Source organism: Glycomyces xiaoerkulensis (assembly GCF_002798405.1).
Taxonomy (GTDB): Bacteria; Actinomycetota; Actinomycetes; order Mycobacteriales; family Micromonosporaceae; genus Glycomyces; species Glycomyces xiaoerkulensis.
The window spans coordinates 1-187,709 of sequence record NZ_PGGV01000015.1; the positions used below are offsets into that span (position 1 = coordinate 1).

The 187,709-nt window shown below is 70.2% G+C and carries 172 protein-coding genes, 1 tRNA gene, 3 pseudogenes and 1 riboswitch; of the genes and pseudogenes, 49 read left to right on the forward strand and 127 right to left on the reverse strand.

Annotation, left to right across the window (positions count from 1 at the left end):
• Nucleotides 1-523: hypothetical protein (locus CUT39_RS04805; protein WP_157930483.1), on the forward strand; the 523-nt coding region annotated here is incomplete at its 5' end.
• A gap of 145 nt (nucleotides 524-668) precedes the next feature.
• Here the strand turns inward: CUT39_RS04805 and CUT39_RS04810 are convergent.
• Nucleotides 669-1,352, reverse strand: a complete 684-nt coding sequence (locus CUT39_RS04810; protein ID WP_100444843.1) for a DUF998 domain-containing protein — start codon at nucleotides 1,350-1,352, stop codon at nucleotides 669-671.
• A 52-nt stretch (nucleotides 1,353-1,404) separates the two neighbouring features.
• On the opposite strand from CUT39_RS04810, the gene CUT39_RS04815 reads away from it, so the two are divergent.
• The 4 genes from CUT39_RS04815 (at nucleotide 1,405) to CUT39_RS04830 (ending at nucleotide 6,241) form a co-directional block, all read left to right on the forward strand.
• Nucleotides 1,405-2,079 carry a TetR/AcrR family transcriptional regulator C-terminal domain-containing protein gene (locus CUT39_RS04815; RefSeq protein ID WP_198586886.1) on the forward strand — a complete coding sequence of 225 codons (675 nt, stop codon included), beginning with the start codon at nucleotides 1,405-1,407 and terminating at the stop codon, nucleotides 2,077-2,079.
• A complete protein-coding gene (locus tag CUT39_RS04820) occupies nucleotides 2,076-2,597 on the forward strand; it encodes a GNAT family N-acetyltransferase (RefSeq protein WP_198586887.1) in 522 nt (173 codons plus the stop codon). Before CUT39_RS04815 ends, CUT39_RS04820 begins: the two co-directional genes overlap by 4 nt.
• A gap of 531 nt (nucleotides 2,598-3,128) precedes the next feature.
• Nucleotides 3,129-3,929: a Nif3-like dinuclear metal center hexameric protein gene (locus CUT39_RS04825; RefSeq protein ID WP_198586888.1), complete on the forward strand. Its 801-nt coding sequence runs from the start codon at nucleotides 3,129-3,131 to the stop codon at nucleotides 3,927-3,929.
• A 335-nt stretch (nucleotides 3,930-4,264) separates the two neighbouring features.
• Nucleotides 4,265-6,241 carry an RNA-directed DNA polymerase gene (locus tag CUT39_RS04830; RefSeq protein ID WP_100444998.1) on the forward strand — a complete coding sequence of 659 codons (1,977 nt, stop codon included), beginning with the start codon at nucleotides 4,265-4,267 and terminating at the stop codon, nucleotides 6,239-6,241.
• Here CUT39_RS04830 and CUT39_RS04835 read toward each other — a convergent pair.
• Both CUT39_RS04835 and CUT39_RS04840 read right to left on the reverse strand, forming a co-directional pair.
• On the reverse strand, nucleotides 6,173-6,742 hold the full coding sequence (locus CUT39_RS04835) for a class IV adenylate cyclase (RefSeq protein WP_100444845.1): 570 nt from the start codon (nucleotides 6,740-6,742) through the stop codon (nucleotides 6,173-6,175). The two genes, CUT39_RS04830 and CUT39_RS04835, sit on opposite strands and share 69 nt — an antisense overlap.
• 13 nt (nucleotides 6,743-6,755) lie before the next feature.
• The gene (locus CUT39_RS04840) at nucleotides 6,756-7,607 is read right to left on the reverse strand and encodes a helix-turn-helix domain-containing protein (protein WP_100444846.1); all 852 of its coding nucleotides are present in this window, start codon (nucleotides 7,605-7,607) and stop codon (nucleotides 6,756-6,758) included.
• A gap of 155 nt (nucleotides 7,608-7,762) precedes the next feature.
• Between CUT39_RS04840 and CUT39_RS04845 the strand changes: the two genes are divergently transcribed.
• The 4 genes and pseudogenes from CUT39_RS04845 to CUT39_RS21665 form a co-directional block, all read left to right on the forward strand.
• Nucleotides 7,763-8,353: a hypothetical protein gene (locus CUT39_RS04845; protein WP_100444847.1), complete on the forward strand. Its 591-nt coding sequence runs from the start codon at nucleotides 7,763-7,765 to the stop codon at nucleotides 8,351-8,353.
• A 195-nt stretch (nucleotides 8,354-8,548) separates the two neighbouring features.
• Nucleotides 8,549-9,007 carry a glycine-rich domain-containing protein gene (locus CUT39_RS04850; RefSeq protein WP_100444848.1) on the forward strand — a complete coding sequence of 153 codons (459 nt, stop codon included), beginning with the start codon at nucleotides 8,549-8,551 and terminating at the stop codon, nucleotides 9,005-9,007.
• A gap of 14 nt (nucleotides 9,008-9,021) precedes the next feature.
• On the forward strand, nucleotides 9,022-9,912 hold the full coding sequence (locus tag CUT39_RS04855) for a phosphotransferase family protein (RefSeq protein ID WP_100444849.1): 891 nt from the start codon (nucleotides 9,022-9,024) through the stop codon (nucleotides 9,910-9,912).
• A 1,276-nt stretch (nucleotides 9,913-11,188) separates the two neighbouring features.
• A pseudogene (locus CUT39_RS21665) lies at nucleotides 11,189-12,208 on the forward strand (recombinase family protein); the annotation flags it as partial.
• Nucleotides 12,209-12,346: 138 nt separating this feature from the next.
• Here CUT39_RS21665 and CUT39_RS21010 read toward each other — a convergent pair.
• A complete protein-coding gene (locus CUT39_RS21010; RefSeq protein WP_232805589.1) occupies nucleotides 12,347-12,526 on the reverse strand; it encodes a hypothetical protein in 180 nt (59 codons plus the stop codon).
• Between the two features lie 307 nt (nucleotides 12,527-12,833).
• Nucleotides 12,834-12,919 (reverse strand) — tRNA-Leu (locus CUT39_RS04870).
• Between the two features lie 156 nt (nucleotides 12,920-13,075).
• Between CUT39_RS04870 and CUT39_RS04875 the strand changes: the two genes are divergently transcribed.
• On the forward strand, nucleotides 13,076-14,089 hold the full coding sequence (locus CUT39_RS04875) for a phosphotransferase (protein WP_157930484.1): 1,014 nt from the start codon (nucleotides 13,076-13,078) through the stop codon (nucleotides 14,087-14,089).
• Nucleotides 14,090-14,139: 50 nt separating this feature from the next.
• Nucleotides 14,140-15,240, forward strand: coding sequence for a C45 family autoproteolytic acyltransferase/hydolase (locus tag CUT39_RS04880; RefSeq protein WP_157930485.1), 1,101 nt, complete (start codon nucleotides 14,140-14,142; stop codon nucleotides 15,238-15,240).
• Here CUT39_RS04880 and CUT39_RS04885 read toward each other — a convergent pair.
• The 9 genes from CUT39_RS04885 to CUT39_RS04925 form a co-directional block, all read right to left on the reverse strand.
• On the reverse strand, nucleotides 15,221-16,045 hold the full coding sequence (locus CUT39_RS04885; RefSeq protein WP_198586889.1) for a TrmH family RNA methyltransferase: 825 nt from the start codon (nucleotides 16,043-16,045) through the stop codon (nucleotides 15,221-15,223). The two genes, CUT39_RS04880 and CUT39_RS04885, sit on opposite strands and share 20 nt — an antisense overlap.
• Before the next feature lie 63 nt (nucleotides 16,046-16,108).
• Nucleotides 16,109-17,143 (reverse strand): SPFH domain-containing protein, encoded by a 1,035-nt coding sequence (locus tag CUT39_RS04890; RefSeq protein ID WP_100444853.1) that lies wholly within the window; start codon nucleotides 17,141-17,143, stop codon nucleotides 16,109-16,111.
• 4 nt (nucleotides 17,144-17,147) lie between these two features.
• Nucleotides 17,148-17,582, reverse strand: a complete 435-nt coding sequence (locus CUT39_RS04895; protein WP_157930486.1) for an NfeD family protein — start codon at nucleotides 17,580-17,582, stop codon at nucleotides 17,148-17,150.
• Between the two features lie 60 nt (nucleotides 17,583-17,642).
• Nucleotides 17,643-18,683, reverse strand: coding sequence for a ferrochelatase (locus tag CUT39_RS04900; RefSeq protein WP_100444855.1), 1,041 nt, complete (start codon nucleotides 18,681-18,683; stop codon nucleotides 17,643-17,645).
• 13 nt (nucleotides 18,684-18,696) lie between these two features.
• A complete protein-coding gene (gene fabI / locus CUT39_RS04905; RefSeq protein WP_100444856.1) occupies nucleotides 18,697-19,479 on the reverse strand; it encodes an enoyl-ACP reductase FabI in 783 nt (260 codons plus the stop codon).
• Nucleotides 19,480-19,507: 28 nt separating this feature from the next.
• Complete coding sequence (locus CUT39_RS04910; protein ID WP_100444857.1) at nucleotides 19,508-20,212, reverse strand: beta-ketoacyl-ACP reductase; 705 nt, start codon at nucleotides 20,210-20,212, stop codon at nucleotides 19,508-19,510.
• A 172-nt stretch (nucleotides 20,213-20,384) separates the two neighbouring features.
• Nucleotides 20,385-21,335: a VWA domain-containing protein gene (locus tag CUT39_RS04915; RefSeq protein ID WP_100444858.1), complete on the reverse strand. Its 951-nt coding sequence runs from the start codon at nucleotides 21,333-21,335 to the stop codon at nucleotides 20,385-20,387.
• 17 nt (nucleotides 21,336-21,352) lie between these two features.
• Complete coding sequence (locus CUT39_RS04920) at nucleotides 21,353-22,252, reverse strand: DUF58 domain-containing protein (RefSeq protein ID WP_408611108.1); 900 nt, start codon at nucleotides 22,250-22,252, stop codon at nucleotides 21,353-21,355.
• Nucleotides 22,249-23,301 (reverse strand): AAA family ATPase, encoded by a 1,053-nt coding sequence (locus tag CUT39_RS04925; protein ID WP_100444859.1) that lies wholly within the window; start codon nucleotides 23,299-23,301, stop codon nucleotides 22,249-22,251. The genes CUT39_RS04920 and CUT39_RS04925 overlap by 4 nt, the downstream gene beginning before the upstream one ends.
• 358 nt (nucleotides 23,302-23,659) lie before the next feature.
• Here CUT39_RS04925 and CUT39_RS04930 point away from each other — a divergent pair, with 358 nt between their 5' ends.
• Genes CUT39_RS04930 through CUT39_RS04945 form a run of 4 tightly spaced genes read left to right on the forward strand, consistent with a single transcriptional unit; the run spans nucleotide 23,660 to nucleotide 26,450 of the window.
• The gene (locus CUT39_RS04930) at nucleotides 23,660-24,223 is read left to right on the forward strand and encodes an alpha/beta hydrolase (RefSeq protein ID WP_100444860.1); all 564 of its coding nucleotides are present in this window, start codon (nucleotides 23,660-23,662) and stop codon (nucleotides 24,221-24,223) included.
• 26 nt (nucleotides 24,224-24,249) lie between these two features.
• A complete protein-coding gene (locus CUT39_RS04935) occupies nucleotides 24,250-24,453 on the forward strand; it encodes a hypothetical protein (RefSeq protein ID WP_198586891.1) in 204 nt (67 codons plus the stop codon).
• A 3-nt stretch (nucleotides 24,454-24,456) separates the two neighbouring features.
• Entirely contained in the window at nucleotides 24,457-25,008 is a 552-nt protein-coding gene (locus tag CUT39_RS04940) for a PH domain-containing protein (protein ID WP_198586892.1), read from the forward strand.
• Nucleotides 25,005-26,450, forward strand: coding sequence for a PH domain-containing protein (locus tag CUT39_RS04945; RefSeq protein ID WP_100444862.1), 1,446 nt, complete (start codon nucleotides 25,005-25,007; stop codon nucleotides 26,448-26,450). Before CUT39_RS04940 ends, CUT39_RS04945 begins: the two co-directional genes overlap by 4 nt.
• Nucleotide 26,451: 1 nt before the next feature.
• On the opposite strand, the gene hisG is transcribed toward CUT39_RS04945, so the two are convergent.
• The 33 genes and pseudogenes from hisG to pyrR all read right to left on the reverse strand — a co-directional run bounded on the left by hisG (nucleotide 26,452) and on the right by pyrR (nucleotide 58,371).
• Complete coding sequence (gene hisG, locus CUT39_RS04950) at nucleotides 26,452-27,297, reverse strand: ATP phosphoribosyltransferase (RefSeq protein WP_100444863.1); 846 nt, start codon at nucleotides 27,295-27,297, stop codon at nucleotides 26,452-26,454.
• A 31-nt stretch (nucleotides 27,298-27,328) separates the two neighbouring features.
• Nucleotides 27,329-27,592, reverse strand: coding sequence for a phosphoribosyl-ATP diphosphatase (locus CUT39_RS04955; RefSeq protein ID WP_100444864.1), 264 nt, complete (start codon nucleotides 27,590-27,592; stop codon nucleotides 27,329-27,331).
• An 11-nt stretch (nucleotides 27,593-27,603) separates the two neighbouring features.
• Nucleotides 27,604-28,113 carry a 6,7-dimethyl-8-ribityllumazine synthase gene (gene ribH, locus CUT39_RS04960; protein WP_100444865.1) on the reverse strand — a complete coding sequence of 170 codons (510 nt, stop codon included), beginning with the start codon at nucleotides 28,111-28,113 and terminating at the stop codon, nucleotides 27,604-27,606.
• A 1-nt stretch (nucleotide 28,114) separates the two neighbouring features.
• Nucleotides 28,115-29,362 (reverse strand): bifunctional 3,4-dihydroxy-2-butanone-4-phosphate synthase/GTP cyclohydrolase II, encoded by a 1,248-nt coding sequence (locus CUT39_RS04965; RefSeq protein ID WP_100444866.1) that lies wholly within the window; start codon nucleotides 29,360-29,362, stop codon nucleotides 28,115-28,117.
• Nucleotides 29,359-29,949, reverse strand: coding sequence for a riboflavin synthase (locus CUT39_RS04970; protein WP_100444867.1), 591 nt, complete (start codon nucleotides 29,947-29,949; stop codon nucleotides 29,359-29,361). The genes CUT39_RS04965 and CUT39_RS04970 overlap by 4 nt, the downstream gene beginning before the upstream one ends.
• Nucleotides 29,950-30,034: 85 nt before the next feature.
• Nucleotides 30,035-30,176, reverse strand: a riboswitch (FMN riboswitch).
• A gap of 61 nt (nucleotides 30,177-30,237) precedes the next feature.
• Nucleotides 30,238-31,230: a response regulator gene (locus CUT39_RS04975; protein ID WP_100444868.1), complete on the reverse strand. Its 993-nt coding sequence runs from the start codon at nucleotides 31,228-31,230 to the stop codon at nucleotides 30,238-30,240.
• Nucleotides 31,231-31,237: 7 nt separating this feature from the next.
• A complete protein-coding gene (gene rpe, locus CUT39_RS04980) occupies nucleotides 31,238-31,915 on the reverse strand; it encodes a ribulose-phosphate 3-epimerase (protein ID WP_100445002.1) in 678 nt (225 codons plus the stop codon).
• Between the two features lie 73 nt (nucleotides 31,916-31,988).
• The gene (locus tag CUT39_RS04985) at nucleotides 31,989-33,353 is read right to left on the reverse strand and encodes a glycoside hydrolase family 6 protein (RefSeq protein WP_100444869.1); all 1,365 of its coding nucleotides are present in this window, start codon (nucleotides 33,351-33,353) and stop codon (nucleotides 31,989-31,991) included.
• Between the two features lie 126 nt (nucleotides 33,354-33,479).
• Nucleotides 33,480-34,784 carry an RsmB/NOP family class I SAM-dependent RNA methyltransferase gene (locus CUT39_RS04990; protein ID WP_100444870.1) on the reverse strand — a complete coding sequence of 435 codons (1,305 nt, stop codon included), beginning with the start codon at nucleotides 34,782-34,784 and terminating at the stop codon, nucleotides 33,480-33,482.
• Nucleotides 34,781-35,704: a methionyl-tRNA formyltransferase gene (fmt, locus tag CUT39_RS04995; protein WP_100444871.1), complete on the reverse strand. Its 924-nt coding sequence runs from the start codon at nucleotides 35,702-35,704 to the stop codon at nucleotides 34,781-34,783. Before fmt ends, CUT39_RS04990 begins: the two co-directional genes overlap by 4 nt.
• A complete protein-coding gene (gene def, locus CUT39_RS05000) occupies nucleotides 35,701-36,261 on the reverse strand; it encodes a peptide deformylase (protein WP_100444872.1) in 561 nt (186 codons plus the stop codon). Before def (CUT39_RS05000) ends, fmt begins: the two co-directional genes overlap by 4 nt.
• An 18-nt stretch (nucleotides 36,262-36,279) precedes the next feature.
• The gene (def, locus tag CUT39_RS05005) at nucleotides 36,280-36,831 is read right to left on the reverse strand and encodes a peptide deformylase (protein WP_100444873.1); all 552 of its coding nucleotides are present in this window, start codon (nucleotides 36,829-36,831) and stop codon (nucleotides 36,280-36,282) included.
• A 214-nt stretch (nucleotides 36,832-37,045) separates the two neighbouring features.
• Nucleotides 37,046-37,726, reverse strand: a complete 681-nt coding sequence (locus CUT39_RS05010) for a hypothetical protein (RefSeq protein WP_157930487.1) — start codon at nucleotides 37,724-37,726, stop codon at nucleotides 37,046-37,048.
• On the reverse strand, nucleotides 37,726-38,478 hold the full coding sequence (locus CUT39_RS05015) for a hypothetical protein (protein WP_100444875.1): 753 nt from the start codon (nucleotides 38,476-38,478) through the stop codon (nucleotides 37,726-37,728). Before CUT39_RS05015 ends, CUT39_RS05010 begins: the two co-directional genes overlap by 1 nt.
• A gap of 3 nt (nucleotides 38,479-38,481) precedes the next feature.
• The gene (locus tag CUT39_RS05020; RefSeq protein WP_100444876.1) at nucleotides 38,482-39,360 is read right to left on the reverse strand and encodes an ATP-binding cassette domain-containing protein; all 879 of its coding nucleotides are present in this window, start codon (nucleotides 39,358-39,360) and stop codon (nucleotides 38,482-38,484) included.
• Nucleotides 39,357-39,722 (reverse strand): GntR family transcriptional regulator, encoded by a 366-nt coding sequence (locus tag CUT39_RS05025; protein WP_100444877.1) that lies wholly within the window; start codon nucleotides 39,720-39,722, stop codon nucleotides 39,357-39,359. The genes CUT39_RS05020 and CUT39_RS05025 overlap by 4 nt, the downstream gene beginning before the upstream one ends.
• 90 nt (nucleotides 39,723-39,812) lie before the next feature.
• Nucleotides 39,813-40,451, reverse strand: a complete 639-nt coding sequence (locus CUT39_RS05030; protein ID WP_100444878.1) for a response regulator — start codon at nucleotides 40,449-40,451, stop codon at nucleotides 39,813-39,815.
• Nucleotides 40,417-41,676, reverse strand: coding sequence for a sensor histidine kinase (locus CUT39_RS05035; RefSeq protein ID WP_100444879.1), 1,260 nt, complete (start codon nucleotides 41,674-41,676; stop codon nucleotides 40,417-40,419). Before CUT39_RS05035 ends, CUT39_RS05030 begins: the two co-directional genes overlap by 35 nt.
• Nucleotides 41,677-41,749: 73 nt before the next feature.
• Nucleotides 41,750-42,223 (reverse strand): VOC family protein, encoded by a 474-nt coding sequence (locus CUT39_RS05040; protein ID WP_100444880.1) that lies wholly within the window; start codon nucleotides 42,221-42,223, stop codon nucleotides 41,750-41,752.
• Between the two features lie 68 nt (nucleotides 42,224-42,291).
• Nucleotides 42,292-43,050, reverse strand: coding sequence for a DUF72 domain-containing protein (locus tag CUT39_RS05045; RefSeq protein WP_100444881.1), 759 nt, complete (start codon nucleotides 43,048-43,050; stop codon nucleotides 42,292-42,294).
• A 65-nt stretch (nucleotides 43,051-43,115) separates the two neighbouring features.
• Nucleotides 43,116-45,005 carry a primosomal protein N' gene (locus tag CUT39_RS05050; RefSeq protein ID WP_100445003.1) on the reverse strand — a complete coding sequence of 630 codons (1,890 nt, stop codon included), beginning with the start codon at nucleotides 45,003-45,005 and terminating at the stop codon, nucleotides 43,116-43,118.
• Between the two features lie 65 nt (nucleotides 45,006-45,070).
• Entirely contained in the window at nucleotides 45,071-46,264 is a 1,194-nt protein-coding gene (gene metK, locus CUT39_RS05055; protein WP_100444882.1) for a methionine adenosyltransferase, read from the reverse strand.
• A gap of 118 nt (nucleotides 46,265-46,382) precedes the next feature.
• Nucleotides 46,383-47,573: a bifunctional phosphopantothenoylcysteine decarboxylase/phosphopantothenate--cysteine ligase CoaBC gene (gene coaBC, locus CUT39_RS05060; RefSeq protein WP_100444883.1), complete on the reverse strand. Its 1,191-nt coding sequence runs from the start codon at nucleotides 47,571-47,573 to the stop codon at nucleotides 46,383-46,385.
• Nucleotides 47,574-47,583: 10 nt separating this feature from the next.
• A complete protein-coding gene (gene rpoZ / locus CUT39_RS05065) occupies nucleotides 47,584-47,856 on the reverse strand; it encodes a DNA-directed RNA polymerase subunit omega (protein WP_100444884.1) in 273 nt (90 codons plus the stop codon).
• 30 nt (nucleotides 47,857-47,886) lie between these two features.
• Complete coding sequence (gene gmk / locus CUT39_RS05070) at nucleotides 47,887-48,489, reverse strand: guanylate kinase (protein ID WP_100444885.1); 603 nt, start codon at nucleotides 48,487-48,489, stop codon at nucleotides 47,887-47,889.
• Between the two features lie 20 nt (nucleotides 48,490-48,509).
• Nucleotides 48,510-48,833, reverse strand: a complete 324-nt coding sequence (gene mihF / locus CUT39_RS05075; protein WP_100444886.1) for an integration host factor, actinobacterial type — start codon at nucleotides 48,831-48,833, stop codon at nucleotides 48,510-48,512.
• A 147-nt stretch (nucleotides 48,834-48,980) separates the two neighbouring features.
• Entirely contained in the window at nucleotides 48,981-49,898 is a 918-nt protein-coding gene (gene pyrF / locus CUT39_RS05080) for an orotidine-5'-phosphate decarboxylase (protein ID WP_100444887.1), read from the reverse strand.
• A gap of 104 nt (nucleotides 49,899-50,002) precedes the next feature.
• Nucleotides 50,003-51,028 (reverse strand): annotated as a pseudogene (locus tag CUT39_RS05085) (quinone-dependent dihydroorotate dehydrogenase); the annotation flags it as partial.
• Nucleotides 51,029-51,068: 40 nt separating this feature from the next.
• Nucleotides 51,069-54,392 carry a carbamoyl-phosphate synthase large subunit gene (gene carB / locus CUT39_RS05090; protein ID WP_100444888.1) on the reverse strand — a complete coding sequence of 1,108 codons (3,324 nt, stop codon included), beginning with the start codon at nucleotides 54,390-54,392 and terminating at the stop codon, nucleotides 51,069-51,071.
• On the reverse strand, nucleotides 54,385-55,527 hold the full coding sequence (gene carA / locus CUT39_RS05095; protein WP_100444889.1) for a glutamine-hydrolyzing carbamoyl-phosphate synthase small subunit: 1,143 nt from the start codon (nucleotides 55,525-55,527) through the stop codon (nucleotides 54,385-54,387). Before carA ends, carB begins: the two co-directional genes overlap by 8 nt.
• Complete coding sequence (locus tag CUT39_RS05100; RefSeq protein ID WP_100444890.1) at nucleotides 55,524-56,870, reverse strand: dihydroorotase; 1,347 nt, start codon at nucleotides 56,868-56,870, stop codon at nucleotides 55,524-55,526. The genes carA and CUT39_RS05100 overlap by 4 nt, the downstream gene beginning before the upstream one ends.
• On the reverse strand, nucleotides 56,867-57,784 hold the full coding sequence (locus CUT39_RS05105) for an aspartate carbamoyltransferase catalytic subunit (protein WP_100444891.1): 918 nt from the start codon (nucleotides 57,782-57,784) through the stop codon (nucleotides 56,867-56,869). The genes CUT39_RS05100 and CUT39_RS05105 overlap by 4 nt, the downstream gene beginning before the upstream one ends.
• Nucleotides 57,781-58,371, reverse strand: coding sequence for a bifunctional pyr operon transcriptional regulator/uracil phosphoribosyltransferase PyrR (gene pyrR / locus CUT39_RS05110; protein WP_100444892.1), 591 nt, complete (start codon nucleotides 58,369-58,371; stop codon nucleotides 57,781-57,783). Before pyrR ends, CUT39_RS05105 begins: the two co-directional genes overlap by 4 nt.
• Nucleotides 58,372-58,645: 274 nt before the next feature.
• Between pyrR and CUT39_RS05115 the strand changes: the two genes are divergently transcribed.
• The gene (locus tag CUT39_RS05115) at nucleotides 58,646-59,146 is read left to right on the forward strand and encodes a transcriptional regulator (RefSeq protein WP_100444893.1); all 501 of its coding nucleotides are present in this window, start codon (nucleotides 58,646-58,648) and stop codon (nucleotides 59,144-59,146) included.
• Nucleotides 59,147-59,280: 134 nt separating this feature from the next.
• On the opposite strand, the gene nusB is transcribed toward CUT39_RS05115, so the two are convergent.
• The 5 genes from nusB to aroC form a co-directional block, all read right to left on the reverse strand.
• Complete coding sequence (gene nusB, locus CUT39_RS05120; protein ID WP_157930489.1) at nucleotides 59,281-59,721, reverse strand: transcription antitermination factor NusB; 441 nt, start codon at nucleotides 59,719-59,721, stop codon at nucleotides 59,281-59,283.
• 4 nt (nucleotides 59,722-59,725) lie between these two features.
• Nucleotides 59,726-60,283, reverse strand: a complete 558-nt coding sequence (efp, locus tag CUT39_RS05125; RefSeq protein WP_100444895.1) for an elongation factor P — start codon at nucleotides 60,281-60,283, stop codon at nucleotides 59,726-59,728.
• A gap of 230 nt (nucleotides 60,284-60,513) precedes the next feature.
• Nucleotides 60,514-60,939: a type II 3-dehydroquinate dehydratase gene (aroQ, locus tag CUT39_RS05130; RefSeq protein ID WP_100444896.1), complete on the reverse strand. Its 426-nt coding sequence runs from the start codon at nucleotides 60,937-60,939 to the stop codon at nucleotides 60,514-60,516.
• Nucleotides 60,936-62,492, reverse strand: a complete 1,557-nt coding sequence (gene aroB / locus CUT39_RS05135; RefSeq protein ID WP_100444897.1) for a 3-dehydroquinate synthase — start codon at nucleotides 62,490-62,492, stop codon at nucleotides 60,936-60,938. The genes aroQ and aroB overlap by 4 nt, the downstream gene beginning before the upstream one ends.
• 52 nt (nucleotides 62,493-62,544) lie before the next feature.
• The gene (gene aroC / locus CUT39_RS05140; protein WP_100444898.1) at nucleotides 62,545-63,723 is read right to left on the reverse strand and encodes a chorismate synthase; all 1,179 of its coding nucleotides are present in this window, start codon (nucleotides 63,721-63,723) and stop codon (nucleotides 62,545-62,547) included.
• A gap of 197 nt (nucleotides 63,724-63,920) precedes the next feature.
• Between aroC and CUT39_RS05145 the strand changes: the two genes are divergently transcribed.
• The 3 genes from CUT39_RS05145 to CUT39_RS05155 all read left to right on the forward strand — a co-directional run bounded on the left by CUT39_RS05145 (nucleotide 63,921) and on the right by CUT39_RS05155 (nucleotide 71,004).
• Nucleotides 63,921-64,976, forward strand: a complete 1,056-nt coding sequence (locus tag CUT39_RS05145; protein WP_232805595.1) for a LacI family DNA-binding transcriptional regulator — start codon at nucleotides 63,921-63,923, stop codon at nucleotides 64,974-64,976.
• Nucleotides 64,977-65,120: 144 nt separating this feature from the next.
• Nucleotides 65,121-68,132, forward strand: a complete 3,012-nt coding sequence (locus CUT39_RS05150; protein WP_198586893.1) for a glycoside hydrolase family 9 protein — start codon at nucleotides 65,121-65,123, stop codon at nucleotides 68,130-68,132.
• Nucleotides 68,133-68,406: 274 nt separating this feature from the next.
• Entirely contained in the window at nucleotides 68,407-71,004 is a 2,598-nt protein-coding gene (locus CUT39_RS05155; RefSeq protein WP_100444900.1) for a glycoside hydrolase family 9 protein, read from the forward strand.
• A 110-nt stretch (nucleotides 71,005-71,114) separates the two neighbouring features.
• On the opposite strand, the gene CUT39_RS05160 is transcribed toward CUT39_RS05155, so the two are convergent.
• The 4 genes from CUT39_RS05160 to gsmA all read right to left on the reverse strand — a co-directional run bounded on the left by CUT39_RS05160 (nucleotide 71,115) and on the right by gsmA (nucleotide 76,412).
• Nucleotides 71,115-71,498, reverse strand: a complete 384-nt coding sequence (locus tag CUT39_RS05160; RefSeq protein ID WP_157930490.1) for a hypothetical protein — start codon at nucleotides 71,496-71,498, stop codon at nucleotides 71,115-71,117.
• A 58-nt stretch (nucleotides 71,499-71,556) separates the two neighbouring features.
• Nucleotides 71,557-72,222 (reverse strand): prepilin peptidase, encoded by a 666-nt coding sequence (locus CUT39_RS05165; RefSeq protein ID WP_100444902.1) that lies wholly within the window; start codon nucleotides 72,220-72,222, stop codon nucleotides 71,557-71,559.
• A 6-nt stretch (nucleotides 72,223-72,228) separates the two neighbouring features.
• The gene (gene uvrA / locus CUT39_RS05170; protein ID WP_100445005.1) at nucleotides 72,229-75,129 is read right to left on the reverse strand and encodes an excinuclease ABC subunit UvrA; all 2,901 of its coding nucleotides are present in this window, start codon (nucleotides 75,127-75,129) and stop codon (nucleotides 72,229-72,231) included.
• 179 nt (nucleotides 75,130-75,308) lie between these two features.
• A complete protein-coding gene (gene gsmA / locus CUT39_RS05175; RefSeq protein ID WP_100444903.1) occupies nucleotides 75,309-76,412 on the reverse strand; it encodes a sporangiospore maturation cell wall hydrolase GsmA in 1,104 nt (367 codons plus the stop codon).
• A gap of 128 nt (nucleotides 76,413-76,540) precedes the next feature.
• On the opposite strand from gsmA, the gene typA reads away from it, so the two are divergent.
• Nucleotides 76,541-78,412, forward strand: a complete 1,872-nt coding sequence (gene typA / locus CUT39_RS05180) for a translational GTPase TypA (RefSeq protein ID WP_100445006.1) — start codon at nucleotides 76,541-76,543, stop codon at nucleotides 78,410-78,412.
• A 14-nt stretch (nucleotides 78,413-78,426) separates the two neighbouring features.
• On the opposite strand, the gene CUT39_RS05185 is transcribed toward typA, so the two are convergent.
• The 5 genes from CUT39_RS05185 to mraZ form a co-directional block, all read right to left on the reverse strand.
• Entirely contained in the window at nucleotides 78,427-79,272 is an 846-nt protein-coding gene (locus tag CUT39_RS05185; RefSeq protein WP_232805600.1) for a proteasome assembly chaperone family protein, read from the reverse strand.
• Between the two features lie 153 nt (nucleotides 79,273-79,425).
• The gene (locus tag CUT39_RS05190) at nucleotides 79,426-81,585 is read right to left on the reverse strand and encodes a peptidoglycan D,D-transpeptidase FtsI family protein (RefSeq protein ID WP_100444905.1); all 2,160 of its coding nucleotides are present in this window, start codon (nucleotides 81,583-81,585) and stop codon (nucleotides 79,426-79,428) included.
• Between the two features lie 6 nt (nucleotides 81,586-81,591).
• Complete coding sequence (locus CUT39_RS05195) at nucleotides 81,592-82,185, reverse strand: hypothetical protein (protein ID WP_100444906.1); 594 nt, start codon at nucleotides 82,183-82,185, stop codon at nucleotides 81,592-81,594.
• Nucleotides 82,182-83,165, reverse strand: a complete 984-nt coding sequence (gene rsmH / locus CUT39_RS05200; protein ID WP_100444907.1) for a 16S rRNA (cytosine(1402)-N(4))-methyltransferase RsmH — start codon at nucleotides 83,163-83,165, stop codon at nucleotides 82,182-82,184. The genes CUT39_RS05195 and rsmH overlap by 4 nt, the downstream gene beginning before the upstream one ends.
• Before the next feature lie 5 nt (nucleotides 83,166-83,170).
• Entirely contained in the window at nucleotides 83,171-83,602 is a 432-nt protein-coding gene (mraZ, locus tag CUT39_RS05205; protein WP_100445007.1) for a division/cell wall cluster transcriptional repressor MraZ, read from the reverse strand.
• Between the two features lie 362 nt (nucleotides 83,603-83,964).
• Between mraZ and CUT39_RS05210 the strand changes: the two genes are divergently transcribed.
• From CUT39_RS05210 to CUT39_RS05230, 5 genes are all read left to right on the forward strand, one after another.
• The gene (locus tag CUT39_RS05210; protein ID WP_100444908.1) at nucleotides 83,965-85,209 is read left to right on the forward strand and encodes a MurT ligase domain-containing protein; all 1,245 of its coding nucleotides are present in this window, start codon (nucleotides 83,965-83,967) and stop codon (nucleotides 85,207-85,209) included.
• A gap of 22 nt (nucleotides 85,210-85,231) precedes the next feature.
• Nucleotides 85,232-85,951: a type 1 glutamine amidotransferase gene (locus CUT39_RS05215; protein ID WP_100445008.1), complete on the forward strand. Its 720-nt coding sequence runs from the start codon at nucleotides 85,232-85,234 to the stop codon at nucleotides 85,949-85,951.
• A 100-nt stretch (nucleotides 85,952-86,051) separates the two neighbouring features.
• On the forward strand, nucleotides 86,052-87,965 hold the full coding sequence (locus CUT39_RS05220; RefSeq protein ID WP_198586895.1) for a beta-galactosidase: 1,914 nt from the start codon (nucleotides 86,052-86,054) through the stop codon (nucleotides 87,963-87,965).
• Between the two features lie 75 nt (nucleotides 87,966-88,040).
• A complete protein-coding gene (locus CUT39_RS05225) occupies nucleotides 88,041-88,655 on the forward strand; it encodes an NADPH-dependent F420 reductase (RefSeq protein WP_100444909.1) in 615 nt (204 codons plus the stop codon).
• A gap of 56 nt (nucleotides 88,656-88,711) precedes the next feature.
• A complete protein-coding gene (locus CUT39_RS05230; RefSeq protein ID WP_100444910.1) occupies nucleotides 88,712-89,410 on the forward strand; it encodes an aspartate/glutamate racemase family protein in 699 nt (232 codons plus the stop codon).
• Nucleotides 89,411-89,416: 6 nt separating this feature from the next.
• Here the strand turns inward: CUT39_RS05230 and CUT39_RS05235 are convergent, their stop codons facing one another.
• From CUT39_RS05235 to CUT39_RS05275, 9 genes are read right to left on the reverse strand one after another with little or no spacing between them, the layout of a single operon-like run.
• Entirely contained in the window at nucleotides 89,417-90,073 is a 657-nt protein-coding gene (locus tag CUT39_RS05235) for an acVLRF1 family peptidyl-tRNA hydrolase (protein WP_100444911.1), read from the reverse strand.
• A 2-nt stretch (nucleotides 90,074-90,075) separates the two neighbouring features.
• Entirely contained in the window at nucleotides 90,076-90,414 is a 339-nt protein-coding gene (locus CUT39_RS05240; protein ID WP_100444912.1) for a metal-sulfur cluster assembly factor, read from the reverse strand.
• A gap of 1 nt (nucleotide 90,415) precedes the next feature.
• The gene (gene sufU, locus CUT39_RS05245; RefSeq protein ID WP_100444913.1) at nucleotides 90,416-90,880 is read right to left on the reverse strand and encodes a Fe-S cluster assembly sulfur transfer protein SufU; all 465 of its coding nucleotides are present in this window, start codon (nucleotides 90,878-90,880) and stop codon (nucleotides 90,416-90,418) included.
• Nucleotides 90,880-92,148, reverse strand: a complete 1,269-nt coding sequence (locus tag CUT39_RS05250) for a cysteine desulfurase (RefSeq protein WP_100444914.1) — start codon at nucleotides 92,146-92,148, stop codon at nucleotides 90,880-90,882. Before CUT39_RS05250 ends, sufU begins: the two co-directional genes overlap by 1 nt.
• Before the next feature lie 15 nt (nucleotides 92,149-92,163).
• Complete coding sequence (gene sufC, locus CUT39_RS05255) at nucleotides 92,164-92,925, reverse strand: Fe-S cluster assembly ATPase SufC (RefSeq protein WP_100444915.1); 762 nt, start codon at nucleotides 92,923-92,925, stop codon at nucleotides 92,164-92,166.
• A 17-nt stretch (nucleotides 92,926-92,942) separates the two neighbouring features.
• Nucleotides 92,943-93,278 carry a non-heme iron oxygenase ferredoxin subunit gene (locus CUT39_RS05260; protein ID WP_100444916.1) on the reverse strand — a complete coding sequence of 112 codons (336 nt, stop codon included), beginning with the start codon at nucleotides 93,276-93,278 and terminating at the stop codon, nucleotides 92,943-92,945.
• Nucleotides 93,275-94,462: a Fe-S cluster assembly protein SufD gene (gene sufD, locus CUT39_RS05265; protein ID WP_100444917.1), complete on the reverse strand. Its 1,188-nt coding sequence runs from the start codon at nucleotides 94,460-94,462 to the stop codon at nucleotides 93,275-93,277. The genes CUT39_RS05260 and sufD overlap by 4 nt, the downstream gene beginning before the upstream one ends.
• Before the next feature lie 34 nt (nucleotides 94,463-94,496).
• Nucleotides 94,497-95,930, reverse strand: coding sequence for a Fe-S cluster assembly protein SufB (gene sufB / locus CUT39_RS05270; protein WP_100444918.1), 1,434 nt, complete (start codon nucleotides 95,928-95,930; stop codon nucleotides 94,497-94,499).
• A gap of 30 nt (nucleotides 95,931-95,960) precedes the next feature.
• Nucleotides 95,961-96,662 (reverse strand): helix-turn-helix transcriptional regulator, encoded by a 702-nt coding sequence (locus tag CUT39_RS05275; protein WP_100444919.1) that lies wholly within the window; start codon nucleotides 96,660-96,662, stop codon nucleotides 95,961-95,963.
• 174 nt (nucleotides 96,663-96,836) lie between these two features.
• On the opposite strand from CUT39_RS05275, the gene CUT39_RS05280 reads away from it, so the two are divergent.
• The gene (locus CUT39_RS05280; protein ID WP_100444920.1) at nucleotides 96,837-97,973 is read left to right on the forward strand and encodes a COX15/CtaA family protein; all 1,137 of its coding nucleotides are present in this window, start codon (nucleotides 96,837-96,839) and stop codon (nucleotides 97,971-97,973) included.
• Nucleotides 97,974-98,161: 188 nt separating this feature from the next.
• Here the strand turns inward: CUT39_RS05280 and CUT39_RS05285 are convergent, their stop codons facing one another.
• Nucleotides 98,162-100,651 (reverse strand): alpha-L-arabinofuranosidase C-terminal domain-containing protein, encoded by a 2,490-nt coding sequence (locus tag CUT39_RS05285; protein WP_100444921.1) that lies wholly within the window; start codon nucleotides 100,649-100,651, stop codon nucleotides 98,162-98,164.
• Between the two features lie 135 nt (nucleotides 100,652-100,786).
• On the opposite strand from CUT39_RS05285, the gene CUT39_RS05290 reads away from it, so the two are divergent.
• The gene (locus CUT39_RS05290; RefSeq protein ID WP_198586897.1) at nucleotides 100,787-101,746 is read left to right on the forward strand and encodes an ADP-ribosylglycohydrolase family protein; all 960 of its coding nucleotides are present in this window, start codon (nucleotides 100,787-100,789) and stop codon (nucleotides 101,744-101,746) included.
• On the opposite strand, the gene CUT39_RS05295 is transcribed toward CUT39_RS05290, so the two are convergent.
• Nucleotides 101,739-102,698, reverse strand: a complete 960-nt coding sequence (locus tag CUT39_RS05295; RefSeq protein ID WP_100444923.1) for a heme o synthase — start codon at nucleotides 102,696-102,698, stop codon at nucleotides 101,739-101,741. The genes CUT39_RS05290 and CUT39_RS05295 overlap by 8 nt on opposite strands.
• A 212-nt stretch (nucleotides 102,699-102,910) precedes the next feature.
• Between CUT39_RS05295 and tkt the strand changes: the two genes are divergently transcribed.
• The 6 genes from tkt to pgl are packed head-to-tail and all read left to right on the forward strand — an operon-like array spanning nucleotide 102,911 to nucleotide 110,990.
• A complete protein-coding gene (tkt, locus tag CUT39_RS05300) occupies nucleotides 102,911-104,986 on the forward strand; it encodes a transketolase (RefSeq protein WP_198586898.1) in 2,076 nt (691 codons plus the stop codon).
• A gap of 46 nt (nucleotides 104,987-105,032) precedes the next feature.
• Nucleotides 105,033-106,148, forward strand: a complete 1,116-nt coding sequence (gene tal / locus CUT39_RS05305) for a transaldolase (protein WP_100444925.1) — start codon at nucleotides 105,033-105,035, stop codon at nucleotides 106,146-106,148.
• 7 nt (nucleotides 106,149-106,155) lie between these two features.
• Complete coding sequence (locus tag CUT39_RS05310) at nucleotides 106,156-107,763, forward strand: glucose-6-phosphate isomerase (RefSeq protein WP_114149485.1); 1,608 nt, start codon at nucleotides 106,156-106,158, stop codon at nucleotides 107,761-107,763.
• Entirely contained in the window at nucleotides 107,760-109,289 is a 1,530-nt protein-coding gene (gene zwf, locus CUT39_RS05315; protein WP_100444927.1) for a glucose-6-phosphate dehydrogenase, read from the forward strand. Before CUT39_RS05310 ends, zwf begins: the two co-directional genes overlap by 4 nt.
• A 16-nt stretch (nucleotides 109,290-109,305) precedes the next feature.
• A complete protein-coding gene (locus CUT39_RS05320; protein ID WP_100444928.1) occupies nucleotides 109,306-110,247 on the forward strand; it encodes a glucose-6-phosphate dehydrogenase assembly protein OpcA in 942 nt (313 codons plus the stop codon).
• Nucleotides 110,244-110,990, forward strand: coding sequence for a 6-phosphogluconolactonase (pgl, locus tag CUT39_RS05325; protein WP_100444929.1), 747 nt, complete (start codon nucleotides 110,244-110,246; stop codon nucleotides 110,988-110,990). The genes CUT39_RS05320 and pgl overlap by 4 nt, the downstream gene beginning before the upstream one ends.
• 145 nt (nucleotides 110,991-111,135) lie before the next feature.
• Here the strand turns inward: pgl and CUT39_RS05330 are convergent, their stop codons facing one another.
• The 14 genes from CUT39_RS05330 to CUT39_RS05395 form a co-directional block, all read right to left on the reverse strand.
• The gene (locus CUT39_RS05330; RefSeq protein ID WP_100444930.1) at nucleotides 111,136-111,483 is read right to left on the reverse strand and encodes an RNA polymerase-binding protein RbpA; all 348 of its coding nucleotides are present in this window, start codon (nucleotides 111,481-111,483) and stop codon (nucleotides 111,136-111,138) included.
• Nucleotides 111,484-111,732: 249 nt separating this feature from the next.
• Complete coding sequence (locus CUT39_RS05335) at nucleotides 111,733-112,653, reverse strand: NADP-dependent oxidoreductase (protein ID WP_100444931.1); 921 nt, start codon at nucleotides 112,651-112,653, stop codon at nucleotides 111,733-111,735.
• A gap of 53 nt (nucleotides 112,654-112,706) precedes the next feature.
• Nucleotides 112,707-113,876, reverse strand: a complete 1,170-nt coding sequence (locus CUT39_RS05340; protein ID WP_100444932.1) for an ROK family transcriptional regulator — start codon at nucleotides 113,874-113,876, stop codon at nucleotides 112,707-112,709.
• 27 nt (nucleotides 113,877-113,903) lie between these two features.
• The gene (locus CUT39_RS05345; protein ID WP_100444933.1) at nucleotides 113,904-114,848 is read right to left on the reverse strand and encodes a M56 family metallopeptidase; all 945 of its coding nucleotides are present in this window, start codon (nucleotides 114,846-114,848) and stop codon (nucleotides 113,904-113,906) included.
• Complete coding sequence (locus CUT39_RS05350; protein ID WP_100444934.1) at nucleotides 114,845-115,207, reverse strand: BlaI/MecI/CopY family transcriptional regulator; 363 nt, start codon at nucleotides 115,205-115,207, stop codon at nucleotides 114,845-114,847. Before CUT39_RS05350 ends, CUT39_RS05345 begins: the two co-directional genes overlap by 4 nt.
• Nucleotides 115,208-115,568: 361 nt before the next feature.
• Complete coding sequence (gene secG, locus CUT39_RS05355) at nucleotides 115,569-115,814, reverse strand: preprotein translocase subunit SecG (protein WP_232805606.1); 246 nt, start codon at nucleotides 115,812-115,814, stop codon at nucleotides 115,569-115,571.
• Nucleotides 115,815-115,961: 147 nt separating this feature from the next.
• Nucleotides 115,962-116,750 (reverse strand): triose-phosphate isomerase, encoded by a 789-nt coding sequence (gene tpiA, locus CUT39_RS05360; protein WP_100444936.1) that lies wholly within the window; start codon nucleotides 116,748-116,750, stop codon nucleotides 115,962-115,964.
• Complete coding sequence (locus tag CUT39_RS05365; protein ID WP_100444937.1) at nucleotides 116,747-117,946, reverse strand: phosphoglycerate kinase; 1,200 nt, start codon at nucleotides 117,944-117,946, stop codon at nucleotides 116,747-116,749. The genes tpiA and CUT39_RS05365 overlap by 4 nt, the downstream gene beginning before the upstream one ends.
• A 5-nt stretch (nucleotides 117,947-117,951) precedes the next feature.
• Complete coding sequence (gene gap / locus CUT39_RS05370; protein WP_100444938.1) at nucleotides 117,952-118,953, reverse strand: type I glyceraldehyde-3-phosphate dehydrogenase; 1,002 nt, start codon at nucleotides 118,951-118,953, stop codon at nucleotides 117,952-117,954.
• A gap of 236 nt (nucleotides 118,954-119,189) precedes the next feature.
• Nucleotides 119,190-120,176 carry a DNA-binding protein WhiA gene (gene whiA / locus CUT39_RS05375; protein WP_100444939.1) on the reverse strand — a complete coding sequence of 329 codons (987 nt, stop codon included), beginning with the start codon at nucleotides 120,174-120,176 and terminating at the stop codon, nucleotides 119,190-119,192.
• Nucleotides 120,177-120,180: 4 nt separating this feature from the next.
• On the reverse strand, nucleotides 120,181-121,098 hold the full coding sequence (locus tag CUT39_RS05380; RefSeq protein ID WP_100444940.1) for a gluconeogenesis factor YvcK family protein: 918 nt from the start codon (nucleotides 121,096-121,098) through the stop codon (nucleotides 120,181-120,183).
• A gap of 98 nt (nucleotides 121,099-121,196) precedes the next feature.
• Entirely contained in the window at nucleotides 121,197-122,075 is an 879-nt protein-coding gene (gene rapZ, locus CUT39_RS05385) for an RNase adapter RapZ (protein WP_100444941.1), read from the reverse strand.
• 82 nt (nucleotides 122,076-122,157) lie between these two features.
• Entirely contained in the window at nucleotides 122,158-124,041 is a 1,884-nt protein-coding gene (gene uvrC / locus CUT39_RS05390; RefSeq protein ID WP_100444942.1) for an excinuclease ABC subunit UvrC, read from the reverse strand.
• Nucleotides 124,042-124,079: 38 nt separating this feature from the next.
• Complete coding sequence (locus CUT39_RS05395; RefSeq protein WP_232805608.1) at nucleotides 124,080-125,015, reverse strand: serine protein kinase RIO; 936 nt, start codon at nucleotides 125,013-125,015, stop codon at nucleotides 124,080-124,082.
• 262 nt (nucleotides 125,016-125,277) lie between these two features.
• Between CUT39_RS05395 and CUT39_RS05400 the strand changes: the two genes are divergently transcribed.
• The gene (locus CUT39_RS05400) at nucleotides 125,278-125,577 is read left to right on the forward strand and encodes a type II toxin-antitoxin system Phd/YefM family antitoxin (protein ID WP_100444943.1); all 300 of its coding nucleotides are present in this window, start codon (nucleotides 125,278-125,280) and stop codon (nucleotides 125,575-125,577) included.
• Nucleotides 125,578-125,623: 46 nt separating this feature from the next.
• Here the strand turns inward: CUT39_RS05400 and CUT39_RS05405 are convergent, their stop codons facing one another.
• The 14 genes from CUT39_RS05405 to CUT39_RS05470 form a co-directional block, all read right to left on the reverse strand.
• Nucleotides 125,624-125,872, reverse strand: a complete 249-nt coding sequence (locus tag CUT39_RS05405; RefSeq protein ID WP_100444944.1) for a hypothetical protein — start codon at nucleotides 125,870-125,872, stop codon at nucleotides 125,624-125,626.
• A gap of 84 nt (nucleotides 125,873-125,956) precedes the next feature.
• Entirely contained in the window at nucleotides 125,957-126,226 is a 270-nt protein-coding gene (locus CUT39_RS21420; protein ID WP_269799142.1) for an ATP-binding cassette domain-containing protein, read from the reverse strand.
• Nucleotides 126,227-126,419: 193 nt separating this feature from the next.
• Nucleotides 126,420-127,574 carry an RNA-guided endonuclease InsQ/TnpB family protein gene (locus tag CUT39_RS05415; RefSeq protein ID WP_100444946.1) on the reverse strand — a complete coding sequence of 385 codons (1,155 nt, stop codon included), beginning with the start codon at nucleotides 127,572-127,574 and terminating at the stop codon, nucleotides 126,420-126,422.
• Nucleotides 127,575-127,786: 212 nt separating this feature from the next.
• Entirely contained in the window at nucleotides 127,787-128,710 is a 924-nt protein-coding gene (locus CUT39_RS05420) for an MFS transporter permease (protein ID WP_100444947.1), read from the reverse strand.
• The gene (locus tag CUT39_RS05425) at nucleotides 128,707-129,237 is read right to left on the reverse strand and encodes a hypothetical protein (RefSeq protein ID WP_100444948.1); all 531 of its coding nucleotides are present in this window, start codon (nucleotides 129,235-129,237) and stop codon (nucleotides 128,707-128,709) included. Before CUT39_RS05425 ends, CUT39_RS05420 begins: the two co-directional genes overlap by 4 nt.
• A gap of 45 nt (nucleotides 129,238-129,282) precedes the next feature.
• Nucleotides 129,283-129,660, reverse strand: coding sequence for a thiol-disulfide oxidoreductase DCC family protein (locus CUT39_RS05430; RefSeq protein ID WP_100444949.1), 378 nt, complete (start codon nucleotides 129,658-129,660; stop codon nucleotides 129,283-129,285).
• On the reverse strand, nucleotides 129,657-130,466 hold the full coding sequence (locus CUT39_RS05435; RefSeq protein WP_100444950.1) for a shikimate dehydrogenase: 810 nt from the start codon (nucleotides 130,464-130,466) through the stop codon (nucleotides 129,657-129,659). The genes CUT39_RS05430 and CUT39_RS05435 overlap by 4 nt, the downstream gene beginning before the upstream one ends.
• Complete coding sequence (locus tag CUT39_RS05440; protein ID WP_100444951.1) at nucleotides 130,466-131,743, reverse strand: endolytic transglycosylase MltG; 1,278 nt, start codon at nucleotides 131,741-131,743, stop codon at nucleotides 130,466-130,468. The genes CUT39_RS05435 and CUT39_RS05440 overlap by 1 nt, the downstream gene beginning before the upstream one ends.
• A 6-nt stretch (nucleotides 131,744-131,749) precedes the next feature.
• Entirely contained in the window at nucleotides 131,750-132,232 is a 483-nt protein-coding gene (gene ruvX / locus CUT39_RS05445) for a Holliday junction resolvase RuvX (RefSeq protein WP_232805610.1), read from the reverse strand.
• Between the two features lie 8 nt (nucleotides 132,233-132,240).
• Nucleotides 132,241-134,919: an alanine--tRNA ligase gene (alaS, locus tag CUT39_RS05450; RefSeq protein ID WP_100444953.1), complete on the reverse strand. Its 2,679-nt coding sequence runs from the start codon at nucleotides 134,917-134,919 to the stop codon at nucleotides 132,241-132,243.
• Nucleotides 134,920-134,936: 17 nt separating this feature from the next.
• A complete protein-coding gene (locus CUT39_RS05455) occupies nucleotides 134,937-135,233 on the reverse strand; it encodes a hypothetical protein (protein ID WP_100444954.1) in 297 nt (98 codons plus the stop codon).
• Nucleotides 135,234-135,247: 14 nt separating this feature from the next.
• A complete protein-coding gene (locus CUT39_RS05460) occupies nucleotides 135,248-135,736 on the reverse strand; it encodes a DUF948 domain-containing protein (RefSeq protein WP_157930491.1) in 489 nt (162 codons plus the stop codon).
• Between the two features lie 203 nt (nucleotides 135,737-135,939).
• Complete coding sequence (locus tag CUT39_RS05465; RefSeq protein ID WP_100444956.1) at nucleotides 135,940-136,512, reverse strand: hypothetical protein; 573 nt, start codon at nucleotides 136,510-136,512, stop codon at nucleotides 135,940-135,942.
• Nucleotides 136,502-137,875 carry a replication-associated recombination protein A gene (locus CUT39_RS05470; RefSeq protein WP_100444957.1) on the reverse strand — a complete coding sequence of 458 codons (1,374 nt, stop codon included), beginning with the start codon at nucleotides 137,873-137,875 and terminating at the stop codon, nucleotides 136,502-136,504. The genes CUT39_RS05465 and CUT39_RS05470 overlap by 11 nt, the downstream gene beginning before the upstream one ends.
• A gap of 173 nt (nucleotides 137,876-138,048) precedes the next feature.
• On the opposite strand from CUT39_RS05470, the gene CUT39_RS05475 reads away from it, so the two are divergent.
• Nucleotides 138,049-139,785 (forward strand): carbon starvation CstA family protein, encoded by a 1,737-nt coding sequence (locus tag CUT39_RS05475; protein WP_100444958.1) that lies wholly within the window; start codon nucleotides 138,049-138,051, stop codon nucleotides 139,783-139,785.
• Between the two features lie 54 nt (nucleotides 139,786-139,839).
• Here the strand turns inward: CUT39_RS05475 and CUT39_RS05480 are convergent, their stop codons facing one another.
• The 7 genes from CUT39_RS05480 to metF all read right to left on the reverse strand — a co-directional run bounded on the left by CUT39_RS05480 (nucleotide 139,840) and on the right by metF (nucleotide 147,021).
• Entirely contained in the window at nucleotides 139,840-140,733 is an 894-nt protein-coding gene (locus CUT39_RS05480; RefSeq protein ID WP_114149484.1) for a hypothetical protein, read from the reverse strand.
• A 123-nt stretch (nucleotides 140,734-140,856) separates the two neighbouring features.
• Nucleotides 140,857-142,203: a serine/threonine-protein kinase gene (locus CUT39_RS05490; protein WP_100444961.1), complete on the reverse strand. Its 1,347-nt coding sequence runs from the start codon at nucleotides 142,201-142,203 to the stop codon at nucleotides 140,857-140,859.
• Between the two features lie 197 nt (nucleotides 142,204-142,400).
• Nucleotides 142,401-144,182 (reverse strand): aspartate--tRNA ligase, encoded by a 1,782-nt coding sequence (gene aspS / locus CUT39_RS05495; RefSeq protein WP_100444962.1) that lies wholly within the window; start codon nucleotides 144,180-144,182, stop codon nucleotides 142,401-142,403.
• Nucleotides 144,183-144,337: 155 nt separating this feature from the next.
• Nucleotides 144,338-144,826, reverse strand: a complete 489-nt coding sequence (locus CUT39_RS05500) for an SAV_6107 family HEPN domain-containing protein (protein WP_157930492.1) — start codon at nucleotides 144,824-144,826, stop codon at nucleotides 144,338-144,340.
• A gap of 164 nt (nucleotides 144,827-144,990) precedes the next feature.
• A complete protein-coding gene (locus CUT39_RS05505) occupies nucleotides 144,991-145,371 on the reverse strand; it encodes a tetratricopeptide repeat protein (protein WP_100444963.1) in 381 nt (126 codons plus the stop codon).
• 36 nt (nucleotides 145,372-145,407) lie between these two features.
• Entirely contained in the window at nucleotides 145,408-146,016 is a 609-nt protein-coding gene (locus CUT39_RS05510; protein WP_100444964.1) for a CDP-alcohol phosphatidyltransferase, read from the reverse strand.
• A gap of 78 nt (nucleotides 146,017-146,094) precedes the next feature.
• Nucleotides 146,095-147,021, reverse strand: coding sequence for a methylenetetrahydrofolate reductase [NAD(P)H] (metF, locus tag CUT39_RS05515; protein ID WP_100444965.1), 927 nt, complete (start codon nucleotides 147,019-147,021; stop codon nucleotides 146,095-146,097).
• Nucleotides 147,022-147,115: 94 nt separating this feature from the next.
• Here metF and CUT39_RS05520 point away from each other — a divergent pair, with 94 nt between their 5' ends.
• Both CUT39_RS05520 and CUT39_RS05525 read left to right on the forward strand, forming a co-directional pair.
• Nucleotides 147,116-148,168: a polyprenyl synthetase family protein gene (locus CUT39_RS05520; RefSeq protein WP_198586899.1), complete on the forward strand. Its 1,053-nt coding sequence runs from the start codon at nucleotides 147,116-147,118 to the stop codon at nucleotides 148,166-148,168.
• Between the two features lie 131 nt (nucleotides 148,169-148,299).
• Nucleotides 148,300-148,902: a hypothetical protein gene (locus CUT39_RS05525; protein WP_100444966.1), complete on the forward strand. Its 603-nt coding sequence runs from the start codon at nucleotides 148,300-148,302 to the stop codon at nucleotides 148,900-148,902.
• Between the two features lies 1 nt (nucleotide 148,903).
• Here CUT39_RS05525 and CUT39_RS05530 read toward each other — a convergent pair whose 3' ends face one another.
• The 8 genes from CUT39_RS05530 to CUT39_RS05565 all read right to left on the reverse strand — a co-directional run bounded on the left by CUT39_RS05530 (nucleotide 148,904) and on the right by CUT39_RS05565 (nucleotide 156,838).
• On the reverse strand, nucleotides 148,904-150,082 hold the full coding sequence (locus CUT39_RS05530) for a PrsW family intramembrane metalloprotease (RefSeq protein WP_100444967.1): 1,179 nt from the start codon (nucleotides 150,080-150,082) through the stop codon (nucleotides 148,904-148,906).
• Nucleotides 150,079-150,672: a hypothetical protein gene (locus CUT39_RS05535; protein WP_157930493.1), complete on the reverse strand. Its 594-nt coding sequence runs from the start codon at nucleotides 150,670-150,672 to the stop codon at nucleotides 150,079-150,081. The genes CUT39_RS05530 and CUT39_RS05535 overlap by 4 nt, the downstream gene beginning before the upstream one ends.
• A 118-nt stretch (nucleotides 150,673-150,790) precedes the next feature.
• A complete protein-coding gene (locus CUT39_RS05540; protein ID WP_100444969.1) occupies nucleotides 150,791-151,888 on the reverse strand; it encodes a branched-chain amino acid aminotransferase in 1,098 nt (365 codons plus the stop codon).
• 150 nt (nucleotides 151,889-152,038) lie between these two features.
• Entirely contained in the window at nucleotides 152,039-153,076 is a 1,038-nt protein-coding gene (locus CUT39_RS05545) for a 3-isopropylmalate dehydrogenase (protein WP_100444970.1), read from the reverse strand.
• Between the two features lie 144 nt (nucleotides 153,077-153,220).
• Nucleotides 153,221-154,819 (reverse strand): phosphoglycerate dehydrogenase, encoded by a 1,599-nt coding sequence (gene serA, locus CUT39_RS05550; RefSeq protein WP_100444971.1) that lies wholly within the window; start codon nucleotides 154,817-154,819, stop codon nucleotides 153,221-153,223.
• A 146-nt stretch (nucleotides 154,820-154,965) separates the two neighbouring features.
• Nucleotides 154,966-155,502, reverse strand: a complete 537-nt coding sequence (locus CUT39_RS05555) for a regulatory protein RecX (protein ID WP_100444972.1) — start codon at nucleotides 155,500-155,502, stop codon at nucleotides 154,966-154,968.
• Nucleotides 155,477-156,526, reverse strand: a complete 1,050-nt coding sequence (gene recA / locus CUT39_RS05560) for a recombinase RecA (protein ID WP_100444973.1) — start codon at nucleotides 156,524-156,526, stop codon at nucleotides 155,477-155,479. The genes CUT39_RS05555 and recA overlap by 26 nt, the downstream gene beginning before the upstream one ends.
• A 108-nt stretch (nucleotides 156,527-156,634) precedes the next feature.
• The gene (locus tag CUT39_RS05565) at nucleotides 156,635-156,838 is read right to left on the reverse strand and encodes a DUF3046 domain-containing protein (RefSeq protein WP_100444974.1); all 204 of its coding nucleotides are present in this window, start codon (nucleotides 156,836-156,838) and stop codon (nucleotides 156,635-156,637) included.
• A gap of 59 nt (nucleotides 156,839-156,897) precedes the next feature.
• On the opposite strand from CUT39_RS05565, the gene CUT39_RS05570 reads away from it, so the two are divergent.
• Entirely contained in the window at nucleotides 156,898-157,470 is a 573-nt protein-coding gene (locus CUT39_RS05570) for a TetR/AcrR family transcriptional regulator (protein WP_100444975.1), read from the forward strand.
• Between the two features lie 4 nt (nucleotides 157,471-157,474).
• On the opposite strand, the gene CUT39_RS05575 is transcribed toward CUT39_RS05570, so the two are convergent.
• The 6 genes from CUT39_RS05575 to CUT39_RS05600 all read right to left on the reverse strand — a co-directional run bounded on the left by CUT39_RS05575 (nucleotide 157,475) and on the right by CUT39_RS05600 (nucleotide 165,255).
• Complete coding sequence (locus CUT39_RS05575; RefSeq protein WP_157930494.1) at nucleotides 157,475-159,265, reverse strand: serine/threonine-protein kinase; 1,791 nt, start codon at nucleotides 159,263-159,265, stop codon at nucleotides 157,475-157,477.
• Nucleotides 159,266-159,400: 135 nt separating this feature from the next.
• Complete coding sequence (locus CUT39_RS05580; RefSeq protein ID WP_100444977.1) at nucleotides 159,401-161,146, reverse strand: DEAD/DEAH box helicase; 1,746 nt, start codon at nucleotides 161,144-161,146, stop codon at nucleotides 159,401-159,403.
• Nucleotides 161,147-161,328: 182 nt separating this feature from the next.
• Entirely contained in the window at nucleotides 161,329-162,354 is a 1,026-nt protein-coding gene (locus tag CUT39_RS05585; RefSeq protein ID WP_100444978.1) for a GNAT family N-acetyltransferase, read from the reverse strand.
• Nucleotides 162,355-162,491: 137 nt separating this feature from the next.
• Nucleotides 162,492-162,695: a cold-shock protein gene (locus CUT39_RS05590; protein ID WP_100444979.1), complete on the reverse strand. Its 204-nt coding sequence runs from the start codon at nucleotides 162,693-162,695 to the stop codon at nucleotides 162,492-162,494.
• 257 nt (nucleotides 162,696-162,952) lie between these two features.
• A complete protein-coding gene (locus CUT39_RS05595) occupies nucleotides 162,953-164,836 on the reverse strand; it encodes an ABC transporter ATP-binding protein (protein WP_100444980.1) in 1,884 nt (627 codons plus the stop codon).
• A 164-nt stretch (nucleotides 164,837-165,000) separates the two neighbouring features.
• Nucleotides 165,001-165,255: a helix-turn-helix domain-containing protein gene (locus CUT39_RS05600; protein WP_100444981.1), complete on the reverse strand. Its 255-nt coding sequence runs from the start codon at nucleotides 165,253-165,255 to the stop codon at nucleotides 165,001-165,003.
• Nucleotides 165,256-165,359: 104 nt separating this feature from the next.
• On the opposite strand from CUT39_RS05600, the gene CUT39_RS05605 reads away from it, so the two are divergent.
• Nucleotides 165,360-166,625: a hypothetical protein gene (locus tag CUT39_RS05605; protein ID WP_100444982.1), complete on the forward strand. Its 1,266-nt coding sequence runs from the start codon at nucleotides 165,360-165,362 to the stop codon at nucleotides 166,623-166,625.
• Nucleotides 166,626-166,645: 20 nt separating this feature from the next.
• Here the strand turns inward: CUT39_RS05605 and CUT39_RS05610 are convergent, their stop codons facing one another.
• Nucleotides 166,646-168,268 (reverse strand): ABC-F family ATP-binding cassette domain-containing protein, encoded by a 1,623-nt coding sequence (locus CUT39_RS05610; protein ID WP_100444983.1) that lies wholly within the window; start codon nucleotides 168,266-168,268, stop codon nucleotides 166,646-166,648.
• Nucleotides 168,269-168,797: 529 nt separating this feature from the next.
• Here CUT39_RS05610 and CUT39_RS21670 point away from each other — a divergent pair.
• Entirely contained in the window at nucleotides 168,798-169,340 is a 543-nt protein-coding gene (locus CUT39_RS21670) for a M23 family metallopeptidase (protein ID WP_100444984.1), read from the forward strand.
• Nucleotides 169,341-169,358: 18 nt separating this feature from the next.
• Here the strand turns inward: CUT39_RS21670 and CUT39_RS21675 are convergent.
• The 3 genes and pseudogenes from CUT39_RS21675 to CUT39_RS05630 form a co-directional block, all read right to left on the reverse strand.
• Nucleotides 169,359-170,342 (reverse strand): annotated as a pseudogene (locus CUT39_RS21675) (LacI family DNA-binding transcriptional regulator); the annotation flags it as partial.
• Nucleotides 170,339-173,167: a glycoside hydrolase family 3 protein gene (locus tag CUT39_RS05625; RefSeq protein WP_100444985.1), complete on the reverse strand. Its 2,829-nt coding sequence runs from the start codon at nucleotides 173,165-173,167 to the stop codon at nucleotides 170,339-170,341. The pseudogene CUT39_RS21675 and the gene CUT39_RS05625, both read right to left, overlap by 4 nt.
• A gap of 228 nt (nucleotides 173,168-173,395) precedes the next feature.
• Nucleotides 173,396-174,646, reverse strand: a complete 1,251-nt coding sequence (locus CUT39_RS05630) for an ROK family transcriptional regulator (protein ID WP_198586901.1) — start codon at nucleotides 174,644-174,646, stop codon at nucleotides 173,396-173,398.
• A 240-nt stretch (nucleotides 174,647-174,886) separates the two neighbouring features.
• Between CUT39_RS05630 and CUT39_RS05635 the strand changes: the two genes are divergently transcribed.
• The 5 genes from CUT39_RS05635 (at nucleotide 174,887) to CUT39_RS05655 (ending at nucleotide 180,511) form a co-directional block, all read left to right on the forward strand.
• A complete protein-coding gene (locus CUT39_RS05635; protein WP_100444986.1) occupies nucleotides 174,887-176,584 on the forward strand; it encodes a type 2 periplasmic-binding domain-containing protein in 1,698 nt (565 codons plus the stop codon).
• A 77-nt stretch (nucleotides 176,585-176,661) separates the two neighbouring features.
• Complete coding sequence (locus CUT39_RS05640) at nucleotides 176,662-177,651, forward strand: ABC transporter permease (protein ID WP_100444987.1); 990 nt, start codon at nucleotides 176,662-176,664, stop codon at nucleotides 177,649-177,651.
• A complete protein-coding gene (locus tag CUT39_RS05645) occupies nucleotides 177,648-178,592 on the forward strand; it encodes a carbohydrate ABC transporter permease (RefSeq protein WP_100444988.1) in 945 nt (314 codons plus the stop codon). Before CUT39_RS05640 ends, CUT39_RS05645 begins: the two co-directional genes overlap by 4 nt.
• 165 nt (nucleotides 178,593-178,757) lie before the next feature.
• The gene (locus CUT39_RS05650) at nucleotides 178,758-179,726 is read left to right on the forward strand and encodes an ATP-binding cassette domain-containing protein (protein ID WP_100444989.1); all 969 of its coding nucleotides are present in this window, start codon (nucleotides 178,758-178,760) and stop codon (nucleotides 179,724-179,726) included.
• Complete coding sequence (locus CUT39_RS05655; protein ID WP_100444990.1) at nucleotides 179,723-180,511, forward strand: ABC transporter permease; 789 nt, start codon at nucleotides 179,723-179,725, stop codon at nucleotides 180,509-180,511. The genes CUT39_RS05650 and CUT39_RS05655 overlap by 4 nt, the downstream gene beginning before the upstream one ends.
• On the opposite strand, the gene CUT39_RS05660 is transcribed toward CUT39_RS05655, so the two are convergent.
• Entirely contained in the window at nucleotides 180,501-183,371 is a 2,871-nt protein-coding gene (locus CUT39_RS05660; protein ID WP_100444991.1) for a BTAD domain-containing putative transcriptional regulator, read from the reverse strand. The two genes, CUT39_RS05655 and CUT39_RS05660, sit on opposite strands and share 11 nt — an antisense overlap.
• A 511-nt stretch (nucleotides 183,372-183,882) precedes the next feature.
• Between CUT39_RS05660 and CUT39_RS05665 the strand changes: the two genes are divergently transcribed.
• From CUT39_RS05665 to CUT39_RS05680, 4 genes are all read left to right on the forward strand, one after another.
• Nucleotides 183,883-184,713 carry a Scr1 family TA system antitoxin-like transcriptional regulator gene (locus tag CUT39_RS05665; protein ID WP_157930496.1) on the forward strand — a complete coding sequence of 277 codons (831 nt, stop codon included), beginning with the start codon at nucleotides 183,883-183,885 and terminating at the stop codon, nucleotides 184,711-184,713.
• Nucleotides 184,698-184,955 carry a DUF397 domain-containing protein gene (locus CUT39_RS21425; RefSeq protein WP_100444993.1) on the forward strand — a complete coding sequence of 86 codons (258 nt, stop codon included), beginning with the start codon at nucleotides 184,698-184,700 and terminating at the stop codon, nucleotides 184,953-184,955. The genes CUT39_RS05665 and CUT39_RS21425 overlap by 16 nt, the downstream gene beginning before the upstream one ends.
• A gap of 519 nt (nucleotides 184,956-185,474) precedes the next feature.
• Nucleotides 185,475-185,960, forward strand: a complete 486-nt coding sequence (locus tag CUT39_RS05675; RefSeq protein ID WP_157930497.1) for an Imm1 family immunity protein — start codon at nucleotides 185,475-185,477, stop codon at nucleotides 185,958-185,960.
• Between the two features lie 52 nt (nucleotides 185,961-186,012).
• Nucleotides 186,013-186,576, forward strand: a complete 564-nt coding sequence (locus CUT39_RS05680; RefSeq protein WP_100444995.1) for a GNAT family N-acetyltransferase — start codon at nucleotides 186,013-186,015, stop codon at nucleotides 186,574-186,576.
• Nucleotides 186,577-186,764: 188 nt separating this feature from the next.
• Here the strand turns inward: CUT39_RS05680 and xylA are convergent.
• Nucleotides 186,765-187,709, reverse strand: a 945-nt coding sequence (gene xylA, locus CUT39_RS05685) for a xylose isomerase (protein ID WP_100444653.1), incomplete at its 5' end; no start/stop codon positions are given.

Consider the following 187,709-nt stretch of genomic DNA (forward strand, 5'->3'; position numbering starts at 1 on the left):
AACCGCGCTCGCCGTGACCGCGGGAACCCTGCTCGCCCTCGGCCTCACCGCGCCCGCCGCCGGCCACCACCCCGAAGGACCACCGCAACCGTTCTTCGCCGAACACGACGACACCTGCACCTTCACCGAGACCAAGGGCCAACTGTCCTGGGCCGCCACGCACCCTCCCCAGCCCCCGGCGGTCAACCTCCGGGGACAGGCGCAGTCGGCCAACCTCGGCGACTGCAACTACCTCGTACCGGTCGTCCCCTACATCGAACTCCAGGCCTACGACCTCGACGACACCGCCGACGAGGCGGACTGGGAGACCGCCGCCACCGCAGTGGACCGCGAGGTCGTCCCCATCCCCGACGACAACCCGATCGACTTCCGCGCCCAGCTCACCCCCACCGCCTGGATCGGAATCGAGCCACCCGACATCGATGTCGTAACCGTCCGCGCCTGCCTCACCACCCGGGTCCACCCGCCCGAGGACCAGACCTACGACGGCGACTGCGGCAAACCCGACGTCCACCACCCGTAGCGGGCGCCGACCCCGGGACCGGCCTTCATCCGAACCAATGAGGAGCCGGATCCCTTGGAAATCGGCCGGTCCCGTGATCACGCCCGCCGCTCCGGGCGTGATCCTGCGCGTCCTACCTGCATCTGGATCGCACCTTGTGCGCAGCCTATGCGGTCGCCGAGTAGTGGACCCGATTCCGAGTCGATCGCAGGCGTTGGACCGCCACGGCACCGAACCACGTGAAGCCGACGGCGATGGCGATGCGCTGCCACAGGCCGTGCCACGAGCCGGTCTGCGTGGTCGAATCGAACAGCGCCAGGGCCGCCATGAGCGTTCCCAGGGACACCGCGGCGGCCGCGACCGTGTACCACATCCAGGGCCTCATGTCCGGATCGTCGGCGAACCGCCAGGCCATGACCGCCATCGCAGCGGTCATGGCCAACCAGGTCGGCAACAGGTTGTTGTCGTGGATCGAACCGACGAGCGTCCCGGTTGCGGTCCCGGTGCCCCCTGGCGGGTAGCCGGGTTTGGGGTCGACCACGAAGGCTCCGGCGATGACGAGCCCGATGCCGAACAGGCCGACCAGCAACGGTCCGGCGACGGCGGCCCGGCCGTGGACCAGCGATCGGCGCAGCCCGACTGCGAAGGCCACCGTGAGCACACCGGCCGCAATGAAGGCGGCGATCACCGTCCAGCCGCGCTCACCGTTGGCCAGCTCGCTGCCGAAGCGCGACCACGGGTCGTAGCCGGGCCGGGTGAAACTCTCGACGAGCAGGACGATCACGAACAGGCTGGGCCCGAATCCGGCCGCGAGCAGGGCCCGGTCGATCCAGAAGATTGAAACGCTCATAGAACTCCTTATCACTGATAAGGATGATTGCACGGTGCTAAGATGCTCTCTCGTGACCGATGGACACGGTGGCGGAGACCACCGCCCGGGGCTGACCCGCCAAGCCGTGGTGGAGGCGGCACTGCGCCTGCTCGACCGGGTCGGCCTCGACGCGCTCAGCACCCGCCGCCTGGCCGCCGAGTTCGGGGTGAAGTCGTCGGCGTTGTACTGGCATTTCCGTGACAAGGAGGAGCTACTGGGGGCGATGTCGGCGACGATCCAACTCGCTCAAGACTTCTCCGGCCCGTCCGAGGGCGAAGCGTGGGCCGAGTGGCTGGTCCGCCGGGGCCGCGAGCATCGCCGTCTCCTGCTGGCCCACCGCGACGGCGCCCGCCTGGTCACGGCCACCAGCCCGGGCCCGGAGGTGGCCGCCCAGGTCGAAGGCGAGCTGGCCGTTCTGGTCAAAGCGGGCTTCAGTCCCGCGGCCGCTCTCAGGTCGGTGATGGCCATCGGCCACTACGTGACCGGATTTGTGCTGGCCGAGCAGGGCGACCCCCACGACTCCGCCGACGGCCCGCCCGCAGGGGCGGCCGAACTACTGGAGGCCAACCCCGTCTTCGCCGACGCGATTGCCGAAGGCGGCGATCCCCAAAGCGAAGCGGCCTTCGAACACGGCCTGCACATGCTCGTCAACGGCATGCGCCCTTATCCGAAGCCGCCCGCTAAGGCATTGAGGGAGCGCCCGTGACCCGCCGCCACCGACCCCTGCCTGGCCCGACCGACCGACTCGTCTTCCGGGAGATGACCGAGGACGACCTTGAGGACATGGCCGGGCTCCTCGGCGATCACGACGTGATGCGCCACTACCCCCGCCCCAAGACGAGGGAGGAAGCCTTCGCCTGGATCGAGTGGAACCGGCGCCTCTACGAGCAGGAAGGATTCGGACTCTGGCTCGTCGCTCTGCGGACGACCGGCGAGTTCGTGGGCGACTGCGGCCTGACCTTGCAGGAGATCGAAGACGTCACCTACCTGGAGGTCGGCTACCACGTCCGGGCCGAGCTGCAGGGCAACGGCTATGCGACCGAAGCGGCGGCGGCCTGCTGCGACCACGCCCGCCACCGCCTGGGTGCGAAGCGACTGGTCGCGATCATCGCCCCGGACAACCAGCCGTCGCAGCGCGTCGCCGAGAAGATAGGCCTGGCATTCGAGCGAAACGCCATATCGCGGTCAGGCGAGAGCGTCCGTATCCACGCCACGACCTGGTGACCGCTGGAGAGGCGGCCAGTTGGTTCACGCCCGAACGACGCCGTTTCACTCCGCTTGCGAGCCACAACCGGTCACTCAACGGCGCGGAACCGCTCGATGAGTCCTCCGGCAAGAGCTTCCGTGACGATGATCGAACTTGGCCTCTGACTCTGAATTCGACTCTTATTGCTCCTCGGCGCCAGGTCCGCCGGGACCGCTTCAATCGAGCTGTGAACGCGAGAAGACCCTGCTACCGGTGTCTTGATATCTACATCCAGCGACGTCGTACCCGAGCAGTCACCCCAGGTCACGGCGTTGATTTCGCGCCTTGCTGACGAGCTGCCCCCGCGGCGACCCCCTCGATGCCCACCATGGGCGCGGCGGAGGGCGCGACCTTGCCGGTGAGGCCTTCTACGACATGCACTGATGTCGGTCTGCCGTCGTGGACTGCGATCGGAGCCGGTCTGCTGGAACGGGATCGAGCGGTGGATGCCTCGACGGCTGCTCGGGCCACCGATGGGCGCTTGGAACGGGTAGGTTGCTTACGTGGCTATGAAAGCTCAGGACGTCGTAGATCTTGTCGATGCGCATCTCGGAGTTCCCCGACGCAAAGCGACGGTTGACGAGTATCTTGCGGGTGGCCCGGATCAGGAGATCCATGGCGTCGCTTTCACCATGATGGCGACGCTCGACGTGCTCCAGCACGCGGTCGAGCAGGGGCTCGACCTGGTTATCTCCCACGAACCGCTGTACTTCCACCATCGCGGGGAATGGAACGCGATGCTCTCAGCCGAGGCCGACCCGGTCCACCACGTGAAGTCGGCGTTCATCGCACGGCACCGGCTGGTCGTACGACGCCTCCACGACGCGATGCACGACACCCGCCCCGATCGGACCGTCGACGGAGCCGCGCATGCTCTGGGTTGGGAGGACTTCGAGCGCGCCGACCTGTCGGCGACCTTCGACATCCCGGCCACGACGCTCGGCTCGCTCGCCGAGTATGCGGCGCGGACCCTCGGCGCCGGCGCCCTCCGCTATATCGGCAACCCCGATCTGCCGGTCACGGTCGCCGGGATTCAGCCCGGCTTCTGGGGTTTCGAGAAGAATCGCGCGATGCTTGCCCACCCCGAAGTCGACGTGCTTCTCATCGGAGAGTCGAACGAGTGGGAGACCGCCGCCTATGCCACCGACGCCGTCGGTGCCGGTCTGCCCAAGGGGCTCATCGTTATCGGCCATGTGCCCTCGGAGCAGGAGGGGATGTCCGAGATGGCGGACCGCCTCGCGGACCTCCTGCCCGGATTCCCCGTTGACTTCATTCCCACCGTAGACTCCTTCCGCACCGTGTCCGCCTAGCGGCGCACGCGCGACAGAAGGCTGTTAGCGCCGCGGCCCTGTCGAGCCGGCGGCACCCCTTCCCGACGGGGGCCGAACATGCCACCGCAGGAAACAAAAAAGGCCCTGTAACCAGGGCCTTCGTACTGTGCACCTAGCGACCGCCTATCTGAACCCATCGCCCCAGGTCACGGCGCTGATTATTGACATTCGTAGCATACTTCACAAAAGTATCTAATAGCTATATACAACACATATTACGACTATTGACTCGGACGTTCCCGATACGCCACAGGCATGTGGAGACAGGCAGCCAGGTAACATCGAGCTCCCGGTTGGAGGAGCCTTATACCAAGATGGAACCACCTAAGAACGAATACTTGCAAATTCAACCCAAAGTCTCGCTGAACGATATCACCAGACCGAACTTTATACGGGAACAATGGAAGAAGCTCCGAAGAAAGGTTCTACTATCATCTAACCTTAGTGATCTCTACCTAGATATCGATCCTATCGATTACGCAGGAATCGAATGGGCAATAGAAGACATTATTACTAACCTATGTGAAGAGATCGAGTCAAATCGCTATCAGCCTGAACAGGCCCGTATCGTTAGAACTGCAAAAGGTAACGGACTTTCACGGCCTCAAGCATATCTGGATCTTAGAGACCTACTCCTCTATAGATCAATTATGCATAAGACCGAGAAGGCTATTCTCGATGGCAACACAGAGTGGGTTGGATTCCGCAAGAGCGAAAAGAACTCGTCTCCAGACGAATCCGGTGTGGAACCCGGATATTCCGGAAGCTGGTATAAGCTCTGGCTAAAGGAGTACGGAGTCGTATCCAAAATGCTCGACATCGATGATGTCAAGTTCATCGTCGAGACCGATATTTCAAACTACTTTGGCTCCATTCAACCGGAAACTATACGAGAACATCTATATTCTCAAACCATCCTTGACAAAGTTACTTCGAGACTCTGCATAAAGATCATTGAAGGAGTGATGCCTAAACCAGACTATGCAAGGGAGTCCCCATTTGGCCTACCACAGGAGATATCTGGATCTTCCCGCACTATTGCACATAGCCTGCTATTCCATCTCGATAGCGAGTTCTTCCCAGAAGGTCAGCAAAACCGATACTCACGCTTCATGGATGACATAACAATCGGCGTCAAGTCGAAACGACAGGGCCTACTTTATGTCTCCCGACTCCAAGCACGACTGGAGGAACTCGGACTATACATCAATGGAGCCAAGACAAAGATCGAGAGCGTTGAAGATTACAAGGATCAGATTCTCGCGCTTACCAACGGCGAGATTCAGAAGATTGAATATTCCATAGATTCTTCATCCCGCAAGCTTCACGATATCCGAGTATACCACCCCCAAGAATCTACTATGACCGAATTGAAGGCCCTCGCCACACAACACCGCGAGCTGTTTCAGCGACCCCGGCGATGGGACCGCGTCCTTAAACGTCTGTACACACTTCAACGCAAGATCGGCATTGAGGATTGGATGCCACACTGGCAAGATGACCTGATTACCAATCCGAAACTAGCTGGCGCAATCCTGGAGTATGTTCGATCATTTCCCCTTACAGAATGCACTCTCGATAGTCTTATTCGCACCAGCCAAGAGCTCAGCGGGCTCTACACCGATATCGGCATTCTAATTCCCGAGACACTGGCTACAACCCCTGTTGAGGCAGATCCAGAACTTTGGAAGATTATCGCAGACCAATGCATCAAAGAATTCCAAAGGAATGCACGGCGCGGCGCCAAGTCTGCGCAGCATGACCAAATTGCATCTGCATGGATGACTCCAGCTTGGAAATTTGCGAACCCGGCGCAACGAAGCTCACTTATTTCACAAGCTAAAGATGCAACGCTCAGGAGCCGAACAATTGGGTTTCAGCTTACTCCACTCATAGCTTCAAGTTCTAGGAATATTGATTCACCTAGCAAAGACCTCTCCACACGAGTTCAGACAAACATCGACTTCCTTCGAAGCCTCATAGACGGCAACAAGAAAGCACTAGAAATAGGTTATCGAAGAATTCAGCCTAGGTCAGTCCTGCTTCCAAATCGGTACATGACCAGACCTAGGTCTATTCCACTTATCGAAATTATTGGCGATTCTGATCCAGATCGACAGAGGCGCAATACAAGATTCGAGTCGTACCTCAATCACCTCCAACTAAACCCAGATCGACTCCGGGACCGCCAGATGGAAGCGATTTTTGAGAAGTGGACTGAGTTATTCTTTAGGCGCCTGTTCGCTGACACGCATTTGCATTACGGAATCAGTGTATTTGGCGTAATCTAGACTGTCAATGACCCCGAGTTTGGTAGCTACAGTGCGAACAGTCCCTAGCGCGGACTCCAGGTCAACCTCCGAAGCCAAGGTCTCGATCTCAAGAAAGGTACCGTCTAGTTCAGGTACATTCACAATAGTTGCAAGGATCAAGCGATCGCAGTAGGTGAAGCGATAGTTCTGACAACGTTTCGTTAGGCTTACCAGCTCGACCATTCCCAAGTCGCGGAGCAGAACTTCGACAGAGTTCGGGTCGGCGACGACTGTTTCGTGCTCAGGTTTAGAGCCACTGGCATCAGCGGGGGGTTGTTTGTAGGTTAGCAGGTGGGTGGTGTCGGTTCGGGTTTCGATGGTGCGGAGGCGGATTTCTCGGCCTTCGGTGTCGAGGCGGTGGTCGGGCCAGTCGTAGTAGGTGTCGTGGTAGGTAGCGGGTTCTTCGGTGGCGCGTTCGCGGAGCCAGCGCCGGACGGCTTCGACGTCGCGGACTCGGGCTTTCAGCTCGGCTTCGATCACGGGTACCAGCTTCTCAGATCAGGCGGTCGGCGTTCGTCCAGAGGTCTTCAAATTGGCGGGTGAAGCCGACGTGGAGCATGTTGTACTGCGCGGCGGTGAGGCGGTAGATGCTCGATTGGTGGCCTTCGGTGGTGCTGTTGAACATCGACAGGTAGATGAGGTCGTCAAGTCGGATGATCCGCCAGGTCGGGAGGGTCGAGTAGACCGCGACATTCAGGTCGAGGTGCGGGTGGTCGGTGAGCTCGCGGAGTCGAGCGATCGACAGGCAGATGCCGGCGGTGAAGGACTCTGCTGACTCGCCGATCTCCTTGGCTCGGTGGGCTGCGGCGGGGCTGTCGGGGTCGAGTAGCAGGACTCGGGCTTTGACCGGTTCGGGTCGTTCGGCGGTCAGCGGTTCGCGCAGGAGGGAATCGTTGAGGCCGATCAGGCCGAGGGCTCGGACGGCCAGCAGATCGACGGTGCGCGCTTGCCAGGCGGCGTCGCGGATTTCTTTGGCGGCGGAGGCTTGGGAGGCGAAGACGCGTGTGATGCCGATGCGTGCGGCTTGAGCTTCGGAGGCTTCAGGCTCACCGATTGCAGGGGCGAGTCCGAGCAGGTGGCGGGCTCGGTCAGGCATGCCGAGGCCGTCTGCGATGCGTTCGAGGACTTCGATGCTGGCGATCTTGCGTCTGCCGTTGAAGATCTCGTTCGTGCGGCCCTGGCCGAGTCCGGTGGCGATGCCGATGCGGGACTGGGTCAAGCCACCATACTGCTGAACCAAGCGGAAGACGGCGGTCATGTCTCTGGCCGCGAGCGCCTGCCGCATGGAGTCGCGAGTCCAGAGGTCGTCGGGGAGATCCACGGGAACGAACAACGGTGTGTCCATAGGCATTAACATTACATCTCATCATGAGATACCCGCCTGGGGCTAGCGGGGCCGGTAGGCGGTTCGTGACGATGGGTATTGCACAACGGGCCGCCGTCCCGATTCCACACGCGCGGCGGCCCGCTTCACCAGAACTCGTTGAAAGGAGCGTCCTGGTGACGACCGCAAGCCTACGAGCCGCCGAGCCCGGCGGCAAGACCTCACCGGAAGTGCTCGGGGAGTGGACGACCGGCACCGGCAACCGGCTCACACTCATGGCCCGCAAGGGCACCGGATACGCCTCGACCTGGCTGAACTATCGCGGGCAGCCGGTCAAGATCGGCTACGCCCTGCACTCCGGCGGCGTCGTCCGCTCGGTCTGCTGGGAGGAACCCTGGCGCGACCAGACCGAGGCATGGAAGGCCGAGCAGCGCCGCCAGATCGCCGCTCTCATCGCCGCCTGGCATGCCGAACAACCGCTCCCGACCAAATCCGATCCGCTACCGGCCTCCGTGATCGGTACGTTCGACCTCGATGGCTTCCGGTTCGCCGTCGAACCGCAGGTCGCCTCCGAGCAGGCCCTGCTCAGCGTCCTGAACGTTGCGGGCGGCCTGACGCCGGTCGCCGATCTGCTGCACGATGCCGGGCGCATCTGCGGGATGGTCACCCGACCAGGCTGGAAGTCGACACCCGATGACCGCAAGCGGCATTGGCGACGCGAGGCCGAGGCGATCCTGACCCGCGCGGCCGAGCACGGGCGACTCTGAATCGACCCCTCTCGCGGGGCCGCCGGGTGGGCGGCGCGCCCCGCACCCTCATGGCTCGGGCGCGGCGGGCAGCTGACCCGAATTCCTCCCGACCCGCCGCGCCCAGCTCTACACAACAACGGGCCTCATCCAGGTGCCGTCCGGCCGGGGAACGGCACCGCAACGATCGTCCCGGCAGAACAGGAACCGATACACATGCACTCCACTCGGACCAGACACGGGCGCGACCTGATCGCCCCCGCGACCTTCGACCGGCTGACGGGTCGACTGATAGCCCATCACGACCTCGATTCCGATACCGCCGAGCGCGTGGTCGATCAAGCAGCGGCGTTCATTGCCGCCTGCGCGGCCACCAGCGCGCCATTGTCGCCCTCGGCTGCCGTGGACTTGGGCTGGCACGCCTTCATCCTGCATACCCGCGACTACGCCGCCTTCTGCGAAACGGTCGCGGGCGGCTTCATTCACCACGTCCCGCACGTGGAGTCCGCCAACACCGAGGAAGCGGCAGTCCAGACGGCACTCGAACAGACCATGGCGGCGATCCGCGCTGCCGGGATGTGGGTGGACGAGGAGTTGTGGCGCGTCGACGGCGGCGTCAAGTGCTCGCAGTGCCACAATGGCTGCGCCGACGACCCCCCACCCGACCGAGCCTGAACTGGTAGGCGACTTTGAGCGCAACTGCCGACGACTGCCTCGATCCCGCCCTCCGCGCGGTCCTTACCGACCGGCTCGGTGGTGGGATCGAGGCTCGTCCGATCGAGGCGGGCGTGCATGCGGCCTTCACTGGCACTGTCGGAGTGGATGGGCAAGTGTGGTTCTGCAAGGCCACGCCGACCGCCAATGCGCGGCTTTCGCGCATGCTCGCCGATGAAGCACGAGTAGCTCCGATGCTCAGGGGGCTCGCGCCGGAGTTGGTCGCCTACATCGAGGCGGGCGGGTGGCAGGTGCTGTTGCTCGAGCATGTTCCCGGTCGTCACGCTGAACTCAGCCCGGGAAGCCCCGACCTGGAGCTACTGGCCGCGGTGGTCGACCAGCTCCATGAGACTGCCAACAGGCAGCGAGTCGACTCGCTACCGCGACTCGTTGACCAGTGGCGGCGGGCGAGTCCGTGGCGGCGCCTTCAAGCCCTGCCGCAGGCCGACCTGTCACCAGCGATAGCCTCTCGGCTCGAGTGGGCCGCAGCGGGCGAGCAGGGCCGCTTGTCGGTGCTGGAGGCCGAGACGCTCGCCCACACCGATCTGCACGCACTCAACGTCCTCATCGCCGGCGATCGGGTTCGGATCGTGGACTGGGCGTGGGCCAGAACCGCTCCACCTTGGTTCGACGCGCTCCTGCTCACCGTCCGCCTGGTCGATGCCGGGCACTCCCCCGCCGACGCGCTCTCTTGGCTCGGAAGCACCAGGCCGGGCCGATCACTCGACGCTACGACCGCAACGGCGGGTCTGATCGAGGCCGCCGGGATGTGGACCTGGCTCAGTCGGCGCGACCAAGCCCGGCCCCATCTGAAGACGATCACCGAGGCCGCCATCCGGCTTCTCGATCGCCTGGCCCTCGCATGACAGGCCGGAATACGAGTCCGGACCTGCCCTAAGGTGCCCGCGGGAGAATATATTGTCGGGGTTCGGAGCCACCCCTAGTAACCGGCTTTGACCAGCCAGAACGCCGGGTAGTCAGCCGCTGCGAGGTGCGGGGGTCCATGTGCCGGACACTGTGCGGGACCCAGCCTGCGGGGGCCAGTTGTCCGGACACTTGTCCGCCGCTCCCACCGGCCCAGCCACATGCAGCGCCGCCCAGCGCGCCCGCAACATTATTCTGGCGGCGCAAACGTGGATCCGGCTCAGTCGGTTGGACCTGACCGGTTCACACATGACTTGGATCGCGCCAACCGGCCCTGGTCGAGATCGTGGCCCGGCCGTCACCCGTGCTCTGCCGTCCCCGCGGGAGATATATTGTCGGGCTTGGCGACTCGGGGGTTCCTCGCGCTGCTACCTGGACGGATGGTGGGTAACCGGGACGCGCTTCGTTCAGGCCCAGTCTGGGAACGCATCCGTGGGTACCAGCCACCGGGGGCCAGCTTCAGGGATGCGTGTTGGTCACATTCATCGATCCAGCGGTCAACGGCGGCCAACTCAACGTGGAACGCCTTCATTCGGAGCGTCGAACTGCCGGCTTTCCTCCGTGACTACCCTGGCTGAGCTGCAATTGAGCTCCCGACTACCCTGGCTACCCTCCCGGTAGTCGGCCATGAGCACGCTGCCGCGGACCGGAAGCATCCCGGGAGGGTAACCATCCCTGACCTGCGCAGTAACCACCTACACGGTGCCCCCAATTCCGCATCAAGACTCGCTCCCGCCGAATCCCGTACGATGGAGGGGAGTCTGGATTGTTCGATGCCCGGTGGGACGCACCCCGTGCCGCATCTACCACCGTCTGCTGCGCCAACGGCTACCGGCGAATGGTCGGTCTTCTTCGAAGTCGACCCGGCACCGCCGATCTCCAGCTTCTGCTCCGTCATCACCGTTTCGGAATGCGGATCTTCGGACCGGGAATTCGCCGCTCCTACGACGCCCGGGCTTCGCGGGCGCTCGACGCAGTCACGGAGTTCCTCTAGCGTTGCTATTGATGCCCTGGCCTGGGGTTTTACAGGGTGGTGGCCCTGGTGAGCCGCCGTGATGACTCGATCCGAGTCACCGGGAAACGATGCGAAACACTCGATACCCGCCAGCTCGCTCACCTGCTCGTCCGCATGGCCCAACGCCAGCCCGACGGTGCCGAGCCAGCCCCGTGCCAGGGCGTCAGACGAATCGACGGCAATCTTGAAGGCGAGTTCGAGGAATGACATCCAGCAAGGGCGACAAGCCGCTCCGTGGCGGACGTGCGGTGCTGTATCTGCGGGTCTCGGACCCCAAGCAGGTCAACACCGACTACGACCCCGAGGGCAACTCCATCCCCGCGCAACGGAAGGCGTGCATCGAGCTGGCCGGCCAGCTCGGTTTGACGGTCGTCGAGGAGTACGTCGAACCGGGACGCTCGGCGAAGACGATCGACCGCAGGCCGCGCTTCAACGCGATGATGGAGCGCGTGCGCCGGGACCGGGATGTCGACGCGATCATCATCTACATGCGCTCGCGGATCTTCCGCAACGCCGCCGACTCCGCCATGACCCGCCGCGAACTCAAACAACTCGGCGTCTCTCTGCTGTCGGTCAAGGACCCCACCACCGACTCGATATCGGGCGACATGCTCGCCGGAATCCTCGACGTGGTCAACGAGTACCAATCCCGCGCGGCTGGCGACGACATCGCCTACAAGATGGAGGCCAAGGCCCAGCGTGGCGGCACCCCGAACCGGGCGCGGCTGGGATACCTGAACGCCACCGATTCCGTCGAGGGCCGCCCGGTGCGCACCGTCATCCCCGACCCCGAACGCGCGCCGCTGGTGCAGATGCTCTTCGAGCATTACGCCACCGGCCAGTACACCTTCAAACAACTCCGCGAAACGGTCACCGCCGCCGGACTGCGAACCCGACCGACCAAGCGCTACCCGGCCGGATGCGAACTGTCGATCCACGCCATCGGCAAGATCCTAAAGGACCGCTACTACCTCGGCAAAGTCCCCTACAAAGGACGCGAATACGACGGCCGCCACCAACCGCTCGTGACGGCCGAGCTGTTCGACCAGGTCCAGCAAGTGCTCTACGTTCAGCGCAACGCCGGGACCAGGGACCGCAAGTGGGACCACTACCTCAAAGGACTGGTGCACTGCGCCCGCTGCAAGCGGCGACTCACCCTGGAGCGCGCCAAGTCCAAGACCAGCCGCTACTACTTCTACTTCCTGTGCCTCGGAAGAGCCAGCGGCGAATGCGACCTCCCCCGGATGGCCGTCGAAGCCGTCGAAGACCATGTCGTCACACACTGGGCCACCGTCACTATCAGCCATGACGAGGCCGACGAGATTCGCTCCGGACTCGCCGATGCACTGGAAGCCGAAGGCTCAGTGACCGAGGCGATGCGGCGGGAACTGGAGCGCGAACTGCGGCGCCTCGAGACCGCCGAGAATCAGTGCGTCGACCTCATCGGCCATCCCGACTGGCCCGCCGACAAGCTCACCGACAAGATCCGCCGCCTCCGCGACCAGCGCGAGGCCATCAATGCTCGGCTCAAAGATGTCCACGCGCAGCGGCTCGACCAGGCCGGCGAGACCGTTGAGCTGCTACTGCAGCTGATGAGTGATCCGAAGCGGTTCTATCGTGACGCCGCCGACGATATCCGGCGCATGCTCAACCGGATCTGCTTCAACAAGCTGTTCCTCGATCGAGGCGACCACGGACCTACCGTGAAACGGACCGAACACGCCGAGACGGCCGGGCCGCTGGTCCGATGGGTGTGCGATCGTAGAGACACCAATGGCGCTACCCCTACGGGTAACGCCACTGAAAACTATGTTCAAAAACACCCGGGTTCTGATAAGGAACCCTTTGTGCGCGAGGGGGGACTTGAACCCCCACGTCCGTTAATAGGACACTAGCACCTCAAGCTAGCGCGTCTGCCATTCCGCCACTCGCGCGGGCACACAGAGAGTCTATCTGGATTTGGTTTTGCCTGCCAGTGGGGCCTGTCGGCTTCCCCGGCGCGCGAGATGAAACTTTACACGACCCTTGGGGGGTTCCGCCAAGGGGGTTCACGGTCCCGACGGCGGGCGCGCGACGGCTACGCTTGTGGCATGACCGTGACCGCGCCTGGACTCCCCGACTCGGCGCTGGCACATTGGGACCTCGGCCAGATCTACCGGATGCAGCGGGTCCAGACCGGCTTGATGAACCGAAGCTGGCGGGTGGACACCTCCTCCGGGTCCTACCTGCTGAAGCTGTTCAGGGACGTCACCGGTGCTGAACTCCAGTTCCAGTTCCATGTGCTGCAGACGCTCGGCGCCTCGGGCGTGCCCGTGGTGCTGCCGACTCCCAGTCGTCAGGGCCTGTCGACCATCCTGCTCGAAGGCGAGGAGTTCGGGGTCTTCCCCTGGGTCGCCGGGCGGCACCGCTCCGGCCTGTCGATGACCAAGGAGGCGTGCCGGGAACTCGGGTCGGTCATCGGGCGGCTCCACCGGACGCTGCACACCGCGATCCCGGCCGACCGCCCGCCCAAGGTCGAGACGCCGCCCACGACCGAGGCGGCCCTGCAGAAGGTCGACCGACTGCTCGACCTGGTCGCGGCAGGCCGCGGCGACAAGACCGGATTCGAGGCCACCGCCGAGCAGACGCTCCGGCTCAAGCGCGGACTGCTGGTCAGGCTCGGGGACCGCCGGCCCCCCGACATGCCGCCGCAGTACGTCGGCTATATCCACGGCGACCTGCACCCGCACAACGTGCTGCACGGCCACGGCGACGCGGTCTCGGCGATCCTGGACTGGGACCGGCTGACCGTGTCCGCCTACGCCCGCGAGATGGTCCGCTCCGCCGTGTTCTATTTCACCTACGGCGACGAGCGCGGCCTGGACTCGGACCGGATCAGGGCCTTCGCCGGCGGCTACCGCTCGGTGTTCGACGTCGGAGAGCCCGAGATCGGGCTCGCGACGCATCAACTCTGGTGGGACCGCCTCACCGACAACTGGGTCATCGAGTGGCATTACGTTCGTCACAACTCAGCCTGTGATCACCTGCTGCCCGGCCAGACCGGACTGGTCAAGTGGTGGACGATCCACTATTCCCAGGTGGAGCAGTCCCTCATGGGCCGCTGAGGCCGATTCGCGAGTGACACCCCCGTGTCGCCTCTGCCACAATGGCCACCATGAGTGAACTTCCCCTCCTGCACCTCCAGGGCAGCCCCTTTCGCCAAGGCGTGCAACAGGGGCGGCAACTGCGCGACCAGATCGCCGCCAACATCGAGGTGTACCGGTCCCGGATGCTGACGTCGGGGCTGAAGGAGGCCGAGCTCGTGGACCGTTCGCAGCGGTTCCTGGGGCTGTTCACCCGGGAGGACGCCGCCTACCGGGCGATCATGGACGGGATCGCCGAGGGCTCGGGGCAGACGATCCTCGACATCGCCCTGCTGAACGCGCGATACGAGCTGCTCTACAGCGCCTGGAGCGAGTTCGGCAAACCCACCGCCGAATCCATCCGCGGGGAGTGCACCGCCTTCGGCGGGCCCGCGGGCGTCTTCGCAGGCGGCGGCACGCAGATCGGGCAGAACTGGGATTGGTTCACCGGGGTCGAGGGCGCACTCCTGCAGTGGAAGAGCGGCGAGACGACCGTGCTCGGATTCACCGAGGCTGGCGTCGCCGGGGCCAAGATCGGCATCAACAGCGCCGGGCTGGGGCTCTGCGTCAACGGGCTCGGCGCCGCCGCCGACGATTGGAGAATCGACTCGGTGCCGTTCCACCTGCGCACATGGCGCATCCTCCAGTCGACGACCTTCCAGGGGGCGATCGGGCACGCCGCCGCCCCGCGGCCGGCCTGCTCGGCGAACTTCGTCATCGGCAGCGCCGACGGCGGCGTCGCCACCGTCGAGACCTCCCCGCCGGGCTCACGCGTGATCTACCAGACCGGCGAGGAACCGCTGGTGCATGCCAACCACTTCCGCTCCCCCGAGGCTCTCGGCGTCCATCAGAGCTGGCTCGAGTCGGGGCGCGTTTCGACCTTCCACCGCTGCGAGCGCATGGAGACGCTGCTGGGAAAGGAGACCGCCCCCATCGCCGCCGAGCGGCTGCACGCGGCCATGCGGGACCACGACGGCGGCCCGCTGGCGATCTGCCGCCACCCGGTCGAGACCGACCCGGAGGAACTGCGCACGCATACCGCCCTGGCGGTGCATCTGGACCTGGAGGCCCGGCGGTTCAGCTACACCTGGGGGCCGCCCTGCGAATCCGAGTTCACCGCCGTCGGACTCTAGGTTCGGGCTGCGAGAGCTCCCAGCAGGCCACCGAGGTCGCCGCGGCGACGTTCAGAGAGTCGACCCCGGCGTGCATCGGGATCACCGCGGCCGTATCGCAGGCGGCCAGCGCGGGACCGGTCAGACCCGGTCCTTCGGCGCCGAACATGAGCGCCGGGCGCTCCCGGTCGGCAGCGCCGACTTCGGAGATGTCGATCGCTTCGGCCGAGGGGCTGAGGCCGATGAGGGCGAATCCGGCGTCGCGGATCTGCTTCAGGCCGTCGGGCCAGGGGCTCAGGTAGGTGTAGGGGACGGCGAACACCTCCCCCATGCTCACGCGGACGCTGCGGCGGTACAGGGGGTCGGCGCAGTCGGGGGCCAGGAGCACGCCGTCGAAGCCGAGCCCGGCGGCGACGCGGAAGATCGCGCCGATGTTGGTGTGGTTGTTGATCCCTTCCAGGACCACCAGGCGCCGGGTCCGTTCGAGGATCTCGGCCGGTTCGGGCAGGGTCCGGCGGTGGAAGGAGGCCAGGGTGCCGCGGTGGACGTGGAAACCGGTGACCGCTTCCAGGAGTTCGGGTCCGGCGGTGTAGCAGGGCGCGTCCTCGGCCAGGCCCGCGAGCTGGTCGGTGCGCTTGGCGTCGATGAGCATCGAGCGCATCCGGTACCCGGCGCGCAGGGCGCGCTCGACGACCTGGCGGCCTTCGGCGATGAACAGGCCGTTCGGCGGCTCGAAGCGGGTGCGCAGCGCCAGGTCGGTCAGGGCGCGGTAGTCGGCGAGGCGCTCGTCGTCGGGGTCGTCGATGGCGATGACTGGGTAGGACACCCTTCGATTGTGCCGCAGAGGCCGGGCGCCGCGGGACGAACGTCCCGCGGCGCCCGGTGCGGTCTATTCGTTCGCCGGGGGCAGCTCGGAGCTGCGCTTGCGGCTCTCGCTGAGGTTCCTGACCTCTTGGGCGGCCTGCTCGGCCGCCTCGAGCGCCTTGGCGGCCTCGTCGTCGAGCCGGAGGGCGCTGGTGTCGACCTCGACCTCGTCGTCCTCCTCGGAGGGGGCCTGGATGCCGCCGAAGGCGTTGCCGAGGCTGCCGAGGGCGCGGGTGAGCTCGGCGGGGATGACCCACATCTTGTTGGATTCGCCCTGGGCGATCTCGGGGAGCTTCTGCAGGTACTGGTAGGCCAGCACCCGGTCGGTGGGCTTGGCGGTGTGGATGGAGGCGAAGACGGTCTGGATGGCCTTGGCCTGGCCGTCGGCGTGCAGCACTTCGGCGTCGCGTTCACCTTTGGCGCGCAGGACCTTCGACTGCTGCTCGCCCTCTGCCTTGAGGATCTCGGAGCGCTTGACGCCTTCGGCGGTGAGGATGGTGGCGCGGCGGTCGCGCTCGGCGCGCATCTGCTTCTCCATCGCGTCGCGGATGCTCGGCGGCGGTTCGATGGCCCGCAGTTCGACGCGGGTGACCTTCAGGCCCCACTTGTCGGTGGCCTTGTCGAGCTCGGCGGCGAGACGCGAGTTGATCTCCTCGCGGCTGGTGAGGGTCTGCTCCAGGTCCATGGCACCGACGACGTTGCGCAGCGTGGTGGTGGTCAACTGCTCGACGCCGGAGAGGTAGTCGTCGATGTTGTACACCGCGTGGGTGGGCTGGGTGATGATGTAGTAGAGGACGGTGTCGATGTGCACCATCAGGTTGTCCTCGGTGATCACCGGCTGCGGCGGGAAGTTGACCACGCGCTCGCGGAGGTCGACCTTGGCCCGGACGGTGTCGACGAAGGGGACCAGCAGGCGCGGTCCCGGTTCGAGGGTGCGGCGGTAGCGCCCGAGGCGCTCGATGACGTAGTTCCACTGTTGAGGGACGATTCGGATCGAACGTGCGAGCACGATGATCGCGAAGGCCGCGATGATGAGTAGGAGTATTCCGATCGGGTCCATGGTGTTAGCTCTGCTTCCAGACGATGACGGTCGCTCCCTTGATTTCTACCACTGTCACCCGGTCTCCGGGTTCCAGGATCTGGTCGGGCTCGAGGGAGTAGGCGGTCCAGTTGTCCCCGGAGATCTCGACCAGGCCGCCGTTGGAGTCGACCTGTTCGAGGACGACGGCATCGGTGCCTTGGATGGCCTTCGTGCCGAGGGAGTCGCCGCCGCGGCCGTCTTCGCTCAAGGCCTGCCTGAGGAAGGGGCGCAGACCCCAGATCGAGGCGATCGATCCGGCGCCGAGCAGGACGACCTGGAGCCAGAACGGGGCTCCCAGGCCCGCGGCGATGGCGGCCAGGGCGGCGCCGCCGGCGACCATGGCCAGGACGAGTGTGCCGGTGAACAGTTCGGCCACGCCGAGGATCACGGCGATGATGATCCAGAAGAAGGTATCCACGCTTCCAAGCATGTCACGCGTCACAAAAAGACCCGAGCCGTGTCGGCCCGGGTCGATTCGTCAGCGGGTGCGGTGTTTGTCCGGCGCCGGAGGGCGGCGGGCCGGGCAGCAGCCTTCGAGCAGCGGATCCCATACCGGGAGTTTGCCCAGGCGCTGTAGCGGGGTGCCGAAGACCCGCTCCGATACCAGGTCGCGGAACATCCCGACCAGGTCGGCGTCGATCCTCGGGGTGCCGGCCCGCAGGTAGCGCAGGCCGAGCCCGGCGGCGGTCTCGGCGGCCTCGTTGTCGAGGTCCCACAGCACCTCGATGTGGTCGGACAGGAATCCGACGGGGCTGACGACCACCGTGTCGACCTCTTCGGAGGCGAGGACCTTGAGGTGGTCGTTGATGTCGGGTTCGAGCCACGGCATCGCCGGCGGGCCGGAGCGAGACTGCCACACCACGTCGTACGGCCCGGTCCATCCGGCCCGCTCGGCCACGAGCTCGGCGGCCTCGGCGACCTGGTCGGAGTAGCGGGCGCCGGCCGGGCCCGAGCACTCCTCCATCGAGCCGGGGATGGAGTGGGCGGTGAAGACCACGCGGGTGGCCGAGGCGTCCTCGACCTTGCCGAGTTCGGCCTCCAGTTGCTTCGCGAAGCCGTCGATGAATCCGGGATGGTCGAAGAAGTGCCGGATCTTGTCGATGACCGGGGCGGTCTCGCCGACCGCGGCGCGTGCGGCGGCGATGTCCTCCACGTACTGGCGGCAGGAGGAGTAGGAGCCGTAGGCGCTGGTGCAGATGGCCAGCGCGCGCCGGACGCCGTCGCCGGTCATCCGGGTGACCGCGTCGACCAGCATCGGCGGCCAGTTGCGGTTGCCCCAGTAGATCGGCAGGTCGATGCCGGCGTCGCGGAACTCGGCGCGGAGGGCTTCGATGACCTCGCGGCACCACTGGTTGATCGGAGAGATGCCGCCGAAGTGGTGGTAGTGCTCGGCGACCTCCTCCAGGCGTTCCTCGGGGATGCCGCGGCCGCGGGTGACGTTGCGCAGGAACGGGAGTACGTCGGCCGGTCCTTCGGGTCCGCCGAAGGAGACCAGCAGGACTGCGTCGTATTGTGGCATCGCCGACCCCCTGTCAGCTCTCGGTGCGCTCGACTCCGACGGCGTGGAATCCGCCGTCGACGTGGATGATCTCGCCGGAGGTGGCGACGAACAGGTCGGACATGAGCGCGGCGCAGGCCTTGGCGACCGGTTCGGAGTCGGTCAGCGACCAGCCGAGGGGGGCGCGCTTGGTCCAGGCCTCTTCGAAGGCCTCGAAGCCGGGGATGGACTTGGCGGCCATGGTGCGTTGGGGTCCGGCGGAGACCAGGTTGACCCGGACGCCCTTGGGGCCGAGGTCGCGGGCGAGGTAGCGGTTGACCGCCTCGAGGCCGGCCTTGGCCACGCCCATCCAGTCGTAGACGGGCCAGGCCTGCTGGGCGTCGAAGTCGAGGCCGACGACCGAGCCTCCGTCCTCCATCAGCGGCAGGCAGGCGACGGCGAGGGACTTGTAGGAGAAGGCGGAGACCTCGACGGCCTTGGCGACGTCGTCCCAGGTGGTGTTGAGGAAGTTCCCGCCGAGCGCGTCCGGCGGGGCGTAGGCGATGGCGTGGAGGACGCCGTCGATGCCGGAGACGTGCTCGCGCACCTTCCCCGCCAGGGAGTCGAGCTGCTCGGGGTCGGTGACGTCGAGTTCGATGACGGGCGCGGGTTTGGGCAGCTTGGCGGCCATGCGCTCGACCAGCGACATGCGGCCGAAGCCGGTGAGCACCACCTCGGCGCCCTGTTCTTGGGCGTACTTGGCTACCCCGAAGCCGAGCGACTGCTCGGTGAGCACACCGGTGACGAGCAGCCGTTTGCCGTCCAGGATTCCTGACATCAGTTCCTCCGTGTTCGAGCTTTGCAAATTAGTGGCCCATGCCGAGGCCGCCGTCGACGGGGATCACCGCGCCGTTGACGTAGGCGGCGTCGTCGCCGGCGAGCCAGGTGACGGCGCCGGCGACCTCCGCCGGTGAGGCGAAGCGGCGGGCGGGGATGGCGTCGATGTAGCTCTGGCGCTGATCGTCGGGCAGTTCGGCGGTCATGTCGGTCTCGACGAATCCGGGAGCGACGACGTTGGCGGTGATGTTGCGCCTGCCGAGTTCGCGGGTGATGGACCGGGCGAGGCCGACCAGGCCGGCCTTGGAGGCGGCGTAGTTGGTCTGGCCGGGGTTGCCGAGCAGGCCGGTGACCGAGGAGATGAATATCATGCGTCCGGATTTGGCGCGCAGCATTTTGGCGGAGGCGCGCTTGGCGACGCGCCAGGCGCCGGTGAGGTTGGTGTCGAGGACGCGGGAGAACTGGTCTTCGCTCATGCGCATCAGGAGCGTGTCGTCGGTGATGCCGGCGTTGGCGACGAGGACTTCGACCGGGCCGAAGTGCTCCTCGATCTCCTTGAAGGCGGTGTCGACGGAGGCGGCGTCGGTGATGTCGCAGTGGACGCCGAACAGTCCCTCGGGCGCGCCGCTGCCGCGGTGGGTGACGGCGACGTTGTCGCCCTGGTTCACGAAGGCCCGGGCGATCGCGAGGCCGATCCCGCGATTGCCGCCGGTGACGAGGACCGTGCGCGCCATTGTTCGAACTCCCTCACGTTGACTTGACTCCGGAATTCCACGGTTTGGAGGAACTCCCTCACGTTCTTTGTATGAAGCCACGGACGATCGTAGCGACGACGCGTCGGCGCGCCTCACTGGCCTTCACGGACCGTGTGGCCGCGGGCACCGCGGCCGGGCCCGTCGGGCCCGGTCAGGGCACGCGGGAGGTCCAGGCCAGGCTGAGCCCCGCGGCGGTGAACAGGAGGATGAGCGCGGTGCCGATGAACCACTGGGAGATGTCGCGGGCGATGATCCGCTCCCCCAGGGACGAGCCCATGTCCTGGTAGACGTCGCGGAGCTGGTCGGCGGTGACCGCCTCGTAGTATTCGCCCTCGGTCTCGTCGGCGAGCCCGGCGAGGGCCTCGCGGTCGATCGGGACGCTGACGAGCTGGCCGTCGAGCTCGATGACCCCTTCGTCGGTGCCGAAGGCGACCGTGGAGACGGGAACCTCGGCCGCGGCGGCGGCCTCGGCGGCCTCGCCGACGCTCCGCCCGGCGGTGCGGTAGCCGTCGGACAGCAGCAGGACGCGGGCGGGCGGGAGCTCGCCGGAGCCGTCGGCGGGGACCTGCTGGACGGCCTGGAGGGAGGCGAAGACGGCGTCGCCGGTGGCGGTGGCCTCGGCGAGGTTGAGGCCCTGGATTGCCGTGGCGACCTGGCCGCGGTCCTTGGTCGGCGGGACCGTGACCGAGGCGTAGCCGGCGAAGGAGACCAGGCCGACGTTGTACTGCTCGGGCAGCTCGGAGACGAAGTCGGCCGCGGCCGACTTGGCGGCGTCGATCCGGGTCGGGTCCACATCGGTGGCCATCATCGACAGTGAGACGTCGATGGCGAGGATGACCGTGGCCCGTTCCTGGGGCTGCTGGACGTCGACGGCCGGCCGGGCCATGCCGCCGACCAGTACGGCCAGGGACATCACGACCAGTCCGGCCGGGATGTGGCGCCGCCAGCCGGGCAGACGCGGGACGAGCTTGGCCAGCAGCGCGGTGTTGGCGAAGCGCACGGCGGTCCGCCGGCGCGCGTACTGCGCCCAGACGTAGACGCCGGCGAGCGCGGCCACCGGGATCAGCCCCAACAGCCATGCCGGTTCGAGCAGGCGGATCAACAGGTCTCCTTCGTCGTCTAGCGGTAGGCGGCCAGGTGGCGGCGGGCGGCGACGAACGCGGCGATGTCGCGCAGCCAGTCGTTGCCGGTGGACAGGCGCAGATGGGCGGCTCCGGCGCTGCGGATGCCGGCGGCGATGCGTTCGCGCTGGGCGGCCGCGGCGGCCTCGTAGCGGGCGCGGAGGCGGGCGTTGCCGGTCTGGATCTCGACCAGCTCGCCGGTCTCGGGGTCGATCAGGTCGAGGACGCCGACGTCGGGCAGCTTGAGCTCGGCCGGGTCGACGACCTCCACGCACAGCACCTGCTGGCGGACCGAGAGGCGGCGCAGCTCGCGGGCCCAGTCGCGGCCGCCTTCGGCGCCGATGAAGTCCGAGATGACCACGGCAAGGCCGCGGCGGCGGGTGTGGCGGCGGGTCTTGTCGAGCAGTTCGGCCAGGTCGCCGGGGCCCTCGCCCTTGGGGAGCCTCGCGACCGCGCGCAGCAGCGAGCGGGCGCCGCCGCGGCCCGGACGCGGCGGGATGGCCTTGGCGGGCCCGCCCTCGGTGACGACCGCGCCGATGCGGTTGCCGCCGCGTCCGGCCATGTAGGAGAAGGCGGCCACGGCGTTGATCGCCAGGTCGCGCTTGAGCATGCCGACGGTGCCGAAGTCCAGGCTCGGCGACAGGTCGACCGCGAGCCAGGCCTCGAGTTCGCGGTCGGCGACGGTGGTGCGCACGTGCGGGGTGGTGGTGCGGGCGGTGACCGGCCAGTCCATGTGCCGCACGTCGTCGCCGGGCCGGTACTCGCGGGCCTCCCCCGGTTCGGAGCCGGGTCCGGGCAGCAGGCCGAGGTAGTCGCCGTGGAGCAGCCCGTCGAGCCGGCGCGCGATGTGCAGTTGCAGCCGGTCGAGGGGGCGCAGGTCCGCGGCGTTCACCCTCACCACCCGCCGCCGGGCTGCGGACCGGCGGCGCTCTCGCGCGGGGCCGCGTCCTGGCGGGGGGTGACGGTGGGGGCCGGGACGGCGGCCAGCAGCCGGCCGACGATGTGGTCGGCCTCGACCCCGTCGGCCATCGCGTCGTAGGACAGCACCAGGCGGTGCCGCAGGATCTCGGGGGCGATGTCGTCGAGGTCCTGGGGCAGGGCGTAGTCGCGGCCGCGCAGCAGCGCGATCGCGCGGGTGGCGCGGATCAGGCCCAGGGACGCGCGCGGGCTGGCGCCGTACTGGATGTGCTGGGTCAGGTCGCCGAGCCCGGCCGCGGCGGGGTGGCGGCTGGCCATGACGATGCGGACGGCGTAGTCGACCAGGGCATTGTGGATGAACACGGAGTCGGCGGCCTTCTGCAGCCGCATGATGTCCTCGGCGTCGAGCACCCGTTCGGGCACGGGGACGTCCACGCCCATGCGGAAGACGATCTCGCGTTCCTCGGCGTCGGTGGGGTAGCCGACGTTGATCTTGAACAGGAACCGGTCGCGCTGGGCCTCCGGCAGCGGGTAGACCCCTTCCTGCTCGATCGGGTTCTGGGTGGCCATGACCAGGAACGGCTGGGGCAGATGGTGCGTCTCGGCGCCGATGGAGATGTGCTGCTCGGCCATGACCTCCAGCAGCGCCGACTGGACCTTGGCCGGGGCCCGGTTGATCTCGTCGGCGAGCACGAAGTTGGTGTAGACCGGTCCCAGTTCGACGTCGAACGACTCCGAGGACTGCCGGTAGATGCGGGTGCCGACGATGTCGGACGGCACCAGGTCGGGGGTGAACTGGATACGCTGGAAGTCGGCGCCGACGACCGTCGCCATCGTCTCGACCGCGAGGGTCTTGGCCACCCCGGGCACGCCCTCGATCAGGCAGTGGCCGCGCGCGAGCAGGGCCGAGAACATGCGTTCGACCAGTGCGTCCTGGCCGACGATGACCTTCTTGATCTCGAACAGCGCCCGCTCCAGCAAGGCGGCGTTCTCGGCCGGGGTCGAACGTTCGGCCTCGGGTGATCCCATGTCGGCTCCTGCTCCCACGTGGTTCGGACTGGTGCTGTCGATACTAATTCGCCCGTACGAGCAACGCGCGCCTCCCGCCGGATCACGCTGCGTCGACATCCCGATCACCTTGGGCGGCCTGCGAATTCGGCTCCGCGAAGGCCCGTGCCCCGCGCTTGGAAAATCGTTTTGCCCGAAACAGTGACACGCCGCGCCGATTCAATCCGTTGCTGCATTTTGGGCGAGCGCTATGCTTTGTGCAAGCCGCGCGGCTTCCCCCGTGGTCGCGCGGCTCCTACCCCTTTTGTGCCTTCTTCCCTTTTTCGAACAGAGGTGCGCCGATCCCGGCGGCCCGGCCGTCGGCATTAGAATCGTCCACATGCCTCATCGCCGCCAGGCCCTCCTGCTGCCCGGACGCAACTACGGCGTCCAAGGACCGCTGCTGATGTTCGCCCACGTGGCCCTCCAGTCCCGCGGCGCCCACACCTTCCCGATCGAATGGCAGCGGCCCGACCGCCTCGCCTCCGACCCCCAGATGATGGTCGAGGGCGTCACCGAGCAGGTCGAGGCGGTGCTGGACCGGGTCCACAACGACGACCCGCCGCTGCTGGTCGGCAAGTCGCTCGGCACGGCCGCCGCGGTCCCGGCCGCGCACCACGGCCTGCCGGCGATCTGGTTCACTCCCCTGCTGCAGGACTACCCGGTCGTGCAGGCGCTGCGCCGGGCCACCGCGCCGTTTCTCCTCATCGGCGGCACCGACGACCGGGCCTGGAACTCCTCGCTGGCCCACGAGCTGCCCGGCGAGGTCTGCGAGATCGACGGCGCCGACCACGGCATGTTCCTGCGCGGCCGGCCCCTGGTCGAGTCGGCACGCGTGCTGGCCGACCTCGTCGAGGCGGTCGAGGCCTTCATCGACACCGCGGTGTGGCCCCGTCACGGATGAGACCCCGGCTGAAGCAGAATCGAGAGGTGACCGACCGAGACGAGGCGCCCGTGTGCTCCGCCCGCGCCTGCCGCGAGCGGGCCCGGTGGATGCTCCGATGGCGCAACCCGAAGCTGCACACCCCCGAGCGGGTCAAGGAGTGGGCCGCGTGCGACGACCACCTGGACCACCTGCGGGAGTTCCTGACCCGGCGCCGGTTTCCGTGCGAGACGGTGAAGCTGGATGATTGAACCATGACACCGCGTTCCCGCCCGCCCGATCCCCGCCGCCCGAAGCGCCGTGAACGCTCCACCGGCCAGGTCTGGGACCAGTGGCCGACCGACCTCGACTGGCAGCCGATGGCACCCGACCTGCGCACGGTCAGGCTGCTGGGCATGACCATCCGCCTGGTGATCCTGGCGGTGGTAGCGCTGCTGCCGCTGGTCCTGTGGCTGGGCCCGCCCGGCGTCGCGGTCGCCTTCGGGACCGCCGCGGCGCTGGCCGCGATCCGCTCCTGGGTCATCGTCCGCGCCGTCCGCGCCTGGGGCTTCGCCGAGCGCGACAAGGACCTGCTGGTCAAGCACGGGCTGCTGTTCCGCGAGCTCAGCATCGTCCCTTACGGGCGGATCCAGCTCGTGGACTTGAAGGCCGGGCCGATCGAGCGGGCCTTCGGGCTCACCACCGTGCAGGTCCGCACCGCCGCGCTCGGAGCCGGCACCGAGATCCCCGGACTCGAGCCGACCGTCGCCAAGGGGCTGCGCGACCGGCTGTCGGCGCGCGCGGCCGAGGTGCGGGAGGGCCTGTGAGCGACGCGCAGCCGCCCGACCGTCCGTCCCCGCAGGCGGCACCGGACCAGTGGCCCGCGCCCGCCATGGCGCCGGCGCCCATCGGGCCGGCACCGGCCGCCCCGGTGGAGATCCCCAAGCGCCGCCTCCACCCGCTCACGCCGCTGCTGGAGAGCTTCCGGCTGCTGATCGCGGTCGTCCTGGCCTCCTCGTGGCAGATGTACATCCGGGAGAACGCGGCTTTCGGCGTGGCCATCGCCGTCTTCGCCGGCGTGTTCGGCGCGTTCAGCGGCCTGTTGTCCTGGCTGTACACCGGCTACCGCGTGGTCGGCGGGGAGCTGCAGATCACCGAGGGCGTCCTCATCCGAAAGAGCCGGACCCTGCCGCTCGAGCGGCTCCAGGGCATCGAGGTGGCCCAGCCGATCCGGGCCCGGATCTTCGGCCTGGCCGAACTGCGCATCGAGGTGGCCGGGGCGAACGAGACCGAGGCGCCCCTGTCCTACCTCAAGCTCGGCGAGGCCCACGCGTTCCGCAAAGAGCTGCTGGCCGTCGCCGGGCGCGGCCGGGCGGCCGAGGAGCCGGACGAGCCCGAACCCGAGGCCGGGACCCCGATCGCCCGGGTCGGCGGCCGGCGCCTGATCGCCGGCGCGGTCCTGGAGTACCTGCCGCCGACCCTGCTGGTCTTCGCGGTCATGATCGGCGCGCTGGCCCTGCTGACCTGGATGCTCGACTCGGCCGACGCCGAGGTGAACCTGTGGCGGTTCGGAGCCGTCCCGATCCTGTTCGGCCTGGCCGGGTCGATCATCCAGATGGTCACCTCGATCCTGCGCAACTGGAACTTCACGCTGTCCCGGGCCGACCGGCGCCTGCGCGTCGAGCGCGGCGTCACCGAGAAGCACAGCAACATCGTGCCGCTGAGCCGGGTCACGGCCGTCAGCGTGGAACTGCCGGTGATGTGGCGGCTCAAGCGGTGGCGCCGGGTCCGGGTCTCGACCGCCTCCATCGCCCAGCAGGGCACGCAGGGCGCCGACGGCGGCGACCTGCTCCCGGTCGGCAGCGTCGCCGAGTCGGAGCACGTCGCCGGCACCGCCATGCCGCAGCTCGAGTGGCGCGAACTCGCCGCGGTGCTGCGCCGCCCCCCGCGGCGGGCCCGCTGGCGCACCCCCTTCACCTGGAAGATCAGGGGGGCCGGGCTCGGCGAGGACGTCTTCTCGGTCCGGTACGGCCTGATGAAGACCACCACCGTCGCGGTGCCGTACGCCCGCATCCAGCAGGTCGAGGTCACGCAGGGGCCGCTGCAGCGGCTGCAGGGGCTGGCGACGGTCCGGGCCCGGATCGCCGGGAGCGCCGCGCACGACGCGGCCGCTGTCCACCGGGACGCCGCCGAGGCGGTCGCGATCGCCGCCGAGCTGCGGGTGCGGGCCGATGCGGCCGCGGCCCGGGAGGCGCCGCGGCTGAGCTGAGCTACAGCCGGCAGGCGTCGATGTTCGAGGCCAGGATGCCGCGGGCACCGAGGTCGTAGAGCGCGTCCATGACCCGGTGCAGGCCCGCGCGCTCGGTCATCGACTGGACCGCGACCCAGCCTTCCCGATGCAGCGGGGAGACCGTCGGCGACTCGATGCCGGGGGTGAGCTCCACGGCCTGCTCCAGGATCTCGGCGCGCACATCGTAGGCGAGCATGACGTAGGAGCGGGCCACCAGCACGCCCCGGAGGCGCCGCAGGAGCTGGTCGAGGACGGTCGTGTCGCCGTTGCCGCTCTTGCGGACCAGGACGGCCTCCGAACGCATCAGCGGCTCGCCGAAGACGGCCAGGCCGGCCTGCTTGAGCGTGGTGCCGGTCTCGACCACGTCGGCGATCGCGTCGGCCACGCCGAGGGCGATGGCGTTCTCGACCGCGCCGGCGAGCTTGATGATCTCGGCGTCGATCCCCCGGGAGTCCAGGTCGCGCCGGACCACGCCCGGGTAGGAGGTGGCGATGCGGCGCCCCTCGAGCCCGGCGACGGCGTCGACGGTGCCCGGGCGGGCGGCGTAGCGGAAGGTCGAGCGCCCGAAACCGAGGGCGAGGAACTCCTCGACCTCGGCACCGGAGTCGATCGCCAGGTCGCGGCCGGTGATGCCGAGGTCGAGGTCACCGGAGGCGACGTAGGTGGCGATGTCGCCGGGGCGCAGGTAGAAGAACTCGACGTCGTTGTCGGCGTCGGCGATCTGGAGGTCGCGGCTCGTCCGGCGCTGACGGTATCCGGCCTCGGCGAGCATGTCGATCGAGCCTTGGGACAGCGAGCCCTTGTTGGGCACGGCGATGCGGAGCATTGGCGTTCGGGCCTTTCGGAGTGCGGACGGGCTAGAGGTGCTTGTAGACGTCGTCGAGGCCGATGCCGCGGGCGATCATCATGACCTGCAGGTGGTACAGCAACTGCGAGATCTCCTCTGCGGCGGCGTCGTCCGACTCGTGCTCGGCCGCCATCCAGACCTCGGCGGCTTCCTCCACGATCTTCTTGCCGATGGCATGGACGCCCGCATCGAGGGCGGCGACGGTTCCCGAGCCCTCGGGGCGGGTGACCGCTTTCTCGGCGAGTTCGGCGTAGAGCTGCTCGAAGGTCTTCACGGCAGGCGATTCTACGTGGGCCCGGCGCCGGATCCCCCCTGGCGGGTCCCGGAGGTGAGCGAGCGGACCGCCAGCGCCGCCCCGAGGGCGGCCACGACCGCCTCGTAGCCCTTATCCTCGGTCGAGTCGGGGAACCCGGCGCGCGCGATCGCCTGGTCGAGGTCGTCGACGGTCAGCACGCCCTGCGCGACCGGGGTCGACTCGTCGAGGGCGACGCGCGTGAGCCCTTCGGTCACCGACTTGCACACGTAGTCGAAGTGCGCGGTGCCGCCGCGGATGACGGTGCCGAGCGCGGCCACGGCGTCGTGCCGCCGGGCCAGCGCCTGGGCGGCGACCGGCAGTTCGACGGCCCCGGCCACGCGTATGACGGTCGGCTCGGCGCACCCGGCGTCGGCGGCGGCGTCGCGGGCCCGCTCCAGCATCCGGCCGACGATCTCGGCGTTCCATTCGGTGGCGACGATGCCGACCGTCAGGCCCGAGGCGTCGGGGGCGCGGGTGGCGGGTGCTCCGTGTCCGGCCATGTCAGGCGGCCTCCCCTGCCGGGAGCAGCGGGGCGGGCAATCCCTCGAGCAGGTGGCCCATGCGGTCGCGCTTGGTGGTCAGGTACGCGAGGTTGTCGGGCGTGACCTGGGCCGGCAGGGCGACGCGGTCGATCACCTCGAGGCCGTGGCCCTCGATGCCGACGCGCTTGTCGGGGTTGTTGGTGAGCAGGCGCATCGACTTGACGCCGAGGTCGGTGAGGATCTGCGCCCCGATGGCCCAGTCGCGGGCGTCGGCGGGCAGGCCGAGTTCGAGGTTGGCGTCGACGGTGTCGCGGCCGCGGTCCTGGAGCTGGTAGGCCTGGAGCTTGTGGACCAGGCCGATGCCGCGCCCCTCGTGGCCGCGCATGTACAGGACCACGCCGCGGCCCTCGGCCTCGACCTCGCGCAGGGCGGCCTGGAGCTGCGGCCCGCAGTCGCAGCGCAGTGACCCGAAGGCGTCGCCGGTGAGGCATTCGGAGTGGATGCGGACCAGCACGTCGCGGCCGTCGCCGAGGTCGCCCTTGACGAGGGCGACGTGCTCGTTGCCGTCGAACACGGCCCGGTAGCCGACGGCGGTGAATTCGCCGGCCTCCATCGGCAGGCGGGCCTCGGCCTCGCGTTCGATGTGGATCTCGTGGCGCCGCCGCCAGGCGGCGAGGTCGGCGACGGTAATGAGCCGGAGGTCGTGCTCGTCGGCGAAGGCCCTGAGTTCGGGCAGCCGCATCATGGTGCCGTCGTCGTTCATCAGCTCGCTGAGGGCGCCGACCGGTTCCCTGCCGGCGAGGTAGGCGAGGTCGACGGTGGCCTCGGTGTGGCCGCGGCGGACGAGGACGCCGCCGTCGCGGGCGCGCAAGGGGACCACGTGGCCGGGCCGGTTGAGGTCGTGCGCGGCGGTGGTGCGGTCGCCGAGGGCGCGGATGGTGCGGGCGCGGTCGGCGGCGGAGATGCCGGTGGTGACGCCCGCGCGGGCGTCGACCGAGACGGTGAAGGCGGTGCCCTTGTGGTCCTGGTTGGTGTGGTGGGCCGGGGGCAGGTCGAGCCGGTCGGCGGTCGAGGCGGGCATGGCCGCGCAGACGTAGCCGCCGGTGTGGCGGATGGTGAAGGCGAGCAGCTCGGGGGTGGCGTCCTCGGCGGCGAAGACGAGGTCGCCCTCGTTCTCGCGGTCGACGTCGTCGGCCACGACCACGGGTCGGCCCTCGGCGATGTCGGCGATCGCCGACTCGATGCTGTCCAGTCGGATTTCGCTCATCGCGCGGTCCCCTCACTTGCCAGAAGCTTCTCGATGTGTTTGGCGGTCACGTCGACTTCGATGTGGACCGGTTCGCCCGCCCGTTTGCGGCCCAGGGTGGTCGCCTCGAGCGTGGCGGGGATGAGGCCGACGGAGAACTCGTCGCCGTCGACGGCGGCGACGGTCAGGGCGGTGCCGTCGAGGGTGATCGAGCCCTTCTCCACCACGTACTTGGCCAGGCCGTCCGGCAGCCGGAAGGTGGCCTCCTCCCATTCGGCCGCCGGCTCGCGCTTGAGCAGGAGGCCGACGCCGTCGACGTGGCCCTGCACGAGGTGTCCGCCGAGGCGGGTGGCGAGGGTGGCGGCGCGCTCGAGGTTGACCGGGTCGCCGGCTTCGAGTCCGCCGAGGGCGGTGCGGCGGCGGGTCTCGGCCATGACGTCGGCGGTGAAGACGTCGCCGTGGACCGCTACGACGGTGAGGCAGACGCCGTTGACGGCGATCGAGTCGCCGAGGGCGGCGTCGGAGGTGACGAGCGGACCGCGGACCGACAGGCTCGAACGGTCGGCCTCGACGACTTCGCCGAGTTCTTCGACGATTCCGGTGAACACGGGTGGGACCCCCTACCTGGTGCGGTTTCCAGTGCACGCAGGCGGGGAGAGGGAAAGTGCGCAGAGGCCTGGTGCGGCCTCCCGCTCGCGTCTGCTCCCATCCGGACTCTCACCGTCGGTCCCGGATTTGCACCGGGTCCACCGCCCGCTGGCTGCGGACGGGTCGCGGACTTGCGGCTGATGCCGCTCACCGCCGGTTCGGAATTGCACCGACCCCGCTGACGCGCGTTTCGTACTAAGAATTGTGCCACGGCCTCAACGACCGGTCTCTATTCCGTGACAACCATCTCATTCACCGGTCCTCGGCCAGAACACCGGGCGCCGCTTGGCGCCGGGTGCCCGGCCGTCGGGGAAGGCGACGTAGGAGCCGGAGTGGGACTTGGCGATGCTCTTGAGGGCGGTGGCCTCGGCGACGGCCTCGTAGGCGTCGCCGAAGCGCTTGTAGGTCGACAGCGCCACCCCGACCGAGAGGGTGGGCAGGCGCGAGCGGGTCATGCGCCCCGAGGCGCGGTCGGCGTGGGCGATGTAGCCGCGTTCGACGTCGGCCGGGTCGCACAGTCGGCGCACGCGGAGGCCGAAGTGGCCGTTGAGGTGCTCGGTGACCGGGCGCGCGTGCTCGGGGACGCACAGGACGGTGAAGTCGTCGCCGCCGACGTGGCCGAGGAACACCGGCGCGGCCCCCGCGTCGCCGACGGCCAGGTAGACGCATTCGGCCAGCCCCTTGATGAATTCGTCGCCCCGGACGAAGCCGTAGACGTCGTTGACGGCCTTGAACTTGTCGATGTCGATGTAGCACAAGGCGAACGGGTCGCCGCGTTTGATCCAGGAGGTGAGCTCGCGCAGGATGCGGTCGTTGCCGGGCATCCCGGTCAGGGGCGAGGCCTCGCGGATCTCGCGGTGGCGCCGGATGGCGGCGCCGACCCGGGCCGAGACCTCGGCGGGGTCGAAGGGCTTGGCGACGTAGTCGTCGGCGCCGGCCTTGAGCCCGGCGATCGTGTCAGCCGAGGTCGGCCGGGCGCACAGCAGGATGATCGGCAGGCTCGCGGTGGCCGGGTCGGCCCGGAGCTGCCGGGTCAGGGCCAGCCCGTCGATGAACGGCAGACCGGCCTCCAGCATCACGATGACGGGGCGGCGCAGCGCGATCCCGGCCAGCGCCTGGTAGCCGTCGCGGGCCAGCGCGGTGTCGAAGCCGTCGGCGCGGAGCTTGGCGGCCAGGAACTCGGACAGCTCGGGGTCGGAATCGGCTATGAGGACCAGGTCCGGGGGGCTGGAGGGGGGCATGGCGGGCTCATCGGGATGCGGCGGCGCGTTCGCGCAGGCGGCGGCAGGCGGCGGCGGGGTCGGAGGCGCCGAAGACGGCGGTTCCGGCGACGAAGGCGTCGGCGCCGGCCTCGGCGGCGGCGCCGATGGTGTCCTCGGCTATACCGCCGTCGACCTCGATGCGCAGGTGCAGGTGGCCGGTTTCGGCGCGGCGCCGGGCGGTGCGGACCTTGTCGAGGAGCTCGGGCAGGAACTCCTGGCCGCCGAAGCCGGCCTTGATGGTCATGATGAGCAGCGTGTCGAATTCGGGCAGGATGTCGAGGTAGTCCTCGACGGGGGTGTCGCGGTCGATCGCGAGTCCGGCGCCCGAGCCGGCGGCGCGGAGGCGCTTGGCGAGGGTGACCGGGTCGGCGCTGGCTTCGGCGTGGAAGGTGACGTTGTGCGCGCCCAGTTCGGCGTAGCCGACCGCCCACCGCTCGGGGTCTTCGATCATCAGGTGGCAGTCGAGGGGGACGTCGGTGGCGGCCTTGAGGGACTTGACGACCGGGGGCCCGATGGTGAGGTTGGGGACGAAGTGGTTGTCCATCACGTCGACGTGGAGCCAGTCGACGGCGCCGGCGACCGACGAGGCCGCCTCGGCGAGGCGCGCGAAGTCGGCCGCCAGCAGGCTCGGAGCGATTACGGTGTCGGCCTGTGCCGCTTCGATCGGTACCACACGGACAGTGTAGGACCCGCCACTGCGGCACAGGCCGGACACCTGCTGGGTAGTGAGCTCCGGGTCAGGCGGAGCACTCCACCGCCGGGGTGGCGCTGGAGCCGCTGCCGATGAACCCGAAGGCGTTCGTGGTCTGGCCGGCGGCGATCGAGCCGTTCCAGCCGATGTCGGAGGCGGTCACGCTCGACCCGCTCTCGTTGATGTCGGCGTTCCAGGAGCTGCTGATGGACTGGCCGCCCGGCCAGGTCCAGGTCAGCGTCCAGCCGTCGATCGCGGCGTCGCCGGCGGTGACGCGCACGTCGCCCTGCCAGCCCGAGCCCCAGTCGTTGACGACCTCGATCTCGGCCGAGCAGTCACCGTCGCCGGTGTTCGGCGGGTCGGTGGTCGGGTCGTCGCTGGTGGGGTCGTCACTGGTCGGGTCGTCGCTCGTGGGGTCATCGCTGGTCGGGTCGTCACTGGTCGGCGGGTCGTCGACGTCGCCGGGCCAGTCGGGACCGGCCGCGTCGGCCAGCTCGTAGGCCAGGTCGGCGATGAACTGCCCGGCGCTGCCGGCGCAGCCGTCGGCCTCGCCGGGGAGCTTGGTCCACAGGTAGGCGTCGATGCCGTTCACGCCGGTGTTGGTGGTCGGGTGCTCGCCGATGGCCCGGCCGGACGGGTCGCACCACTCGTCGTCGGGAGCGGGTCCGTTGCCGTTGCGGCTGGTGTCGATCACCGCGGCCTTGTCCGAGCCGACGATGTTCTGGATGTCGTGCGCGTAGCCGACCGCCTCGTCGGTGGACCGGTAGTTCGAGGTGTTCAGCGCGAACCCGTCCGCGGACTGGAGGCCGGCCGACTGCAGGCGGCTGGCGGCCTCTCCGGGGCTCAGCCAGGCGGAGTGGCCGACGTCCAGGTAGACGTGGGCCTGGGAGGAGGCGGCCTTGAGCGTCTGGACCGCGTAGGTCAGCGACTGGTTGCGCTGGCTCGGGTCGGCGCACTCGTGCGGGAGGGTGTCCGGTTCGACCACGATGTAGGCCGCGCCGGACAGGCCCGCGGCGAACTGGTCGATCCAGTCGCGGTAGGCGCTGTGGCTGGGTGCGCCGCCGCTGGAGGCGCCGCCGCAGTCGCGGTCGGGGATGTTGTAGACGACCATGATCGGCGCCTCACCGCCCGACTGCGAGACGATGTCGGCGACCTGTCCCTGGACCTCCCCCGGGTTGTGCTCGGCGAACCAGGTGCCCGCGGGGGTCTGGGCGATCCGCTCGTCGATCAGGTCGGCGCGCCAGTCGCCCGGGTTCTGGGCCACCCAGTCGGCCGCCTGCGTGGAGGGGTTGGTCCACAGGGCCTCGCCCTGGGCCGAGGCGCCCGGCGCCAACGCGATCGCGGTGGCCCCGGCGACGGCCGCCGCGCCCGCCGCCGCGGCGATCGCGGTGAGTCTCCGTTTGCGTTTCATGGATTGCTCCTTCGTGGTCGACTCCACCGGCGAGGTCGGTGAATTCACGTTCATCGATGTATTGATGGTAGCGATCCCACTCGGAATTGTCGACAGGGGGGCGGACGCATTGTCGCTTTCCGCCCTTCAGGAGGTACGGCGCAGCAGCGCCAGGAACATCGCGTCGGTGCCGTGGCGGTGGGGCCACAACTGGGCGTACTCGCCACGCCGGGAATCGGGGATCAATTGCGGCGCAACGACTTCCACCCCTTCGGCGCCACCGACGACGTCGACGGTCTCGGCGGTGACCGGGGAGCAGGTCACGTAGGCGACCAGCCCGCCGGGCCGGACGAGCCGGACCGCCCGGTCGAGCAGGCGGCGCTGCAGGACCGCCAGGTCCTCCACGTCGGACCGGCTCCGGCGCCAGCGCGCCTCGGGGCGGCGGCGCAGCGCGCCCAGCCCGGAGCAGGGGGCGTCCACCAGGACGCGGTCGGCGCTGCCGGGCTCGCCGAAGCCCAGCCCGTCGGCGACGTGCACGGTCACCGGCAATCCCTTGGCGGCCTTGGTGACCAGTTCGGCGCGGTGGGGGGCGACCTCGACCGCGTCGACGGCGGCTCCGCGCTGGGCCGCGAGCGCGCCCAGCAGTGCGGCCTTGCCGCCGGGGCCGGCGCACAGGTCGATCCAGGCGGTGTCTCGCCCCTCGATGGGAGCGTTCGCCAAGGCGGTGGCGACGAGCTGGCTGCCCTCGTCCTGGACGCTCGCCCGGCCGGTGGCGACCGGTTTGACCCGTCCCGGGTCACCGCCGCCGAGGTAGACCGCGTACGGCGACCAGCGCCCGGGCTCGGCGCCGGTCAGCCGCGCCAGTTCACGGCGGTCGATCCGGCCGGGCTTGGCGCACAGGTGCACCGGCGGGGCGACGTTGTCGGCCGCGAGCGCCTCCGGCAGTTCGCCGGGGCCGAGGATCGAGTCGAGCTCCTCGACGATCCACCTCGGGTGGGCGTGGCGCAGGGCGAGGTCGCCGATGCGGTCGCCGGTGGAGAGCCGGTCGAGCCAGCCCTCGAGGTCCCGGGCGGCGACCTTGCGGAGCACGGCGTTGGTGATCCCCGACACACGAGGACTGACGGCCGCCTTGACGAGGCTGACCGTGGTCGCCACCGCCGCGTGGGTGGGGACGCGGGTGTACAGGAGCTGGTAGGCGCCCAGGCAGAGCGCGTCGACCAGGTCGACCTGGAGGGCGTCGAGATCGCGCCCCGAAGCGGCCGCCAGGATCGACTCCAGCGTGCCGAGGCTGCGCAGGGTCCCGTAGGTCAGCTCGGTCGCCAGGCGCGCGTCGCGGGCGTCGAGCCCGGTCGCCTTCAGCAGTTGCGGCAGGACCAGATTGGCGTACGCGTCGTCGGCGCTGACGGCGCGGATGGCCTCGAAGGCGACGTGGCGCGGATTCGGCCTGGTCATGAGAGCCGAGTCTCGGCGGTCTGGAGGCCGCGGCCCCAGGCGGCGGCGTCCATGCGCTGCTTTCCCGCCGGCTGTACCCGCCCCAGCAGCACCGGATCGGTGGCCGTGCCGACATGGACGGCCCGTTTGCCGACCGCGACCCGCCCCGGCTCCAGATCGGGCCCGGCCGGATCGACGGTGACCGGTCCGAGCCGCAGCCGGGCGCCGTCGTGCTCGGTCCAGGCCCCCGGGACCGGGGTGACCGCCCGGATCCGCCGGTCGACCGCGAAGGCCGGGTCGCCCCACCGCACCCGGGCGTCGGCGGCGGTGATCTTGGGCGCGTACGAGACCCCGTCGGCCGGTTGCGGCTCGGCCGCCAGCGCACCGGCGGCGATTCCGTCGACCACGTCGACCATCAGCCGCGACCCGGCCCCGGCGAGACGGCCGAGCAGGTCGCCGGCGGTGTCGGCCGGCCCGATCGGCTCGGTCAGGCGCCCGTAGACCGGCCCGGTGTCCAGGCCCGGTTCGAGCCGGAAGACGCAGGCGCCGGTCATCTCGTCGCCGGCGAGGACGGCGTGCTGGACCGGTGCGGCGCCGCGCCAGGCTGGCAGCAGCGAGAAGTGGAGGTTGATCCACCCCAGGGGCGGGACCGCCAGCGCCTCGGGCGGGACGAGGGCGCCGTAGGCGACGACCGGGACCAGTTCGACCTCCAGCTCGCGAAGGCGCTCCAGGAACGCCTCCTCGCGCGGCTTGGACGGGGTGAGCGCTTCGATGCCGTGCTCGTCGGCCCAGGCGGCCACCGGCGAGCGGGACATCCTGCGGCCGCGGCCGACGCGGGCGTCGGGGCGGGTGAGCACGGCGACCACCTCGTGGTCGGAGGCGTGCAGCGCCTCCAGGGTCGGCAGCGCCACCTCGGGCGTGCCGGCGAACAGAACCCTCATTGTTTGAAGAACACACCTTTGCTCTGGTCGTTCGCGGTGTGGACGCTGGTGCGTCCGGCCCCGTACCAGTCCTGCAGCTCGAGATCGGCGAGCATCCGGCGGCGGTCGGCGGCGTCGAGCCGGTCGATGAACAGGCGCCCGTCGAGGTGGTCGGTCTCGTGCTGGAGGCAGCGGGCCATGAAGCCCTCGCCGCGGACCTCGACCGGCTCGCCGCGCAGGTCGCGTCCCCGGCAGACGGCCCGCAGGCGGCGGGGGGTGGTGTAGTACATGCCGCCGGGCAGCGAGAGGCAGCCTTCGAGCTCGTCGTCCTGGGTCGCCTCGTCGGGCAGCTCCAGGACGGGGTTGACCATGTGGCCGCGGCGGCCGTCGACGTCGTAGACGAACACGCGCAGGCCGACCCCGATCTGCGGGGCCGCCAGACCGGCGCCGCGCTGGTCGTCGAGGGTGTCGTGGAGGTCGTCGATGAGGCGGCGCAGGTCGTCGCCGAACTCGGTGACCGCGGCGGCGCCGGTGCGCAGCACCGGATCGCCGTACAGACGCACTGGCTGGATGGGCAACTCTGGCCTACTTCCCGGTCAGGATTTGAAGAACACGCCCCGGTTGTCGTGGGGTGAGACTTTCACCTTGACGTCGTCGTTATACCAGTCCTGGGCCCGGATCTCGGCCATGGCGGCCTTGCGCCGCTCGGCGTCGAGCCGGTCGATGAACACGATGCCGTCGAGGTGGTCGGTCTCGTGCTGGAGGCAGCGGGCCATCAGGCCGGTGCCGACGATCTGGAGCGGGTCGCCGTATTCGTTGAAGCCCTTGGCGATCACGTTCTGGCGGCGGACGGTGTCGAAGTACAGGCCCGGCAGGGACAGGCAGCCTTCGGGGCCGTCCTGCTCCTCCTCGTCGGGGAATTCGAGCACCGGGTTGACGATGTGGCCGACCACGTCGTCCACGTCGAAGGCGAACACGCGCTTGCCGATGCCCAACTGGGGGGCGGCGAGTCCGGCGCCGCCCTGGTCGCGCATGGTGTCCAGCAGGTCCTTGACGAGCGTCCGCAGTTCCTTGTCGAAGGTGTCGACCTCATCGGCCGCGGTGCGCAGGACCGGGTCGCCGTAGATGCGGATCGGCTGGATCGTCAATGTGCTGCCCTTTCGATGCTTGCGACGGCCGTTCTCCAGTGTCGCACTCGCCTCGATTGGGGCGTGGGGGGTCGGGGCGGGTTGTGGCGCGCGACCGCCCGGACCCGTCGCCGGTCTCGGAGACCAGGAGCAGAGCCGCGACCGCGCAGGCCGCGGCGCAGGAGGCCAGCACGGTCACCGCCAGCGGCACGTCGGCTCCCAGCACGCCCACGGTTCAGGCCTCCTTCGGCTCGAGCGGGGCGCGGGCCAGCAGCGCCCAGGCGAGGGCGGCGGACGAGCCGGCCAGCGCCAGATCGACCAGCGTGAGCGAGGCGTGCGTCGCCGGGAAGGTGAAGATCGCTACCCCTTCGGACCCCGCCTCGGCCCCGAGGATCGAGAGCGGAATCTGCCGGGCGAGCACGAAGAACACCACCAGGCCCACGAACACGCCCCCGTACGGGCGCCTGCCGGTCCGCAGCATGATGGCGGCCAGCAGCGCGCCGACGGCGAAGTAGAGCAGCGGTCGCGTCAGCGAATCGAGCCCGCCCTTGCCGTAGAAGTACGGCATGGTCTCGGCGAGGACGAGCTCCTGCGCGAGCACCCCGGCATGCGACAGCAGCGCCGCGGCGACCGCGACCGCGAGGCCGAACAGTCCGTGGGCCGCCAGGGTCTCCCGCCGGGTGACGCCGCGGGACACCGCCACGGGGAAGGACTTGAGCAGGTAGACCCAGCCGACGGCGAGGACGATCCAGGGCAGCAGGAACAGCACCAGGCTCGCCGTCGGGGCCCCGGTCGCCGCCGACACCAGCAGCAGCGCGGCCAGCGCCAGGACGGTCAGCAGGCCGATGCCGGCGGCCAGGTCGACCGAGAGCCGGGCGGCGAGACGGTACTTGCGGAGTCGGAGCTGCGAGCTCATCATGCCTGCTTCGCTCGGATCGGGGTGTCGAGGAGGATGCGGCGGGCGGCCCAGGCGCCCACGACGATGGCGGCCACGGTCGCGATCAGCGCCGGGGCGACGCCCCATTCGTAGGCCGGTTCGGTGGCCCGTTTGAACCAGTCCGGACCCCACACTTCGGTGCGGTCGATCGCCGATTGCAGGAACAGGACGGTCGGGACCACCGGGACGATGATGAGCCAGCCGAGGTCCCAGCGGTAGGAGGCGACCCCGATGAGGGCGCCGCCGACGAAGTAGAGCAGGTACGTCAGCGGGAGCCACGCGCTGTGCTCGAGGACGGCGCCGAACGACTCGAAGGGGCGGTCGACCGGGCCCTGCTCGATGGCGTGGGTCCAGCCGAAGGCGCGGTACATCGCGTGCTCGGCGAGGAAGAGGGCGACCGCCAGCGCCCCGAGCGCGCCCGACCACAGCAGCCCGAGCACCTTCATCGCGGTCGCCAGTTCGCGGCGGGTGAGGCCGGCGGCGATGCAGACCGGAAGCATCGGGAACAGGAAGACGCCGGCGATGACGGCGGTGAAGAACTTGCCGGCGTGGGCGGGGAAGTACCAGGCCGAGATCTCGATCGACCGGAACTGCGCGACGACGATCGGCGCGAGGGCGGCCAGGACGATCGCGGCCACGATCCAGAAGGCGAAGTACCTCATGCCTTCGGTGAACAGGCTCACGCCGAAGCCGTAGCGGCGGTTGCCGAGGGTCACATTGCGGTCGGGCATGGGTCAGGCTCCCGTCCGTTCGGGGTCGGTCAGGTGGATGAACAGGTCTTGGAGGCCGACCGGTCCGATCTCTACGCCGGCCGCGGCCGCGCGCTCGCGGCGCCCGGCGTCGAGGGCGCCGGCGACGGTGACGCTCTTGGTGCCGCCGAGCCGCTGCTCGGCGAGGGTCTCGAGCCCGGCGACGGCGTCGTCGACCGCCTCGGCCGGGCCGGTGAGCGCGGCGCCCATGCCCTGTAGGGCTTCGAGGGGGTCGTGGCGCAGGAGGCGCCCGCGGTCGACGATGACGACCTCTTCGAGGTAGTTGGCGACCTCGTCGATCAGGTGCGTGGAGAGGATCACCGTCCGGGGCCGCTCCATGTAGTCGGCCAGCAGCTCGCTGTAGAAGCGGTCGCGGGTGGGCGCGTCCATGCCGAGGTGGACCTCGTCGAACATGGTCAGCTCGGCGCGGGCGGCCAGGCCGGAGACGGCGGCCAGGACCGAGCGCTTGCCGCGGGAGAGTTCGCGGACCTTGGTCTTCAGCGGCAGTTCGAACTCGTCGGCGAGCCTCAGGGCGTAGTCGAGGTCGAAGCTCGGGCGCAGCTCGCCGGTCTCGAGGGCGGATCTGACGTTCTCGGAATCGTCGAAGTCGCCGCCCTCGCGGACCAGGGCCACGCGGGAGACGACCTCGGCGTTCTCCCAGACCGGCCGCCCGTCCACGCGGACCTCGCCGGCGGTGGGCCGGCGGAAGGCCGCCAGGAGGCTGAGGAGGGTGGTCTTGCCGGCGCCGTTGCGGCCGAGCAGGCCGTAGATCTTGCCGGCCTCGAGGTCGAGGTCGATGTCGGAGAGGGCTTCGGTGGCGCGGTATTTGAGGGTCACGCCCCGGAGGCTGACGGAGAAGCTCATCGCAGGGTGCCTTCCTGGGCTTCGAGGTAGCGGATGATGTCGGGGACCGAGATGCCGACCTGGCGGGCCTCGTGGATCAGGGGCCGGAGCACCTCGTCGAAGAACCGCTCGCGGAAGTCGGCGGCGAGCCGTTCCCGGGCGTCGTCGGCGACGTACATGCCGAGGCCGCGCTGCTTGTAGAGGACGCCTTCGTCGACCAGGTCCCGGAACGCCTTCTGCGCGGTGGCCGGGTTGATCCGGTAGAACGCCGCGTACTGGTTCGTCGACATGACCTTTCCTCCCGGTTCGAGCGATCCGTTGAGGATCTCGGCCTTGATCTGGTCGGCGATCTGCCGATAGATGGGCGTGCCCTCATCGAACATCTCGCCTCCTTTGGTTCATCGGTCTAGGGGTTCATTAGTTGAGTAATGAACCATAGCACGATGGGAGCCGGTGGCGTCCACCCCGCGGGCTCACACCAGGCCGGCGTCGTAGGCGGCGATGACCGCCTGGGTGCGGTCGCGCACCGCCAGCTTGGAGTAGACGCCGCTCAAATGGGTCTTGACCGTCTCGCGGCCGAGGAAGAGCCGCGCGGCGATCTCGCCGTTGGACAGGCCCCGCGCGGCCAGCACCAGCACTTCGCGCTCCCGCTCGCTCAGATCGCCGATGCCCGCCGGCGGGTCCGGCGCGCGGGAGGCGGCCAGGCGCCGGACGGCCTCGGGGAACAGCAGCGCATCGGTGCGGGACACCAGCCGGACCGCCGACAGCAGGTCCTCGACCTTGGTGCGCTTGAGCAGGAAGCCGTCGGCCCCGGCGCGCAGGGCCCGCCAGACGTAGTCGTCGTTGTCGAAGGTGGTGACCACCAGGATCTTCGGCGGCTCCTCCATGCCGGAGACGATCCGCTCGGTGGCCTCGATGCCGTCCACGGTGGGCATGCGCACGTCCATCAGCAGCACGTCGGCCTTGCCCGAGCGGGCGATGTTGACCGCGTCGACCCCGTCGGCGCCCTCTGCGGTCACCGCCAGGTCGTCCTCGGCGCCGATGACGGCGCCGAATCCGGAGCGGATCAGCTCCTCGTCATCGATCAGCGCTATGCGCAGCGGTGCCGCCATCGGCCGCCCTCCCCGTCGAGCCGTCGGTGGTTTCCAGCGGGACGGCGGCTCGGACGACCCAGCGGCCGTCCTCGCGGCCGTGTTCGACCGTGCCGCCGAGTACGGCCGCGCGCTCGCGCATTCCGATCAGACCGCGGCCGCCGCGTCCGGCCCGGCCGGGCCGGGCCGACGGGCTTTCGACGGCGATGCGGGCCAGGCGGTCGCCGACCTCGACGGCGATGACCGCGCGCGGCTCGTCGGCGTGGCGCAGCACGTTGGTCAGCGCCTCCTGGACGATCCGGTAGGCCTCGCGGGAGGCCAGGCCGCTCACCTCGCGCAGATCGCCGGTGATCCGCACCTCGGCCTCGACGCCGCTCTCGGCCGCGAGCGACTCCAGGTCGGCCAGATCGGGCCGGGGACCGCGCCGCCGGTCACCGTCCTCGCGCAGGGCCCCGATGACGGTGTCGAGCTCGGCCAGCGCGCCCCGGGCGGTCTCCCCCACCGCGCCCATGGCCCGGGCCGCGAACGCCGGATCGGTCTCGATCAGGCGGGCCGCCGCCCCGGACTGGACCACCACCACCGACAGGGCGTGGCCGACCGAGTCGTGCAGCTCGCGGGCGATCCGGTTGCGCGCGGTCAGGCGGGCGGACTCGGCGCGGAGGCGGGCGAGGCGGTCGGTGGCGCCGGTGCCCAGCAGGCGCGGGGCGAGCCGCCGCAGTCCCGCGGTCGAGGCCGCCACGACCGCGATCAGGGCGACCAGCGCCAGCGGGCCGAGCAGCAGGCCCCAGCGGGGCGACCAGTCGTCCGGGAGAGGCGCCATCGGTCCCTCGCCGGCGACCCCGACGAAGACCAGGTAGCCGGCGTACGGCACCAGGGCGAGGGTCACGCCCGACAGGAGGCCGCCGACGGCGGCGTGGAGGGTGAACCAGCAGCCGGTGCGCCAGCGGGTGTTCCAGGACGCGTCGTCGGCGGGCGGCTCGAAGTCGGCTCCGAGCAGGCGCCGGGCGGCGGTCCGCTCGACCTCGCGGTCGGGCAGCAGCAACGAGACGGCCGCGACCAGTGGCAGCACCCCCAGGTACACCAGCGGGTCCACCACACCGCCCATGCCGGGGCCCGGATCGGTGCGAGCCCAGTCGCTGAACAGGGACCCGACCAGCATGAAGGGCATCATCAGGGCCCCGCCCATGATCAGCCAGATCCACCCGCGGTAGGTGGCCCGGGACCAGAGCGGGGCGAGCAGACGCATGCGGTCATTGTGCCAACCGGAGGCCGCCGGTGCGCTCCCCCTGGAGCGGCACCGGCCTCCCCCGGCCGGGGGATCACCGGCCGTCGTAGGCCTTGCGCATGGCCCGGACGTCGATCTTCTTCATCTCGAACATGGCCCTGGTAGCGCGGGAGACGGCCTCGGAGTCGCCCTTGAGCAGCTCCTGGACCTCGACCGGAACGACCTGCCAGTTGACGCCCCACTTGTCGGCGATCCAGCCGCACTGGATCTCCCGGCCGCCGCCGTCGAGGATCGCCTGCCAGACGCGGTCGACCTCGGCCTGGTCCTCGCAGTTGACCTGGAGCGACATCGCGTGGGTGTGCTGGAACTCGCCGCCGCCGTTGATGCCGATGAACTGCTGCCCGGACAGCTCGAACTCCACCAGGAGCGTGCTGCCGGGCTCGCCCGGGCCGGCCTCGGTGTACTTCTGGACGTCGGTGATCCGGGCGTCCTTGAACAGCGAGCAGTAGAACTCGGCGGCCTCCTCGGCGTCCGTGTCGTACCAGATGTTCGTGACGATCTTCTGCATGGTTTCGCCTCTCTGCCGTGGAATGGTGTTCCGATCGCATCAGTTGAGACGAATCGGCGCGCGGAAAATCATCGGTTCTGCGCCGAAACGACTTCGGCCCCCGTGCGGCGCATGAGTTCGGCGAACCGGAAGGCGTTGCGGACGGCGGCGCCGCCGGAGTCGTTGTTGAAGTAGACGTGGACGTCCTCGCGCTCGCCCCACGTGCGGTTCAGCCGCTCGCACCAGGACCGGAGGGCCCGGTCGCCGTATTCGGGAGCCGGGTCGGCGGTGCCCTCGTGCAGCCGCAGGTAGCCCCAGGAGGCGGTGCGCCACAGCGGCGTCTCCGTGCGGCTGCGGGTGTCGGCCCAGCACAGGGCGGCATCGTGGTCGGAAAGGACGGAGGCGACCTCGTCGGTCCACCAGGACCGGTCCCGCGGCTCGACGGCGACCCGGACCTCCGAGGGGAAGAGGTCGAGGCAGTCGGCGAGGAGTCCGGGGTCGGCCTTCAGGTTCGGAGGCAACTGCATCAGGACCGGGCCCAGCCGGTCGCCGAGCCGGCGCGCGACGTCCATCAGCCGCTCGACCGGCTCGGCGGGATCGCGGAGCCGCTTGATGTGGGTGAGGAAGCGGCTGGCCTTGATCGCCATGGAGAAGCCCTCGGGCAGTTGCGACCGCCAGGAATCGAAGGTCTCGGCCTTGGGCAGCCGGTAGAACGTGCCGTTGTTCTCCACGGTGGCGAACCGCCGCCCGTAGTGCTCGAGCCAGCGGCGCTGGGCGAGGCGCTCGGGATAGAGCACGCCGCGCCAGTCCCGATACTGCCACCCGGAGGTCCCCACGAGTACCGCCATGGAACGGGGGTTGCCGCAAACGGCGCGTTCAATCCCGGCCGACCGGCGGCGGCCTGCCGCCGCGCCTACGCGATCTCCCTCGGGTCGACCTGGACGCGGACCGGATCGGCCTTGGCGCCGGCGCGTTCGGCGTTCGCCCGCGCCAAGGCGCCAGCGAGTGCCGGGCCGTCCCGGCGCCGCACCCGGAGCAGGAGCCGCTCGCTGCACTCGTCGACCGGGATCGGCCCCAGCGCCTCGACGCCCAGGTCCGCCGGAAGGTCGGCCGCCAGCTTCTCCGGCGCGCCGTTCGGGCCGCTCAGCGCCGCCATCCGCACCGCCGGCGGGAAACCCAGCTCCGACCGCTCGGCCAGTTCCCGAGCGGCGAACCACGCCGGGTCCCAGCGCATCAGCGCCTGCACCACCGCCAGTCCCCCGTCGGCGACCACGACCGCCGTGCCGTCGGGCCGGGCGAGCGCCACCGCGTTCATCCAGCGCCGCAGCGCCTCCTCGGAGGCGGTCAGATCGGCCCGGGTCAGCAGGGCCCAGGCGTCGAGCAGCAGCACCGCGCCGTAGCCCTCGGGCGCCCGCGGCTCGACCCCCGGAGTCGCCACCACCACCGCGCGGCCCGGCGGCGAGCGGTCCAGGCGCTCGGGACCGGTGGACTCGGCCACCTCGACACCGCCGAAGGCCCGCGCGAGCTCCTCGGCGGTGCGCTCGGCGCCGATGACCCGGGCGCGCACCCGTCCCGAGCCGCACTCGCGGCACCGGTAGTCGCCGGCGGCCGCGCCGCACCAGCCGCAGACCGGCGCCCGCATCGCGCCGGTGAGCCGCAGCGGCCCCGAGCATTCGGGGCATACGGCCCTGGTGCGGCAGCGCTGGCAGGAGACGGCCGGGACGTAGCCGCGCCGGGGCACCTGGACCAGCACCGGCCGGTCCCGGTCGAGCGCGGCCTTCGCCGCCTCCCAGGCGACGGTGGGCAGGCGCGCGGTGCCGCCGGACGGGTCGCGGGCCACGTCGGAGTCGTCCCCCACCGGTACGATCCGCGGAACCGCCGCTCGGATCTCCTTGCGGGAGGCCGTGATCGGGATCGCCCACTCGGCGTCGACCAGCAACTGCGCCTGCGGGGTCCTGGCATGCCCGGCGACCAGGCAGGCCGAATCGGCGAGCCCGGCCCGGGTCAGCAGTACTTCGCGGGCGTGCGGATAGGGAGCGTGGCGGTCCACATGGGAGGCGTCCCCGTCGTCCCAGATCGCCACCAGGCCGAGGCGCTCGACCGGCGCGAACGCGGCGGCCCGGGTGCCGGCCACGACCCGGACGGTCCCGCGGGCGGCCTTCAGGAAGGCCCGGTACCGCTTGGTGGGGCCCAACTGGGCCGAGAGGGTCACGTGGCGGTCGGGTCCGAGCCGGGCCGCCAGGGCGGCGTCCAGGCGGTCGAGGTCGGCCTGGTCGGGCACCACCAGCACCGCGCCGCGGCCTTCGGCGGCGCAAGCCGCGGCCGCCTCGGCGAGCCGCGCGGGCCAGTCTTCGCCCGGCAGCGCGTTCCAGACCGCCTTCGGGGCCTTGCGGGCGCGGAGCGCCCGGAGGAATGCCTCGCCCGCGATATATCTATTCCAATGAGCCTCTGCGGGCGCCTCGACCGGGCGCGGCTCGCCTCGCGGCTCGCCCTCGACGCGACCCCGGCGCTCGGGGACGGCCAGTCGCAGCACGTCGGCGAGCGTGCCGGCGTAGCGGTCGGCCACCGCCCGGGCCAGGCGGGCGACCTCGCCGGTGAGGACCGGTTCGGGCGAGACCAGGTCCGAGATCCACAGGAGTTTGCCCTCGAAGTCGCTGGTGCGCTTGAGGTCGATGACGTGGCCGGAGAGTTTGCGCCGACCGAACCGGACCCGGACCCGGCAGCCGGGCCGCACCCGGCCGACCAGGTCCTCGGGGATCCGGTAGTCGAAGAGGCGGTCCAACTGCGGCAGCGGCTGGTCGATGCAGACCGCCGCGATCGCCGGGGACGCTGACATAGGGCAGTTCTACCAGGTGGCGCCGACGCCGCCTAGTTGGCCGCCTCCTTGAGCGCGGCGGCGCGGCCGGTGGACTCCCAGGTGAACTCCGGCAGCTCGCGCCCGAAGTGCCCGTAGGCGGCGGTCCGGGAGTAGATCGGGCGGACCAGGTCCAGGTCCCGGATGATGGCCGCCGGCCGCAGGTCGAAGACCTCGCGCACCGCCCGCTCGATCCGGGCCGGGTCGATCGACGCGGTGCCCTGCGGGTCGACCGCGACGCTCACCGGCTTGGCCTTCCCGATCGCGTAGGCCACCTGCACCTCGCAGCGCTCGGCCAGGCCGGCGGCGACCACGTTCTTGGCCACCCAGCGGGCGGCGTAGGTCGCCGAGCGGTCGACCTTCGAGGGGTCCTTGCCGCTGAAGGCGCCGCCGCCGTGGCGGGCGTAGCCGCCGTAGGTGTCGACGATGATCTTGCGGCCGGTGAGCCCGGCGTCGCCCATCGGGCCGCCGATCTCGAAGCGGCCGGTGGGGTTGACCAGCAGCTCGTAGTCCTCGACGTCAAGGTCGAGGCCGGCCACGACCGGCTGGATGACGTGCTCGGCCACGTCGGGCGCGAGCAGCGAGTCCAGCGAGATGTCGGGGGCGTGCTGGCTGGAGACGACCACGTTGCCCAGGCGCACGGGCTCCTGCCCGTCGTATTCGACCGTCACCTGGGTCTTGCCGTCGGGCCGCAGGTACGGCACGGTCCCGTCCTTGCGGACCTCGGTGAGCCGCTGGGAGAGCCGGTGCGCCAAGGCGATCGGCAGCGGCATCAGCTCGGGGGTCTCCCGGCACGCGTATCCGAACATCAGGCCCTGGTCGCCGGCGCCTTGGCCGTCGAGCTCGTCGAGCTCGGTGCTGTCCACACGCGATTCCCATGCCTTGTCGACGCCCTGGGCGATGTCGGGGCTCTGGCCGCCGATGGAGACGTTCACCCCGCACGAGGCCCCGTCGAAGCCCTTCTTGGAGGAGTCGTAGCCGATCTCGAGGATCGTGTCGCGCACGATGCGGGGGATGTCGGCGTAGGCGGCGGTGGTGACCTCGCCGGCCACGTGCACCTGCCCGGTGGTGATGAGCGTCTCGACCGCCACACGGCTGCGGGGGTCCTCCGCCAGCAGGGCGTCCAGGATCCCGTCCGAGATCTGATCGGCGATCTTGTCGGGGTGGCCCTCGGTGACCGACTCCGAGGTGAACAGGCGACGTGCCACGGCACTCCTCAACACTCATCACGCCGCAGAACGGCGCAGTACTCGACTGACTTCGCAGCTCGCAAGTCTATTCGCTGACGATCATCCCACCAAGTCGGCACGCGGCGCCGCACCGGTGTCACGCGCGTCCACGGTGCGGGAGACGTGCGGCGACGGCGTCCCAGATGGCATCGGCCACCGCCGCCTTGCCGGCGCGGTCGAGCGCGTCGACCCGGCCGTGCTCGTCGAGCACGGTGACCGAGTTCTCCTCGGAACCGAACACGGCGCCGCCGGAGACGTCGTTGAGCACCACCAGGTCGGCGCCCTTGGCCTTCCGTTTGGCCTGGGCGCGTTCGGGTCCGCCGCCGGTCTCGGCCGCGAAGACCACCAACACCTGATCGTCCCCTTTGGCTTGGCCGACCGCGGCGGCGATGTCGTCGGTCGAGGTCAGCGGCAGCTCGAAGTCGCTTTCGCGCTTGAGCTTCCGCGCGGCCGCCTCCCGGGGGCGGAAGTCGGCGGGGGCGGCGGCGAGGACGGCGGCGTCGGCCTCGCGCGCGGCCGCGACGGTGGCCTCGAAGAGTTCACCGGTCGTTCCGGCGCGCTTCACCTCGACCCCGGCCGGCAGGGCGGTGTCGACGTGGGCGGCCACGAGCGTGACCCGGGCACCGCGGGCGGCCGCGGCGGCGGCGAGCGCGATGCCCTGGCGGCCCGAGGAGTGGTTGCCGATGAAGCGCACCGGATCGATCGGCTCGCGGGTGCCGCCGGCGGTCACCAGGACCCGGCGGCCGACCAGGTCGCGGGCCGGGGATGTCAGGAAGCCGCTGAGGAGCGCCAGCAGCGATTCGGGTTCGGGCAGGCGGCCGGGCCCGGTGTCGGTGCCGGTCAGCCGCCCCGAGTCGGGCTCGACCACGTGGGCGCCCCGCTCGCGGAGGGTGGCGACGTTCGCGCGCGTGGCCGGGTGCCGCCACATCTCGGTGTGCATCGCCGGAGCGAAGACGACCGGGCAGGCGGCGGTGAGGAGCGTGCTGGTCAGCAGGTCGTCGGCGCGGCCGGTCGCGGCCCGCGAAAGCAGGTCGGCCGTGGCCGGGACGACGGCCACCAGATCGGCCTCGCGGCCGAGCCTGACGTGCCGGACGTCGGGGACGTCGGTGAACACGCCGGAGGCCACCGGGTGGCCCGACAGGGCCTCCCAGGTGGCTTCGGCGACGAATTCGAGCGCCGCCTCGGTCGGCACGACCGTCACGTCGTGGCCGACCTCTTGGAGGAGGCGCAGCAGCGTGCAGGCCTTGTAGGCGGCGATGCCGCCCGCGACGCCCAGGACGATGTTCAATCCCGGAGCCTCAGGCCTCGGTGTCGTCGAAGGCCTTCGTCTCGAGCAGGCCCTTGTCGAGCTCGCGCAGGGCGATCGACAGCGGCTTCTCCTCGGGAGTGGTCTCCACCAGCGGGCCGACGTACTCCAGCAGGCCCTCGCCCAACTGCGAGTAGTAGGCGTTGATCTGGCGGGCGCGCTTGGCCGCGTAGATCACGAGCTGGTATTTCGACTGGCTCTTCTCGAGCAGGTCGTCGATCGGCGGATTGGTGATGCCGACGGGATCGGCGGCGGTCCCAGACAAATTGATTCCTTCGTGTGCGACTTGTGGTCCTCAGCGGGCTCCGGACTTGACGACGGCCGGAGAGCCGAGCAATTCTACCAGTTCGGAGGCGGCCTGTTCGATCGATACGTTCGTGACGGTGTGGTCGAACTCCGGTTCGGCTCCGAGCTCCTCGCGCGCGGTGTCGAGCCGCCGCCGGACCGTGGTCTCGTCCTCGGTGCCGCGGCCGGTGAGGCGGCGGACCAGTTCGTCCCACGACGGCGGGGCCAGGAAGACCAGTTGCGACTCCGGCATGCTGCGGCGCACCTGGCGGGCTCCCTGGAGTTCGATCTCCAGCAGTGCCGGGAGGCCGGCGCGCAGCCGCTCTTCGACGGCGCCGCGAGGGGTTCCGTACAGGTTCCCTGCGTAGGAGGCCCATTCGAGGAACTCCCCCGCGGCGATCATCGATTCGAATCGCTCGGTCGACACGAAGTGGTAGTCGGCGCCGTCGACCTCACCCGGGCGCGGCTGGCGGGTCGTACAGCTCACGGAGAGCCAGACCCACGGGTAGTACTCCTGGATGAGGGCCTTCACGCTGCCCTTGCCGACGCCGGAGGGGCCGGAGAGGACCGTAAGGCGCTGAGCGGGAGCGGCGTGCAACGGATCGATGCTCACTCGACTACTACTACCCGTTATCAGGCCTGGTCGCCCTTGAATTCATCCAGAAGCGCGGCGCGCTGGTGCTCGCCGAGGCCGCGCAGCCGCCGGGAGTCGGCGATCTTGAGCTTCTCCATGATCTGCAGCGCGCGCTTGTCGCCGATGCCCGGGAGGGCCTTCAGGACGGCCGAGACCTTCATCTTCCCGGAGATGTCGTCGGTCGCCGCCGACTTGAGGACGTCCTCGAGGGTGGTCTCGCCCGACTTGAGCTTCTCTTTGAGCTCGGCGCGGGCCTTGCGGGCGGCGGCGGCCTTCTCGAGGGCCGCGGCGCGCTGTTCCGGTGTGAGTTTAGGGAGCGGCACGGGGTCTCCTTGCAGTCGATGGTTTCGTCCCTCTGGACCTTCTCGTGCGGGTATCGCCAAAGCATACCCAGCTCGGGAAAGGTAACCCCACCTCCCGACACGCCTGCGACCGGGGGTAGGGCGTTCCGGGCCCGGAAGCGGCCCGGACTACTCGCCGGTAGCCGCTCGGCACTCCTCCTGGAGGGCGTCCACGGCGCTGCGAATGCCCGCCGTGGCGGGCCCCGGCTGTGCGATTTGTCGTGAATAACTGGGGATTGCGAAGTTCACGGCGGGCCCCAGGACCCGGGGCAGGTCACTGGGCCGGCCCCCCTGCGCCCCCATGCCCGGGACCAGGATGGGCCCATTGAACTCGGACAGATCGTGAGCGGTGTCACGTTGTTGACCGGCGGAGTGGGTGATTCCGTAAGTCGACTCACGCAACCGGGCCTCACCCTCGGTGGCGCAGGCGCCGACGGTGGCCCCCATCACCAGGCCGAGGGACCCGAGCGGTTCGGCGTCGCCGTTGAGGGCGCCAACCTCGTCGATGATGCTCTGCACGACCGTGCGGCCGTCGCGGCGGCGGGCCAACTGGATCTGCTTGCCCTCGGGGTTGGAGGTGCGGGCGAGCACGAACACGCCCTTGCCGTGGGCGGCGGCCAGATCGAACGCGGGCTGGAGGGCGCCGGTCCCCAGGAACGGGCTGGCGGTGACGGCGTCGACCGACAGGGGCGAGGCCGGATCGAGGTAGGCCTGGGCGTAGGCGGCCATCGTCGAACCGATGTCACCGCGCTTGACGTCGAGGATCACCAGCGCGCCGGCCTTGCGGGCGTCGGCGATGACGCGCTCGAGCAGGGCGATGCCGCCCGAGCCGAACCGCTCGAAGAAGGCCGACTGGGGCTTGACGAACCCGACGCGGTCGGCGCAGGCCTCGACCATCGTCATGGCGAAGCGCTCGGCCCCGGCCAGGTCGTCGTCGAGGCCCCAATACTGCAGGACGGCGCCGTGCGGGTCGACGCCGACGCACAGGGGGCCGCGCGTCTCGAACGAGTGGTAGGCGCGTGAGCCGAAGTCCTTGGTGGGGGACACGGTAATTTCCTCTCAGGTGCGGGACCGGGCGACGGTTTGCGGGCTGCGTCGTGGGCGGCGGAGTGCCGCGCGCGGCGCCGTCCGGTGGCCTTCCGCCGGTAGCGGCGGACGCTCCGCCGTACCACGGAGGGGCCGTTGTAGACCAGGCCGGTGTAGATCTGGACCAGGTCGGCGCCGGCGTCGAACATGGCCTCGGCGTCGTCGGGGGTCATCACCCCGCCCGAGCCGATCACGGGCAGCTTCCCGCCGGTCTCGCGGCGGACGAAGCGGACGATCTCCCGGGCGATCGGGCCGAGCGGCCCGCCCGACATGCCGCCGGGTTGGGCGGCCACGGCGTCCTCGCTGGGCGCGACGCCGTCGCGGCCCAGGGTGGTGTTGGTGGCGATGACGCCCGCGACCCCGGTGTCGAGGCAGACCTCGAGCAGTTGGGCCATCGCCGGTTCGGTGAGGTCGGGGGCGATCTTGACCAGCACCGGGTGCGGCCGGCGACCGGCGGCGATGCGCTCGCCCTCGTCCCGGAGGGCGGTCAGCAGGGCCCGGAGCGACTCGGTGTCCTGGAGCCGGCGCAGGCCGGGGGTGTTGGGCGAGGAGACGTTGACCGCGAAGTAGTCGGCGAAGGGGTAGAGGGTCCGCAGCGAGTGCAGGTAGTCCTCGACGGCCCCTTCCAGCGGCACGGACTTCGACTTGCCGATGCTGATGCCCAGGGGGCAGTCGACCGGCGGCGCCGACGCCAGCCGGGCCGCCAGGGCCTCGGCGCCGTCGTTGTTGAAGCCCATGCGGTTGACCAGGCCCTGCGAGGCGGGCATCCTGTAGAGCCGCGGCTTGGGGTTGCCCGGCTGGGGCACACCGGTGACGGTGCCGATCTCGGCGAACCCGAACCCCAGGGCGGGCCAGGCGCCGACGGCCAGGCCGTCCTTGTCCATGCCGGCGGCCAGGCCCACGGGGTTGGGGAACCGGAGGCCGCAGACGGTGACCGGCGCCGCCGGCCGCCCGTACCGGATGAGCCCGTCGCGCAGCCACGACCGCCCCGACAGGCGCGCGAGCCAGCGCACGGTGGTCTCGTGCGCCGTCTCGGCGTCGCCCTTACCGATCCGGAACAGGACCGGCCGGGCCAATCTCTGGTAGAGCATCACTCTCCTGTATACGTCAATTCGCCCTGTAATCGACCTGTCAGACTTCCGACTCCTCGCGCAGTCGCCGGTGCAGTTCCTGCAGCGGGGTGACGGTCAGCTCGCCGCGGGCGGCCGCCTCGATGCCCATCGAGGCGGCCCCGGCGCCCTGGATCGTGGTGACGCAGGAGACGTCGGCGACCACGGCCGCCGAGCGGATCTCCCAGCCGTCGGTGCGCGGCCCCGAGGAGGCCGACGGGGTGGTGATGACCAGGTCGATCTCGCCGCCGGCGATGAGGGAGACCGCGTCCTCCCCCTCGCCGTCGCGGGCTCCCGAGTGGCGCGCCACGGGCGTGAAGTCGATGCCGTGGCGCTTGAGCACCAGCCCGGTGCCCTTGGTGGCGTAGACGGTGAAGCCGAGGTCGACCAGGCGCCTGACGGGGAAGACGATGGCGCGCTTGTCGCGGTCGGCGACCGAGACGAAGACGTTCCCGGCGACCGGCAGCCTGCCGTACACCGCGAGGGTGGCCTTGGCGAAGGCCAGCCCGAACGCGCCGTTGATCCCCATGACCTCGCCGGTGGACTTCATCTCCGGGCCGAGCAGGGCGTCGATGCCGGCGCCTTCGGTGGTGCGGAACCGCTTGAACGGCAGCACCACCTCCTTGACGCTGATGGGCGCGTCGGGCCCGGCGTCGGAGCCGTCGCCGGCCGGCAGGAGCATGCCCTCCCGCCGCAGGTCGGCGATGCGCGCGCCCATCGCGATGCGGGCGGCGGCCTTGGCCAGCGGCACGGCGGTGGCCTTGGAGACGAACGGGACCGTCCGGGAGGCCCGCGGGTTCGCTTCGAGCACGTACAGTTGCTCGTCCTTGAGGGCGTACTGGACGTTCATGAGGCCGCGCACGCCGAGTCCGAACGCCAGCTTCGCGGTGTAGTCGCGGATCTGCTCGATCACGGCCCGGCCGAGGGTGATCGGCGGCAGCGCGCAGGAGGAGTCGCCGGAGTGGACGCCGGCCTCCTCGATGTGCTCCATGATGCCGCCCAGGTAGAAGTCCTCGCCGTCGCACAGGCAGTCGACGTCGATCTCGATGGCGTCGTCGAGGAACCGGTCGACCAGGACCGGGTGCTCGGGGCTGGCGTCGGTGGCGCGGGAGATGTAGCCGGCCAGGGCCTCCTGGTCGTAGACGATCTCCATGCCGCGGCCGCCCAGGACGTAGGAGGGCCGCACCAGCACCGGGTAGCCGATGTCGGCGGCCACGGCGCGGGCCTCGTCGAAGGAGGTGGCGGTGCCGTGGGCGGGTGAGACCAGGCCGATCTCGTCGAGGAGGCGGCCGAACTGGCCGCGGTGCTCGGCGGCGTCGATGTCCGACGGGGAGGTGCCGACGATCGGCAGGCCCTCCTCTGCGAGTTTGTCGGCCAGCCCCAGCGGGGTCTGGCCGCCGAGCTGGACGATGACGCCGACCACGCCCGGGCCCCCGGAGTCCCGGCCGGTGTCGTGCTCGGCGCGGAAGACCTCGGCGACGTCCTCGAAGGTGAGCGGCTCGAAGTAGAGCCGGTCGGCGGTGTCGTAGTCGGTCGAGACGGTCTCGGGGTTGCAGTTGACCATGATCGTCTCGTATCCGGCCTCGCGGAGCGCCTGGACGGCGTGGACGCACGAGTAGTCGAACTCGATGCCCTGGCCGATGCGGTTGGGGCCCGAGCCGAGGATCATCACCTTCGGCCGCGCCGAGGGCTCCACCTCCGATTCGTCCTCATAGGTCGAGTAGTGGTAGGGGGTGTGGGCGGCGAACTCGGCGGCGCAGGTGTCGACGGTCTTGTAGACCGGGCGCAGGCCGAGCCGGTGGCGCAGGCGCCGCACCCCGTCCTCGCCGGCCAGTTCGGGCCGCAGCGCCGCGATCTGGGCGTCCGAGCAGCCGGCGCGCTTGGCCTTCCACAGCAGCGGCCGGTCGATGACGACGGCCCCGGCGATCTCGGCGCGCAGGTCCACCAGTTGGGCGATCTGGTCGAGGAACCACGGGTCGATCCTGCAGGCGGCGTGGACCTGGTCGACCGTGGCGCCCAGGCGCAGCGCGCGCTCGGCGGTGTAGAGGATCCCGTCGTGCGGGGTGCGCAGGGCCTCGAGGGTCCGCTCGAGGGTGGCGCCGTCCGGGTCGGGGCGGGTCCAGAACCCGGCGGCCTTGGTCTCGGTCGACCGCAGCGCCTTCTGGAGCGCCTGCTGGAACGTCCGGCCCAGGCTCATCGCCTCGCCGACCGACTTCATGGTCGTGGTCAGGGTCGGGTCGGCGCCGGGGAACTTCTCGAAGGTGAACCGCGGGACCTTGACCACCACGTAGTCGAGCGCCGGCTCGAACGCGGCCGGGGTGGCCCTGGTGATGTCGTTGGGGATCTCGTCGAGGGTGTAGCCGATGGCGAGCTTGGCGGCGATCTTCGCGATCGGGAAACCGGTGGCCTTCGACGCCAGCGCCGAGGACCGGGAGACGCGCGGATTCATCTCGATCACGATGATGCGCCCGTCGGCCGGGTCGATCGCGAACTGGATGTTGCACCCGCCGGTGTCGACGCCGACCTCGCGGAGCACGGCGATGCCGACGTCGCGCATGCGCTGGTATTCGCGGTCGGTGAGGGTCATGGCGGGGGCGACGGTGACCGAGTCGCCGGTGTGGACGCCCATGGGGTCGACGTTCTCGATCGAGCAGACCACGACGACGTTGTCGTCGTGGTCGCGCATGAGCTCGAGCTCGTACTCCTTCCAGCCGAGGACGCTCTCCTCGATGAGGACCTCGGTGGTGGGCGACTCGGTGAGGCCGCCTCCGGCGATGCGCTCGACGTCGTCCCAGGTGTGGGCCATGCCGGAGCCGAGGCCGCCCATGGTGAACGAGGGCCGGATGACCACCGGCAGCCCGAGTTCGTCGATGGTGTCGTTGACTTCCTCCATGGAGCGGCAGACCGCCGAGCGGGGCACCTCGCCGCCGGCCTTGACGACCACGTCCTTGAACCGCTGGCGGTCCTCGCCGCGCTGGATGGCGTCCATGTCGGCGCCGATGAGTTCGACGCCGTGCTTCTCGAGGACGCCGGCGTCGTGGAGGGCCACCGCGGCGTTCAGGGCGGTCTGGCCGCCGAGGGTCGCCAGCAGCGCGTCGGGCCGCTCCTTGGCGATGACCTGCTCGACGACCTCGGGCGTGATCGGTTCGACGTAGGTGGCGTCGGCGAACTCGGGGTCGGTCATGATGGTGGCCGGGTTGGAGTTGACGAGGGTGACGCGCAGGCCCTCCTCGCGCAGGACCCGGCAGGCCTGGGTGCCGGAGTAGTCGAACTCGCAGGCCTGGCCGATCTGGATGGGGCCGGACCCGATGACCAGGACATGGCGGAGGTCGTCTCGTTTAGGCATCGAGCCGGTTCCCTTCGTGATCGTCGATCAGTGCGGTGAGGCGGTCGAACAGGTAGTCGGCGTCGTGCGGGCCCCCCGCGGCCTCGGGGTGGTACTGGACGGAGTAGGCCGGAACGTCCAGGCAGGTGAGGCCCTCGACGACGTCGTCGTTGAGGCACACGTGGCTGACCTGGACGCGGCCGAACTCGGTCTCGAAGTACTCCCCCGGTTCGGTCGGGGCCAGCGCGAACCCGTGGTTGTGGGAGGTGACCTCGACCTTGCCGGTGCGCCGGTCGAGCACCGGCTGGTTGATGCCGCGGTGGCCGTATTTGAGCTTGTAGGTGTCCAGGCCGAGGGCGCGGCCGAGGATCTGGTTGCCGAAGCAGATGCCGAAGACCGGCACGCCGCGGCGCAGCAGTTCGCGGGTGACCTCGACCTGGGCGTCGGCGGTGGCCGGGTCGCCGGGGCCGTTGGAGAGGAACACCGCGTCGGGTTCGCCCGAGAGCAGGTCGTCGACGCCTGCGCCGGCCGGGTGGACGGTGGTGGTGATGCCGCGGGCGGCCAGGCGGCGCGGGGTGTTGCGCTTGATGCCCAGGTCGAGCGCGGCGACGGTGTACTTCGCGGGGCCGGCGCCCTCGGCGACGTAGGTGTACGGCTCGGGCGTGGTGACCGCCTCGACGAGGTTGGCGCCGGCCATCGGCGGGGCGGCCAGCACCCGCTGGAGCAGGGCGTCGGCGTCGGTGGTGCGGCTGGAGACGCCGGCGCGCATCGCGCCGGACTCGCGCAGGTGGCGGGTGAGGGCGCGGGTGTCGACCCCGCAGATGCCGACGATCCCCTGGGCGGCGAGTTCGTCTTCCAGGCCGCGCTTCGACCGCCAGTTGGAGGCGATGCGGGAGGGGTCGCGGACGACGTAGCCGGCGACCCAGATGCGGCGGGACTCGTCGTCCTCGTCGTTCCAGCCGGTGTTGCCGATCTGGGGGGCGGTCTGGCAGACCACCTGGCCGAAGTAGGACGGGTCGGTGAGGGTCTCCTGGTAGGCGGTCATGCCGGTGTTGAAGACCGCTTCGCCGACCGTCTCCCCGACCGATCCGTAGGCTTCGCCGCGGAAGACGCGGCCGTCCTCGAGTACGAGGATCGCTGGTGCGCGGCTGCTCATTCGATCTCCTCTGCGACAAGGCCGGCGTCGGCTCGGGTTCGGGGTGCGGGCGGGGCGACGGGTGCGAGTTCCCCGTCGAGTACGGTGGCACGCCCCCGCAGGAACGTCGCCTGGACGGTCACCGGCAGTTCCAGCCCGGCGTAGGGGGTGTTGCGGGACCGCGAGGCCAGTTCGGAGGGGGCGACCGTCCAGGTCCGGGCGGGGTCGACGAGCGTGAAGTTGGCCTCGGCGCCCGGTTCGGGGTCGCGGCCGTGCGCGTCCAGGCCCGCGATGCGGGCGGGGGCGCGGGAGGTGCGCTCGGCGACCATGTCCCAGTCGCAGGCGTCGGGCCCGCCGAGGGCGGCGACGGTGATCGACAGGGCGGTCTCCAGGCCCAGCATGCCCGGCCGGGCCGCGGGCCATTCGCAGTCCTTGTCCTGCGGCGGGTGCGGGGCGTGGTCGGTGGCGACCGCGTCGACGACGCCCTCGGCGAGCGCGCCGCGCAGCGCCGCGACGTCGTCGGCGGTGCGCAGCGGCGGGTTGACCTTGAACACGGGGTCGTAGGTGCGGGCGCGCTCGTCGGTGAGCAGCAGGTGGTGCGGGCAGACCTCGGCGGTGACCCGCACGCCGCGCGCCTTGGCCTCGCCGATGATCTCCACCGAGCGGGCGGTGGAGACGTGGCAGAAGTGGATGCGGGCGCCCACGTACTCGGCCAGGAGCACGTCGCGGGCGACGATGGCCTCCTCGGCGACGCTCGGCCAGCCGGGCAGGCCGAGTTCGGCGGAGACGGCGCCCTCGTTCATCTGCGCGCCCTCGGTGAGGCGGGGCTCCTCGGCGTGCTGGGCGATCAGGCCGCCGAAGGTCTTGACGTACTCCAGGGCCCGCCGCATCAGGCGCGGGTCGGACACGCAGTGCCCGTCGTCGGAGAACATCCGCACTCGCGCCGCCGAGTCGGCCATGGCGCCGATTTCGGCCAGGCGCTCGCCGGCCAGGCCGACCGAGACCGCGCCGAGCGGCTGGACGTCGGCGTGGGCGGCGGCCCGGCCGAGCGCGGCGACCTGTTCGACGACGCCGGCGGTGTCGGCCACCGGGTAGGAGTTCGCCATCGCGCAGACGGCGGTGTAGCCGCCCTTGGCGGCGGCCCGGGTGCCGGTCAGGACGGTCTCGGCGTCTTCGCGGCCGGGCTCGCGCAGGTGGGCGTGGAGGTCGACCAGGCCGGGCAGCAGCACCAGGCCGTCGGCGTCGACGACCGAGGCCCCGGCGGGTGCGCTGACCGTGCCGGTCTCGACCACGCGCCCGTCGCGGACGAGGACGTCGCCGCGGCCGCGGCCGACGAGGTCGGCGCCCTTGATGAGAGTGCTCATAGTTCTCCGTTGGTCAGAAGCAGGTACAGGACGGCCATGCGGACCCACACCCCGTTGGCGACCTGCTCGGTGATGGTGGCCCGGGGCGAGTCGGCGACGGCGGCGGCGATCTCCATGCCGCGGTTCATCGGCCCGGGGTGCATGACGATGGCGTGGTCGGGCATGAGGCCCAGGCGCCGCTCGTCGAGGCCGTAGAGGCGGGCGTACTCGTTGGCGGTGGGGAAGAACGCGTCGTGCATGCGTTCGTGCTGGACGCGCAGGAGCATGATCGCGTCGGTGTCGCGCAGGGAGGCGTCCAGGTCGTAGGAGATCTCGACCGGCCAGTCCTCGATCGCGCGCGGCAGCAGCGTCGGCGGGCCCACCAGGCGCACCCTCGCGCCGAGTTTGGACAGCAGCCAGATGTTGGAGCGGGCGACGCGGCTGTGGAGGATGTCGCCGACGACCGCGACGGTGCGGCCGTCGATGCCGCCGAGCCGCTCGCGCATGGTGTAGGCGTCCAGCAGCGCCTGGGTGGGGTGGGCGTGGGTGCCGTCGCCGGCGTTGAGGACCGCGCCGTCGACCCACTCGGTCAGCCGCTGCGGCGCGCCGGAGGCCGGGTGGCGGATCACGACTCCGTCGGCGCCCATCGACTGGAGGGTCAGGGCGGTGTCCTTGAGGCTCTCGCCCTTGCTGACGCTGGAGGCCTTGGCGGCGAAGTTGACCACGTCGGCGCTCAGGCGCTTGGCGGCGGTCTCGAAGGAGGTGCGGGTGCGGGTGGAGTCCTCGTAGAAGAGGTTGACCACGGTGCGGCCGCGCAGGGTGGGGAGTTTGCGGATCTCGCGGCCGGAGACGGCGCTGGCCATCCGGCCGGTGAGGTCGAGGATGAGCTCGGCCTCGGAGCGGGAGAGCTGCTCGGTCGTCAGCAGGTGCTTCACTGCGCCTCGCCTCCGGTGAGGACCACTCCGTCGGTGCCGTCGTACTCGGTCAGGCGGACCTGGACGTTCTCGTAGCGGGCGGTGGGGATGTTCTTGCCGACGTAGTCGGCGCGGATGGGCAGTTCGCGGTGCCCGCGGTCAACCAGGATCGCCAGTTGGACGCTGGCGGGGCGGCCGAGGTCGTAGAGCGCGTTGAGCGCGGCGCGGACCGTGCGGCCGGAGAACAGGACGTCGTCGACGAGGATGACGCGGTGGTCGTCGATCCCGCCGGGCGGCAGGTCGGTGGGGCCGAGCGGCCGCAGGGCCTGGCGCCGCAGGTCGTCCCGGTAGAGGGTGATGTCGAGGGTGCCGGCGGGCACGTCGTGCCCGGCGAAGCGGCGGATGCGGTCGGCCAGGCGCCCGGCGAGCGCCACCCCGCGGGTGGGGATGCCCAGCAGCACGGTGTCGGGTGCGCCCTTGGTCTTCTCGAGGATCTGGTGGGCGATCCGGTCGAGGACGCGGCCGATGTCGTCGGCCGAGAGGATCTGCTTGCCGGGCGGGGGCCGGTCCGGACCTCCGGAAGGCGCACCTCGGGCAGGGGTGGTCATTCGAACCTCCTTCTCCGCCTCACTGGACGGCCTTTTAAAGAACGGTTTCGTCGCGGGCCATCCTACGTCGCCGGTAACGGAGCGTGAAGGCGGTCCGGGCTCCGGCGGCGGCGGAACATGCCATGATGACTGTTTTGATGCGGTTCGGAGCGCGCTCGAATCGGCCGTACGCGACGAAGAACACTGGTTTCGGGGACCCCACCGGCCGATCGTCACCGACCGTAGTCAACAATAGGATTCCTCTCGTACCGAAGAACTTGGAGTTGATCGCAACATGGCGACTTCTGAATACGCCAAGGCGCTCGGCAACCGACTGCGTGACATCCGCATGCAGCAGGGGCTGTCGCTGCAAGGCGTGGAGGACAAGTCAGGCGGCAAATGGAAGGCCGTCGTCATCGGTTCCTACGAGCGCGGCGACCGGTCCATCACCGTCAGCCGACTCGCGGAACTGGCCGATTTCTACCGCATCCCCGTCTCGGAGCTCCTGCCCGAGGGCGTCCCGCTCCCGGTCGAGCAGCCCGAGAAGATCGTCCTCAACCTCGAGGCGCTCTACGACCACCCCGACCCCGACCTGGAGCACGTCGCCAAACTGGCGCGCTCGATCCAGCAGCGTCGCGGCGACTACAACGGGCGGATCCTGTCGATCCGCGCCGACGACCTCTACACCCTCGCGGTCATCTACTCGACCACCCCTTCGGGACTGATCGAGAAGCTCGAGGACTTCGGGGTCCTGGTCCACGACCTGGCGGCGTTCTTCGCCGCCGAGGAGTCCTAGGCGAAGGCGACACGACCGGCCGCAATCTCCGATCCCCTGCGGCCGGGACCACCGCCGGCGCCCCAGCGGCGCCCGGCGAGTGCGACACGGCCGGGTCGCCCCTGGGCGACCCGGCCGTCGTGCTCCGGTGCCCGCTACAGGCTGCCGGCGGCCTTGTCCAGGACGGCGTTGATGAACCCCGGGTCGTCCGAGGAGCCGATCTGCTCGGCCACCCGGAGGGCCTCCTTGATCGCCACCGCCGTGTCCACGTCCTCGACGTGGCGGATCTCGTAGAGCGCCGTGCGCAGCACGTTCCGATCCACCACGGGCATCCGGTCGATCGACCAGCCCGAGGCGGCCTCCTGCAGGACCGCGTCGAGCTCGCGGCGGTGCTCGACCACGCCCCGCACGAGCTGCTCGGCGTAGGCCGGCAGGCGCGGCGCCTCCTGGTCGGCCGCGGCGCGCTCGCGGCGCTCGGACAGCACCCGCTCGCCGCCGATGCCGCGGCTGTCGGCCTCGTACAGGATCTCGACGGCGCGCATCCGCCACCGCGTGCGGGCGGCGAGGCGCGCCCCTCCTCCTCGTTGCCTTCCCACCGGCCTAGGCCCGCGAGAGGTACTTGCCGGCGCGCGTGTCGACCTTGATCCTCTCGCCGGCCTCGATGAACAGCGGGACGTTGACCTGCGCACCGGTCTGGACGGTGGCGGGCTTGCTGCCGCCCGAGGAGCGGTCCCCCTGGACCCCGGGCTCGGTGTAGGTGATCTCGAGCTCGACGGCGGCCGGCAGCTCGACGTAGAGGGCCTTGCCTTCGTGCATGGCGACGGTGGCCTCGGAGTTCTCCAGCATGTACTTGCCGGCGTCGCCGACGATGCCGGGCGTCAGCGGGATCTGGTCGTAGGTCTCCATGTCCATGAACACGAAGTCCTCGCCGTCGTGGTAGAGGTACTGCATCGTGCGGCGGTCGACGGTGGCAGTCTCCACCTTGGTCCCGGAGTTGAAGGTCTTGTCGACGATCTTGCCCGACGGGATCTGCTTCAGGGTCGTGCGCACGAACGCCGGGCCTTTCCCGGGCTTGACGTGCAGGAACTCCTGGACCTGCCAGAGCTGGCCCTCCAGGTTGAGCACCATGCCGTTCTTGAGGTCGTTCGTGGTTGCCACGGGCGTTCGTCACTTTCGATAGAGGTTTGCAGACTGACCGGCAATCAATGGTAACGGTAGCCGCGCGGCCGCCCGCGCCAGGAGCACCGCCTGTGTCCGGCCCCGCAGCGCGGAGTCGCCGAGGAGACTTCGGCGGGTGCGCCCCGGGGCTCGTGGGTCACTTCCGGGGATCGGGCCCGGACCCCGCCGCGGCTCCTGCCGGGCGGTTCGAGCCGACCGAGCAGTGGCCTCTAAGCGGCGGCGATGTAGTGCAGGGCCGCGATGTAGCCGTGGAGGCCCAGGCCGGCGATCACGCCGTCGGCGTGGGCGCTCACGTAGGAGTGGTGCCGGAACGGCTCGCGCTTGTGGACGTTGGAGAGGTGGACCTCGATCAGCGGCGCCTCCAGTTGGGCGCAGGCGTCGCCGACCGCGACCGAGGTGTGGGTCCAGGCCGCGGCGTTGAGCACCACCGGGATCCGCTCGTCGGCGGCCTGGTGGAGCCATTCGAGGAGCTCGTGCTCGGCGTTGGTCTGGCGGAAGTCGACCTCGAGTCCGATGTGCTCGCCGGTCGCCACGCAGGACTCCTCGAGGTCGCCCAGGGTCTGCGAGCCGTAGATCCCGGGCTCGCGCTTGCCCAGGCGGTTCAGGTTCGGCCCGTTGAGCACATAGGTCTTCATGAGGTGAGCCTCTCGTAGGCTTCGCGCTGCTGGGCCTCGGTGACGTCGTCGACGACGACGGCCTTTCCGAGGGCGTCCAGGAGCACGAACCGCTGGGTGGTGCCGACGTTCTTCTTGTCCACCAGCATCGTCGCGTGGATCTCGTCCCAGCGGCCCGCCTCGTAGGAGGTGGGGAGCCCGAGCGATTCGAGGACGGACACGGTTCGGTCGACCAGGTCGGCGCGCCCGGTGACGGCGCCCAGGTGGGCGGCGTAGACCATGCCGACGGCGACCGCGTCGCCGTGGCGTCGGCGGTAGTGCTCGAGCTTCTCGATCGCGTGGCCGAAGGTGTGGCCGTAGTTGAGGATCGCCCGCAGGCTCCCCTCCTTGAGGTCGGCGGCGACCACCTCGGCCTTCATGGCGACGGCGCGCTCGACCAGTTCGGCCAGGACCGGACTCGCGGCGTCCAGCGCGGCCGCGGGGTCGGCCTCGATGAGGTCGAGGATGACCGGGTCGGCGATGAAGCCGGCCTTGACCACTTCGGCGAGTCCGGCCGCCAGGTCCCGGCGCGGGAGTGAGGCGAACGTGTCGAGGTCGACCAGGACCGAGCGCGGCGGGTGGAAGGCGCCGACCAGGTTCTTCCCGGCCGCGGTGTTCACGCCGGTCTTGCCGCCCACAGCCGCGTCGACCGCGCCCAGGAGGGAGGTCGGGACGTGCACGACGCCGACGCCGCGCAGCCAGCAGGCGGCCACGAACCCGGCCAGGTCGGTCACCGCTCCCCCGCCGACGCCGACCACCAGGTCGGTGCGGGTGAAGCCTTCGGCGCCGAGCGCCTCCCAGCACTGCTCGGCGACCGCAACGGACTTGCCGTCCTCGGCGTCGGGGATTTCCATCAGGGTCGCCTCGACGCCGTCGGGCGCCAGCGAACCGACCCGCTCGGCCAGCTCGGCGGTGTTGGCGGTGTGGAGGACGGCCACGCGCGCGGCCCCGCCGAGGTGCTCTGGCAGCCGCTCGACCACGCCGCGGCCGATGAGGACCGGGTAGGGCCGTTCGGCGTCGGCGACCTCGACGGTCCGGGTGCCGAGCCGCGCGGCGATCCGGTCGGCCAGGTCGTGCGGATCCGTTCCGCTGGTGTCGATCTCGATGTCGGCGACCTCGCGGTACAGCGGGAGGCGCTCGTCCATGAGCCTGCGGAGCGTCGCGCGCGGGTTGACCGCCAGCATCGGGCGCCCGCGGTCGATCTCGGTGCGCTTGACCGCCTCGCCGAGGTCGACGCGGAGGTGGACGACCGGGACCTCGGCGAGCAGCTCGCGGGTCTCGGCGGCCGTGACCGCTCCCCCGCCGAGTGCCAGGACGCCGTCGTGGTCGGCGACGGCGCGGCGCACCGCGTCGCGTTCGAGTGCGCGGAAGTGGTCCTCGCCCTCGTCGACGAAGATGTCGGGGATCGGCTTCCGGGCCCGCTCGACGATGTCGGCGTCGGTGTCGCGGAAGGTCACGCCGAGGCGTTCGGCGAGCGCGGTGCCGACGGTGGTCTTGCCCGATCCGGGCGGGCCGACGATGACGACGAGGCTCATCAGGGTTTACTCCGGTCTGGGGAGGCGGTGGCGCGGCGGCGGGTGCGGGCCATTATCTGACCTGCAGGTTCTCGAGGTAGGTCTCGAGGTTGCGCCGGGATTGGGCGATCGAGTCGCCGCCGAACTTCTCGAGGGCGGCTTCGGCGAGCACGTAGGCGACCATCGTCTCGGCGACGACGCCGCCGGCGGGCACGGCGCAGACGTCGGAGCGCTGGTTGATCGCTTCGGCCGCTTCGCCGCTGTCGGTGTCGACGGTGCGCAGCGGGCGGGTGAGCGAGGAGATCGGCTTGAGTTTGGCCGAGACGCGCAGCGGTTGCCCGGTGGTGATGCCGCCTTCGAGGCCGCCGGCGCGGTCGGTGACGCGTTCGACGCCGTCGGTGCCGGGGACGATCTCGTCGTGGGCGGCCGAGCCGCGCACCGCCGCCTGGGTCAGCCCGTCGCCGATTTCGACGGCCTTGACCGACTGGATGGACATGAGGGCGGCGGCCAGGCGCCCGTCGAGTTTGCGGTCCCACTGGACGTGGGAGCCCAGGCCGGGCGGGACGCCGTGGGCGAGGACCTCGACGGTGCCGCCGAGGGTGTCGGCGTCCTTCTTGGCGGCGTCGACCTCGGCGACCATCCGCGCGGAGGCGTCGGGGTCGAGGCAGCGCATCGGGTCGGCGTCGACGGCCTCGGCGTCGGACGCGGTCGGGACGGTGCCGTCTTTGACGCGGACCGGGCCGAGCGAGGTGACGTGCGAGACGATCCGGATGCCGAAGGCCTGCTCCAGGAGGGCCTTGGCGACGGTGCCGCCGGCTACTCGTGCGGCGGTCTCGCGGGCCGAGGCGCGCTCGAGGATGGGGCGGGCGTCGTCGTGGTCGTACTTCTGCATGCCGGCCAGGTCGGCGTGGCCGGGCCGGGGCCGGGTGAGGGGGGCGTTGCGGGCCAGGCCCTCGAGTTCGGCGCTGTCGACCGGGTCGGCGGCCATGACCTTCTCCCACTTGGGCCATTCGGAGTTGCCGACGCGGATGGCCACCGGGGAGCCGAGGGTGCGGCCGTGGCGGACGCCGCCGACGAAGGAGACCTGGTCGGCCTCGAACTTCATGCGCGCGCCGCGGCCGTAACCGAGCCGGCGGCGGGCCAGTTCGGCGGCCACCGCGCCGGTGGTGATCTCGATCCCGGCGGGCAATCCGTCGACGGTCACCACCAGTTCGGGACCGTGTGATTCTCCTGCAGTCATCCATCGCAACACGCTTCAAGTCTGCCATTGCCCGGGTTGTGATGCGGCGCCTGGTGGAACGCGTGTCCCAGCGATCGGACCGCGCCTCGCCGCTCGAGCGCGCGGGCCGGATCCGCGGGCAGCCCTAGAATGTCGTTCGCGTCACGAACCGGTCGCGGACGGTCCGCAGCGGAGCGCAATATGTATGCGTTGGAAAAGGAACGGTGGTAATGCCCCAGAAGAGTTCTCGAAATCGCCTCGGCGACCGGGCCCCGGCACCCCGGTCGCGCAAACCCACGATGGCGGACGTGGCCGCCGAGGTCGGCGTCTCCCGGGCGCTGGTGTCACTGGTGTTCCGCGGCCGGCCCGGCGCCAGTCCCGAGACGCGGGAGAAGGTCTTCGGTGCCGCGGCCCGGTTGGGCTACCGGCCCGACATCGCCGCGCGCCTGCTGGCCCGCGGCCGCAGCAAGGTCCTCGGCATCCTGTTCACCGCCCGCAATCCCTGCCACGTGGACCTGGTCGAGGCCGTCTATCCGGCGGCCGAGGAGCTCGGTTACGACATCGTGCTCTCGGCGCACGTGCCGGCCCGCGACGAGCACAAGGCCGTGGAGGCGCTCATCGGGCACCGCAGCGAGGCGCTGCTGCTGTGCGGTCCGCTCATCCCCGACCAGGCCGTCGCCGGGTTCGGTCGGCGGGTGCCGACGGTGGTGGTCGGCCGCCGCGTCCCCGGCGCCCCGGTCGACACCGTGGCCACCTCCGACCGGCCGGGCGTCCGGGAGGTGGTCGACTACCTGGTGGGGCTCGGCCATCGCGACGTACTCCACGTCGACGGCGGGCGGCGGCCCGGGGCTGCCGAGCGGCGCCGCGCCTACCGCGATGCGATGCGCTCCCACGGACTGGCCGACCGCATCCGCGTCATCCCCGGCGACCACACCGAGGCGGCCGGCGGCGACGCCGCGCGTGCCATGCTCTCCGGGGACCGCCCGCTGCCGACGGCAGTGTTCGCCTCCAACGACCAGTGTGCGATCGGCCTGCTCGACGTGTTCACGCGCGCCGGGGTCGAGGTCCCCGAGCGGCTCTCGATCGTCGGATACGACGACAGCCACATCGCCGGCCTGAGCCACATCGACCTGACCACCGTCCGCCAGGACGCCGGAGGGCTCGCGCACTTGGCGGTGACGGCCGCGGACGAGCAGCTCCGGGGCCAACGCGCGCCCGGCGCCCACCTGCGACTGGAATCGAAACTGGTGGTCCGCGGGACCAGTGGGGCGCCGGTCGCCCGCTGAAAAGCGAACGTTATCCAACATTCAAGCTATTGACATCTGTCAATCCGAATGACAGGATATTCGTGGTATCGCTCCCAACAAACGTACGAAGGGAACATCATGCCACCCCGGCTACCCCTACCCTCCCGACGAACCAAACGAACCGTGCTCGCCACGGCGACCGCCGGCGCCCTCGCGCTCTCGACGGTCGCCGTCGCCAACGCCTGGGCCCAAGAGGAGGAGCCGACCGACGTTCTCGTCAACGGCGACTTCGCCACGGGGTCGGCCGACCCCTGGTGGCACACCGACAACCTCTCCGGCGAAGTGGCCGACGGCCAGTGGTGCATCGACGTACCCGGCGACACCACCAACGCCTGGGACGCCATCGTCGGCCAGAACGACCTGGAACTGGTCTCCGGCGAAACGTACGAGCTGCGCTTCACCGCCAGCGCCACCGTCGAGACCAGCGTCCGCACCCTCGTCCAGCGCGACGTCGACCCCTGGCCCACGCAGTTGGAGGAGTCCCCGGTCCTCACCCCCGAGGGCGAGACCTTCAGCTACACGTTCACCTCCGACGCCGACTGGACCGACGCCCAACTGGCGTTCCAGATCGGCGGCACCGACGAACCCTGGCAGCTCTGCATCTCGGACGCCGCGCTGCTGACCGGCGCCGAACCTCCGCCGGACGGCGGGGAGCAGACCAACGTAGTGGTCAACGGCGACTTCGCCACGGGGTCGGCCGACCCCTGGTGGCACACCGACAACCTCTCCGGCGAGGTCGCCGACGGCCAGTGGTGCATCGACGTACCCGGCGGCACCACCAACGCCTGGGACGCCATCGTCGGCCAGAACGACCTGCCGCTGACCGAAGGCGAATCCTACGAGCTGCGGTTCACCGCCAGCGCCTCTGAGCCGCTGAGCGTCCGCACCCTCGTCCAGCGCGACGTCGACCCCTGGCCCACGCAGTTGGAGGAGTTCCCTGCACTGGACGTGGAACCGCAGACGTACAGCTACACCTTCACTTCCGGCGACGACTGGACCGACGCCCAACTGGCGTTCCAGATCGGACGGAACGAGGATCCGTGGCAGTTCTGCATCTCGGAGGTCGCGTTGCTCACCGGCGCCGAGGCGCCGTCGTACGATCCGGACACCGGCCCGCGCGTGCGGGTCAACCAGGTCGGCTACCTGCCCGACGGCCCCAAGCGGGCCACTGTGGTCACCGACGCGGCCGAACCGGTCGCCTGGGAGCTGGCCGACGCCGGCGGCTCGGTGGTAGCCGAAGGCGACACCGAGGTCCACGGCGCCGACGCGAACTCGGGCGAGTCGGTGCACACCATCGACTTCTCCGCGGTGACGGCGGCCGGTGAGGGCTTCACCCTGACCGCCGACGGGGAGACGTCCTACCCGTTCGACATCGGCGGGGACGTGTACACCGATATGGCCACCGACGCGATGTCGTTCTACTACACGCAGCGGTCCGGTATCGCCATCGACGACGAGATCGCCCCCGGCTACGGCCGGGAGGCCGGGCACGTGGACGTCGAGCCGAACCAGGGCGACGGGGACGTCCCGTGCTATCCGGGCACCTGCGACTACAGCCTGGACGTGACCGGCGGCTGGTACGACGCCGGGGACCACGGCAAGTACGTCGTCAACGGCGGCATCTCGGTCGCCCAGATCATGGGCGTCTACGAGCGGGCGCTGCACGCCCCCACCGGCGATCCCGACCGGCTCGCCGACGGGAGCCTGCGGATCCCCGAGCACGGCGACGGCGTCCCCGACGTCCTCGACGAGGCCCGCTGGGAGATGGAGTTCCTGATGAAGATGCAGGTTCCGGAGGGCGAGGAGCTGGCGGGCATGGCCCACCACAAGATGAGCGACGAGAACTGGACCGGCCTGCCGCTGATGCCGGCCGACGACTCGCAGCCGCGCTACCTGGGGCCGCCGTCGACTGCGGCGACGCTGAACCTCTCGGGAACCGCGGCGCAGTGCGCGCGGCTCTACGCGCCGTACGACGCCGACTTCGCCGACCAGTGCCTGACGGTGGCGGAGACCGCCTGGGAAGCGGCCGAGGCGAATCCGGACATGCTCGCTCAGGGCGGCATCCCGGCCGGTAGCGGCGGGTACGGCGACAGCCGGCTCGAGGACGAGTTCTACTGGGCGGCCGCCGAGTTGTTCATCACCACCGGCGACCAGGCCTATGAGGACTACATTCTCGGTTCCGAGCTCCACACCGCCGATCTGTTCGGCGCGGGCAGCTTCGCCTGGGCGGACATGGGGCCGCTGGGCCGCCTCCAGTTGGCGTCGGTGCCGAACTCCCTGTCCGACCGCGACCGGGTCGTCGACTCCGTGGTGTCCGGGGCCGAGGAGGTCCTGGCGCTGCAGGAGGCGAACCCCTGGGATCTGACCTACGGCAACGACGGGTACTTCGCCTGGGGTTCGAACAACCTGGTGCTGAACAACGCGGTGGTGCTGGGCGTGGCCTTCGACCTCACCGGCGAAGTGCGGTTCCGCGACGGCGTGCTGGCCGGGCTCGACTACATCCTCGGCCGCAACGCACTCAACAACTCCTACGTGACCGGCTACGGGTCGCACTATTCGGAGAACCAGCACAGCCGCTGGTACGCCAACCAGCTCGACCCCAGCCTGCCGAACCCGCCGGACGGGACCCTGGCCGGCGGTCCGAACACGGAGACCGGAACCTGGGATCCGGTCGCTCAGCGGTGGCTCGAAGATTGCGATCCGCAGTGGTGCTACATCGACGACATCGGATCGTGGGCCACCAATGAGCTGACCATCAACTGGAACTCGCCGCTGTCGTGGGTGGCGAACTTCGCCGCCGACCAGACCGCGACGGTCGGGGACTCCTCCTGCGAGGTGGACTACGCGCTCCACGGTTCGTGGGAAGGCGGGTACAACGCCGAGGTGGTCGTGCGCAACTCCGGCGACGAGCCGCTCGAGGACCTGACGGTGCGCTGGGCGATGCCGGCCGGCCAGACGGCCGACTACTCCTGGAGCGCCGAGCTGGTCCAGGAGGGCCACATCATGACCGCGACGGAACTCGGCGGCGGCTACCCGCTGGACCCGGGGCGTGAGTACACCTTCGGGTACAACGGCTCCACCGCCGACGGGAAGGCGGCGCTCAAGCCGGCTTCGGTCTCCTGCACGACCGGATAGCTGACCTCGGTCCGCAGCAGACCGGGCGGAGGCGGTTCGGTGTCGCAACGTCTCGGCCTCGCCGAACCGCCGTGAAGGAGGGGGCGGCCCCAATGATTGTGGCCGCCCCCGCTCGCGTGTCCGGGGCATGCGCTCCCACCGAGCGGGCCGTCGACCGCCCGCCGCCAGGGGCAGTTCAATCGATTCACATCGGTGGCCCCCTATTGACATGCAGCACTGTCGATGACAGGATGTGCGATGGTATCGCTCCCAAATTGATATTGAAGGAAACTCCATGCCCCGACCCCTCGCACGACCCTCACGACGATCGCGGCGGACCGCTATGGGGCTCACCGCGATCGGAGCGCTGGCGATGTCCACGGCCACGGTCGCCGGCGCCTGGGCCCAGGACGACGAGCCGACCGACATCCTCGCCAACGGCGACTTCGCCACGGGGTCGGCCGACCCCTGGTGGCACACCGACAACCTCTCCGGCGAGGTCGCCGACGGCCAGTGGTGCATCGACGTGCCCGGCGGCACCACCAACGCCTGGGACGCCATCGTCGGCCAGAACGACCTGCCGCTGACCGAAGGCGAATCCTACGAGCTGCGCTTCACCGCCAGCGCCACCGTCGAGACCAGCGTCCGCACCCTCGTCCAGCGCGACGTCGACCCCTGGCCCACGCAGTTGGAGGAGCACCCGACGCTCGATTCCGAGCCGCAGACCTTCAGCTACGCTTTCACCTCCGACGCCGACTGGACCGACGCCCAACTGGCGTTCCAGATCGGCGGTGCGGACGAACCCTGGCAGCTCTGCATCTCGGAGGTCGCCATGCTCACCGGCGCCGAACCGCCCACGTACGAACCCGACACCGGCCCGCGCGTGCGGGTCAACCAGGTCGGCTACCTGCCCGACGGCCCCAAGCGGGCCACTGTGGTCACCGACGCGGCCGAACCGGTCGCCTGGGAGCTGGCCGACGCCGACGGTGAGTCCGTGGCCACCGGCCGGTCGACGGTGCACGGCGAGGAGGCCACCTCCGGCGTTCCGGTCCACACCATCGACTTCTCCGCGGTGACCGCCACCGGCGAGGGATTCACACTCACCGCCGACGGCGAGACCTCCTACCCGTTCGACATCGGCGGCGTCTACGCCGATATGGCCACCGACGCGATGTCGTTCTACTACACCCAGCGCTCGGGCATCGCCATCGACGACGAGATCGCCCCCGGCTACGGCCGCGAGGCCGGGCACGTCGACGTCGCACCCAACCAGGGCGACGGGGACGTCCCGTGCTTCGAGGACTCCTGCGACTACACGCTCGACGTGCGCGGCGGCTGGTACGACGCCGGGGACCACGGCAAGTACGTCGTCAACGGCGGCATCTCGGTCGCCCAGATCATGGGCGTCTACGAGCGGGCGCTGCACGCCCCCACCGGCGATCCCACTCGCCTGGGCGACGGGAGCCTGCGGATCCCCGAGCACGGCGACGGCGTCCCCGACGTCCTCGACGAGGCCCGCTGGGAGATGGAGTTCCTGCTGAGCATGCAGGTTCCGGACGGCGAGGAACTCGCCGGGATGGCCCACCACAAGATGCACGACGAGAACTGGACCGGCCTGCCGCTGATGCCGGCCGACGACCCGCAGCCGCGCTACCTGTACCCGCCGTCGACTGCGGCGACGCTGAACCTCGCGGCCACCGCGGCGCAGTGCACACGCCTCTACGCGCCGTACGACGCCGACTTCGCCGACCAGTGCCTGACCGCCGCCGAGACGGCCTGGCAGGCCGCGCTCGACCACCCGGACCTGTACGCGGGCCCGAGCCCGGCCGGCGGCGGCCCCTACGACGACGACGAGGTCTCGGACGAGTTCTACTGGGCCGCGGCCGAACTGTTCATCACCACCGGGGACCGGGGCTACGAGGACCACCTGCTGGGCTCGGCGGTCCACACCGCCGATCTGTTCGGCGCCGGCAGCTTCGACTGGGGCAACATGGCGCCGCTGGGCCGCCTTCAATTGGCGTCGGTGCCCAACGAGCTGTCCGACCGCGACCGGGTCGTCGAGTCGGTCGTCGCCGGGGCCCAGAAGGTCCTGGAAATCCAGGAGTCGAACCCGTGGGGCCTGGTCTACGGCACCGACGGTCGCTTCGACTGGGGCTCGAACAACCTGATCCTCAACAACGCGGTGGTCCTGGGCGTGGCCTTCGACCTCACCGGCGAAGTGCGGTTCCGCGACGGTGTCCTGGCCGGTCTCGACTACATCCTCGGCCGCAACGCACTCAACAACTCCTACGTGACCGGCTACGGCACGCACTACTCACAGAACCAGCACAGCCGCTGGTACGCCGACCAGCTCGACCCCAGCCTGCCGAACCCGCCGGACGGGACCCTGGCCGGAGGACCGAACAACGACACCGGAACCTGGGATCCGGTCGCTCAGCGGTGGCTCGAGGGATGCGCGCCCCAGTGGTGCTACATCGACGACATCGGTTCCTGGGCCACCAATGAGCTGACCATCAACTGGAACTCGCCGCTGTCGTGGGTGGCGAACTTCGCCGCCGACCAGGCCCGGGCGGTCCAGTCGCCGTCGTGCCAGGTGGAGTACCGCCAGCACGGTTCCTGGCCGAAGGGCTACAACGCTCAGATCATCGTCACCAACACCGGCGAGGAGGCCGTCGAGGACCTGACCGTGCGGTGGGCGATGCCCGCCGGGCAGACGATCGAGCGGTACTGGAGCGCCGAGCTGGTCCAGGACGGCCACGTCGTGACCGCGACCGACCTCGGCAACGGCCACGCGCTGCGGCCCGGCAAGAAGTACACCTTCGGCTACATCGGATCCACCGCGGACGGCAGGGGCGCGCTCGAGCCCGCCTCGGTCACCTGCACGGCCCGATAGCCGAGCCGAGACCACAACTCAACAACAAGAAGGGGGCGGCCACCGGTACCGGTGGCCGCCCCCGCTCACGTGTCCGCCGCCGTTCTGGCCACCGGCGGCGTGGAGCTACGCTACTCGGCGTGTCCGGCGAGCTTGTCTTCCAGCTCCTCGGCCGACCAGTCGCAGAGCGTGTAGTCGTCGTAGTTGGCCAGCCGGCCCGCCGAGACGATGCCGCCCTGCCAGTCCCAGTTCAGGGCGCAGATGTTCGAGGCGAGGTTGACGCCGTCCGGGTTCTGGTCCCAGCCGTTGCAGATGTCGTGGATGTCGGTGTTACCCGCGTTCAGCACGTCGACCAGGCTGCCGTTCCAGTTGCCCAGGCAGATGTTCGACAGGACGTTGACGCCGCCGAAGTCGGCCGGGTCGTAGTCTTGCGCCGCCGCGGGCGTAGCCGAGCTCGCCGCGATCATCGCCGCGGCGCCAGTCAGCGCGGCGCCGCCCAGAGCTTTACGAAGCATGAAGGCTCCCTTGGATTGTTGTGAATTGACGGTCCGGGATTGAACGGACCAACCAGGACTATATGCGCCCTTCATCGGAATTCACGGTATTTTCGCGCGTCTTCGCGCGATTTTTCCAATAAATGTAGTACGTGAATAATGCCCATATTTGCGGAGTGACGGCGAGGGCGGCCGCGGCCCCGAGGAACATGGCCGGGCCGAACGGGAACTCCCTGCGCCGCAGCGCCAGCACCACCGCGGCCTGGACGGCGCCGACGACGGCCGCGGCGACGAGGGCGACCACGGCGGTCGGCCACGACGACCAGCCCAGGACCAGGCCGAGCAGTCCGGCGAGTTTGACGTCGCCGAAGCCGACCTGGCCCAGCGCATGACCGGTCAGGTACAGCGCGAAACCCGCCGCGGCGCACGCGGCGGCCCGCAGCATCGCGGCCGGATCTCCGGTGGCCAGCAGCAGCGCGGCCGCCGCGGGGTAGACCGGCAGCACCATCGCGTCGGGCAGCCGCCGCCGGTAGGCGTCGACCCAGGCGGCGACGATCCCGCACCCGGCCGCCAGCCCCAGGGCGGCCAGATGCAGCGGCCCGGCGGCACGCCACACGATCAGCAGCGCCGAGGCCAGACTGGCGGCGGCCAGCAGGCGCGGGTCGGCGCCCCGCGCGGCGGCCAGTCCGATGCACCAGCGCAGCCCCGGCACCGCCAGCAGCGCGGCGGCGGCCGCGACCACCACCGGCGGCTACCGCTTCCTGCGTCCGTTCCCGGCCCCCGCCCGGCGGGAGGCCCGGCCCGAGCCGTTCCCCGGCCCGTCCAGGCCGAGCATCGGCCGCAGGTAGCGACCGGTGTGGCTGGCGTCGATCTCGGCGACCTCCTCGGGCGTGCCCGCCGCGACCAGGAGGCCGCCCTTGTCCCCGCCTTCGGGGCCGAGGTCGATGATCCAGTCGGTGTTCTTGATGACCTCGAGGTTGTGCTCGATGATGATGACGGTGTTGCCCTTGTCGACCAGGCCGTCGAGCACGCCCAGGAGCCGCCGGACGTCCTCGAAGTGGAGGCCGGTGGTCGGCTCGTCGAGGATGTAGACCGTCTTCCCGGTCGAGCGCTTCTGCAGTTCGGAGGCGAGCTTGACGCGCTGGGCCTCGCCGCCGGACAGCGTCGGGGCCGGCTGGCCGAGCCGCACGTAGCCGAGGCCGACGTCGACCAGGGTCTTCAGGTGCCGGTGGATCGACCGGATCGGCTCGAAGAACTCGGCGGCCTCCTCGATGGGCATGCCGAGCACCTCCGAGATGGTCTTGCCCCGGTAGTGGACTTTGAGCGTGTCGCGGTTGTACCGGGCACCGTCGCACTCTTCGCAGGGCACGTAGACGTCCGGCAGGAAGTTCATCTCGATCTTGAGGGTGCCGTCGCCGCTGCACGCCTCGCACCGGCCGCCCTTGACGTTGAAGGAGAACCGCCCCGGGCCCCAGCCGCGGACCTTGGCCTCGGGGGTGCCGGCGAACAGCTTGCGGATCTTGTCGAACACGCCGGTGTAGGTGGCCGGGTTGGACCGCGGGGTGCGGCCGATCGGCGACTGGTCGACCCCGACGATCTTGTCGACCCCTTCGACGCCGGTGATGGTGCGGTGCTTGCCCGCAACGATCTTGGCGCCGTTGACCTCGGCGGCGAGGGTGTTGTAGAGGATCTCGTTGACCAGGGTCGACTTGCCGGAACCGGACACGCCGGTCACCGACACCATGCAGCCCATCGGGAAGGTCACGTCGATGCGCTGCAGGTTGTTCTCGCGGGCGCCCTTGACGACCAGTTCGCGGTCGGCCGCCGGGGGCCTGCGCACGCTCGGGACCGGGATGCGGCGGCGGCCGGCGAGGTAGTCGGCGGTGATCGACCCCGGCGCGTCGGGCAGGCCGGCCACGGGCCCGGAGTAGATGACCGCCCCGCCGTGCTCGCCGGCGCCCGGGCCGATGTCGACCACGTGGTCGGCGACCCGGATGGTGTCCTCGTCGTGCTCGACGACGATCAGGGTGTTGCCCAGGTCCCGGAGCCGCTCCAGGGTGCCGATGAGCCGCTTGTTGTCCCGCTGGTGGAGCCCGATGGAGGGCTCGTCGAGGACGTAGAGGACGCCGACCAGGCCGGCGCCGATCTGGGTGGCCAGGCGGATCCGCTGGGCCTCGCCGCCGGAGAGGCTCCCGGCCGAGCGGGCCAGGGTCAGGTAGTCCAGGCCGACGTCGAGCAGGAACCGCAGCCGGGCGCCGACCTCCTTGAGGATCGGGGCGGCGATCATCGAGTCGCGCTCGGACAGCTCGAACTTCTCGAAGAACGCCGCGCAGTCGACGATCGAGAGGTTGCACACGTCGAAGATCGACCGGCCCTCCACGGTGACGGCCAGGACCTCGGGTTTGAGGCGGGCGCCGTCGCAGGCCGAACACGGGATCTCCCGCATGAACTGCTCGTACTTGTCGCGGGTCCAGTCGGAGTCGGTCTCGGTGTGGCGGCGCTCGACCCACGGGACCACGCCCTCGAAGCGGGTCTCGTAGGCGCGCCGCTGGCCGCGCTTGTTGCGGTAGGAGACCTGGAGGGTCTCGCTGTAGCCGTACAGGACCGCCTTGTGGGCCCGGTCGGGCAGGTCGGCCCACGGGGTGTCCACGTCGAATCCGACCGCCTCGCCGAGCGCGATGATCTGGTAGAGGAAGTAGTCGCCCATGCCGACCGACGACCACGGCGCGAGCGCGCCCTCGCGGATGGTGGCCTCCTGGTCCCGGATGGCCAGCTCGGGGTCGACCTCCTTGCGCACGCCCAGGCCGTGGCAGACCGGGCAGGCCCCGAAGGGGGCGTTGAAGGAGAAGGTGCGCGGCTCCAACTCGTCGAGGGTGAGCGGATGGTCGTTGGGGCAGGCCATCTTCTCGGAGAAGCGGCGGCGCCGCCCCGGGTCGTCCTCGGCGACGTCGACGAAGTCGAGCTCGATCACGCCGTCGGCCAGCGCCAGGGCCGACTCGACCGAGTCGGTGACGCGCTGCGCCGAGGACGGCTTGACCACCAGGCGGTCGACCACGACCTCGATGTCGTGCTTCTCCTGCTTCTTGAGCGCCGGGACGTCGCCGAGCGCGTAGACGGTGCCGTCGACGCGGGCCCGGGCGTAGCCGGTCTGCCGGAGCTCGTTGAACAGGTCGGCGAACTCGCCCTTGCGCCTGCGGACGACCGGGGCCAGGACCTGGAAGCGGGTGCCCTCGGGCAGGGCCATGATCTGGTCGGTGATCTGCTGTGGCGACTGGCGGCCGATGGGCTCGCCGCACTGCGGGCAGTGGGGGACGCCGATGCGGGCGTACAGCAGCCGCAGGTAGTCGTAGATCTCGGTGATGGTCCCGACCGTGGAGCGCGGGTTGCGGGAGGTGGACTTCTGGTCGATCGAGACGGCCGGGGACAGGCCCTCGATGAAGTCGACGTCGGGCTTGTCCATCTGGCCGAGGAACTGTCGGGCGTAGGCCGACAGCGATTCGACGTAGCGGCGCTGGCCCTCGGCGAAGACCGTGTCGAAGGCGAGCGAGGACTTGCCGGAGCCGGACAGGCCGGTGAAGACGATCAGGGAGTCGCGCGGGAGGTCGAGGTCGACGTCCTTGAGGTTGTGCTCCCGGGCGCCGCGTACGACGATGTTCCCCGACGACTGGGGCGTGCCGCTGGTGTTGGTCTCGGTTCGAAGCTGGTCGTAGGCCACCGTGGAAATCTAACGCTCGGGTCCGACAGGTCCGGGGAGCCGCGGTTCGATTCCGGGCCCTTGATTGAGGCTACCCGGCCTCCGGCGGTGGCCGGAGGCGCGATGTGAGGCTCGACTCAGTGCGCGGCGCGGTCGTGCTCGTAGAGGTCGTGCTGCCGCATGAGCCCGATGAGCTTGTCGGCGTAGTCGGGGTCGGTGGCGTAGCCGGCCCGGTGGATCTCCCGGGCGAAGCGGTCGGGGTCGTCGCGGTGCTCCATCGCCTCGGCGTAGCGCGACCAGGTGGAGAGCAGCTCGCCGTGGTCGCGGTAGGAGTCGCCGACGGTGGCGTAGGCCCGGAAGGTGGCGTCCATGCCGTAGCAGCCGCCGGTGGGGCCGCATTCGAAGGTGCCGTAGTCGCGGCAGCCGACGGCGTGCTCGCCGGGCGAGCCGAAGCACTTCATGCCGAACAGGTTGTGGTCCTCGCGGGCCAGCGGGCTCTCGCCCCAGCCGGTCTCCAGGATGGCCTGGGCGAGGGTGACCGAGGCGGGTACGCCGGTGGCCTCCTGGCCGGCGCGGGCTGCGGGCGCGTGGGTGTCGATGAAGGCCCGCTCGCCGCCGCGCGGGACGGTCGGCGGGTCCTGGCCGCACCAGGCCAGCCACGGCCGTCCGGCGGTCCACTCGACGTAGGCGCCCGAGACGTACCGCTCGTCGTCGATCCGGTACCAGAGGTGGGTGCGCTCGACGCGCCCGTCGATCTCCTGGCCCCACTGCTGGCATCGGACGTCGAGGCGGGAGGCGTTCGCGGCGGTGCCGTGGACGGCGGCGGCGGTGGTGGCCCCGGCGCGGATGTTGAGGTCGAGGCCGTCGGTGGCGACCCGGGCCGCAGTGGCGGCCTCGCCGGCGGTCGAGCACCAGCGCAGGTCGGTGGGCTCGTCGTCCCAACCGACGTAGGCGTGGCTGATCCAGCGGTCGCTGCCGATGCGCAGCCAGGTGGAGGTGTCGCGGACGTGGCCGGCGATGTGCTCGCCGCGGGCCTTGCACGCGGCGGTGAGGGAGTCGCCGTCGGCGAGGGTGCCGAGGATGCGTTCGTCGGTGGCCGGACCGGAGCGGACGTTGACCGCGCCGCCGTCGGTGGACACGGCCGCGTCGGCGCTGACGGCCGCGGGTGCGGCGCCGGGCAGCAGACCGGCCGCGAGAGCGGTGACCGCGATGACCCTGAATCGTCGAATGTATGCGCCCATACTCCCGCATCGTACGAATGATGCCTGTTCATGTCCGGCGATCAATCAATGTGAGTATTCTTCTCGCGTGTCGACGCTCACCCCGCCTGGTCGCGATTCCGAGCCCGATGTGAGCGACAATGGTCCCCGTGCCTACACGCTCTGATCTGCGAAACATCGCCATCGTCGCCCATGTCGACCACGGGAAGACCACCCTGGTCGACGCCATGCTCAAGCAGGCGGGAGCGTTCCGCGAGGGCGCCGCCGTCGACGACCGGGTCATGGACTCGATGGACCTCGAGCGAGAGAAGGGCATCACCATCCTCGCGAAGAACACCGCGGTCCACTACACCAACCCCGCCGACGGCTCCCCGATGGTCGTCAACATCATCGACACGCCGGGCCACGCCGACTTCGGCGGCGAGGTCGAGCGCGGCCTGTCGATGGTCGACGCGGTCGTGCTGCTGGTCGACGCCTCCGAAGGCCCCCTCCCCCAGACCCGCTTCGTCCTGCGCAAGGCGCTCGAGGCGCGCCTGCCGGTGATCTTGTGCATCAACAAGACCGACCGCCCCGACGCCCGGATCGCCGCGGTCGTCGACGAGGTCTACGAGCTGTTCCTCGACCTCGACGCCGAGGACGACCAGATCGAATTCCCGATCGTCTACTCCTGCGCGCGCGACGGGGTCGCCTCGCTGAAGCAGCCCGACGACGGCACGGTCCCGTCCGACTCCGAGAACCTCAAACCGTTCTTCGACACCATCATCGACCACGTGCCGGCCCCCGAGTACGAGGCGGACGCGCCGCTGCAGGCGCACGTGACCAACCTCGACGCCGACAACTTCCTGGGCCGGATCGCGCTCTGCCGGGTCGAGCAAGGCGAGCTCCGCAAGGGCCGGACGGTGGCCTGGATGCGGCGGGACGGCTCGGTCAAGAACGTCCGCATCACCGAGCTGCTCATGACCGAGGCGCTCGCCCGCAAGCCGGCCGAGCGGGCCGGCCCCGGCGACATCTGCGCCATCGCCGGCATCCCCGACATCATGATCGGCGAGACCCTCGCCGACCCCGAGGACCCGGTGGCGCTGCCGCTCATCACCGTCGACGAGCCGGCGATCTCGATGACCATCGGCACCAACACCTCTCCATTGGTCGGCAAGGGCGGCAAGGGCCACAAGGTCACCGCGCGGCTGGTCAAGGACCGGCTCGACAAGGAACTGGTCGGCAATGTCTCGATGCGGGTCCTCCCCACTGAGCGCCCCGACACCTGGGAGGTCCAGGGCCGCGGCGAGCTGGCCCTGGCGATCCTGGTCGAGCAGATGCGCCGCGAAGGCTTCGAGCTGACCGTCGGCAAGCCCGAGGTGGTGACCAAGACCGTCGACGGCAAGATCCACGAGCCGGTCGAGCGCATGACCATCGACGCCCCCGAAGAGCACCTGGGCGGGATCACGCAGCTCATGGCCTCGCGCAGGGCCCGGATGGAGACGATGACCAACCACGGCTCGGGCTGGATGCGCATGGAGTGGCTGGTGCCCTCCCGGGGCCTGATCGGCTTCCGCACCGAATTCCTCAGCCAGACCCGCGGCACCGGCATCGCCCACGCGATCTTCGAGAAGCACGAGCCGTGGTTCGGCGAACTGCGCACCCGCCAGAGCGGCTCGCTCGTGGCCGACCGGCCCGGGCAGGTCACGGCGTTCGCCATGCTCAACCTCCAGGAGCGCGGGACGCTGTTCTCCGGCCCGGGCACCGAGGTCTACGAGGGCATGATCGTCGGCGAGAACTCCCGCGCCGACGACATGGACGTGAACATCACCAAGGAGAAGAAGCTCACGAACATGCGCTCGGCGACCGCCGAGGCCACCGAAAGCGTGGTGCCGCCGCAGGTGCTGTCGCTGGAGCAGTCGCTCGAGTTCTGCCGCGAGGACGAGTGCGTCGAGGTCACCCCGGAGGCGATCCGCATCCGCAAGGTGGTGCTCGATCAGAAGCAGCGCGGCCGGGCCGCCTCCCGCGCCAAGCACGCCGGGTAGGCCGGCCCCGCCGCTCAGTCGTCGTCGCGCTTCTGGCGGTCGGCGAGGAAATCCTCGAAGGCGTCGCCGAGCTCGTCGGCGGTGGGCATGCGGCCGTCCTGGAGCATCTCGTCGGACTCGGCGGCCTCGGTGAACGAGTCGTACTGGTCCTCGAGGGACTTCACCACCTCGGCCACCTCCTCGGATTCAGCGACCTGCTCGGCGATGTCGGCGTCGACCCGGACCCGGTCGCTCTCCATCGCCGGATCGGCCGGCAGGTCGAGGCCGGTCGCCTCCCGGAGGCCCTCCAGCAGCCGGATGGTGCCGGCCGGATAGTTCATCTGCATCACATAGTGCGGAACGTGGACCGACAGCCCGAGCGCGTCCCGGCCGGACTCGCCGAGCCGGTACTCGAGCAGCCCGGCGGCGTTGCCCGGAACCGAGACCTCGTTGAAGACCGGCCGGTTGTCGAACACCAGTTCGGGTCGGGTGGCGTGGACGGTCATGCCCAGCGAGCGCGTGTGGGGCACGCCCATGGGAATGCCCTGGAAGCCCACCGTCAGCGGGATGCTCCAGTGGTCGACCAGGTCCTCGACGGCGTCGATGAACCGTTCCCAGGCGAAGTCGGGTTCGGGCCCTGTCAGGAGCAGGAACGGGCGCTCGGCGTGGTCGCGCATGAGGTAGACCACCAACTGCGGCGCCTCGAAGTCCGACCAGCGGTCGAGGGAGAACGTCAGGTTCGGCCGGCGGGAGCGGTAATCGATGAGCTGGTCGACGTCGAACGACGCCACCGGCGTGTGCTCGAACTCATCGAAGAGGTAGTCGACGACCCCGCGCCCGGCCGAGCCCGCGTCCATGAACCCGTCGAGGAAGTGCAGCATCACCGCACCTCGCGCCTCTGGAGGGTCCGCGAGTACGTCGCACAGTGCCCAAGGGTCAACGTTCAAAGCAATCGGCTCCTTCTTCTAGACGCCTCAAATGCTAACGCCAGGCGCCCGCCCTCCATTCCCCCAAGCATAGGTGTCGGACTCGCCTCACCCCCACTCGTCGAACTCCGGGTTCGGCTCGCCGGTGGGCCGAACCCCGAAGTAGCTCAAGGCGAACTCGTTGATCTCCTTGAACGCCTCGCCGGTGGTCCCGCCGCCGCCTCCGCCGTCGGGGACGTAGGCGCTCACGGCCACCACGTACTGCGGGTCCTCGGCCGGGGCGAAGCCCACGAAGGACGCCACCGAGCCGTCGGCGTACACGCCGTCGCGCACCAACTGGCCGGTGCCGGTCTTGCCGGCCAGGTGGTAGCTCTCCAGCGCGGCATTCCTGCCGGTGCCGGTGCCGGCGTAGATCGGGGCCTGCAGCAGGTGCTGCAGGTCCGCGGCGGTCTGTTCGGACACGACCCGCCGGGCTTCGGATTCGGTCTCCTCCTCGGCCGGCCGGCCCTGCGCGTCGATGAGCTCCCGCACCAGGGTCGGCCTCGCATACGTCCCGTCGTTGGCGATCGCCCCGTAGACGGCGGCCATCTGGACCACGGTGGCGGTGATCTCGTGTCCGATCGGGATGGAGCCGTGCGAGGTCCCCGACCACCGCTCGGGTTCGAGCAGCATGCCCGGCGCCTCCCCGTCGATGCCGACGCCGGTGGGCTCGCCGAGCCCGAACGCCTGCTGGTACGAGTAGAGCTTCTCGGGACCGAGGCAGTCGGCCAGCCGGATGGTGGCCACGTTGGACGACTGGGCGATGATGCCGGCCAGGCTCAGTTGCGCGCCGCCGTGGGGGTAGGTGTCGGTGTAGTCCTCGCCGCCCTTGTTGATGGACTGCGCCACGGACATGGTGCCGTCGGCCTCGATGCAGCCCTCCTCGAGCGCGGCGGCGAAGACGATCGCCTTGTGGATCGAACCGGGGTCCACTGTGGCTTGCGAGCCGTAGTCGCGGTAGGCCTCCACGTCGTCGACTTCGAACGGGTTGGCCGCGTCGTAGGTCGGGGTCGAGGCCATCGCCAGCATCTCGCCGGTGCCGACCTCCATGACCATGGCCGAGCCGAACTCGGCGTCGTGGTCGGCGACGGTGTCCTCCAGGATCTTCTGCACCTGGAACTGCAGGTCGGCGTCGATGGTGAGCCGGACGTCCTTGCCCGGCACGGCTTCCTGCTCGCGGAAGAAGGCGCCCGGGATCGGCTGCCCGGAGCGGCCGCGCTCGTAGGAGACCTCGCCGTCGACGCCGCGCAGCCACTCGTCGTAGCTCGACTCGATGCCGCTGAGGCCCTCGCCGTCGTCCCCGCCGGTGAAGCCGATGACGTTGGCGGCCAAGTCGTGGCCGGGCACCACGCGCCGCTCGTCGTCGCCGACGATGAGGCCGGGGTCGCCGATCCGCTCGATCCGGTCGCCGACGGCCAGGTCGACGCCTCGCTGGAGGTAGGCGAACTGGATCGGATCGCCCTCCGGGGTGGCCTCGGTGGCGATCGCCGGTTCGAGCTCCGAGGCCGGTACCCCGAGCAGGGGCCCCAGTTCGGCGGCGAGGTCGGCCGCGTCGGCCTCGACGCGGGTGGGGTCGACGGCGATGAAGTTGGCCTCGACCGAGTAGGCGAGGCGGTGTCCGTTGCGGTCGAGGATCCCGCCGCGCTCGGCCGGGAGCGGCTCGGTGACCAGGCGCTGGTCGAACGCGTCGGAGGCGTAGGCGGCCGCGTCGGTGGCCTGGAGCTGCACCAGCCTGCCGGCGGCGGCGACCAGCATGATGAGCACCAGTGCCGACACGAACCGCAGGCGGCGGCCGGTGTTGCCGATGCGGGGCAGGTCGCGTACGGGCCGGATCGGGGCGCCCGGCCCGGAAGCACGGCGGCGCCGCGGCGGCGCCGCAGGGGCGCGCCGGGGCCGGGGCGCGGCTTTGCGGGGCGGCGCCTCCCTGCGCTGCCGACGCTGCGGCTCGCCGCGTTCGGGGTCGGGCTCGGCCTCGATTCGGCGGCGCTGCCGCGAGCGCGCGGCGGCCTCGCGGCGGCGCCGCGCCGCGAGGTCGTCGCTCTCCCGCTGGGCGGCCCGCTGACGGGCGCGGCGGGCGGCCTCGCGGTCGCGCGCGCCGTGCTCGCGGGCGCGGTTGTCCTCGGCCGGCTCGGACGACGCCGCCTCGCGGACGGTGCGTCCGCGAGGCGTGTAGCTCCGGGCCCGGCTGATCGACGAGCGTCCGCGCCGCCGGGGATCGGATTCGGTCATCGGCGGCTACTCCTCGGCCCCGCTCCAGGGCACCTCGACGGTCTCGCCTTCCGGCAGGTACAGGTAGGTGACCTTGTCGGGCCGCTCCATGCCGTACCGGGAGGCCTCGGCCTCGAGGTTGTTCGGCGAGTTGAGCTGCGACAGCTCGTCGGCCAGCTCCTGCTCGGCCTGGCTGAGCTGCGCCTGCTCGCTGCGCAGTTCCTGCAGGTGGTAGGCGTCCTCGTTGATGACGGTGTTGAGCAGCAGCAGGCCCACGATGCCGGCGACGACCAGCGCCAGCACCCCGGCGACGAACGCCGGGCGCGGCACCTCGACCGGGTCGGGCGCCGGCCGCGCGGCCGGGCGTTCGGAGGTGCGGGTGCGGCGTTGCGGCTGCGGCTCCGGCTCGGTGCGGCGCTCGGGGGCGGCCGGCGCCTCGGCCGGGGACTCGACCGGGTCGGCCGCCGGCTGGACCGCGAGCGCGCCGTCGGCCACCGGAGCCTCGCCCGCTTCGCCGATCAGGGCGCGCCGTCGCGAGGAGGCGGCTCGCGCCCGGCGGCGGGCGGCCTTGATGATCTCGTCGGCGTCTGCCTGGGGCCGACGGTAGGGCGCGTTGCTCATGAGTCGCCTCCTTCTCGCGTGGGCGGGGCCAGCCGCTCGGCGGCGCGCAGCCGGGCCGGCGCGCTTCGCGGATTCCGGTCGAGTTCGGTCTGGGTGGGCTGTTGGGCTTTCCTCGTCAGGAGTCGGTACTGGGGCTCGGTGCCGGGCAGGTCGACCGGAAGGCCGGCCGGGGTGGTCGATTTGGTGCGGCGCACCAGTTCGCGTTTGGTGATGCGGTCCTCCAGGGAGTGGTAGGACAGCACCACCACTCGCCCGCCGGGGGCGAGCGCGTCGAGCGCGGCCGGGAGTGCCGCGGCCCAGGTGTCGAGTTCGGCGTTGACCTCGATGCGCAGGGCCTGGAAGGTCCGTTTGGCGGGGTGCCCGCCGGTCCGGCGGGCCGGGGCCGGGATCGCCTCGCGCACCAGCTCGGCCAGCATCCTGCTCGAGGTGATCCTGGCCTCGCCCCGGGACCTGACGATGGCGCGGGCGATCCGGGGGGCGAATTTCTCCTCGCCGTATTCGCGGAGCAGTCGCACGAGGTCGGCGGTGTCGTAGGTGTTGACGACGGTCTCGGCGGTGAGCTCGTCCTCGGGGTCCATGCGCATGTCCAGCGACGAGTCCTGGGCGTAGGCGAAGCCGCGTTCGGGACGGTCGAGCTGCATCGAGGAGACGCCGAGGTCGAACAGGACTCCGTCGGCGGCGCGGTGGCCGTGCTCGGTGAGGATTTCGCCGATCCGGTCGTAGACGGCCCGGACCGGGACGAAGCGGTTTCCGAAGCGGCGGAGCCGTTCGGTGGCGTGGTCGAGCGCGGCGGGGTCGCGGTCGAGGCCGAGGACGGTGAGGCCGGGGTGGGCGGTCAGGAGCGCCTCGGTGTGGCCTCCGGCGCCGAGGGTGGCGTCGACGGCGACCGCGCCGGGCTTCGACACGGCCGGCGCGAGGCGCGCGAGCACTTGGTCGAGCATGACCGGCACGTGCGGTGCGCTCATGACGTTCACCTCCATTCGTCTCACAGTCCTTCGGGCAGGTCGCCCTGTTCGATGTCGGCGAAGGCCTCTTCGGAGGCCTCCAGGTATTGCTCCCAGGTGGCGGCGTTCCATATCTCGACGCGGTTGGAAGCGCCGATGACGATCAGGTCGCGTTCGAACCCGGCGTATTCGCGGAGCCGGGCGGGGATGGTCACGCGTCCCTGCTTGTCGGGCACTTCGTCGTGCGCGGAGGCGAAGAAGACGCGGTTGTAGGCGCGGGCGGCCTTGCTGGACATGGGCGCGGCCTGGAGCGCTTCGGCCAGGCGGGCGAACTCGTCCTCGGGGAAGACGTAGAGGCACCGCTCCTGGCCCTTCGTGATCACCACTCCCTCCGCGAGTGCGTCCCTGAATTTCGCGGGGAGGATCACGCGGCCCTTGTCGTCGAGGCGCGGGGTGTGGGTGCCGAGGAACATCGGCGCCACCCCCTGTGCCTTGCGAGCCGTGCGGCCCTCCGGCCGCGACGGCGGGACCCCCGTCCCACCAGTGCGCCCCACATTACTCCACTTCCCCCCACCTTTGGGGGTTGTTTCCGGCCGAATTCCATGATTCAGGTGATGGATCAGCAGCTCAGCGTTGGTAGTGGGGTGTGGAGTGACGGCTACGCCACCCGCCGGTATTGCCCGAACGGTCCTCACATTTCACGCGTTCGGGTGGGGGCGGCTCCGGGGCACCCGGCACCTCACGCAGCCGGCGCCACTCGGAGCGGCCCGCGGTGCGCGTGTGACAAACTCTTGTGCAGAGCCGTCGAGTCCGATCAAGTGGAAAGCGAGCCCGCATGAGCGCGAATCTCCCTGCACGCGCGAAATTCGCCACCGCACTGCTGCGGACCGCCGCGGTGATGTCGAGGGCGACCGGGCGCGGCGACGGATCGGTCATCGGGGGGCGCGTCGGCCTCATCGTCGAGCCCCGGCTGCTGGAGCTGCTGGCCGACGGCCGCCATGTGGTGCTCGTGTCGGGCACGAACGGCAAGACGACCACCACGCGGTTCGCGACCGCCGCGCTGGAGGCGAACGGCAAGGTCGCCACCAATTCCTACGGCGCCAACATGCCCACCGGGCACGCCACCGCCCTCGCCAAGAGCCTCCGGGCCACGTACGCGGCGCTCGAGTGCGACGAGCACTACCTCGGCCAGCTCCTGGATGCGGCGCATCCGAAGGTCGTGGCGCTGCTGAACCTCTCCCGCGACCAGCTCGACCGGGCGATGGAGGTGACGGCGCTGGCCGCCAAGTGGCGCCAGACGCTGCAGGCCCAGGCCGGGCACACCACCGTCGTGGCCAATGCCGACGATCCGCTCGTCGTCTGGGCCGCCTCGGTGTGCGAGCGGGTGGTGTGGGTCGCGGCCGGGCAGAGCTGGACGGCCGATTCGGCGATCTGCCCCAACTGCGGCAACCATCTCGACCGGTTCGGGGAGTTCTGGCGGTGCACCAACTGCGGGCTCAATCGCCCCAGTCCCCAGTGGTCGGTGGCGCAGACCGGCGAGGCGGTCGTCGGTCCCGACGGGCGCCGCTACGACCTCGACCTGCAGTTGCCGGGGCGGGTCAACCGGGCCAACGCCGCGACGGCCCTGGCGATCGCGAGCCTGTTCGGCGTCGAACCCGCCCAGGCGGCACCGCGGCTGTCGCAGGTCACCTCGGTGGCGGGCCGGTACGCGAAGGTGGAGCGTGACGGACGCCGGCTGCGGCTGCTGCTGGCCAAGAACCCGGCCGGGTGGCTGGAGTCGTTCGACATGATCGAGCAGGGCCCGCCGGTGGTCCTGTCGCTCAACGCCCGCCAGGTCGACGGTTTCGACACCTCCTGGATCTACGACGTCGACTTCACCTCGCTGGCCGGGCGCAAGGTCGTCGTGACCGGCGACCGGCGAACCGACCTGGCCGTCCGCTTGGAGGTCGACGGGGTCGACTTCGTCGTCGCCGAGGACATCGGCGGCGCCATCGCGGCCGTCGCCCCAGGGCCGGTGGAGGTCGTGGCCAACTACACGGCGTTCCAAGACATCCGCGCGGAATTCAACCGCGTCAACTGACCGACCGGAAAGCGGTTTGATCGTGGCACCTAGCACCCTGCGCATCATCTGGCTCTACCCCGACCTGCTGTCGACCTACGGCGACCGGGGAAACCTCCTGGTCCTGGCCCACCGCGCCCGGGCCCGGGGCGTCGAGGTCGAGCCGATGCAGATCCGCAGCGACCAGCACATCCCGCAGAGCGCCGACATGTACCTCATCGGCGGCGGCGAGGACGGACCCCAGGCGGTGGCGGCCGAACGGCTGCTCGACGACGGCACCCTGGCCCGGGCCGCCGACGACGGCAGGCCGATCCTGGCCGTCTGCGCCGGCTACCAGATCCTCGGCGAGTCCTTCTACGCCAACGACCGCTGCCACCCCGGCCTGGGCATCCTCGACCTGCGCTCCGACCGCGGCGAGAGCCGCGCGGTAGGCGAACTGTCCGGCGAGGGCCACCCCGGGCTCGGGGTCGGCTCCATCACCGGCTTCGAGAACCACGGCGGCCGCACCCGTCTGGGCGAGGCGGTCCAGCCGCTGGCGCACGTGAGCGCCGGGACCGGCAACGACGGCGTCGCCGAGGGCGCCTGGGCCGGCCACGTCATCGGCACCTACATGCACGGCCCCGCCCTGGCGCGCAATCCCCGCCTGGCCGACGTGCTGCTGGCCTGGGCGGTCGGGGTCGACCCGGCCGGACTGCCGCCGCTCGACGACACCTGGCCGGAGCGGCTGCGTTCCGAGCGGTTCGCCGCCCTCGCTCCCGAATGACGACCCCGAGCCGCCGGGGGCCAGAATCATGTAGGCGATTCGAAACATCGCGAGTTAGTTTAGTCAGGCAACTAACACGCACACCCTGGAGGACCCTCGCATGGACTGGCCCAACGGCGTCGACGGACTGTGCTACGGCGGCGACTACAACCCCGAGCAGTGGCCCGAATCGGTCTGGGACAACGACGTCGCGCTCATGAGGGAGGCCGGGGTCAACCTGGTCACCATCGGCGTCTTCTCCTGGGCCGCCCTCGAACCGCGCGAAGGCGAATACGACTTCGGCTGGCTCGACCGGATCATGGACCGCCTCCACGACGGCGGCATCGCGGTCGACCTGGCCACGCCCACCGCCTCCCCGCCGCCCTGGTTCACCCTCGCCCACCCCGACGCGCTGGGCGAGCGCCCCGACGGCACCCGCCAGATCCACGGCTCCCGCGACACCTACGACGTCCACGCCCCCGCCTACCGGGAAGCGTCGCTGCGGATCGCGGGCGCTCTGGCCGAACGCTACGCCGCCCACCCGGCGCTGGCGATGTGGCACGTCCACAACGAATACGGAACCACCAGCCACTCCGTCCACGCCGAACGGGCCTTCCGCGCCTGGCTGCAGGGCAAATACGAGACCCTCGACGCGCTCAACCGCGCCTGGTGGGGCGCCTTCTGGTCCCAGCGCTACTCCGATTGGGACCAGATCATGGCCCCCCGCGCCACCCAGTACCTGACCAACCCCGCCCAAGAGCTCGACTTCAAGCGCTTCACCTCCGACGCCCTGCTCGACCACTACCGCGCCCAGCGGAACCTGCTCCACCGGGCCGGCCCCGACATCCCCATCACCACCAACTTCGTGTTCGGCCCCTGGGTGCCGGTCGACCAGTGGCGGTGGGCCGGCGAAGTCGACCTGGTCGCCTTCGACTCCTACCCGGGCGCGGCCGACCGGACCGCCGAGCAGCACAGCGCCCTCCACGCCGACCTGGCGCGCTCCTGGGCCGGCGGCGATCCGTGGCTCCTGATGGAACAGTCCGCCGGCACCGTCCACACCCCGGACGGCTCGATCCCCAAGGGCCCCGGCCGGATGGCCCGGCACTCGATGATCCACATCAGCCGCGGCTCCAAGGGCGCCATGTTCTTCCAGTGGCGCTCCGGGCGCGGCGGCGCCGAGCAGTGGCATTCGGCGCTGGTGCCACACGCCGGCGAGCACACCCGCACCTTCCGCGAGGTCGTCGACCTCGGACAGGCGCTACCGGCTCTGGCCGAGACCGCCGACGAACCGGTCGAGGCGGATACGGCGATCCTGTGGAGCCCCGAGTCCTGGTGGGCCACCGGCGGACACGCCTCCCTGCCGGCGCCGTTCGACTACTTCGAGAACGTCGCCCAGATCCACCGAGTGCTGCGCGACCGGGGGGTCGTGGCCGACTTCGCCTCCCCCGAAGGCGACCTGAGCAAGTACGCCACCGTGATCGCGCCGAGCACCTACGTCCTCAGCTCCGCCGCCTCCGAGAACCTGCGCTGGTTCACCGCAGGCGGCGGTCGACTGGTCGCCTCCTACCTCACCGGCGCGGTCGACGAGCACTGCCAGGTCTGGCTCGGCGGCTTCCTCGGCGGCCTGACCGACCTGTTCGGCGTCCGCGTCCTCGAGCACCTCCCCCAGCCGGACGGGGAGGTGCGGGCACTGTGGAACTTCGGCAACGCCGAGCGGTTCTGCGAACTGCTGGAGATGCGCGGCGCCCAGTGCGTCACCCAGTACGCCGGCGGCGAACTGACCGAGGACCGGCCCGCGGTCACCGTCAACCCCTTCGGGAAGGGCGAGGCCTGGTACGTCTCCTGCAAACTCGTTGACGAGGCCTGGGACCGCCTGTTCGAGGCCCTCGAGCTGAACGGCCCCGGCTCGGCCGGCGTCGACGTGGTCGACCGCGGCCGGTGGCGGTACATCATCAACCACACCGACACCGAGACCCGGATCGGACGCACCATCGTCCCGGCCGGCGGCTGGGCGGTCGACAGGCGACCCGAATAACCGGTTCCGCCCTCCCTGCCGGACGGCCGCACTTAGGCTCGGCCCTATGAGCACCGACGATCCCGAGGGGGAGACATGGAGATACTGATCGTGGGCTCGGGCAACATGGCCCGCGGCATCGGCACCCGGCTCATCGCCGGCAGGCACGGCGTCCGCTTCGCCGACCGGCAGCCCGAAAAGGCCGTCGCACTCGCCGGGGAGCTCGGCGGCGACACCGCCGGCGAGGCGCTCGACGACCCCGGCGGCGCCGAAATCGTCATCCTCGCCACGCCTTATCAGGGGAGCCTGCAAGTGGCCGAACGCTGGGCCGACCGCCTCGCCGGGACGACCGTCGTCGACATCTGCAACCCGGTCGACTTCGCCGGCTTCGACTCGCTGGTGACCCCGCCCGACCGGTCCGCCGCCGAGCAGATCGCCGCGACCGCGCCCGACGCGGCGGTGGTCAAGGCCTTCAACACCACCTTCGCCAGCCGCCTCGCCGCCTACGGCGCCCTCGACGTCTTCATCGCCGGCGACGACGAGAACGCGTGCGCCAAGGTCGCCCTGGTGTGCGAGGACGGCGGCCTGCGGCCGATCCTGGTCGGCGGCCTCAAGCACGCCGGGTCCCTGGAGGGCATGCAGCTACTCCACATGAAGGTCCAGGATCAGATCCAGGGCAATTGGTCCACCCACCTGGCCATCGAGCGCTGAGGCGGCGCCCGGACGCAGTCCCTCCGGCTCGCCCGGATCGATTACGCTCTGAAGGCATGCGAACCATCGGCCTCATCGGAGGCATGTCCTGGGAGTCCTCCGCCGAGTACTACCGGCTCATCAACACCGGGGTCCAAACCCGGCTCGGCGGCCGGCACAACGCCGAGAGCCTGATGGCGACGGTCGACTTCGACCGGATCGAGGCCATGCAGCGCGCCGGAGGCTGGGAGGCAGCCGCAGGACTGCTGGCCGATGCCGCCGCATCCCTGGAACGCGGCGGCGCCGAACTGATCGCCCTGTGCACCAACACGATGCACCTGGTGGCCGATCAGGTCGCCGGTGCGGTGACCGTCCCGTTCGTCCACCTGGTCGACGCCACCGCCGCGAGCGTCAACGCCGCCGGCATCGACAGGGTCGGCCTGCTGGGGACCCGGTTCACCATGGAAATGGGCTTTTACGCCGAACGCATGGCCGAGCACGGCGTCACGGTGGTGGTCCCCGAGGAGGCCGAACGCGCCATGGTGCACGAGGTCATCTACGACGAGCTGACCATGGGCACGGTGAATCCCGGCTCCCGGGAGGCCTTCCGGCGCGTCATGGCGGCCCTGGCCGAGCGCGGCTGCGACGGGATCGTCTTCGGCTGCACCGAGATCACGCTCCTGGTCGGCCGGGCCGACAGCCCGGTCCCGGTGTTCGATTCCACCCGAATCCACGCCGAGCGCCTGGTGGAGCTGGCGCTGGAGACCGGCGGCTAGGAGCGGTCAATCGGGGAGGCGGATCTCGAAGCCGATGGCGCGGTAGGCGGTCTCGGTGAGCAGGGCCCGCTTCGGTTCGGCGATGTCGCCGAAACGGGCGTCGGGGGTGAGATGGCGTAGGCGGGGATCGTCGAGGACCGCCTCGGCCGGTCCGCCGGTGATCAGGGCGTCGAGGTCGGTGCCGCCGAGCACGGCCGCGGCGGCGTCGGCGGCGCGCCGGCCGGCGGCTTTGGCCTGGCCTTCGCGGCGGCGGGCGAATCGCTGCTGGGACTGGCCGCCGGCCTTGGTCTTGCCTTGGACGTAGGCCGAGGCGGTCTTGGAGGCGGTGATGCGGCCGTCGGCGACCACGCCGACCGAGAAAGCGCCCTTGCGGGCGAGCAGGACACCGAGGCGGCGGGGTTCGAGGGCGTAATCGCGCAGGCGTCCGGCGACTTCGAGCGGTTCGCCCTCGAGCAGCCACTCCGGCGGGATGCCGCCGGTCAGCGCCCAGGTGACGGCGGCCGTGGTCCCGTCGTGCGACTCGAGGGTCCAGGCGTCGCCTTCGGCGTGGTGGGCGGCGATGCCGCCGTTGCGTTCGCCGAATCGCTCCACCCAGCGCGGGAGGCGTTCGGGCTCGACCTCGACGATCCGGCCGCCGCCCGCGGCGGGGCGGACTCTGGTCATGATCAGACGTTGAAGCCGAGCGCGCGGAGCTGGTCGCGGCCCTCGTCGGTGATCTTGTCGGGGCCCCACGGCGGGATCCACACCCAGTTGATGCGCAGGTCGGAGACGAGGCCGCCTTCGGCGCCGCCGGTGAGGGCGGAGCGGGACTGGTCCTCGATGACGTCGGTCAGCGGGCAGGCCGCGGAGGTGAGCGTCATGTCGAGGGTGGCGACGTTCTCGTCGTCGACGTGGACGCCGTAGATAAGCCCGAGGTCGACGACGTTGATGCCGAGCTCGGGGTCGACGACGTCCTTCATGGCTTCGAGGATGTCCTCGTCGGTGGGCTTGGTGGTTTCGGTCATTTTACTCGGCTCCCCCTCGCGGAGTCGGGACTGAGGCTTCGGCCCGGATGAGCGCGTCCTTGAGCGCCATCCAGCCCAGCAGCGCGCACTTGACGCGCATGGGGTACTTCGAGACCCCGGTGAAGGCCACGGCGTCCTCGAGGGTGTCCTCGTCGGGCTCGCCGAGGCCCTTGGAGTTCATCAGCTCGGTGAACTCGTCCATCTTCGTGCGCGCTTCGTCGACGGGGACGTCGTTGACCAGCTCGTAGAGCACCGAGGCCGATGCCTTCGAGATAGAGCAGCCGACGTTCTGGTAGGAGACGTCGGCGAGCCGGCCGTCCTCGACGTGCACGCGCAGGGTGATCTCGTCGCCGCAGGTCGGGTTGACCTGGTGCGACTCGCCCTCGTACGGCTCCCGCAGGCCGGTGCCCCGCGGGTGCTTGTAGTGGTCGAGGATGACTTCCTGGTACAGCTCGTCCAAATCCATCAGGCAAACACCTTTCGCACCTTCTCCAACGCTGACACGAGGCGATCTATTTCGTCGGTGGTGGTGTAGACGTGGGCCGAGGCGCGGGTGGTGGCGGTCACGCCGAAGCGGGCGCAGGTCGGCTTGGCGCAGTGGTGGCCGACGCGCACGGCGATGCCCTCGGAGTCGAGGACCTGGCCGACGTCGTGCGGGTGGATGTCGGCGAAGGTGAACGACACGGTGGCGATGCGGTCGGTCGGCACGTCGGGGCCGATGACGGTGAGGCCGTCGACGGCGCCGAGGCCCTCGAGCATGTAGCCGGCCATGTCCTGCTCGTGGGCGCGGACGTGGTCCATGCCGAGCGCCTCGAGGTATTCGATCGCGGCGGCCAGGCCGACCGCCTCGGCTACCGGCGGGGTGCCGGCCTCGAACTTCGCCGGGGGCCCGGCGAAGGTGGTCCGCTCCATCGTGACCGTCTCGATCATCGATCCGCCGGACAGGAACGGCGGCATGGCGCCGAGCAGTTCGGCGCGGGCCCACAGCATCCCGATGCCGGTCGGGCCGAGCATCTTATGGCCGGTGAAGGCGATGAAGTCGACGCCGAGTCCGGCGACGTCGACCGGGAGATGCGGGGCGGCCTGGGAGGAGTCGAGTCCGACCAGAGCGCCGACCTCCTTGGCGCGGGCGACGACCGCTGCGGTCGGGTTGACCGTGCCGAGGAGGTTGGACACGTGGGTGAAGGAGACGACCTTGGTGCGTTCGTTGACGACCTCGTGGAGGTCGTCGAGGTCCAGCCGGCCGGAGTCGGTGACGCCGAGCCAGCGGAGCGTGGCGCCGGTGCGAAGGCAGAGCTGCTGCCAGGGCACGAGGTTGGCGTGGTGCTCCATCTCGGTGACCACGACCTCGTCGCCGGGCCGGAGCGTGAAGCGCGGGTCGGCGCCGCGTTCGACCGACGCGTTCTGGAACGCGTAGGTCATCAGGTTGATCGCCTCGGTGGAGTTCTTGGTGAAGATCACTTCGTCCGGGCTGGGCGCGCCGATGAAGGACGCGACCTTGGCCCGGGCGCCCTCGTAGGCGTCGGTGGCCTCCGCCGCCATGGTGTGGACCGAGCGGGAGATGTTGGCGTTCGAGTAGTCGCTGAACCGCCGCATCGCGTCGGTGACCTGGGCGGGTTTCTGCGAGGTGGCGGCCGAGTCGAGGTAGGCGAGCGGCTTGTCGCCGATCTTGCGCTGCAGGATCGGGAAGTCGGCGCGGACGGCCTCGACGTCGAGTGAGTTCACAGCCTCCACTTGACCCTCTGCTTTCTAGGCCGCCTTCGACCCGACGTAGGACTCGTAGCCTTCGGCCTCGAGCTTCTCGGCGAGCTCGGAGCCGCCCTCTTCGGCGATCCGGCCCTCGACGAAGACGTGGACGAAGTCCGGCTTGACGTAGCGCAGGATGCGCGTGTAGTGGGTGATGAGCAGGACTCCGGCGCCGGTCTCGGACTTGGCGTGCTCGATGCCGTCGGAGACCACGCGGAGGGCGTCGATGTCGAGCCCGGAGTCGGTCTCGTCGAGGACCGCGAATCGCGGCTTGAGCAGCTCCATCTGGACGATCTCGTGGCGCTTCTTCTCGCCGCCGGAGAAGCCCTCGTTGACGTTGCGGTTGATGAACGCCTCGTCCATCTTGAGCTCGGTCATGGCGCCCTTGAGGTCCTTCATCCAGGTGCGCAGCTTCGGGGCCTCGCCGTCGATGGCGGTCCTGGCGGTGCGCAGGAAGTTGGACACGCTGACGCCGGGCACCTCGACCGGGTACTGCATGGCCAGGAACAGGCCGGCGCGGGCCCGCTCGTCGACGCTCATGGCGAGGACGTCCTCGCCGTCGAGGTGGACCGAGCCGCCGGTGACCTCGTACTTCGGGTGGCCGGCCAGCGAGTAGGCCAGGGTCGACTTGCCTGAGCCGTTGGGGCCCATGATGGCGTGGGTCTGGCCGGATTCGATGGTGAGGTCGACGCCGTGCAGGATCGGCTTGGCGCCCTCGTCGGTGTCGACCGAGACTTCCAGGTTGCGGATCTCGAGCTTGCTCATACTGGTCTGGTTTCCTTTTAAGATTCGGTGGTCTTCGGTTTCAGGCTGAGGTAGACGTCGCCGTCTCGCACTTCGACCGGGTAGGTCGGCACGGGCGCGGTGGCCGGCGGCCCGGTCGGTTTGCCGGTGCGCAGGTCGAACATCGACCCGTGCAGCCAGCATTCGAGTGTGCAGTCCTCGACGTCGCCCTCGGAGAGCGCCACGGCCGCGTGGGAGCACTCGTCGTAGAGGGCGAACACCTCTTCGCCTCTGCGCACCAGCACGATCGAGGTGCCGTGGACGTCGGCGGCGGCGGCCTCGCCTTCGGGCAGGTCGCCGAGGGCGCAGACTCGCAGGAAATCGTTGTCGCTCATGCGCCGGCGACCACCTCTCCGGCGTCCAGCCGGGCGACGATGGTGTCGGTGAGCTCTTCGCGGAGGTCCTCGGACGGGATCTTCTGGACGATCTCGTTGAAGAAGCCCTTGACGACCAGGCGGCGGGCCTCGTCCTCGGGGATGCCGCGCGACTGGAGGTAGAACAACTGGTCGGCGTCGAACCGGCCGGTCGCCGAGGCGTGCCCGGCACCGACGATCTCGCCGGTCTCGATCTCGAGGTTCGGCACCGAGTCGGCGCGGGCGCCGTCGGACAGGACCAGGTTCCGGTTGACCTCGTAGGTGTCGGTGCCGGTGGCCTCGTCCTGGATGAGGACGTCGCCGACCCACACGGTGTGGGCGGTGTCGCCCTGGAGGGCGCCGCGGTAGTTCACGTAGGAGCGGCAGTCGGGCACGGAGTGGTCGACCAACTGGCGGTGCTCCAGATGCTGCCCGGATTCGGCGAAGTACAGGCCGAAGGCGTCGACGCTGCCGCCGCGACCGCCGTACGCGACCGACAGGAACTGGCGGACCAGGTCGCCGCCGAGGGTGACCGCGATGTGGTCGAGCTTCGCATCGGTGCCCAGGCGCGCGGCCTGGTGTTCGACCTGGACCGATTCGCGGTCCCACTCGGCCACCGAGACCAGGCGCAGGTGCGCGCCGTCGCCGACGACGATCTCGACGTTGTCGCCGAGGCGGGCCGGGCCGGTGTGCCGCAGGATCACCGTGACGTCGGCGTGGTGGCCGACCTCGATGAACGTGTGGGCCCAGGAGGCGCCGTCCAGGCCGCCGCCGGTGACGTCGACCCAGATCGGCTGGTCGGGCCGGGCCTCGGGTTCGACGGCGACGACGAAGGCGCCCTCGCTCTTGGCCCAGGCGACGGCGCTGGGCCGGTCGAACGGTTTGATGACCGAGCCGAGGCGCGGGTCGTCGCCCGCGACCGTCTCGGTCTTGACCCCGGCCGGCACATCGCGCACGACGTAGTCGACACCGGTGGCGGCGAGCGCCGTGTCCGGGTCGTCGAGCCCGGTGAGGCGCTTGACCGGCGTGAAGCGCCACTCCTCTTCGCGGCCGGTCAGGGCCGGGAAGTCCGCCGGGTCGTAGGACCGCAACTGCTGGAGCTTCGTCTTGGGCGGCGTCTCGCCGGCGCCGTGGGTGTGCGGGCGTGCCGCGACTTCAATGCTCATCGAATCCTGGTATTCCTTGTCCTTGCCGGGTCGACTAGCCGACCGCGCCTTCCATTTGCAGCTCGATCAGCCGGTTCAGTTCGAGGGCGTACTCCATCGGCAGCTCCTTGGCGATGGGCTCGATGAATCCGCGGACGATCATGGCCATGGCCTCGTCCTCGGTGAGGCCGCGGCTCATGAGGTAGAACAACTGGTCCTCCCCCACCTTGGAGACCGTCGCCTCGTGGCCCATGTCGACATCGTCCTCGCGGATGTCGACGTACGGGTAGGTGTCGGAGCGGGAGACGGTGTCGACCAGCAGCGCGTCGCACTTGACGGTCGACTTGGCGTGGTGCGAGCCCTCGTCGACCTTGACCAGGCCCCGGTAGGAGGTGCGCCCCCCGCCGCGGGAGATCGACTTGGAGATGATCTGCGAGGACGTGTTCGGCGCCGCGTGGGTCATCTTCGCGCCGGTGTCCTGGTGCTGGCCCGCTCCGGCCATCGCGACCGAGAGCACCTCGCCCTTGGCGTGCTCGCCGGTCATGACCACGGCCGGGTACTTCATGGTGACCTTGGAGCCGAGGTTGCCGTCGACCCATTCCATGGTCGCGCCCTGCTCGGCGACCGCGCGCTTGGTGACCAGGTTGTAGACGTTGTTCGACCAGTTCTGGATGGTCGTGTACCGCACCCGGGCGTCCTTCTTGGCGACGATCTCGACCACGGCCGAGTGCAGCGAGTCCGAGGAGTACACCGGGGCGGTGCAGCCCTCGATGTAGTGCACGAACGAGCCCTCGTCGGCGATGATGAGCGTGCGCTCGAACTGGCCCATGTTCTCGGTGTTGATCCGGAAGTAGGCCTGGAGCGGGATGTCGACGTGGACGCCCTTGGGCACGTAGATGAACGAGCCGCCCGACCACACGGCCGTGTTCAGCGCGGCGAACTTGTTGTCGCCGGTGGGGATCACCGTGCCGAAGTACTCTTCGAACAGCTCCGGGTGCTCGCGCAGGCCGGTGTCGGTGTCCATGAAGATGACGCCCTGCTCCTCCAGGTCCTCGCGGATGGAGTGGTAGAGCACGGTCGACTCGTACTGGGCGGCGACGCCGGAGACGAGCTGCTGGCGCTCGGCTTCGGGAATGCCGAGCTTGTCATAGGTCTTCTTGATGTCCTCGGGCAGCTCTTCCCACGACTCGGCCTGGTTCTCGGAGGCCTCGACGTAGTACTTGATGCGGTCGAAGTCGATGCCGGTCAGGTCCGCGCCCCAGTTCGGCATGGGTTTGCGGCCGAAGAGCCGGTGGCCCTTCAGGCGGCGCTTCAGCATCCACTCCGGTTCGCCCTTGCGCTCGGAGATGGCGCGGACGCCGTCCTCGGTCAGACCGCGCTGCGCGTCGGCGCCGGCGATGTCGGGGTCGGCCCAGCCGTACTCGTACCGGTCCAGGGAGGCGAGCGCCTCGTCCTGGCTCAGCGGCTCGGTCTTCTGCGTGTCGGTCATCTCAAGTCTCACCTTTGACCTGTCGGTTTTTCAGTCCTGTCGCTCCGCTTGCTGCCGCTCCGGAGCGGGCAACCGGACCGGGCCGGGGACGTGGGTCGTGCAGACCCCGTCGCCGTTGGCGATCGTCGCCAACCGCTGGACGTGGACGCCCAGCAGCCTGCTGATCACGCGGGTCTCCGCCTCGCACAACTGCGGGAACTCCGCGGCCACCCCTGCTACCGGGCAGTGGTGCTGGCACAACTGCCCGCCGGTGGCGATGACCGACGCCGTCGCGGCGTAGCCTTCGCCCGACAGGGCGTCTGCCAGCGCCTGCGCCCGCGCCATCGGATCGTCGGAGTCGACCCGGTCCAGAGCGGCCCGGCAGCGGGCCTCCAGGCGGGCGACCTGATCGGCGGCGAAGGCGCTGATGGCGTCCTCGCCCTCGAACCGGCGGATCCAGCGCAGTGCCTCGGTGGCGAGGTCGTCGTAGGTGTGGCCGAAGGACGAGCGGGCGCTGGGCGTGAGCTGGTAGTGCTTCGCCGGGCGGCCCCGCTTGGAGGTCTTGATGACCCTCGTTTCGACCTGGCCTTCGGACTCCATCGCGTCCAGGTGGCGCCGGGTGGCGGTGGCGGTGATGCCGAGGGCGCATGCGAGCTCCGCGGCCGTGGCGTGGCCGCGCTGGAGCAGCAGCCTCGACACCCGACGGCGGGTCTCCCCGTCGGTCGAGTGGCTGCCCGTCGCTCTCGTCACCATTTCCACAAGGAAAATGTTACGTAATTCCCTCGTCGATGTCGACAGCGCCGCTCGTGAAACACGGCACGCAGGGTTGCCTAACCTCACCGGATGGGGCGACGACGCGGCCCACACCGCGGCACCGGGCGCGAAGGCGGCGCGGGCCCCAAGGCTAGATTCTGGAGTGTGAACCTGATGCAGAGGGTCGCCGCCTCGTTCGCCCGGCCCCGAGCGGTCCGCCGCTGGGCCCTGGCCAGCCTGATCGCCAACATCGGCATCATCGTGACCGGCGGCGCGGTGCGCTTGACCGAGTCGGGACTGGGCTGCCCCGAGTGGCCCAACTGCACCCCCGAATCACTGGTGGCGACCCCGGAGATGGGCGTCTACGGCCTGATCGAGTTCGGCAACCGGCTCCTGACCTGGGGCCTGGGCGCGCTCGCCGCCGGGGCCCTGGCGGCGGCCTGGCTGCGCTCGCCGAGGCGCATGTCCCTGGTCAAGCTGGCGGTCGGGGTCCTCAGCATCATCCCGGTGCAGGCCGTGATCGGCGGCGTCACCGTCTGGACGAACCTGAACCCGTGGGTGGTGGGCCTGCACTTCCTGGGCTCGATCGGCATCCTGGTGTTCTCCACGGCCCTGTACATCCGCTCCGGCGAGCCCGACGGGCCGGCGGTCGCGCTGGTTCCGAGGCCGGTCAGGGTCCTCAGCCGGATTCTGGTGGCGTCGGCGCTGGTGACGATCACGCTCGGCGTGGTGGTGACCGGCTCCGGCCCGCACGCCGGGGACGCCGAGACGCCCCGCAACGGCCTCGACCCCGAGCTGCTGTCGGTGCTCCACGCCGACTCGGTGTGGCTCCTGATCGGCCTGAGCGTCGCGATGATCGCCGTGCTCCACGCGGTCGGGGCACCGGACACGGCCAAGCGGGCCTCCTACCTGCTGCTGGCCGTCGAGCTGCTGCAGGGCGTCATCGGGTACACGCAGTACTATCTGGGCCTGCCGGAGCTGATCGTCGGGATGCACATGCTGGGCGCGGCGCTGCTGTGGGTCGCGGTGCTGGCGATGGGCTACACGCTGCGAAAGCGCGAACCGGCCCCGGCCGGGTCGGTCTTGCATCGGATCGTGGTCGGCGACGAGGCCGAACCGGCGACGGCCTTATTCGAGGACGCCCGCGGTTCGGGTCGCCGCCACGATATCGGCCCATCGAGACTCCCGCGGAACGGCCTGCGCCGCGGGCCAGCACTTCGGCGACGGTCGGGCTCTCCGCGGCTTCGATCACCATGCGCCGCAAATGCCCCTGGAGGCTCATGCCCTCGGCGGCCGCGCGGGCCCGGATGACGTCGAGCCACTCATCGGGTATATCGCGGATCTGCACTGCGCTGCTCATGGATTGATGATAGGAAATTGCACCCATCGCCACCGCATTGATCGCATACGGGTGGTCGACCTCGCCCGGCACGCCGATACAGGACGTGGGCGGCCCGGCTCGGCCTTCGGCCGAGCCGGGCCGCTGTGTCGGCAATCGCTCAGTTCTTTCCTGTTGGTTGGAGGGTAATGAAGGTGACCGAGTAGGGCTCGAATTCATAGGTGAACTCGTTGCCCAGTCCGGTGGCCTTCTCGGTCTCGGGGTAGAGGACCGGTTCGGCGCCGAGGATGTTGTCGCAGCCCGGGTCGCAGGCCAGGGTGGTGACCGTCCCGTTCTTGCGGAGTTTCGAGCCCTCGAGCTCGACCTCGGTGCCGACCGCCTCCTCGCGGGCGTTGACGACCTTGAGCGTCACCGCTCCGGTCTCCTCGTCGCGGGTGGCGACCTGGTAGAGCGGCTCGATGCGCTGCTCGTCGACCACGCTGAATGCCTCCTCGCCGTCGACGTAGCCGGTGATGGTGCGGCCGCGCACCTCCAGGCGCAGCTCGTAGGTGCGGCCGGTCTCGATGATCGTGTCGTGGTTGACCAGGGTCGACTTGCCGCCGCCGCTGGCCTTCTCCACCGCCGAGGTGGTGTTGCCCCAGCCGCCGAGGTTCCACCAGTAGTAGTCGTCGGTGCCCTCGACGCCGAACATCACCAGGAAGCCCTCGTCGCCGTCGGTCTTGGTGGCCTTGACTTCAAGGTCGTAGTTCGACCAGTCGGTCTCGCCTGCCACCGAGCGGGCGTCTTCGATCAGCTCGGTCTGGTGGTAGGCGCCGTCGACGACCTCCCAGGTTCCGGTCGGGTTCCCGCCGGGGCCGGTCGGGGTCCAGGAGTCGGCGCCGGAGGCGAAGTCGTCCTCGAACAGGACCGTCCCGTCCTCGGCGGTGACGCGCACGTCGTCGTAGGCGGCGGCGGTGTTCCAGGTGGCCAGGCCGATCCCGCCGGCGATGTCCGGCTGCTCGAGCGGAGCGGCCTCCAGCGTAGAGGCGAACACCTGGTCGCCGGCGTTGGTGCTGAACAGCTTCTGCACCTCGTAGCTGGTCGAGGCGACCGACCGGTGGTTGTCGAACCAGATCATGTCCGGCGCCCAGTCGACGTAGTCGATGTTGGACAGCAGCGGCGCGTAGGAGGCCAGATCGACCACGTCGCCGTTGCGTTCGATGCCGGTGAGGTACGAAGCCTCGGACAGCGCGTTCCACCACGTGTTGCCCTGGGAGGCGTATTCGCCGAGGAACACGTGCGGGCCTTCGCGGTCGTAGGAGTCGTAGCGGTCGTTGTTGGAGAGGAACCACTCCGGCGAGTTGTAGTAGTGCTCGTCGACCAGGTCCGCGTCGTACTCGCGGGCGAGGTCCCAGCCCCGGTCGAAGACCGGGCCCTGGTCGTCCGGTCCGGAGTTGGCGATGACCTTGATGTCGGGGTACGCCTCGCGGATCGCCGCGTCGAACTCCGGGTAGTGCGCCTCGTATCCGTCGGAGTTGGGCTCCTCGTTGCCCACACCGATGTACTCCAGGCCGAACGGCTCGGGGTGGCCCATCTCGGCGCGCACCGCGCCCCACTCGGTGTCGACGCCGCCGTTGGCGAACTCGATGAGGTCCAGCGCGTCCTGCACCAATCGGTCGAGCTGCTCGGGCGTGGCGACCTCGTTCCAGCCGCATCCGGTCACGCCCGCCTGGACCACCGGGATCGGCTCGGCGCCGAGGTCCTCGGAGAACTGGAAGTACTCGTAGTACCCGATGCCGTAGGACTGGTTGTAGCCCCACATGTTGAAGTTGGTCTTGCGCTCCTCGACCGGGCCGACGGTGTCCTTCCAGTTGTAGAAGCGCTGCCGGCTGTCGGGGTCGAAGGTGCCGGAGTTGACCAGGCACCCGCCGGGGAAGCGCAGGAACGACGGTTCGAGGTCGGCCAGGAGCTCGGCGAGGTCGGCCCGCATGCCGTTCTCGCGGCCCAGGAACGTGTCCTGCGGGAACAGCGAGACCATGTCGAGATCGACCGCGGCGTCGGTGGACAGCGAGAGGCGGCCGTCGATCGTGGACTCGGAGGCGTTCAGGACGGTCTCGAGCTTCATCCACTCGCCGCCGTAGGCGTTCACGGTGGCCGTGCCGCTGACGGGGGTGCCGTCGGCGTCCAGCAGCCGGGCGGTGAGGTTGGCGTTCGCGTCCGCTCGGGCCCACACCGAGAAGTCGTAGGGCTCGCCGGCCTCGACGGCCATGCCGCTGTTGTAGCCGGCGTTGACGATCGTCGTGCCGGCTTCGGCGGCGAGGTAGTTGACGTTGTTCTCGTGCAGTCCTGAGTTATCGCTAACATCGGCAGCGCCGTCCACGGTCCAGGCCGTCAGCGAGTGGTAGGAGGCGTTGTCGGCCGGGCCGAACTCGAAGGACCGGTTCTGCACCAGTTCGGCGTAGAGGCCGCCGTCGGCGGCGTGGTTGATGTCCTCATAGAACAGGCCGTAGAGCCTGTCGGAGATGTCGGTGGCGTCCTCCAGGTCCACCTTGATCTTGGCATCGGTGTCATCGGCCGATGCCCCGGTCGCGGTGAGGGAGGTGATCACGATGGCCGCGGCGGCGGCCGTGGCCGTGACCGCCGCGGTTCGGGGTCGTCTGAGGAGTTTCATCTTCTCCCGTCCTCTGATTCGAAAGATGTCGACCCATTCAACACTTTATCGATCAACGCGTCAATGCCCCGGAGACACTCCCTCCCCTGCGGTACCGCTCCGGGGCGAGCCGGGCGCGGCCAATACAATCGAAAGGTGACTGCTCCCACCACTCCTCGCGACCGCATCCTGGGCTGCCTCATCGGAGGCGCGGTCGGCGACGCCCTCGGGGCGCAGGTCGAGTTCGACCCCTGGCCGCAGATCCGGCACGAGTGGGGTCCGGACGGGGTGACCGAGCTGCGCTTCCCCTACATCACCGACGACACGCAGATGACCCTGTTCACGATCGAGGGTCTGCTGGAGGCCGCCGAGGGCGCCGAGTTCGACTCGGTGCGGCGGGCATACCTGCGGTGGTACGACACCCAGACCACGCCGATGCCCCCGATGGGCGCCCGCGGCCTCGCCGGCGAACCGTGGCTCTACATGCGCCGCGCCCCCGGCAACGCCTGCCTCTCGGGTCTGGCGCGCGGCGGCGAGCGCGGCGTGAACCCCGACTCGAAGGGCTGCGGCACGGTGATGCGCTCGGCGCCGTTCGGGCTGCTTGCCCCCACCCCCGAGCGTGCCTACGAGCTGGCCGCCGACTGCTCGGCGATCACCCACGGCCACCGCACCGCCGGGGTGGCGGCAGGGGCACTGGCGATGACGGTGGCTCACCTGCTGCGCGGCGAGCGGGCGCAGAAGGCGGTCTCGCACACGATGCTGCACCTGCGGCGGAACCTGGACCGGTCGGAGACCGTCGACGCCATGCAGCGGGCCTACGAGCTGGCGGGCAACGAGCCGCCCGGACCGAACTCGTGCGCGCCGCTCGGCGAGGGCTGGGTCGCCGAGGAGGCGCTCGCGATCGCGGTCTACTGCCTGCTGGGGACGGACGACGCCCGCACCGCGCTGATCGCCTCGGTCAGCCACGGCGGCGACTCGGACTCGACCGGCGCGATCCTCGGCAACCTTTTGGGAGCGGCGTACGGACACGCGGCGATCCCCGCCGACTGGGTCGGCACGGTGGAGGGCCGCGACACGATCGCGGCCCTGGCCGACCGGATCAGCGCCGCTAAATGAGGAACGAGTCCACCGCCAGCGCCAGGAACAAGAGGGTCAGGTAGCTGGTGGACCAGTGGAACAGCCGCATCGGCTTGGGATCCTCGCCGCGGTTCACCCGGCCCAGCAGCTTGTGGCACTCCAGCACGAACAGGCCGCCGGTCGCCAGCGCGACGGTGCCGTAGAGCCAGGTGGCGCCGAGCGGGACGGCGACCATCGAGACGGCCAGGGTCAGCCAGCCGTAGACGACCGACTCGACCGCGACTCGTTTGGCGGGGGCGACGGCCGGGAGCATGGGGATGCCGGCGGCGGCGTAGTCGTCCTTGAACTTCATGGCGAGGGCGTAGAAGTGCGGGGGCTGCCAGAGGAAGACGACGGCGAACAGGACCCAGGCCATCCACGACATGTGCCCGGTGACGGCGGCCCAGCCGATGAGCACCGGCGCGGCGCCGCAGGCGCCGCCCCACACGGTGTTGTACGGGGTGGTGCGCTTGAGCCAGATGGTGTAGACGACGTCGTAGTAGACGATCGCGCCGAAGGTGAGGGCGGCGGCGAGCGGCCCGACCACCGCCCACATGCCGAGCACGGCGGCCGCGCCGATGATGAGCCCGAAGACGAGGGCGTTGCGCGGGGGGATCTCCTGCTTGGCCAGGGGCCGGCGGGAGGTGCGGCGCATGAGCTGGTCGAGGTCGCGGTCGATGTAGCAGTTGATCGCGTTGGCCGATCCGGCGGCGAGTGCGCCGCCGAGGACGGTGGCGACGACCGCGCTGAGGGCGGGCAGGCCGTCGTGCTCCATCCGGGCGGCGACGAGCATGGCCGGGACGGTGGTGATCAGGAGCAGTTCGACGATGCGCGGCTTGGTCAGGGCGACGTAGCCGCCGACTCGGGCGCGCAGATCCGGTCGGGCCTGATCGGGGGTTTCGCGGGGAACCCGGATCCGGGGCCGTACCGGGGGTGTGGGCTGCTCGTTCATCGGGGCTCACCCTACGGTGCTGCGGACGGCGCCGGCCGGGCCGGGCCGAGCACTGCGATGTGCGCCTCCATGGGCGCCGAGTGGCTGGTGGGCGGGCTCACAGACTTCCGGTTTCGCCCTCCGAGAGACCGCGCCTAAAGTTCGGGGTCGATAGGTAGGGTCTGAGGAAAACGTATCCTCCCCGCATACGACGAGTACCAAGGAGTAACGCAGTGGCACAGTTCGAGTGGACCGACCTCGACCGGAAGGCGGTCGACACGGCGCGGCTGCTGGCCGCCGACGCGGTCGAGAAGGCCGGCAACGGCCACCCCGGAGCGGCCATGAGTCTGGCCCCGGTCGCCCACACCTTGTTCCAGAAGGTGATGCGCCACGACCCGAGCGAACCCACTTGGGAAGGCCGCGACCGGTTCGTGCTGTCGGCGGGCCACTCGAGCCTGACCCTGTACGTGCAGCTCTACCTCTCGGGCTACGGCCTGGAGCTGGAGGATCTCCAGAGCCTGCGTCAGTGGGGCTCGTTGACGCCGGGGCACCCCGAGCACGGGCACACCGCCGGCGTCGAGACCACCACCGGGCCGCTCGGGCAGGGCCTGGCCAACGCGGTCGGCATGGCGATGGCCGCCCGCCGCGAGCGCGGGCTGTTCGACCCGGAGGCGCCGGTGGGCTCGAGCCCGTTCGACCACCACATCTACGCGATCGCCTCCGACGGCGACATCGAGGAGGGCGTGACCCACGAGGCGTCGGCGATCGCCGGCCACCAGGAGCTGGGGAACCTGGTCCTGATCTACGACGACAACCAGATCTCGATCGAGGACGACACCGACGTGGCGCTGTCGGAGGACGTCGCGGCCCGCTACGAGGCCTACGGCTGGCACGTCCAGACCGTCGACTGGAAGTCCGGCGGTGAGTACAAAGAGGATCCGCAGGAGCTGTTCGAGGCGCTCGAGGCCGCCAAGGCCGAGACCGGGAAGCCCTCGCTGATCCGCCTGCGCACCATCATCGGCTGGCCGGCGCCGAACGCGCAGAACACCGGCGCGGCCCACGGCGCGAAGCTCGGCGCCGAGGAGCTCGCGGCCACCAAGGAGGTCCTCGGGTTCGACCCGGACCGGTCGTTCGCCGTGTCCGACGAGGTCCTGGAGCACACCCGGGGAGCGATCGAACGCGGCCGGAAGGCCCGCGCCGCCTGGCAGACCGGTTTCGACGAGTGGGCGGCGGCCAACGCCGAGCAGAAGGCGCTCCACGACCGCCTGTGGGCCGGCGAGCTGCCCGAGGACTTCGAGGCGGTCTTCCCCGAGTTCGAGGCCTCCGAGAAGGGCGTCGCCACGCGTGCCGCCTCCGGGAAGGTGCTCGGGGCGCTGGCGCCGATCATGCCGGAACTGTGGGGCGGCTCGGCCGACCTGGCCGGGTCGAACAACACCACCATGGCCGGCGAGCCGTCGTTCCTGCCCGAGCACCGCTCGACCAAGAAGTTCCCCGGCAACCCCTACGGCCGGACCCTCCACTTCGGCGTCCGCGAGCACACCATGGGCGCGATCCTCAACGGCATCAAGCTGCACGGCCCCACCCGCCCCTACGGCGGCACCTTCCTGGTGTTCTCCGACTACATGCGCGGCTCGGTGCGGCTGAGTGCGGTCATGCAGCAGCCGGTGGTGTACGTGTGGACGCACGACTCGATCGGTCTGGGCGAGGACGGCCCCACCCACCAGCCGGTCGAGCACCTGGCGGCGCTGCGGGCCATGCCGGGCCTGGACGTCATCCGCCCGGCCGACGGCAATGAGACCGCCGTGGTCTGGAAGACGCTCCTGGGAAACACCGACCGGCCGTCCGCCTTGGCGCTGACCCGCCAGGCCGTCCCGACCTTCGACCGGGACCGGTTCGCCCCGGCCGAGCACGCCGCCAAGGGCGGATACGTCCTGTCCGACACCGACGGCACTCCCGACGTGATCCTCATCGGCACCGGCTCGGAGGTCCAGTTGGCGGTGGCCGCCGCCGATGCCCTCGCCGGCGAGGGCATCGCGGCCCGCGTGGTCTCGATGCCGTGTCGCGAGTGGTTCGACGAGCAGGACGAGGCCTACCGCGAATCGGTGCTGCCCACCGAGGTCAAGGCCCGCGTCTCGGTCGAGGCCGGGGTTGCCATGCCGTGGCGCGACATCGTCGGCGACGCCGGCGTGTCGGTCTCTCTGGAGCACTTCGGGGCCTCCGCGCCGTTCCAGAAGCTGTTCGAGCAGTTCGGGATCACCGCCGACGCGGTCGCCGACGCGGCCCGCGCCTCTATCAAAAAGGCCAAATAGAACAGGCAAGGCCACAGAGGACTAGCTATACGGCTGGAGGAAGCCAGTGACCACGAATCCGAACCTAGCCGCCCTGTCCGAGGCCGGCATCTCGGTCTGGCTCGACGACATCTCCCGCGAACGGCTCGAGAACGGCAATCTCGCCGACCTGGTCGAGAACCGGAGCCTGGTGGGCGTGACGTCGAACCCGACGATCTTCTCCAAGGCCGTCGCCAAGGGCGGGGCCTACGACGAGCAGATCAAGGAGCTCGCCCGGCGCGGCGTCAGCGTCGAGGAGGCGGTCCGCTCCATCACCACCTACGACATCCGGTGGGCCTGCGACGTGCTGCGCGGAGTCTTCGACGGCGACGGAGGCACCGACGGCCGCGTCTCGCTCGAGGTCGACCCGCGGCTGGCGCACGACACGCTCACCACCATCGCCGAGGCCAAGGCCCTGTGGTGGGCGGTCGACCGGCCCAACCTGATGATCAAGATCCCGGCCACCAAGGAGGGCCTGCCGGCGATCACCGCGGCGCTCGCGGCCGGCATCAGCGTGAACGTCACCCTGATCTTCTCGCTCGACCGCTACCGTGAGGTCATGGACGCGTTCATCGCGGGCATCGAGTCGGCCAAGGCCGCCGGCGTCGACGTCTCCCGGATCCAGTCGGTGGCGTCGTTCTTCGTCTCCCGGGTCGACACCGAGATCGGCAAGCGGCTCGACGCGATCGGCACCGACGAGGCGGAGGCCCTCCAGGGCAAGGCCGCCATCGCGAACGCCCGGCTGGCCTACGAACTGTACGAGGAGGTCTTCTCCTCGCCGCGCTGGGCGGCCCTGGCCGCCTCCGGCGCCCGGCCGCAGCGGCCGCTGTGGGCCTCGACCTCGGTCAAGGACCCCGACTACCGGGACGTCATGTACGTCGAGCAGCTCATCGCACCGAACTGCGTCAACACGATGCCCGAGCCGACCTTGGAGGCCTTCGCCGACCACGGCGAGGTCGAGGCCGACACCGTCCGGCCCGGCTACGACGACGCCCGCCGGGTCATGGAACGGCTGGCCGAGATCGGCGTCGACTACGACGACGCCACCCGGGTACTGGAGGAAGAGGGCGTCGACAAGTTCGCCGTCAGTTGGAACGAGCTGCTGGCCGAAGTCGAATCCAAGCTCGAAGCGAACCGAGGATAGGCGGATGATGGGGAAGATGGAAGCCGTTGGGGGCCTGGCCGTCACCACCGGGATCGACGTCGGACGGGAGGTCGAGGCGCTCAAGGAGGCCGGCATCCCGGAGAAGGTCGCGGCGAAGGACCCCACCCTGTGGGGGCCCGACGCCGAAGCCGAGGCGTCGATCCGCCTCGGCTGGGTCGACACCTTCGAGCAGTCCAAGGCACTGGTCGCCCCGCTCGCGAAGCTCCGCGCCGAACTCGGCGAGCAGGGCGTCGACCACATCGCACTGTGCGGCATGGGCGGCTCGTCCCTGGCCCCGGAGGTGATCTCCCGGACGCTCGACCTGGGCATCAGCGTCCTCGACACCACCGACCCGGGACAGGTCCTGGCCGAGATCGGCGAGGAGTCGCTGCGGCGCACCGCCGTGGTCGTCTCGTCCAAGTCCGGCACCACGGTCGAGACCGACTCGCAGCGCCGCGCCTTCGAGGCCGCGTTCGAGGGCATCGGCATCGCCGACCACGCGGACCGGTTCGTGTTCGTCACCGATCCCGGCTCGCAGTTGGAGGCGCTCGCGAACGAGCAGGGCTCGCACGTGTTCCTGGCCGACGAGACCGTCGGCGGCCGCTACTCGGCGCTGACCGCCTTCGGGCTGGTGCCTACCGCGCTGGCCGGCGCCGACATCGCCGAGCTCATCGACGAGGCCCGGACGTTCGCGTCCGGCATCGCCGGCGACGGCGACAACCCCGCGGCGGTGCTCGGAGCCGCCATCGCCGCGCAGCCGACGATCACCATCGCCGACGACGGTTCCGGCGTGGTCGGCCTCGGCGACTGGGCCGAGCAGCTCATCGCCGAATCGCTCGGCAAGGACGGCAAGGGCACCCTGCCGGTGGTCCTGGAAGGGCCCGGCGCCCCCGGAGCCCGCGGCTCGGACCGCGTCTACACCACCGTCGGCGGATCCTCGACCGGGCTGCCGAACTCCGGCTCCCACCTGGCCATGCCCGACACCGTGGTCAACGGGCCGATCGGGGCCCAGTTCCTGTGCTGGGAGCTGGCGACCGCCTACGCCGGCCACCTGATCGGCATCGACCCGTTCAACCAGCCGAACGTCACCGAGTCCAAGGAGAACACCAAGCGGATCCTCGCCGAGGGGCAGAGCGAGGAGCGCCCGCACGCGGTCGACGGGGCGATCGAGATCCACGGCAGTCACGCCGAGACCGTCGGCGGCGCCCTGGGCGAACTGCTGCTCGACGCCGACCACGACGACGCCTACATCGCCGTCATGGCCTACCTGGACCGGCTCGACGACGCACCGGCCCAGCAGCTCCGCGCCGAACTGGCCGAGCGCACCGCCGCCCCGGTCACCTGGGGCTGGGGGCCGCGGTTCCTGCACTCGACCGGGCAGTTCCACAAGGGCGGTCGGCAGACGGGGGTGTTCCTCCAGATCACCGGCGCCATCGACCAGGACGTGGCGATCCCCGGCAAGGACTTCACGTTCGCGACCCTCCAGGCCGCCCAGGCCGCCGGAGACCGGCAGGCGCTCCAGTCCCGGAACCGCCCGCTCGTCCGGCTGCACCTGACCGACCGCGAGCGCGGCGTCAACCAGTTGCTCCACGCCGTGAGGGAGCTGAGCTTATGACCGAATCGGTCAATAACCCGCTACGCGACCCCGTCGACCGGCGTCTGCCGCGGATCCCCGAGCCCTGCGCGCTGGTGATCTTCGGCGTCACCGGCGACCTGGCGCGCAAGAAGCTGATTCCGGCCATCTACGACCTGGCCAACCGCGGCCTGCTGCCGGCCTCGTTCGTCATCGTCGGCTTCGCGCGCCGCGACTGGGACCACGGCACCTTCGAGGAGCTGTCCCGCGACGCGGCCAAGTCGCACGCCCGCACGCCGTGGCGGGAGGAAGTGTGGAACCGCCTCAGCGGCAACTTCAGGTTCGTGGGGGGCACCTTCGACGACGACGCCGCCTTCGACCGCCTCGACACGACCCTGGACGACCTGCGGGAGTCGCACGGCATCCCCGGCAACGCGGCGTTCTACTTCTCGATCCCGCCGCAGGCGTTCCCGAAGGTGCTCAAGCAGCTCGAACGTACCGGGATGGCCGACAACGAGCACTGCGGCGGCTGGCGCCGGGTCGTGGTCGAGAAGCCGTTCGGCACCGACCGGCCCTCGGCCCGGGAGCTGAACGACCTGGTCGACCGGGTGTTCACGCCGCACGACGTGTTCCGCATCGACCACTACCTCGGCAAGGAGACGGTCCAGAACATCTTCGCGCTGCGGTTCGCCAACGCGATGTTCGAGCCGATCTGGAACTCCAACTACGTCGACCACGTGCAGATCACGATGGCCGAGGACGGCGGCATCGGCACCCGCGCCGGGTTCTACGACGCCAACGGCGCCGCCCGCGACGTCCTCCAGAACCACGTGCTGCAACTGCTGGCCCTGACGGCGATGGAGCAGCCGGTCGGCTTCGACGCCGAGGAGATCCGCATCGAGAAGCTCAAGGTGCTGCGCGCGGTCAAGCTCGGCGACGACCTCGGGGCCACGGCCATCCGCGGCCAGTACACCGACGGATGGGTGCAGGGCCGGCCGGCGGCCGGCTACCACTCCGAGGAGAACATCCCGGCCGAATCCACGACCGAGACGTACGCGGCGGTCCGGATCGGCATCCAGAACCGGCGCTGGAGCGGCGTCCCGTTCTACCTGCGCACCGGCAAGCGGCTCCCCAAGCGGGTCACCGAAATCGCGGTGGTCTTCAAGGAGGCGCCGCACATGCCGTTCGCCGACTACGACACCCAGATCCTCGGCAACAACCAGCTCGTGATCCGGGTCCAGCCCGACGAGGGCGTCACCGTCAAGTTCGGTTCGAAGGTGCCGGGCACCGGCATGGAGCTGCGCGACATCACCATGGGCTTCGGCTACGGCGAGACCTTCACCGAGTCCAGCCCCGAGGCCTACGAACGGCTCATCCTCGACATCCTGCTCGGGGACAAGACCCTGTTCCCCGACGCGCACGAAGTGGACGCGTCGTGGGCGGTCATCGACCCGCTCGAGGACTTCTGGGAGGGCGGCAAGCCCGAACCGTACGAGTCCGGCACCTGGGGCCCGGCCGGGGCCGATCTGATGCTGCAGGCGTCCGGCCGGCGCTGGCGGCGGGCATAGGAAGGGGGGTCCGCAAGTGCATCTGAAGGACACCACGACCGGCGAGATCATGAAGGCGCTGGGGGGCCTGCTGCACGAGGTCGGCGGCACCTCCAGCCTGGCGCTCAACCTGGTGGCGCTGACCACCGAGGACGAGCGCGAAGAGGTCGAGCAGGCCGCCTCGCAAGCGGCCCAGGAGCACCCGTACCGACTGATCATGGCGATCCCGCGGGACGTCGACGCAGCCGAGCCCCGCATCGACGCCGAGGTCACCCTCGGCGAGCGGCTCGGCGCGGCCGAGGCGATCATCCTGCGCCTGGACGGGCCGACCACACCGCACCTCACCTCGATCGTGCTGCCGATGCTGGCGCCCGACGTGCCGGTGGTGACCTGGTGGCTGCTCGACCCGGTGAAGTTCCACCTCGAGCAGGAGCTGCGCGGCTTCGCCGACCGGCGCATCACCTACACGGCGCGAGCGGCCGACCCGGTCGCGTCGCTGCACCGGCGCGCCCAGCGCTACGTACCCGGCGACACCGACATCTGCTGGACCCGGATCAGCCTGTGGCGCTCGCTCATCGCCAGCGCCTTCGACGGGGTGAGCCACAAGGTCGAGAGCATCGACATCAGGGCGGACCGCCAGGACCCGTCCGCGCAGTTGATGGCCGCCTGGCTGCACACCCGGCTCGGGGTGGCGCCGAAGATCGTCGACACCAAGGTGGAGCGGAACTCCGAGCACCTGCCGGCGATCGCGTCGGTGGCGTTCACGATGGCCGGCGGCGAAACCATGGAGATCGAGCGGATGCCCGACGGGGAGACGGTGCTGCGCCAGGCGGGGCTGCCGAAGCGGCGCCAGTCGCTGCAGGGCCGCACGCTGGGGCAACTGCTGGCCGAGGAGCTGCGGCATCTGGACCCGGATCCGGCCTACCACCGGGTGCTGGAGACGTTCCAGGCCCGGTTCGACGAGGCGGAGGCGCCATGAGCAGGGGCAATGCGGTCATCGTCCACGAGAGCGCCGAGGTCCTGGCCGAAGCGGCGGCGGTCCGCCTCATCAACCGGCTCGCGGACGCGCAGGCGCAGCGCGGCGAGGCCTCGGTGGTGCTGACCGGCGGCCGGATCGCGGCGCGGGTGTACGCGGACGTGCTGGCCTCGCGGATTCGCGGGGTGGTGGACTGGTCGAAGGTCGATTTCTGGTGGGGCGACGAGCGGTTCCTGCCCGCCGGCGACCCGGACCGGAACGAGACGCAGGCGCGGGCGGCGTTCCTCGATGTGCTGCCGGTCGACCCCGCGCGGGTCCATCCGATGCCGGCCTCCGATGTGGTCGACACGCCGGAGGCGGCCGCGGCGGCGTACGCGGCGGAGCTGGAGGCCGCCGCCGACGGCGAGGGGGTGCCGCCGTTCGATCTGCTGCTGCTGGGCATCGGCGAGGACGGCCACGTGGCCTCCCTGTTTCCCGACCATCCGGCTCTGGCGGCGAGCGAGGCCCCGGTGACGGGGGTGCGCGAGGCGCCGAAGCCCCCGCCGGAGCGGGTGTCTTTGACGATGCCGGCGATCAACGGCGCCACGGCGGCGTGGGTGCTGGCATCGGGCGCAGGCAAGGCCGAGGCGGTCGACGAGGCGCTGGCGGGCCCGAAGCTTCCGGCCGGCCGGGTGCAGGCGCAGGGGCACACGCGGTGGCTGATCGACGCCGACGCGGCCTCGCGGCTGCACCATCTGGAGTTCTGAGCAGGACGTGCGGAGGGGCCCGGCGACTGGTGTCGCCGGGCCCCTCCGCTTTGGTTCCTGCGGCCCCCTCCCCACCTGAGGGCCGTGGCCGCCGTCTCGCCCGACCTTGCGTCGACGGCGGTGCGCGTGTTCGGTATCCGGTTTCTCAGCAGCGTTCGCCGCGGGTGGCGGCCCTGGCGGCGAGCGCCTCGGCCAGGAGGTCTTCGGCCTCCTCCTCGCTGCGGCGCTCGCGGACGTACGTGAGGTGTGACTTGTATGGTTTGACGGTGCGACGATCCGGTGGGTTGGCGCGGTCGCGGTTGGCGGGCCAGCCGCATCGCATGCAGTCCCATTCGCCCGGGAGCTCGACGTAGAGCGCGAATGACCGGATGGTCTCGTGTCCGTTGGCGCACCAATAGCTTACGGTCTGCCGCGCCACGGGCTCGCCGCGTTCGGAATGGAGTCCCGGGTTCGCGCCGATACGGGTGCCACGGATGGCGTGTCCGTTGGACATAGAAGTGACTGCTCCTCACAGATGGGGGATCTTCTGTGGAATACGACCGTTCTGGTCGGGGCGGCTGGGGCACCGCCCGTAGAGATTCTATGACCTGGCGCACACGTTGTAAAGGGAAGAGCGCACTGCCCCACTCCTTCGCGTTCAAGAATTCGGCCCTTCCCGCAATTCACTTCACTGTCCACTCTCATCTCGGATCCGGCCCCGGGCTGGCCGAACGCACCGCCGCCGGGACCGGATCGCCGCCGGTCAGTCGACGCGGATGACCAGTTTGCCGCGCGTGTGCCCCGACCGGCTCGCCCGCCAGGCCTCGGCGGCCTGGTCGAGCCGGTAGACGGCCGAGACCGGCACATCGACCTGTCCCGACTCGGTGAGCGCGGCCAGCGCGCGCAGGCCGTCGGCGTCCGGCTCGACGAACACCCACCGGCCGCCGTCGTCCCGCACCGACCGGTCGATGATCGAGACCACCCGGGACGGTTCCGCGCCGGCCCGCACCGACAGCTCGAACTGGCCGCCGGCCGCGTCCAGCGCGGCGTCGATGCCGTCGGGGGCGAACGCCTCGATCCGGTCTTCCAGGCCGTCGCCGTACTCGACCGGTTCGGCGCCCAGCGTGCGCACGTGGTCGTGGTGGCCCTGCGAAGCGGTGCCGATCACCTGCGCCCCGCGGGCGAGGGCGACCTGCACGGCGATCGAGCCGACGCCCCCGGCGGCGGCGTGGACGAGGACGGTGTCTCCGGTGCCCACTCCGACCGCGTCGAGGGCCTGGAGGGCGGTGAGCCCCACCAGGGGCAGCGCACCGGCCGCGTCCCACTCCAGCGTGGGCGGTTTGGCGGCGATCATGCTCGGCTCGGCGACGGTGTACTGGGCGTAGGTGCCCCACTTGACGACCGGACGCCGGAGGTAGCCGAACACCTCGTCGCCGACGGTGAAGCCGGTGTCCGCGGGGTCGGCCTCGGCGACCTGTCCGGCGGCGTCCCAGCCGGGGATGATCGGGAAGTCGCCGGGGATGGCGGCATCGAGGTGTCCGGCGCCGACCTTCCAGTCGACCGGGTTGACCGAGGTGGTCTTCAGTCTGATGAGGACTTCGCCGGGGCCGCGGACCGGCGCCGGATGGTCGGCGGATTCGAGCTGCTCTGGACCGCCGTAGCGGTGCATGACCATTGCTTTCATAACTGCATCACATCATGGACGGCCCCGACCCTTCCGGCGAACGTGGCTACGCCTCAGCCGCGGCGCTCGTCGGCCCATCGCGCCAGCGCCCCCTCGGTGAGGATCTCGTCGAAGCCCGACTCGGCCGCGCCCCGCAGCGGTCCGTCCGCGCCGAACTCGGTGGGCAGCAGCGGGGGCGGGGCGGTGCGGCGGAACCGCATCAGTCCGGCCGCATAGGCGCGGTCGAGCTCCTCCCCCGCCGCCTGCTGCAGGTCCGGGGCGAGTCCGCCGAACGCGACGATCTCCGGGTCGAGGGCGTTGACCAGCCCGGCGACGCCGCGTCCCAGGAAGGCCGCGCATTCGCCGACGGCCGTCCGCGCCGCCGGGGCACCGTCCGACATGGTCTCGGTGGCGTAGGTGCGGGGGTCGTCCGGGGCGGGCTCGCCGCGAAGGCGGGCCATCGCCCGGCCGTCGACGGCGACGTCCCAGCATCCCATCGCCCCGCACGGGCAGGGCACGGCCGGGTCGCCGAGCGGCAGGTGCCCGAACTCGCCTCCGGCGCCGGTGGCGCCGCTGAGCGCGTGTCCGCGGTCGACCAGGACCCCGCCGATGCCGACCTCGATGTGCAGGTACAGGACGGATCGGTCCGGGTGGGAGCGCCGGGCCACGGCGAGGCCGGCGAGCGTGGCGTCGTTGCACACCCGCTGCGGCACGCCCGGTGCCAGGGGTTCGATCTCGACGTCCTGCCAGCCGAGGCCGCTGGCCTGCGCGACCCGGTTGTTCTGGACGGTCCCGGTCACCGAGATCGACACCGACCGCAGGCGCGGCCCGTGCCGCTCGGCCAGCGCGCCGATCGCCCCGCGCAGGTCGGCGATCACCGCGCCGGGCCGCCGGTCGCGGTGGCGTCCGGTCGCCAGGTCGGTCAGGCGCCCCTCCAGGTCGGCGACGCCGGCGCGCCAGTCGGCGTGGCGGACGTCGACCACGGCCGTCAGCGGTCCGTGCCGGTGTGCGTGCAGCGTGGTGGTGGGCCGGCCGCGGCCGCTGGGCGGTGCCGGGCGTTCGGACAGGAGCTCCAGGTCGCGGAGGCGGGCGCAGATCTCGGTGGCCGAGCCGCTGGTGATGCCCAGGCGCCGGGAGGCGTCGGCGCGGGTGATCCCCGGACTGGCGTGGACCAGGCGCAGCATGTCCAGCGCGCCGAGCCATCGGGCCGCCTCGGCGCGGCCGGACTTGGACCTGGCTTGCATCTCCTGTGGCGCCGCCCCCTTCCCTCGTCAGATCGGGCAGCAGACCATGCCGACCGTGGTCAGGACCGGGATCGCGGCCACGATGACCGGTGCGGCGACCGCGGCGGCGTTCCCGCCGAGTATGGAGCCGAGCCCGGCTACGCCCGGCCGGGCCGGGCCGTCGAGCAGGCGCTCGATCCGGGCGACCGTGTCGCCGCCGGCGACGGCGAGGGCACCCGCCTCGGCGCCTCGGGCGGCGGCGAAGTCCAGCAGGCTCCGCGCCAGCACCCGGCGGTTCCCGCCTCGCGCCGCCGCATCATCGGCCGCCAACTCCACCAGACGGGCGACGCGGTCGGGCAGGGCGGCGAACAGCGGCAGCCGCCCCAGGACGAGCTGCGCGGCGACCGCGGCCGCGACCAGGGAATGATGCCGTCCGGCCAGGTGCGCGCGCTCGTGCGCCAGTACCGCTTCGAGTCCCTCCCGGTCGAGCAGGTCGATCGCCCCGGTGGTCACGACCACCGTGCCGCCGGAGCCGGGAATGCAGTAGGCCGCCGGACGCGGCGAGCCCGCAACGACCACGCCCAGGGCGTGGTCGACCTCCATCGACGCCAACCGGGAACGCAGGCCCGCGCGCTCGGCCGACGTCCGGCGTGCCACCACGGCACCGGCGACGACGAGCAGGGCCGGGAGCAGCCAGGTCAGCGTCGCGCCGAGCACACCGAGCACCGAGCCGGCGATCGGCCCGTACCGCGACTGCAATGCCTGCAGGCAGGTGGCGACGATGCCCGTCGCTCCACCGGAGAAGCCGCCCATCGGCATCACGAGCGCGACCCCGGCCAGTGCGACGGCCAGCACCACCGAGGCGGCGAGGGTGAACCAGGTGGCGATCGCCAGACGCGGTGCGGCCGACGTCCAGCCAGCGCGGTCGATCAGGCGCGGACCGATCACGGTCAGCAGCCCGGCGTAGGCCAGCAGCGTCAGCGCCGCGGTCACGGCCGCTCCCCGCGCGAGTCCATGAGGTCGCGCAGTCGGGCCAGCTCGTCGGGGCCGATCCTGCCGATGAAGCTCAGCAGGGTGGCGTCGCGGTCCGCGGCGGACTCCAGCACCGAGGCCATCGACTCGGCCTCGAAGTCCTCGCGCGACTGGGCGGGCCGGTAGGCCCAGGCGCGCCCGTCGCGCTCGCGCGTGACCATGCCCTTGCGGTGCAGGTTGTCCATCACCGTCATGACCGTGGTGTAGGCGGGCTCCGGATCGCGTTCGAGGGATTCGAGCGCGCGGCGGACGGTGACGGGCCCATCGGACGACCACAGCACGTCCATGACCACCGCTTCGAGTTCTCCGAGCCGTCGCATCCGCACCTCGCTTCCAGGCTTGCACCTTACCCGAGGCCCCGGCGGCTTCGGATTCCGATCGTGGAGCGCAGCGGCGCTCATCGGCCTCCCGGTCGCCCTCTGGGCACTGATTCGGCGACCTGCCCGAGACCGGTTCGGCCGCAGACTCCCGGCGCTGCGAGCGCCGCGGTGGCTCTGCATCCCTGCGCCGCGGTCTGGATCCTGTTCGCCCTCGTGCTGCGCGGCCTGCCCGGCGGGCCGTTCACATGGTTCGACAGTTCCTACCTCGGTTGAGGTTCCGGTCCCGGAGTATCCGCCGGCGGACGAGCGAACGGGGTCCGGTGGAGCAGAGCTCCACCGGACCCCGTCGACGATTGCGGGCCTAGACCATCGCTCTCAGCAGCAGGCCGTAGGCGATGATGGTGGCGAACCAGATGACCCCCACGCCGATGGTGATCCTGGTGAGGTTCTTCTCGGCCACCGAGGAGCCGGAGGCCACCGAGGACATGCCGCCGCCGAACATGCTCGACAGGCCGCCGCCCTTGCCCTTGTGCAGCAGCACCAGCAGGATGAGCGCGCCGCTGGAGACCAGCAGCAGGATCAGCATGGCGTAAGTCAGTACCGTCATCATCGGCGATCGGGTGTCCTCTCCAAAGGGTCGGAACGCCCGCAGAGCGGGCAACCGGCCCCGAGTCTAACTCAAGCTTCATCCCGGGCGGCATGCGAGTAGGGCCGCCGTACGCCCTTGTACGGCGGCCCCGGCTTGCGCCGCTTCCTACTGAGCGTTGTTGTGCTCCGGGAAGCGGATGATCTTGGCGAACTCGTCCGCGTCGAGGCTCGCTCCCCCGACCAGGGCGCCGTCGATGTCCGGCTTCGCCATGATCTCGGCGACGTTGACCGACTTGACCGAGCCGCCGTAGAGCAGGCGGACCCGCTCGGCCACCGCACCGAACTTCTCGGCCAGCGCGGCGCGGATCGCCCCGATGACCTCCTGGGCGTCGTCCGGGGTGGCCGTGCGGCCCGTGCCGATCGCCCAGACCGGCTCGTAGGCCACCACGACCTTCTCCAGCTCCTCCTCGGTCAGCCCGTCCAGTGCCGCCAGCAACTGCCCGACGGTGTGCGTGACGTGGTCGCCGGCCTCTCGTACCTCCAGCGGTTCGCCCACGCACAGGATGGGGCCGATGCCGTTGTTGAGCGCCTGGCGGACCTTGGCGCCCACCAGCTCGTCCGACTCCTCGTGGTGCTGGCGGCGCTCGGAGTGGCCCACCGCGACGTAGGCGCAGCCGAGCTTCGCCAGCATCGAGCCGGCGATCTCGCCGGTGTAGGCGCCCGACGGGTGCGCCGACACGTCCTGGGCACCGTAACCGATGTGGAGCTTGTCCCCGTCGACGAGCGTCTGGACGCTGCGGACGTCGACGAACGGCGGCAGGACGACCGTCTCGACCGCCTCGAGCTGCTCGCGGGTGAGGCTGAAGGCCAGCTTCTGCACCAGCGCGATCGCCTCGAGGTGGTTGAGGTTCATCTTCCAGTTGCCGGCGATCAGCGGCTTGCGGGTCTCGCTCATGAGTCCTCCAGTGCGTCCAGGCCCGGCAGGGTCTTGCCTTCGAGGTATTCGAGGCTGGCGCCGCCGCCGGTGGAGATGTGGCCGAAGCCGTCCTCGGGCAGGCCGAGCGTGCGGACCGCCGCGGCGGAGTCGCCGCCGCCGACGACGGAGAAGGCGTCCGAGTCGACCAGCGCCTGCGCCACCGCCTTGGTGCCGATCGCGTAGTCGGGGAACTCGAAGACGCCCATCGGGCCGTTCCAGAACACCGTCCCCGCCCCGGCGATCCGCTCGGCGAAGAGCTTCGCCGACTCGGGGCCGATGTCGAGGCCCATGCGGTCGGCCGGGATCTCGGTGGAGGGGACCACGATCGGCTCGGCGTCGGCGGCGAACTCGGCCGCGGTCGCGGTGTCTACCGGCAGCAGCAGTTCGACGCCGAGTTCGGCGGCGCGGTCGAGGTAGGTCTTGCAGGTCTCGACCTGGTCCTTCTCCAGCAGCGAGCCGCCGACCTCGTATCCCCGGGCGACCAGGAAGGTGTACGCCATGCCGCCGCCGACGATGAGCGTGTCGACCTTGCCCAGCAGGTTGTCGATGACCGCGAGCTTGTCGGAGACCTTGGCGCCGCCGAGGACGACCACGTAGGGCCGCCCGGGGTCGCCGGTCAGCTTGGAGAGCACGTCGACCTCTTCGGCGATGAGCCGTCCCGCGTAGTGCGGGAGGAGCTTCGCCACGTCGTAGACCGAGGCGTGCTTGCGGTGGACCGCGCCGAAGGCGTCGTCGACGTAGACGTCGCCGAAGGCGGCGAGCCGGCCGGCGAACTCGGCCCGCTCGGTGTCGTCCTTCGCCGTCTCCCCGCGGTTGAAGCGGAGGTTCTCCAGCAGCAGCACGCCGCCGTCGGCCTGGTCGACGGCCTTGCGCTCGGCGTCGGTGTCGACGGTGTCGGCGGCGTAGGCGACCTCTCGCTCGAGGACCTCGCCGAGGCGCTGGGCCACGGGGGCCAGCGAGAAGGCCGGGTCCGGTTCGCCCTTGGGGCGGCCCAGGTGCGAGCAGACCACGACGCGGGCGCCCGCCTCGGCGAGCGCCTGGAGCGTGGGTGCGACGGCGCGGATGCGGCCGTCGTCGGTGATGGTCTTGCCGTCCAGAGGAACGTTGAGGTCGGCGCGTACCAGGACGCGCCGACCGGAGACGCCCTCCTTCAGGAGTTCGTCGAGCGTTTTCATGGGTGCTATGCGCCGACCAGCTCGACGAGGCCCACCAGGCGGTTCGAGAAGCCCCACTCGTTGTCGTACCAGCCGACGACCTTGACCTGGTTCCCGTCGAGCACCTTGGTCAACTGGCCGTCGATGATGCAGGAGTTCGGGTCGGTCTCGATGTCCTTGGAGACGATCGGGTCGTCGGTGTAGGACAGGATGCCCTTGAGCGGGCCGTCGGCGGCGGCCTTGAATGCGGCATTGACCTCTTCGGCCGTGGTCTCCTTGGCGGCCTCGAAGGTGAGGTCGGTGGCGGAGCCGGTGGGAATCGGGATGCGCATGGCGAAGCCGTCGAGCTTGCCGTTGAGCTCGGGCAGCACCAGGCCGACGGCCTTGGCGGCGCCGGTGGTGGTGGGCACCACGTTCAGGGCCGCGGCGCGCGAGCGACGCAGGTCCTTGTGGGGGCCGTCCTGCAGGTTCTGATCCTGCGTGTAGGCGTGGATGGTCGTCATCAGGCCCTTGTTGATGCCGATGGCGTCGTTGAGGACCTTGGCCATCGGGGCCAGGCAGTTGGTCGTGCAGGACGCGTTCGAGATGATGTGGTGGTTGTCGGCGTCGTACTTGTCGTCGTTGACGCCCATCACGACGGTGATGTCCTCGTTCTTCGCCGGAGCGGAGATGAGGACCTTCTTGGCGCCGCCCTCGAGGTGGGCCGCGGCCTTGGTGCCGTCGGTGAAGAAACCGGTGGACTCGATCACGACATCGGCTCCGACCTCGCCCCACGGAAGGGCGGCGGGGTCGCGCTCGGCGAACGCCTTGATGGTCTTGCCGTTGACGGTGAGCTCGCCGGAACCGACCTTGACCTCGTAAGGCAGGCGGCCAAGGATGCTGTCGTACTTAAGCAGGTGTGCAATGGTCTCGGTGTCGCCCAGGTCGTTGAAAGCGACCACTTCGACATCGGCCTCGGAGGCGAGAACCGCCCGGAAAAAGTTGCGGCCGATACGGCCGAAGCCGTTGACACCAACGCGGATGGTCACGTGCCCATCTCCTCGCTAGAACAGAAGGTGAATATCTCTGACTGAACGATCCGTTCCACCGAAGAGCGACGGTTGAACAGATCGCGCTGTTCGGCCTCGTCGCCGAGCACACTTCGACCTTATAACGCCGCCCCCGGAACACGGGAGCGTGCGAAGGTCCCCTCGATCATGTCACAGCCGCCACAGCGGCATGACGTCGCGGTTAAGAAAGCGCTGTCAGGCGGCGTGGCACGGCTCTACGCTGCGAGAGCCTCCTCTTCGGCCACGGCGTCGTCGGGGCCGGGGACGCCCTCCTCGGCGGCCCGCTTGGTCGCCATGTTGATGAGCCGCCTGATCCGGCCGGCGATCGCATCCTTCGTCAGCGGCGGGTCGGCCATCGCGCCGAGCTCCTCCAGCGACGCCTGCCGGTGCGCGAGGCGGAGCCGGCCCGCACCGGCCAGGTGCTCGGGCACGTCGTCGCCGAGGATCTCCAGAGCGCGGGTGACCTTCGCCGCCGCGGCCACCGCAGCCCGGGCCGACCGGCGCAGGTTGGCGTCGTCGAAGTTGGCGAGCCGGTTGGCGGTGGCGCGGACCTCGCGCCGCACCCGGCGCTCCTCCCAGGCCAGGACCGAGGTATGAGCGCCCAGTCTCGTGAGCAGTTCGCCGATGGCGTCGCCGTCGCGGATGACGACCCGGTCGACGCCGCGGACGTCGCGGGACTTGGCGCTGATGCCCAGGCGCCGGGCGGACCCGACCAGCGCCAGTGCGGTCTCGGGGCCGGGGCAGGTGACTTCCAGCGACGAGGAGCGGCCCGGCTCGGTCAGGGAGCCGCGGGCGAGGAAGGACCCGCGCCAGGCGGCCTCGGCGCAGCAGGGGTAGGCGCCGACGACGTGCGCGGGCAGTCCCCGGACGGGGTAGCCGCGCTGGTCGGTCAGCCCGATCTGGCGGGCGAAGGCCTGGCCGTCGGCCATGACGCGCAGCAGGTAGTGGTTGGAGCGCCGGAGCCCGGCCGCGACCAGGACGTGGACCTCGGAGTCGTAGTTGTAGAGCTCGTTGATCATCTTCTTGGCGCGGCGGGCGACGTTGCCGGCGTCGACCTCGGCCTCCACGACGACGTTCCCGGCGCCGACCAGGTGGAGTCCGCCGGCGAAGCGGAACAGCGCACCGAGCTCGGCGCGCTGGCAACAGGACTTGGCGACCTCTGTCCGGCTGAGTTCGTCCTTGACCTCCGAGGTCATCGCCATTTTGTTAATCACCATCTTCGACGAGCAGGTTTCCCAATACGGCGGCAAGCGCGGCCACGTCGTGGGTGACGACGTCCGCGGCAAGGTCCGCCGCCACCAACCGGGCCCGCAACGATTGTGCCGCACTGTTCAACGAGCGGGGGTCGTCGAGGGTTCGGCCGTCGCCGGAGACGACGTAGTGAAACCGGACACCCTCGGCGTATCGGGCCAGCGCCTCGAGGTGTCCGGCCGGGGTGAGGCCGTCGGTCTCCTTCTCCTCGGAGAGATTGAGCACCAACGCGCGGCGGGCGTCGGCGGCGGCGACGGCCTCGCGCAGCTCCGGCAGGAGCAGGTGCGGGATCACGCTGGTGTACCAGGAGCCGGGCCCGAACACGTGCCAGTCGGCCTCGGCGACCGCTTCGAGGGCCTCGGGGCAGGCGGGGGCGTCGGCCGGGAGGAGCCGGACGGTGTCCACCGCGCCGTCGGCGACCGCGACGTCGTGCTGGCCGACGATCGTGCGCACTCCCTCGCCCTCGACCAGGTCGGCCTCGATGTGGAGCGGCTCGCACGCCATGGGGAGGATGCGGGCGCGGCAGCCGAGGAGCTCGGCGGCCTCGCCGAGGGCGTCGACCGGGTTGGAGCGGCGCTCCAGCAGCGAGGTGAGGATGACGTTGCCGACCGGATGGCCGGCCAGGAAGTCGGTGCCGCCGAATCGGTGCGCGAAGAGGCGGGTCGCCGTCGTCCGGTCCGGGCCGGCGGTGGCGACGAGCGCCTTGCGCAGGTCCCCCGGCGGCAGGACCGGCCGGGAGTCGCGGATGATCCCCGACGAACCGCCGTCGTCGGCGACGGTCACCACGGCCGTCAGGTCGATGTCGAGCCGGGTGAGCGCACGCAGCGAGGCCGACAGGCCCCGGCCACCGCCGAAAGCGACGACTCTGGTCATTAGTGGTTACTCCGGGTCGAGGGGAGGAGGGCCGGCGGTCGGCTGCGTGCGGGGCGCGCGCCGCGCCCGCGGCGTCGGGCGCGATACCGCGACTGGGGTCATTCGTTCCCCCGGTCGCGGTGATGGGTGTTGGCGGGGAAGCCGGCGTCGCCCAGGCGCCGCGCCAGCTCTTCGGTGATGGCCACGCTGCGGTGCTTGCCGCCGGTGCATCCGATCGCGATCGTCATGTACCGCTTGCCTTCCCGCTCGAATCCTTCGGTGGTGCCGAGCAGCAGGGAGGCGTAGGCCTCGACGAACGCCTCGGCGCCGTCCTGGTCCAGGACGTAGTCCGAGACGGCCTCGTCGGTACCGGTGTGCTCGCGCAGGCTCGGAACCCAGTACGGGTTGGGAAGGAATCGTACGTCAGCGACGTAGTCGGCATCGCGCGGGATGCCGTACTTGAAGCCGAAGGACATGCAGGTGAACTGGAGCCCGGGGGTGGAGGGGGCGAGGAAGGCCTTCTCGACCCGATCGCGGAGCTGGTTCTCGTTCAGGTGCGTGGTGTCGAACAGGGTGTCGGCCGAGTTCCGGGCCGGCTCGAGCAGGCGCCGCTCGGCGGCGATGCCGTCGCCGAGCAGGCCGTCGCCCTGCAGCGGGTGGGCGCGGCGGACCTTCTCGAAGCGGCGGATGATCACATCGTCGTCGGCGTCGACGAACACCAGGTGCGGCTTGAAGCCCGCCTTGCGGAGGTCCTCGATGACGCCCACCAGGTCGGTCATGAACGCCCGGGCCCGCACGTCCAGCACCATCGCGGTGCGCCTGGTCTCGCTGCCTCCGGCGGCCGCGAGCTCGGCGGCCTGGGCCACCAGCGACTCCGGGAGGTTGTCGACCACGTAATACCCGACGTTCTCCAGGGCGCGCGCCACCGTCGACCGGCCACCGCCGGAGATACCGGTGACGATGACCAGGTCCAGTTCGCCCTCATCTGCCGAATTCATGACTCAAGTATTCCCCGAGGTTGATCTTGGCGGCGCCGGGACACGGCGCCGGGTCAATACCGCCATAGCTAACACGGCGGCGTCAATCCGCGTTGTCCTCGGGATTGCGCAGATGTGACCGGATGGCTTCGGCCAGTTTAGGACCGATGCCGGGAACCGCCTCCAGGTCGGCCGGATCGGCCTCGCGGACGCGCTTGACCGACCCGAACCGGCGCAGCAGCGCCCTGCGCTTGGACTCCCCCAGGCCGGGGACGCCGTCGAGCGCGGACCGCCGCATGCGCTTGCGGCGGCGGCTGCGGTGGAGCGAGATCGCGAAGCGGTGGGCCTCGTCGCGGACGCGCTGCATGAGATAGAGCGCCTCGGAGGTGCGCGAGAGGATCACCGGGTACTCCTCCCCCGGCAGCCAGATCTCCTCCAGGCGCTTGGCCAGGCCGGCGAGGTTGACCGTGTCGACCCCCATCTCGGCGAATACCTGCTCGGCGGCGGCGACCTGCGGCCGGCCGCCGTCGACGACCAGGAGCTGGGGCGGGTAGCGGAAACCCGTGCGCGGCTCGTCGCCCTCCTCGAGCGGCGATCCGGCCGGCTGCTCCTCCAGCTTCGACAGGCGGCGGCGGAGGGTCTCCCGGAGCGAGGACAGGTCGTCCTTCTGCTCGCCCTTGACGACGAAGCGGCGGTACTCGCTCTTGCGGGGCAGGCCGTCCTCGAACACCACCATGGAGGCGACCACGTCCTCACCCTGCGACTGGGAGACGTCGTAGCACTCGATGCGCAACGGCGCCTCGGGCAGATCGAGGGCGTCGGCGAGCTCCTCCAGGGCCCGGGAGCGCGCGGTGAGGTCGCCGGCGCGTTTGAGCTTGTGCCGCTGCAGGGCCTCGCGGGCGTTCTTGTCCACCGTCTCGGCCAGCGCGCGCTTGTCGCCGCGCCGGGGCACCCGCAGGCCGACCTTGGCGCCGCGGCTCTCGGAGAGCCAGTCGGTGATCGCCGCGGCGTCCTCGGGCAGGGCCGGAACGAGGACCTCGCGCGGGACGACCTCGCCGAGTTCGCCGTAGAACTGGGTGCAGAAGCGCTCGACGATGCCGGGCAGGTCGACCGGTTCGGGCTTGTCGATGATCCAGCCGCGCTGGCCGCGGATGCGGCCGCGGCGGACGTGGAAGACCTGGACGGCGGCCTGCAGCTCGTCGTCGGCGACGGCCATGACGTCGCAGTCGACGTCGTCGGCGAGGACGACCACCTGCTGTTCGAGGACCTTGTCGAGGGCGGCGAGGTCGTCGCGCAGGCGGGCGGCCTTCTCGAAGTCGAGGGACTCGGAGGCGGCCTGCATGTCGTCCAGGAGGCGCCGGCGGACCGGGGCGGTGTCGCCGGACATGAACGAGCAGAATCCGTCGACCAGTTCGCGGTAGTCCGCCTCGGAGATGTCGCCGACGCACGGGGCCGAGCATTTGCCGATGTCGGCCAGCAGGTTGGGGCGGCCGATCCGGCCGCAGCGTTTGAACTCGGTGTCCGAGCAGGTGCGGATGGGGAAGACCCGGGTGAGCAGGTCGAGGGTCTGGCGGATGGCCCAGGCGCTGCCGAAGGGGCCGAAGTAGCGGACGCCTTTGCGGCGGTTGCCGCGCATGACCTGGGCGCGGGGGAACCGGTCGCCGACGGTGACGGCGAGCCACGGGTAGGACTTGTCGTCCCGGAACATCACGTTGAAGCGGGGGTCGTACTCCTTGATCCAGGTCCATTCGAGCTGGAGGGCCTCGACCTCGGTGCCGACGACGGTCCATTCGACGCTGCGGGCGGTGTTGACCATGCGGCGGGTGCGCTCGTGGAGCCGGGTCTCGTCGGCGAAGTACGAGTTGAGCCGGTTGCGGAGGTTCTTGGCCTTGCCGACGTAGATGACCCGGCGGTCGCGGTCCCGGAAGCGGTAGACGCCGGGCTCGGTGGGGATGGTGCCCGGCGCGGGACGGTAATCAACGCTCACGTGGACCAGGCTATATCCCGCGCCGGACACCGCTTCCGCTATGGCATGCCCGCCAAGGCCGTCAGTTCGGACTGGAGGTCGCCGACCTCGGCTGCGTCCATGCCTCTGGCGGTGAACCAGCCGCCGAGGTTCTGCACGTCTCGGACGAGGAACTCCCGTCCCATCGGGTTGGCGTATATGTCGACGATCTGCGGCAGGTCCAGCAGGATCAGGCGGCCGTCGTGGACGACGGTGTTGTAAGCCGAGAGGTCGCCGTGGGTGAAACCGTGCTCGGTCATGAGCCGCAGGTTCTCGCAGGCCTGGTCCCAGAGGCTTTCGAGTTCGGGCTCGTCGGGCCGGGTCTCGGCCAGGCGGGGCGCGGCGGCGCGGTCGGCGCCGACGAACTCCATGATCACCTCGGTGCCGAGGATCTGGACCGGGTACGGGACGGCGACGCCGGCGGTGTGGAGCCGCTGGAGCGCGTCGAACTCGGCGGCGGCCCAGCGGCCGGCGGCCTGTTCGAGGCCGAAGCGGGTGCGTTTGGCGAGGGCGCGGCGGTCGCGGGAGCGCCTGGCGGTGCGTCCGGCGGTGTAGTCGGCGGCGCGGTTGAAGTGGGTGTGCTCGGCCGATCGGTACCGTTTGGAGGCCATGACCGTCGCCCGGTCGGTGCCGGGCACGGCGCGTTCGATGAGGTGGACGTCGGCCTCTTTGCCGGTTTTGAGGACGCCGAGCTCGTGGTCGACCGCGCCGAGGTCGGTGATGATCCAGTCGGGCCAGGGCCGGGGGCCGCGCTGGAGCGGCTCGGACTGGTCCCAGATCGACCAGCGGTCGCCGCTGGGCGGTCCGTCGTCGCAGGGTCCGTGGTCGTCGGGGTCGGCCGAGCGCATGGCCTCGAAGCGTTCCCGCTCCTGCGGGGAGAAGACCTCGTCCTCGTCGACCGGTCGGCGGCGGGCGGTGGATTGGAAGGTGGAAGTGCGGTCGGGTCTGCGTGCCACTGCGGTTTGCTCCTGTGCGGAAGTCCGGCGGCACGCGGAGTGGATCAGCGCGCGCCGACGGGAGGTGGACTGGATTTCGAGGCGAGGCGGAGAACAACGACAGCCATCAGTACACACCTCCAAACACGCTGGGGCCCTGAGCGTTCCGAAGCCATCAGGGCGACTGGAGGGGACTTTAGCGGGCCGGGACGGCCACCCGCAACCTAGTTTTCTGCCGAACCAAGACCGTGCTGTGTAGATATCTTGAGATACAAAGGGCTTCATGGATACACGACCTCCGCGTGAAATCGGAATCCGTGACCTGAGCCTGCACACCAGCGAGTATCTGGCCTGGGTGAGCAAGGGGCACGAACTCGTCGTGACGAACCGCGGGCGGCCCGCCGCCCGGCTGGTGCCGATCACCGATCCCGGCGAAGACCGCATCGATGCCTTGATCCGGTCGGGAGCACTGATCGCGCCGAAGGAGCCGGGCGACCCGCTCGACGTCCTCACTGTGGTGTCTTCGGAATCGGCGCCGACCAGCGAACAGGTCCTCGACGACATCCGCGAGGACCGCCTGTGATCTATTTCGACACGTCGGCCCTGATCAATGACGCAGACATCGCCGATCAGCAGGACGTGTCTCCCAACGACTCGCGGATCCGGGTGTCGCGTTCCCTGCGGGACTCCTCCACGGCGGGGGCCGTGTCAAACGCCTCGTCGATCGGGTCTTCGAGCACGTCCTCCAGCCAGTCGCCGATGGAAATCCTCGCGAGGTCGCGCTGGATCAGGCCCTTCACGTAGGCCGACAGGTCGACGCCTGGTTCGGCGGCCTCGCCGAGCTCGCCATCTCCATTCGGTACCCGTTGGAACTCCACGACCCGATCATGGCATGCATCGCCTGCTCGATCGGTCCATTCGAAGCCCCGAGCCGTCGTGCCTCCGCGAGCGTGTCGGCCGGTTCAGTGCCCGGTCGAGTCGTAGTTGCGCAGTCCGGCGCACGTCACGCCGGTGGCGACCGCGACCAAGACCACCGCCGCGACGAGCGGGCCGACCGCCCAGGCGGCCGAGAGGCGGCCGGTTCCTTCGGTGGGTTCGAGAATGCCGGTCAGCAGTTTGACCGTGGTGGATTTCCCAGCGCCATTGGAGCCGACGTATGCGACCGCTTCACCGGCCTCGATCTCGAGGTCGATCGAGTCGAGGGCGGTGAAGTTCTTGTACCTCCGCCGCACCAGGTGCTTGGCTGCGCCTTTGAACCCGGGCGCCTTGTCCGGGCGGCGGAAGCGCTTGTTGGCATCCTCCCCGTCGTGAAGGGCGGGGATTCCCGGCTTGGCCGCCGCTGAGCACGACGACGCTACGGGAGGGTTCTTGGTTCGACACGCGGTGCTCGCCCTATGCGAGTCTGACCCGCGCTCCACAAGCGTTTCAGGTGTCCGCCTGCCCGGCGGCCACCAGACGCCGACCTTCGCGCCTGATATTGATCTCGGCGTTCGCGTCCCGATCATGGACCGCGCCGCACCCGCACACCCACTCCCGGACCTGCAGGCCCTCCAGGCCCTGCGGCCCGGTCAACACGCCGCAGGCCGAGCACAACCGCGTGGACGGGAAGTACCGGTCGACCTTCACGAAGGTGCGCCCGGCTCGCTGGGCCTTGGATTCGAGCCGGGTCAAGAACATCCCGAACGAGGCGTCCTGGACCGACTTCGCCGCCCGGCCCCGGCCGAGCCCGCGAACATTCAGGTCTTCCACATAGAGAGCTTGGTGCTCGCTCACCAGCGTATGGACCTGCTTGTTCACCCAGTCGGAGCGGGTGTCCTTGATCTTTTCGTGGATCTTGGCGACCTTGAGGCGGGCCTTGGCCCGGTTGTTCGAGCTGCGCTGTTTGCGGGAGAGTTCCCGCTGTGCCTTCTTCAGCTTGCGTTCGAGCTTGCGGAAGAACTTCGGGTTCTCGATGGTCTTGCCGCCGCGCAGCACCGCGAACGACTTGAGCCCGAGGTCGATCCCGGTCTCGGCGTCCTCGTCCGGGATCGGTTCGGCCAGGTCTGCACCGTCGTCGACCGCGACCACGAAGCTCGCGTAGTACCGGCCGGTCGCGGTCTTGGTCACCGTCACGCTCGAGGGCGCGGCGGGCAGGTCCCGCGACCAGGCGACCTTGAGGGCACCGACCTTCGCCACGTACAGGCGGCCATTGGGTTTGAGGCTGAATCCGCGCCGGGTGTACCGGGCGGTCTGCGTGCCCGCGCGGCGCTTGAAACGCGGCGGCCCCACCCGGGAACCGGCCCGCTTCCCCTGGAGCGAGTCGAAGAAGTGCCGGTAGGCGGCGTGGCAGTCCCGCAGGGCCTGCTGCAGCGGCACGGTCGACACCTCACCCAGCCACGCCCGCTCCGGGGTCCGCTTCGCCGCCGTGATCAGCGCCCGGTCCAGCGCCGCCGTCGACGGGTACGGCAGTCCCTGCCGGTGGGCCGCCTGCCGCGCGGCCACGGCGTCGTTGTACACCACACGCACGCACCCGAACGTCCGAGCCAGCGCCCGCCGCTGCGGGCCTGTCGGATAGACACGATAGGAGTACCGCAGATGCACGCGAACATTATACCCGTATCACACCCGGCGTCCGCTTCCCGGCTCCCAGTCCTGCTCCGCAGGACCACCAGCAGGCCATCGCCCCCGAATCCTCCCCGCCCTCAAGGACAGGGCCTCCTCGGGGGAATCCGGTGACCGATTCGGCCTGGAGGATCGCCATCCACCGACCATAAGGGTGCGCTCCCGGGTGGAGCCACCGGTTTTCCCGGCGGTCAGGAGCCTACGGCGGCTCTCTGCTCGGACTCGCGGCGCTGCCGCGGGAGACCGGAGTCGCGGCGCCGCCCGATCCGGCGTCGGGCCTTGCGGGCCAGCGCGGGCGGGTCGATCTTCTCCAGCGGGTAGAAGCAGGCCATGGCGACCACGTGCGGCAGGAAGCTGATCTTGACCGCGAGGTAGACCACGACGTGGAAGCTGTAGAAGAACGCCACGATGCCGTATCTGAGGCGCTTCCAGGCGACGAACAGCACGACGGGGCTGAGCAGTTCGAAGCCGACGATGCCCCATTGGGACAGTCGCAGCATCCACGGGAATTCGAGCAGCCAGTTGCTGAACTCGGTGCCGCGTCGGATGACCGCCCAGGTCATGGTGGCGGAGTTGACCCATTCGAAGCCGCCGTAGCGGAACTTGGCCCAGGCGGCGAAGAAGTAGGTGCAGACCACGCCGATCTGGACGAGGTTGAAGGCCCACCCGGCGTGCTCGGACAGGGTGCGCCGGTCGCCCCACCTGGATTTGGGGAGGGTGGGGAGGACGAACAGGAGCAGCAGGAAGGCGAACTTGCCGTGGTCGACCTTGCCGTAGGACATCGCGATGATCATCCACTCGAAGTAGGCGATCGCGACGATCCAGCCGGTCAGGCGGGGCGCCTGATTGAACATCATGGGGACGGCGGCGGCGAGGAGGACGGTGAGGGTGCCGACGACGAGCCAGTAGTCGGGGACCGGCAGCGGCAGGACGCGGCCGATGAACAGCGGCTGGTAGAGCTCCCCGGGTACGTGGCGGTGGCCGATGATCCACGGCATGTACCACCACCAGTCGACCATGATGAACGCGCCGGCGAGGAAGCGCATGGCGGGGGCGCGGCCGAGTGCGACCGGTCGGAAGAACCAGTCGGCGGCGCACCGGGGCAGCGCGGTCATGCGGCGGCTCCTTCCCGGGTCCAGCTCACTTCGACGGTGTCGGTGTACTCGCCGGTGCGGTAGCCGTTTTCGAGCCGGTAGCGGCGCACGACGATCCGGACGGCGACGATCTCCGGCTTGTCGGGGTTGGTGCTCTGGTAGGCCTCGGCGAGGTGGCGGAGCATCTCGGGGTCGTCGCGGAAGCGGCTCATCTGGCCTTCGACTTCGGCGCGGCGGAATCCGGTGGCGGCCTCGGTCAGGGCGAACTCCTCGCCCGCTTCGTTGACGGCCATGACGCGGGTCGAGCCGGCCCAGCCGTCGAGGTCGCGGGAGTGGGAGTACATCTTGAACGGTGCGAAGGGGAAGAAGTCATCGGCGCCCCAGAGGGTGGTGGCGACGACGAGTCCGGTGATGACCAGGGTGATGGTGATGCGCACCGCGCGGCCGGCCGGCGAGAGTCCGGACGCCGAGGACTCTCGGCCGCGGGGGCCGGCGCCTCCGGCCTGGATGTCGGTTGTGGATGGTTCCTGGGTATGCTCTTCGGACACGGCCAGAGTATGGCACGGCGGCGCCACCGGGCCGCCGCGGAGGGTTCAGTCGCGGTCGGCTTGGGGCAGTGAGCAGGCGGGCGTTCCGCCGGGCATGCGGTGGCGGTTGCGGGAGATGAGCCGGTAGAGCGGCCAGGCGATCCGGGAGACCGGTGCGAGGGAGGCGATCCAGCCGAGCGGTTTCCAGTACCACTGGGCGCGGCGCAGCAGCACGGCGATCGCGTCGGGTCCGGAGCGGTGGAAGCGGGGCTCGACCCACATGACGGCGTCCTCGGCGTCGGCCGGGGCCACGCCGAGTCGATCGAGGTCGGCCCGCTGCCAGGGGACGACGTCGGCGGCGGTGCGCACCCGCCGTTCGACGAAGTCCGCGCAGCGGGTGCAGAAGGCGCAGTCGCCGTCGTAGAGGAAGACCGGTCGCCTCATCGGTGCCTCGCCGCCTTGTCGAGCGCTTTGCGCATGGCCTCCACCGGGGCCTCGTCGAGCCCGGTGAACAGGGTCCATTGCCGGACCGCTTGGGTCAACAATAGCTTGAGGCCGTCGACGGCGGTGACGCCTTCGCTCTGGGCGGCGGCCGCGAGCGGGGTCGGCCAGGGGTCGTAGAGGACGTCGAACAGGACCGTGCCGGGCCGCCAGTCGATGCGCAGGTCGTCGGTGACGCCTTTGGGGACGGTGGAGACGACCAGGTCGGCGCGGCCGGCGGTGACCGCTTCGTCCCAGCCGGCCGAGCGCAGTTCGAGGCCGAGGCGGTCGGCGACCGGTTCGAGTTCGAGGACGGCCTCGCGGCGGCGGGCGAAGACGCTGACGGTGGCGGCGCCGAGTTGGGCGGCCGCGCCGAGGGCGGCGCGGGCGGTGCCGCCGGCTCCGAGGACCGAAACCGACTCGGCCGATTCGAGCCCGGCTTCGGCGAGGGCGTCGACCATGCCGGGCACGTCGGTGTTGTCGGCCAGGCGCTTGCCGTTGCGCAGCACCAGCGTGTTGGCGGCGCCGACGGCGTCGGCCAGCGGCGTGACCCGGTCGGCGACGGCGAGGGCGATCTCCTTGAGCGGCATGGTCAGCGAGAGCCCCGCCCAGGTGTCGTCGAGCCGGTCGACGAAGGCGGCGAGGCCGGGCTCGTCGCATTCGTACCGGCCGTAGACCCAGTCGGTCAGCCCGGCGGCGGCGAAGCCGGCGCTGTGGATCACCGGCGACAGGGAATGCTCGATCGGTTTGCCCAGGACGGCGGCCTGCATCACTGGATCCCGTTCTCCTCGGCGGTCCGGGTGTTCTCCTGATGCTCCTCGTAGGAGTGGGCGAACAGGGCGAGCAGTTCGCCGTCCTCCTCGTAGGCGGTGACGAAGAACAGCCAGTCGCCCTCCTCGGGCTCGACCGCGCCTTCGAGGGCGGCGACGCCGGGGTTGGCGATGGCGCTGGGGAGGTAGCCGGCGTTCTCGGGGGCGCTGGGGGCCCATGGGTTCTCGGGATCGCGCATGACCTCGAACCAGTTGATCTCCTCGCCGGAGGTGATCGGGTCCTCGCCGTTGAGCTGGCGCCCGTAGTTCCAGATCGCCTCGCTCTCGAAGCAGTTGCAGTTGGTCTGCTCGTGCTCGAACCAGTTGAGGTAGAGCTTGTTGTACATGACGCGGGAGATCTTGGCGTCGTCCTTGGGGCTGCCGGACTCGGTCTGGATGATCGAGGCGATCTGGAGGGCCATCCACGGGTGGATCTCGAACTCGCCGCCGGTGGGCGGCTGGAAATCCTGGCCGTCCACGGCGCCGGGGTCGAAGTCGGGGTCGGGGTCGGAGATCTGGGCGACCCGGTCGACGAAGTCGATCTCCTCGATGGTGGCGTTGAACTTGGCGACCATCTCGGTCAGCATCTGCTCGGCGGTCATGTTCTCGTTGAACTCGTAGGTCGCCGGGAACAGGAAGCCTTCGACGGACTTGAACTGGCGGTCGCTGAAGCCTTCGAACCACAGCGGGTCGACACCGAGCGCCTCGGGGTCGGCCGCGGCGGCCTCGAAGTCCTCGATCGGCACGCCGGTGTGCTCGGAGAGCCGCTCGTAGACCTCCATCGAGGTGAAGCCCTCGGGGATGGTGACCGCGTTGGCCATGCGGTTCTCGGGGTTGGTGAGAATCGCCAGGGCGGCCGCGCCGGACATCTCCTCCTGCATCTCGTAGGCGCCGGGCTGAATGGTGGTGCCGGAGTCGCCGTCGTCCTCGGAGGCGTTGACGAAGGCCTTCGACGAGGCGACCACGCCTTCGTTGTAGAGCATGTTGCCGATGTCGGCGACCAGCATGCCCTCGGTGACCTCGACGGTGACGACGGTGCCGTTGCCGTCGCCTTCGAAGTCGGCGACGGTGAAGAACTCCTTGACGACGTTGTTGTACGCCCACCAGCCGCCGACGCCGAGGACGCCGAAGAGGACGACCACGAGGGTCATCGCCAGCAGCGAGCTTCCCGACTCCCGTCGGCGGTGCCGCCTCGGCGCGTCCGCGTGGTCCGACTGCGAGTCAATATCGCCGAGCATGCTCCGTCATTTCCTCCGCCGCTGATCCAACCATTGCTGGAGGATCTCCACCGCCGCCGCTTGATCGACGACGGAGCGCTTCCGCTTGCCGCGGACGCCCCCCTCATGGAGTCTTCGGGTGGCGACGGCCGTGGTCAGCCGCTCGTCGGTCAGGGTCACCGGCACGGGGGAGACTCGGTCGGCGAACCGTTCCACCCAGGCCCGGGTGTGTTCGGCGGCCAACCCCTCCTCACCCGAAAGGGTAACGGGTAGGCCGACGACGATCTCGACGACCTCGTATTCGGAGGCGATCTGGGTGATTTCGCGAATATCGTTAGGTATCTGATCGCCGCGGGTTCGCAATTCGCGACGGACGGTGGCCACCGGGGTGGCCAGAAGCCCGTCGGCGTCGCACACGGCCACGCCGATGCGGGACTTGCCCAGGTCGATGCCGAGACGGCGGCCCCGCCGCCACTCGGTGGCGGCGGGGCCGGAGCCTTCGGATTCCACGTCGTCTCTCATGCGGCGACGGCGCGCACGACGTCGTCGAGCAGCCGGTCGGCCTGGTCGGCGGGCAGCCCGCCGCCCTGGGCGATGTCGTCGTTGCCGCCGCCGCGGCCCGACATCGCGCTCTTGACCAGGTCGGCCGCGCTGAAGTGCCGGGCCTTCGCCGCGGCGTTGAGGCCGACGACGACGCTGGCCTTGCCTCCGGCCGTGGCCACGACCGCCGCAACGCCCGCCTCGGATTCGGGCAGGTGCGAACGGATCTGCATCGCGAGTTTGCGGACGTCGCCGCCCTTGGTGCCGTCGGGGGCCTTGACCGCCGCGACTTTGACCGCGCCGACCTGCCTCGCCTCCTTGGCGTAGTCGGCGGCCTTGGACATCACGATCTGGCTGCGCAACTGCGCGAGTTCCTTTTCGGCGTCCTTGAGCTGCGCGATCGTGGACTCGACGCGGTCGCGGACCTGCTCGTTCGGGACCTTGTAGAGCGAGGCGAGCTGGTTGACCAGCGCGTGCTCGCGGGCCAAGAACTGAAAAGCGTCGATGCCGACGAGCGCTTCGACGCGGCGCACGCCCGAGCCGATGGACGACTCGGAGAGGAACTTGACCACGCCGAGCTGCCCGGAGCGGCCCGCGTGCGTGCCCCCGCACAGCTCGCGGGCGTAGTCGCCGACCTCGACGACCCGGACCTCGTCGCCGTACTTCTCGCCGAACAGCGCCATCGCGCCGAGCGCCTTCGCCTCGGCCATGGAGGTGGTGAAGGCCTTGACCTGGAGGTCGTGTTCGAGGATCTCGTTGACCTGCTGCTCGGCGTCGTGGAGCACGCTCTCGGGGACCTGGCCGGGCGTGTTGAAGTCGAAGCGGAGCCGGCCCGGCGCGTTCAGCGAGCCCGCCTGGGTCGCCGATTCGCCGAGGAAGTTCCGCATCGCGGTGTGGACCAAGTGGGTGGCGGTGTGGGCGCGGCTGATAGCGCCGCGGCGGCGGCGGTCGATCTGCGCGTACGCGGTGTCCCCTTCGATGATGCCGCCGCGCAGCACCTTCGCCTTGTGGACGATCAGGCCCGGCACCGGGCTCTGAACGTCGAAGACCTCCAACTCGCCCGAACCGACCGTGATGTGGCCGCCGTCGGGCTGCTGGCCGCCGCCTTCGGCGTAGAACGGGGTCGCCTTGAGGACGATTTCGACCTCGTCGCCTTCGGCCGCGTCGCGGACGCGGCCGTCGGATCCGACGATGGCGAGCACGTCGGTCTCGCGGGAGTCCTCGGTGTAGCCGGTGAAGGCCGAGGTGCCGCCGGTGTCGCGGATCTCGTGGTAGACCGAGAGGTCGATGTGCCCGGTCTTGCGGGCCTCGGCGTCGGCCTTGGCGCGCGCCTTCTGCTCGGCCATGAGGCGCCGGAAGCCGTCCTCGTCGACCGCCAGACCGTGCTCTTCGGCCATCTCGAGGGTCAGGTCGATCGGGAATCCGTAGGTGTCGTGCAGTTCGAACGCCTTCGAGCCGGCCAGGGAGGACCGGCCGCCCCGCTTGGTCTCATTGACGGCCAGGTCGAGGATCTCGGTGCCGCGCTTGAGGGTGGACAGGAACGACTCCTCCTCGTTGTAGGCGTAGGAGGAGATGCGCTCGAAGTCCTCGGCGATCTCGGGGTAGGCCGGGGCCATGCGGTCGCGCGCGACCGGCAGCAGCTCCGGCAGCGCGGGCTTGTCGTAGCCGAGCAGGCGCACCGCGCGGATGGCGCGGCGCATGATGCGGCGCAGCACGTAGCCGCGGCCCTCGTTGGAGGGCACGACGCCGTCGCCGATGAGCATCAGCGCGCTGCGGACGTGGTCGGCGACGATCCGGAAGCGGACGTCGTCCGGGTGCGACTCGGAGGCGGTGTGCGAGGTGGAGACGCCGTAGCGGCGGCCGGTCAGCTCGGCGGTCTTGTCGATCAGCGGGCGGACCTGGTCGGTCTCGTACATGTTGTCGACGCCCTGGAGGACCGCCGCCATGCGCTCCATGCCCATGCCGGTGTCGATGTTCTTCTTGGGCAGGTCGCCGAGGATCTCGTAGTCCTCCTTGGCCGGGCCGCCGCCCCGCTCCTGCTGCATGAACACCAGGTTCCAGTACTCGATGTAGCGGTCCTCGTCGACCTCGGGGCCGCCTTCGGGCCCGTAGTCGGGGCCGCGGTCGTAGTAGAGCTCCGAGCACGGCCCGCAGGGGCCCGGGATCCCCATCGACCACATGTTGTCGGCCTGGCCGCGGCGCACGATCCGCTCCTTGGGCAGGCCCACCACGCGGTGCCAGATGTCGATGGCCTCGTCGTCGTCGTGGTAGACGGTGGCCCAGATCTTCTCGGGGTCGAGGCCGAATCCGCCGTCCTCGACCGAGCCGGTCGACAGGTCCCAGGCGAACCGGATGGCCTGCTCCTTGAAGTAGTCCCCGAAGGAGAAGTTGCCGTTCATCTGGAAGAACGTGCCGTGGCGGGAGGTCTTGCCCACCTCGTCGATGTCGGGGGTGCGCAGGCACTTCTGGATCGAGGTCGCCCGCGGCCACGGCGGGCTCGCCTGGCCGAGGAAGTAGGGCACGAACTGGACCATGCCCGCGTTGATGAACAGCAGGTTGGGGTCCTCAATCGCCGGCAGGGGTGCGCTGGGGACCACCGTATGGCCGTTGGATTCGAAGAACTTCAGAAACCGGCGTTGGATTTCAGCGGTCTCCATGGGCACCTCCCTCAGTGCTAGTCGTGCCGGACCTGCGGCGTCTCGGCGTCGTCTTCGGCTTCGGCTTCGGCGAGCAGCGGCGTGACGTCGTCGCCGCGCTCGAAGGCGTCGAGCAGTTCGGCCTCCTTGGCCCGCTTGGCCTCGGAGACGTCGGCCCAGAAGGCCCTCATCGACTGCCCCATTTCAGCACCGGCGCCGCTCAGCCGGTCGGCGACCCCGCCGGGAGTGATGGATTCGGCGGCCTTGGTGATTTTGCGGACCACGACGACGCCGACGGCGACACCGATGCCTACCCAGATCATCCGCTTGAACACGGGTTCTCCTCAAACTATTTCCGACGCTTGCGGCTCTTGCGGTCCTTGCGGGCCTGCTTGCGCTCGCGTTTGGTCTGCTTGGAGGCCTCGACCATGCGGCGCACCTGCTCCTCGTCGGCCTCCTGGCCCCGGCGCTTGACCGCCGACCGCAGGCCGAAGCCGAATGCGGCGGCCTTGACCAGCGGCGAGCCGACCGCGGAGGTGACCAGGCTGGTGATGTTGGCGACGTTGGAGGAGATGTGGGCGGCGTTGCCGGTGATGGACCCGACCTTCTCGAGTTCACCGTCGACCTTCACCAGGGACTCGTTGACGTTCTCGACGGTGGTGTTGAGATTGCGCAGCAGCGGGCCGACCTCGCGGTCGACCCGGTCGAGCGTCCGACCGGCCCTGGTCACGATCTTGTTGCGCACGCTGATGAGCACGAAACTCAGTACGACACAAAGGATCAGTATGGCGATCCCCGTGAGGGCCGCGAACAGATCCCAACCGTCGTTGAACTCCAATGCCAACGTCTCCTCCGGCACGACTTCCCCCTCGACGAAGAACCGACCGCATCGGTGCGGCCGTTAGTGATTCCTGGCTTTCGCGCATGACCAGCGCAGCCCTGACCTTACCGTGCGGTTCCGGATGGAAGGCGCAATGGGGCGCACCCGGAGCGGCCCGGGCCGTGTCCCGTGCCTCCGGCCGAGGTCGAGTCCACTTGAGCTCAGGCGTCATCGGCGACCGTGCCGCGCTCTTCGGCCAGGCGCGGCAGCGCGGCCTGCGAGGCCAGCACGGCGGTCACCTCCGAGCCCGTGCACGAGCCGCGATCGTCGCAGGCGGCCGGCACCACCCACAGCTCCAGGAACAGTTGGTCGCGGACGTAGCAGCCCCCTTCACCGGGGCCGCCGACGCACAGTCCCTCGTCGGCCGGAAGCCATCCGCTCTCCAGCGCGGCCCGCCCGAATTCGCGGTGGGTGTCCTCCACCGGGCCCTCGGAGGTCCAGGTGCGCATCCGCACCCGGCACTCCCCCAGGCACCAGCGGCTGCCGTAGGTCCGGTCGGCGACGCTGGTGGCGGCCCAGGCCGGGACCTCGAGCGCGTCGGCCGCACGGTGGGTCGGGTCGACGGTGGCCGCGCGCCCCAGCCACAGGACAGCGGCGACCAGCAGGACGGCCGCTCCGGCGACGGCCTGGACCGTCAGGCGGAGCCGCTCGACCCGGCGTCCGGCGGCCATGACGGCCTCGGCGATCCGGTCGGCCGAGCGCGCGGAGCCGGGCGGCGGCTCCTCACCGGTCATCGGCGCCCTTCCGCACGATCCGGCGGATCTTGGCCAGCCGGTCGTCGATCTCGGCCTCCTCGCCGTGGCGGGTGGGCCGGTAGTAGTCGCGGTCGGCGACCGCATCGGGGGCGTACCGCTGCGGCACGACGCCGAGCGGGTCGTTGTGCGGGTAGACGTAGCCGGCGCCGTGGCCGAGTTCGGCGGCGCCCCGGTAGTGGCCGTCGCGCAGGTCGGCCGGGACCGGGCCGATGGCGCCGGCGCGGACGTCGGCGACGGCCTCGTCGACGGCGGCGATGACGGCGTTGGACTTGGGGGCGGTGGCGAGGTGGATCACGGCCTGGGCGAGGTTGATGCGGCATTCGGGCAGGCCGATGCGTTCGACGGCGGTGGCCGCGGCTGTGGCGGTCTGGAGCGCGGCGGGGTCGGCCATGCCGACGTCCTCGGAGGCGAAGACGACCATGCGGCGGGCGATGAAGCGGGGGTCCTCGCCGGCGACGATCATCCGGGCGAGGTAGTGCATGGCGGCGTCGACGTCGGAGCCGCGCAGGCTCTTGATGAAGGCGCTGGCGATATCGTAGTGGCCGTCGCCGTCGCGGTCGTAGCGGACGGCGGCGGTGTCGATGGCGGCCTCGACCAGGCCCACGGTGACGGTGGGGTCGCCCTCGGCTTCGGCGGTGGAGGCGGCGGCCTCGAGGGCGGTGAGGGCCTTGCGGGCGTCGCCGCCGGCGGTGCGGACGAGGTGGTCGCGGGCCTCGTCGGTGAGATCGAGGGCCCCGTCGAGCCCGCGCGGGTCGGTCACGGCGCGGTCGACGACGGCGGCGACGTCGGCGTCGCCGAGTTCGCGGAGCGAGAGCAGGACGCAGCGGCTGACCAGTGGTGCGACGACCGAGAAGTAGGGGTTCTCGGTGGTGGCGGCCAGGAGGGTGATGGTGCGGTCTTCGACGGCGCCGAGCAGGGAGTCCTGCTGGGTCTTGTTGAAGCGGTGGACCTCGTCGATGAACAGGATGGTCTGGGGTCCGCCGGTGCGGCGGACCCGGCGGGCCTCCTCGATGGCGGCGCGGACGTCCTTGACCCCGGAGTTGAGGGCGGACATGGCGCGGAAGCGGCGGTCGTCGGCGTCGGCGACGAGGCGGGCGATGGTGGTCTTGCCGGAGCCGGGCGGGCCCCAGAGGATGACCGACATCGGCTGGCCGCCTTCGACGACCTGGCGCAGCGGCGAGCCGGGTGTGAGCAGGTGCTCCTGCCCGACCAGCTCGTCGAGTGCGCGGGGCCGCATCCGGACGGCCAGGGGCTCGTCGCCGGTGGCCGGGCCCGAACCGAAGCCGCCGGTCCCGCGGTCCCGCGGCGACTCGGCCACTTCGAACAACCCTGGTGCATCCATCTCACCACAAGCGTAAGTCATCTGCATGCGCAGACCGAATCACCAAGGCCCGCGGAGTCCGGGTCGGTTCAGGCGCTTTGGGCTTGTGCGGCATTGACATACGTGTTTCGGCTGCTTTATCGTGTTCTCACCGTTGAGTTGCCTGGGTCACAACTGCACCTGGAGGCCAGCCCATGCCTGCGTTCTTCCTGGCGATCTCAGTGCTCGCACTGTTCGCCTGCGGGTTCATCTTCTACTCCCGATACCTCGCCGAAAAGGTCTACCGACTCGACCCGGCCTACGTCACCCCGGCCCACCGCTACCGGGACGGGGTGGACTTCGTCCCCACCAACAAAAACGTCCTATTCGGACACCATTTCACCTCCGTGGCCGGAGCCGCGCCCATCGTCGGACCGGCCATCGCCGTCTTCTGGGGCTGGCTGCCGGCCCTGCTGTGGATCGTCGTCGGCACCATCGTGGCCGCCGGCGTCCACGACTTCGGCGCGCTCGTCCTCTCGGTGCGCCACCGAGCCAGAGGCATCGGCACCCTGACCAAGGACGTGATCGGCGCACGCGCCGGGACGCTGTTCCTGGTCATCATCTTCTTCCTGCTGACCCTCGTCAACGCCGTGTTCGCGGTGGTGATCGGGAACCTGCTGGTCGCCAACCCCGGCGCGGTCATCCCGATCTTCGGCGAGATCCCGATCGCGATCGCCATCGGCTACTACGTCTACCGGCGGCGGAGCGCGGCGCTCGTGCCCAGCCTGCTCGGGGTCGCGGCCCTCTACGTGCTCATCTGGGTCGGCCAGGCCTACCCGATCGAGATCACCGGCCTGGCCGAGGCCCTCGGCGTCGAGCAGACCCGCAACGTGTGGATCGTGATCCTGTTCGCCTACACCTTCTTCGCCTCCCGCATCCCGGTGTGGGTGCTCCTGCAACCGCGCGACTACATCAACTCCCACCAGCTTTTCGTGGCGCTGGCGGTCGTGCTGCTGGGCGTCGGCGTGGGATGGAACACGATGGTCGCCCCGGCCATCAACGCCGTCCCCGACGACAGCCCCAGCATCTTCCCGTTCCTGTTCATCACGATCGCGTGCGGCGCGATTTCGGGATTCCACTGCCTGGTCTCCTCCGGCACCACCGCCAAGCAGCTCGACAAGGAGACCGATGCGCGGTACGTAGGCTACGGCGCCGCCATCGGCGAGGGCACGCTCGCGCTGTGCTCGGTGCTGGCCGTCGGCGCCGGCGTCGCCGCCACGCAGGCCGAGTGGGACGGACTCTACGCCGACTTCTCGACCGCCTCGGGCGGAGCGGTCGGCAACTTCGTCAACGGCGTCGCCTCGTTCGCCGGCAACCTCGGGATCCCGATGGACTACGCGGTGGTCTTCGCGGCGGTCGTGGTCATCTCCTTCGCTGCGACCACGATGGACACCGGAGTCCGCCTGCAGCGCTATGTGGTGCAGGAGATCTCGCACCTCGCCGGGTGGCGACGCCCGGCGAACAGCCTCACCGCGGCCGGACTGATCGCGGTGGGCGTGCCGCTGGCCCTGGCGCTCCTGCCCGGCGGCGGCGACGCCGGCTACGCCTTCGGCGTGCTGTGGCAGTTGTTCGGCACCACCAACCAACTGCTGGCCGGCCTGGCGCTGGCGGTGATCGCGGTGTGGGTGCTCAAGCGCCGCGCCAACCCGCTCGCGCAGCTCGTTCCGCTGGTCTTCCTGGTCGGGATGACCACGTGGGCGCTGGTGGTCAACCTGCGCAACTTCATCGAGGCCGGCGAGTGGGTGCTCGCGCCGCTCGACGCGGTCATCTTCGTGCTGGCGGTGTGGATGATCGTCGAGGCCGGCCGGGCCGTGGCCGGGGCGTGGCCCGACCGCAGGGGCCCGGCCCGGAGGGCGCCGTCCGAGGAGCTCGAGGAAGAGGTCAATCCCTAGCAGCGTGAAGGCCCGCCGGGCGATGCCCGGCGGGCCTCTGCGATCGGTCGACGCTCAGCCGCCCATCATGGCGAAGTCCTCGAAGGGGTGGATGTTGTCCGAATCGGGGACGGAGATGTCGTAGTCGCCGCCGATTTCGACGATCTCGCTGACCATGCGCATGGTCATGCCCTCGATCTCGGGCAGGGTCATCTCCATCGACTCCAGCAGGCCGCGGTCGTCGATGGTGACCGTCAGCTCGGTCTCGCCGGCGAATTCGGCTCCGTTGGCCCCGGCGCCGGTCGCCCCCATCATGGTCTCCATGGCCTCGCTGTCGGCGCTCAGGGTGCCGGTGTAGACCCCGTCGCCGGTCTCCTCGACGTCGCCCAGCTCCTCGAGCATCAGCTCGGTCTGCTCGGCCAGGTCGAAGCTACCGAACTCCTGGTAGAGCTCGCTCAGCTCGCCCTGCTCGTTCAGGTCCAGGGTGAACCAGGCGTCCTCGCCGAAGTCCTCGGCCAGCATGGCGAACATGCCGCCGGAGAACTGCATGTAGATCACATCGTCCACGATGATCGACTCGGAGTGCATGTCGGAGAACATGGTCTCCATCATCTCGTTCGCCTCGGGGTCGTCGGGCATGTCCTCCCCCATGGCCTCCATGATGGCGCTCATGTACATGTCCTGGGACGAGCGGGCCGACTCACCGTCGCTGACGCTCGTCATATCCATGAAGTCGATGTCGTCGACGGTCATCGAGGATTCCATCTTGTACGACTCGGAGTCGAGCCCCTCGTACGAGGCCAGGACCGTCTCGTGGGGGCTGAGTTGAGCGGCCGCATCGTCTTCCTGCGCCTCGTCCGCGGTGTCCTCCGAATCCGAGCTGGTTTCGGGGCTGCACGCGGCGAGGGCGAGCGCGAACGCGGGAACGGCGACCGCTCCGGCGAGGCGGCGGGTGGTCGAGGTAGGCATCGACGTCCTCCTTATTGGGGTGCGAGTTTCCAATCCACACATTACAGCGAAGCCGCCACGCGCGCCCGCCCGGCAACGCTGGCATCGCCGCCGGTCCCGACCGTTCGGGGACGTCGGCCGCGGTCAGTTCTCACCGTCCTCGTCCGAACCGGTGGTCGGCTCCCCGTCCTCGGGAGGCTCCTCCTCATCGTCGGAGGGCGTGGTCTCCTCCTCCGGGGTGGTCGAAGTCTCCCCGTCCTCGGGGGACGTGGCATCGTCGTCGGCCGAACCGGTCTCCTCCTCAGCCGTCTCCTCCGCCGTGTCCTCGGGCGTCGGGGACTCGTCGGGGGCCGGCTCCCAGCCGTCGTTCCCCCGCTCGGCCTCCTCCGAGGTGGCCTCCCCGGTCGGGGACCCGGTCCCGGCCGGGGCCTCAGAGGTGGTCCGGTCCTCGTCGGCCGGACTGATCCGGTTGTCCGGCCGGTCCCACGGCGCCATGATCAGCAGCAGCATCAGTGCCACCGCCGCCGTCACCGCGCCGGTGACGGTCCACGGCAGCGCGCGGCTCCGCCCCTCCCCGGGCCGGTCGAATCGGCTCGTGGGCCCCGGCGCCGTGTCCGGGCCCGTCGCACCGGCTCGCATCGGCTGCGCCGAGTCCGCCGCCGCGACCGGGATTCCGCCGGTCACCACCCTGCGCTGACGGGCCGAGCGGGCCATGTCGGCCGCCGAGCCATAGCGTGAGCCCGGGTCCTTCCGGAGCGCCTGCAGCACCACCTGCGCCACGCCCGCCGGAATGTCGCGCCGCAGCGGCGGCGGCGCCAGATTCATGTGGCCGTTCATGACCGCCACCGGCGTCTCCGAGACGAACGGCGGCCGCCCCATCAGGGCCTCGTACGCGACGCAGCCCAGCGAGTACAGGTCGCTGGCACCGGACAGGTCGGTGCCGCCGAGCTGCTCGGGCGAAGTGTAGGCCAGTGTGCCCATCACGGTGCCGGTCTCGGTCAGTCCGGAGGCGCCGCGCGCGGCCGCGATGCCGAAGTCGACGATCTTGACCGCACCGGTCTCCTCGTTGACCAGCAGGTTGGCCGGCTTGATGTCGCGGTGGACGATCTCGGCCCGGTGGGCGGTCGCCAGGGCGTCGGCGGCGGTGGCGACGATCGCCATCACCTCGGTCGCAGGCAGGGGGCCGCGGTCGCCGAGGATCTCGGCCAGTGAGCGGCCGCGCACCAATTCCATCACCAGGTACGAGACCGGGCCGTCCTCGCCGTCCTCTTCGCCGTAGTCGTACAGCGCCACGATGCCCGGCGACTGCAGTGCCGCGACGGCCCTGGCTTCGAGCTGGAAGCGGGTGCGGAACCTCTCGTCGCTGGTCAACCCGGCATGGAGGGTCTTGACGGCGACCTCGCGGCCGAGCCGGGTGTCCAAGCCCTTCCAGACCTCGCCCATGCCGCCGGAGGCCAGCCGCTCCTCCAGGCGATAGCGACCTGCCAGCATGGTCCCGCTCCGCACAACGAACCGCTCCCTCTACTCCTGCCTCGACCGGGTGTCCGATACGTCGGTCACGTCGCGGGCCCCGAGCTCGGCCCGCGGGGCCTTCTACCGATCGGAGGCGTTCGAGGGGCAACCGGATACGTGAAACGACCAGCGGCCCGAGCCGAGGGCTCGAGCCGCTCTCACTTCGTATCGTAGGGCTAGTCTTCCGCTTCGTGGGGTCCGGTTTCGGGCACGAAGTCGATTCCGGCCTCCGCCCGCTGCTCGGGCGTGATCGGCGTCGGCGCGTCCGTGAGCGGGTCCTGCCCCGCCCCGGTCTTGGGGAAGGCGATCACCTCGCGGATCGAATCGGTCTTCGCCAGCAGCGCGCACACGCGGTCCCAGCCGAAGGCGATGCCCCCGTGCGGCGGGGCGCCGTACTTCAGGCCCTCGAGCAGGAAGCCGAACTTCTCCTGCGCGTCCTCGTGGCTCAGACCCAGGACGTCGAACACCCGGCTCTGGACACCGCGGTCGTGGATACGGATCGAGCCGCCGGCGATCTCATTGCCGTTGCAGACGATGTCGTAGGAATAGGTCAGTGCGTTGCCGGGGTCGGACTCGAACTTGTCGATCCATTCGGGATTCGGCGAGGTGAACGGGTGGTGGACCGCGCTCCAGCCGCCCTCGTCGGTCGGCTCGAACATGGGCGCATCGACGATCCAGCAGAACGCCCAGGCGTCCCGGTCGATCAGCCCGCAGCGGCGGCCTATCTCGAGCCGCGCCGCACCGAGCAGCTCCTGGGCCTCCCGGCGGTCGGCCGAGGCCGCGAAGAAGACCGCGTCGCCGGCCTTCGCACCGACCGCGTCGGCCAGACCGGCCAGGTGCTCCTCGGAGAGGTTCTTGGCCACCGGGCCCTTCGGCTCGCCGGTCTCGGCGTCGAGCACGACGTAGGCCAGGCCCTTGGCGCCGCGGGCCTTGGCCCAGTCCTGCCACCCGTCGAGCTCCCTGCGGGTCTGGGAGGCGCCCCCGGGCATCACCACCGCCCCGACGTAGCCGCCGGCCTCGATCGCGCCGGAGAAGACGCGGAAGGAGGTACCGCGCAGGTGGTCGGTGAGCTCGGTCAGCTCCTGGCCGAAGCGCAGGTCGGGCTTGTCCGAACCGAACCGGTCCATCGCCTCGTGCCAGGTCAGTTGCGGCAGCGGACGCGGCAGTTCGTAGTCGGCCAGCTCCCGCCACAACCCCGCGGTGATCCGCTCGGCCAGATCCACCACGTCCTCCTGGGTGACGAAGGAGGCCTCGACGTCGAGCTGGGTGAACTCGGGCTGGCGGTCGGCCCGGAAGTCCTCGTCGCGGTAGCAGCGCGCGATCTGGAAGTAGCGCTCGAAACCGGCGACCATGAGGAGCTGCTTGAACAACTGCGGCGACTGCGGCAGGGCGTACCAGGAACCCGGCTGGAGGCGCACCGGCACCAGAAAGTCGCGGGCGCCCTCGGGAGTGGAGCGCGTCAGCGTCGGGGTCTCGATCTCCACGAAGTCGTCGCCGATCAGGACCTCGCGCGCGATGTGGTTGGCCCTGGAGCGCAGGCGCAGCGCCGCGGCCGCGCCGGGGCGCCGCAGGTCGAGGTAGCGATGGCGGTAACGCACGTCCTCGGAGACGTCGATGTGCTCGTCGATCTGGAACGGCAGCGGAGCCGCCTCCGACAGCACCGTCAACGAGTCGGCGGTGACCTCGATCCAGCCGGTGGGCAGCTCCGGGTTCTCGTTGCCCTCGGGCCGCTGCGCCACCACGCCGGTGATCTCGATGCAGAACTCGTTGCGCAGCTCGTGCGCGGCGCTCGCGGCCTCGGAGTCGCGGAAGACGACCTGGACCACGCCCGAGGCGTCGCGCAGATCGACGAACTCCACCCCGCCGTGATCGCGGCGCCGCGCCACCCAGCCGACGAGGGTGACTTGCTGGTCGACGTCAGCGGCACTCAGGGTGCCGGCGAGGTGTGTCCGATACACGGGCTCGATACTCCTCGGAAGGTCCGTTAGACGATTGATCGGCTCGAGGGCGCATTCTCTCGAATGCCTCGCACCGCCAGCAATCGTATATCCGCCCGTTCAGCAGCCCCGCGGGCGTGCCGGGAGGTACGGCCGGGCCCACAGACCGGCCCCGATCAGCGGGCGACGGCGTCGAAACCGAGCAGACGCACCACCACGTCGAGGAAGCGGCGCGAATCGGCCACGATCGCGTCCGCCTCCTCACCGGTGACGATGTCGGGGATGCCGGCCTGCGCCAGCACCCGCTTCCGCGCGGTCCGGGCGAAATGGGAGGCCCACTCCTCCAGCTCCGGCGCGGCCCCCCGCAGCAGCTCCCACGTGCTCGAGGGCCTACCGGGGCGGCGCCGGCTCATCGCGACGTCGCCGGCGCGCACCGCCAGCACGGCCGCGGCCACGCGCAGCGCCGCCATGTGGGCCTCGGCGTAGCGCTGGCCGGGCCGCGCCTGCTCGGCGGCGTCGTCGAGGTCGGCGCGCGCGCTGGCCAGCAGTTGCAGGGGCGAGCGGTCGGGGAGTTGGTCGGCGGGGATGCGCAGCCGGCTGTTCGAGACGCTCCCGGCCTGGATCAGGCGGGGCGACCGGGTGGCTCCGGGTCGAGAAGCAGCCATTGGGGGCCTCCATAACCTTGTTCGAACCCGCGTTCGAGAGATATGGAACCACATGGGTCCGACAAAATAAACCCCCAAGACTGCACAGGATCGCCGGATCACTACGGAATGTCGTCAATCCGACAGCTATCCCATTGCAGCTCAACAGAACCGGCCCCAGGCCCCTAGTCGGCGATCCGGTCGACCATGCGCAGATGCCCCCGGGCCTCCTTGCGGCGGCCCAGCCGCTCCAGCGTGCGACCCAGCAGCCGACGGGCGTAGAAGTCGGCCGGGTTGTCCTCGACCATCCTCTCGGCCAGCGCCAGGCACCGGTTCAACTGCGCCGACTTGAAGTAGGCGCGCGCAGCGGTCAGCATCACGTCCGGGTGGTCCCGGTGCTCGGCCAGCAGCGGCTCGAGGGACTCGAGCGCGCCCAGCGGGTCGCGCTTCGCGAGCAGCTCCTCGGCGTCCCGCAGCCGCTGCGTCTCCTCGGGCACCCGGCGCTCACGGGCGTCGGAGTCGATGAAGGCGGCGATCTGGTCGTCGGTGATCTCGTGGTAGCGCATGGTGCGTCCAACACCGGAGCCGGGCGGCGCATTCCCTCACTCGTTGCGCAGCGCCGCCGCCACCACGATGATCAACTGGAGCAGCCCCAGCATGGACATCAGCATCCAGGCGATCGCCGCGACCGTGACCGCCCCCGAGATCCAGGCGCCGTACTCCGGGCCGCCGAACACGGCCACCACACCGGCCGCCCCGAAACCCAGCGCCACGGTGGCGACGCGGACCGACCGCTCCCCCAGCGTCACCATGCCGAGGTCCCGCAGGCCCACCTGGCGAGCCCGGGAGCGGGTCTGCACGTAGATCCACGACAGCGCCCCCGTGGCCACCACGACCCAGCCGGGAGCGCCGAGCAGCCACAGCGCCGCCAGCCAAGCCGCCTCGCCGACGCGGCCCGCCAGCGGCTCGAACACCAGCACCCGCCGCGAGAGCCGGGTCGAGCGCACCGCCAGGAGCGCATAGGAGGAGTCGGCCAGCGCGGTGACGCCGACCAGCGGCAGCGCGAGGATGACGGCGGGGCCGCCGGCGAACACGGCCACCGGGACCAGGAGGCTCGCGGTCAGGCCGAGCCCGACCGTGGCCCCGGGCCGGAGCCGCGTCGAGAGGATGGCCTTGCCTACAAGGGAGTCGGCGGGCACACGGGTGCGCATGGAACTTGTTCTAGCAGACGGCATCAAGGGCGTGCGCACAGCATCGGACATAGTAGAACACTCTACGTGCCCGGTGTCCTACCGACCGGACCCGGATTTGGCGCCGTTGAGGTTCTGCCACACCCGGCGGGTGGAACGGGAGTGGTTGAGGGTGGTGAAGTGCAGACCCGGCGCCCCCTCGGCCAGCAGCCGCTCCCCCAGCGAGGTCGCCACCTCCACGCCGATGTCCCGGATCGCCTCGCGGTCGTCCTCGACCGCGCGCAGCCTCGCGGCCAGATCCTCGGGGAAGTCCATCCCGGTCAGCACCGCGAACCGCTCGATCTGCTTGATATTGGTCACCGGCATCACACCCGGCACGATCGGGATGTCGCACCCGGCGGCCGCGACCGCGTCGCGCAACCGCAGGTAGTCCTCGGGATCGAAGAAGATCTGGGTGATCGCGAAGTCGGCCCCCGCGCGGCACTTGTCGACGAAGTAGCGCACCCCCGTCTCCCAGTCCACGTCCCGAGGATGCCCCTCGGGGAAGGCCGCCACGCCGACACTGAAATCGCCGGAGGACTTGATCAACTCGACCAGCTCATGAGCGTGCAGCACCCCCTCGGGATGCTTGACCCAGTCGGCCCGGGGGTTCCCCGGCGGGTCACCGCGCACCGCCAGGATATTGCGGACCCCCACATTGGCGAAGTGCCCGATCAGGTTCCGCAGCTCGGCCACCGAGTGGTCCACGGCCGTGCAGTGCGCCATCGTCAGCAGCGTCGTCTCGGAGATGATCCGGTCGGTCGTCTCGACGGTCTTGGCCCGCGTGGACCCGCCCGCGCCGTAAGTCACCGACACGAAGTCGGCACCCCTCGCCTCGAGGTTGCGGACGGTGCGCCACAACGTCGCCTCGTCCTTCTCCGAACGCGGCGGGAACAGCTCGAAGGAGAACCGCGGCCTGCCAGAACGGAGCAGATCGCCGATCTTGGCGGTCTGCTGGGGCATCACTGAGGCCACACCTAGGGTCATGCGACAACCGTAACCGTTCCGGTACACATGTCCTGACCTGCACACCCCCGCACCCAATAGTTGAGACGGACGCATGTTCGCCTAGTGTCGGGGCGTGGAGCTCAACGACCGCATCGACGCCGCCCTGACCGCCTTCCTGGACCGCCAGGCGGCCCTCATCCGCGAAATCGACGACCACCTCGGCGCCTACGCCGAGGCCGTCCGCTCCTTCGTACTCGGCGGCGGCAAGCGCATCCGCCCCACCTTCGCCTACTGGGGCGCACGCGGCGCCGGCCTGCCCGACTCCGACGAACTGATCGCATGCGTGTCCTCCCTCGAACTGCTCCAAGCCTCCGCCCTGATGCACGACGACCTCATCGACGGCTCCGACACCCGCCGCGGCGCCCCCTCCATCCACCGCCGCTTCACCGCCCTCCACCGCGACTCCGGCTGGGCCGGCGACCCCGAACAATTCGGCACCGCAGCCGCGATCCTGCTCGGCGACCTCTGCCTCGCCTGGTCCGACGAACTGCTCTGCTCGGCCGGCATGCCCCCCGAGGCCGTCGCCGCCGCACGCGCCGACTTCGACCTCATGCGCACCGAAGTCAGCGCCGGACAATACCTCGACGTGCTCTCCGAAGTGCGCCGCGACGTCTCCGAACACACCGCCGCCAAGGTCGCCCGCTACAAATCGGCCAAATACACCATCGAGCGGCCCCTCCTGCTCGGAGCCTCACTGGCCGACGCCGACGCCGGCGTGCGCGAACACTACTCGGCCATCGGCCTCCCGCTCGGCGAGGCGTTCCAACTCCGTGACGACGTCCTCGGCGTCTTCGGCGACCCCGCCCAAACCGGCAAACCCGCCGGCGACGACCTGCGCGAAGGCAAACACACCTTCCTGGTCGCCCGCGCCTGGGCGGCCGCCGACGACACCCAGCGCCAAACCCTCACCAAAGGCCTGGGCGACCCGCACCTCGACGCCGCCGGCGTCTCCGAACTCCGGGCGATCCTCACCGCCACCGGGGCCCTGGCCGACACCGAACACCGCATCCGCGCACTGGCCGGTCGGGCCGAGGCCGCGCTGGAATCCTCTCGAGGCGAGGTCGACGCGGCCGCGCTGGAAGTGTTCGCCGGCCTGCTGGTCAAGGCCGTCAAGCGCGACTTCTGAATCCGCCGCACGCCGTCCGGGGCTCGGCCGAACGGACCATTGTCCACCTTGGGAGTGAATCGGCGGTTACCGTTCGTCGCCCCGCTCGTTGTGTTCGGTAAGGGACGCACACGAGACGGTGGAGTACAACTGTGGGACTGTTCGGCGCCGCGGGGCGCGAGGTGAAGGGCGCGATGCGATCGATCCGCTACGACCTGCGGCATTCGCGGCGGTTCCGGCGGACCGGGGCGATCGCCGTGGTCACCGTGGCGGGAGGGGTGCTGGCGGCCGGTGCGATGCTGCGCGGCCCGGTCCCCGAGATGATGGGCGTGGATTCGGACCGGGACGGGGCCGGGATCTCCGAAGGGTGGTTCGGCTTCGGTGCCGAGACCCGCGGCCAGGACCCCGAGCCCGACGCCGAGCCGACGACCGGCCCGGTCGGCCCCGGCCCGGACTCGGCCGGAGGAAGCGAGTCCCCCACCGCGGAGGCGCCGACGTCCTCCGGCGGTCCGGAGCCGACGACCGCACCGGCCGGGACTCTCGGCGAGGAGCCCGAACTCAACCCGGTCGACGACCGGTCCGGCGGCCGTTCGCCGTCGCCGGAGGGCAGCACACGGCCGACCGAGAGCCCCGAGCCGAGCCCGGAGCCGACCACGACCGGGCCTTCGCCGAGCGGCTCCCCGACGCCGTCGCCGAGCCCGAGCGAGTCGACGAGCCCGGAGCCCACCGGCACCGAGAGCACCTCCCCCGGTTAGGTCATTCCTCGGCCCGGATCTCGGCGAGCTGGCCGCGGATGGCGGCGATGTTGCGTTTGACGGCGGCCACGTCGGGGGCGTCCTCGCCGGAGGCTTCGCCGCGGCGCTGCTCCCGGGCCAGGAGCGTCGCAAGGTTCACCAGTTCCCGCTGGAGTCGGCCGTGGAGCTGGCCGGCGCGTTTGCCCCAGGCCCCCGCGACCCGGTTGCGGGCGCGGCGGCGGCTGCGCAGCGACCGCATGGTCGTCAGGTCCTCGGTGGTGACGATCCGATCGGGCTGGTCGGACATGGTGGTCACGAACCAGCGCCACTCGGCGCGGGCGGCCAGGCGGTAGAGGACGAGGAACAGCACCAGGATGATCAGGCCCTTGCCGTAGGTCAGCGGGACGGTCAGCCAGGAGCCGAGGCCCGGCGGCAGCGGCAGGTTCCACAGCCCGTGCATGGCGATCGCCAGAGCGAACAGGCCGACCGCGACGCCGACGCGCTTCCGCAGCGGCCGGCGGAGCTGGGTGATGAAGTAGGCGATGCCCAGCCCGGCGGTGCCGGTGTAGAGCGGGTGGGACCAGGGCCCGGCCACCAGGACCCGCGTGACGGTGACGCTCATCGAGCCCGACCAGTCGGAATTGGGATTGATCACCGCGAAGTTGATCGCGTAGGTGAGGTTCTCGACCACCTGGAAGCCCAGGCCGACCAGCGCCCCGTAGATGAGACCGTCGATGGAGCGGTCGAAATGCTCACGGACGATGAGGACGAGCATGACCACGCCGAGGGTCTTGAGCCACTCCTCGTTGAGCGGTCCGGCGATCGCCGGACCCCAGGTGCGGGCCCATTCGGGGTCGGCGATATCGGCCAGGACCACCAGGGAGGCGTCGTTGGCGATCGCCGAGAACGACACGGCGGCCAGGCCGCCCCAGCACATGGCGGCCGCGCGGACGGTGACCGGTTCGCGCTCGAACAGGTCGAGCCGGGAGAGGATGAACAGGAACACGACCGCCAGCACGGCGTTGATGCCGATCGACGCCCACAGGGCCCCGGCGATGTCGGAGTAGTCCGGCGACAGGACGCGCCCGAGGCTGATCAGGCCGATGACCAGGCACGCCACGTAGAGCCAGTAGGCGGGCCTCCGGAGGCGGATGAACGCGCCCTGGCTCTCGATGACGACCCGTTCAGTCTGGAGGCTCATTCGTCGGCCAACACGAAACTCGAGACGAAGGCGTCGGCGTCGGCGGCGTCATCCTCCAGCCGGCCGGTGGGGGCCAGCAGGATCAGCGTCGCCGCCGCACCGTCGCCGCCGCCGACGACTACGATCGATCCGGCGAGGTTGCGGCCGTACAGGTCGGCGCGGAAGCCTTCCAGGCCGTTGACCTCGTTGTAGTACTCGCGCACGTTGGTGACAGCGATCCCGGGCCGGCCGGCGGTCAGCCGTTCGGCGCGGCGCTCCAGCAGCCGCTCCAGACTGTCCACACCGGCGTCGACCTGGACCGTGGCGCTGGTCCTGCCGCGGTCGACGGTGATGCGGTGGCGGGACAGGCTCAGTTCGGAGGACCAGCCCGGACCGGGCGGCAGGAACTGCAAGTGGACATCACCGACCGGATAGGACTCTAGTTGGACCGTCTCACCCTGAGCGAACTGCTCGGTGGTGTCGCCGACCAGCCGTTCGAGGCCGATCCAGAAGGCGAGCGGCAGCACGATGGCGGCGGCGGCCGCCACCGCCGCCCCCGTCCTTCCGCGTTCCAGGCCCCACCGATTGAGGTGAATGGTCGCCTCGCCCAAGTGTCCCCTCCCCGAGCCTCCGCGCGCGAGGCGCGGGAGCCTGCCGAACCCCCGCGCGTCCAAACCAGGTTACGGGGAGGGGGCCGGGACCCGCCTGCGGTTCGACCGATATGCGGCCTCAAGCGACCCGCAGCGTCCAGCCGTGCGTATCCTCGGCGCGCCCGTGCTGCAGATCCAGGATGTGCCGCCGCAACTCCATGGTGAACTTGCCGGCCTCGCCGCCGGCGATCCGGAACTCGCCGTCGCGACTCTTGACCGTCCCCACCGGAGTGACGACCGCGGCGGTGCCGCAGGCGAACGCCTCGGTCAAGGCGCCCGATTCGGCGTCCTCGCGCCAGCGGTCGAGCGAGTACCGAGTCTCGCGGACCTCCCAGCCGGCCTCGGCCGCCAGCGTGAAGATCGCGTCGCGGGTGATGCCGGGCAGGATCGTGCCCAGCTCGGGCGTGTAGATGACCCGGTCGCCCTCGTAGACGAAGAACAGGTTCATCCCGCCGAGCTCGTCGACGTACCGGTACTCGACCGCGTCGAGGAAGACCACCTGGTCGCAACCGTGGTCGATCGCCTCCGACTGCGGCAGCAGACTCGCGGCGTAGTTGCCGCCGCACTTGGCCGCACCGGTGCCGCCCGGCCCGGCCCGGTTGTACTCCTCGGACACCCACAGGGTCAGCGGCTTCGGGCCGTGCTTGAAGTAGGCCGCCGCCGGGGAGGCGATGACCAGGTACCGGTACTCCTTGGCCGGTCGCACCCCGAGGAACTGCTCGGAGGCGAACATGTACGGCCGGATGTAGAGGCTGGCCTCCTCCTGCCTGGGCACCCACGCGGCGTCGACGGCCAGCACCTCGCGGATGGAGTCGATGAACCACTGCTCGGGCAGGTGGGGCATCGCCATCCGGTCGGCCGAGACGTTCAGGCGCCGGGCATTGGCGTCGGGCCGGAACAGGCCGATGCCGCCGTCCGGATAGCGGTACGCCTTGAGGCCCTCGAAGATCTCCTGCGCGTAGTGCAGGGCCGCCGACGCGGGCGAGAGGCTCAGCGGCTCGTACGGCCCGAGGCGGGCGTCGTGCCAGCCGCGCCCCTCGGTGTAGGACATGGTGAACATGTGGTCGGTGAAGATGGTCCCGAATCCCGGGTCGGCGATGAGCCGCTCGCGTTCGGCGTCCGGCATCGGGTTTGGGTGCGGCTCGCGCCGCAGGTCGGGAAGACCGTCGCTGGTCATGGAAATTTCCTTCGGTCAATGCCTGTGAGTATCGGTCTGTTGCCCAACTTACCGCTCGTTCAGGTAGCCGGGCACGTCGTGGTCCGGTGGGAACGACATGAAAACGCCCGGCGAGTGTCACTCGCCGGGCGCGTCAGAGCAGGTGGCTCGTCAGCTCAGCGCTCCGGCGACGTCGGCGGCTACTCGCTCGCCTACCTCGGCGGTGCTGACCTTCTGGCCGGACTCGCGCCCGGCCAGCTCGCGCTCGACCGCGGCGTTCACCGCGGCCGCCGCATCGGAGCGGCCCATGTGGTCGAGCAGCAGCGCAGTCGAGGAGATCGCGGCGATCGGGTCGGCGATCCCCTGACCGGCGATGTCGGGGGCCGAGCCGTGGACCGGCTCGAACGTCGAAGGGTGCGTGTGATCGGGGTTGACGCAACCGGAGGCGGCCAGCCCGATGCCGCCGGTGACCGAGGCGGCGATGTCGGTGAGGATGTCGCCGAAGAGGTTGTCGGTCACGATCACGTCGAAGTCGTGCGGCCGGCTGACCAGGAACATCGCGGCGGCGTCGACGTGCTGGTACTCGGTGGTGACCTCCGGGTACTCCTCGGCGACGTCGCGGAAGGCGCGCTGCCACAGCCCGCCGGCGTGGACCAGCACGTTGGTCTTGTGCACCATCGTCAGGTGGCCGCGGCGGCGCTTGGCCCGCTCGAAGGCGTCGCGGACGACCCGCTCCACGCCGTAGCGCGTGTTCAGGCTCTCCTCGGTGGCGATCTCGGCCGACGAGCCCTCGTGGAGGTTCCCGCCGGCACCCGCGTACAGGCCCTCGGTGCCCTCGCGCACGACCACGAAGTCGATGTCGCCGGGCTTGACGTCGGCCAGCGGCGTCGCCGCGCCCGGGTACAGGCGGCTGGGACGCAGATTCACGTACTGGTCGAACTCGAACCGGAGCCGCAGCAGCAGCCCGCGCTCGAGCACGCCCGGCGGGACGGACGGGTCGCCGATGGCGCCCAGCAGGATCGCGTCGTGCTCATCCAGCTCCGACAGCACGTCGTCGGGCAGGACCTCGCCGGTGGCGTTGTAGCGGCGGGCACCGAGGTCGTACTCGGTGGCCTCGTAGCCCGGCAGCGCCACATCCAGCACCTTCCGGGCCTCGGCGATGACCTCTTGCCCGATCCCGTCACCGGGGATGACCGCGATCCTGCTCATGCTGCCTCTCTGGAGGATTGGTTCCGTGAACGACTCGGTGGCCGCGAACGCACCCCTTCAGGGAAGCAAAGGGAATGCGGGGCGGGTGCGTTCACCATAACGCATCCGTCCCGCATTCCGACTATCGACTCTCAGCAGTTGGAATCAGTCCCGGAGGGTGACCGCGTTCGCGGTCGCGGCCCCCACCGACTCCTTGACGCGGCCCAGGACCTCGCCCGGGACCGGCGCGTCGGTCGCCATCGCCATGAACGCGTCACCGCCGGCGGCCTTCCGGGCCACCTGCATGGCGGCGATGTTGATGTCGAGGTCGCCGAGCGAGCCCCCGATGAGGCCGACCACCCCGGGCCGGTCGGTGTAGCGCAGGAACAGCAGCGAACCGTCGAAGTCGATGTCGAGCTCGAAGCCGTCGACCTCGGTCAGGCGGAGCGCCGCCTGCGGCGTGGGGCTGATCGTGCCCGACACGGTCAGGCTCCTGCCGTCGACCAGCGCGCCGCGCAGGGTCACCAGCGTCTGGAACTCCGGCGACTCGGCCGAGGTGTACAGGCCGACCTCGACCCCGCGCTGCTCGGCGACCAGGGGCGCGTTGACGTAGGTGACCGAGTCGACCACGTCGGCGAACAGGCCCTTGGAGGCGGCCAGTTGCAGCACGGTGACGTCGTTGTCGACGACCTCGCCGCGGACCTCCACGGTGACCGACTGGACGGCCGCTCCGGCCAGCGCCGTGAAGGTCTGGCCGAGGCGCTCGGCCAGCGGCAGCAGCGGGCGGACGTCCTCGGCGACGACCCCGCCGGCCTGGACGTTCGCCGCGTCGGGCACGAACTCGCCCGACAGGGCGAGCTTGACGCTCTTGGCCACGGCCAGCCCGGCGTTGTCCTGGGCCTCGCGGGTGGAGGCGCCGAGGTGCGGGGTGGCCACGACGTTGTCGAGGCCGAACAGCGGCGAATCGGTGCACGGCTCGGTCTCGAACACGTCGAGCCCGGCCGCGGCGACGCGCCCGTCCTGGAGGGCCTCCAGGAGCGCGGCCTCGTCGATCAGGCCGCCGCGGGCGGCGTTGACGATGCGGACGCCGGGCTTGACCTTGCCCAGGGCCTCGGTGCCGATGAGCCCGGCGGTCTCGGGAGTCTTCGGCAGGTGGACCGAGATGAAGTCGGACTCGGCCAGCAGCTCGTCGAGCCCGACGAGCTTGACGCCCAGTTGCGCGGCGCGCGAGGGCTGGGCGTAGGGGTCGAAGGCGACCACGTTCATGCCGAACGACTGCATGCGGGTGGTCACGAGCTGGCCGATCTTGCCGAAGCCGACCACGCCGAGGGTCTTGCCGTGGATCTCGACGCCGGTGAACTTCTTGCGGTCCCAGCGGCCCTCGCGGAGCGAGGCGTCGGCGCGGGCGGTGTGCCGGGAGCTGGCGAGCAGCAGCGTGATGGCCTGCTCGGCGGCCGAGACGATGTTGGAGGTCGGCGCGTTGACGACCATGACGCCGCGCTCGGTGGCGGCGGGCAGGTCGACGTTGTCGAGCCCGACGCCGGCGCGGGCGACGACCTTGAGCTTGGGCGCGGCCTCCAGCGCGGCGCCGTCGATGGTGGTGGCCGAGCGGACGACGACGGCTTCGGCGTCGGCGAGCGCGGTGTGGAGGGAGCCGGCGTCCGTTCCGTCGATCTCCCGGACGTCGAAGTCGCTGGAGAGGACTTCGATCGCTGCGGGCGCGAGTGGGTCTGCTACCACCACGACGGGTTTGGATTCGGTCATGGATACCTCGCAAAGGTAAGGAATAGACGGAGGACCGGGCGCGGCGCTGCGTCGTCGCGGCCAATGGTATGTCGAACGCGTTAACCTCTCCTCACCGACCGACGGTGTTCCGCATCATGGAACATCCGTCTCATCCGCCGCGGGCGTCACTCGAAGTGGGCGTCGTCGTCCAGCAGCTCGGCCGCTTCGGACTCCGCCTCGGCGAGGACCTGCTTGACGACCGGGATCGCGACGCCGGCGCCGTAGCCCTTGCGGGCGAGCATGCCGACGAGTTTACGCAGGACCGCCTGCGGGTCCTGGCCGACCAGGGACCGGTAGCGGCGGCGGGCGAGGTCGAGGGCGGCGTCGCGTTCGTCGTCGTCGCTGACCTGCTCGACGGCGGCGTCGACGTGCTCGGTGTCGACGCCCTTGCGGCGCAGTTCGCCGGCGAGCGCGCGCTTGGAGAGGCCCCGGGCGCGGTGCCGGGAGTCGACCCAGGCTCGGGCGAAGACGGCGTCGTCGATCATGCCGACCTCGGCGTAGCGCTCCAGGATCCCGGCGACGATGTCTTCGTCGAAGCCTTTCCGGTGGAGGGCCTCGCCGAGTTCGGCGCGGGTCCTGGGCCGGCCCGACAGCAGCTTGAGGCAGTACTGCCGGGCGGCCTCGGGGTCGTGCGGGTCAGAAGTCGACCGCGGGTTCTTCACTCTCGGTCTCCCCGGCGGCGGGGTCGCCCGCCTCGACGCCCAGCTTCTCCTTGATCCGCTTCTCGATCTCGAGCGCCAGGTCGGGGTTCTCCTTGAGGTTGGTGCGGGCCTTCTCCTTGCCCTGGCCGAGCTGGTCGCCCTCGTAGGTGTACCAGGCGCCGGACTTCTTGACGATGCCGTGCTCGACGCCCATGTCGATGAGCGAGCCCTCCTTGGAGATGCCGACTCCGTAGAGGATGTCGAACTCGGCCTGCCGGAACGGCGAGCCGACCTTGTTCTTGACGACCTTGACGCGGGTCCGGTTGCCGACGGCCTCACCGCCGTCCTTGAGCGTCTCGATCCGCCTGACGTCGAGACGGACCGAGGCGTAGAACTTCAAAGCCTTTCCGCCCGTTGTTGTCTCAGGACTCCCGAACATGACACCGACTTTTTCTCGCAACTGGTTGATGAAGAGCGCGGTGGTGCCGGTGTTGTGGAGGCCGCCGGCGATCTTGCGGAGCGCCTGGCTCATCAGGCGGGCCTGGAGGCCCACGTGCGAATCGCCCATCTCGCCCTCGATCTCGGCGCGCGGCACCAAGGCGGCCACGGAGTCGACCACGACCAGGTCGACCGCGCCGGAGCGGATGAGCATGTCGGCGATCTCGAGGGCCTGCTCGCCGGTGTCGGGCTGGCTGACCAGGAGCTCGTCGACGTTGACGCCGATGGACTCGGCGTATACCGGGTCGAGCGCGTGCTCGGCGTCGATCATCGCCGCGACCCCGCCATCGGCTTGCACGTTCGCCATGGCGTGCAAGGCAAGAGACGTTTTTCCGGACGCCTCCGGTCCGTATAGCTCTACGACGCGGCCCCTGGGCAGACCCCCGACCCCGAGCGCCACGTCCAGCGCGATGGAGCCGGTCGGGATGGTCTTGACGGTCTGCTTGGGCTTCTCCCCCAGCCGCATGACCGAGCCCTTGCCGAACTGCTTGTCGATCTGGGCCAGCGCCAGATCGAGCGCCTTGGACTTGTCCTGCGCGGAGTTCATGCCGCTGCCTCCCCTGGAGCCTGATTGCTTCGCCATGCGGAATACGGTAGTCCCCCGGGCCGACAACCTAGGGCAACGGCCTGTTCGAACGCGGCCGGAGGCACCGGTTCAGCGGACCAGCCTTTCGGGGACGCGGTCGGGCCAGGTCCGGCAGACGGCCATCCAGATTTCCTTGGTGCCGGTGCCGTCGGCGAGCGCCTGGTCGACGGTGCGGCCGCCGAGCATGTCGAGCGTATGGTCGGCGGCGACGCTGCGAGCGTAGCCGTCGCCGAAGGTCGCCGCCATGCGTTCCCAGAAGTCGCTGTGTTTCATCGTCACCACGGTAGGCGACACGGTGGTCCGCTACCGGCGCCGGATGGCAAGATTGCCGCGTGCCTCGCGTCAGTCAAGAACACCTCGACTCGCGTCGTCAGCAGATTCTCGACGGCGCGCGCTCCTGCTTCGCCCGGTTCGGTTACGAGGGGGCGACGGTGCGGCGGTTGGAGGAGGCGACGGGTCTGTCGCGCGGGGCGATCTTCCACCATTTCCGCGACAAGGATGCGCTGTTCCTGGCGGTGGCGTCGGTGGATGCGGCGGAGATGGCCGCGACGGTGGCCGAGCGGGGGCTGGTGGGGGTGATGCAGGATCTGACCGCGGCCTCGGACAAGCCGGAGACGGCCGGTTGGCTGGGTACGCAGTTGGAGGTGGCGCGGCGTCTGCGGACGGATCCGGAGTTCGCCGAGGCGTGGGGGCGGCGCCGGGAGGCGATCGCGGAGGCCAGTCGGGAGCGGTTGGAGCATCAGCGGGAGGTCGGGGTGTTGCGCACCGATCTGGATATCGAGGTGCTGGCGGGGTTCCTGCAGTTGGTGTACGACGGGTTGGTGCGGTATCTGGCGACCGGCCGGGAGGATCTGGACATCATGCGGATTCTGGGGCTGGTCGAGGACGCGGTGCGGCGGCGCTGAGCGTTCAGCATTCGGGCAGGGGTCCGGTGGAGTTGAGGTCGTCGGGGTCGATGACGAGCCACACGAACGGGATGTAGCCGGTCTGCCCGTCGTATTCGATCCGGATCGCGAGGTCGGAGGCGTCTTTGCCGGGGTGGTAGTCCCAGTAGCCGTCGGCTTCCTCGCCGCGGGGGGTGATGACGGTGTCGGTCCGCACGTAGCAGTTGAGGTGGTATTGGTCGCCGGCGACGGTGTTGCCGATGGTGTCGGTGCGTTCGGGGTCGGCACCGATGCCGATCTGGGCGTCGATCGATTCGCAGTAGGTGCGGGTGAGGGGGCAGTCCCAGTCGACGGTGCCGGTGACGGTCTCGGTGGCGGCGGTGTCTTCGAGCGGGTCCTGTTCGGCGTCGTGGGGTTCGAGGGTGAGGTCGTAGGCGGTGCTGGCGTGGAGCCCGGTGGCGGTGAGTTCGGCGCAGTCGCCTGCGACTTCGAGACCGGGCGCGTCGATGATGAGCGTGCATCGGCGGGCGTCGGGCTCGGCGTCGGTGCGGACGGTGAGTGAGGAGGCGGTGGCGTCGATGCCGGTGATCGCGATCGGTTCGGCGGGGGCGCCCGATCCGGCTCCGGCGTCGGCCGCGGGCTCGGATTCGGCCTCGGCTTCGGCTTCGGTTTGCGGGTCGCCGGTGGTGGTGCCGGGTTGGTCTCGGTCGGCGACGGCCCAGGCGATGCCGAGGCCGCCGAGCAGGGCGACGACGGCGATGGCGGCGGTGATGAGCGTCGGGTAGAGCGTGGGGCGCGGTCGGCGGCGCGGGGTGGGGGCGGCGCCGGGCGGGGCCGGTTGCGGCGCGAACGGGACGGTGGGTTCGGTCCGGTTCGACGGGAACGGTGCGTTCGGTTCGGTGGTGCCGTCCCGGGCCGGTCCCTGCGGGGCGGGGGCCGTGGCCTCGGGCGGTAGGACCACGGTCCGCTCGGTGTCGTCGGCATCGAGGCGGCCGGTGAGGGCGCCCATTTGGAGGGATTCGGCGAAGGCTTGGCAGGAGTCGGGCCGCTGGGCGGGGTCGCGGGCGAGCGCGCGGTTCAGCAGGTCCTGGAGCCAGGTGGGGGCGTCGTCGCGGGGCAGTGGCGGGGGCGGGGTGGGGGCGGTGACGCGTTCGCGGTGGAGTCCGGGGTCGGTGCCGCCTTCGGGGTCGGCGAACGGGGCGTGTCCGGCCAGGAGCTGCCACATGGTGGAGGCGAGGCTGTAGAGGTCGGAGGCGGGGGTCTGGGGTTGGCGCAGGAGTGCTTCGGGTGAGGCGTGCAGTGGGGTGAGCATGTCGATCGCCTTGGTGGTGGCGAGCGTTTCGGGGGCGCGGGCGATGCCGAAGTCGGCGAGCGCGGGTCCGTATTGGCCGCGTAGGAGGTTCTGGGGTTTGACGTCGCGGTGGAGGATGCCGGCGTTGTGGGCGGCGTGGAGGGCTTGGCCGATTTTGATGCCGACGTCGACGGTGTCGTCGATGGCGAGTGGGCCGTGGGTTTTGAGGATGGTGGAGTAGGAGCCGCCGTCGCAGTGTTCCATGACGATGTAGGGGCGGTCGTCGCCGGTGGTTCCGGTGTCGATGATGGACACGATGTGGGGGTGGCCGGAGACGCGGACGGTGGTGGCCAGTTCCTTCTCCACCGAGGCGGTGGTGGTGACTTCGTCGTCGACCAGGAGGACTTTGATCGCCACGGTGCGGTTCAGGCGTTCTTGGAGGGCGCGGTAGACGAGTGCGGTCGATCCGTGGGCGATGATCTCGAAGTCGCGGTATCCGGGGATGGCCGGTGTGGAGGCGGGCACGCGTGTGGCTTTCTGTTGCGGGGTGGGGTCGGTTGGGAGGCACCGGGGTCCGTGGTCGATTTTAGGCGTGCCCTGCAATGCCGAGCGGCCGGGAAGAGCGTGGCTCTTCCCGGCCGCTCGGTGGTCGGGTCGGTGTTACCAGCGGTCGCGGCGGTCGCGCTTGTTGCCGCGGCCGTCGCGGTCGCGGAAGCTGCGGCGGTCGCCGCGGTGGCCGCCGCGGTCGTCGCGGAAGCCGCGGCGGTCGCCGTCGCGGCGTGTGCCTCGGTCGTCGCGTCCGCGGTAGCCGCGGTCGTCGCGGCCTCGGGAGTCGCCTCGGGGTCCGCCGCGGTCGTCGCGTCGGTATCCGCGGCGGTCGCCTCGGTGGCCGCGGCGGTCGCCGTCGCGGCGGGGGCCGCGGCGGTCGCGTTTGGGCGGGCCCTCGATGAGTTCGCGTTCGGCCTGCTCGCGGAGGCGGGCGGCCTCGCCGCGGAGGCCTTCGATGTCCTCTCTGAGGCGCTCGATGTGGCGTTCGAGGCGGCCGATCTCGGCTTCGCTGCGGGTGGCCTGGTGTTCGGAGGAGGCGGCTCGCATGTCGGTGAAGTTCCGCGCTCCGAGCAGTTCGGTCAGTTCGGGGCCGAAGTTGTCGTTGACGAAGTGGCGCTTGGCTTCGACTCCGGCGCGTTCCAGCAGGCTGAATACGGTGCGGTTCTGGTGCGGGAGTACCAGGGTGACCACGATGCCCGATTCTCCGGCGCGGGCGGTGCGCCCGGCGCGGTGCAGGTAGTCCTTGTGGGTTTTGGGCGGGTCGACGTGGAGGACCATGTCGACGCCGTCGACGTGGATGCCGCGTGCGGCGACGTCGGTGCAGACCAGGGCGTCGATCCTGCCGTGTTTGAACCGGTCGAGGACCTTGGAGCGGTCGGCCTGGGACATGCCGCCGTGGAGGCCGGAGGCGTTGATGCCGGATTCGCGCAGTTCGTCGGCGATGCGGTCGACGGCCAGTTGGGTGCGGACGAAGACCATCGTGCGGCCCGGGCGGCCGGCGATGGCGGCGGTCATGGTGCCTTTGTCGCGCGGCCCGATGAGCAGGAGGTGGTGGGCCATGGTGGTGATCGAGCTGGAGGAGGGGTCGACCGAGTGCTGGACCGGGTCGGTCAGGTACTTGCGGACGAGGACGTCGATTTCCTTCTCGAGGGTGGCCGAGAACAGCATGCGCTGGCCGTCGGGGAGCTGGTCGTAGAGCTCTTCGACCTCGGGCAGGAAGCCCATGTCGGCCATCTGGTCGGCTTCGTCGAGGACGGCGACCTCGACGTTCTCCAGGGAGCATTCGCCGCGGCGGATCAGGTCGCGGAGGCGGCCGGGCGTGGCGACGAGCATGTCGACTCCGGAGCGGAGCGCGTCGATCTGGCGGGAGAAGGCGGTGCCGCCGCAGACGACCTTCATCTCGACTCCGACCGCGTCGCCGAAGGTCTGGAGCGCGTCGGCGATCTGGATGGCGAGTTCGCGGGTGGGGGTGAGGATGACCGCGCGGGGTTTGCGGCGTTCGGTGCGTCCGCCTCCGGCGAGGCGGGCGAGGGTGGGCAGGCCGAACGCGAGGGTCTTGCCCGAGCCGGTGCGGCCGCGGCCGAGTATGTCGCGGCCGGCGAGCGCGTCGGGGATGGTGGCGGCTTGGATCGGGAACGGTTCGACCAGGCCCCGCTCGGCCAGTGCGGCGGTGATCTTCTCGGGCAGGCCGAGGTCTTCGAAGCCGGGGCGGTCGTTGGCGGTGTTCACTCGGTCGGTTTCGACGGTGAAGGCTTTGTCCTCGGGCGCCTGGGCTTCGGGTGCGGGGGTTTCGGGGTCGTGGTCGGGGGTGTCGGCCTGATGCACGGCAGCATCCGACACGGTCGGGTCAGTGGTCATGGGTCGCCTTCCGCGAGAACATGTACGACGCACGTTCCGCGGGATATCGGGTTCACCATGATCCGACGGTGATGGGGCGGGACGCGCCTGAATTCGGGCCGCATTGTGGGCCAGCTATGAACAATAGCCGATGGTGGAACGACGGCGCCACTGCGATGGGCGGCTTGTGTGTGGGGACACCATCAGGAGTCGAGGGTGATCTTGTATTCGAGTGCGGCGTCGACCGGCTCGAACCCCATGGTGGTGTTGATGTCGAGCATGTGGGAGTTGATGTCGGCGTTGTCGGTCCAGATCCGGCGGATCTGCGGGAACTGTTCGCGCAGCAGCCGGAGGTTCACCAGTTTCACGTGCAGACCGAGCCGGTGGCCGCGGTGGCCGGGGTCGACGATGGTGATCCATTGGAAGCCGTGGCGGTGGTCGGGGTCGTCGAACACGCCGATGACGGTGTTGGCGACCGCTTCGCCGGAGGCGCGGTGCCGCGCGATCGTGGTGACCGGGACGATGCCGACCGCTTCGTTGCGGACGGCTTTGGCCTCTTTGAGTTCGGCGTCGATCTGCTCGGGTTCGAGGTCGAGTTCGCCGAGCGGGACCTCGGAGATGATCATGGAGTCGAGGCGGCACATGGTGTCGACCAGTTCGGCGGGGGTGCGGCCGATCCAGGAGATGATCTCGTAGTCGTCGCCGGCGGCCTCGGCCGCGACGGCCAGGAGTGCCCGCTCGCGGTCGGGGTCGAGCGCGTCGACCGCGCAGCGGCTGTTGACCGAGGTGAGGGCGAGAGTGAAGCCGTGCTTCTCGAGGAACTTCCGGCCGGCCTCGCTGCGGGCCGGGCCGTCTTGCCAGGTCGAGAGTGTGGCGATGGTGATCTCGGTGCGGCCTTTGCCCCGGGCGAGGTCGACCAGTCGCTCCAGCAGGGCCGAGCCGATGCCGCGGCGGCGGCGGTCGGGGTGGACCTGCAGGGTCGCCCCGGCGAAGTGCAGATTGTCGCGGGTGGGGAATTCGGCGTTGCAGGTGCCGGCGACCCGTCCGTCCTCGACGGCGATGAGGCGGACGGTCTCTTCGTCCGGGGACGGGTGGACGAGCGACCTGCGGAAGACGCCCTCGTGGGGCGGGGGTCCCTCGGGGTGGTCGACGGCGTGCGCGGCGCGCTCGACTTCGAGGGTGCCGGCGACCAGGTTCTCGTCGGCCGGGTCGAGTTCGATGATCCTCATGGGATTCAGTCTGGCCGGTGGGCCCGGGCCGGGCAATCGATTTTGCGCCGCGTCCGCTCGGCGGTCCCGGGAGACGTTGGAAGCCGCTGTCCTCCGAGCGAAGGGCAGCGGCTTCGTGTTCCCAAGAGCTGAGGGGGCTAGATGGTGTGCAGGTTCGCGGCCTGCGGACCCTTCTTGCCCTGCTCGACGTCGAATTCCACCCGCTGGTTCTCTTCGAGGGAACGGTAACCGGTCCCCGAGATCGCCGAGAAGTGCACGAAAACGTCCGGGCCGTCTCCGTCCGGAGCGATGAAGCCGAAGCCCTTCTCCGCGTTGAACCATTTAACGGTGCCTTGCGCCATTACTAAACTATCCTTGCGATGTTGATTTTCGGACCGGCGGCCGGAGTTCGGAAGGTGGTGCACCGACTTCGTCCTGCTGTTCCCGGCCCGAGGTATTCCGCCGTTGCCGGCGCTGCTCCACCTCGGCAGCGGCCTGCGCGAGGTGGCTCCTGGACTTTACAGGAATTCCGGGCCGTTGTGACCGGAAGCGGCCGCGGAGATCCTGATTTCGCGGCCCTGAACTGGGGATCTCTGAATTTTCCACCCTTTTTTGTGATTCAATTCACTGTCGTTTCGCCCGTTTCGGAGAACTGCGTCCGGTACAGCTCGGCGTAGACGCCGCCCTGCGCGACCAGTTGGTCGTGGGTGCCGGTCTCGATCACCCGCCCCGCCTCCAGGACCAGGATCTTGTCGGCCCGACGCACCGTCGACAGGCGGTGGGCGATCACCAGCGACGTCCGGCCCTCCAGGGCGGTGTCGAGCGCGTGCTGCACCGCCGCCTCCGACTCCGAGTCCAGGTGCGCGGTGGCCTCGTCGAGAATGACGATCGGCGGGGCCTTGAGCAGCACCCGAGCGATCGCCAGCCGCTGCTTCTCGCCGCCGGAGAACCGGTAGCCGCGTTCACCGACGACCGTGTCGAGCCCCGAGTCGAGCCGGCGCACCACCTCGCCGATCCTGGCCCGGTCGAGCGCCGCCCAGATCCGGTCGTCGGTCGCCCCGGGCCGGGCGTAGCGCAGGTTCTCGCGCACCGTGTCGTGGAACAGGTGGGCGTCCTGGGTGACCATGCCGATCCGGTCGGCCAGCGAGGACAGCTTGAGCCCGCGCACATCGGCCCCGCCGACCTCGACGGCGCCGCCGCTCACGTCGTACAGGCGCGGCACCAGGTTCGCGGCGGTGGTCTTCCCGGCGCCGGAGGGCCCCACCAGCGCCACCAGCTCGCCGGGGTCGACGGTGAACGAGACCCCTTCGAGCACGGCGCGGCCGTTGTCGCCGAGGTCGGGCCGGGCCAGGTCCTCCAGGCTGGCCAAGGACACCTCGTCGGGCCCCGGGTAGCGGAACCGGACGTCGCGGAACGCGATCGAGGCGGCGCCTTCGGGCAGTTCCCGGGCGTCCTCGGCCTCGCGGATGAGCGGCCGCAGGTCGAGGACCTCGAAGACCCGCTGGAAGCTCACCAGCGCGCTCATGACGTCGACGCGGACGTTGGACAGGGCCGTCAGCGGCCCGTACAGGCGGGTCAGCAGGAGCGCGAGGGTGACCACGGTGCCGGCGGTGAGCTGGCCGCCGAAGACGAGGACGCCGCCGACGCCGTAGGCGACCGCCTGGGACAGGCCGGCGACGAGGGTGAGCGCCACGATGAAGGTGCGCGCGTACATCGCGGTCGTGACGCCGATGGACCGGACCCGGTCGGCCTTGTCGGAGAACTCGGTCGACTCGACCTCGGGGCGGCCGAACAGCTTGACGAGCATGGCGCCGCCTACGTTGAACCGCTCGGTCATCTGGGTGTTCATGGCGGCGTTGAGGTCGTAGCTCTCCTTGGTGAGCGAGGCGAGCCTGCGGCCGACCCATTTGGCCGGGACGATGAACACCGGGACCAGGATCAGCGACAGCAGGGTGATCTGCCAGGACTGGAAGAACATCACGCCGAGCGTCAGCGCCACGGCGATGCCGTTGGAGACCAGGCCCGAGAGCGTCGTGGTGAAGGCGCGCTGGGCGCCGAGGACGTCGTTGTTGAGCCGGGAGACCAGGGCGCCGGTCTGTGAGCGGGTGAAGAACGCGACCGGCATGGACTGGACGTGGTCGAACACGGCCCGGCGCAGGTCGAAGATGATGCCTTCGCCGAGGCGGGCGCTGTACCACCGGTTGACCAGGGTGACGGCGGCTTCGAAGACCGCCAGGGCGGCGATGACGCCGGCCAGGAGGAGCACGCCGCGGCGGGTGCCGTCGGGACCGGTGAGTTCGTTGACGATGTCTCCGGCCAGGACCGGGGTGGCGACGCCGATGGCGGCGGTGACGGTGACCAGGAGCAGGAAGATCGCGATGTCTCGGGCGTAGGGGCGGGCGAATCGGAGGATGCGGCGCTTGATGTCGCGGCTGAGCTTGACGCCTTTGAGGTCGTCGCCTCGCCGCATGGAGCGCATGGCTTCCCATCCGGCGCCTCCCATTGATGCCACTCGGGCCCTCCCGGCTCTGCAGGGCCCGGTGGCGCGGCGCGCACCGGGCCCCGGTCTCGCTTCCTGGTGCTCCATCACAACATGGAAGGCGAGCCGGTTTATTTCGCGCCCGGCCCGGGTGACCGGCCGGGCCGGGACGCGCCCCGGAGCGCGCTTCAGCGTCGGGAGCGTTTGCGGGCGCCGCCGCGGGTTCGAAGCTCGACGCCGCCCTCGGTCAATAGTCGGTGCACGAACCCGTACGAGCGGCCTATGGTGGAGGCGATATCCCGGATGCTCTGCCCTTTCAGGTATTCGGCGGTGACGTACTCGGTCAGTTCGCGGCGTTCGTCGCCGCGGACTTGCCGGTTCGGATCGGTTCTGGAGGAATCGGGGTCGGTTCCGGTGCGGGGTGCGGCAGCGTCAGGGGCCATGTGTCCTTCCCTGAGTACGGACGGTGATCGAAATGTCTTGTGAAGTTTGCCGGATTTCCCCCGCCCGACGGTTCCTTCTGTCGGATACCCGATAGTTTCTGGACATGACCGCGCCTCAGACCGAGTTCACCGGGCAGGTGGACGGCCTCGCCCAGGGGCGCGTCCGCCACCACCGCCTGCGCGACATCGTGATCTGGTTGTCACTGCTGGTGGCGACGCTGACACTCGCGTCGGTGGCGGCCCGCGCCTCTGATGTGGTCGGTCCGGCGACGCTGCCGTGGTGGCCGGCGCAGGACCTGTCGCTGCACGTCACCGCCGGCATGGTGGTCGCACCGCTGACGGCGGGGGCGGTCCTGTTCGTCGCCTCGCGCCCGGCCGCGGCCCGGATGCCGTGGAACCAGGTGCTGGTCCTGTCCTATCTGGCCTCACTGGCGTGGTCGGGTGCGCTGCACACCAACGTCGCCCCCGAGGCCGCGCCGGCCGATACCCCCGGCTCGCAGCGGGCGCTGGAGCAGCTCGTGGCCCTCACCGGCTCGCAGGCGGGCCTGGCGATCGCGGTGATCTCGCTGTCGTGTCTGACCGTCCCGCTGGGACTGGTCGCGGTGAAGTCGGTGTGCGGGCCGGTCGCGGCGCGGGCACTGGCGCCGGTGCTGATCCTCGGCCCCTGGGCGGCCTGGACGACGCTGGGCCTCGACGGGGTCTCCGCCGCCGCGTGCGCGGCGGCCCTGGCGGCCGGCGCGATGGCCTCGGAACGGCGGGTCCGCGGCTTCGACGCCCTCCGGCAGGCCACGGCCACCGGCGGGCTGCTGGGGGGCGCGGCGCTGCTGTCGTACGGCGCGGCATGGTTCGCGGTGTCGCTGCTGTGCCTGTACTTCGCGCGGCGGCGGCCCTGGCACATCCTGGGGACGGCCGGAGGGGCGCTGGCGGTGCTGGCGTTGACCGCGGCGTTCGGATACTCCTGGCCGGCGGGGCTGGCCGACACCTACAACGCCGCGATCGGCGAGATCGCCTCGCACCCGGGGCAACTGTGGTGGCTGCTGCTGATGCCGGCGCTGGCGTGCGCCGCGTGCGGCCCGGCGATCGTGCAGAGCCTGCGGCGGTTCGGCTCGAGCGCGGCATGGCCCCTCATGAGCGGACCGCTGCTGGCGCTGATGCTGGCGCCGCTGTCGGGGACCGGCCTCGAGCGGCCCGAATACGGATGGGTGGCGCTGTGCCCCTGGCTGGTGGTCGCGGCCACCGCGCCGCCGGCCAAGCCGACGCGAAGCCTGCCGGCGGCGGCCGAGGGCCGCCGGAATCGGCTGGTGCGGGCCCCGCTGCCGCTGGCCGCCGCGGGCGCGTGCGCCGCGGTGGTGCTGATGTACTCCGGCTGAGCTCGGCCCGAACCGGGACCTCAGGCCAGCTCGACCAGTTCCATCAGCTCCTCGGACCAGAGGTCCTCGTCGCCGTCCGGCAGCAGGATCGCCCGCTCCGGACGCAGAGCCTCGACCGCGCCCGGGTCGTGGGTGACCATCACGATCGCGCCGCCGAAGCCGTCGACCGCCTCCAGCACCTGCCGGCGGCTGGCCGGGTCCAGGTTGTTGGTCGGCTCGTCCAGCAGCAGCACGTTCGCGCCCGAGCAGACCAGGCTCGCCAGCGCCAGGCGGGTCTTCTCCCCGCCCGAGAGCACGTCGACCGGCTTGTACACGTCGTCGCCGGGGAACAGGAACGCGCCGAGGATCTTCCGCAGTTCGGTCTCGGTCAGGTCGTTCGCGCCCGACGAGGAGGCGGCCGACTGCATCTGCTCGATGACGGTGCCGTCGTGGTCGAGCGTGTCGTGCTCCTGGGCGAAGTAGCCCACGCGGAGGCCGTGACCGGGCGTCACCTCGCCGGTGTCCGGTTCCAGGGAGCCGGCCAGGATGCGCAGGAGGGTGGTCTTGCCGGCGCCGTTGAGGCCCAGGATGACCACTCGGGAGCCGCGGTCGATCGCGAGGTCGACGCCGGTGAAGACCTCGAGGGAGCCGTAGCCTTTCGACAGGCCGCCGGCGGTGAGCGGGACTTTGCCGCAGGAGGCGGGTTTGGGGAGGCGGACGTCGGCGACCTTCTCGGCCAGCGGGTCGTCTTCGAGGTCGTCGATCATGGCTTCGGCGCGGCGGATCATGTTCTTGGCGGCCTTGGCCTTGGTGGCTTTGGCGCCGAGTTTCGCGGCTTGGCGGGTGAGCGCGGAGGCCTTCTTCTCGGCGTTGGTGCGCTCGCGGCGGCGGCGTTCGGCGTCTTCGGCGCGCTGGCGCTGGTAGGCGGTCCAGCCGAGGTTGTAGGCGTCGATGGCCGAGCGGGTCGGGTCGAGGTACCAGACCTTGTTGACCACTTCGTCGAGCAGTTCGACGTCGTGGGTGATCAGGACCAGGCCGCCTTTGTGGGAGGCGAGGAAGCCGCGGAGCCAGGTGACGGAGTCGGCGTCGAGGTGGTTGGTGGGCTCGTCGAGCAGGAGGATGCCGTCGCCGTCGTCGGCGAAGAGGATGCGGGCCAGTTCGACGCGGCGCCGCTGGCCGCCGGAGAGGGTCTCGAGCGTCTGGCCGAGGACGCGGTTTTCGAGGCCGAGGTTGGAGCAGATGCGGGCGGCCTCGGCTTCGGCGGTGTAGCCGCCGCGGGCGGCGAACTGCTCTTCGAGGCGGGAGTAGCGGCGGATGAGCTTGTCGCGGTGGGCGTCGTCGACGGTCTCGGCGAGGGCGGCTTCGGCTTTGGCGAGGTCGGCCAGGAGCCGGTCGAGGCCGCGGGCCGAGAGCACGCGGTCGGTCGCGGTCTGGGTGAGGTCGGCGAAGCGCGGGTCCTGCGGGAGGTAGCCGAAGGGGCCGTTGTTCTCGACGTGGCCGGCGTAGGGCTGGGTGAGGCCGGCGAGGACGCTCATCGTGCTGGTCTTGCCGGAGCCGTTGCGGCCGACCAGGCCGATACGGTCGCCGGGTTGCACGCGCAGATCGGCCCCGGTCAGGAGGATGCGCGCTCCGGCGCGCAGCTCGAGGCCGCTGGCGGTGATCATGGCACTCCTCACGGTGGGGTGGGTTCCCGGAACGGGCAGACCCGTCAAGTCTAGGCGGCGACGTCGGTCACGGTCATGTCCCTGTCGCCGACGACACCTGAGGTATCGGCTCGGACACGTTTGGTGAGTCCCTTTCCTCCTTTTGGGGGAGTCCGCGAAGGCTCCGTGTCCGGAAATGTTCTACAAGAGTTCAGGTCTGCGAGTTGTATCGCCTGGTCATGGGCTTGGTGTCGGAATCGGCACAGGTAGGTTTCGCCGCACTATGAGCATCAACGACTATTCCCCCAGCCGTGTGCGCTCCCCCCGAAGTGAAGCAGCTTTCCGAATCCGTCGGAACCGCCGCCGCCGTCACGCGCTGCGGTTCGCCGCCGCCGGGCTGGCGGCGGCGGTCACGGCCGGTTCGGTGCTCGCGACGCTGACCGGGAGCGGCGCCGCCACTGAAACAACCAGGTCGGCCGCGACCGAGTCGGTCGATATCGGCAAGGCCTCCACTGAGGTCGATGAAGTGATCGACACGATCCAGGCGAAGATGCGGGCCGAGACCGAGTCCCGGGAGCGGGCCGAGGCCGAGGCCGAGGAGCGGGAGGCGGCCCCGGAGGAGGCCGCCAAGGCCTCCGAGGTCGACAAGCCCGACGCCGCCGAGATCCCCGAGCCGGAGCCCGAGCCCGAACCGGAGCCGGAGCCGGAACCCGAGCCGGAGTGGATCTCCCCGTCCAACGCGGCGATCACCTCCAACTACGGAGAGCGTTGGGGCCGCCTGCACGCCGGGGTGGACTACGGCAACGCCAGCGGCGAGCCGATCTGGGCCGTCGGCGCCGGCGAGGTGACCTACGCGGGTTGGATGAGCGGATACGGCAACCTCGTGATCGTCGACCACGGCGGCGGCGTCGAGACCGCCTACGCGCACGCCTCCCAGATCCTGGTCGGTGTCGGCCAGCAGGTCGGTCCCGGCGACCACCTGTCGCTGACCGGGTCGACCGGGAACTCGACCGGGCCGCACCTGCACTTCGAGGTGCGGATCAACGGCACCCAGGTGGAGCCGCTGTCCTGGCTGGCCGAGCGGGGCGTCTAAGACCCGGTCGCGCCGCGTCAGCCGCGGTTCGACGAGGGTCGCCTCGGGTACCGGGAGGCCGCCGAGCTTGCGCATCAGGTGGCCGACGGCGATCTCGGCGAGCTCCTCGGCGGGCACCAGCACCGACGGCAACTGCGGGTGGACGCGCTCGGCGACCTCGTCGGGGCCGATGACGACCACGTGGAAGTCCCGGCCCACCCGCTTGCCGGCGTCGGCCAGCGCGTGCATGACGTGGGGGACGGCCGACTCGTTGTGGACGGCGAGGCCGTCCAGGTCGGGCCGGGAGGCCAGGAGTTCTTTGACGCTGCGCTGCACGGCGACCGCCTCGTCGGGGCAGGCCCTGGCCCGGGTGCGGGCGCCGGTCCGGCCGCGGTCGAGGAAGCCGGAGCGGACCCGCTCGGCGAAGCCGGTGCGGCGTTCGTACACCGCTTCGGGTGCGCCGAGGAGGGTGATGTCGCGGCAGCCGCGTTCGATGAGGTAGTCGGCGCATTCGGCGCCGGCGGCGCTGAAGTCGAGGTCGACGCAGGTGAGTCCCTCGGCGTCGGCGGGGAATCCGATCAGGACGCTGGGGAGGCCGAGGCGGCGGAGGGTCTCCACGCGCCGGTCGCGCACTTCGACGTCCATGAGGATCAGGCCGTCCACGATGGCCGAGGCGGCGACGCGGGCGAGTCCGGCCGGGCCTTCGTCGGCGGTCATGAGCAGGACGTCCTGGTCGTGCCTGCGGGCCTCGGTGACGGCGCCGGAGGCGAACTGCATCAGCACCGGCAGGTGCATGCCGCGCCGCAGCGGCAGCATCATCGCGACCACGCCGGCCTTCCGGGAGGCCAGGGAGCGGGCTCCGGCGTGCGGGTGGTAGCCGAGCTCGGCGACCGCGTCCATGACGCGGCGGGCGGTGTCGGGCGAGATCGACCGCTTCCCGCTGAGCACGTAGGAGACGGTGCTGGTGGCGACTCCGGCCCGCGCCGCGACGTCGGCGATGGTGACCCCGCGGCCGGCGTTCACGAGCCCGCCCGCCCGAAGCGCAGCGACGCCAGGCGGGCCGCTCCGTTCTCGAAGGTCACGTAGAGGTCCTTGACGCCTTCGGCGTCGGCGAGGTCGACGGTCACGTCGGTGTAGTCGTAGACGCCGGCGGTGGCCGGGGTGTCGAGCTTGGCGAGGACGTCGCCGTCGAGGGGGTCGTCGACGCGCAGGGTGAGCTGGGCGGGGGCTCCGGACACGCGGGCGGTGACGGTGCCGTATCGGGCGGAGAAGTCGCAGTCGCCGAACATGAGCCAGCCTCCGGCGTGGCGGGCGGCGATGACGTCGCCGCGTTCGCGGGTCCCGTCGCGCCACAGCACGCCGGAGTAGGCGTCGTTGGCGGCCGCGGCCAGCGGCGCGGACAGGTCGCGGGCGCCGACGACCTCGCCGTCGACGCGGACCGACGCCGACTGCACGGTGTCGGTGGCCGAGCGGCCGACCATGAGGCGCTGGCGGCTCTTCTCGACGATCATGCGGCCGGTGACGTTGTCCCAGTGGGCCAGGTCGTCGACGGCCAGGCGGAAGGCGACGGTGCGGGTCTCGCCGACGGCGAGGCGGAGCTTCTCGAAGCCGCGGAGCTGCCGCAGCGGCTGCTTGACGCGGGAGCCGCACTGGTGCGAGTAGAGCTGGACGACTTCGACGCCGTCGCGGTCGCCGGCGTTGGTCACCTCGACGGTGACGTTCAGTTCGTCGCCGGGGGCGGCGTGCTCGCGGTCGACGGTGAGGTTCGCGTACTCGAAGTCGGCGTAGGACAGGCCGTGCCCGAACGGGTACAGCGGCTGGCCCAGGTAGTAGAGGTAGGTCGCGTCGGAGGCGACGATGTCGTAGTCGAGCAGCGCCGGCAGTTCGGCGGCGTCGGTGTACCAGGTCTGCGGGAGCCGCCCTTCGGGGTCGCGGTCGCCGAACAGGACGTCGGCGAGCGCGTTGCCCCATTCCTGTCCCCCGTGGCCCGACCACACCAGCGCGGGCACGTGTTTGGCGGCCCAGACCGGCGCGAACGGGTACGACGAGGACATCACCAGGACCGTGTTCGGGTTCGCTTCGCGGACGGCCCGGAGGACGCCTTCCTGCGCGGGCGGGAGGCCGAGGTCGGTGCGGTCCTCGGTCTCGCGGCCGTTGACCAGCGGGTGGTCGCCGAGCACGACCACGGCGAGGTCGGCCTCGGCGGCCAGCGCGGCGGCGGATTCGCGTCCGGAGGCGACGAACTCGAAGTCGAAGGGGGCGGCCCGGTCGGGGTCGGCGGTCAGGGTGATGCGGCCGTCGTCGGCGACGGCGAGCCACTTGCCGGCCTCGTCGTCTTCGGGCCGGTGGATCTGCTGGACGGCGACCTTGCCGCCGTCGACTTCGATGATGCGGAAGGTCTCGGTCACGTCCCATTCGGCGGGGCCGGGCGAGTCGGCGGTGACGGTGCCGTCGGGGCGGCCGGCGAGGTACCGGCCGGTGGCGACCGAGCGGGCGGTGTAGGCCCCGCCGCCCCAGTCGAACAGGTCGAACTGCGCTGCGGCGCCGGTGGTGTCGCCGATGCGGGGCCCGGGACCGGCGGCGGTGAGGTAGCCGGTGCGGTGGCGGACCCGGATGCGGTCGACCCCTTCGCCGCTGCGGACGTCGGCGCGTTCGGCGAGGGCGGCGCGGGCGGTGACGGCGTACGGGAGAGTGCCGGAGTACCAGTCCTCCATGAGGGTGTCGGCCAGGGGTCCGATCACGGCGATCGACTCCGGTTCGCGCAGCGGCAGGAGTCCGTCGTTCTTGAGCAGGGTGATCGACTGGGCGGCGGTCTCGCGGGCCAGCGCGCGGTGTTCGGGGGAGTCGACCGTTTCGTCGTCGGCGCCGGTGCGGGTCCGGTCGGGGTCGAACTCGCCGAGTCCGAAGCGGACGGTGAGGTTGCGGCGGGCGCAGGTGTCGATGTCGGCCTCGTCGATCAGGCCGCGTTCCAGGGCGGTGCGGAGGTGGCCGAGGACGGCCTCGGGCCGGTCGTCGTCCTGGGTGAAGGAGTCCAGGCCTGCTTTGACGGCGGCGGCGTAGGCGGTGGGGAGGTCGTCGAAGTAGCCCTGGAGGCCGGCGAGGTTGTTCGGGGCGTAGGCGTCCGAGACGATGAGGACCTCGTCGTCGGTCCAGGTGCGCAGTTCGTCGTTGACCAGCGGGGTGACGTGGGCGGGGCGGCCGTTGACGAGGTTGTAGGAGAGCATGACCGCCACGGCGTCGCCGCCCGCCAGTGCCGGGCGGTGGGCGGCGAACTCGTATTCGCGCAGTACCCGCGGCGGGAGGTTCGAGGAGGTGGTGCAGCGGTCGGCCTCGTTGCCGTAGGCGAGGAAGTGCTTGACGGTCGGGGCGGTCTTCCACCTCCGGCCGTCGTCGCCTTTGAGGCCGCGGGCGTAGGCCGAGCCGAGCAGGCCGGTCATCCACGCGTCTTCGGAGTAGCCCTCCTCGTTGCGGCCCCAGCGGGGGTCGCGCAGCGGGTTGACGGTGGGGGCCCACACGTTGCGGCCGACCTGCACCGGGTCGCGGCGGTGGTAGTCGAGCAGCTCGTCGGCGACGGCCGCGCCGACCCGTTCGACCAGGTCGGGGTTCCAGGTGGCGCCGAGGGCGACCGCCTGGGGGAAGACGGTGGCTTCGCCGAGCCAGGCGAGGCCGTGGAGGGCTTCGGTGCCGGTCTTGAACGGTCCGATGCCGAGCCGTTCGATCGGGCGGTGGTACTGGTGGAGCAGGCCGAGCTTCTCTTCGAGGGTGAGGCGGTCGAGCAGGTCGGCGACGCGGTCGGCGCGGGGGAGGCCGGGGTCGCGGTAGGCGGGAGGCGGGTCGGTGAGGGTCATGGCGGGACTTCCTTGCTGGACGTCGCTGTCGTGTCGAAGCGCTTCGATTATCGGGGCGGTCGGGTCCGTTGCGCCTTTCGAAGCGCTTCGATTCAGGAATAGGAGTTTTCTACACCCGCGCGGGCGCGGGCGTCAAGGACCGGCCGGTGCCGCGGCCCGGGGCCGATCGCGGCAATCGGGCTTCGACCTGCGGCGATGGTTGGGGTAACGGTTCGGGAACGGACCGGTTCAGGAGCCGAGCGGGGTGGGCATGAGGCCGGCGTCGATGTCGTTGAGGATGCCGGTGGCGGCCCCGAGGGCGGGGGCCTCGTGGCCGAGGTCGGAGACGACGATGCGGGCGTTCCCGGCGCTGGCGGGGTGGGCGCGGGCGTGCAGTTCGGCCTCGGTGGTCGGCACCAGCCAGTGGCTCAGTGCCGGGAAGTGGCCGCCGAGGACGACCACTTCGGGGTTGAGCAGGTCCACCGCGCAGGACAGGCCCGCGCCGAGTGCGCGGCCGACCCGTTCGAGCACCGCGATCACGGCCTCGTCGCCGGCCCTGGCGCGGGTGACGACGTCCTCGACCTCGGCCTCCACTTCGGTGCCGGCGATCCGGTCGGCCTCGGCGATCGCGGCCAGGACCGCGCGGATGCTGGCCAGGTCGTCGACCTGCCCGGTGCGGCCGTCCACCTCGATCAGGAGGTTGCCGATCTCGCCGGCGAAGCCGCCGGCGCCGCGACGCAGCTCGCCGTCGACGATCAGGCCGCTGCCGAGTCCGATCTCGCCGGTGAGGTAGAGCATGTCCGCCACCCCGGCGTGGGAGCCGAAGCGGTGCTCGGCCACGGCACCGAGGTTGGCGTCGTTGTCGACCAGGACGGCGTACTCGGGGTCGCGCATGGCGCGCCGCAGCCGGGAGGTCAGGTCGAAATCGCTCCAGCCGAGCCTCGGGGCGTCCTCCACCACGCCCTTGTGGTCGATGGCCCCGGGCACGGCCACGGCCAGGCCGAGGATCTGGCGGCCCTCGGAGTCCATCTTGTCCACCGCGCGCTTGGCGAGGCCGGCCAGGGCGGAGACGGACTTGCCGGGGGTCGAGCCGGCGCCGTCGTGGGCGCGCCGCCAGGACAGGAGCCGGTTGCCCTCCAGGTCGACCGCGACCAGCGTCATGTAGTCCACGTTGACCTCGACGCCGAGGGAGGCGTAGTAGCCGGTGTCCACGCTCAGCAGCACGGCCGGGCGCCCGATGTTGCCGATGACCGACCCGGACTCGCGGAGCACCCGGCGTTCGATCAGCTCGGCCACGAGGCTCGATACGGTGGCCTTGTTCAATCCGGTCTTGGCGGCCAGATCGGCCCGCGAGCACCGCCCCTCGGCGCGGACCTGACGCAGGACGTACCCGAGGTTGTTGGCGCGGACGTCGGTGAAGTCGGCGCGCCTGGGCCGTCCGGGCCCGAGTTCCGCCCCGCCGCCTCGGCCCGCGGCCTTCGCCGCTATGCGCATCGCCATGTGTACAGCCTCCCTGAACCTGTGGCCCATTCTGATCGATGGCGACGACCCGTTGTCAGCAGGCCCCTCGGGGGCGGCTGCTCTCCCGAATCGTGACCGATCCGGAATCGGTTCTGGGAACCCCCCGTCTTGTGTGAGCCATCACCGTGCGCTACTTTAGTTTATCGAGCAGCCGAACTAACTACTGGCTCGGCAACCCCTCGACCCTCACGAGTTTCAAGCATTCGAAAGGACAGCAACGTGGCTACTCCCTCCCGCAAGTCGCCGTTCAGGCGCCGCTCCCTCTTCAAGGCGGCCGGCCTCGGCGCCGCAGGTGCCGCCGGCCTGCCCGCCCTCTCCGCTTGCGGTGACGTGACTTCCGACACCGGCGGCTCGCAGTCGGTGAGCGAAGGCCTGGAGATCCTTCCCAAGCACGTCCCCTACGAGCTGCCCTACCAGCCCGACCTGGTGGGCGAGCCCCCGAACCACCCGAGCGCCTTCCTCCAGTACCCCCGGCCCGTGGTCGAGGCGGTCACCGACAAGCCGAGCAACAGCGGCGAATACACGGTGCGGGTCCCCAACTGGGGTCCGGTCATGGACTCCGACGACCCCTACTGGGAGGTCATGCAGGAGGCCACCGGCGGGACCAAGATCAAGTTCGACCAGATCGACGGGAACACCTACGGCGAGGCCTCGGTGACCTGGCTGCAGGCCGGCGACTTCGGCGACGCGATCATGATCCCCTCCTGGAACGCCCGCGACGACCACACCGACTTCGGCGAGACGGTCATCAACCGCTTCGCCGACATCACCGACATCGTCTCCGGCGACATCTCCGACCGCTGGCCGCTGCTGGCCGCCCGCCCGACCAAGGCCTGGGCGAACTCGGTCTGGTCCACCGACCCGGAGAACCAGGCCGAGACCGCCCGCATCTTCGGCGTCCCGTGGATCTTCGAGGGCGGCCCCTCCAACGCCTGCTTCTACCGCGTGGACCTGCTCGAGGAGGCGGGGCTCGAAGTCCCCACCAACATCGAGGAGCTGCTGGAGCTCGCCCGCGCCTGGAGCGACGACCCCGCCGGCAAGTGGGCCTTCGGCGGCACCGACTGGTTCTCCCCGGCCTGGTTCGGCCTGGCCGGCGGCCACGGCTGGCGCCAGGACGGCGACCAGATGCTCCACGACTACGAACGGCCCGAGTACCGCGACTGGATCGACTTCCGCCGCACCCTGGTCGAGGAGAAGCTCCAGCACCCCGACGTCGGCACCGACGCTCTCGACGCCCCGGCCGCCTTCGTCGCCGGCGACATCCTCATCGACCAGAACGGCTGGGGCGCCTACGACTGGATGCCCGACTGGGGCACCGGCGAGAACCCCGACTTCAAGATGGCGCCGCTGCCGCCCCTGGCCTACAACGGCAACGAACCGCAGGTGCTCTACTCCACCGAGGTCTCCGGCTGGCTGTTCTTCCGCCAGGACATGGAGGTCGAGCAGATCGAGGAACTGCTGGACGTCGCCAACGCCTGCGCGGCGCCGATCGGCACCAAGGAGTTCGAACTCATCCAGTACGGCGTCGAGGGCACCCACTTCGAGTACGGCGACGACGGCAGCCCGACCTTCACCGACCAGGGCAACGACACCAAGAACGACTCGCTGGCCTACACCGCCATGTCGGGCAAGACCGAATTCTTCCTCCAGGGCCACGAGGAGGTCGTCCAGACCCGGTTCGACTACAACGCCAACGCCCTGCAGTATATGGCGGAGAACCAGTTCGAGGGCCTGCGCATGGAGGCCTCCGCCGCCGGCTCGGCCGCCGGCCAGACCATGGACGGCATCGTCGAGGACATCATCCACGGCCGCGCCGAGATGTCCGCCTTCGACGACGCGCTCGAGCAGTGGAAGGCCGACGGCGGCGACGCCGACCGCGAACTGTTCAAGTCCGCCTACGACTCGCTGCACTCCTAGCGGCCGCACCGGGGCGGGCCGCGGCCCGCCCCGGACGCCACCGGCCCATTCCACCGATTCCACCCAGCGAAGGCACCATGGCAAACACCACGTCCCCCCGAGTGGCCTCGCCGGCGCCGGCCGGCGCCGGCGTCCGGCGCGTCTACCGCAAGCGCAAGTTCTCCCACCGGTTCAGGCAGGACTGGCCACTGCTGGCGATGACCCTCCCGGCGGTCGTCCAACTGAGCCTGTTCTTCTACTACCCCTCGCTCTACAACGTCATCGCGTTCATGGACTACAGCCCGTTCCGGTCGGTGTGGGACAACCCGATCGTCGGATTCACCTGGTTCCAGATGCTGTTCGCCGACGACCAGTTCTGGCTCGCGCTGGGCAACACGCTGAAATTCGCGACCGCGCAGCTCCTGTTCGTGTTCCCGCTGTCGATCACCCTGGCGCTGCTGATGCACGGCATGGTCTCCAGCCGGCTCCGGTACACCTTCCAGTCGATCGTCTACCTGCCGTACTTCTTCTCCTGGGTGCTGGTGGTCGTCATCTTCACCCAGGTGCTCGGCCCCAACGGCCTGTTCAGCCAGTGGGCGCTCTCGCTCGGCGCCGACCGCCTCGACATCACCAGATCGGCCGACAGCTTCCTGTTCCTGGCCTGGATGCAGTGGACCTGGAAGGACGCCGGCTGGGGGATGATCATCTTCCTGGCGGCGCTGGCCTCGATCAACCCGAACCTGTACGAAGCGGCCGCCGTCGACGGCGCCAGCAGGGCCAGGCGCCTGTGGCACATCACCCTGCCGGGGATCCGGCCGGTCATCGTACTGCTGGTGATCCTCCAACTCGGACAGATCCTCAGCGTCGGATTCGAGCAGTACCTGGTGCAGCGCACGCAGGTCGGGTGGTCCTCGACAGAAGTGCTCGACACCTTCGTCTACTTCAAGACGTTCGGCCCCGGCGCGCTCAGCGAGTCCTACGGGACGGCGGCAGGGCTGTTCAAGGGGGTAATCGGCCTCATCCTCATCCTCGTCGCCAACAACGTCGCGCACCGCCTCGGAGAACAAGGGATCTACAGGAAGTCATGACCGCTATCACAACGCCCCGCCGGAACGGCTCCCGCAGGCGGGCCGCCTGGGACGAGGAGCCGTCCCCGTTCGCGAAGTTCACCAAGGCCGCCTTCCTGACCGCATACGCGGCCGCCGTCATCATCCCGATCTGGACGATCATCGTCACGAGCCTGTCGACCGAGGACGCGCTCACCGACGCCGGCGGCAACATGGTCTTCCTCCCGACCGACCTGAGCCTCCAGGCCTACAAGGTGGTACTCGGCGGCGGCGAATTCACGAGTTCGCTGCTCTACACCGCCCAGATCACCGCGATCGGCACCGCCGTCAGCATGGTCATCACCATCGGCGCCGCCTACGGGCTCTCCCGGCCGGGGACGCTGTTCCACCGGCCGCTGCTGATGCTGATCCTGCTGACCTTCCTGTTCCAGCCGGGCATCGTGCCGTCGTTCCTGGTGGTCAAGAACCTGGGCCTGCTGAACACCTTCTGGGCGCTGATCCTGCCGATGTCGTTCAACGCCTTCAATCTCATCGTGCTGCGCGCGTTCTTCATGAACAGCGTGCCGCGCGAGCTCATCGACGCCGCCAGGATCGACGGCGCCGGCGAGTTCCGCACGCTGTTCCGCATCGTGCTGCCGATGTCGAAGGCGATCCTGGCCGTCATCGCCCTGTTCTACGCGGTGTTCTACTGGAACATCTACTTCCAGGCGGTACTGCTGACGCCCAGCCTCGACGAACAGCCGATCCAGGTCCTGCTCCAGCGGGCGATCCTCACCACCACGGGTCTGCCCGGCCAGGACGCGGCCATGGCCGACCTGCGGGCGGCCGGGCAGGAGGTCGCCCCGGACACCTCGATCAAGATGGCCGTCGTCATCTGCACGATCCTGCCGATCGTGATCATGTACCCGTTCATCCAGAAGCACTTCTCGAAGGCCGTCATCACCGGGGCCGTCAAAGGCTGAACCGCGAAGACCGGACTCAGGAGGGAACCGGAAGGGGGCCGCGCCGGGGCAGGGGCGCGGCCCCCTTCCGCCGCACCGCCCCGGATGCAAGCCGCGTGCAAGCGCGATGAAAGGCCCGCACCGCACGCTGGAGCCGTTCTGGCAAGACATCGGAAAGGTTCCACCATGCAGCATGCGATCGAAGTCAGAGGGCTGGTGAAGACGTTCGGCGCCGTCAGGGCCCTCGACGGCGCCGACCTCACCGCCCCGCCGGGCACGGTCCTGGGCGTGCTCGGCCCCAACGGCGCGGGCAAGACCACCGCCGTCCGCGTCCTGTCCACCCTCACCCGTTCCGACGGCGGCAGCGCCCGCGTGCTCGGCCTCGACGTGGCCGAGCACGCCGGCGAGGTCCGCTCCCGCATCGGTCTGACCGGCCAGTACGCCGGATTGGACCCCGACCTGACCGGCGAGCAGAACCTGGTGCTGCTGGCCCGGCTCCTGGGCGCATCCCGCGCCAAGGCCAAGGCCCGCGCCGCCGAGCTGCTCGAACGGTTCGAGCTGACCGAGGCCGCCACCAGGGCGGCCGGGAAGTACTCCGGCGGCATGCGCCGCCGCCTCGACCTGGCCGCCTCGATCGTCAGGCGGCCCGAGGTGCTGTTCCTGGACGAGCCGACCACCGGGCTCGACCCGGCCAGCCGCAGCAGGCTGTGGGAGCTCGTGCGCGAGCTGGTCGCCGAGGGCACCACGGTGCTGCTCACCACCCAGTACCTGGAGGAGGCCGACCATTTGGCCGACTCGATCGCGGTCATCGACTCCGGCCGCGTCATCGCCTCCGGCACCCCCGGCGAGCTCAAGCAGGCGGTCGGCGGCCTGGTGCTGCGCCTGGAGCCGGTCCGGACCGAGGCGCTGCCGCAGTTGCGCGACCTGGCCGACTGGACGATCGGCGCCAGGGCCGAGATCGAGGAGGGCCGGGCGGTCGTCCCCGTCGGCCACGCCGGCGAGGCCACGGCCGTGATGGCGCGGGTGACGCAGGCCGGGATCGACCTGGCCTCGTTCGGCGTCGACGAGCCCACGCTCGACGAAGTGTTCCTGAACCTGACCGGCCACCGGGCCGAGGCAGCCGGCGAGACCGAAAGGGAGGCGGCGGCGCTATGACCGACACGACATGGGAGACCCGCCGGGGCCCGCTGGCGCAGTCGGCGTCGATGGCGGCGCGCACGCTGGCCTCGACCCGGTCCAACCCGGCCACCCTGATCGAGTTCTTCATGATCCCGCTGATGATCCTGCTGTCGATCACGTTCTTCATGGGCGGGCAGATGATGGGGACCTGGCAGGACTTCCTGCAGTACGCCGGGCCGACGATCATCGTCATGGGCCTGTTCTTCGCCATCCCGGCCACCGGGCTGGGTCTGTTCGGGGACCTCAAGGCGGGCGTGTTCGACCGACTCACAGCCATGCCGGTCTCCAGATTCGCGCTGCTGGCCGGACGGGTCGGCGCCGACATGGTCAGGCACGCCTGGGCGCTGCTGGTGGTCGGCGGGGTCGCGTTCGCCATGGGCTACCGGGTCGAGGGCGGCGTCCTCGGCGTGCTCGCGGCCGTCGGGGTCGTGCTGCTGTTCCTGTTCAGCGCCTCCTGGTCCATGGTGCTGATCGGCCTGACCGCCCGGACCGAGGACCAGATCCAGACCTGGATGATCGCCCTGCTCATGCCGCTGGCCTACACTTCCAGCGCGTTCATCGAGATCGAGACGCTCCCGGGCGCGGTCCAGTGGTGGGCCGAGATCAACCCGATGACGGCGCTGTCGGAGACCATGCGCGCGCTGCTGGCCGGCGGGTCGCCGGGCGGCGACCTGGCGGCGATGCTGGCCTGGTGCGCGGCGGCCGTGGCCGTGTTCGTGCCATTGTCGCTGCGGGCCTACCGGCGCAAGCTCACGAGCTGAACGGCCACTGCGACGACTCGGCGACCTCGGCGGCCCGGCGTTCCAAGTCGGCGTCGCCGAGGTCGCCCGCTACTTCGGCCAGCACCCGGTAAAGCCGATTCGAGACCTCCGAGAGTTCCACGAACCGCGGCCGGTCGGACTCGGCGGCCAGCAGCTCGTCGCGGGCTTCGGCGGTCCGCCCCAGGCGGCGCAGGCAGGAGGCCGCCGAGATCCGCGCCGACATCGCGTTCTCCAAGGCGCCGACGTCGGCGGCCCGCCGGGCTTCGGCGCGCAGCTTCGCCAGCGTCGCCTCGGGGTCGTCGCCGTAGGTAGCCTCGAGGCGCCATACCTGGTCGATGATCACCGACGAGGTGATCTCGGCCCCGAACTCGGATTCGGCGCGGAGCGCCCGCGCCAGCAGGCGGGCCGCCCCCGCCCGGTCGCCGCGGGCCTCGTCGTCCAAGGCCAGCGCCTGCAGGGTCGTGACCAGCCCGAACCGCTCGCCGATCGACTCGAAGATCGCCAGGGCCTCGTGCAGCTCGGCCGTGGCCCGGTCCCGGTCCCCTTCCCGGGCGGTGAAGTCGGAGACGATCATCAGGTAGATGCCCTTCACCCAGGCGTCCCGCTCGCCGTCGAGGCGCGCTCCGGCCCGGCGCAGGGCCTCGGCGTCCCCGGCCAGCAGCGCCCGGAGGACCGGCACGATCTTGGTGAGCGGCTCGGTCTCGTACAGGCCGTGCTCCTCGGCGAGGCGTTCGGCCAGTTCCCATCCGGCGTCGATCTCCTCGGGGTCGAGCACGCCCGACCACAGGCCCCAGGTGCCGGACATGGCGACCTTGGCGCGGTGGGCCGGGTCGAGCCCGCCGTCCATGGCGCGGACCCGCCGGGCCAGCTCCGTGCCCTCGTCGCGGTGGCCCCGCATCCACCAGTACCAGGACAGCGGCGCGACGAGCCGACCGGCGCGGTCGGCGTCCCCGGCCGCGATCATGCGGCGGATCGCCGCGACCAGTTCGGCGTGGTCGGCGGCGAGGCGCCGGAGCCATTCAACCTGCTCGGCGCGCATCAGGTGCGGTTCGGCGCGCTCGGCCAGTCCGATGAAGTGGTCGGCGTGGGCACGGTAGGCGTCAGCGGTCTCCCCGAACTCGGCGAGCCGTTCGGAGGCGTATTCGCGGACGGTCTCCAGCAGCCGGTAGCGGCCGCCGGGCAACCGCTGGACCAGTGATTTGTCGACCAGGTCGGCGACGGCGTCGACCGATGCCGAGCAGACGGCGGTGACGGCCTCCAGTTCGGCGTCGCCACCGAACACCGACATCCGGGCCAGGACGCGGCGCTCGTGCGGCTGGAGCAGGTCCCAGCTCCAGTCGACCACGCCGCGCAGGGTGCGCTGCCGGGGCGCCGCGGTCCGGTCGCCGCGGTTGAGCAGGCTGAACCGGTCGTCGAGGCGGGAGGCGATCTCCTCCAGGCTCATGGTGCGCAGGCGGGCGGCGGCCAGCTCGATGGCCAGCGGGAGGCCGTCGAGCGCCGAGCAGACCCGGGCGACCAGCGGCGCGTTGCCGCCGGTGATTCGGAACGACGCATCCGACTGGTGACCGCGTTCGAGGAGGAGCCGGACGGCCGCTTGGGATTCGGGGTCGACGGTGGTGGCGTCGCCTCCGGGGTGGCCGAGCGGCCCGAGCGCGTACACGGCTTCGCCGGTGATGCCGAGGGCTTCGCGGCCGGTGGTGAGCACGCGCAGCTTGGGCGCCTTGGCGACCAGCTCGGCCAGGAGCGCGGCGACGCCGTCGACGAGGTGCTCGCAGTTGTCGACCACGAGTAGCAGTTCGCGGTTGCGGAGCACCTCGAACAGGCGCTCCCGGGTGTCGCCGTGGCCGCGCGACAGGATCGATTCGCCGACGTGCAGGGCTTCGAGCAGAACTTCCGGCAGTCGGCGGGCGTCGTCGAGCGAGGCCAGCTCCGCCAGTCGGACCGGTAGGCCGCCGTCCTCGATCCGGTGTGCGATCTCGACGGCGAGGCGGGTCTTGCCGGTGCCTCCGGGACCGGTGAGGGTGACCAGCCGGTTCGCGTCGATCAGCGACAGGAGGGCCTCGGTGTCGGACTCGCGGCCGATGCACGCGGTAAGCGGCTCCGGGAGGTGACTCGGCGGGTCGGCCGCGGGCGCGGGCTCGACGCCTCGCAGGACGTCCAGGTGCGCGGCCGACAGCGAGGCCGACGGATCGACCCCGAGCTCGTCGGCGAGGCGGGAGCGGACCTTCTCGTACACGGCCAGCGCCTCGGCCTGCCGCCCGGCGGCGGCCAGGGCGCGCATGTAGCGCGCCGCGTCGGCCTCCGAGAGCGGGTCCGCCGCGGACCGGGCCGCCAACTCCCCCAGCACCGGTTCGGCGCCTTCGAGTTCCAGGCGGGCCTCGATGAGCAGCGAGGCGACGGCTTCGCGTCGGGTGATGAGCCGGGTGACGGCCGCGTCGGCGAATCCGTAGTCGGCGGCGTCGCCGAGCGCCGGGCCGCGCCAGAGCCGCAGCGCTCGCTCCGCGTGCCGCCGTACGGACCCGGCCGACCGGGACCGGGAGGCCGCCTCGGTGTCGGCGGCGAGCCGCTCGAAGTCCTCGATGTCCGTGGTGGTGCCGGTGAGCCGGTATCCGCCGGAGGTGCTCTCCAGGTCGTCGCCGAGCAGGCGGCGGAGTCGGGAGACCTGGGTGTGGAGGGCGCCGGTGGCGTTGGCGGGCGGTGCCGAGGCCCAGAGGGCGTCGATGAGGGAGGCGGCCGGGACCACCCGGCCGGGGTCCAGTGCGAGCCGGGCCAGCAGGGCGCGCTGCCGCCCGGCGGGCACGGTGATCTCGGCTCCGGAGGAGTCGAGCGTCCGGAGCGGTCCGAGCAGCTCGATGCGCATGCCTCAATCTTGCCTTCAGGGGAGGCGAACCGTGTGCCCGCGGCGGCAAACCGGGTTGCCGCCGGAGTGCGGGTTCCGCACACTGAACCGATGCGCATCAGACTGGCCGCCGCTGCCGAGCTCCCGAGGACGGGCACGCGATGGCGATTACGAGGTGTAATCGAATCAGGAGCGAGTCCGTTTCAGACTGTCAGAAACCCGACTGAACGAATCCGGGAGACTTCCTCCGGCAATGAGACTCGCATTCCCGAATCCACGACTGGATCGGTGAGGCCGCTCGGAATTCGATCCGCGCCACAGATGAATTCCGCAGAAGAGTCCTCGCAGGTCAGAAATAGATAACCGGCGACGTCTTCGGCCGCTTGGCACTCTGCGCCTTGAGCATTCGACCGTGAATAACTCGCCCCGATCAGTTCACGGTCGGACATTCCGGTGCTTCACAACGGAAATGGACTGTGCGATATTGATGGTTCAATTCGCACGATCAATCCATTCGGGAGAGGCGAGACGCATGACGGCGCAGGCGGAGGACACCGGCCGGTGGCTCATCAGGACCTTGGTGAGGAAGTATCGGATCCTGTCGGGACTGAGCCAGCGAGAAATCGGCGACCGAATCTTCCGCTCTGACGACACGATCCGCGCCTGGGAGCTGGGCCGGCACGACATCCCGCTCTCGATCCTCGAACCGCTCTGCCGAGCGGTCGGCATGGACGAGGAGTTCGTCCGGTACATGACGATGGTCGCGGTAGCGAGGAAGAACGGCCACGCCGTGGAGGCGGATATGCGTCTCAATGCCATCTTCCTCGCTGCCGGCGAGGAGTATTTCGGCGAGATCTTCAAGTGGGACGCCATCCTCATCCCCGGTCCGCTGCAGAACGAGCGCTACCACTACGAGTTCGCCAGCGGGACCGAACCGGGCAGCTCACAGGAGTACATCGACAACGGCTGGACCTTCAAGGTCGAGCGCCGCAAGGCCCTCGAATCTCGTCAGGACGGACCGTTGGTCCAGTTCATGTTCAGCGAATCGACGCTGCTTCAGCTCAGGCAGGCATCCGAAGAGCTCTACCAGGAAGAACTCGACTACCTCATCGAATCCGCCGAGGTCCCGGGCTGGGAGATCCGCGTCCTCACCGAACCTGTTCCCACAGGTCACAACACCCTCGAGATCTACAAGCGGGGGAACAGCAAGTATGCAGGCCCTCCCTTCGTCTACACCGAAGGCTATGATTCAACTTTGTGCATCGCCGATCCTGTCAGGGTCGGGCGTTACGATGAGTTCCCGAAGACATGGTTGAAGCGATCGATCCGAATCGAGGACTACCCGCGATGGCGACAGACGTGACCGCGTGGCGGAAGAGCACCCGCAGCGGAGCAGGCAACAACACTAGCTGCGTCGAGATTCGTCGGACGTGGCGAAAGAGCACCCGCAGCGGTGCCGGGAACAATACCAATTGCGTCGAGGTGGCCCTCTGTGCCGACGACGGGTTCCACCTTCGCGACTCCAAGCTCGGTGACGACTCCCCCGTCTTCGACCTCGACCCCTCCGACTTCGCCGGCCTCCTCCGCTCGACCCACCGCGCCTGAGCGCGCACGAACATCCAGCAGGGGCGCGTCCCGCCGGGACGCGCCCCTTGGTTTGCCCATTGGACTTCACCGCGGATTCCGCCTATCGGTCGGCAGCGGACAATCACCCTTACGGAGGGTTGCCCTTGTCGGACTCCACAAAGCCGCTAGTGGGATAGCGCCACTACTCTTCGCGCACGCTCATCGACTGCAGGCGGTTGCACGCGCGACTTCTGGAATGATTCGGCCTGGGCCCCAACGATTTCCGTCAGGACGAAATCACCGTAAGTCGGCAGGTTTCTTGCCTAATAGTCTCCTCAATGGAATCTGAAATCTGCATCAACAGGTTGCCGCAACGCATCCATGCATTAGTGTCAAGTTTCCGACTCATCGCTCATATAGCGCGTTCACGCACGTACTGTCGTTGACACAAACCCGACATGATGAGGTGCGGTGGCCGACATGGCAATTCAAGTCGATTCCCAGCACGATCCACACTCCGTCACGCCAGACCCTCCTGTTGCGGAAGGAGCGCCCCCGATGAGCGCCGGTCCTGCGAGCGCCCGCATCGCCGGATACTGCGCCGAGTTCAGGATCCGGACCGACTCCGGCCCGCAGATCCTGCTCGCGTGCGACCCCGACGGAGTCGCCGCCGCCATCGCCACCATCATGGCGGTCGAACTGGTCCAGGTGCCGACGGCCCTGGTCCGGGACCGCCCCGGGTATGAGCCGGGCGGGCGGCCCGATCACGGTCTCAAAATTGCCACCGATCCCGAGACCGAGATCGGGGCGCTCGCCTACTTCGGCCCCGGCGGCGTCGACTACGGCCCCGGCGCATGGGTCAGCTACACCGACGGCCCGCCGCACCCGGAGGTGAAGCTCTACCGCGACATGGAGGCCGACAGCGCCTTCCCCTCCGACGCGCACATCGCCCTCAGCCTCCTGGCCCGAGCGGTGGAGGACTTCCGCGCCACCGGCGGCCTGCGGCCCGCGATCGTCTCCTGGCGTCCCAGCACCGTCTGGTGACCCGGTCACAGGCCCTCCGCATCGGCCCGCGCCGCGGTTAGGCTTGCTCCCCATGAGCAACACCGAAGCCCTCAGCGTGCGCTTCGCGGGACCCGACGACGTGCCCGCCGTCTGCGCGATCGTCAACCACTACATCCTCCACGACACCTCGAATCTCCGCACCGAGGTCCAGTCCGAGGACGAGTGGGCCGACGAGCTCGCCACGTACGGCGGGCATTACCCCTGGCTGGTCGCCGAGGAAGCGGGGATCGTGGTCGGCATGGCCTACGCCAAGCCCTGGAACCCGCGCGGCGCCTACGACTGGACCGCCGAATCGACCATCTACATCGCGGACGGACAGACCGGCAAGGGCGTCGGCTCGGCCCTCTACGGCCGCCTGTTCAAGCTGCTGGAGCAGCAGGGTTTCCGCAGCGTCATGGCGGGGACGACCAGCCCGAATCCCGGCAGTGAGGCGTTGCACACCGCGTTCGGCTTCCGCAAAGTCGGCACGCTGCGGGAGGCCGGGTACAAGTTCGGGACCTGGTACGACGTGGTCCTGTGGCAGCGAGAGCTCGCTTCGCTCGACGATCCGCCCCGGCCGACGACGCCGGTCGAGCGATGGGACGAGGGGCTCTAATCAACCTCTAATGGTTTTCGCCTGGAACCTCGATCCGCGCCCCTTAGCGTCGTCTGCATCGGGTATACGGGTGCTCCTGAGGGGTTCTCGAGAGGTTAGGAATCCGGTTCCGTCAAAGGGCGCGGGATACCGATCCGGGCCCGGAGCTTTCACTCCGGGCCCGGATCGCGTTTCGGCTTCTTGGTGGGTCAGCGGATGCCGTAGAGGTGTTCGAGGGCGAGTTGGTCGAGCCGCTCGAAGGCCATCCCCTTCGCCGCCAGACCATCCACATCCACCCGGAGATCCTTGAGGTCGGCGGCGGTCTCACCCTCGGCCAACGTCGGCACCGCGAGTTGGTCGACCCGCGCGGCCGCCAGCGCCTCCCGCACCTCCGGATCGGCACGGAACGCCCTGACCTTCTCGCGCAGGATCTTGTAATTGCGCATACACGCCGCCGCCGAGACCCACACCCCGTCGTCGTCCTCGGTCCGCGGCGGCTTGAAATCGAAATGGATCGGCCCCGAATACTGCCCGGCCGCGATCCCCTCCTCGACCGCATCCACCGCCCAGAACGCACCGCCCACATTCCCGGCACCGAACCGCAGATCCTGGTCATACCGCGGACCGGTCTGCCCGTTCAAATCGATGTGGTACAGCTTGCCCTGCCACAGCGCCTGCCGCACCCCGGCCGCATAATCCAGCCCGGCCATCTCCTCATGACCCACCTCCGGATTGATCCCCACCAACTCCGGACGCTCCAACCGGCCGATGAAGGCCAGCGCGTGCCCGATCGTCGGCAGCAGGATATGCCCCCGCGGCTCGTTGGGCTTCGGCTCGATCGCGAACCGGATATCATAACCCCGCTCGGTGACGTAGTCGCCGAGCACGTCGAAGGCCTCCTTGAGACGGGCCATGGCCGACTGCACGTCCTTGGCCCCACCGGACTCGGCCCCCTCCCGGCCGCCCCAGCACACATAGACCTTCGCGCCCAGCTCGGCGGCCAGGTCCAGATTCCGCATCACCTTCGCGATGGCCAACCGGCGCACGTCCCGGTCGTTGTGGGTGAAGGCCCCGTCCTTGAACACCGGATGGGAGAACAGGTTCGTCGTCGCCGTGGTCACCTTCAGGCCCGTCTCCTCCAGGGCCTTGCGGAA

Coding starts and splice junctions, on each gene's coding strand:
- CUT39_RS04810 (WP_100444843.1), bottom strand. CDS start 1,352: ATGAGCGTTTCAATCTTCTGGATCGACCGGGCCCTGCTCGCGGCCGGA.
- CUT39_RS04825 (WP_198586888.1), top strand. CDS start 3,129: ATGAAAGCTCAGGACGTCGTAGATCTTGTCGATGCGCATCTCGGAGTT.
- CUT39_RS04830 (WP_100444998.1), top strand. CDS start 4,265: ATGGAACCACCTAAGAACGAATACTTGCAAATTCAACCCAAAGTCTCG.
- CUT39_RS04840 (WP_100444846.1), bottom strand. CDS start 7,607: ATGGACACACCGTTGTTCGTTCCCGTGGATCTCCCCGACGACCTCTGG.
- CUT39_RS04850 (WP_100444848.1), top strand. CDS start 8,549: ATGCACTCCACTCGGACCAGACACGGGCGCGACCTGATCGCCCCCGCG.
- CUT39_RS04875 (WP_157930484.1), top strand. CDS start 13,076: ATGACCGTGACCGCGCCTGGACTCCCCGACTCGGCGCTGGCACATTGG.
- CUT39_RS04880 (WP_157930485.1), top strand. CDS start 14,140: ATGAGTGAACTTCCCCTCCTGCACCTCCAGGGCAGCCCCTTTCGCCAA.
- CUT39_RS04890 (WP_100444853.1), bottom strand. CDS start 17,143: ATGGACCCGATCGGAATACTCCTACTCATCATCGCGGCCTTCGCGATC.
- CUT39_RS04900 (WP_100444855.1), bottom strand. CDS start 18,683: ATGCCACAATACGACGCAGTCCTGCTGGTCTCCTTCGGCGGACCCGAA.
- fabI (WP_100444856.1), bottom strand. CDS start 19,479: ATGTCAGGAATCCTGGACGGCAAACGGCTGCTCGTCACCGGTGTGCTC.
- CUT39_RS04910 (WP_100444857.1), bottom strand. CDS start 20,212: ATGGCGCGCACGGTCCTCGTCACCGGCGGCAATCGCGGGATCGGCCTC.
- CUT39_RS04925 (WP_100444859.1), bottom strand. CDS start 23,301: ATGGGATCACCCGAGGCCGAACGTTCGACCCCGGCCGAGAACGCCGCC.
- CUT39_RS04930 (WP_100444860.1), top strand. CDS start 23,660: ATGCCTCATCGCCGCCAGGCCCTCCTGCTGCCCGGACGCAACTACGGC.
- CUT39_RS04940 (WP_198586892.1), top strand. CDS start 24,457: ATGACACCGCGTTCCCGCCCGCCCGATCCCCGCCGCCCGAAGCGCCGT.
- hisG (WP_100444863.1), bottom strand. CDS start 27,297: ATGCTCCGCATCGCCGTGCCCAACAAGGGCTCGCTGTCCCAAGGCTCG.
- ribH (WP_100444865.1), bottom strand. CDS start 28,113: ATGGCCGGACACGGAGCACCCGCCACCCGCGCCCCCGACGCCTCGGGC.
- CUT39_RS04965 (WP_100444866.1), bottom strand. CDS start 29,362: ATGAGCGAAATCCGACTGGACAGCATCGAGTCGGCGATCGCCGACATC.
- CUT39_RS04975 (WP_100444868.1), bottom strand. CDS start 31,230: ATGCCCCCCTCCAGCCCCCCGGACCTGGTCCTCATAGCCGATTCCGAC.
- CUT39_RS04985 (WP_100444869.1), bottom strand. CDS start 33,353: ATGAAACGCAAACGGAGACTCACCGCGATCGCCGCGGCGGCGGGCGCG.
- CUT39_RS04990 (WP_100444870.1), bottom strand. CDS start 34,784: ATGACCAGGCCGAATCCGCGCCACGTCGCCTTCGAGGCCATCCGCGCC.
- fmt (WP_100444871.1), bottom strand. CDS start 35,704: ATGAGGGTTCTGTTCGCCGGCACGCCCGAGGTGGCGCTGCCGACCCTG.
- CUT39_RS05010 (WP_157930487.1), bottom strand. CDS start 37,726: ATGAGCTCGCAGCTCCGACTCCGCAAGTACCGTCTCGCCGCCCGGCTC.
- CUT39_RS05015 (WP_100444875.1), bottom strand. CDS start 38,478: ATGCCCGACCGCAATGTGACCCTCGGCAACCGCCGCTACGGCTTCGGC.
- CUT39_RS05020 (WP_100444876.1), bottom strand. CDS start 39,360: ATGAGCTTCTCCGTCAGCCTCCGGGGCGTGACCCTCAAATACCGCGCC.
- CUT39_RS05025 (WP_100444877.1), bottom strand. CDS start 39,722: ATGTTCGATGAGGGCACGCCCATCTATCGGCAGATCGCCGACCAGATC.
- CUT39_RS05030 (WP_100444878.1), bottom strand. CDS start 40,451: ATGGCGGCACCGCTGCGCATAGCGCTGATCGATGACGAGGAGCTGATC.
- CUT39_RS05035 (WP_100444879.1), bottom strand. CDS start 41,676: ATGCGTCTGCTCGCCCCGCTCTGGTCCCGGGCCACCTACCGCGGGTGG.
- CUT39_RS05040 (WP_100444880.1), bottom strand. CDS start 42,223: ATGCAGAAGATCGTCACGAACATCTGGTACGACACGGACGCCGAGGAG.
- CUT39_RS05045 (WP_100444881.1), bottom strand. CDS start 43,050: ATGGCGGTACTCGTGGGGACCTCCGGGTGGCAGTATCGGGACTGGCGC.
- carB (WP_100444888.1), bottom strand. CDS start 54,392: ATGCCTAAACGAGACGACCTCCGCCATGTCCTGGTCATCGGGTCCGGC.
- carA (WP_100444889.1), bottom strand. CDS start 55,527: ATGAGCAGCCGCGCACCAGCGATCCTCGTACTCGAGGACGGCCGCGTC.
- CUT39_RS05100 (WP_100444890.1), bottom strand. CDS start 56,870: ATGAGCACTCTCATCAAGGGCGCCGACCTCGTCGGCCGCGGCCGCGGC.
- pyrR (WP_100444892.1), bottom strand. CDS start 58,371: ATGACCACCCCTGCCCGAGGTGCGCCTTCCGGAGGTCCGGACCGGCCC.
- CUT39_RS05115 (WP_100444893.1), top strand. CDS start 58,646: ATGGCGACTTCTGAATACGCCAAGGCGCTCGGCAACCGACTGCGTGAC.
- aroQ (WP_100444896.1), bottom strand. CDS start 60,939: ATGAAGACCTATGTGCTCAACGGGCCGAACCTGAACCGCCTGGGCAAG.
- aroB (WP_100444897.1), bottom strand. CDS start 62,492: ATGAGCCTCGTCGTCATCGTCGGCCCGCCCGGATCGGGCAAGACCACC.
- CUT39_RS05145 (WP_232805595.1), top strand. CDS start 63,921: ATGCCCCAGAAGAGTTCTCGAAATCGCCTCGGCGACCGGGCCCCGGCA.
- CUT39_RS05155 (WP_100444900.1), top strand. CDS start 68,407: ATGCCCCGACCCCTCGCACGACCCTCACGACGATCGCGGCGGACCGCT.
- CUT39_RS05160 (WP_157930490.1), bottom strand. CDS start 71,498: ATGCTTCGTAAAGCTCTGGGCGGCGCCGCGCTGACTGGCGCCGCGGCG.
- gsmA (WP_100444903.1), bottom strand. CDS start 76,412: ATGGGCGCATACATTCGACGATTCAGGGTCATCGCGGTCACCGCTCTC.
- CUT39_RS05185 (WP_232805600.1), bottom strand. CDS start 79,272: ATGCTGCACTTCCTCGACGGGTTCATGGACGCGGGCTCGGCCGGGCGC.
- CUT39_RS05190 (WP_100444905.1), bottom strand. CDS start 81,585: ATGACCGAATCCGATCCCCGGCGGCGCGGACGCTCGTCGATCAGCCGG.
- CUT39_RS05195 (WP_100444906.1), bottom strand. CDS start 82,185: ATGAGCAACGCGCCCTACCGTCGGCCCCAGGCAGACGCCGACGAGATC.
- rsmH (WP_100444907.1), bottom strand. CDS start 83,165: ATGGAGGTGAACGTCATGAGCGCACCGCACGTGCCGGTCATGCTCGAC.
- mraZ (WP_100445007.1), bottom strand. CDS start 83,602: ATGTTCCTCGGCACCCACACCCCGCGCCTCGACGACAAGGGCCGCGTG.
- CUT39_RS05210 (WP_100444908.1), top strand. CDS start 83,965: ATGAGCGCGAATCTCCCTGCACGCGCGAAATTCGCCACCGCACTGCTG.
- CUT39_RS05220 (WP_198586895.1), top strand. CDS start 86,052: ATGGACTGGCCCAACGGCGTCGACGGACTGTGCTACGGCGGCGACTAC.
- CUT39_RS05225 (WP_100444909.1), top strand. CDS start 88,041: ATGGAGATACTGATCGTGGGCTCGGGCAACATGGCCCGCGGCATCGGC.
- CUT39_RS05230 (WP_100444910.1), top strand. CDS start 88,712: ATGCGAACCATCGGCCTCATCGGAGGCATGTCCTGGGAGTCCTCCGCC.
- CUT39_RS05235 (WP_100444911.1), bottom strand. CDS start 90,073: ATGACCAGAGTCCGCCCCGCCGCGGGCGGCGGCCGGATCGTCGAGGTC.
- CUT39_RS05240 (WP_100444912.1), bottom strand. CDS start 90,414: ATGACCGAAACCACCAAGCCCACCGACGAGGACATCCTCGAAGCCATG.
- sufU (WP_100444913.1), bottom strand. CDS start 90,880: ATGGATTTGGACGAGCTGTACCAGGAAGTCATCCTCGACCACTACAAG.
- sufC (WP_100444915.1), bottom strand. CDS start 92,925: ATGAGCAAGCTCGAGATCCGCAACCTGGAAGTCTCGGTCGACACCGAC.
- CUT39_RS05260 (WP_100444916.1), bottom strand. CDS start 93,278: ATGAGCGACAACGATTTCCTGCGAGTCTGCGCCCTCGGCGACCTGCCC.
- sufD (WP_100444917.1), bottom strand. CDS start 94,462: ATGAGCATTGAAGTCGCGGCACGCCCGCACACCCACGGCGCCGGCGAG.
- sufB (WP_100444918.1), bottom strand. CDS start 95,930: ATGACCGACACGCAGAAGACCGAGCCGCTGAGCCAGGACGAGGCGCTC.
- CUT39_RS05275 (WP_100444919.1), bottom strand. CDS start 96,662: ATGGTGACGAGAGCGACGGGCAGCCACTCGACCGACGGGGAGACCCGC.
- CUT39_RS05280 (WP_100444920.1), top strand. CDS start 96,837: ATGCAGAGGGTCGCCGCCTCGTTCGCCCGGCCCCGAGCGGTCCGCCGC.
- CUT39_RS05285 (WP_100444921.1), bottom strand. CDS start 100,651: ATGAAACTCCTCAGACGACCCCGAACCGCGGCGGTCACGGCCACGGCC.
- CUT39_RS05295 (WP_100444923.1), bottom strand. CDS start 102,698: ATGAACGAGCAGCCCACACCCCCGGTACGGCCCCGGATCCGGGTTCCC.
- CUT39_RS05310 (WP_114149485.1), top strand. CDS start 106,156: ATGGGGAAGATGGAAGCCGTTGGGGGCCTGGCCGTCACCACCGGGATC.
- zwf (WP_100444927.1), top strand. CDS start 107,760: ATGACCGAATCGGTCAATAACCCGCTACGCGACCCCGTCGACCGGCGT.
- pgl (WP_100444929.1), top strand. CDS start 110,244: ATGAGCAGGGGCAATGCGGTCATCGTCCACGAGAGCGCCGAGGTCCTG.
- CUT39_RS05330 (WP_100444930.1), bottom strand. CDS start 111,483: ATGTCCAACGGACACGCCATCCGTGGCACCCGTATCGGCGCGAACCCG.
- CUT39_RS05335 (WP_100444931.1), bottom strand. CDS start 112,653: ATGAAAGCAATGGTCATGCACCGCTACGGCGGTCCAGAGCAGCTCGAA.
- CUT39_RS05340 (WP_100444932.1), bottom strand. CDS start 113,876: ATGCAAGCCAGGTCCAAGTCCGGCCGCGCCGAGGCGGCCCGATGGCTC.
- CUT39_RS05350 (WP_100444934.1), bottom strand. CDS start 115,207: ATGCGACGGCTCGGAGAACTCGAAGCGGTGGTCATGGACGTGCTGTGG.
- secG (WP_232805606.1), bottom strand. CDS start 115,814: ATGACGGTACTGACTTACGCCATGCTGATCCTGCTGCTGGTCTCCAGC.
- tpiA (WP_100444936.1), bottom strand. CDS start 116,750: ATGAGCGAGACCCGCAAGCCGCTGATCGCCGGCAACTGGAAGATGAAC.
- CUT39_RS05365 (WP_100444937.1), bottom strand. CDS start 117,946: ATGAAAACGCTCGACGAACTCCTGAAGGAGGGCGTCTCCGGTCGGCGC.
- whiA (WP_100444939.1), bottom strand. CDS start 120,176: ATGGCGATGACCTCGGAGGTCAAGGACGAACTCAGCCGGACAGAGGTC.
- CUT39_RS05380 (WP_100444940.1), bottom strand. CDS start 121,098: ATGACCAGAGTCGTCGCTTTCGGCGGTGGCCGGGGCCTGTCGGCCTCG.
- rapZ (WP_100444941.1), bottom strand. CDS start 122,075: ATGAATTCGGCAGATGAGGGCGAACTGGACCTGGTCATCGTCACCGGT.
- CUT39_RS05400 (WP_100444943.1), top strand. CDS start 125,278: ATGGATACACGACCTCCGCGTGAAATCGGAATCCGTGACCTGAGCCTG.
- CUT39_RS05420 (WP_100444947.1), bottom strand. CDS start 128,710: ATGACCGCGCTGCCCCGGTGCGCCGCCGACTGGTTCTTCCGACCGGTC.
- CUT39_RS05430 (WP_100444949.1), bottom strand. CDS start 129,660: ATGAGGCGACCGGTCTTCCTCTACGACGGCGACTGCGCCTTCTGCACC.
- CUT39_RS05435 (WP_100444950.1), bottom strand. CDS start 130,466: ATGCAGGCCGCCGTCCTGGGCAAACCGATCGAGCATTCCCTGTCGCCG.
- CUT39_RS05440 (WP_100444951.1), bottom strand. CDS start 131,743: ATGCTCGGCGATATTGACTCGCAGTCGGACCACGCGGACGCGCCGAGG.
- alaS (WP_100444953.1), bottom strand. CDS start 134,919: ATGGAGACCGCTGAAATCCAACGCCGGTTTCTGAAGTTCTTCGAATCC.
- CUT39_RS05465 (WP_100444956.1), bottom strand. CDS start 136,512: ATGACCGGTGAGGAGCCGCCGCCCGGCTCCGCGCGCTCGGCCGACCGG.
- CUT39_RS05470 (WP_100444957.1), bottom strand. CDS start 137,875: ATGGATGCACCAGGGTTGTTCGAAGTGGCCGAGTCGCCGCGGGACCGC.
- CUT39_RS05475 (WP_100444958.1), top strand. CDS start 138,049: ATGCCTGCGTTCTTCCTGGCGATCTCAGTGCTCGCACTGTTCGCCTGC.
- CUT39_RS05480 (WP_114149484.1), bottom strand. CDS start 140,733: ATGCCTACCTCGACCACCCGCCGCCTCGCCGGAGCGGTCGCCGTTCCC.
- CUT39_RS05490 (WP_100444961.1), bottom strand. CDS start 142,203: ATGCTGGCAGGTCGCTATCGCCTGGAGGAGCGGCTGGCCTCCGGCGGC.
- CUT39_RS05500 (WP_157930492.1), bottom strand. CDS start 144,826: ATGGCTGCTTCTCGACCCGGAGCCACCCGGTCGCCCCGCCTGATCCAG.
- CUT39_RS05505 (WP_100444963.1), bottom strand. CDS start 145,371: ATGCGCTACCACGAGATCACCGACGACCAGATCGCCGCCTTCATCGAC.
- CUT39_RS05510 (WP_100444964.1), bottom strand. CDS start 146,016: ATGCGCACCCGTGTGCCCGCCGACTCCCTTGTAGGCAAGGCCATCCTC.
- metF (WP_100444965.1), bottom strand. CDS start 147,021: ATGACCCTAGGTGTGGCCTCAGTGATGCCCCAGCAGACCGCCAAGATC.
- CUT39_RS05530 (WP_100444967.1), bottom strand. CDS start 150,082: ATGAGCCTCCAGACTGAACGGGTCGTCATCGAGAGCCAGGGCGCGTTC.
- CUT39_RS05540 (WP_100444969.1), bottom strand. CDS start 151,888: ATGACCAGCGACGGTCTTCCCGACCTGCGGCGCGAGCCGCACCCAAAC.
- CUT39_RS05545 (WP_100444970.1), bottom strand. CDS start 153,076: ATGAGCAGGATCGCGGTCATCCCCGGTGACGGGATCGGGCAAGAGGTC.
- serA (WP_100444971.1), bottom strand. CDS start 154,819: ATGACCGAATCCAAACCCGTCGTGGTGGTAGCAGACCCACTCGCGCCC.
- recA (WP_100444973.1), bottom strand. CDS start 156,526: ATGAACTCCGCGCAGGACAAGTCCAAGGCGCTCGATCTGGCGCTGGCC.
- CUT39_RS05565 (WP_100444974.1), bottom strand. CDS start 156,838: ATGAAACACAGCGACTTCTGGGAACGCATGGCGGCGACCTTCGGCGAC.
- CUT39_RS05580 (WP_100444977.1), bottom strand. CDS start 161,146: ATGACCACTGACCCGACCGTGTCGGATGCTGCCGTGCATCAGGCCGAC.
- CUT39_RS05585 (WP_100444978.1), bottom strand. CDS start 162,354: ATGAGGATCATCGAACTCGACCCGGCCGACGAGAACCTGGTCGCCGGC.
- CUT39_RS05590 (WP_100444979.1), bottom strand. CDS start 162,695: ATGGCGCAAGGCACCGTTAAATGGTTCAACGCGGAGAAGGGCTTCGGC.
- CUT39_RS05595 (WP_100444980.1), bottom strand. CDS start 164,836: ATGGGAGGCGCCGGATGGGAAGCCATGCGCTCCATGCGGCGAGGCGAC.
- CUT39_RS05600 (WP_100444981.1), bottom strand. CDS start 165,255: ATGGCCCCTGACGCTGCCGCACCCCGCACCGGAACCGACCCCGATTCC.
- CUT39_RS05605 (WP_100444982.1), top strand. CDS start 165,360: ATGACCGCGCCTCAGACCGAGTTCACCGGGCAGGTGGACGGCCTCGCC.
- CUT39_RS05610 (WP_100444983.1), bottom strand. CDS start 168,268: ATGATCACCGCCAGCGGCCTCGAGCTGCGCGCCGGAGCGCGCATCCTC.
- CUT39_RS21670 (WP_100444984.1), top strand. CDS start 168,798: ATGCGGGCCGAGACCGAGTCCCGGGAGCGGGCCGAGGCCGAGGCCGAG.
- CUT39_RS05625 (WP_100444985.1), bottom strand. CDS start 173,167: ATGACCCTCACCGACCCGCCTCCCGCCTACCGCGACCCCGGCCTCCCC.
- CUT39_RS05630 (WP_198586901.1), bottom strand. CDS start 174,646: ATGGCGATGCGCATAGCGGCGAAGGCCGCGGGCCGAGGCGGCGGGGCG.
- CUT39_RS05640 (WP_100444987.1), top strand. CDS start 176,662: ATGGCAAACACCACGTCCCCCCGAGTGGCCTCGCCGGCGCCGGCCGGC.
- CUT39_RS05645 (WP_100444988.1), top strand. CDS start 177,648: ATGACCGCTATCACAACGCCCCGCCGGAACGGCTCCCGCAGGCGGGCC.
- CUT39_RS05650 (WP_100444989.1), top strand. CDS start 178,758: ATGCAGCATGCGATCGAAGTCAGAGGGCTGGTGAAGACGTTCGGCGCC.
- CUT39_RS05655 (WP_100444990.1), top strand. CDS start 179,723: ATGACCGACACGACATGGGAGACCCGCCGGGGCCCGCTGGCGCAGTCG.
- CUT39_RS05660 (WP_100444991.1), bottom strand. CDS start 183,371: ATGCGCATCGAGCTGCTCGGACCGCTCCGGACGCTCGACTCCTCCGGA.
- CUT39_RS05665 (WP_157930496.1), top strand. CDS start 183,883: ATGACGGCGCAGGCGGAGGACACCGGCCGGTGGCTCATCAGGACCTTG.
- CUT39_RS21425 (WP_100444993.1), top strand. CDS start 184,698: ATGGCGACAGACGTGACCGCGTGGCGGAAGAGCACCCGCAGCGGAGCA.
- CUT39_RS05675 (WP_157930497.1), top strand. CDS start 185,475: ATGAGCGCCGGTCCTGCGAGCGCCCGCATCGCCGGATACTGCGCCGAG.
- CUT39_RS05680 (WP_100444995.1), top strand. CDS start 186,013: ATGAGCAACACCGAAGCCCTCAGCGTGCGCTTCGCGGGACCCGACGAC.